The following is a 209,131-nucleotide window of genomic DNA, read 5'->3' as shown; positions in this document are numbered from 1 at the left end:
GTCAGGCAGGCTGCATCAGCCGGACTCACGACTGCCATGCAGCCGAACGCAGCCTCGCGGGCTCGGCAGCTGCTACAGATCGCATTACCGCTTAACTGACTGGCATCAGGCACAGGTGGCCTAGATACCGAAGGCCGTAGCTGTCATCAAGGCGAGCGAAATGGCGTTGTACGCGCCTTCGCTCGCGATGATCGGGGTGCTACTTCCGCGCGCAGCGGGCCCGGTTTAGCTTCTCCATTCCTGGCGAAGATTTTTCAAATGCTTGATGAAGATGTTCGACTGTTCGATGAACCGTTTAACAACCGAACTGAAATCGTCGGTAGCGTCATGTTCATTAATCTCCAGGAATTTATAAACGGCCTCGGCGAGGGTGCTTATCTCGTTCGTGTAAGCCTCTCTCGGGGTTTGCACGGACTGGAACTCCACTAACTGATTTTTTTGGTCTTGCAAGATTTTTACATCTTGATTGATGCGGGCCAGGTTGCGACGTCGGTCATCAAGTCGCACCTGGATCTGGCGCCTGGCTTCAATCAGGTTGCCATATTTGATTCTGTCGCTGATTAAATTGAGGATCTTGCCGGCGGCGGCAATGCCGGCCTTGACGAGTTCAACTTGAGAGGCGGAGAGGTCAAGTCCTGCAAGTTTTTCCGCCGTGAGAAAGAGCTCCTTGATCAGCGAGAAAGTGTCCATCGATTCAATGAGTTTGATAGCACTGTTCAGTTCTGATTCGTCAGTTGTCAGTTTCTCAATGTCGCTTTCCAGTTCTGCTATATGCGGGCTGATGTTGCTGATGGATGATTCCAGTTCCTTGATGCGATATTGGTTGTCGCTGAGGGTCACTGCTTTAAAATTCGCCAAATTGTTGTTCAGTGTTGTTGCAAGTTTTGAGACTTCGGATGTGCTGATTTTAATCGATGAATTGATTTCTTCGTAAAAACTCTTTATGGCCTCCTGTTGCTCGGGGGAAGAGGGCTCGAGTTTCAGTTTCTCGATGATGGTGTGAAAGCGTTGAATTTCGCCAATGGGTAAAACGGTAGGCAGCAGAGTCAGGGTGCTAAGTGCTTGCTGGTTGATAGAGTTTAATTCCTCTAGCAGCGATGCCAGTTGCTCCCCGAGTACCGGTAGATAGATAGTGCTAAGTTTGCTGATTTTATACTGGATTTCATCGCTGTTATGCTTGATTTTCTTCATGTCGGGAGAGGGGTATTGGAATTGCGAACCGAGAGTATGTAAGGTCATGATTTTTCCGTGTTTAAAAAATTGAATTTTGGGTTTGGCATGGGAGCGCAAGCCGCGATGTCAGGCGTCGCTTGTGGCATTGTTGAAGGCAGTCAGTAAATCGCCCGCCTGCTTTTTTATCGCTGACCAGTTATCCATCATCGTGGTTAGCCTGGAGACAAAAGACACCAGGTACATTGCATTGGTAACGCCATCCAGTCTTTTGCTGGAGGATTCGATATAAGCCTGTATCAACTCCCAGAGGCTTTCGAGGTTCGATGAACTGCCAGCAGCACCTTCAATCCTGACATGCAAGTCCTGAAGACTGGTTTCGAATGCCCGCAACGATGCGAGGATCGCATTGGTGGTTGCAATCTTTGTTTCGAATTCACGTCGTTCGGTTGTTAGCAGATCCAGTTCCTTACGAGCCTTACTGGCCTTGGCTCCATATATTGAAGAACTAATGATAAAGCCAAATACGCCACCGATGACCCCATACCATTTGCTTCTGGAGTACTCTTCGATTTCAGCGAGTTTTTCGTTGATGCGCTGGTTGAGGGTTTCAAGCCTTTCATTAAGAAGTTTTATTTCTTCATCGAAGTTATGGCTATTGCACAGGGCTATTTTTAAACCCAGTGCCGGCTTCAGGGAATTGCTGATTTCCCGTTTGAATTCGCTGATCCGGGTTTTGGTGATCTGTGTGCTTGCACTGTGTTCGGTAATAACTGTTTTAAGTTCCTCTACCAGTCCAAGTAATGCCGGAATTTTCTGTTTCTCTCCTTCAGTCAGTTGGATTTCCGGAAGATTGTCAATTTCCTCCGGGCTCAGGCCACCGATTTTTCCGATGCCGCTAATGTAACTGGGAAGACTCGTCAGGTAGTGGATGATGGATTGACTGCTTGAAGTGAAATTGTCGGCAAATACATGAAGGTCCGAACCGACTTTCTTCATGTTGGATTCCAGTGGTGACCAGGAAGCAGCATGGTTTCTCATGGACTTGAACAGGATTTGCATATCGGCAGATTTAAGTCCGGCGATATTCAGTTGGTCGTACTTGTGTATCTGTTCTATTTCATTGGTTTCGATGGGGAGTGTAAGCGCAGTATTGACGTAGCGTTTGATTTTTCTGATGTCGTCATTTGTGATCAGTAATCCTTGTTCGCGCTCGACGCCCTCGAGAGTGCCGGAAGCAGCCCCGATGAAATCCGATGTCAATGAGTTAAGTTGTTTTGCGGTAATGATCTGTTCTTGAATAGCTAACATGAAAATCCCTTTTATGTTATTGCGTCATGGAAGTGCTTGTTGTCGTAACTGAAAAGTAATGGTGGTTGTGATTGAAGTTAAGTCGTGAAGAATTTCAAAGTGTGTCAGGTGGAGGGGGTAAGTTGGCGCGTTACTGTTTCTGCTGGATAAGGCTCGATGTTTCGATATCGAAACTTAATGTGTTGAGAAGTGGCGCTGAATTCGTTTTAAGGAGGTGGAAATAAAAAAGGCCTGTGATTACTCACAGGCCTTTTTGGTATAGCAGGCGGGATTTATACGTAGAACGACTTCAGCGGCGGGAAGCCGTTGAACTCAACAGCGCTGTAGCTGGTGGTGTACGCACCGGTCGACAGCCAGTACAGTCGATCACCGATGGCCAGGTTCAGCGGCAGGCCGTACTTGTAGTTTTCGTACATGATGTCGGCGCTGTCGCAGGTCGGGCCGGCGATGACCACTTCTTCCATCTCGCCCTTCTTCTCGGTCCAGATCGGGAACTTGATGGCTTCGTCCATGGTTTCGATCAGGCCGGAGAACTTGCCCACATCCGTGTACACCCAGCGCTCGACCGCGGTGCGGGATTTGCGCGCGACCAGCACCACTTCGCTGACCAGGATGCCGGCGTTGGCGATCAACGAACGGCCTGGCTCGAGGATGATTTCCGGCAGGTCATCACCGAAGTCTTCCTTGAGGAAGCGGATGATTTCTTCGGCGTAGGTTTCCAGGCTGTTGGTGCGGGTGATGTAGTTGGCAGGGAAGCCACCGCCCATGTTGATCAGCTTCAGGTGAATGCCGTCTTCTTCCTTCAGGCGCTCGAAGATCACTTTGACTTTGGCGATTGCCGCGTCCCAGACGCTGATGTCGCGCTGCTGCGAGCCGACGTGGAACGAGATGCCGTAAGGCACCAGGCCCAGGTCGCGAGCGAGGATCAGCAGGTCCATGGCCATGTCGGTCTGGCAGCCGAATTTGCGCGACAACGGCCAGTCGGCGGTGGTCGAGCCTTCGGTCAGGATGCGTACGTAGACTTTTGCACCTGGTGCCGCCTTGGCGATGTTGCGCAGGTCGGCTTCGGAGTCGGTGGCAAACAGGCGCACGCCCTTCTCGTAGAAGTAGCGGATGTCCTTGGACTTCTTGATGGTGTTGCCGTAGCTGATGTGGTCGGCGCTGACGCCGCGATCGAGCACTTTGTCCAGCTCATAGATCGAGGCGATGTCGAAGCTCGAGCCTTTCTCTTTGAGCAGGTCGATGATTTCGACGGCCGGGTTGGCCTTGACCGCGTAGTAGACCTTGGCGAATTCGAAACCGGCGCGCAGGTCGTCATAGGCCTGGGCGATCATCGCGGTGTCGATCACCACGAACGGGGTTTCCTGTTTGTCGGCGAACGCCTTCATTTTCTGAAAGGTTTCGCGCGCGAAATAGTCTTCGACCTGGATCGACATACCTGGGAGCTCCTAAAGGCAAACGTTGTTAATCAATGGGTGCGAGGGTGTGTCATCAATGAATTCGCGAGTGCGTTGTGCCTGAGCGCGTGCCAGGCAAGGCGCAGGCCGCCGCTAATGGCCACTCCCTTCGCAAGGCCTGCAACGCAGCATGGCGCGCGCTCAGGCACAACCCGAAGGGCCGGGCCTGCTTTTGCGCAGGGCTGCGTTGCTCGTCCCTTATTTGGAACAACCAAACTGCGGTCCTCGCGCCTTGCCCTGCGCAAAAGCAGACTCCGGCGCACTCGTGAATTCATTGATGACATACCCTCCTGAACGTCCTCCGTATCCCCACTTTGGTTCGCCTACTTCCCAAGGCATGTCGCCGAAAGCAAAAAGGCCATGGGAAGTGGTGCTTTCCCTTGGCCTTGCTGTCTCGTCGTCAGTACTTGAGCCGGATGGATCGTTTCCAGCATGGACGTTCGGCGCGAACTTTAGGGCGTGAGGGGCTTGAGATCAACAAAAAATGTCGCGTTTTTGCACTCTTCTGACGCGCGTTGCGGGCATCACTCTTTGTAACCGACTCAGATGACAGGAGGATGTTCCCCAGGATTTGTGAAGTGTTAAAAATACCTGCACGTTCGCTGCTTTTGTGCGCTAAGTCGCTAGGAAGTGCGATAGCGTCAACATCGGCGACGTTGGCTGCGAAAAGGTAGGCTGAGAGGGGAATTGACTATTCCGGAGCGTGTTGCCGCACAGATTTTACAGTCGCTACTGTTGATATTTTTTTCCGGCCTGCGAATCACTGGAAAATCGCACAGAACCTGTGGGAGCGAGCTTGCTCGCGATGACATTTTCACAGCCGGCATCGTAGTTGCCTGAAATGGCGCCATCGCGAGCAAGCTCGCTCCCACAGGTTTTGTATTTTTACCGGGTAATATGAGCTGTCAGGCAACCACTGCCTCGGCTGGCGACACGATGCTGGTCTTCATTCCCCGCGAACGTCCCGAACTCAGGTAGGCCGCAATCGACTCCTGCGTCACCTCACCCAAAAACACCCGCTCGGCATCCATCACCGGCAACCACGCCCGATTGAACTCGTACATGCGCGACAGCAGGATGCGCAGATGTTCGTCGTACGCCGCCGTGGCGTTGAACTCGCGTTGGTACTGCGCGCAGGTGCCAGTCTGACGGTGCAGGTCGCGACGGCGCACGTAACCCAGGGCTTTGTTCTCGGCACAAGTAACCACCAGGTATCGACGGTCATGCTCGTCCATCAACTCCAGCGCCTCGGCCACCGGGGTTTGCGGGCTGACGGAGGGCGCGTTGTCCGCCGCGTCTTCGGCTTTCACCAGCAACAGGCGCTTGAGTGTGCTGTCCTGGCCGACGAAGTTGCTGACAAACTCATCCGCCGGATGCGCGAGCAGCGTGTCCGGGTGATCGATCTGCAGCAGCTTGCCGGCGCGGAAGATCGCGATCTTGTCGCCAAGCTTGATCGCCTCGTCGATGTCATGGCTGACCATGATCACGGTCTTGTTCAGCGCCCGCTGCATCTCGAAGAATTCGTTCTGGATCATTTCGCGGTTGATCGGGTCGACCGCGCCGAACGGTTCGTCCATCAACAGCAACGGTGCATCTGCGGCCAGTGCGCGGATTACGCCGATCCGCTGCTGCTGACCACCGGACAACTCCCGCGGATAGCGATGCAGGTATTGCTTGGGTTCGAGCTTGATCATGTTCATCAACTCGCGGGCGCGGTCGTGACATTTCTGTTTGTCCCAGCCGAGCAGTTTCGGCACCACCACAATGTTCTCTTCGATGGTCATGTTCGGGAACAGACCGATCTGCTGGATCACGTAGCCGATGTTGCGACGCAGGGTCACTTCGTCGAGGCCTGTGGTGTCTTCGCCGTTGATCAGGATCTTGCCCGAGGTCGGCTTGATCAGGCGATTGATCATTTTCAGCGTGGTGCTTTTGCCGCAACCCGATGGCCCGAGGAACACGCAGATTTCGCCTTCATTGACGGTCAGGCTCACCGAGTCCACGGCTTTCACATCCTTGCCGTTGCTTTGGAAGGTCTTGCTGAGGTTTTGAAGTTCGATCATTTGAGTAATCCTTTTGGAGTCAACGAGCGTTGCAGCACTTGCAGAAAGAGGTCGGCGATGATCGCCAGCACACTGACCAACATGGCACCGACAATCAGCATCGACATGTCGCTGCGGCTGATGGAAGCGAGGATGAGTACGCCGAGGCCGCCGGCGCCGATGGTGGCGGCGATGGTCATGACACCGATGTTCATGACCACGGCGGTGCGCACACCGGCGAGGATCACCGGCACGGCGATGGGCAACTCGACCATGCGCAGGCGCTGGCCGAAGGTCATGCCGATGCCGCGCGCGGCTTCGCGGATGCCCGGTTCGACGCTGGTCAGCGCGAGGTAGGTGTTACGCAGGATCGGCAGCAGCGAGTAGAGGAATACCGCCGTGATTGCCGGCATCGGCCCCAGGCCCTGGCCGAATGTCGAATACACCGGCAACAACAAACCGAACAGCGCAATCGACGGGATGGTCAACAGCACCGTGGCGCTGGCTTGTAGGGGGCCGGCCAGGGTCGGGAACCGCGCCATCAGAATGCCCAGCGGCACGCCGACCAGAATCGCCAGGCTCACGGCGATACCGACCAGGGTGATGTGTTGCCAGGTCAGGTGCAGCACTTGCGCCCAGTCGAGATGGGAAAAGGCGTTGAGAAAATCCATGTCGTCTCCTCCTCAGTTCAAGGGATGCTGGCGCAGGAAATCTGCGGCAACGGATGAAGGGCTTTGATGATCGACATCGACCCGGGCGTTGAGCAGGCGCATGGTTTCGTCATCGAACAGGTCCGCCAGTGGCTTGAGCTGGGCGGCCAGTTGCGGATGCGCAGCGAGGTATGCCTGGCGCACGACCGGAGCGGCGGTGTAGTCGGGAAAGTAGTGCTTGTCGTCTTCCAGCAATTTGAGTTTGAACGCGCTCAAGCGTCCGTCGGTGGTGTAGACCAGACCGGCAAACACCTGGCCGTTGCGCAGGGCGGTGTAGACCAGGCCTGCGTCCATCTGTCGGATGTTTTTGCGGGTCAGGTCCATGCCGTAGAGCTCGACCATGCCGGCCAGGCCGTCGGAGCGGTTGGCAAACTCGGTGTCCAGCGCCACCAGCGGATTGTCCTTGGCCTCGGCGCGCAATGTGCGGTCGAGGTCACTGATGGTGTGGACTTGCGGGTACTCGGCGGCGATGTTTGCCGGTATCGCCAGCGCATAGGTGTTGCTGAATTTCGACGGCGAGAGCCAGGTCAGGCCTTTCTTCGCGTCCAGTTCAGTGACCCGTGCCAATGACTGCTGGCTGTCGAGTTTTTCCGTCACATGGTTGTAGGACACCAGGGACACGCCGGTGTATTCCCAGAGCATGTCCAGTTGGCCGCTTTCCTGGGCACTGCGGGCCAGGTTGCTACCGAGGCCGCCGGTGACCTGGGCGTCATAACCTTTGCTGCGCAGGTATTGAGCAGTGATTTCCGCGAGCAGGGTCTGTTCGGTGAACACCCGGGCGCCGATGCGGATTAGCGGTTTTTCCGCAGCCTGGGCAAATCCTGCGCACAGCAGAACGCAGCCTAGTAAAAAGCTTGATGTTTTCATGACGATTCCTTTGCCGAGGCTTAAGACGGGCGCAAGTCGCGTTCGAGCCAGAGGCGACTGGCGAGTGTGACCACGCCGTCCAGCAACAAGGCCAGCAACGCGGTGCAGGCGGCACCGAGCAGCAGCTGCGGCTGATTGTTCAGGGCAATTGCGGGGAATATCAGGCTGCCAAGACTGTTGGCGCCGATCAGGAACGCCAGCGGCGCAGTCCCGACGTTGATCGCCAAAGCCACACGCACGCCACCGATGATGATCGGCACCGCGTTGGGCAACTCGACTTTGCGCAGTACCTGGAGCGGAGTCATGCCGATGCCGACGGCGGCTTCCTTGAGCGAGCCCTGAACGTTTTTCAGGCCTTCGTAGGTGTTGCGCACGATGGGCAATAGCGAGGCGAGGAACAGGGCGAAGATGGCCGGACCGCTGCCGATGCCGAGGATGCCGAGGGCGATGGCCAGGACGGCCAAGGGAGGAACGGTGTTGCCGATATTGAAGAACTGCATGAAGCGTTCGGCGCGGCCGACCATGGACGGGCGGCTGAGGAGGATGCCGGCTGGAATGCCCACGACAAGGGCGGCCAGCATGGAAGCGAGGACAAGAATCAGATGAGCTTGCAGGTAAAACAACAAATCGTCGCGGTAATGTTCGATCGTATTGATGCCGATCCAGTGGATCAGCAGGGCCAGAAGGGCGATTACCAGCGCGCCTCCTATCAGCCCTTTGCCATAGTGGATAGCCACAGGCGGACTCCTTTTTTCAGTCGGCGAACACTGGCAATGCCTTACTTGGCTGCCGAAAGAATGTTCGCGAGAAGCAGCTCGTCCAGGCCGGCAATGCGGCGTGAAAGCGAGCCATGAGCACAGCCTCGTCAGGCTGAATTGCAGGTGTTTCAGGCCCCCGACGAGTGGTCGTAACGGGGGAGTGGACGTCTCCGTGCTTTAAAAGGTTCCCCAATCCAACATTATTTGGCCACCTGTCGTCGCACCTCGACTCACGTAGCAGCTGCCGAGCCTGCGAGGCTGCGTCCGGCGGCGCAGCCGTCGTAAAACCAGAACTTGCGGTGTATCGGCAGACCTTGTTTGCCGACCCTACGACGGCTGCGCCGCCGGACGCAGCCTCGCGGGCTCGGCAGCTGCTACGGGTGAACGGTGGTCCGGAGGTCGCGATTTGGGCTATACTCGCCGCCCTTTTTTGAATCACCTGCCAGGCGATTTCCCATGACCAAACAGGCCGCCGAAGTCGCGAAACGCCGCACTTTCGCCATTATTTCCCACCCCGATGCCGGTAAAACCACCATCACCGAGAAACTCTTGCTGATGGGCAAGGCCATTGCGGTAGCCGGTACGGTGAAATCTCGTAAATCCGATCGCCATGCCACCTCCGACTGGATGGAAATGGAAAAGCAGCGGGGTATTTCCATTACCACGTCGGTCATGCAGTTCCCGTATCGCGAGCACATGATCAACCTGCTCGACACCCCGGGCCACGAAGACTTCTCCGAAGATACCTACCGCACCCTGACGGCGGTGGACTCGGCCTTGATGGTTCTCGACGGCGGTAAAGGTGTAGAGCCACGGACCATCGCCCTGATGGATGTCTGCCGTCTGCGTGACACGCCGATCGTCAGCTTCATCAACAAACTCGACCGTGACATCCGCGACCCGATCGAACTGCTCGACGAAATCGAAGCCGTCCTGAAGATCAAGGCTGCGCCGATCACCTGGCCGATCGGTTGCTACCGTGACTTCAAAGGCGTGTATCACCTCGCCGATGACTACATCATCGTGTACACCGCCGGTCACGGCCACGAGCGCACCGAAACCAAGATCATCGAGAAGCTCGACTCCGATGAAGCCCGTGCGCATCTGGGTGACGAGTACGAGCGTTTCCTCGAACAGCTTGAGCTGGTGCAGGGCGCCTGCCACGAGTTCAACCAGCAGGAGTTCCTCGACGGTCAACTGACCCCGGTGTTCTTCGGTACGGCGCTGGGCAACTTCGGTGTCGACCACGTCCTCGACGCCGTGGTCGACTGGGCACCGCGCCCTCTGGCGCGCGTGGCCAACGAGCGCACGGTCGAGCCGGTGGAAGAGAAGTTCTCGGGCTTCATCTTCAAGATCCAGGCAAACATGGACCCGAAACACCGCGACCGCATCGCCTTCATGCGTATCTGCTCGGGCAAGTACGAAAAAGGCATGAAGATGCGCCACGTGCGCACGGGCAAGGACGTGCGGATCGGCGACGCGCTGACCTTCTTCTCCTCCGAGCGTGAGCAACTGGAAGAGGCGTTTGCCGGCGACATCATCGGCCTGCACAACCACGGCACCATCCAGATCGGCGATACCTTCAGCGAAGGCGAAGTTCTGGGCTTCACCGGCATCCCGCACTTCGCCCCGGAACTGTTCCGTCGCGTACGTCTGAAAGATCCGCTGAAATCCAAGCAACTGCGCCAGGGCCTGCAGCAACTGGCCGAAGAAGGCGCGACCCAGGTGTTCTTCCCGGAACGCAGCAACGACATCATCCTCGGCGCCGTCGGTGTGCTGCAGTTCGATGTGGTCGCCAGCCGTTTGAAAGAGGAATACAAGGTCGAGTGCTCCTACGAGCCGATCACCGTTTATTCCGCACGCTGGATCGAATGCAGCGACAAGAAGACGCTTGAGGAATTCTCCAACAAGGCTGTGGAAAACCTGGCACTGGACGGCGGCGGTCATCTGACTTACCTCGCACCGACCCGGGTCAACCTGGCTCTGATGGAAGAGCGCTGGCCGGACGTGAAATTCCGTGCGACGCGTGAGCATCATTAAGCGCTGAGTTGCAAAATCAAAAAGCCCCGACGCGAATGCCTCGGGGCTTTTTAATGTCTGGCAAATCTCCCTGTGGGAGCGAGCTTGCTCGCGATGATCTCAAGTGCGCCGCGTTTATTCAGAGTGCGCGTCATCGTTAACGGCCATCGCGAGCAAGCTCGCTCCCACAGGGTTCTTCGGTGTTAGTTGAATTGGGAATAACCCCTATTCAAAACCAGTCTCCCTACCCTCTGTATTTCCCCCCGCTCGATAGCGTCCAATCTGGAGAACCAGGCTGATCGGAACTAGATTTCACTCAGCACCAGACAGGCACTCTACGAAAGGAAGGAATCGGCTATGAACAGGTTGTTTCGCGTTTTACTGCTGTTGAAGGTGTTGGTGATGCTCTCGCTCGGAACTTCGATGGCGTGGGCCGAGTGCATCGATCATGGGGAGCAGGCTTCGAGCGGGCAAGCGGGTTACGCGGGGTTGATGCTCGCCAAATCCGAATCGGAGCCCGGCGATAAGGGGCAGGGTGGTGCTGACAACGGCGATGATTCGACCACCGACGAGCCGGACTCCGATGAAGAAGAAGGCGACAGCCAGACGTAAGCCGCAGACAAAAGAAAACCCCCTCTACCAGACCGATGCGCAATCGAAGTAGAAGGGGTTTGGTTAACGCGTTACCTGTGGGAGCAAGCCCGCCCCCACATTTTTATGCCGCGCCGTCGAGGAATTGCTCGGCGTAGTGGCAGGCCACCTGGCGGCCGTCGAGCAGGCGCAGGGCCGGCTCTTCAGTGCTGCAACGCTCGGTGGCGTATGGGCAGCGCTTGTGGAAGGCGCAGCCGGATGGCGGGTTCAGCGGGTTGGGCAATTCGCCGACGATCTTGATTTTCGGCTTGTCCGGATCCGGGTGGATGGCCGGCGTCGCCGACAACAGCGCCTGGGTGTAGGGGTGCAGGGGACGGGAGTAAATGTCCTCTTTCGCGCCCATTTCCACCGGGCGACCGAGGTACATCACCATCACATGGTCGGCAACGTGGCGTACCACTGCCAGGTTGTGGGAGATGAACACGTAGGCGGTGTTGAACTCTTGCTGCAAATCCATGAACAGGTTGAGCACCTGCGCCTGAATCGATACGTCCAGCGCCGAGGTCGGTTCGTCCGCCACCAGCACTTTCGGTTGCAGCATCATCGCCCGGGCCAGGGCGATCCGCTGGCGCTGACCGCCGGAGAACATGTGCGGATAACGCTGGTAGTGCTCGGGACGCAAGCCCACCTGCTTCATCATCGCCTGGACTTTCTCGCGACGTTCGGCGGCGTTCAGGTTGGTGTTGATCAATAATGGCTCTGCAAGCTGATCACCGACTTTCTGCCGTGGGTTCAACGAGGCGTACGGGCTCTGGAACACCATCTGCACGTCTTTGCGCAGTTGCTTGCGCTGGGCCTTGTCGGCACCGGCGACTTCCTGGCCGGCGATTTTCAAGGAGCCGGAGGATGGTTCTTCGATCAGGGTCAGGGCACGGGCCAGGGTGGATTTGCCGCAGCCCGACTCGCCGACGACAGCGAGGGTCTTGCCGGCTTCCAGTTCGAACGACACGCCGTTGAGGGCGCGCACGGTGGCGTGACCCTTGAACAGGCCTCGGGACACCTCGTAGTGACGGGTCAGGTCGCGGGCGGTAAGAACGACGGCCATTACGCCACCTCCTGGTTCAGCGGGTAGAAGCAGCGAGCGAGGCTGTTGCTTTTCTGGTCAAGGGCCGGACGTTGCTGGCGGCAGTTGTCTTTCACGTACGGGCAGCGCGGCGACAGCAGGCAGCCCTGAGGGCGGTCATAGCGACCGGGAACGATGCCCGGCAGGGTCGACAGGCGGGTGGCACCCAGGCTGTGTTCCGGAATCGCCTTGAGCAGTGCTTCGCTGTACGGGTGTGCCGGGATGTCGAACAGTTGCGGCACCTGGCCCACTTCGACCGCTTGGCCGGCGTACATCACGCACACGCGCTGGGCGGTTTCGGCCACTACGGCGAGGTCGTGGGTAATCAGCACCAGGCCCATGTTCTGCTCTTTCTGCAACGCCAGCAGCAGGTCCATGATCTGCGCCTGAATGGTCACGTCCAGCGCCGTGGTCGGTTCGTCGGCGATCAGCAGTTTCGGCTCGCCGGCAATCGCCATGGCAATCGCGACACGCTGGCTCATGCCGCCGGACAGTTGATGCGGGTAGGCGTCCATACGGCTGGCGGCACCCGGGATTTCAACTTTTTCCAGCAGTTCGATGGCGCGCTTGCGGGCAGCCTTGCCGGACATTTTCAGGTGCAGGCGCAGCACTTCTTCAATCTGGAAGCCCACGGTGTAGCTCGGGTTCAGCGCGGTCATCGGATCCTGGAAGACCATGGACAGGTCTTTACCGACGATCTGTCGACGCTGGCGATTGTTGAGCTTGAGCATGTTCTTGCCGTCGAAATTCAGGGCGTCAGCGGTGACTATCCCCGGATGCTCGATCAGGCCCATCAGCGCCATCATGGTCACGGACTTGCCGGAACCCGATTCGCCAACGATGGCCAGCACTTCGCCCTTGTCCACTGTCAGGTCGAGGCCGTCGACTACTGGCGTGGCGTTTTTGTCGCCGAAGCGAACGTTGAGATTCTTGATTTCTAGCAGTGACATGGGAATCTCCTCAGGCGGCGTTCTTGAGTTTCGGGTCCAGCGCGTCGCGCAGGCCGTCACCCATCAAGTTGATTGCCAGCACGCTGAGCAAAATGGTCAAGCCAGGCAGGCTCACTACCCACCAGGCGCGTTCGATGTAGTCGCGGGCCGAAGCCAGCATGGTGCCCCACTCAGGGGTTGGCGGTTGTACGCCAAGGCCGAGGAAGCCCAGTGCCGCGGCATCGAGGATCGCCGAAGAGAAGCTCAGGGTGGCCTGAACGATCAGCGGCGCCATGCAGTTAGGCAGCACGGTAACGAACATCAGGCGTGGCAGGCCGGCACCGGCCAGGCGCGCGGCGGTCACGTAGTCGCGGTTCAGTTCGCCCATCACCGCAGCGCGGGTCAGGCGAACATAGGACGGCAGGGACACCACGGCGATGGCGATCACGGTGTTGATCAGGCCAGGGCCGAGGATGGCGACAATCGCCACGGCCAGCAGCAGGGACGGCAGGGCCAGCATGATGTCCATCAGGCGCATGATGGTCGGGCCGAGAACGCGCGGGAAAAACCCGGCGAACAGACCCATCAGGATGCCCGGAATCAGCGACATGACTACCGACGACAGGCCGATCATCAAGGACAGGCGCGAACCGTGGATCAGACGCGACAGCAGGTCGCGACCGAGTTCATCGGTCCCCAGCAGGAACTGGATTTGCCCGCTTTCCAGCCAGGCCGGCGGGGTCAGCAGGAAGTCGCGGTACTGCTCGCTCGGGTTATGCGGCGCGACCCAAGGGGCGAAGATTGCGCAGAAAATCACCAGCAGCATGAACATCAGGCCGGCGACGGCACCTTTGTTCTTGGAGAACGCCTGCCAGAATTCTTTGTACGGAGACGGGTACAGCAGGCTTTGATCGACTGCTACCGATGGAATTGGAGTGGTCATGGTCATGATCTCAGCGCTGATGACGGATGCGTGGGTTGGCAAAGCCGTAGAGGATGTCCACTACGAAGTTGACCAGAATCACCAGGCAGGCGATTAACAGGATGCCGTTTTGCACGACGGGATAGTCCCGGGCGCCAATGGCTTCGATCAGCCATTTGCCGATGCCGGGCCACGAGAAGATGGTTTCGGTCAGGACCGCACCGGCCAGCAGGGTGCCGACTTGCAGGCCGACCACCGTCAGTACCGGGATCAGCGCGTTACGCAGGCCGTGTACGAACACCACGCGTGCCGGCGACAGGCCTTTGGCCTTGGCGGTGCGGATGTAGTCTTCACGCAACACTTCGAGCATCGACGAGCGGGTCATCCGCGCGATCACTGCCAGCGGAATGGTGCCGAGCACGATGGCCGGCAGGATCAGGTGGTGCAGGGCGTCGAAGAAGGCGTCCGGCTCGTCGGCCAGCAGGGTGTCGATCAGCATGAAACCGGTACGTGGCTCGATGTCGTAGAGCAGGTCGATACGCCCGGAAACCGGGGTCCAGCCCAGGCTCACCGAGAAGAACATGATCAGGATCAGGCCCCACCAGAAGATCGGCATCGAGTATCCCGCCAGGGAGACTCCCATCACCCCATGGTCGAACAGGGACCCTCGCTTGAGTGCCGCGATCACTCCGGCCAGGAGGCCCAGGACACCGGCGAACAACAGGGCGGCCGAGGACAGTTCCAGGGTCGCGGGGAATAGAGAGGTGAATTCTGACCAGACGCTTTCACGGGTTCGCAGGGATTCACCGAGATCGCCGTGGGCCAGTTTGCCGATGTAATCCAGGTACTGGGCATACAGGGGTTTGTTCAGACCTAGGCGTTCCATTGCCTGAGCGTGCATTTCCGGGTCGACTCTGCGTTCGCCCATCATGACTTCCACGGGGTCGCCAGGGATCATGCGAATCAACGCGAATGTCAGCAAGGTGATGCCGAAAAACGTGGGGATCAGTAACCCCAGTCGGCGGGCAATAAAACTAAACATCGTAAGGTGTACCTCATCAGCCGGTTAGGCGTGCCCGGCATGCCTGGGGTCAGGCATGCCGGGAGTTTTCTTATCTACTTCACCTGGGTGGTGGCGAAGTTATTAGTGGTGAGGGGGCTAATTTGATAGCCCTCTACGTTGTTGCGCATTGCAGTAAACATTCTAGTGTGCGCCATGCTGATCCATGGCTGGTCCTGGTTGAAAATAACCTGGGCCTGTTCGTAGAGCGCTGCACGCTCGGCCGGATCGGTTTTTTCACGGGCCTGATCGATCAGCGCCTGGAACTTGTCATTGCACCAGCGGGCGTAGTTTTCTCCGTTCTTGGCGGCCTCACAACTGAGCATAGGCGTCAGGAAGTTATCCGGGTCGCCGTTATCGCCCGCCCATCCGGCGGAAACCATGTCGTGCTCGCCGTTTTTGGCGCGTTTGAGCATTTCGCCCCATTCCATCACGCGGATGTCGATCTTGATCCCGACCTTGGCCAGGTCGGCTTGCATCATCTGCGCGCCGAGCATTGGGTTCGGGTTGGTCGGACCGCCACCGTTGCGGGTGAACAGGGTGAAGGTGGTGCCTTCCGGTACGCCAGCTTCCTTGAGCAGGGCGCGAGCCTTGTCCAGGTCATGGGCCGGGTTCTTCAGGCTGTGGTTGTAGCCCAGCAGGGTGTCCGGGTACGGGTTGACCCCGGCGGTTGCATTACCCTTGCCGAACAACGCATTGACGTACGCCTCTTTGTCGAAGGCGATGTCGATGGCTTTGCGCACCCGCACGTCACTCATGTACTTGTGCGTAGTGTTCATGGCGACGTAGGAAACGGTCATCGCGTTCAGCTCATCGACCTTCAACTTGTCGTCTTTCTTGATGCTCGGGATGTCATCCGGCTTCGGATACAGCGCGACCTGGCACTCGTTGGCCTTGAGCTTCTGCAGACGTACGTTGTTGTCGGTGGCGATGGCCAGGATCAGCGCATCAGCAGGTGGCTTGCCACGGAAGTACTCCGGGTTGGCCTTGAAGCGAACCTGGGCATCCTTGTTGTAGCGCTGGAACACGAACGGACCGGTGCCGACTGGCTTGTTGTTCAGGTCGCCGGTCTTGTTGGCCTTGAGCAACTGGTCGGCGTACTCGGCGGAGTAGATCGAAGAGAAGGCCATGGCAATGTCGGCCAGGAACGGCGCTTCGCGACGGGTCAGGGTGAACTTGACCGTGTTGTCGTCGACTTTCTCGACGCTCTTGAGCAGCTCCTTGAAGCCCATGCTTTCAAAGTACGGGAAGCCTACACTCGATAGCTTGTGCCACGGATGATTCGGGTCCAGCTGACGCTGGAAGCTCCAGACCACGTCGTCGGCGTTCAGGTCGCGGGTCGGCTTGAAGTATTCGGTGGTGTGGAACTTGACGCCTTTACGCAGGTGGAACGTGTAGCTCAGGCCGTCTTCGCTGATGTCCCAGGATTCGGCCAGTGCCGGAATCACATCAGTGGTGCCGGGCTTGAAGTCTGCCAGGCGATTGAAGATGGTTTCGGCCACGGCATCGGCAGTGACTGCAGTCGTGTACTGGACCATGTCGAAGCCTTCAGGGCTGGCTTCCGTGCAAACCACCAGGGGTTTGGCCGAAACACCGACAGCGACACTGAGCAACGCGGCCGCGATGGCCGCACGTAGGGGAAGCATTTTCATCAAGAACCCTCTGCAATCAGTTAAAGGACAAAAGCCGAACGGTCGATTCGTCATTGAATCAGCCGTTCGGCACGTGCATTACAGGATGTTGAACGGAACCGTGGTCACGAGACGGAACTCGTTGATGCTGCCGTCAGCCTGGTTTTCGCTGGCACGGTGAGCGGTGTAGGTGCCGCGGATCGTGGTGGCCTTGAGCGGGCCGCTCTGCACGGCGTAGGTCGCGCCGATGCCGTATTCGTAATGGTGTTCGCCATCTTGCGACTGGATACCGTCGTAGCCTTTGCCAGCCACACCCTGGTTGCCGGTGTAGTGAGTACCGTCGATGCCCCAGCCGCGAGCCTGGTAGATGTTGAACTTCAGGCCTGGCACGCCGTATTCGGCCATGTTCAGACCGTAGGCAACCTGGAACGATTTTTCGTTCGGGCCGTTGAAGTCCGACAGCAGGGAGTTGGCCAGGTAGATGCCGTTGGTTTCGTGCAGGTAGTCGAAGTACTCGTTACCGTTCACTTCCTGGTACGAGAAGGTCAGGGTGTGAGCTTGGTGGGTCAGACCGAACGACAGCGAGTAGGTGTCGTTGTCGATGTCGCCGATCAGGGCTTTACCGGTTTCCTTGGTTTTGTAGTAGTTCAGGCCGGTGGTCAGGCTCAGTACCTGGCTGTCGCCCAGTACGTGAGAGGCGCCGAAGTAGTACTGGTTCCAGATGTCTTCAGCCTGGGTCGCCCAGAGGCTGGTGGTCAGGCTGGCGAGCGGGTTGTAGGTGATACCGCCGGTATAGACGTGGTCGGTTTCGACGATGCCGTTGGCGTATTCAGTGCGGAATTTGCGCTGGCTTTCTTCGGTACGCGGTGAGTTGCGGTCGAAGGTGGCCAGGTCGAAGGCCAGGTTGTTCAGCTCTTCGCTGTGGATGGCCACACCTTCGAAGCTCGAAGGCAGTGCACGGTTACCGATCACGTCGACCATCGGGCTGCTGAAGTTCATGCGGCCGGCGGTCAGGGTGGTGTTGGAGACACGGGCCTTGACGTTGGCCAGGCCCACTTTGCTCCACTGGCCTTGAGCGTCGCCGCCTTCTTTGGTCAGGGTACGGTTGTTGCCCGCGCCTGGACGAGAGCCCGGTGCGCCACCGTTGTTGGACGCCAGGTCTTTGCGGTCCCGGTCCAGGGCAATGGCGTTGTAGGCGGCGACTTCAGTGCTGAAACCGACAGTGCCTTCGGTGAAGCCCGAGTTGTACTTGAGGATGGTGCCCTGGACCCAGTTGATCCGGCGATCGGTCGGGGTCGAAACGCCGTCTTTCTTGTAGGCGAACTTGGCGCCGCGTTGCAGTTGCTCGTTGGCGTACCAGTTACGTGTGGTGCCGGTGATCGACTGGCCTTCGACAAAGCCGGTGGCTTCGCTTTGGGCGCTTTTCTCGTTCACGGTAACCGGGGTGAAAGCCTGGCTTTGGGTTTCTGCGTAAGCCGTGGCGGTTACGCTGCTGATGGCCAAGGCCAATAACGCGGTGCTGCTCAGTTTCATGGGTAAAGCTCCTTACTTTCTTTTTTTATACCGGTCTTATTTTTTGATCCGGCTATTGGTTTAGAACTCGTTCACGGCATCGCAAACGTTTGCTGTCGGCCAAATTGGCGAAAGACGGCAAAGCGTCTGCGTGAGGGCGGAAAATCCGCCCCCGGGCATTTCTGGCTAATCGGTTATTTTTCTATGCTGACACCCGAGAAAACATTGCGGCCGAACGGGCTCACCTTGAACCCTTCGATTTTGGCGCTCAGCGGCTGGTTGACCGTTGAGTGGGCGACTGGCGTGATCGGCACTTGCTGCTTGAGCAACTGCTGCGCCTGTTTGTAGAGCAAGGTGCGCTGGTCGCGGTCGGTGACGACCTTGGCCTGCTTGATCAGCTTGTCGTAAGCCGGATCACACCACATCGAGTAGTTGTTACCGCCAATGGCGTCGCAGCTGTACAGAGTGCCCAACCAGTTGTCCGGATCACCGTTGTCGCCGGTCCAGCCGATCAGGCTGATGTCGTGCTCGCCATTCTTGGTGCGTTTGATGTACTCGCCCCACTCATAGCTGACGATCTTGACCTTGAGGCCGATCTTCGCCCAGTCAGCCTGGAGCATTTCGGCCATCAACTTGGCGTTGGGGTTGTACGGACGCTGGACCGGCATGGCCCAGAGGGTGATTTCAGTGCCTTCCTTGACGCCGGCAGCCTTGAGCAATTCCTTGGCTTTTTCCGGGTTGTAGGCGGCGTCCTTGATGGTGTCGTCGTAGGACCATTGGGTCGGCGGCATGGCGTTGACCGCCAGTTGCCCCGCGCCTTGGTAAACGGCATTGAGAATGCCTTGCTTGTTCACCGCCATGTCCAGCGCCTGGCGCACTTCGAGCTGGTCGAATGGTTTGTGGCGCACGTTGTAGGCGATGTAGCCGAGGTTGAAACCTGGCTTCTCGATCAGTTGCAGCGCCGGGTCGTTCTTCAGCGCGGTCACATCGGCAGGGCGCGGGTGCAGGGTGATCTGGCACTCGCCGGCCTTGAGTTTCTGCACGCGCACCGAGGCGTCGGTGTTGATGGCGAAAATCAGGTTGTCGAGCTTGACGCGGCTTGGGTCCCAGTAATGCTTGTTGCCGGTGTAACGGATGTTCGAGTCTTTCTGGTAGCTCTTGAACACGAACGGCCCGGTGCCGACCGGCTTCTGGTTGATGTCGCTCGGCTTGCCTTCGGCCAGCAGCTTGTCGGCGTACTCGGCCGAAAGGATGGCGGCGAAGCTCATGGCGATGTTCTGGATGAACGCGGCGTCCACGCTATTGAGCGTAAAGACCACGGTCAGCGGCCCGGTCTTTTCGACCTTGGCGATGTTCTTGTTCAGGCTCATGCCGTTGAAGTACGGAAACTCTGTCGGATAAGCCTTACGGAAAGGTTGTTGCGGATCGAGCATGCGATTGAACGTGAACAGCACGTCATCGGCGTTGAAATCGCGGGTCGGCGTGAAGTATTTGGTGGTATGAAACTTCACCCCTTCGCGCAGGTGAAAGGTATATTTGAGGCCGTCCTCGGAAATATCCCAGCTCGTGGCCAGGCCCGGTACGACATTGGTCGCGCCTTTTTCAAACTCTGCCAGTCGGTTGTACAGCGGTTCGGCGGCGTCGTTGTCGGTCGCAGTGGTGTACTGCGCCGTATCGAAACCGGCGGGGCTGCCCTCGGAGCAGAACACCAGGCTGTTGTTGGCGGCCTGGCTGATGGAAGTGGCGGCCAACAGGCCGGTGCCCAGCAATGCGGATAAAACCAAGGTATGGCGCATAACGCTCCCTTTTCTCTCAAAGTGTTGTCAATGAGCCGCCGTCCCGTCCGCGGACGTAGAGGCATCACTGATTTCAAGCCATGCACGCAGCAGTAACCGATGACCCACGCGCGCACTGGTCGGATCCCGACGGTATGAGCCATGGGTCCGACAGTAAATGCGTAGAGTCCTAAAGACTCGTAGGAAATGGCAACGCGTCCTCACCCGATGCTGTAGTCAGCTGCGGATTTGGATGTAGGCAAATTCCTGCTTTCTCGGTAGATAAAGCAACGGCGACGTCAGAAACGTCGCCGTTGCAAAACCTTATTTGCTGACGCTGACGCCGTAGAAGGAGTTCAAGCCAAATGGGCTGATCTTGAAGTCCTGCACGTTGGCGCGCATGGGTTGGAACACCGTCGAGTGAGCGATAGGTGTCATTGGTACAGCATCTTTGAGGAGGTGTTGCGCCTGCTTGTACAGTTCGGTGCGCTTGGCCTGGTCCGAGGTGCGCTTGGCTTGCTTGACGGTGTCGTCAAACTTCTTGTCGCACCACTTGGAGAAGTTGTTGCCTTCCAGCGAGTCGCAACCGAACAGCACGTTCAGCCAGTTGTCCGGATCACCATTGTCGCCGCTCCAGCCAATCAGCATCGCCTGGTTTTCGCCGCCTTTGGAGCGCTTGATGTACTCGCCCCACTCGTAGCTCTGGATCTTGACCTTGAGGCCGATCTTGGACCAGTCGGACTGCAGCATTTCTGCCATCAGTTTGGCGTTCGGGTTGTATGGACGCTGTACCGGCATCGCCCAGAGAACGATTTCGGTGCCATCTTTCACGCCCGCTTCCTTGAGCAGCTCTTTGGCTTTCTCAGGGTTGTACGGCGCATCCTTGATGGTGGTGTCGTAGGACCACTGGGTCGGCGGCATGGCGTTGACGGCCAGTTGGCCGGCGCCCTGGTACACGGAGTCGATGATCTGTTGCTTGTTGACCGCCATGTCCAGTGCCTGGCGAACTTTCAGCTCGGCCAGCGGGTTGGCGTCCGTTTGCCCCTTGACCTTGGGCATCACGTTGTAGGCGATGTAACCCAGGTTGAAACCGGCCTGGTCAGGCAGTTTCAGGTCCTTGTCTTCCTTGAGCGCCTTCAGGTCGGCCGGACGAGGGAACAGGGTGACCTGACACTCGTTTTTCTTCAGCTTCTGGATACGTACCGACGGGTCGGTGGTGATGGCGAAGATCAGGTTATCGATCTTCACGTCATCAGGCTTCCAGTAGTCCTTGTTCCCGGTGTAGCGGATGTTGGAGTCTTTCTGGTAGCTCTTGAACACGAACGGACCAGTGCCAACCGGCTTCTGGTTGATGTCGGCGGCCTTGCCTTCCTTGAGCAGCTGGGCAGCGTACTCGGCGGACTGGATCGAGGCGAAGCTCATTGCCATGTTCTGGATGAACGCGGCATCGACGTCTTTGAGGGTGAACTTGACAGTGTGGTCGTCGACTTTATCGATCTTGGTGATGTTGGTATCCATCCCCATGTCGGTGAAGTACGGGAATTCGGTCGGGTACGCTTTGCGGAACGGATCATCCTTGTTAATCATGCGATTAAAGGTGAACAGCACGTCGTCGGCGTTGAACTCACGAGTTGGCTTGAAATACGGGGTGGTGTGGAACTTGACGCCTTCACGCAGGTGGAAGGTGTAGCTCAGGCCGTCATCGGAGATGTCCCACTTGGTCGCCAGCCCAGGAATAACGGCGGTGCCGCCGCGCTCGAACTGGGTGAGGCGGTTGAACATGGTTTCAGCAGAGGCGTCGAAGTCGGTTCCGGTGGTGTATTGACCTGGATCGAAACCGGCCGGGCTCCCTTCGGAGCAGAACACCAGGTTAGTCGCTGCTTGGGCGAACGGTGCGCTGGCTAGCAAGCTTGCGCCAACTAAAAACGGAATGACCGCTTGTTTAAGCATGGTGGCCTCATGATTTGTTGTCATTTTTGGAATTAGAGGACGACCTCGTGAGTCGTGCCTGCGGATACTTATGCAGGGGCCATACCCAATGCAAGATCCAGAGTGACTACAAGCCTTAAACGGTGGCACGAACGTACCTTAATGTCGCATTTGTATAAGTCCTGACGCATTTGACCGTTTGCGCGGCATTTTCAGGGTGCAAACTACGCACTTTTACGGTGCGCGATGAACGCTACATGCTCCCGATCAGGGCGGGGTGTTACTTATTTATACCCCCGTTTTGTGGGGTGGGTATGGCGTGAATAAGAGTGGTTATTGTTGCACCGATAGTGGCCAATCGATCTCAGTTGCACCCGGTGCAACTGCCGGCTTTTCCCGGCGGACTCTTCAGTTATAGCTCATGCCTGAAAACTGCCTGAAAAAAAACGGCGATCATGTGAGTGATCGCCGTTTTTTATTTACGGGCTATCGAGTCAAGGCATCAGCACTTCAATCGAGCCATCGGCGGTCATGCTGACCTGGCTGGTGCCGGCTTCGACATCCGGTGTCACCGGTGCGGCGTCCATGGCGGCGGCTTTCATCATCATCGGCGCGCGCAGGTAAGGCTGTGGATAACCGTTGCTGTTGAGGTTCAGGTTGACGATTTTGTAGCTCTTGCCGCCAAGAGCGTCGGTGGCCAGTTGGGCGCGGGCCTTGAAGGCGGTCACGGCGTCCTTGAGCAAGGCGTCTTCGCTGGCCTTGCGGGTCGGGGTGGCGATGGCGAAGTCCATGCCGCCCATTTTCAGGTCGGTGAGCAGTTCGCCGGTCAGCTTCGACAGTGCGGCGAAGTCCGGGCTTTCCAGGCGCAATTCGGCGCGCTCGCGCCAGCCGGTGATTTTCTGGCCCTTGGTGTCGTAGATCGGGTAGCTGTTGCGACTGCCCTGGCGCAGGGTTATGTCCTTGACCTGCTTGGCCTGGGCCAGCGCCTTGTTCATGGTAGTGCTGACATTGGCGGCGAGTTTGGCCGGGTCGCTGTTCTGTTCTTCCGTGTAGAGGGTCACGATCATCAGGTCGCGGGCCACTTCCTGACTGACTTCGGCGCGCAGGGAAATCTGGTTGTAATGAAGCTCGTCGGCGGCCAGGGCAGGGAGGCTGGCGACGGTGCCAAGGCTCAGGGCGAGGAGGGCGGCGCTGCGGCGGAATGTGTGCATGAAGGCTCCTTGAGAGGTGCGCAGGGATATGGTCCGGGCCTGCGTGAAACCATCAGACTCTAGCTTTTATGCTCCGGTTCGCACAGTTACAACTTCTATACAGATCGACGCGATTCCCTGTAGCAGCTGCCGAAGGCTGCGTTCGGCTGCGAAGCAGTCGTAAAACCTGCGTGCATGATGTCTTTGTATGAACGCGGAGCCTGATTGACGACTGCTTCGCAGCCGAACGCAGGCTTCGCCAGCTGCTACAAGGGATGTGTGCCGGCCAATAGGCTGTGGCCGTTTGCCGCACTTTTGCCTGTCAGCCCCCGCGCTTGGTTATACTCCCTGCGATCCGCCTGGAGCGCTCATCAGGAGAGCTCATGCTCGCCCCCGTTCAAATCACTTCCGCCACTCGCCAGAACCTCTGGCGGCTGACGTTCATCCGCACGTTGGTGTTGGCCGCCCAGGCCGGTTCCGTGGGCCTGGCCTACTGGCTCGAATTGTTGCCGCTGCCCTGGTTTCAACTGGCCGCGACCCTCGGTTGCTCGATGCTGTTGTGTGTGTTCACGGCGATTCGCCTGCGCACCTCGTGGCCGGTGACCGAGCTCGAATACGCCGTGCAATTGGCCTGCGACCTGTTTATCCACAGTGCGCTGCTGTATTTCTCCGGTGGTTCGACCAACCCCTTTGTTTCTTATTACCTGGTGCCGCTGACCATTGCTGCGGTGACGTTGCCATGGCGTTATTCGGTGATTCTGTCGGGTATCGCGCTGACGATGTACACGCTGTTGCTGGCGCAGTTCTACCCGTTGCAAACCTTCCCGATTGCCAGGGAAAACCTGCAGGTGTACGGGATGTGGCTGAGCTTCGCCCTTGCCGCTGCTGTGATCACCTTCTTCGCCGCGCGCATGGCTGAAGAGCTGCGCCGTCAGGAAGAACTGCGCGCCATTCGTCGCGAAGAAGGCCTGCGTGATCAGCAATTGCTGGCCGTCGCCACCCAGGCTGCCGGTGCGGCCCATGAGTTGGGCACGCCGCTGGCGACCATGAGTGTGCTGCTCAAGGAAATGCGTCAGGATCACCATGACCCGATGTTGCAGGATGACCTGAGTGTGCTGCAGGATCAGGTCAAGCTGTGCAAACAGACCTTGCAACAGCTCGTTCGGGCGGCTGAGGCCAATCGCCGCCTGGCGGTGGAGATGCAGGACGTCACCGACTGGCTCGATGAAGCCCTCAATCGCTGGCACCTGATGCGTCCGGAGGCCAGTTATCGCTTCCAGCGCCTCGGCCAGGGCGCGGTACCGCGCATGGCGCCGCCGCCAGACTTGACCCAGGCGTTGCTGAATCTGCTGAACAACGCCGCCGATGCCTGCCCCGAGGGGTTGCAAGTGACACTGGACTGGGACGCCGAGGACCTGACCATCAGCATTCGTGACCATGGCGCCGGTGTGCCGCTGGCCATCGCCGAACAAATCGGCAAACCGTTTTTTACCACCAAGGGCAAAGGCTTCGGCCTGGGCCTGTTTTTGAGCAAAGCCAGCGTGACACGCGCCGGCGGCTCAGTGAAACTCTACAGTCATGAGGAAGGTGGCACGCTCACCGAGCTGCGCCTGCCCCGTGTCGCCCGAGGAGACGAACATGAGTGACGAGATCCAAGTCGAAGGCGAAGAACTGCCGCATTTGTTGCTGGTCGATGACGACGCCACGTTCACCCGCGTCATGGCCCGCGCCATGGCCCGCCGCGGTTTTCGCGTCAGCACTGCCAGCTCCGCCGAGGAAGGCCTGGAACTGGCCAAGACCGATCTGCCGGATTATGCCGCCCTGGACCTGAAGATGGACGGCGATTCGGGCCTGGTGCTGCTGCCAAAATTGCTGGAAATGGATCCGGAAATGCGCGTGGTGATTCTCACCGGTTATTCGAGCATTGCCACCGCCGTCGAAGCGATCAAGCGCGGTGCCTGCAACTACCTGTGCAAACCGGCGGACGCCGACGACGTGCTGGCGGCGCTGCTGTCCGAGCACGCCGACCTCGACAGCCTGGTGCCGGAGAACCCGATGTCCGTGGACCGCCTGCAGTGGGAACACATCCAGCGTGTGCTGACCGAGCACGAGGGCAACATCTCCGCCACTGCCCGTGCCCTGGGCATGCACCGCCGCACCCTGCAGCGCAAACTGCAGAAGCGCCCCGTTCGCCGCTGAACCTGCGCTGAACGAATGCGGGCCGTATCTCACGACAAACCGGACCGATCATCTATGATCGGTTCGTGCGTGTTCTTTTCTCTATCGAGCCTTACCCATGAATCAGAACGCTGAGTATTCCGCGGTCAACGACGCCGTGCGCGGGCAGTTTTTTCGCAAAGTGTGGGCGATGATCACGCCTTACTGGCGCAGTGAAGAGAAGGTCAAGGCCTGGACGCTGCTGATCGCGGTGATTGCGCTGTCGCTGATCAGCGTGGGGATCTCGGTGTGGTTCAACACCTGGTACAAGGACTTCTACAACGCCCTGCAAAAGAAGGACGAGGCAGCGTTCTGGCAACTGATCCTGTACTTCTGCGCGATTGCGGCGGTGGCGATCGTCGGCGCGGTGTATCGGCTCTACCTGACTCAGATGTTGACCATTCGCTGGCGGGCCTGGCTCACCGAAAAGCATTTCGCTCGCTGGCTCGCTGACAAGAATTACTACCAGCTGGAGCAGGGCGGTTACACCGATAACCCGGACCAGCGGATCTCCGAGGACCTTAATAACTTCACCTCAAACACCCTTGAACTGGGTATCGGGCTGCTGCGCAATATCGTCAGCCTGGTGTCGTTCTCGATCATTCTGTGGGGCGTATCGGGCAGCATTGAAGTCCTCGGCATCACCATTCCTGGCTACATGTTCTGGTGCGTGCTGGTTTACGCGGTGGTGGGCAGTTGGCTGACGCATTTGATCGGTCGTCGCCTGATCGGTCTGAACAACCAACAACAACGCTTCGAAGCCGACCTGCGTTTCTCCATGGTGCGGATTCGCGAGAATGCCGAAAGCATCGCGTTGTACAACGGCGAGCCGAACGAAAATCGTCGGTTGAGCGGCCGCTTCGGGATGGTCTGGCATAACTTCTGGGACATCATGAAGGTGTCCAAGCGCCTGACGTTCTTCACCGCCGGTTACAGCCAGGCAGCCATCATCTTCCCCTTCATGGTTGCCGCGCCGCGTTACCTCTCCGGCAAGATCGAACTGGGCGAGCTGATGCAAATCAGCTCGGCATTCGGCAATGTGCAGGAAAGCTTCAGCTGGTTTATCAGTGCGTACCAGAGCCTCGCTTCCTGGCGCGCCACCTGCGATCGTCTGCTCAGCTTCCACCAGGCCATGCGTGACAACGAAGAGCGTGCGCCGGCCATCGACGTACAGAATTCGGGCTCGGTGCTGAAGGTGCACAACCTCGGCCTTGACCTGGCTGAAGGTCGTCACCTGCTGACCAACGCCGACATGACCGTGAAGGAGGGCGAGCGTGTGATGCTCAGCGGTCGTTCCGGCAGCGGCAAGTCGACCCTGCTGCGGGCGATGGGACACCTGTGGCCGACTGGCCACGGCAGTATTCGCCTGCCATCTGCACGTTACCTGTTCCTGCCGCAAAAACCGTATTTGCCGATTGGCACCCTGCGTGATGTCCTCAGTTATCCACAGCCCGGCGATACCTATCCGAACGAGCGCTACGTGCAGGTGCTGGAAACCTGTCGCTTGCCGCACCTGATTGCCCGTCTCGACGAAGCCAACCACTGGCAGCGCATGTTGTCGCCGGGTGAGCAACAGCGCCTGGCCTTTGCCCGTGCGCTGCTTTATGCGCCGCAATGGCTGTACATGGACGAAGCGACCTCGGCGATGGACGAGGAGGATGAAGCATCGCTGTATCAGGCGTTGATCGATGAGTTGCCGGGGCTGAGCATCGTCAGCGTCGGCCATCGCAGCAGCCTGAAACGCTTCCATCCGCGGCACATTCGTATCGAGAATGGCCATCTGGTGGACCAGACCGTGACCGCATAAACACCACAAATCCCACAGGGTTTGGTGGTCATCTTGACGGTGATCGTACAACCGCGTTGCGCTATGATGCGGTTTCAGCCGAATTTTTCGAGACAGATGTTCACCATGGAAACCCCGAACGACGCACCACGCCTCCCACGCAAGCGCCGCAGCCTCGCTCAGGAACTGGTGACGGTGCTGTCCGAGCAGATCCGCGACGGTCATCTCAAGCGTGGCGACAAATTACCCACCGAGTCGGCCATCATGGATGCCCATGGTGTCAGCCGCACGGTGGTGCGCGAGGCGATTTCCCGTTTGCAGGCGGCCGGCCAGGTGGAAACCCGGCACGGTATCGGCACCTTCGTGCTCGACACGCCGAGCCCGAGCGGTTTCCGTATCGACCCGGCGACCGTGGTGACCTTGCGAGATGTGCTGGCGATCCTGGAACTGCGCATCAGCCTGGAAGTGGAGTCTGCCGGGCTGGCGGCGCAACGCCGCAGTCCGGAACAACTGGCCAACATGCGCGCCGCCCTCGATGCCTTGAATGAAGGCGCCGCCCACGCCAGTGACGCCGTGGCTTCGGACTTCGCCTTTCACCTCGAAATCGCACTGTCCACCGGCAACCGCTACTTCACCGACATCATGACCCACCTGGGCACCAGCATTATTCCACGCACACGGCTGAACTCCGCGCGCCTGGCCCATGACGACCAGCAGCACTACATGAGTCGCCTGAGCCGTGAGCACGAAGAAATCTACGACGCCATTGCCCGCCAGGATTCCGATGCAGCCCGGGCGGCGATGCGCCTGCACCTGACCAACAGCCGTGAGCGGTTGCGTCATGCTCATGAAGAGGCTGAGGCGCAGCGGGGTTAGTCTTACTGCTTCGGGCGACTCATCGTCTGGTAAGCCGTCATCGCGAGCAGGCTCGCTCCCACAGTTGATTGCGGATGTTCACGGATTTTTGTGTGCGCAGGCGATCCCCTGTGGGAGCGAGCCTGCTCGCGATTGGGCCGCAAGCACGCCGCATTCCTCAGCCAGTCGCTGATTAATCTTCCGACAACGTATCTCCTCTGCTGTGAATCGGTCGCGCATTCCATTTCTTCTCTCGACGCTGAAAGGCCCATACGCGTGGGCTTGTTGCCCTTCTTGTCCGACATTTTCCACCCCCGGCGATGAAATGCAGTTGACGGTTGTATTTTAAGTTGTACGATGACCTACAACTTCGGCGCGAGCTGAACGGTTTTCTCACACAACGTCGCTATCCAGGGTGTTCGAATAATGAATCCACAAGAACTGAAGTCCATCCTTTCTGCCGGTCTGCTGTCTTTCCCGGTCACCGATTTCAACGCTCAGGGCGACTTCAATCGTGCGGGCTACATCAAGCGTCTCGAGTGGCTGGCCCCATACGGCGCCTCGGCACTGTTCGCCGCGGGCGGCACCGGTGAGTTCTTCTCTCTGGCGGCCAGCGAATATTCGGAAATCATCAAGACTGCGGTCGACACTTGCGCTACCAGCGTGCCAATCCTGGCCGGCGTGGGTGGTTCGACCCGGCAGGCCATCGAGTACGCACAGGAAGCCGAGCGTCTCGGCGCCAAGGGCCTGTTGCTGCTGCCGCACTACCTGACTGAAGCCAGCCAGGACGGCGTTGCCGCCCACGTTGAAGCCGTGTGCAAATCGGTCAACATCGGCGTGGTGGTCTACAACCGCAACGTCTGCCGCCTGACCGCGCCGCTGCTGGAACGCCTGGCCGAGCGCTGCCCGAATCTGATCGGCTACAAGGATGGCCTGGGTGATATCGAGTTGATGGTGTCGATCCGCCGCCGCCTCGGTGATCGCTTCAGCTACCTGGGTGGTCTGCCGACTGCCGAAGTCTACGCCGCGGCTTACAAGGCACTGGGCGTGCCGGTCTACTCCTCGGCGGTGTTCAACTTCATCCCGAAAACCGCGATGGACTTCTACCACGCAATCGCTCGCGAAGATCACGCCTCCGTCGGCAAGATCATCGACGACTTCTTCCTGCCGTACCTGGACATCCGTAACCGCAAGGCTGGTTACGCGGTGAGCATCGTCAAGGCCGGGGCAAAAATTGCCGGCTACGACGCAGGTCCTGTGCGTGCACCGCTGACCGATCTGACTGGCGAAGAGTACGAAATGCTCGCCGCACTGATCGACAAGCAGGGCGCGCAGTAACACTCGACAAAACCAGGGCCGCTGAGCAATCAGCGGTTTTTTGCGTGAGGAGATGATTCAGTGGCTGATTCAAAACGTTTTGATAACTACATCAACGGTGAATGGGTTGCCGGCGGCGACTATTCGATCAACATCAACCCGTCCGAACTGACCGATGCCATCGGCGACTACGCCAAGGCTGACCTGGCACAGGTCCACGCCGCCATCGACGCCGCCCGTGCCGCATTCCCGGCGTGGTCGGTTTCGGGCATTCAGGCTCGTCACGATTCCCTGGATAAAGTCGCTACTGAAATCCTTGCCCGTCGCGAAGAGCTCGGCACCCTGCTGGCCCGGGAAGAGGGCAAGACCCTGCCTGAAGCCATCGGTGAAGTGACCCGCGCCGGCAATATCTTCAAATTCTTCGCCGGCGAGTGCCTGCGTCTGTCCGGCGACTACCTGCCGTCGGTGCGTCCGGGCGTCAATGTCGAAGTCACGCGCGAAGCGTTGGGCGTGGTCGGTCTGATCACGCCGTGGAACTTCCCGATTGCCATTCCTGCGTGGAAAATCGCTCCGGCCCTGGCCTACGGCAACTGCGTCGTGCTCAAGCCTGCTGACCTGGTTCCGGGTTGCGCCTGGGCCCTGGCCGAAATCATCTCCCGCGCCGGTTTCCCGGCCGGCGTGTTCAACCTGGTGATGGGCAGCGGTCGTGTGGTTGGCGATGCACTGGTCAACAGCCCGAAAGTCGACGGCATCAGCTTTACAGGTTCTGTGGGCGTGGGTCGTCAGATCGCGGTCAACTGCGTGTCTCGCCAGGCCAAGGTCCAGCTGGAAATGGGCGGCAAGAACCCGCAGATCATTCTCGACGACGCCGACCTCAAGCAAGCGGTCGAGCTGTCGGTACAGAGCGCGTTCTACTCCACCGGCCAGCGTTGCACAGCCTCGAGCCGCTTCATCGTCACCGCCGGCATCCACGACCGGTTCGTCGAAGCCATGGCCGAGCGCATGAAGTCGATCAAGGTCGGCCACGCGTTGAAGGCTGGCACCGACATCGGTCCGGTGGTTTCGCAAGCCCAGCTTGAACAGGACATGAAGTACATCGACATCGGCCAGTCCGAAGGTGCGCGTCTGGTCAGCGGCGGTGGCCTGGTGACCTGCGATACCGAAGGCTACTTCCTCGCACCGACTCTGTTTGCCGACAGCACAGCGGGAATGCGCATCAGCCGCGAAGAGATCTTCGGCCCGGTGGCCAACGTGGTGCGTGTGGCCGACTACGAAGCTGCGCTGGCCATGGCTAACGACACCGAGTTCGGGCTGTCGGCGGGCATCGCCACCACCTCGCTGAAGTACGCCAACCACTTCAAGCGCCACTCCCAGGCCGGGATGGTGATGGTCAACCTGCCGACCGCCGGTGTGGATTACCACGTTCCGTTCGGTGGGCGTAAAGGTTCATCCTATGGATCACGTGAGCAAGGTCGCTATGCGCAAGAGTTCTACACCGTGGTGAAGACCTCTTACATCGGTTCGTAACGCAACATCCCTGTTGTAGGAGCGAGCTTGCTCGCGATGGTCGTGAGGTCGCGGCGGTAAACCTGATGCCCCGCGTCATCGTTGACCACCATCTCGAACAGAGCTCGCTCCTACAGGGGAAACAAAGATTCACCCGCGCATAAAAATAATCAGTGGGAGTACATCTACATGCAATCGACCCAGAAGCCGACTCACGTCCGCTATTTGATCCTGCTCATGCTGTTTCTGGTGACCACGATCAACTACGCCGACCGCGCTACCATCGCAATCGCCGGTTCCAGCCTGCAAAAAGACCTCGGCATTGATGCCGTTACCCTCGGCTACATCTTCTCCGCATTCGGTTGGGCCTACGTGGCCGGGCAAATCCCCGGTGGCTGGTTGCTCGACCGCTTTGGCTCGAAAAAAGTCTACGCATTGAGCATCTTCACCTGGTCGCTGTTCACCGTGTTGCAGGGCTACGTCGGCTCGTTCGGCATGTCCACGGCGGTGGTGGCGTTGTTCATGTTGCGCTTCCTGGTGGGGCTGGCCGAAGCGCCATCCTTCCCTGGCAATGCACGCATCGTGGCTGCCTGGTTCCCGACGGCTGAACGCGGCACCGCGTCGGCGATTTTCAACTCGGCGCAATACTTCGCCACCGTGCTCTTTGCCCCGTTGATGGGCTGGATCGTGTTCACGTTCGGGTGGCAGCACGTGTTCATCGTCATGGGGGTGATCGGCATTGTGTTCTCGTTGATCTGGCTGAAGGTTATCCACAGCCCGCGCCAACATCCGCTGATCAATGAGAGCGAGTTCAAGCACATCGCCGATAACGGTGGCATGGTCGACATGGATCAGGACAAAGCCAAGGGCCAGGAAGCAGGCAAACGTGTCGAAGGCCCGAAATGGGACTACGTCCGCCAGTTGCTGACCAACCGCATGATGCTCGGCGTGTACCTGAGCCAGTACTGCATCAACGCCATCACTTATTTCTTCCTGACCTGGTTCCCGGTGTACCTGGTGCAGGAGCGCGGCATGACCATCCTCAAGGCTGGTTTTATTGCCTCGTTGCCGGCGATCTGCGGCTTCATCGGCGGTGTGCTCGGCGGGGTGATTTCCGACTACCTGCTGCGCAAGGGCCACTCCCTGACCTTCGCCCGCAAGGCGCCGATCATTGCCGGTCTTTTGGTTTCCAGCAGCATCGTTGCCTGCAATTATGTCGACATCGAGTGGATGGTCGTGGGCTTCATGGCCCTGGCGTTCTTCGGCAAAGGCGTGGGCGCGCTGGGCTGGGCGGTGGTGTCCGACACTTCGCCGAAGCAGATCGCCGGTTTGAGTGGCGGCCTGTTCAACATGTTCGGCAACATTGCCTCGATCACCACGCCGATCGTCATCGGCTACATCATCAGCTCCACCGGCTCGTTCAAATGGGCGCTGGTGTTCGTCGGCTGCAACGCACTGGTGGCGGTGTTTAGCTATCTGGTGATCGTCGGTCCGATCAAGCGTGTGGTGCTCAAAGAGCCACCGGTGGGCGGTGCTGAAACCAACAATAAATTGTCTCAAGCGCATTCCTGAGGAGCGGCGTCATGCAGTTGATTGAACATTCCGACTCGCCGCGCTATATCCGCCTGCACGAGCGGGACAACGTAGTGATCGTGGTCAACGATCAAGGCGTTCCGGCCGGCACTGAGTTCGCGGACGGCCTGGTCACCGTGGACTTCGTGCCACAGAGCCACAAAGTCACCCTGGAAGACATTCCCGAAGGTGGCCAGGTGATTCGTTACGGCCAGGTCATTGGCTACGCCTTGCAGCCGATTCCCCGCGGCAGCTGGGTCAAGGAAGATCAACTGCGCATGCCGACCGCGCCACCGCTGGACAGCCTGCCGCTGTCCACCGACGTGCCGGCCGCGCAAGCACCGCTGGAAGGCTTCACCTTCGAGGGCTATCGCAACGCCGACGGCACCGTCGGTACGCGCAACATTCTCGGCATCACCACCACAGTGCAATGCGTGACCGGTGTGCTCGATCATGCGGTCAAGCGCATCAAGGCCGAGTTGCTGCCCAAATACCCGCACGTCGATGACGTAGTGGCGCTGACCCACAGCTACGGCTGCGGCGTGGCCATTACCGCTACCGACGCGTACATCCCGATACGCACCGTGCGCAACCTGGCGCGCAATCCGAACCTGGGCGGCGAAGCCCTGGTGATCAGCCTGGGCTGCGAGAAATTGCAGGCCGGGCAGGTGATGCACGACAACGACAGCTCGGTGGATCTCAGCGAGCCATGGCTGTACCGCTTGCAGGATTCCAGCCACGGCTTCACCGAGATGATCGAGCAGATCATGGAGCTGGCCGAGACGCGCTTGAAGAAGCTTGATCAACGCCGCCGGGAGACCGTGCCGGCGTCCGAGCTGATCCTCGGCATGCAATGCGGCGGCAGTGATGCGTTCTCCGGCATTACCGCGAACCCGGCGCTCGGTTATGCCTCGGACCTGTTGCTGCGGGCCGGTGCGACGGTGATGTTTTCCGAAGTCACCGAAGTGCGCGATGCCATTTACCTGCTGACCTCCCGCGCGGAAAACCAGGACGTCGCCCAGGAACTGGTGCGGGAAATGGACTGGTACGACCGCTACCTGGCCAAGGGCGAAGCGGATCGCAGTGCCAACACCACGCCAGGCAACAAGAAGGGCGGGTTGTCGAACATTGTCGAGAAGTCCTTGGGCTCGATCGTCAAATCCGGCAGCAGCGCAATCAATGGCGTGCTTGGTCCTGGCGAGCGTTTCAAGCGCAAAGGCCTGATCTTCTGTGCGACCCCGGCCAGCGATTTTGTCTGCGGGACGTTGCAGTTGGCGGCGGGGATGAACCTGCATGTATTCACTACCGGTCGCGGCACGCCTTACGGGCTGGCCATGGCGCCGGTCGTGAAGGTATCGACCAGGACCGAACTGGCACAGCGCTGGCCGGACCTGATCGACATCGATGCCGGGCGCATTGCCACTGGCCGCGCATCAATCGAGGAACTGGGCTGGGAGCTGTTCCACTACTACCTGGACGTGGCCAGCGGCAAGAAACAGACGTGGGCCGAGCAACACAAGTTGCACAACGACATCACCCTGTTCAACCCGGCGCCGATCACCTGAGACCGAGTCGCCTGCTTCGCGAGCAAGCTCGCTCCCACAGTGGATTTTCGCCGTGCACAGATTTTGTGTTCGGCACTGGAAAAATGTGGGAGCGACGGTGCGGCGATCCGACTTGCTCGCGATAGCGGTCTAACAGACGCCAGGGGGCTTGGTGGCTTATCATTAGCCCCCTAACGACGCCCACCCCAAGGTCCTCCCGGCATGCTGGCAATTTTCCTCGAAACCCTGAACATCACCGCACCGGTGTTCGCCATGCTGTTTCTTGGGGTGTTGCTCAAGCGCATCGACTGGATCAATGACAACTTTATCCACACCGCGTCGGCACTGGTGTTCAACGTCACCATGCCGGCGCTGCTGTTTCTGGGCATCCTGCATGCCGACCTGCACACGGCGTTGCAGCCGGCGTTGCTGATTTACTTCTCCGTGGCGACGCTGATTTGCTTTGCCATTGCCTGGGGCTGGGCGATCTGGAAGTGCCCGCGGGAAGATCGGGGGATCTACACCCAGGGTGCCTTTCGCGGTAACAACGGAGTGATCGGCCTGGCGCTGGCGGCAAGCATGTACGGCGACTACGGGATTTCCCTCGGGGCGATCCTGGCGGCGCTGGTGATCCTGTTTTACAACACGCTCTCGACCATCGTGCTGGCGGTCTACAGCCCGGTGATCAAGTCTGATCCATGGAGCATCTGCAAAAGCGTGTTCAGCAATCCGCTGATCATCAGCGTGATTGCGGCCGCGCCGTTCGCCTGTTTCAAGATCGGCTTGCCGGGTTGGCTGGAAACCTCCGGCCAGTATCTGGCGCAAACCACCTTGCCGCTGGCGCTGATCTGCATCGGCGGCACGCTGTCCCTGGCGTCGCTGCGCAAGAGCGGCAACATGGCGCTGAGTTCGAGCCTGGTGAAGATGATCGGCTTGCCGGTGCTGGCGACGCTGGGGGCGTGGTTGTGGGGCTTTCGCGGGGCGGAACTGGGGATTCTGTTTCTGTACTTCGGCAGCCCGACCGCCGCCGCCAGTTTCGTCATGGCCCGGGCGGCGGATGGCAATCACGAGTTGGCGGCGGCGATTATCGTGATCACCACGTTGATGGCGGCGGTCACCACCAATTTAGGGATCTTCTTTTTGCAGTGGGGCGGGTGGATCTGATCTCAGGCTTTGCGGTGTTCTTCCTGGCCTCATCGCGAGCAAGCTCGCTCCCACAGGTTCAGTGGTGTTGAATAGATTGCATTTACACTGAGGTCCCTGTGGGAGCGAGCTTGCTCGCGATTGCGGCCGAACAGTCGCCACAAATTCCGGATACTTACTCAGGCTTCTGGTAACTGTCGATCACTTCCTGCGCCGCCCGAAACGCATCGATCGCCGCCGGCACGCCAGCATACACCGCGCAATGCAGCAACGCCTCGCGAATCTCCTCCACGGTGCAGCCGTTGTTCAGCGCACCACGTACATGGCCTTTCAATTCCTGCGGACACTTCAGCGCCGTCAGTGCGGCGAGGGTGATCAGGCTGCGGGTTTTCAAGGGCAGGCCTTCGCGATTCCACACGCCGCCCCAGGCGTGTTCATTGACGAAATCCTGCAGCGGCTGGGTGAACTCGGTAGCGTTGCCCAGTGCGCGGTCGACGAAGGCGTCGCCCATCACTTGGCGGCGGACTTCAACGCCGGTTTTTTTATTCTCGGTCATGGGATTTCCCTCTTATGGTGTTGGCGACGCCAGGCACGCAGCGACGTGAACAGTAAGAACGCCACCAGCGCCGGCAGGACGAAAAACAGCATCAAGTGTTCGAGCTTGCCGGCCAGAGGCATGCCGGTGGTGAACGACACCACGTGCAGCCCATACGCCAGGTACAAACCCAGAAACAGCAGGCCTTCGGCGCGGGTCACCCGGTAGCCGGAGTAGAACACCGGCAGGCACAGCGCTGCGACGCCGAGCATTACCGGCAGGTCGAAATCCAGGGCGTTGGGCGACACCGACAGCGGCGACGGCGCCACCAGCGCGGTAAAGCCGAGCACGCCCAGGAGGTTGAACAGGTTGCTGCCGATCACGTTGCCCACGGCAATATCGCGCTCGCCGCGCATTGCCGCGATCAACGATGTGGCGAGCTCAGGCAGTGAGGTGCTGACGGCGACAATGGTCAGGCCGATGATCCGCTCCGACAACCCAAGATCGGTGGCGACCGCAACGGCGGCACCCAGCAGCAAGTGCCCGGCGTACACCAGCATCGCCAGCCCGGCGACGATCATCAGCAGGTTGCTCAACCATGGCGCTTGCGCATGATGGTCATGGCTCGATACCGGGCGTGCCGAGTGTCGCGACTGGCGCAGCAACAACCCCAGGTAAATCGCCAGTGCCGTCAGCAACATCACGCCGTCGGCACGGGTCAGTTCTTCATTCCAGGCGAGTACGAACACCAACAGGCTGGCGCCGATCATCAGCGGAATATCCAGGCGCACCAGTTGCCGGGAAACCCGCAAAGGAATGATTAGCGCGGATAACCCGAGGGTGACGAGGATGTTGAAAATGCTGCTGCCGATCACACTGCCGACGGCGATGTCGGCATTGTGCGTCAGGGTCGCTTGCAGGCTGACCGCCATCTGCGGTGCGCTGCTGCCGAGGGCGACGATGGTCAAGCCGATGATCAGCGGTCGTATGTGCAACCGCGCGGCAATGCGTACGGCGGCACGCACCATCAATTCGGCACCGATAATCAGCAGGAGCAATCCGCTGAGCAATTCGATCACGCTGATCAGGGGTAAATCGGCTAGTCCGAAAATGGTCGGGGCTCCATCGGTCAGTCGTCGAGGGCCTGGACGCGTACCCGGGCGGTGCCGCTTTTGAGCATGCCCAGGCGTGCGGCAGCTTCATGGGACAGGTCAATCAGACGGCCACGGGTGTGCGGCCCGCGATCATTGATGCGCACCACGCAGGATTTATCGTTATTCAGATTGGTGACCTTCACCCGTGTACCGAAGGGTAGCTGGCGATGGGCGGCGGTCATGGAATTCTTGTCGAAGCGCTCGCCGTTGGCGGTGCGTTTGCCTTGGTGTTTGGCGCCGTAATACGAAGCTACGCCGGTTTTGTCGTAGCCATGCGGATCGACGGTGTCGGTGCTGGCGCAACCGGCCAGGAGCGAGAGGAGGGCGCAAAGTCCAAGTAGACGCTTCATTTGAAAGCTTCCGAAAAAAAATGTGGGAGCGAGCTCGCTCGCGATTGGCATTCTGACAGTCAACTTTGTGTTGAGTGCCGGACCGCTATCGCGAGCAAGTCGAATCGTCGCACCGTCGCTCCCACAGGAGATGGAGCCAGATTCAAGAGCTGGCTCCATCTTCATCAGCCTTCGAGCTTGCTTTTGAGCAATTCGTTGACCTGTTGCGGGTTAGCCTTGCCTTTGGAGGCTTTCATGGCCTGGCCGACGAAGAAGCCGAACATCTTGCCGCGCTTGGCTTCGTCTGCCGCCCGGTATTGTTCGACCTGCTCGGCGTTGGCCGCGAGCATTTCGTCCAGCACCGCCGAGATGGCGCCAGTGTCGGTCACTTGTTTGAGGCCGCGCTTGTCGATGATCTCGTCCGCGCTGCCTTCGCCGTTGGCCATCGCTTCGAACACCACCTTGGCGATCTTGCCGGAGATGGTGTTGTCCTTGATGCGCAACAGCATGCCGCCCAGTTGCTCTGCGGAAACCGGCGACTCTTCGATGTCCAGGCCTTGCTTGTTGAGCAGGCTGCCCAACTCGACCATCACCCAGTTCGCCGCCAGCTTGGCGTCGCCGCTGATGCTCGCGACCTTCTCGAAGTAATCCGCCTGCTCGCGGCTGGTGGCCAGCACGTTGGCGTCGTAGACCGACAGGCCGAACTGCTCCTGGAAACGCTCGCGTTTTTGCGGTGGCAGCTCCGGCAGGGTGGCGCGTACGTCGTCGAGGAACGAGTTTTCGATAACGACGGGCAGCAGGTCCGGATCGGGGAAGTAACGGTAGTCGTTGGCTTCCTCCTTGCTGCGCATCGGACGGGTCTCGTCCTTGTTCGGATCGTACAGGCGGGTCTGCTGGATCACTTTGCCGCCGTCTTCGATCAGTTCGATCTGGCGCTGGATTTCACTGTTGATCGCCTTCTCGATGAAACGGAACGAGTTGACGTTCTTGATCTCGCAGCGGGTACCGAACTCGACCTGGCCTTTCGGACGGATCGACACGTTGCAGTCGCAACGCAGCGAACCTTCGGCCATGTTGCCGTCGCAAATCCCTAAGTAACGCACCAGCGCGTGGATCGCCTTGACGTAGGCCACGGCTTCCTTGGCGCTGCGCATGTCCGGCTCGGAGACGATTTCCAGCAGCGGGGTGCCGGCACGGTTCAGGTCGATGCCGCTGGCGCCGCTGAATTCTTCGTGCAGGCTCTTGCCGGCATCTTCTTCGAGGTGCGCGCGGGTGATGCCGACGCGTTTGACCGTGCCGTCTTCCAGAGCGATGTCCAGGTGGCCCTTGCCAACGATCGGCAATTCCATCTGGCTGATCTGGTAGCCCTTGGGCAGGTCCGGGTAGAAATAGTTTTTACGGGCGAACACGTTGTGCTGGCCGATCTCGGCGTCAATCGCCAGACCGAACATCACTGCCATGCGCACCGCTTCCTGGTTCAGCACCGGCAGCACGCCGGGCATGCCCAGGTCTACCAGGCTGGCCTGGGTGTTCGGCTCGGAGCCGAAGGTGGTGGAACTACCGGAAAAGATTTTCGACCGGGTGGTGAGCTGGGTGTGAATCTCCAGCCCGATCACGACTTCCCATTGCATGTGTGTCTCCTCAGAAGCCTTTGCTGGGGATTTTGAAACGTCGCGAGCGAAGGTAAGGCAAGGCGAAAACTGGCGAGTAAGCGGAGTTGACTGTAGTCAATGAGCATTACGAGCCAGTTTTCAACGCAGCATTACCGAGCGCAGCAGTTTCAAAACCCCTGCGGGGTGCGGGTGTGCCAGTCAGTGTTTAGCTGATACTGGTGGGCAACGTTCAACAGGCGGCCTTCCTGGAAATACGGAGCGAGCAACTGCACGCCGACCGGCAGACCGTCGACAAAACCGGCCGGCATCGACAGGCCCGGCAGACCCGCGAGGTTGGCGGTAATGGTGTAGACGTCTTCCAGGTACGCAGCGACCGGGTCGCTGTTCTTGGCGCCGAGCTTCCAGGCCGGGTTCGGCGTGGTTGGGCCGAGGATGATGTCGACCTCATTGAAGGCGGCCATGAAGTCGTTCTTGATCAAGCGACGGATCTTCTGCGCCTTCAGGTAATAGGCGTCGTAGTAACCGGCCGACAGCGCGTAGGCACCGACCATGATCCGGCGCTGCACTTCCGCGCCGAAGCCTTCGCCACGGGAGCGCTTGTACAGGTCTTCCAGGTTTTTCGGGTCTTCGCAGCGATAGCCGAAGCGCACGCCGTCGAAACGCGACAGGTTGGAAGAGGCTTCCGCCGGGGCGATCACGTAGTACGCAGGAATCGCGTGCTGCATGTTCGGCAGGCTGATTTCCTTGATCACGGCGCCGAGCTTTTGCAGCTCCTTGACGCTGTTGTGGATCAGTTCGGCGATGCGCGGGTCGAGACCGGCGCTGAAATACTCTTTCGGCACGCCGATGCGCAGGCCTTGCAGCGAACCGTTGAGGCTGGCGCTGTAGTCCGGCACGGGCTCATCGATGCTGGTGGAGTCGTTCGGATCGAAGCCGGCCATACCTTGCAACAAAATCGCGCAGTCTTCGGCAGTGCGTGCCATCGGGCCGCCCTGGTCGAGGCTGGACGCGTAGGCAATCATGCCCCAGCGCGAAACACGACCGTAGGTCGGTTTGAGGCCGGTGAGGTTGGTCAGGGCTGCTGGCTGACGGATCGAACCGCCGGTGTCGGTGCCGGTGGCCGCTGGCAACAGACGAGCGGCAACCGCCGCCGCCGAGCCGCCGGACGAACCGCCCGGAACGTGTTCCAGGTTCCACGGGTTTTTCACCGCGCCGTAGTAGCTCGACTCGTTGGCCGAACCCATGGCGAATTCGTCCATGTTGGTCTTGCCCAGGGTCACGGCGCCGGCAGCGGCCAGCTTGGCGACGACGGTGGCGTCATACGGTGCCTTGAAGTTGTCGAGCATCTTCGAGCCGCAGCTGGTGCGGATGCCCTGGGTGCAGAACAGGTCTTTATGGGCGATCGGCGCGCCGAGCAGGGCGCCGCTCTCACCATTGGCCCGGCGGGCGTCAGCGGCTTTCGCCTGCGTGAGCGCCAGGTCCTCGGTGAGGCTGATGAAACTGTTGAGCTGCGGATCGAGCTGGGCGATGCGCGCCAGCAGGACTTTGGTCAGCTCTTCGGAGGAAAACTTTTTATCGGCGAGTCCGCGGGCGATCTCGGCCAGAGTCAATTGATGCATTGCAGGCTCTTTCCCTTTAGTCGATGACTTTCGGAACCAGGTACAGGCCGTTTTCGACCGCTGGTGCGATGGACTGGTAGGCCTCGCGGTGATTGGTCTCGGTCACGACGTCTGCACGCAGGCGCTGGCTGGCTTCCAGTGGGTGGGCCAGCGGCTCGATACCGTCGGTATTGACCGCCTGCATTTCGTCGACCAACCCGAGAATGCTGTTGAGGGCCGAAGTGATGTGTGGAAGATCGGCATCATTCAGGCCAAGGCAGGCCAGATGAGCGATTTTTTCCACGTCGGAGCGTTCTAGCGCCATTGGGATTCTCCAGTGGAAAACAAAACGGACGGCGTCCGTGTGTTAGATTGTCGGAACACTACCGCACTTCTACGGTCATAAGGCCGCGATTGTGGGGCTTGGTGCACAGAAAAGCGGCCAATTTAACATATTGGCGCCTTGCCCAAAATCCCTGTCGTTGTTAGAGTTTGCCGCACTTTTTTACCCACGCGTTGCCTAGGGTCCCTTTCCCATGTTCAAGAAACTGCGTGGCATGTTTTCCAGCGATCTTTCCATTGACCTGGGCACTGCCAACACCCTTATTTACGTGCGCGAGCGCGGTATCGTCCTGAATGAGCCCTCCGTTGTGGCCATTCGGACACACGGTAACCAGAAAAGTGTCGTTGCTGTCGGCACCGAAGCCAAGCGCATGCTCGGCCGTACACCGGGCAACATTGCTGCCATTCGTCCGATGAAGGATGGCGTGATTGCTGACTTCAGCGTTTGCGAAAAAATGCTGCAGTACTTTATCAACAAGGTTCACGAAAACAGCTTCCTGCAGCCTAGCCCTCGCGTGTTGATCTGCGTTCCATGCAAATCCACCCAGGTTGAGCGTCGCGCCATCCGCGAATCGGCCCTTGGCGCCGGTGCCCGTGAAGTGTTCCTGATCGAAGAGCCAATGGCCGCAGCGATCGGTGCCGGCCTGCCGGTTGAAGAAGCCCGCGGTTCGATGGTCGTGGATATCGGTGGCGGTACCACCGAAATCGCGCTGATCTCCCTGAACGGTGTGGTTTACGCCGAATCCGTCCGCGTTGGCGGCGACCGCTTCGACGAAGCGATCATCACTTACGTGCGTCGCAACTACGGCAGCCTGATCGGTGAATCCACCGCCGAGCGCATCAAGCAGGAAATCGGTACGGCCTACCCGGGCGGCGAAGTTCGTGAAGTCGACGTTCGTGGCCGTAACCTGGCCGAAGGCGTTCCACGCGCATTCACCCTGAACTCCAACGAAGTGCTGGAAGCTCTGCAAGAGTCCCTGGCAACCATCGTTCAGGCCGTGAAAAGCGCCCTGGAGCAATCGCCTCCGGAACTGGCTTCCGACATCGCCGAGCGTGGTCTGGTACTGACCGGTGGTGGCGCCTTGCTGCGCGACCTGGACAAGCTGCTGGCCCAGGAAACCGGTCTGCCGGTGATCGTTGCCGAAGACCCGCTGACCTGCGTTGCTCGCGGCGGTGGCCGTGCATTGGAAATGATGGATAAACACACCATGGACCTGCTTTCCAGCGAATAAGTCGCCGGATCGCCTCTATGCTGTTGAGCGCGCAGGCGGCACTTTGCAGTGCTGCCTGTTCGCGTTTATCTTCTGTCAGTCTGCATCCAGGCCGGATTGCTGCCGTATGAATAAACAGAACATTTGCCTGGAAGGAGCGGCTTATTAAACCGCTTTTCACCAAAGGCCCTTCACTGGGCGTGCGCCTGTTGGTGCTGGTCGTGCTATCGGTCGCGCTGATGGTGGTCGATGCCCGCTTCAGTCTGCTCAAGCCTGCACGCAGCCAGATGTCGCTGGTGCTGATGGACGCCTACTGGATCACCGACCTGCCCGGACGATTGTGGGACGGCGTTGCCAGTCAGTTTGGCAGCCGGACCGAACTCGTCGCCGAAAACGAAAAACTCAAGACCGAGAACCTGCTGTTGCAGGGGCGCATGCAGAAGCTCGCCGCCCTGACCGAGCAGAACGTTCGGCTGCGCGAGTTGCTCAACTCTTCTGCACTGGTCAACGAGAAGGTCGAAGTGGCCGAGCTGATCGGCATGGATCCCAACCCCTTCACCCATCGCATCATCATCAACAAGGGTGAACGCGACGGCGTGGTCCTCGGCCAGCCAGTGCTCGATGCCCGTGGCCTGATGGGCCAGGTGGTCGAGTTGATGCCCTACACCTCCCGCGTCTTGCTGCTGACCGATACCACTCACAGCATTCCGGTGCAGGTGAACCGTAACGGTTTGCGGGCGATTGCCAGCGGCACCGGAAACCCGGAGCGTCTCGAGTTGCGTCATGTGGCCGATACCGCCGACATCAAGGAAGGCGACTTGCTGGTCAGCTCCGGCCTCGGCCAACGTTTCCCGGCCGGTTACCCGGTGGCGACGGTCAAGGAAGTGATTCACGATTCCGGCCAGCCGTTTGCCATTGTCCGCGCCATTCCGACCGCCGCCTTGAACCGCAGCCGTTACCTGCTGCTGGTGTTCAGCGATACCCGTACCCCGGAAGAACGCGCCAACGACGCTGCCCAGGCCCAGGAAAACCTGGATGCTCAGGGTGGTGGGCCGATCATTCCGGCGACGGTTCCGAAAGTGGTCAACCCGGTAGCCCCCGCCGCACCGACGACTCCTGCCGCGGCGGCACCTGCGGCCACTGCGCCAGCCAAGCCGACCACCACGCCAGCCAAGCCTGCGGCCACGCATCCTGCGGCGGCTAAACCGCCGGCGGCGCAACCCGCTGCCGCGAAGCCTGCCGCCAAACCGCCAGTCTCCGCGCCGGCCACTCCAGTGGGAAGAGAATAATGGGCGGTGTAAAAGCATCCCGAAACGGCTGGATAGTCTGGCTGACATTCGCCATCGGTCTACTTCTCAGCGTTTCGCCTTTGCCGCAATTCATGGAAATCCTGCGCCCGCTGTGGCTTGCCCTGTTGCTGGCGTTCTGGGCGTTGAACCTGCCGCAGACCGTCGGGATGGTGACGGCGTTCTGCCTGGGGCTGGCTGAAGACGTGCTCTACGGTACCTTGCTGGGTCAGAACGCCTTGATCCTGACCCTCATCACCTATCTGGTACTGGCACTGCAGCAACGACTGCGGATGTTCCCGATGTGGCAGCAGAGTCTGGTGATCCTGGTGATCTTCGGCCTCGCCCAGCTTGTACAACTCTGGCTCAGTGCCCTGACCGGCAATCGTCAGCCAACCCTGGCGCTGGTGCTGCCGGCACTGGTCAGTGCATTGCTCTGGCCCTGGATCAGTTTCGGTTTGCGCGGGTTGCGTCGGCGCTACAAAATCAATTGATTCGGTCAGGCATTTGCCCGCACCTGGACAGGGAGATGTCTTGATGAAACAGCTTTATCTTGCCTCTGGTTCACCGCGTCGACGTGAATTGCTCACGCAGATCGGCGTACCGTTCTGCGCCGTCAGTGCGGACATCGATGAAACCCCTGTACCCCAAGAATCCCCATCGGCCTATGTCGAGCGTCTGGCGCGCGGCAAGGCCGAGGCCGGGCGCGGCGCTGTCGTATCCGATGGCCCGTTCTGTGTGCTCGGCGCTGATACCGCCGTGGTATTCGACGGAAAAATTCTCGGCAAACCGGTTGATCAAGCGGATGCGTGCGCCATGCTGATGATGTTGTCGGGATGTGAACATGAGGTCCTGACCGCAATTGCCGTGCTCGATGGCGAACGTTGCGAGTCCCGGGTTGTCGCCAGTCGGGTGCGATTTCGTGATATCAGTCGCGATGAAGCCGCGGCCTACTGGGCCAGCGGCGAACCCCGGGACAAGGCGGGCGGTTATGGCATTCAAGGACTGGGTGCGGTGTTTGTCGCCGGGCTCGATGGAAGTTATTCAGCGGTGGTCGGACTACCGCTTTGCGAAACCGCGGAACTGCTCGGCCATTTCGGCATACCCTGTTGGCAACCCCGGAGCGCGCTTTAAGCGTCTTCCTGAACAGATGCGGCCATTATCGTGAACATGCCTGAACGAGACCCTGCCATGAGTGAAGAGATCCTGATCAACATCACGCCGATGGAGTCGCGCGTGGCGGTGGTCGAAAACGGTGTCCTGCAAGAGGTCCATGTCGAGCGCACACAAAAGCGCGGGATCGTCGGCAACATCTATAAAGGCAAAGTCGTGCGGGTATTGCCGGGGATGCAGGCGGCATTCGTCGACATAGGCCTGGATCGCGCAGCGTTCATTCATGCGTCGGAAATTTCCCTGCGCGAAGGCCCGGCGGTCGAGAGCATCAGTGCGCTGGTGCATGAAGGCCAGAGCCTGGTGGTGCAAGTGACCAAGGACCCGATCGGCTCCAAGGGCGCGCGCCTGACCACTCAGCTGTCGATCCCTTCGCGTTATCTGGTGTACATGCCACGCACGGCCCATGTCGGCATTTCCCTGAAAATCGAAGACGAGGCCGAGCGTGAGCGCCTCAAGCAAGTAGTCACTGATTGCGTGGCCAAGGAAGGTATCAAGGAAGCCGGCGGTTTCATTCTGCGCACCGCAGCCGAAGGCGCCGGCGCCGATGAAATCCTCATGGACATCCGCTACCTGCGAAGGCTCTGGGATCAGATCAGCGCCCAGATCAAAACCATCAGCGCGCCCAGCGTGATCTACGAAGACCTTGGATTGGCGCTGCGCACCCTGCGTGACCTGGTGAGCCCGAAGATCGAGAAGATCCGCATCGACTCCCGGGAAACTTTCCAGAAAACCACGCAATTCGTCGCCGAATTGATGCCCGAGATTGCCGACCGCCTGGAACATTACCCGGGCGAACGGCCGATTTTCGACCTGTATGGCGTCGAGGACGAAATCCAGAAGGCCCTCGAACGCAAGGTCCCGCTCAAGTCCGGCGGTTATCTGGTGGTCGACCCGGCGGAAGCCATGAGCACCATTGACGTCAACACCGGGGCGTTCGTCGGCCATCGCAACCTCGAAGAAACCATCTTCAAGACCAACCTCGAAGCCGCGACGGCCATCGCCCGTCAATTGCGCCTGCGCAACCTCGGCGGAATCATCATCATCGACTTCATCGACATGGAAGATGAAGAACACCAGCGCCAGGTGCTGCGCACGCTCGAAAAGCAACTGGAGCGCGATCACGCCAAGACCAACATCATCGGTATCACCGAGCTGGGCCTGGTGCAGATGACCCGCAAGCGCACTCGCGAAAGCCTTGAGCAAGTGTTGTGCGAGCCGTGCAATGCCTGTCAGGGGCGCGGCAAGCTCAAGACCCCGGAAACCGTTTGCTACGAAATCTTCCGTGAAATCCTGCGTGAGGCGCGCGCGTATCAGGCGGAAGGCTATCGTGTATTGGCAAACCAGAAAGTGGTGGACCGCCTGCTTGACGAAGAGTCGGGCAATGTCGCCGAGCTGGAAGGGTTTATCGGGCGCACCATCCGCTTTCAGGTCGAAACCATGTATTCCCAGGAACAATACGACGTGGTGCTGCTCTGAAGCGTATCGTTTTGATTGTTCGAGAATGGCTGGCCTCAGCTTTTTGCAAATTTTTTGCCATGGGGGCCATCTGACATGGACCGTCTGACACGCATTTTGGCCGCACTGATCCGCTGGGGTCTGGGCCTGTGCGCGTTGGTTTTGGTGTTGATGGCGCTTTACGTCAGCCTTGGCCGAGAGCTGACGCCGCTGGTGGCCGAGTACCGTGCCGAGGTTGAAACCAAAGCCAGCGATGCCTTGGGCATGCCATTGCAGATCGGCGAGCTCGAAGGCAACTGGAGTGGATTTGCCCCCATATTGATGGCTCACGACGTGACTGTCGGCGAGGGCGCCAATGCCTTGCATCTGGATCAGGTGCGCGCGGTGCCGGACCTTTGGGCCAGCCTGCTGGCACGTCAGGTACGCATCGCGCATCTGGAAGTCAGCGGCCTGAAGATCAGCGTCAAGGAGGGTGACGACGGTCAATGGGCTCTGGAAGGTTTGCCAGTGCAACAGGATCAACCCACCGATCCGGAACAGTTGCTCAATCGTATGCAAATGATCCAGCAACTGTCGGTGCTCGACAGCCAGGTGACCTTGCAGCCGTTTGCACAGTCGCCGCTGACGCTGACTTATGTCGGTCTGAATCTGAAAACCGGGGCGTCGCGGCAGCGGCTCGACGCGCGGCTGACCCTGCCTGACGGGCAACCGGTGGCCATGAGCCTGCGTACCCGCATTCGTGCCAGCCAATGGCAGGACGGTGAAGCCGATGTCTATCTAAGCCTGCCGCAAAGCGACTGGTCGAAGTGGTTGCCCGAGCGTGTAAGCCAGCAATGGAATTTCTCCGAGATCAAGGCCGGCGGCGAGCTGTGGGCGACCTGGGGCAAAGGCATCTTGCAAAGCGCGGCAGTGCGCTTGAACGCGCCACGACTCAAGGGCGCCTACGCCGAGCGCCAGCCGATCCAGATCAACAACCTGGCGCTCAATGGTTACTTCCAGCGCAGTGCCGAAGGCATGCTGGTGACCCTGGATTCCCTGGCGATGAATCTCGGCGACGCTCGCTGGGAAACGCATTTGCAGCTCAAGCAAAGCGCCGCCACCGACAAGACCGAAGAACTTTGGCATCTGCAAGCCGACCGCTTCGACCTGACCCCGCTCACACCGTTGCTCAATGCCCTTGCGCCGTTTCCGCAAGGCTTTGCCACCGTTGTCGAGCGGCTCAAGGTGACGGGCGGACTGCGCAATGTATTGATCGACGTACGGCCCAATGCCACCGACGATAGCAAGTTCAGCTTTGCCGCCAATCTTGACCGGGTCGGCTTCGATGCCTATCACGGTGCGCCGGCGGCCCGAAACGTCAGTGGCAGCATCAGCGGTGACCTGGGGCACGGTGAACTGCGCATGGACAGCAAGGATTTCATGCTGCACCTGGACCCGATTTTCGCCAAGCCATGGCAGTACATTCAGGCCAATGCGCGGCTGACCTGGAAACTCGATAAAGAAGGCTTCACCCTGATCGCGCCGTATCTGAAGGTGCTGGGCGAGGAAGGCAAGATTGCCGGCGACTTCCTGATTCGCCTGCATTTCGATCACACCCAGGAAGACTACATGGACCTGCGGGTTGGCCTGGTGGACGGTGACGGTCGCTACACCGCCAAGTACCTGCCGGCAGTCCTCAGCCCGGCGCTGGATGAATGGCTGCGCACGGCGATTCTCAAGGGCGCGGTGGATCAAGGCTTCTTCCAGTATCAAGGGTCGCTCAGCCACGGTGCCGCGGACGTCGATCGCAGCATCAGCCTGTTCTTCAAGGTCCACGATGCCGAACTGGCATTCCAGCCTAGCTGGCCCCATGTCAGCAAGGTCAGCGGTGATGTGTTTGTCGAGGACAGCGGGGTGCGGATTCTGGCCAGCAAGGGCCAGTTGCTCGACACTCAGGTCAGCGATATCTACGTCAACATTCCCCATGTGCCTGCGGGGCAGAACGTTCATTTGTTCCTCGATGGCGGATTTGCCGGTGGTTTGGGCGATGGTCTGAAAATCCTTCAGGAAGCACCGATCGGCACCGCGGCTACCTTCGCCGGCTGGGAAGGCGAGGGTGACTTGGAAGGCAAGTTGAAGCTGGATATCCCGTTGGCAAAAGACGAGGAGCCGAAAATCCTCGTCGACTTCAAGACCGCCAAGGCGCGCTTGAAGCTGGCGGAGCCTGTGCTGGAGTTGACTCAGCTCAAAGGTGATTTCCGTTTCGACAGTGCCAAAGGCCTGAGCGGGCAGAACATCAGCGCACGGGCATTCGACAAGCCGGTTACCGCGCAGATTTTTGCCGATGGCAGTGCAGGCAAACTCAATACCCGGGTCAGCGCGTCGGGCCAGGTCGAGGTCAAGAAACTGACCGACTGGCTGAAGGTGACCCAGCCTCTGCCGGTGAGTGGCGTGATCCCCTATCAACTGCAACTGACCCTGAACGGTGCCGACAGCCAATTGATGGTCAATTCCAGCCTCAAGGGCGTGGCCGTCGATTTGCCTGCACCGTTCGGCATGAACGCTGATACCGGGCGCGACACGACGTTCCGCATGACCTTGCAGGGCGACGAGCGGCGTTATTGGCTCAATTACGGGGACCTGGCGAGTTTCACGTTTGCGGCCCCGGCCAGCAATTTCGCCGACGGTCGCGGGGACTTGTTCCTTGGTGGCGGCGAGGCCGTATTGCCTGGCACCAAAGGCCTGCGGGTACGGGGCGTACTGTCGGAGCTGGACGTTGGCCCGTGGAAGGATCTGGTGGATAAATACGCCGGGCAGGACCCCGGAGGCAGCGCCAGGCAGTTGCTCAGCGGCGCGGATTTCAAGGTGGGCAAGCTCAGCGGTATCGGCACCACGCTCGATCAGGCCTCGATCCAGCTGGCGCGCAACTCTTCCGCCTGGGCGCTGCAACTAGACAGCCAGCAGATCAAGGGCAACGCCAATCTTCCCGATGCAAAAGGGGCACCGATCACGATCAATCTGCAAACCGTGCGCCTGCCCGCACCGGACCCGACCGTGCTGGCCGATGAAAACTCACCGGATCCGCTGGCCTCGGTGGACCCGACGAAAATCCCCGCGATGGACATCACCATCAATCAGCTATTCCAGGGCCAGGATCTGGTGGGTGGCTGGTCGCTGAAGATTCGTCCGACGGCCAAGGGCATCGTGTTCAATTCGCTGGACCTGGGTCTCAAGGGGATTCTGTTGGTGGGCAGCGGTGGTTGGGAAGGCGTGCCCGGCGCCAGCACAAGCTGGTACAAGGGGCGCGTCAGCGGCAAGAACCTCGCCGATGTGCTCAAGAACTGGGGGTATGCACCGAGCGTCACCAGCAAGGACTTTTACATGGATGTCGATGGTCGCTGGCCCGGCTCGCCGGCCTGGGTGGCGACCAAACGTTTCTCCGGCTCGCTCGATGCAACGCTCAATCAGGGCCAGTTCGTCGAGGTCGAAGGCAGTGCCCAGGCGCTACGGGTATTTGGTTTGCTCAACTTTAATTCCATCGGCCGGCGCCTGCGCCTGGACTTCTCCGACCTGTTCGGCAAAGGCCTGAGCTATGACCGGGTCAAGGGACTGTTGGTTGGGACGAACGGAGTGTATGTCACCCGTGAACCGATCCGGCTGACGGGCCCTTCGAGCACCATTGAACTCGACGGCACCTTGAACCTGGTCGCCGATCAGATCGATGCGAAACTGTTGGTGACCTTGCCGGTGACCAATAACTTGCCGATTGCCGCGCTGATCGTCGGTGCACCGGCGGTCGGCGGGGCGCTGTTCCTGATCGACAAGCTGATCGGTGACCGTGTCGCCCGTTTCGCCAGTGTGAAGTACACCGTTCAGGGGCCGTGGAAAGAACCGAAAATCACCTTCGACAAGGCTTTTTGAAAAGCCATCCTTCGGGCCTATGGAGTAGCATGACCATTGCGGCTCGCCTCCCTGTAGGAGCGAGCTCGCTCGCGATGGACGTGAACGATGACGCAGGCCGCCTGAAAACACGCGTCGCATTCAAACTCATCGCGAGCAAGCTCGCTCCTACAAGGTATGTGTTGATTTCAATAAGGAAAAGGCCATGTCTGTAGCGGTGATTCAAATGGTCAGCCAGAGTGATGTGCTGGCCAATCTGGCCCAGGCCCGTCGACTGCTCGAACAAGCGGCTACAGGCGGTGCGAAACTGGCGGTATTGCCGGAAAATTTCGCCGCCATGGGCCGGCGCGACATTGCCGACATCGGGCGCGCTGAAGCATTGGGCGAAGGCCCGATCCTGCCCTGGTTGAAACAGACCGCGCGTGACCTCAAGTTATGGATTGTGGCCGGCACATTGCCGTTGCCGCCGGTGGATCAGCCGACGGCCAAAGTGCATGCCTGTTCGTTGCTGGTCGATGACCAGGGCCAAACGGTGGCGCGCTACGACAAGCTGCACCTGTTCGACGTGGACGTGGGGGACAATCGTGGCCGTTATCGTGAATCCGATGACTATGCTTATGGCAACGGGGTGGTCGTGGCGGACACACCCGTCGGTCGGGTTGGCCTGACGGTCTGCTATGACCTGCGCTTTCCCGAGCTGTACAGCGAATTGCGCGCTGCCGGCGCGGAACTGATTACCGCCCCCTCGGCGTTCACGGCGGTGACCGGCGCGGCGCACTGGGATGTGCTGATTCGAGCGCGGGCCATCGAGACGCAATGTTACGTACTCGCGGCTGCCCAGGGCGGGACGCATCCGGGGCCAAGGGAAACCTTTGGCCATGCCGCCATCGTCGACCCGTGGGGGCGTGTGCTGGCGCAACAGGATCAAGGCGAGGCCGTGCTGCTGGCCGAACGCGACAGCAGCGAACAGGCGTCCATCCGGGCGCGGATGCCGGTGTCCAGTCACCGGCGCTTTTTCTCGCAGGGCGCCCAGCGACCTGCATCAGAACGACGAATTTAAGGCGTAAAGCATATGAGCGAGTTGTTGTCCTCAGTCAGTGAACACCTGCTGGCGCCCGGTGGCGTCACGATCGAGAGCTTGCAAGGCGTGCTCGGCGATCTGGCCGGGCCCGGCATCGATGCCGCCGACCTGTATTTCCAGGGGCAGATCTCCGAGTCCTGGGCGCTGGAAGACGGCATCGTCAAGGAAGGCAGTTTCAACCTTGACCAGGGTGTGGGCGTGCGTGCGCAATCGGGTGAAAAAACCGGTTTCGCCTACAGCAATGCCATTACTCTCGAAGCCCTGGGCGCGGCGGCGCGTGCCGCCCGTTCGATTTCCCGGGCCGGGCAGCATGGCACCGTGCAGGCGTTCACCAGCCAGGATGTCGCGCAGTTGTATGCGCCGGACAATCCGCTGGAAGTGCTGACCCGCGCCGAGAAAGTCGATTTGCTCAAGCGAATCGACGCGGCGACCCGCGCCCTCGACCCACGTATCCAGCAAGTCACCGTGAGCATGGCCGGTGTCTGGGAGCGGATTCTGGTGGCTTCCACCGACGGCGGGCTGGCGGCGGATGTGCGGCCGCTGGTGCGTTTCAACGTCAGTGTGATCGTCGAGCAGAACGGTCGCCGCGAGCGCGGCGGTCACGGTGGTGGCGGTCGGACCGATTATCGCTATTTCCTCGGCGAAGACCGCGCCATGGGTTATGCCCGCGAAGCGTTGCGTCAGGCACTGGTCAACCTCGAAGCGATCCCGGCACCGGCCGGCACGTTGCCGGTGGTGCTCGGCTCCGGCTGGTCGGGCGTGCTGCTGCACGAAGCGGTCGGCCATGGTCTGGAAGGCGACTTCAACCGCAAGGGCAGTTCGGCTTATAGCGGGCGCATGGGCGAGATGGTTGCGTCCAGTCTGTGCACCATTGTCGATGACGGCACCCTGGCCGGTCGCCGTGGCTCTTTGAGCGTCGATGACGAAGGCACGCCGACCGAGTGCACCACGCTGATCGAAAACGGTGTACTCAAAGGCTACATGCAGGACAAGCTCAACGCCCGACTGATGGGCGTGGCGCGTACCGGCAACGGCCGTCGCGAATCCTACGCGCACCTGCCGATGCCGCGCATGACCAACACCTACATGCTCGCCGGTGAAAGCGACCCGGCGGAAATCATCGCTTCGGTGAAACGCGGCATCTACTGCGCCAACCTCGGTGGCGGTCAGGTGGACATCACCAGCGGCAAGTTCGTGTTCTCCACCAGCGAGGCGTACCTGATCGAAGACGGCAAGATCACTGCTCCGGTCAAAGGCGCGACCCTGATCGGCAACGGACCGGAAGCCATGAGCAAAGTGTCGATGGTCGGGAATGATCTGTCGCTGGACAGCGGCGTGGGCACGTGTGGCAAGGATGGGCAGTCGGTGCCGGTGGGTGTCGGCCAGCCAACGCTGAAGATAGATGCGATCACCGTGGGTGGCACGGGCGCTTGATGGAACGAGCTTCGGGTGAGTCGCGTCGCGACTCACCCGATTCGAGATTCAGCGCAGTCCGCGTTGAGTCTCGTCCAGCTCACGGATGTACTTGAAGATTTTACGGCTGGCAGCAGGAGGCTTGTTTTGCGCAACCTCATGCTGGGCCTGACGGATCAGAGAGCGCAGTTGCTGGCGATCCGCGTCGGGATATTCGACGACGAATTTTTCCAGTACGGCGTCGTCGCCGGCAATCAGACGATCGCGCCAGCGTTCCAGGTTATGGAAGCGTTCGTTGTACTGACGAGTGGAGGCATCGAGTTGATCGAGCAGAACCAGAATGGCGTCAGTGTCCTGATCGCGCATCAGTTTGCCGATGAACTGAAGGTGCCGTTTACGCGCGATGTTCGCGGTGTGCTTGGGCGCATCGGCCAGGGCCCGGCGCAATCCGTCGGTCAATGGCAGTTTGTTGAGCAAGTCAGGCTTGAGCGTTGTAAGGCGCTCGCCGAGGTCAACCAGAGCATGCAGCTCGCGTTTGACCTGGGATTTGCTTTTTTCTCCCGTATCGAGGGAGTCGTCGTAAGAATCAACCATGGTGGCAGTCCGCAAAGAAACGCCGCCATGATAACCAGTCGGGGGCCGCTTGTCCGGCCCGGTCGCTCGATGACCGTTACCGAAAGCAGAATTTGAGTGGAGAACAGCATGAGTGCAGTTGAAAGCGTCGGCCCACAAGCGTTGCCGGCACTGCAGGAACAAGTCGAGCAGATCATCGCTGAAGCCAGGCGTCAGGGCGCCAGTGCCTGTGAAGTGGCCGTCTCCCTGGAGCAGGGCCTGTCGACTTCGGTGCGTCAGCGTGAAGTCGAAACAGTCGAATTCAACCGTGATCAGGGTTTTGGCATCACCTTGTACGTCGGCCAGCGCAAAGGCTCGGCCAGCACCTCGGCCAGCGGTCCGGAGGCGATTCGCGAAACGGTTGCCGCTGCACTGGCTATCGCCAGGCACACCTCGGAAGACGAAGCCTCGGGCCTGGCGGATGCCGCGTTGATGGCCAGGGACTTGCAGGATTTCGACCTGTTTCACCAGTGGGACATCACTCCGGAGCAAGCCATCGAGCAGGCCCTGGCCTGTGAAGCCGCGGCGTTTGCCGCCGACAGCCGAATCAAGAACGCCGACGGCACCACCCTCAGCACCCATCAGGGCTGCCGCGTTTATGGCAACAGCCACGGCTTCATTGGCGGATACGCATCGACTCGTCACAGCTTGAGCTGCGTGATGATCGCCGAAGCGGACGGCCAGATGCAGCGTGATTACTGGTACGACGTGAACCGCCAGGGCAATTTGCTGGCCGACCCGGTCAGTATCGGACAGCGAGCTGCGCAACGGGCGGCGAGCCGTCTGGGAGCGCGTCCGGTGCCGACCTGCGAGGTGCCGGTGCTGTTTTCCGCAGAGTTGGCCGGCGGCTTGTTCGGCAGCTTCCTGTCGGCGATTTCCGGCGGCAGCCTGTACCGCAAGTCATCGTTCCTTGAAGGCACGCTGGGGCAGAAGCTGTTTCCGGAGTGGCTGACCATTGACGAGCGTCCGCATCTGATGCAGGCATTGGGCAGTGCGGCGTTCGATGGCGATGGCCTGGCAACCTACGCCAAACCGTTCGTCGAAAAAGGCGAATTGGTGTCCTACATCCTCGGCACCTACTCCGGCCGCAAACTCGGAATGCCGAGCACGGCCAACGCCGGTGGCGTGCACAACCTGTTTGTCAGCCATGGCGATGAAGACCAGGCGGCCTTGCTGCGGCGCATGGGGCGCGGGCTGTTGGTCACCGAGTTGATGGGCCAGGGGCTGAACATGGTCACCGGCGATTACTCCCGGGGCGCGGCGGGTTACTGGGTCGAGAACGGCGAAATCCAGTTCGCGGTTCAGGAGGTGACCATCGCCGGCAACATGCGCGACATGTTCAAACAGATCATTGCGGTCGGTAATGACCTGGAGTTGCGCAGCAACATTCGCACCGGTTCGGTGCTGATCGAGCGGATGACGGTGGCGGGTAGCTAAGCTTTGCGCTAAACAAAAAAGGCGTGCCACCCATCGGGTGGTACGCCTTTTTTTGCGACTTGAATGGGGCCTGCAGGAGCACGGCTTGACGTTACTGGACGACGTTTACTCGCCTTCGTCGAAGAAGTTGTTGATCAACGCCACCAGCGCCTCCAGCGCTTCCTGTTCCTGCTCACCTTCTGTGCTCAAGTGGATCGTGGTGCCTTTGCCGGCGGCCAGCATCATCATCGCCATGATGCTTTTGCCATCAACCATGGACTCTGGTGTACGACCGGCCCGAATCTGGCACGGGAACTGACCTGCCACCCCAACGAATTTTGCAGAAGCGCGGGCATGCAGGCCCAGCTTGTTGATGATTTCGATTTCCAGAGCAGGCATCGCGGTGTGAATCCTTTAGCTGAGGTCGCGGTGGCGAACCTGGACGTTCTTCAGGGTTTTTTGCAGCGCCTGCCCCAAACGCTCGGTCAGGTAGACGGAGCGGTGATGTCCGCCAGTGCACCCAATGGCAATGGTGACGTAGGCGCGGTTGCTGGCGGCAAATCGAGGCAGCCACTTTAGCAGGTATGTGGAAATGTCCTGGAACATCTCTTCGACATCCGGCTGTGCCGCCAGATACTCGGCAACCGGTTGATCGAGCCCGGACTGCTCGCGCAATTCCGGTTTCCAGTAAGGGTTGGGCAGGCAACGCACATCGAACACCAGGTCGGCGTCCACCGGCATGCCACGCTTGAACCCGAAGGACTCCACCAGGAACGCAGTCCCCGGCTCGGGCTGATTCAACAGGCGCAGTTTGATGGCGTCGCGCAGCTGGTACAGGTTCAGGCTGGTGGTGTTGATCTTGAGATCGGCGAGGTCGGCAATCGGCCCGAGCAGGACACTTTCAACGTTGATGGCTTCGGCCAGCGAGCGGTTGGCGTTGGTCAGGGGGTGACGTCGGCGGGTTTCCGAGAAGCGCTTGAGCAGGGTTTCTTCATCGGCGTCCAGGTACAGGACATCGCACTGGATGTGGCGGCTGCGGACTTCTTCGAGCAGGTCGGGGAAGCGTGACAGGTGGCTGGGCAGGTTGCGGGCGTCAATGGAAACGGCGACCAGCGGCTGCATTAGCTCGGTATGAATCAATGCTCGTTCGGCCAGTTCCGGCAGCAGACCGGCAGGCAGATTGTCGATGCAGTAGTAGCCGTTGTCCTCAAGAACGTTGAGGGCGGTACTTTTACCTGAGCCGGAACGGCCACTGACGATGATCAAGCGCATGATTACTGACCGTTTTGCTCGTCCAGGACAACCTGATACAGGGCTTCATTGCTCGGAGCGCTGCGCAGTTTTTCGCGCACGTCCTTGCGGTCGAGCATGCTGGCAATCTGTCGCAGCAGCTCAAGGTGCGCATCGGTAGCGGCTTCCGGGACCAGCAGTACGAACAGCAGGTCAACCGGTGCGCCGTCGATGGCGTCAAAATCGATTGGGGCGTCCAGGTGCATCAATGCACTGATGGGCGAAACACAGCCCTTGAGACGGCAATGGGGAATAGCGATGCCGTTGCCAAAACCGGTGGAGCCGAGTTTTTCACGGGCAATCAGCGCCTCGAAGACATCTTGCATCTCCAGAGCCGGCACTTCGCGGGCGATCAGATTGGCAATTTGTTCGAGGGCTTTCTTTTTACTGCCGCCCGGCACGTTCACCAGGGAACGGCCGGGGGTCAGGATACTTTCAAGTCGGATCATGGGTTGGGAGTGTTAACGACCGGTTGCGCCCTGAAGGAGGCTCTGGGTCTTTTCCTTATGCTTTTTGAGTTGTTTATCCAGCTTGTCGGTGAGTGCGTCGATCGCAGCGTACATATCGGTATGTTCCGCGTTTGCGACCACTTCATTCCCGGGAATATGCAGCGTGGCTTCGATTTTCTGCTTCAGTTTTTCGACGGTCATCGTGACCTGCACATTAGTGATCTTGTCGAAATGTCGCTCCAATCGTTCGAGTTTTTCGCCGATGTAGGTGCGAAGAGGTTCGGTCACTTCCAGTTGGTGTCCACTGATGTTGACTTGCATACAGCTTCTCCTTCGTTGCCAGTGCATAAAGCGGTAGACCAGATGATCTACCACTGGAACGCTGTGGCGTGGCCCTACATCAACCGCTTGCGTTCGCTCGAAGGCGCGATCCCGAGGGATTCGCGGTACTTGGCGACGGTGCGGCGAGCCACCTGAATGCCTTGTGCCTCCAGTAAACCAGCGATCTTGCTGTCACTCAACGGCTTTTTCTGATTTTCCGCAGCAACCAGTTTTTTGATGATCGCGCGGATCGCCGTGGACGAGCATTCGCCGCCTTCGGAGGTGCTTACGTGACTGGAGAAAAAGTATTTCAGTTCATAAATGCCCCGGGGGGTGTGCATGAACTTCTGGGTGGTCACCCGTGAAATCGTCGACTCATGCATGCCGACCGCTTCGGCGATGTCATGCAGGACCAGGGGCTTCATGGCTTCGTCGCCATACTCGAGGAAACCGCGCTGATGCTCGACGATCTGGGTGGCCACCTTCATCAGGGTTTCATTACGGCTTTGCAGGCTCTTGATGAACCAGCGGGCCTCCTGCAACTGATTGCGCATGAACGTGTTGTCGGCGCTGGTGTCGGCGCGGCGCACGAATCCGGCGTACTGGGCGTTGACCCGCAGCCGTGGCACTGACTCCTGATTCAGCTCCACCAGCCAGCGCTCATTGTCCTTGCGCACGATAACGTCAGGAACGACATACTCGGCTTCGGCGGACTCGATCTGAGAGCCCGGGCGCGGATTGAGGCTCTGGACCAGTTCGATCACCTGGCGCAGTTCATCTTCCTTGAGCTTCATGCGGCGCATCAACTGGCTGTAGTCGCGGCTGCCAAGCAGGTCGATGTAATCGGTGACCAGGCGCTTGGCCTCGGCCAGCCAAGGGGTTTTGGCGGGCAGCTGGCGCAATTGCAGCAGCAGGCATTCGCCCAGGTTGCGGGCGCCGATGCCGGCGGGCTCGAATTGCTGGATGCGGTGCAGGACGGCTTCGATTTCGTCCAGTTCGATGTCCAGTTCCGGATCGAAGGCTTCGAGGATTTCCTCGAGGGTTTCGTCCAGGTAGCCCTGATTGTTGATGCAGTCGATCAGGGTCACGGCGATCAGGCGATCGGTGTCGGACATCGGGGCCAGGTTCAGTTGCCACAGCAAGTGGCTTTGCAGGCTTTCGCCGGCCGAGGTGCGGGTGGTGAAGTCCCACTCGTCATCATCGTTGCTGGGCAGGCTGCTGGCGCTGGTCTGGTAAACGTCTTCCCACGCGGTGTCGACGGGGAGTTCGTTGGGGATGCGCTCGTTCCAGTCGCCCTCATCGAGGCTGTCAACCGTCGGGGCGCTTTCCTGGTAAGAGGGTTCCTGGATGTCAGTATTGGGCTTTTGTTCGGTATTGTCGGCCAAGGGGTCGGAATTGTCGAAGTCGTCGCCTTCTTCCTGGCGTTCGAGCATCGGATTGGACTCCAGGGCCTCCTGGATTTCCTGTTGCAGGTCCAGGGTCGACAATTGGAGCAGGCGGATGGCCTGTTGCAGCTGCGGTGTCATCGTCAGCTGCTGGCCCATTCTCAAGACTAGCGATGGTTTCATGGCAGGGGCTTAACACCTTATTCGCCGGCGCACATGCGCCATCCACTACAGGGCGCCGAGGCGCCAAACATAAGCAAATTATATGCCTGAAACTGAAGTGTTTGCCTAGACCACTGTAACAATAAAAAATTGTTGATTTTTATCGTTACCGCGGTCTGGCATCCGCCATGACTGCTTCAGCGCTTACAGGCGGAACTCATGGCCCAGGTACACTTCCTTGACCAGGCTGTTGGCCAGGATGGTTTCGGCGTCACCTTCGGCGATCAACTGGCCGTCGTTGACGATATAGGCCGTTTCGCAGATATCCAGGGTTTCACGGACGTTGTGGTCGGTGATCAGCACGCCAATGCCTTTGGCCTTGAGGTGGTAGATGATCTGTTTGATATCGCCAACCGAAATCGGGTCGACACCGGCGAAGGGTTCGTCGAGGAGGATGAATTTCGGATTGGTGGCCAGGGCGCGGGCGATTTCCACGCGACGGCGCTCACCTCCGGACAGGCTCATGCCGAGGTTGTCGCGGATGTGGCTGATGTGGAATTCCTGCAGCAGACTTTCCAGTTCTTTGCGACGACCGGCCTTGTCGAGTTCCTTGCGGGTCTCGAGGATGGCCATGATGTTGTCGGCCACCGACAGTTTGCGGAAGATCGATGCTTCCTGCGGCAGGTAGCCGATACCGGCCTTTGCCCGGCCGTGCATCGGCTGGTGGCTGACGTCCAGGTCGTCGATCAGGACGCGGCCCTGGTCGGCCTGTACCAGGCCAACGATCATGTAGAAGCAGGTGGTCTTGCCGGCGCCGTTCGGGCCAAGCAGGCCGACGATCTGGCCGCTGTCGATGGACAGGCTGACGTCGCGCACGACCTGGCGGCTCTTGTAGCTCTTGGCCAGATGCTGAGCTTTCAGAGTTGCCATTACTGGGCCTTATTCTCGTCGGTTTTCTTCTTCGGCTGGATCACCATGTCGATACGCGGACGTGCCTCGGTGACCTTGCTGCCCGTAGCGCGACCGGCGCTGGCGAGCTTCTTGACCGTGTCGTAGACGATTTTCTCGCCTTGGGTGACGTTGTTGTCCTTGTCGACAACTTTTGCCTTGTCAATCAGCACGACCCGGTTTTGTGCCGCGTGATACTGGATGGTCACGCCCCAGCCCTGAACGGGTTTGGTATCGCCAGCGGTCTGCAGTTGCTCGAAGTACGCCAGGTTGCCCACCGAGGTCACTACGTCGATGTCGCCGGTCGGGGTACGGGTGATGGTCACGGTGTTGCCGGTCACCTTCATCGAGCCTTGGGTGATGATCACATCACCCTTATAGGTAGCAATACCTTGCTTGTCGTCCAGTTGGGCATCGTCGGCCTGAATGCGGATAGGCTGCTGTTGATCTTCCGGTAGAGCCCAGGCGCTCACGCTTCCCAGTGCTGCGCCCAGACTGAGCAAAATCGGGAGGGTTTTAACGAGCCTCATACTGTCCTCTTACGTTCGATAGCAGGTGTATCCTGCTTTCTTTCAAATACGCCTTCATTCCCTTGCCAGTCGATACACCGCCAGCGCCGTCGATTCTAACGTCTTGCTCGGTCTGCGCATATTGCTGCTGCGGGAACACGGTCATGCGGGTGCTGGTGATCAGGGTTTTACGGTTTTTCTCGTCGAAGCGCGTGATACGCACGTCATCGATCAGCTCGACCTGTGTGCCGTCAGGGTTGACCTCGCCGTGCAGGCTCTGGACGTGCCACGGAAATTCAGTGCCGCGGAACACATTCAGGTCGGGGTTGGTCAGCAATGTCACCTCGGTCGCCTTCAGGTGCTCGACCTTGTCGGACACCAGATCATATTGCAGCTTGCCGTCCGGCAGGTACTGCACGCTGTGGGCGTTGATAGCGTAATAGTCGATCGCGCTTTCATCGACCGGCGTTACCGGCTTGTCGAGGAAGCGTTCCGGGCTGATGTTCCAGTAGCCAACCGCGGCGAATATCGCCGCGATGCAACTGAACAGCAGGGTGTTGCGAAACTTTTTGCTCAGCATAGTGGGCTCACAGGTACGCTGCATTGGCCGCATCGAGGCGGTCCTGGGCGCGCAGGATCAATTCGCAGAATTCGCGAGCGGCACCTTCGCCGCCACGGGCGAGGGTGATGCCGTGAGCGTTTTCACGCACGAAACTGGCAGCATTGGCCACCGCCATGCCCAGGCCGACACGGCGAATCACCGGCAGGTCCGGCAGGTCGTCGCCGAGGTAAGCCACCTGTTCATAGCTCAGGTTGAGCTGGGCCAGTAGTTCGTCGAGTACCACCAGTTTGTCTTCGCGCCCCTGATACAGGTGCGGGATGCCGAGGTTCCTGGCTCGCCGCTCGACCACCGGGGTCTTGCGGCCACTGATGATGGCGGTCTGTACGCCGGCGGCCATCAGCATCTTGATGCCCTGACCGTCGAGTGTGTTGAACGTCTTGAATTCACTGCCGTCTTCGAGGAAGTACAGGCGCCCATCGGTCAGCACGCCATCGACATCGAACACCGCCAGCTTGATCTGTTTGCCGCGTTGCAGCAGGTCCGCACTCATTACATTACTCCTGCACGCAGCAAGTCGTGCATGTTCAAGGCGCCGACCGGGCGGTCTTCTCTGTCGACCACGACCAGTGCGTTGATTTTATGGTCTTCCATGATTTTCAGCGCTTCGGCGGCGAGCATTTCGGCGCGGGCTGTCTTGCCGTGTGCAGTCATGACCTGGTCGATAGTAGCGCTATGGATGTCGATGCTACGGTCCAGCGTGCGACGCAAGTCACCGTCGGTAAAGATCCCGGCCAGCTTTCCATCGGCTTCCAGAATCACGGTCATGCCCAGGCCTTTGCGGGTCATTTCCATTAGCGCGTCCTTCAACAGGGTGCCGCGCTGTACCTGCGGCAGCTCTTGCCCGGCGTGCATGACATTTTCCACTTTCAGCAGCAGACGTCGGCCCAGGGCGCCGCCGGGATGGGAAAAGGCAAAGTCTTCGGCAGTAAAACCACGGGCTTCCAGCAGCGCGACGGCCAGGGCGTCGCCCATGACCAGTGCGGCGGTGGTCGACGAGGTGGGTGCCAGGTTCAACGGGCAGGCCTCGTGCTCGACGTGAACATTCAGGTTGACCTCGGCGGCCTTGGCCAGCGCGGAGTCAGGGTTGCCGGTCACGCTGATCAACTGAATGCCCAGGCGCTTGATCAGTGGCAGCAGGGTAACGATTTCATTGGTGGAGCCGGAGTTCGAGAGCGCCAGAATGATGTCGTCGCGGGTAATCATGCCCATGTCGCCGTGGCTGGCTTCAGCCGGGTGCACAAAAAATGCCGTGGTGCCGGTGCTGGCCAGGGTCGCGGCAATCTTGTTGCCGATGTGCCCCGACTTGCCCATGCCGACCACGACCACGCGGCCTTTGCTGGCCAGAATCATCTCGCAAGCGCGTACGAAATCTGCGTCGAGATGGGGTAGCAGGCCTTGCACGGCTTCTACCTCGAGGCGGATGGTGCGTTGTGCTGATTGAATCAGGTCGCTGGATTGGCTCATGTCAGAAATCGTATAGCCTGATGAAAAGGCGGCGATTATAGCGGTTATGATCGAATCCCTCACGCAAGTTCGTCGTGCATTGTCAGTCCCTGTTGCCGGAAACCTTCTAAATGGGGCTTTCAAGCTGTAGTGCAGTTGAATATGACCCGGCTTTGGCCTTGGGCGCGCAGCCTTTGCAGTGATATAGTTCGCCGCCAGTTCGGCCTGCCCGGGAGGTATGTGCTTTCGTCAGAAAGCCAGGCGTCCGAGTGAGAGGCTGCATCGCAAGGAGATTAGATGAGTGCCGATAACGCCTACGCGGTCGAGCTGAAGGGACTGTCCTTCAAGCGCGGTGCGCGCAGCATTTTCAACAATGTCGATATCCGTATACCACGCGGCAAGGTCACCGGCATCATGGGGCCTTCCGGGTGTGGCAAGACCACGCTTTTGCGTCTGATGGGCGCCCAGCTGCGGCCCACCAAGGGCGAAGTCTGGGTCAACGGTCAGAATCTGCCAAAACTGTCGCGCAGCGACCTGTTCGATGCGCGCAAGCATATGGGCGTGCTGTTTCAGAGCGGCGCACTGTTTACCGACCTCGATGTCTTCGAGAACGTCGCTTTTCCGCTGCGGGTTCACACGCAACTGCCGGAAGAAATGATCCGCGACATCGTCCTGCTCAAGCTGCAGGCCGTGGGCTTGCGTGGCGCCATCGAACTGATGCCCGATGAGCTTTCCGGCGGCATGAAGCGCCGTGTTGCGCTGGCCCGGGCGATTGCTCTCGATCCACAGATACTCATGTACGACGAGCCCTTTGTCGGCCAGGACCCCATCGCAATGGGCGTTCTGGTGCGCCTGATCCGGTTGCTCAACGATGCGCTGGGCATCACCAGCATCGTGGTATCCCACGATCTGGCAGAGACCGCGAGCATTGCCGATTACATTTATGTGGTGGGCGATGGTCAGGTATTGGGGCAGGGCACGCCGGACGAACTGATGAATTCGGATGAGCCGCGTATCCGTCAATTCATGACCGGCGAACCCGATGGCCCGGTTCCGTACCACTTTCCAGCGACGGATTACCGCGCAGATCTTCTGGGGAAGCGCTGATGCGCAGAATTTCATTGATAGAACGCGTGCGCCGCTTCGGCCAGGCCGGCATCGATGCGCTGGCGGTGTTCGGGCGTTCGAGTTTGTTCCTGTTCCATGCCTTGCTCGGCCGGGGCGGTATCGGTGGCGGCTTCGGGCTGCTGGTCAAGCAGTTGCATTCGGTGGGTGTGATGTCCCTGGTGATCATCGTGGTCTCCGGGGTATTCATCGGCATGGTGCTGGCGCTGCAGGGTTTCAACATTCTTTCCAGCTATGGTTCAGAGCAGGCTGTCGGGCAGATGGTTGCCCTGACGCTGCTGCGTGAGCTGGGGCCGGTGGTGACCGCCTTGCTGTTCGCCGGGCGCGCAGGTTCCGCGTTGACCGCCGAAATCGGCAACATGAAGTCCACCGAGCAGTTGTCCAGCCTGGAAATGATCGGGGTCGACCCGCTCAAGTACATCATTGCGCCACGCCTGTGGGCCGGTTTCATTTCCCTGCCGGTGCTGGCGATGATTTTCAGCGTGGTGGGTATCTGGGGCGGCTCGTGGGTAGCTGTCGACTGGCTGGGGGTCTATGAAGGCTCCTACTGGTCGAACATGCAGAACAGCGTGACGTTCACTGAGGATGTGCTCAACGGGATCATCAAAAGTATCGTCTTTGCCTTTGTCGTGACCTGGATCGCCGTATTCCAAGGCTATGACTGCGAACCCACTTCCGAGGGGATCAGTCGTGCCACTACCAAGACCGTTGTGTATGCCTCGTTGGCAGTACTCGGCCTGGACTTTATTCTGACCGCCTTGATGTTTGGAGATTTCTGATGCAAAACCGCACCCTGGAAATCGGTGTCGGCCTTTTCTTGCTGGCTGGCATCCTGGCTTTGCTCTTGTTGGCGTTGCGGGTCAGTGGCCTGTCCCCGACTCCGAGCACCGACACGTATAAACTTTACGCCTACTTCGACAATATCGCCGGTTTGACTGTCAGAGCAAAGGTGACCATGGCCGGTGTGACCATCGGCAAGGTCACGGCCATCGATCTGGATCGCGACAGTTTCACCGGTCGGGTGACCATGCAGCTGGAAAAACGCATCGATAATCTGCCTGCGGACTCTACTGCATCTATCCTGACCGCTGGCCTGTTGGGCGAGAAGTACATCGGTATCAGCGTCGGCGGGGAAGATACCCTGCTCAAGGATGGTGGAACCATCCATGACACGCAGTCATCGCTGGTGCTCGAAGACCTGATCGGTAAATTCCTGCTCAATACCGTTAGCAAAGAAGCTAAATGAGGAACTTTTAAATGATCTCTACCTTGCGACGTGGCCTGTTGGTAATGCTCGCGGTGTTTCCGTTGGTGTCTCATGCCGTAGCGTCGCCTTCGGCGCACGAACTGGTGCAGGACACAACCAACCGTATGCTCGCGGATCTGGCGGCAAACAAAGAGAAGTACAAGAAGGACCCGCAGGACTTCTATACGGCGCTGAACAACATCGTCGGGCCGGTTGTGGATGCCGAGGGTATTTCCAAGAGCATCATGACGGTCAAATACTCGAAGAAAGCTACGCCTGCGCAGATGAAGACCTTCGAAGAAAACTTCAAGAAGGGTCTGTTCCAGTTCTATGGCAATGCCTTGCTGGAGTACAACAACCAGGGCATTACCGTTGAACCTGCCAAGGACGAGTCGGGCGACCGTACCAGCGTTGGCATGACCGTCAAGGGCAGCAGCGGCTCGATCTATCCAGTGTCCTACACGCTGGAAAAGATCAACGGCGAGTGGAAGCTGCGTAACGTCATCATCAACGGCATCAACATCGGCAAGCTGTTCCGCGATCAGTTCGCCGATGCGATGCAGCGCAATGGCAACGACCTGGACAAGACCATCAATGGTTGGGCCGGGGAAGTCGCCAAGGCCAAGGAAGCCACCGACAAGAAGCCAGAGCAGTCAGCCCAATGAGTGAGTCGGCAGTCCAGATGGACGAAGCGGGCGAACTGCGACTCAGTGGAGTGCTGGATTACCGCACCGGCCCTGGCCTGCGCGAGCAGGGCAAGGCGCTGATCAAGGCCAGCAAGGCTGCGGCGCTGGTGGTCGATTGCTCGGCGGTGACCAAGTCCAGCAGTGTCGGTTTGTCGTTGCTGCTGTGCTTCATCCGCGATGCGCAGGCGGCCGGCAAGGCCCTGAGCATCCGCGGGATGCCGGACGACATGCGTGAAATCGCTCAGGTCAGCGAGATGACCGGGCTATTGGCGCATCCCTGAACCGCATCTATAAAGAAGCCCCCCGTCAGAGTCCTGTGATTGCGGGGTTCGCAGGCGCGGGGCTTTTTTGTATGATGTCCGACCCGCGCGCACAGGGCGCCGATTGAGGTTGAGCATGCAGGCCGTAGAAGTGAAGAGCTTCCTTGAAGGAAAGCTGCCAGGAATTCAGGTAGAAGTTGAAGGCGAAGGCTGCAATTTCCAGCTGAACGTGATTAGCGATGAACTGGCGGCATTGAGCCCGGTCAAGCGTCAGCAGCAGGTCTATGCCCATTTGAACCCGTGGATCGTCGATGGCAGCATCCATGCGGTCACTATGAAATTTTTCAGCAGCGCGGCCTGGGCCGAGCGCACCTGAGCCCAAGGGCGTCGAGATTCTTATGGATAAATTGATTATTACCGGTGGCGTTCGTCTTGATGGCGAAATCCGCATCTCCGGGGCAAAGAACTCTGCCCTGCCGATCCTGGCTGCCACTTTGCTGTGCGATGGCCCGGTGACCGTGGCCAACCTGCCGCACCTGCACGACATCACGACCATGATCGAGCTGTTCGGCCGCATGGGCATTGAACCGGTGATCGACGAGAAACTCGCCGTTGAAATCGACCCGCGCACCATCAAGACCCTGGTCGCACCGTACGAACTGGTTAAAACCATGCGTGCGTCGATTCTGGTGCTGGGCCCGATGGTTGCCCGTTTCGGTGAAGCCGAAGTCGCCTTGCCTGGCGGTTGCGCCATCGGTTCGCGTCCGGTTGACCTGCACATCCGCGGCCTGGAAGCCATGGGCGCGGTCATTGACGTCGAAGGCGGCTACATCAAGGCCAAGGCACCAGAAGGCGGCCTGCGCGGTGCGCACTTCTTCTTCGATACCGTCAGTGTGACCGGTACCGAAAACATCATGATGGCCGCAGCATTGGCCAAGGGTCGCAGCGTACTGCAGAACGCCGCTCGCGAGCCTGAAGTGGTCGACCTGGCGAACTTCCTGAATGCCATGGGTGCCAAGGTTTCCGGCGCTGGTACCGATACCATCACCATCGAAGGCGTCGAGCGTCTGCACACCACCACTTACAAAGTGATGCCCGACCGTATCGAAACCGGCACCTACCTGGTGGCGGCGGCGGTGACCGGTGGTCGTGTGAAGGTCAAGGATACGGATCCGACCATCCTCGAAGCCGTTCTGGAAAAACTCCGTGAGTCCGGTGCCGAAATCATTACCGGCGAAGACTGGATCGAGCTGAACATGCATGGCAAGCGGCCGAAAGCCGTCAACGTGCGGACCGCTCCGTACCCGGCGTTCCCGACTGACATGCAAGCACAGTTCATCTCCCTCAACGCCATTGCCGAAGGCACTGGCGCAGTGATCGAGACGATCTTCGAAAACCGCTTCATGCACGTCTACGAACTGCACCGCATGGGCGCCAAGATCCAGGTCGAAGGCAACACGGCAATCGTCACCGGCACCGAAAAACTCAAGGGCGCGCCAGTGATGGCGACCGACCTGCGTGCTTCGGCCAGCCTGGTGATCTCGGCCCTGATCGCCGAAGGCGACACCCTGATCGATCGCATCTACCACATAGACCGTGGCTACGAGTGCATCGAAGAAAAACTGCAGATGCTGGGCGCCAAGATCCGTCGCGTTCCGGGCTAGTACCTGCTGCATGGGCATAAGGACATGCCCGTTGATTTGTTGAAGTCGAGCCGTTTTCGGCTCGATGTGTGTCCGGCGCCATTTGCGACCGGGCATGAGTACCTTGATAAGGACTGACGTTTCCCATGTTGACCATCGCACTGTCCAAGGGCCGCATCCTTGACGACACCCTGCCGCTTCTGGCTGAAGCGGGCATCGTGCCGACCGAGAATCCGGACAAGAGTCGCAAGCTGATCATTCCCACGACCCAGGAAGATGTACGCCTGCTGATCGTGCGTGCCACCGATGTGCCGACCTATGTCGAACATGGTGCCGCCGACCTCGGTGTCGCCGGTAAAGATGTGCTGATGGAATATGGCGGCCAGGGCCTGTACGAGCCACTGGACCTGCAAATTGCCCAGTGCAAGTTGATGACGGCCGGCAAGGTCGGCGCGGTCGAGCCCAAGGGCCGTCTGCGCATCGCCACCAAGTTCGTCAACGTTGCCAAGCGTTATTACGCTGAACAGGGTCGTCAGGTCGACATCATCAAGCTGTACGGCTCGATGGAGCTGGCGCCGCTGATCGGTCTTGCCGACAAGATCATCGACGTGGTCGACACCGGTAACACGCTGCGGGCCAACGGCCTTGAGCCACAGGATTTCATTGCCGCCATCAGCTCCCGGCTGATCGTCAACAAAGCTTCGATGAAGATGCAGCACGCCCGTATCCAGGCGTTGATCGACACCCTGCGCAAGGCAGTGGAGTCTCGACACCGCGGCTGATTCACCTGCGCGACGTTAAGTCGCGCCCGTCTATCCGCCTCATAGCCAGAATTCTCAGGTGCCCAAGCGGATCGAATGTTAGCTTCGGGCGCCTGAGTTTTTGCCAATTCTATGAGGCTCTCGCTATGACCGCACCGACTGCAATTCGCCGACTCAACGCTGCTGACCCGGATTTCGCGCATCATCTGGATCATCTGCTGAGCTGGGAAAGTGTGTCTGACGACTCGGTCAATCAGCGGGTGCTGGACATCATCAAGGCCGTGCGTGAGCGCGGCGACGCTGCACTGGTGGACTTTACCCGCCAGTTCGACGGCCTGGACGTGAAGTCCATGGCTGACCTGATCCTGCCGCGCGAGCGTCTGGAGCTGGCGCTCACCCGCATCTCCGTGGCCCAGCGTGAAGCGCTGGAAGTCGCCGCGGCTCGTGTGCGCAGCTACCACGAAAAACAGAAGCAGGACTCCTGGAGCTACACCGAAGCCGATGGCACCGTGCTGGGCCAGAAAGTCACGCCGCTGGACCGCGCCGGCCTGTACGTACCGGGCGGCAAGGCGTCGTACCCGTCGTCGGTGCTGATGAACGCGATTCCGGCAAAGGTTGCCGGTGTGACCGAAGTGGTCATGGTAGTGCCAACCCCGCGCGGTGAAATCAACGAACTGGTGCTGGCTGCTGCCTGCATCGCCGGCGTCGACCGTGTGTTCACCATCGGTGGCGCTCAAGCCGTTGCCGCATTGGCTTACGGCACCGAAAGCGTGCCGAAGGTCGATAAAGTGGTTGGCCCGGGCAACATCTATGTCGCCACCGCCAAGCGCCACGTGTTTGGCCAGGTCGGTATCGACATGATCGCCGGTCCTTCGGAAATCCTCGTGGTGTGCGACGGCCAGACCGATCCTGACTGGATCGCCATGGACCTGTTCTCCCAGGCCGAGCACGACGAAGACGCCCAGGCCATTCTGGTCAGCCCCGACGCCGAATTCCTCGACAAGGTCGCCGCCAGCATCGCCAGGCTGATGCCGACCATGGAGCGCGCCGCGATCATTGAAACCTCGATCAATGGCCGTGGTGCACTGATCAAGGTTCGCGACATGGAACAGGCCATTGAAGTGGCCAACCGCATCGCACCGGAGCACCTCGAATTGTCCGTTGCCGATCCACAAGCCTGGCTGCCGCAGATCCGCCACGCCGGCGCGATCTTCATGGGGCGTCACACCTGCGAAGCCCTGGGCGACTACTGCGCAGGTCCCAACCACGTGTTGCCGACCTCCGGCACCGCGCGCTTCTCTTCGCCGCTGGGTGTGTACGATTTCCAGAAACGCTCGTCGATCATCTTCTGTTCCGAGCAGGGCGCTTCCGAGTTGGGCAAGACCGCTTCCGTGCTAGCCCGTGGTGAGTCGCTGACCGCCCACGCCCGTAGCGCTGAATACCGCATCGTTGATGAAGACTTTCCACAAGGGCAGGGAAACTGAACATGAGTAAATTCTGGAGCCCGTTCGTCAAGAATCTGGTGCCTTACGTGCCGGGCGAACAGCCGAAACTGGCGAAACTGGTGAAGCTCAACACCAATGAAAACCCGTACGGTCCATCGCCGAAAGCCTTGGCTGCGATGCAAACCGAACTCAATGACAACCTGCGCCTGTACCCGGACCCGAATAGCGATCTGCTGAAGAACGCGGTCGCCAAATACTACGGCGTGCAGAACAACCAGGTGTTCCTCGGCAACGGTTCCGATGAAGTGCTGGCGCACATCTTCCACGGTTTGCTGCAGCACGATCAGCCGCTGTTGTTCCCGGACATCAGCTACAGCTTCTACCCGGTCTACTGCGGTTTGTACGGCATCACCTTCGATGCGGTGCCGCTGGACGAGCAATTCCAGATCAACCCGGCGGACTACGCCAAACCGAACGGCGGGATCATCTTCCCTAACCCGAATGCGCCGACCGGTTGCCTGTTGACGCTGGAAGCGGTGGAGCAGATTCTCAAGGCCAGCCCGGACTCGGTGGTGGTAGTGGATGAGGCTTACATCGATTTCGGCGGCGAGACGGCGATCTCCCTGGTGGACCGCTATCCGAACCTGCTGGTGACCCAGACCCTGTCCAAGTCCCGTTCCCTGGCCGGTCTGCGGGTAGGCCTGGCGGTTGGGCATCCGGACCTGATCGAGGCGCTGGAGCGGATCAAGAACAGCTTCAACTCCTATCCGCTGGATCGTATGGCCAATGTCGGTGCAGCCGCCGCATTCGAAGATCGCGAGTACTTCGACAAGACCTGCCGTTTGGTCATCGAGCACCGTGAATGGGTGATTGCGCAGCTGGAAGGGAAGGGCTTTGAAGTGCTGCCGTCGGCGGCGAATTTCATTTTCGCCCGTCACCCCCGGCACGATGCGGCAGGTATCGCGGCTAAATTGCGTGAACAGGGCGTGATTGTCCGGCACTTCAAGCAGGCGCGGATTGCTCAGTTCCTGCGGATATCCATCGGCACGCCAGAGCAGAATCAAGCGCTGATCGACGGTCTGGGCGACCTCTAAACCAGCGCTGCCCCCTGTAGGAGCGAGCCTGCTCGCGATGGCGGCCTGACAGTCAACAATGATGTTGAATGTTATGGCCTCATCGCGAGCAAGCTCGCTCCCACAGGTTTTTGGGTTGCCCGCTTACTCTTCTTCTTTCTCTTGGGTCGGAGCCGGCGGCGGACGCAGGCCGACTTCCGCGGTCAGCTTGAGCTCCTTGCCATTGCGCATCACCTCGATCGCGACCTTGTCGGTCGGCTTGATCCGCGCCACCTGATTCATCGAGCGACGGCCATCACCGGCCGGTTCGCCATCAATGGCAAGAATCACATCACCCAGTTGCAGGCCGGCCTTCTGTGCCGGACCATCGCGGAAAATCCCCGCCACGACAATGCCCGGGCGCCCGGACAAGCCGAACGACTCGGCCAGTTCCTGGGTCAGCGGCTGCACTTCAATACCCAACCAGCCACGAATCACCTGGCCGTGCTCGATGATCGACTTCATCACTTCCATCGCCAGCTTCACCGGGATCGCGAACCCGATGCCCTGGGAGCCGCCGGACTTGGAGAAGATCGCCGTGTTGATGCCGGTCAGGTTGCCGATGGCATCCACCAGCGCACCACCTGAGTTACCCGGGTTGATCGCCGCATCGGTCTGGATGAAGTCTTCGTAGTTGTTCAGGCCCAGTTGATTACGCCCGGTGGCGCTGATAATGCCCATGGTCACGGTCTGGCCAACGCCGAACGGGTTGCCGATGGCCAGCGCCACGTCGCCGATGCGGATGTTGTCGGAACGCCCCACTGTGATCGACGGCAGGTTTTTCAGATCGATTTTCAGAACCGCGAGGTCAGTTTCCGGGTCGCTGCCGATCACCCGCGCCAGGGTTTCCCGGCCGTCCTTGAGCGCCACCACGATCTGGTCGGCGCCGCTGGTCACGTGGTTGTTGGTCAGGATGTAGCCTTCCGGGCTCATGATCACGCCGGAGCCGAGGCTCGACTCCATGCGCTTCTGCTTGGGCGAGTTGTCGCCAAAGAAGCGTCGGAACTGCGGATCCTCGAACAACGGATGGTTGGGTTTGTTGATGACTTTGGTGGTGTACAGGTTCACCACCGACGGCGCTGCAGTGGATACCGCTTCGGCATAAGACACCGGACCCTGCTGCATACTGGTGGTTTGCGGCGCTTGTTGCAGATTGACGTCGAGGCTCGGGAGCCCGACCCACTGCGGGTAACGCTGGATTATCAAAAGAGCGACAAGCACGCCGGCCAACAGCGGCCAGCCGGAAAAACGCAGCGCCTTGAGCATTAAGCACGTCCTGAGAGAGTTGCAGGCGGTATGAGACCGCTCATAATGACGCGCATTATACGAGGCCGCACGTGCCTCTGAACGGGATATTTAGGAGTCTTTTATGGCCGTCGCCCTGAGCACCCTGGTCGAAGAAGCCGACCGCTACCTCAACAGCGCCAGAATCGCCGATTATTGCCCCAACGGCCTTCAGGTCGAGGGGCGGCCGCAAGTGATGCGCATCGTCAGTGGCGTCACCGCCAGTCAGGCCTTGCTTGATGCGGCCGTGGAAGCCAATGCCGACCTGGTGCTGGTGCATCATGGCTACTTCTGGAAAGGCGAGAACCCGTGCATTACCGGCATGAAGCAGCGCCGCTTGAAGACCCTGCTCAAGCACGATATCAGCCTGTTGTCCTATCACTTGCCGCTGGATCTGCACCCGGATGTCGGCAATAACGTGCAGCTTGCGCGGCAGCTCGACATCACTGTCGAAGGGCCGCTGGACCCGGACAATCTGAAGATTGTCGGCCTGGTCGGCTCGCTGAATGAACCGATGATGCCCCGGGATTTCGCCCGCCGCGTCCAGGAGGTGATGGGCCGTGAGCCGCTATTGATCGAAGGCAGCGCCATGATCCGCCGCGTTGGCTGGTGCACCGGTGGTGGCCAGGGTTACATCGATCAGGCCATTCTGGCCGGCGTCGATCTGTACCTCAGCGGCGAGGCTTCCGAGCAAACCTTCCACAGTGCCCGGGAAAACGACATCAGTTTTATCGCCGCCGGTCACCACGCAACCGAGCGATACGGCATTCAGGCGCTGGGGGATTACCTGGCGCGGCGCTTTGCGCTGGAGCACATCTTCATCGATTGTCCGAATCCGATCTAAAAGCGCCCTACATTCCCTGTGGGAGCGAGCTTGCTCGCGATAGGGGTGTACCAGTCGATATCAATGTCGAGTGTGAGTCAGTCATCGCGAGCAAGCTCGCTCCCACAGGGATCTCAGTGCCCAAACAGGCAGGCATATTCATATGCTCTTTCGATCTAGTTGGTGTCCTGATTAGAAGAGGTCGCTGTGCTAGGATCCCCGCTCGAACACGGCCCGCTGGCCGTTCATAAGAAAGTTTTCGTGAGTAGCCATGGTCGACAAACTGACGCATCTGAAACAGCTGGAGGCGGAAAGCATCCACATCATCCGCGAGGTGGCCGCCGAGTTCGATAATCCGGTGATGCTGTACTCCATCGGTAAAGACTCCGCAGTGATGCTGCACCTGGCACGCAAGGCGTTCTTCCCGGGCAAACTGCCGTTTCCGGTGATGCACGTCGACACTCGCTGGAAATTCCAGGAGATGTACGCTTTCCGTGACAAGATGGTCGCCGAACTGGGCCTCGACCTGATCACCCACGTCAACCCGGAAGGCGTGGCGCAAAACATCAACCCGTTCACCCACGGCAGCGCCAAGCACACCGACATCATGAAGACCGAGGGCCTGAAGCAGGCACTCGACAAGTATGGTTTCGACGCAGCATTCGGCGGCGCCCGTCGCGATGAAGAGAAATCCCGCGCCAAGGAGCGCGTGTACTCGTTCCGCGACAGCAAGCACCGCTGGGACCCGAAAAACCAGCGTCCCGAGCTGTGGAACGTCTACAACGGCAAGGTCAACAAGGGCGAGTCGATCCGCGTCTTCCCGCTGTCGAACTGGACCGAGCTGGACATCTGGCAGTACATCTACCTTGAAGGCATCCCGATCGTTCCGTTGTATTTCGCCGCCGAGCGCGAAGTCATCGAGAAGAACGGCACGCTGATCATGATCGACGACGAGCGCATCCTCGAGCACCTGAGCGACGAAGACAAAGTGCGCATCGTCAAAAAGAAAGTACGTTTCCGTACCCTTGGTTGCTACCCGTTGACGGGCGCGGTGGAGTCCGAGGCCGAAAGCCTTACGGACATCATTCAGGAAATGCTCCTGACGCGAACTTCCGAGCGCCAGGGCCGCGTCATCGATCACGATGGTGCCGGCTCGATGGAAGACAAAAAACGTCAAGGTTATTTCTAAGGGGCTGTCATGTCGCATCAATCTGATTTGATCAGCGAGGACATCCTCGCCTACCTGGGCCAGCACGAACGTAAAGAGCTGCTGCGCTTCCTGACCTGCGGTAACGTCGACGATGGCAAGAGCACCCTGATCGGGCGCCTGCTGCACGACTCCAAGATGATCTACGAAGATCACCTGGAAGCGATCACCCGCGACTCGAAAAAAGTCGGCACCACCGGCGAAGACATCGACCTGGCATTGCTGGTCGACGGCCTGCAGGCCGAGCGTGAACAAGGCATCACCATCGATGTCGCGTACCGCTATTTCTCTACCGCCAAGCGCAAATTCATCATTGCCGACACCCCCGGCCATGAGCAGTACACCCGCAACATGGCCACCGGTGCATCCACCTGCGACCTGGCGATCATCCTGGTCGACGCCCGTTACGGCGTGCAGACCCAGACCCGTCGCCACAGCTTCATCGCCTCCCTGCTGGGCATCAAACACATCGTTGTGGCCATCAACAAGATGGACCTCAAGGACTTCGACCAGGGCGTGTTCGAGTCGATCAAGGCCGACTACCTGCAGTTCGCCGAAGGCTTGAAGATGAAGCCCACCAGCATGCACTTCGTGCCGATGTCTGCCTTGAAGGGCGACAACGTGGTGAACAAGTCCGAGCGCTCGCCGTGGTACACCGGCCAGTCGCTGATGGAAATCCTCGAGACCGTGGAAGTGGCGGGCGACCGCAACTTCACCGACCTGCGTTTCCCGGTGCAGTACGTCAACCGTCCGAACCTGAACTTCCGTGGTTTCGCCGGTACGCTGGCCAGCGGCATCGTCAAGAAAGGCGACGAAGTCGTGGTACTGCCGTCGGGCAAGAGCAGCCGCGTGAAATCCATCGTCACGTTCGAAGGTGAACTGGAGCACGCGGGTCCTGGTCAGGCGGTGACGCTGACCATGGAAGACGAAATCGACATCTCCCGTGGCGACCTGTTGGTGCATGCCGACAACGTGCCGCCAGTCACCGACAGCTTCGAAGCCATGCTGGTGTGGATGGCTGAAGAGCCGATGCTGCCGGGCAAGAAATACGACATCAAGCGCGCCACCAGTTACGTGCCGGGCTCCATCGCCAGCATCGTCAACAAGGTCGACGTGAACACCCTGGAAGAAGGCCCGGCCAGCGCGTTGCAACTGAACGAAATCGGCAAGGTCAAGATCGCGCTCGACGCGCCGATTGCCCTCGACGGTTACGACAGCAACCGCACCACCGGCGCGTTCATCATCATCGACCGCCTGACCAACGGCACCGTCGGCGCCGGCATGATCGTCGCCCAGCCTTTGGCCCATGGCACCAGCACGCACCACGGCAAACTGGCCCACGTTGCCACCGAAGAGCGCGCACAGCGCTTCGGCCAGCAACCGGCCACCGTGTTGTTCAGCGGCTTGTCGGGCGCGGGCAAAAGCACCCTGGCGTATGCGGTTGAACGCAAGCTGTTCGACATGGGACGTGCGGTGTTCGTGCTCGATGGCCAGAACCTGCGCCACGACCTGAACAAAGGCCTGCCACAGGATCGCGCCGGGCGTACCGAAAACTGGCGTCGTGCCGCGCACGTTGCGCGTCAGTTCAACGAAGCCGGTCTGCTGACCCTGGCGGCGTTCGTCGCGCCGAGTGCCGAAGGTCGTGAACAGGCCCGGGAACTGATCGGCAAGGAGCGTCTGTTGACGGTCTACGTCCAGGCTTCGCCGACCGTCTGCGCCGAGCGTGATCCGCAAGGCCTGTACGCGGCGGCCGGGGATAACATCCCGGGCGAATCCTTCCCGTACGACGTGCCGCTGGATGCCGACCTGGTGATCGACACCCAGTCCGTGTCGCTGGAAGAAGGCGTCAAGCAAGTGCTGGCTCTGCTGCGTGAGCGTGGGGCGATCTGAGGCAGGAATAGCAGCAAGCTTCTGGCTTCAAACTGTAAACAAAAAACCGCAGACGAGTGATCGTCTGCGGTTTTTTTGTGTTCAGAACGTGCGATTTACAGAAAGTCCTGTGGGAGCGGGCTTTCCCGCGATAAGGCCCTTGCAGCCAACTCACTTGCTGGCTGGATGTTCCCAATGCACGCCCTATAAGCGGTCGGCAATTACGCGTGAATTGCCAGCGCCATTAGCGCTTGGGAAATGGACTACAGGAATATCGGAAGTGAGTAAGTTATATTTATTCGCATCGAGAGATATTGTCCTTGGCAGAGGTAAACACAGGGGGCGGCGAGCCGATGTAAGTTTTATTCAAGCTGTTTTTTAAGTTTGAATGTCGCGTAATAAACTGGGCTGTGTCTCAACTATGCTCGATCCCGAAGATGCTCAGGCTCTTTGTATGTAGTGTTGTTGATGGTCAAGTCCGTAGGTGTTTCTATGCGTGCGAAAAAAACATATATTCCTTCAGGGTATGTTGCTGGTGTTGGTGAGGTTGTTCTTTGCGTGATTCTGCTTTTTTGTTTGTTGTTTGCCTTGTTTTTTATGTATGGCGGAATAAAAAAAATCCCTCGCTTGCCAGAGCGGCTGGTCATGGAGGAAGCTTACATTTTTCGTGAGGTTTCGCACGAAAAGGGTTCCTCGTATTTGTATTTGAGAGTTGGGGTGGGTGATGGTGCGTATAAGTACGTTATTGAAGCCCATAGTAGTGATATCCGACATCTTGATTTGAGTAAATCACGAAGGCTATGGGTTGCCGTAGATTCGGATCGAAGTAAAAAGTTTGTTTGGTCGGTTTGTGATGCTGATAGTCGATTGATGATCAGTCGTACAGACATATTGTACTGGGCGAAATACCGCAACGTTGGGATCTATCTGGCAATGTTTGGTTTGTTTGTTGCATTTTTGTGGTTGCTTGTTTTTATTTTTTGGAATGGTGTTTGGAACAGACGTTTGGCCAAAAGGAAGGCGTATGAGAATCGAGAGGGTTGATGGTGAAATATATGTGGTTGACGACTTCCTGACGGAAAACGAAGAGGCTGGTATAAACCTTCAACTTAAGGGGGCTGTCTGGAGATACAACTGGCCGAATTATGAAGAGCTCCCCTTCATTAGGCCCTGTTGGCATGTGTTCATTGCGGGTAAAGGTCGTCCCGACCGGCAATCCTGCTTAGAAGAATTGAATAACAATGAGTCGTGGCGTTTTCTGATCGGGTTTTGGGAGCGTTTTTCAGGCTTGCATGATTTTGACATGACATTATTAGGCGTTTATGCCAACGGGCAGACGTTTGGACAGGACACCATTATTCACCGTGACAACAAGACGCATCCAGGATTGACCGTGATCGTTTTCTGTAGCGAGCACTGGTCGACGTCCTGGGGAGGGGCGCTCGTTTTTTATGATGCTGGAAGAAGGCGTCAAGCAAGTGCTGGATCTGCTACGCAAGCGTGGCGCGATCTAAACGCTCGCCTGAAATGAAAAACCCGTAGATGAGTGATCACCGGCGGTTTTTTTATTTTTGGTCAACTCGGTCAACTGTAGGAGCGAGCCTGCTCGCGATAGCGGTCGTACGTTCAGAATTTATGTCGACTGATCCACCGCAATCGCGAGCAGGCTCGCTCCTACAGGGGATTACCGTTTGCCTGGAAATTCGCGATGCATCTGCGCCAGCAACGCATCCTTGTCCTGCCACAGCTGATTGATCCAGCCCTGGAACTGCAGGCGGTATTCCCCGTCCTGGTCGTAATTCTTGCCAATGAACTGCGGCGGTATCTTCAGCTCTTCAAAGTGCACCACTACATCCGCCATATTTCCGCACAGCAGATCCCAGAAACCGGGATGCCCGGCTGGGTAGTAGATGGTCACGTTGACGCTCGACTACAGCTGTTCACCTATTGCATCCAGCATAAAGACAGCGTGGAGCGATCTAAGGCAGGAGCAGTAGCGGCAAGCTTTTAGCTGCAAGTAAAAGCCTGCAGGCAAGTGGTTGCCTGCGGGGGGGATTGTGATTTTGAGAGTTTTATCATTCGTAGGTCGGTAAAAAACGGATAATTATTTTCTTTCCTTCACTACGTAGAAGCAGAATTTTTTGAGCGTTTTTTACAATCAAAAACTAATTCTGTTTTTTATAATCAAGAATGGATTTTTCATTTTGCGTGCACATGGTTTCAAGTTTTAAACTTTTTAAACGTATGGCCGTTTTGCGTAAGTGACAGCGGCTGCCAAAGCGCTGGTTAATTTAGAGGTGCATAAAATATGGGTAGAATTAACTCTGGTCACACATTGGTAGAGGCGGTGTCCCTCAAGCTTAATCAGGCTGATATTTCATCCAAGACAGTTCGTAAGTTGGCCGAAAAGATTGTAGTGGTCCGTAATTGCGGAAGTGCGAAGCTGGCAGTTAGAACGTTAGGTGAGGCACTGCGACGTGTAGATTCGATAAAAAACACACCTGCACAGGAGAAAATGAAAAAAATGCTTTTGTATAATTATGCAGGCGCAGCGTCGACGTTTGCAGTGAAGCTATTGGAGTCCAACAAACAGCCAGGTGCCCTGTTGAGTTTGTCAGATGATAGGCTGATGTCTTCGATGGTCAGTGCGGAGAAAGACTTGCATCCAGGGATTGAACTAAACATGTTTCGCAGCGTTGATCACTTGGCGCAATTTATACTGAAAAAAACGGGCCCATATCTGGGGCAGGCTGTTGTGAAAATGGCTAGGCATGATGAGCCAAACGAGTCGCACTTTGCTGCTGTTGATATCCGTATAACTTCTAGTGGCTCTCGTTATATGGTGGTCTATGAGTCTGGATTTATACAAGGAAACAAAGAGGCCGGAGTTGATCATGGGTTCACGAGCTTAGTGGACGGAGTTCTATTTCAGTCAAGCCGCCTAAACTTGATGGTTCCTAAGGTTGGGTTTGTAGAGGTCGGTTCACAAAAGTCACCGAGTGATTGCGGGATTTTCGCGCTCAATACGGCAATACAAAACTTCAAAAGTCCTGAGGTGACAGAGTGGTTACTGAATAAGATGGATGTTTGTGGTCAGGTGGTGACAAGATTTTATGATGAAAGTGCCTCTGGGTACATTATATCTAAAGGTAGGAAATTTGGTGTTACGCTCCCGCCAAGATTTCATAAGCATGATCACTCTATTTCTACTCTGAAGAAGATGGGTGGAGGGAGCGTTAATAAGCGTAATGAAAGTGTGGGCCAGCGTGCGTCACATTTTAAGGTGGAAAGAGATGAATTGGTTTACTCAAACTCAATTGAGCACAAGCGTCATGATTATTATCAGCATGTTGTTGAAAGACTAAAAAACAATACGTAATACCATTGAAATGTTCGCAGCGTACCTGCTCCAAGCGCTAGCATGGGGCAGGTGTTTTCAGGAATTTTGCGAATCAGTATCCAGGCGAAGGTGCCGGGTTGAAACCCTCAGGCAAGAACTGCAGGAGCCACCAACCAGCGAGAGCATCATTACCGCAAGGAGTGCTCCCGATGCATCTGTTCCAGCAACGCATCCTTGTCCTGCCACAGCTGATTGATCCAGCCCTGGAACTGCAGGCGGTATTCGCCGTCCTGGTCGTAGTTCTTGCCGATGAACTGCGGCGGGATCCTCAGTTCTTCAAAGTGCACCACTACATCCGCGACGTTACCGCACAACAAGTCCCAAAAACCAGGACGCCCGGCGGGGTAGTGGATGGTCACGTTAACGATCGATTCAAGCTGTTCGCCCATCGCATCCAGCACAAAGGCAATGCCTCCGGCCTTGGGCTTGAGCAGGTACTTGAAGGGTGACTGCTGTTGGGCATGCTTGCCCGCGGTGAAGCGCGTGCCTTCGACGAAGTTGAAGATGCCCACCGGGTTGTCGCGGAACCTCGCACAGGTCTTGCGGGTGGTTTCCAGGTCCTTGCCTTTCTTTTCCGGGTGCTTCTCCAGATAGGCCTTGGAGTAGCGCTTCATGAACGGAAAGCCCAGCGCCCACCAGGCCAGACCGATGACCGGGACCCAGATCAGCTCCTGCTTGAGAAAGAACTTCAGCGGTTGAATGCGCCGGTTGAGCACGTATTGCAACACCAGAATGTCGACCCAGCTCTGATGGTTGCTGGTGATCAGGTACGAGTGCTGGTAGTCGAGGCCCTGCAGGCCGCTGATGTGCCAGCGCGTGCGGCGGACCAGGTTCATCCAGCCTTTGTTGTTGCTGATCCAGGCTTCGTGGGTATGGCTCATCAGCCAGCCCGCGATACGTTGGGTGAGGGCGAACGGCAATGCCTTGACGATTGCCACGCAGAACAGGAACGAGCAGAGCAATATCGTATTCAGTGCCAACAGCAGCGAGGCGATCACGCCGCGCAACGGGGCGGGTAGGAAGTCCAGCATTTACACATCCATAGGTCGATTGGCGGCTTGAATCGCGGTCAGGGCAATGGTGTAGACGATGTCATCGACCTGCGCGCCGCGCGGTAAATCGTTCACCGGTTTGCGCAGGCCTTGCAGCATTGGCCCGAGGCTGACGCAATCGGCGCTGCGCTGTACGGCTTTGTGCGTGGTGTTGCCGGTGTTGAGGTCGGGGAACACGTACACCGTGGCACGACCTGCCACCAGACTGTTCGGCGCCAATTGCCGGGCCACGCTTTCGTTGGCGGCGGCGTCGTACTGCAAGGGGCCGTCGATCAGCAGCGAGTGCTGTTGTTCGTGTGCCAGCAAGGTCGCCTCGCGGACCTTCTCGACTTCTTCGCCGCTGGCCGAATCACCGCTGGAGTAGCTGATCATCGCTACCCGTGGCGTGATGCCGAATGCGGCGGCCGAGTCAGCGCTTTGCAGGGCGATCTCGGCCAGCTCGCTGGCGCTCGGGTGCGGGTTCATCACGCAGTCGCCGTAGACCAGCACCTCTTCCGGGAACAGCATGAAGAATACCGACGACACCAGGGTGCAGCCAGGTGCCGTCTTGATCAGCTGCAGGGCCGGGCGGATGGTGTTGGCGGTGGTGTTGATCACGCCCGACACGAGGCCGTCGACTTCATCCAGGGCCAGCATCATGGTGCCGATGACCACGGTGTCTTCCAGTTGTTGCTCGGCCATTGGTGCGTTGAGGCTTTTGCTTTTGCGCAGCGCGACCATCGGCTCGACATAACGCTCGCGGATCGAGTCCGGATCGATGATTTCCAGCCCCGGTGGCAACTCGATGCCCTGGGCGCGAGCGACGGCCTGCACGTCCTCGGGCTTGGCCAGCAACACACAGCGAGCGATGCCACGGGCCTGGCAGATCGCGGCAGCCTGCACGGTCAGCGGTTCGCTGCCTTCGGGCAGCACGATGCGCTTGTTGGCCGCCTGGGCGCGCTGGATCAATTGATAGCGGAAAACCGCTGGCGACAGGCGCATCTCCCGTGGTGTACCGCAGCGCTGATGCAGCCAGTCGGCATCGAGATGGCCAGCGATGAAATCGGTGATGATCTCGGCGCGCTCGCGGTCGTCGATGGGGATTTCCTTGTTCAGGCCATTGAGCAGGTTGGCGGTGTCATAGGAACCGGTACTCACCGACAACACCGGCAACCCGGCCTGCAGGGCGCCGCGGCACAGGTCCATGATGCGTGGGTCGGGCAGGGTGTCGCTGGTCAAAAGCAGGCCGGCGAGCGGCACGCCGTTCAAGGCTGCGAGGCTGACGGCGAGGATGATGTCGTCGCGGTCGCCGGGGGTTACCACCAGCACGCCGGGCTTGAGCAGCTCCACGGTGTTGCGCATGGTGCGGGCGCAAATGATGATTTTGGTCATGCGCCGGGTTTCATAATCACCGGCGTTGAGTACTTGCGCGCCCATCAGGTCGGCGACGTCTCGGGTGCGCGGGGCGTTCAGTTCCGGCTGGAACGGAATGCAGCCGAGCAAGCGGAAGTCACCACTGCGCAGCAACGGCGAATGCTCTTTCAAGCGTGTGGCGAAGGCGTCCATGCTTTCGTCGGTCTTGACCTTGTTGAGGATCACGCCGAGGACTTTCGGGTCTTTCGGGCCGCCGAACAATTGCGCCTGCAACTCGACGCGGCCGGAAAGCTCGGTCAGCACTTCGTTTTCCGGTGCAGAGACCAGGATCACCTCGGCGTCGAGGCTCTTGGCCAGGTGCAGGTTGACCCGCGCGGCGTAACTGGCGCTGCGGGTCGGCACCATGCCTTCGACGATCAGCACGTCCTTGCCGACGGCCGCCTGCTGATACAGGGTGATGATTTCTTCGAGCAATTCATCGAGCTGACCGTCGCCGAGCATGCGCTCGACATGGGCCAGACCCAGTGGCTGAGGCGGTTTCAAGCCATGGGTACGCGCCACCAGTTCGGTGGAACGTTCCGGGCCCGTGTCGCCCGGATGTGGCTGGGCAATCGGTTTGAAAAAGCCGACCTTGAGCCCGGCTCGCTCAAGGGTGCGTACCAGCCCGAGGCTGATGGAGGTCAGGCCCACGCCAAAATCGGTGGGTGCGATAAAAAAAGTTTGCATGCGGATTCTCTGGAAGGTGCATGGCAATGGTCACGACCTATGGCTGGTCGATTACCGAAATTCAGTCGCCAAGGTTATCGCTAACCGTGCCTTGTGCGCACCAACCGCACGCAAAGGGTTGGCCTGTTTTTTCCTGGCGCTGCGCAGGGTCCATGACCCAGGCCCGGGATTGCCATGGCGGCTGGTGCCGCAGGTGTTGGGTGTGGCCGCAGGAAAGCTCGGCCACCCAGTGTCCGTCCTCGTCCTGATGGAAGCCTGTGATCGTCGAATCCCGTCTGTCCGGGTTGTGTTCGCTTTCGGACGATTGCTTCGCTAAACTTGGCCTTTCAATCTTCTTATGCAAAAGGTCTCGCCCCATGCTGATCGCCGCCAATAAGGCTGTCTCCATCGACTATACCCTGACCAACGACGCTGGTGAGGTCATCGACAGCTCCGCCGGCGGCGCGCCGCTGGTCTACCTGCAAGGCGCAGGCAACATCATCCCGGGCCTGGAAAAGGCTCTGGAAGGCAAGACCGTCGGCGACGAGCTGACTGTAGCCGTTGAACCGGAAGACGCTTACGGCGAATACGCGGCCGAACTGGTCAGCACCCTGAGCCGCAGCATGTTCGAAGGCGTCGACGAGCTGGAAGTAGGCATGCAGTTCCACGCTTCCGCTCCGGACGGCCAGATGCAGATCGTGACCATCCGTGATCTGGACGGCGACGACGTCACCGTTGACGGCAACCACCCGTTGGCCGGCCAGCGCCTGAATTTCCAGGTCAAGATCGTCGCTATCCGTGACGCCAGCCAGGAAGAAATCGCTCATGGTCACGTCCATGGCGAAGGTGGCCATCACCACTGATTTCTGCGCTAAGCTCAGATAACTGGAGAGGCGCCCCGAGGGCGCCTTTTTAGTCTGCGGCTGTCCCTGACGACACCGCCAAGTGGCTGTTTCGAGAAGAACACGGGAATCTGGAGTACGTCATGAGTGCTTTTCACGACCTTAAATTGACAGCCCTGGATGGACAGGAGCTACCTCTGGCGCCTTTCAAAGGCCAAGTTGTATTGGTGGTCAACGTCGCCTCCAAATGCGGCCTGACCCCACAGTATGCGGCGCTGGAAAACCTCTACCAGCAATACAAGGCCAAAGGCTTCAGCGTGCTGGGCTTGCCGTGCAACCAGTTTGCCGGGCAGGAGCCGGGAAGCGAGCAGGAGATCAAGGATTTCTGCAGCCTCAACTATGGCGTGAGCTTTCCGTTGTCCAGCAAGCTGGAAGTCAACGGGCATGACCGTCATCAGTTGTACCGCTTGCTGGCGGGCGAGGGCGCGGAATTCCCCGGCGATATCACCTGGAACTTCGAGAAGTTCCTGCTCGGCAAGGATGGCCGCGTACTGGCGAGATTCTCGCCACGCACGGCGCCGGATGATCCGACCATCGTTCACGCGATTGAAAAAGCGCTGAGCTGATTTCCCCCTGTAGGAGCGAGCCTGCTCGCGATGGTCGTCAACGATAACGCTGCAAGTCTGATACCCCGCAGCGTTCTCAAGCCCATCGCGAGCGATCGAGCGTCGACCGGCTGCTCCTACAGTACTCCCTGCCTTTTGACCCTTAATCACGCTGATCAATAATGCTGTTCAATGCGTTGGACTCTCAATATTATCATCGTCATAAAATCATTCCCTGTGGAGCGTCCCATGCCCGTCAAAGCCCTGTTCAAACCGTTCCACCTCGGCACCCTCGAACTGCCGACCCGCGTCGTCATGGCGCCGATGACCCGCTCCTTTTCTCCGGGCGGCGTGCCGAACTCCAAAGTGATCGAATACTATCGTCGCCGCGCCGCTGCGGGCGTCGGCCTGATCATCACCGAAGGCACCACCGTCGGTCACAAGGCTTCCAACGGTTATCCGAACGTTCCGCACTTCTATGGTGAAGCGGCACTGGCCGGCTGGAAAAAAGTCGTCGACGCCGTGCACGCTGAAGGCGGCAAGATCGTTCCGCAGTTGTGGCATGTGGGCAGCGTTCGCCGTATCGGCACCGAGCCGGACGCGAGCGTACCGGGCTATGGTCCGTCGGAAAAAGTGAAGGAAGGTCAGGTCGTGGTGCACGGTATGACCAGGCAGGATATCCAGGACGTGATCGCCGCGTTCGCCCAGGCCGCCAAGGATGCCCAGAGCATTGGCATGGACGGCGTGGAAATTCACGGTGCCCACGGTTACCTGATCGACCAGTTCTTCTGGGAAGGCAGCAACCAGCGTACCGACGAATACGGCGGTAGCCTGGCCAACCGTTCGCGGTTCGCCATTGAATTGATTCAGGCCGTGCGTGCCGCGGTCGGTGAAGGTTTCCCGATCATCTTCCGTTTCTCGCAATGGAAGCAGCAGGACTACACCGCACGTCTGGTGCAAACCCCGGAGGCCCTGGGCGAGTTCCTCAAGCCGTTGGCCGATGCGGGTGTGGATATTTTCCACTGCTCGACCCGCCGCTTCTGGGAGCCGGAGTTCGACGGTTCCGAACTGAACCTGGCCGGCTGGACCCGCCAACTCACCGGCAAGCCGACCATCACCGTGGGCAGTGTCGGCCTGGATGGCGAATTCCTGCAATTCATGGTCAACACCGACAAGGTCGCGCAACCGGCCAGTCTGGAAAAACTGCTGGAGCGTTTGAACAACGATGAGTTCGACCTGGTGGCCGTCGGTCGTGCGTTGCTGGTGGATCCGGACTGGGCGCAGAAAGTGCGCGATGGTCGTGAGGAAGACATTCTGCCGTTCAGCCGTGAGGCGTTGATGACGCTGGCTTAAGCGACGACCGGGAAGGCCTCATCGCGAGCAAGCTCGCTCCCACAGGGGATTTGTGTACGACACAGAACCAATGTGGGAGCGAGCTTGCTCGCGATGGCTGACTCAAGAGCACCGGAAACTCAGGGAACAATCGGTGCATTCGGCACCACCATCGCCCCGGCACATGCCCCGCGCAACTGCCCCTCGAACTGCTCGATGATCGTCGCCCAACCCTGCCGACTGGCATGCTGGCGCGCATTGAGGCGCACATTGCGCAAGGTTTCCCTGTCCTCCAGCAGCCATGCCGCTGCATCGCAGAATGCTTCTTCATCCCCCGGCATCGCCAATACGCCGTTGTAGCCATGACGAATATGCTGGGCGGCCGCCGCCTGGTCGTAGGCCACTACGCCGAGCCCCGAGGCAAGTGCCTCAAGCACCACATTGCCAAAGGTTTCGGTCAGGCTCGGAAACAGAAACACATCCCCCGAGGCATAGTGACAAGCCAGTGCCTCACCTCGTTGCGTGCCGCAGAAAATCGCCTCGGGCATTTCGTTTTCAAGTTCCTGACGCTGCGGGCCGTCACCGACCACGATCAGTTTCAGCGTGCGCTGGGGATAACTCGCCTTGAGGGTATTGAAGGTGCGTTTGAGCAGGCCAAGGTTTTTTTCCGGGGCCAGACGCCCGACATGAATGACCGCGATGTCCTCCTCGGCCAGTCCCCATTGCTCGCGCAGGGCATTCAAGCGTTTGGCCGGGTGAAACAATTCGCTGTCGACCCCTCGGGACAGCAACGCCAGTCGTTCGAAATGACGTCGCTCCAGTTCCATGCGCTGGCTGACGCTGGGCACCAGGGTCATGGTCGAGCGGTTGTGGAACCAGCGCAGGTAGTGAGTCAGCAGGCGCGTGAGCAAACCAAGCCCGTACTGGTTGGAGTACTGCTGGAAATTGGTGTGAAAACCGCTGACCACGGAAATCCCCAGTCGCCGTGCCGCACGCAAGGCCGACAAGCCCAGCGGACCCTCGGTGGCGATGTAGAGCACGTCCGGGCGGTGACGCGTCCAGCGCCGCAGCAGCTTGTGCATCGACGACTGCCCCCACTGCAAGCCGGGGTAACCCGGAAGCGGCCAGCCGCGGCACAGCAGCAATTCATCGTCGCTGCCCAGCTGCTGGTCACAGCCTTGACGTGGTCGCACCAGTTCCACCTGATGCCCGCGCGCGCGCAAGCCGTCGCACAAGTGACCAAGGGTATTGGCCACGCCGTTGATTTCGGGAGGGAAGGTTTCGGTGATCAGGGTGATATGCAGAGCTGTCGTCATGACCTCAGTGTCGGCTGAGGCCATGTCGTCAGTGTGACGTCGGGATGATGGATTTGTGACCGAGGTGCCGGCGGTGATGGCTCAGCGCTGGGCCACCAGGTTTTCCGCGCCGCGCTCACGCACCCAGAACAGCGTCGCGCCCGCCACCGCTGCCGGCATCATCAGGATGTTGACCACCGGAATCAGCAACACCAGATAAACAATCCCGCCAAAACTCATGCTCTGCCAGCGCTTTTCGCGCAGCCAGCCAAGCATCTCGTTCCAGCCCAGCTTGTGGTTGTCCGCCGGGTAGTCGATGTACTGGATCGCCATCATCCACACCCCGAACAACAGCCACAGCGGCGCGGCGATGATGTTCACCACCGGGATGAACGAGAGGATGAACAGCCCGATCGCCCGGGGCAGAAAGTAGCCGAGCTTGCGCATTTCCCGGGCCAGGGTGCGCGGGATCATCGCAATCAGTTCGCCCCAGCTGAATGCCGGAAAGTCATCGGTGCCGCGCACCACCACTTCGACTTTCTCCGCGAGAAAGCCGTTGAATGGCGCGGCAATGACGTTGGCGAGCATGGTAAAGGTGAAAAACACCATCAGCACGACGAGCACCACGAACAGCGGCCAGAGTATGTAGCTGAGAAAACTCAGCCAGTCGGGCAGGGACGGCATCAGCGTATCGACCCACAGGCTGAATTGGTGGCCGGCCAGGTAAATCAATCCGACGAACAGCACCAGGTTGATTGCCAACGGCAACAGCACAAACAAACGCAGGCTTGGGCTCAATACCAGCTTGAGGCCTTCGCGCAGGTATTGCGGGCCGGACAGAACAGGGGCGGGCATAACGTGCTCCGAGCAGAGGGAAAACGCGCCGACCTTACCGGCTTTGCCTGACGGACGAAAGCGCGGTAGCGGCATCGACATTAACTGTAACAAAGGCGTCCTGAGAATCACGGTTACAGGATAGAGACCACCTATGAGCTGGATTGTTAAACCGTATTTCCTTAATCTTCGCCCCCTCGATACGCTGCACCCAATCTTTTTACAGGACGGTCGGGTTCAAGCCTTCCCCAAGTGCTTTCAACCGTTCTTTTTTATTCCCGCCGGCAATCCGGCGTTCCGCGCCAGGTGTTCCGGGCCGGTCAACAGGAGCAGGTCATGTCTGAAGTTCGTCATTCGCGAGTGATTATTCTCGGTTCCGGCCCTGCCGGTTACAGCGCAGCGGTCTATGCCGCCCGTGCCAACCTCAAGCCTCTGCTGATCACCGGCATGCAGGCCGGCGGTCAACTGACCACCACCACCGAAGTCGACAACTGGCCAGGCGACGTCCACGGCCTGACCGGCCCGGCGCTGATGGAGCGGATGCGCGAGCACGCCGAACGTTTTGAAACCGAGATCGTTTTCGATCACATCAATGCCGTCGACTTCGCCGCCAAGCCTTACACCCTGACCGGTGACAGTGCGACTTACACCTGCGACGCCCTGATCATCGCCACCGGCGCCAGCGCCCGTTACCTGGGCCTGCCATCGGAAGAAGCGTTCATGGGCAAAGGCGTCTCCGCCTGCGCAACCTGCGACGGTTTCTTCTATCGCAACAAGCCGGTGGCTGTGGTCGGCGGCGGCAACACCGCTGTCGAAGAAGCCCTGTACCTGGCCAACATCGCCAGCAAAGTCACGCTGATCCACCGTCGCGAAACCTTCCGCGCCGAGAAGATCCTGATCGACAAGCTGAACGCCCGTGTAGCCGAAGGCAAGATCGAGCTGAAGCTGAACGCGACCCTGGACGAAGTACTGGGCGACAACATGGGCGTGACTGGTGCCCGCCTGAAGAACAACGACGGCAGCTTCGACGAAGTGAAAGTCGACGGCGTGTTCATCGCCATCGGCCACACCCCGAACACTTCGCTGTTCGAAGGCCAGCTGACATTGAAAGACGGTTACCTGGTGGTGCAGGGCGGCCGTGACGGCAACGCCACTGCCACCAACCTCGAAGGTATCTTCGCTGCTGGTGACGTGGCTGACCACGTTTACCGCCAGGCCATCACCTCGGCCGGCGCTGGTTGCATGGCGGCACTGGATGCCGAGCGTTATCTCGACAATCTGCAGAACGCTTGATTCTGCTTTCGTCGAAATGAAAAAACCGGCTTCGGCCGGTTTTTTCATGCCCACGATTTAATGCTTGATAACACTCCGGTGTGGGAGCGGGCTTGCTCGCGAAGGCGGTGTGTCATTCAACATTGATGCTGGCTGATCCACCGCTGTCGCGAGCAAGCCCGCTCCCACAATTAATTGATGTCGCCCACAAATGTTGTGCTGGCCGCAAATCCCTTGTGGGATTTGCTTTCAAGCCAGTTTTGCCAGGCACGCTTCAAGAATATCCAGCCCTTCTTCCAGCACCGCAGCTTCGATGGTCAATGGCGCCAGCAGGCGGACGATATGACGAGATTTGCCGCTGGGCATCAGCAGCAGACCCGCGTCCCGCGCCAAGGCCAGCAGTTGGGTCAATTGAGCCGGCGCAGGCGAGCCATCGGCATTGATCAGCTCGATACCGCGCATCGCGCCGACACCGGTCAGGCGGCCCAGATACGGTGTCAGGTTGTTCGCGCGCCAGGTTGCATGGCGGCCGACAATCGCTTCTTCCTGTTGTGTGCCCCAGGCATGCAGGTTGGCATCGGTCATTTCATCCAGGGTTGCCAGTGCCGCTGCACAGGCGATGGGATTGCCGGAATAGGTGCCACCTAGTCCGCCCTTGGGCAGGTTATCCAGCAGCGCTTTGCGCCCGACCACCGCTCCCAGCGGCACGCCGCCGGCGATGCTTTTGCCGAGCAGGATCAGGTCCGGTTCGATGCCCAGCCGCGAGAACGCGAAGCGCTGGCCGGTACGGCCGAAACCGGACTGGATTTCATCGGCGATCAGCACGATGCCCTTGTCGTCGCAGAACTTGCGCAGCATCCGGGCGAACTCGACATCCATGGCCAGGAAGCCCGCTTCGCCCTGCACCGGTTCGACGATAAAGCAGGCGACGTCTTCGACATCAATCTCGACGCTGAACAGGCGCTCCATGGCTTTGAGGGCTTCGGCGCAGGTGACGCCGTTGTCCTGGCTGGGGAAGGGCAGGTGATACACCGGCCCCGGTAGCACGCCGACTTTCTGTTTGTACGGCGCGACTTTGCCATTGAGGTTGAGTGTGGCCAGTGTGCGGCCGTGGAATGCGCCGTCGAAGGCGATGACCGCGCTGCGGCCGGTGGCGCCACGGACGATCTTCAGGGCGTTCTCCGCCGCTTCCGCGCCGCTGTTGGTGAGCATGCCGCTGACCGGGTAACCCACCGGCATGAACGCGCTGAGGCGATCCATCAGTTCGAGGTAAGGCACATGGGGCGCAGCGTTGAACGCGTAGTGGGTCAGTCGGGTGGCTTGTTCGCGAATGGCCTCGACGATGCGCGGATGGCAATGGCCGAGGTTCAATACGCCGATGCCACCGACAAAGTCGATGTAGCGTTTGCCATCGGTGTCCCAGACCTCGGCATTCTTGCCGTGGCTGAGCGTGACAGGGTGAACGATGTTGATCGACTGGCTGATGGTTTCGCTGCGCATGAATGACCGGCTCGGAAGAAGGAGGACTTCTTTTTATCTAAGCCGGGAGCAGCAGTGACCGGCAAACGAAATAAAGTTGCCGGGTCAATCTTAAAAGTCAGGATGTGTTTCTGATCAGTTCCGCGGCGTGAATGCAGAACCTGTAGGAGCGAGCCTGCTCGCGATGGTGGTGAGCGATTACGCGTAAACCGGAGGCCCAGCAGTGCTCTTGGGTTTTTCGCGAGCAGGCTCGCTCCTACAATTTAAATCAGCGGCGGGTCAGTGGCTGTTGGCTGAATTTCACGCCGGCCAGACCGTGGGCCATCAACGCGCGGATATTGCCGTGGTCGCTGCCTTGCGGCGTTGCCAGCACCGAGCGGTAATGCTCGCCAAAAGCCAACAGGGCTTCTTCATCGCTCAAACCTTCGAGCAGCGCCAGACCCAGGGTCTTGCACGAACCTTCGTTCTGCCCGGCCGCGTTTTCCACGCCGCCATTGTTGAAGGCCTGAGGCAGATAGTCGTAACCGGCGGCGATGAAAGCCAGGGTATCGGCGAAGGCATGTTCGCCGGTCTCGAGGCTGGCGCGCAGGGTGTTCAAATCACTCATTGGGTTTTCCTTTGGCGAAAGCCGCTTGCTGGTCGGCGCTGGCTTCTTGCTGGTATTGGGCTTTCCATTCGGCGTACGGCATGCCGTAAACCACTTCGCGGGCTTCGTCGAGGCTGACCTCGATCTGGCGCTCGTCGGCCGCGGCCTTGTACCACTTGGACAGGCAGTTGCGGCAAAAACCCGAGAGGTTCATCAGGTCGATGTTCTGTACATCCTTGCGGCTGTCCAGATGGGCCACCAGCCGGCGAAAGGCGGCGGCTTCAAGTTCCAGGCGTTGTTGATCGGTCATGGGGGTCTCTGCGAGACAGCTTTGAGCGACAAGCTTCAAGCTGCAAGATGGATTGCGGTGGCTTCTAGCTTACCGCTTGAAGCTTGAAGCTTGAAGCTTAGCGGCTTGCCGCGAGTGTTATCGACACCGACTCGGCGAATCGCAGCGCGTGGGGCTTGTCGACTTCGACCTCGGCGTAGAGCACCGAGGCGTTGGCCATCACCAGGTCGAGAATCTCCTGGGTCAGGCGTTCGAGCAGCGCAAAGCGGTTGCCTTCCACATGGGCGATGATCGCCTTGGTGATCGTGCGGTAGTTCAATGCGTGGTCGATGTCGTTGTCACGCACCGCTTCCTGGGCCGCGTACAGAATGGTCAGGTTGATCAACACATCCTGCTTGTTGAGGATTTCATCCTCGTTGATGCCGATGAAGGTACGCAGGCACAGGTCTTTGACCCGGATGCGTGCCATGCCTGGCTGAAGTTGTGGCATTGCTACTTGCTCCGTCCAATCAATTGCAGGAACTCCTGGCGGGTGTTGCTCGACTCGCGGAAGGCACCGAGCATCACTGAGGTGTTCATGGTCGAATTCTGTTTCTCGACGCCGCGCATCATCATGCACATGTGCTGCGCCTCGATGACCACCGCGACGCCGGCCGCGCCGGTCACCTGTTGCACCGCGTCGGCGATTTGCCGGGTGAGGTTTTCCTGGATCTGCAGGCGCCGGGCGAACATGTCCACCAGCCGCGCAATCTTCGACAGGCCCAGCACCTTGCCGGTTGGAATATAAGCCACATGCGCCTTGCCGATGAAGGGCAGGATGTGGTGTTCGCAAAGCGAGTACAGCTCGATGTTGTCGACGATCACCATTTCATCGTTGTCGGAGGCGAACAGCGCGCCATTGACGATCTCTTCGACACTTTGCTCGTAACCATGGCAAAGGTACTGCATGGCTTTGGCTGCGCGCACCGGGGTGTCGAGCAGGCCTTCGCGGTCTGGATTTTCACCGAGGCCGATGAGGATCTCTCGATAATTCTGGGGCAGGGATAACGTCATGGAAAATCCTCGCGGGACACTTATTTGATGTGCCTTCCGCCGTTGACGGTCAGGGTGGTGCCAGTGACATAAGGGTTGTCGAGCAGATAGCGCAGGCTCTGGTAGATCACTTCGCAACCGGGCTCGATGCCCAGTGCGGATTTGGCCAGCACCTTGGCGCGGTAGGCCGCGTCGTCTTCAGGGTTGAACAGTAGCAGGGCCGGCGCGATCCCGTTGACCTTGATGGCCGGTGCGTACCTGGCGGCGAAGGACAGGGTCAGGCTGTCGAGCCCGGCTTTGCTGGCGCAATAGCCAATGTGCTTGCTGCTGCCCTTGCGGGTCACGTCATCGCTGATGTGCACGATGTCGGCAGGGCTCGAGCGTTGCAGCAGGTCGGCGCAATGCAGGTTGATCAGGTAGGGCGCCAGCATGTGCACGCTGAACATGCGGGTAAATGCTGCGGCGTTGGTGTCCGGTGTTTCGGCCAGCCATTCGGAGGCGTTGTGGACAATCGCCCGTAAACAGTCGGTATGGGTTTTCAGTTCGCTGATGAAGGCGAGGATTCCGGCCTCGGTGGAGAAGTCCGCGAACACCGCCGTCGCACCCAGATCGCGCAGGGTTTGTACGCCTGGCCGCTCGCTGCGGTAGCTGAAAATCACGCGATGGCCATCTTCCAGCAAGCGCCGGGCGCAGTGCAGGCCGACACGCTGGCCGGCGCCGGTAATGAGGATTGGAGCTGCGGAAGAGGTCATGAATGGCTCGCGTCGCGGTGAGAGCAAAACTATACCAGCGACGGCAGCGCTCTACCTATTATGCAAAACGGGCTTGCTCCCACAAAGGTTATCAGTGGTTTTGGGGGGTGGGTTCGGTGGGCAAACGGCGTACCGGCGTGCTGTTCAGCCAATTGGCCAGCAGGCGGGTCGACAGGGGAATGAAGAAATAGACCATCAGCGGCGTCAGGCACAGGGTACTGATGAACACGCGGGGCAGCAGCGCCATCTCGCTGAGCAGCGGCTCCAGCACAAAGTTGAACAACAGTGATACCGGAAAGAACGCCAGCCAGATTGCCACGGCCTGTTTCCAGCGCGGCGGGCGTTGATCGACGGTGCCGAACCAGCCCTCGATGCCGCTGACCCGATGTTCCGTCGGGTGGGCGAACAGGTCGCTGCCGCGTGCGAGCCAGGCACTGCGTGAGGCGGAGTGCTCCCAGGCGTGCAGGGTCTGCTCGTCGGCGAAGCGGAAGATAATCTGGAATTCGTCATCGCCTGGCGGCGGAGCGAGTACGCCGGAGCCGAGGTAGCCGGGAAAGTCGGTGGCCAGTTGTTCGCCTTCGCGCAGCCAGGCGATAAGATCCTGAAACCGACCATTGGCAACACGACGCGCGACCATCAGCGTGACGGGAGAGGTAGACATTGTGTATCTCCGTAAGACATTTGCGTCGCTCCGGATAGGAACTTCGCCAGGCACAGCGCCGGGGTGTCGGGCTGCGGCTTGAAACAAGCAAGGATTATTCCTGATTCTGCCGGCTTCGTCTTTGAGCGCTTTTCTTCGATTATGAACTTGAATCACGATGGGGCAGCGGAGTTAGAATGAGGTCCCATCTGCACATGGACGTACAACCTTAGATGCCTGTCATTACTGACGTAGCTTCAGGCGTACCGCAGGCAGTCTCCCTTGAACAGGAACAGCTCTTTCCGATTCGCGAGGTGGCGCGCCTGACAGGCGTCAACCCGGTCACGCTTCGAGCCTGGGAACGACGCTACGGCCTGATTGTTCCAATACGCACCGAAAGTGGGCATCGTCTGTACTCGATGTCCGATATCGAGCGTGTCCGCAAAATTCTCGGCTGGATCGAGCGTGGTGCTGCCGTCAGCAAGATCGGCAAGTTGCTGGCCAGGGCGGCACCGCTTCAAGCGCTGTCCCAGATCATTCCCAACGACCTCGTGCTGGCCGACTACGCGCAATGGCAACAGCAGATCCGGGTAGCCGTCAGCGCGTTTGACGACGTTCAGCTGGAGCAGGTGTACGGACAGGTTTTTTCCAGCTACTCCCTGGCGGTGGTGTTTCAAGACATTCTGCTCCCGGTATGGAGGCAATTGCTGCAACGCCAGGATCAATTCGGCGGGACCAGCGAATGGATATTCCTTGATGGATTCCTGCGTTCGCGGGTGTTGCAACGCCTGCTGTTGATGCGCGATTCCCGGCCACAGCGAGTGGTCATCGGTGCCCTGGCTGGCCATTGCCGGGAACTCGAATTACTGATCGCCGCGCTGTTCCTGGGCTGCCCGCAAACGAGGGTTCGAGTGCTGCCCATTGGTCAGCCGTTCGATGAGTTGACCCTGGTCTGTGAACGGATCAAACCCCAGGCGCTGGTGCTGTTTTCCAATCAGGTACCGGTGGCCGAATTGCCCCGGCGTTTAAATCGCCTGGCCTTAAGCCTCAATTGTCAGTTGTTGCTGGCGGGCGATGCTGCTGACCTGGCACAGGAGAGTCTGGCCGGCTCATCGATCGGTTGCCTGGGCAATGAAGGGGAGGTCATGAGCCAGCGTCTGAAGCAGTTCCTGGCGGGCAATCTGGATACTTGAGGTTCAGAGATGCAGCGCGGGATGCGTCAACCGATGCTGTTGCAGGATGAACTGGCGCAGACGCTCGGTTTCGTCCGTATCGCTCTGGCTCAGCTGATAGGCGTAGAAACCCTGTTCGTTTTCTTTCTCGAAAGTGCCACGCAAGGCAATCCGCTCATAGCCTGACGGGCTGAACCACAAGGCGAATTGCTTTGGCGGCTTGGTCTTGTTGCGAACCTCCAGCAAAACTCCTTTGCACGACACTTCGTGTACCCACAGGGTGCCGGGTTGACCCTTGGCGTTTTCCAGCGCTACCGGTTCTTCCAGTACCAGGCGCCAGGGCCTGACCATCGGCCCGTCTTCATAGATGCTCGGCACACCGAGACGCAAATGCAGCGCATGAAACTCGTCTTCCACCAGGTGCAGGGGGAAGGTCATTTGCTGGTTTTCGAAACTGGCTTGAATGGTGACCTGCTCATGGGCCGCCAGGCGGGTGAGCAGGTCACGGATTTGCGACCCACCATTGACGACCAGGCTCGACGTTGCGTCCCGCACATTGAGTTGCGGGTTGTGTTGCATGGTCTGGATGAAATCCAGCTCATCCTGGGTCAGGAGTGCGTCGCGTTGCATGGCCAACTCGAAAGATATAGTTACAAAGTCAGTGGTGATTCTAGTTACTGACCATTAATTCAGGGTTTGGTTTATGCCGTTCGTCGCTTTGAGCGCAGCAAGCTCGGACTGGAGTTCAGCCAACTGCCCCTCAAGCTGCGCCACACGCTGTTGCGCCTTGACCTGCACGGTGACGTCTTTCTGCACACCGATAAAATAGGTTTGCCCATCCGCCGGGTTTTTCACCGTTGAAAGGGACAGTTCATTCCAGAACGGTGTGCCGTCCTTGCGGTAGTTTCGCAATATTTCCCGGCAGGATCCTTCACTGTTCAGGGCGTCGCGAATCAACGGCAAGGCTTCCTGGTCGCGGTCCCCCGACTGCAGGAAGCGGCAATCCTGATAGAGGATTTCTTCGCTGGAGTACCCCGTCAGGCGTTCGAACGCGGGGTTGACGTAAATGAGGATTTTGTCTTGATCGCCTTCCTTTTCGGCAATCACGATACCGTCATTGGAGGCGTTGATCACCATTTGCAGCAGTTGTGCATTAATCATCGGAGTATCCTTTCCTGATTGATTGTCGATTGCATTCTAAAAGAACAATCACGACCGTGCTGTTAATATCCGGGTCTTTTACTCGGATTCAGGATCAGATAGATGAAAGTCGCCATCATTTCCGGCTCGGTGTACGGCACGGCCGAAGAAGTTGCCCGCCACGCCGCCAGCCTGTTGAACGCCGCCGGTTTCGAAACCTGGCACAACCCGCGTGCGACCCTCGCCGATGTCCAGGCGTTTGGCCCTGAAGCCTTTCTGGCGGTGACGTCGACCACCGGCATGGGCGAGTTGCCGGACAACCTGCAGCCTCTGTATTCGACCATTCGTGACCAATTGCCAGCGGCCTGGCGCGGTTTGCCAGGTGCGGTGATCGGTTTGGGCGATGCGAGCTATGGCGATACTTTTTGTGGCGGCGGCGAGCAGATGCGCGAATTGTTCGGTGAACTGGGCATTCGCGAAGTACTGCCGATGCTGCGCCTGGATGCCAGCGAAACCGTGACCCCCGAGACGGACGCCGAGCCTTGGCTGGCGGACCTGATCAGCGCACTGCGCGCCTGACCGTTACCCCGCCACCCATGCCAGCCAGGGTTCTGCCAGTGCGGTAAAACCTGCCTGTCAGACCCTTGCCGTCGCCGGTCATTTGACATGGATCCAAGGCGGCAGGGCGGCTGACTCGCTGGGCCATAAAGCTGGCTGCCAATGCAACTACACGAACCTCAAGGGCTGACTAGACTCGGTAATCATTGGAAACACTCCATCATAAAAACACCGAGGCTCCTTGCCGTGACTGTCGCTCCCGTCCAATCGCCACATAGTGTCCAAGACCAGGTCAGTGCCGCCGAGTGGCAGACCCGCGTCGATCTGGCGGCCTGTTATCGCCTGGTCGCTCAACAGGGTTGGGATGACCTGATCTTCACCCATATCTCCGCCAAGGTGCCCGGCACCGAAGATTTCCTGATCAACCCGTTCGGGTTGATGTTTCACGAAATTACCGCGTCAAGCCTGGTCAAGGTGGATCAGGCCGGCAACAAGCTGATGGACAGTCCTTACGAGATCAATCCGGCGGGCTACACCATCCACAGCGCCGTGCATGAAGTCCGTCACGATGTCGTTTGCGTGCTCCACACCCACACGGCCTCGGGGGTTGCGGTGTCGGCGCAGAAGCAGGGTGTTTTACCGATCAGCCAGCAGTCGTTGTTCGTGCTTTCCAGCCTGGCCTACCATGCCTACGAAGGCGTGGCGCTCAACCATGAGGAGAAAGTGCGGCTGCAAGCCGACCTCGGTGAAAACAATTTTCTGATGCTGCATAACCACGGTCTGCTGACTTGCGGCAGCACCATCGCCGATACGTTCCTGATGATGTTTACCTTTCAGCGTGCCTGCGACATTCAGGTCATGGCGCAGAACGGTGCCGCTGAACTGATCACCATCGATCCGCAGATTCTCGCCGGCGCCAAAGCCATGATCGCGGGTGTCACCCGAAGTGCTCAAGGCATGGGCGGAGCGCTGGCCTGGCCGGCGTTGCTGCGCAAACTCGATAAGCTGGATCCGGGTTATAAACTCTGATGGTGCTCGCCGAGATCCCCCTGTGTGTCTGGCGCAAACGCAGCCAGACGTTCGAGTTCCATGGCCAGAGCATCCGTTACTGGACAGCAGGGCAGGGTGAGCCGCTGTTGCTCATTCATGGCTTTCCGTCTGCCAGTTGGGACTGGCATTACCTGTGGCAGCCATTGACCCAGCGTTTTCGCGTGATCGCTTGCGACATGCTGGGCTTCGGCGATTCGGCCAAACCGACAAATCATGAGTACAGCCTGCTGGAGCAAGCGGATCTGCAACAGGCATTGCTTGAGCACCTGAATGTCGAGCAGCCGGTGCACCTGTTCGCCCACGATTACGGCGACAGCGTGGCCCAGGAACTGCTGGCCCGGCATTACGAGTCGCGGGTGAAGCTGGCCAGTTGCGTGTTTCTCAACGGCGGGTTGTTTCCGGAAACCCATCGCCCGGTACTGATGCAAAAACTCTTGCTCAGCCCTTTGGGCTGGATGATTGGCCGCGCCTTCAGCCGCGATGGCCTGGTGAGAAGCTTTCGGCAGATTTTCGGTCCGCAAACCCGTCCCAGTGAAAGCCAGATGGATGATTTCTGGAGTCTGGTGGAAAGCCATCGCGGGCCACGGATCATGCATAAATTGATTGCCTACATCCCGGAGCGACGCGTCTGGCGCAACCGCTGGGTGAGCGCGATGCAACGCGGTGAAGTGCCGCTGCGGGTGATCGATGGCGGGGTCGATCCGATCTCCGGCGTGCACATGGTCGAGCGTTACCGGGAGCTGATCCCGGAGGCGGACACGGTCGTATTGCCGGACATCGGCCACTACCCGCAAATCGAGGCTCCCTGCGAGGTGCTCAAGCACTACCTGGCGTTTCGCGATCAACTGCTTTCCCCGCCGCGCAAAGTCGCCTGCTCCTGAACCCTGTAGGAGCGAGCTTGCTCCCGCAGAACCCTTAACTGAACCGTGTTCCCCTCGCCACAGGATTTGTGTCCATTTCCCTATCAATCATCCCCCAGCCTTATTGCGCACCATTCAGCCTACCCCGTATTCATTGTGACCCGCTGCGCCGTGCCTGAAACTCGGACTCATAGTCCCTTGGCCTGCTGGAGTCCCCCATGAATGAGTCTGTGCGCTTCGAAGATAAAGTCGTGATCATCACCGGTGCCGGTGGCGGCCTGGGACGGGCGCATGCACTGCTGTTCGCCAAACAGGGCGCCAAGGTGCTGGTCAACGATCTGGGCGGTTCGACCCAGGGCGAAGGCGCCAACGCTTCGGCCGCTGACCGCGTGGTAGCGGACATTCGCGAGGCCGGCGGCATCGCCGAGGCCAACCACGACTCGGTCACTGACGGTGACAAACTGGTCCAGCACGCCCTGGACGTCTTCGGTCGCGTCGACGTGGTGGTCAACAACGCCGGGATCCTGCGTGACAAGACCTTCCACAAAATGGATGACGCCGACTGGGACCTGGTTTACCGCGTCCATGTCGAAGGTGCCTACAAAGTCACCCGCGCCGCCTGGCCGCACATGCGCGAGCAAAACTACGGCCGGGTGATCTTCACCGCGTCGACCTCGGGCATCTATGGCAACTTCGGCCAGTCCAACTACGGCATGGCCAAGCTCGGTCTCTATGGCCTGACCCGTACCCTGGCCATCGAAGGCCGCAAGAACAACATCCTGGTCAACGCCATCGCCCCTACCGGCGGCACGCGCATGACCGAAGGCCTGATCCCGCCGCAAGTCTTCGAACAGCTCAAGCCGGAACTGGTCAGCCCGCTGGTGGTGTACCTGGCCAGTGAGAACTGCCAGGAAACCTCCGGTCTGTTTGAAGTCGGCGGCGGCTGGATGGGCAAGGTCCGCTGGGAGCGCAGTCTCGGTGCCGGGTTCGATCCACGGGCGGGATTCTCCCCGGAAGACGTGTCCGCGCACTGGCAACAGATTTGCGACTTCGAAGGCGCGGCGCATCCGAAAGACAACATCGAAGCGCTGAAGGAAATGATGGGGAATTTGCAGAGGTATACGCTCTGATAGCGCTGGCAAGGTCGCATTGACTGACCTTGCCGGTTGTTGCATTTTTCGGCCGGGAGCCGTTTGCTACCGATCAGCCGGGAAAGTATTTGACTACCAGTGCCTTCAGATTGGCGGCTGTTTGCGCGTCCATTTTTCCATCGAAGTTTTCCGGGCGAAAATGCATCTGGAATGCCCGCGCCAACTGTTGGAAACCGCCTTCCGTTGACGCGCCCGACACATCATATCCATAGGATTTGAACAACCCCAGCAATTCACTTCGGGCTGGTACGCCCGATGTGTTGTATTGGCACAGATACTCGTCCCGAGTGGTTGCATCGAACCAGGCGCCGACGCCTTTCAAGTACAGCGCCTGCCAGGGAAACATCGGCCCCGGGTCACTTTTGCGGCCGATTGAAACATCGGAGTGGCCCAAAACCTGGGTCGGAGTGATATCCGGGTAGCGCTTGAGGATGTTCAACGCCAGTTGTTCAATCGCGGCAATCTGCTCGGGGTGATAGGGCGGGAAGGTGAATTCGCCTTTGTTGTCAGTCGCCAGGTTGACGATTTCAATGCCGATAGACGTGTCATTCAGATTGCTGCGGTTACCCCACTGACTGACACCCGCGTGCCACGCGCGATGGGTTTCATCCACCAGGTTGAAAGTTTCCTGCCCGGTATAACCGGCTTTCAGGTAACCGGGATCAGTGATATCCGGAATCAGATAGTGCGCGCTGACATTCGGGCCGGTCAGGGCACTGACAGAACTTGAAAAGTTAGCGGCCGTGTAGTGAAGAACCAGAAAGCGTATTCGGCTGTTGAAGCTTCTGGCTGAGCGATACTGGTTGTAGTTGATGGGCTTCATGGTTGCACTCGCAATAAGTAAGTTTGAAGTCGGGCAACGATAAAAGTCGTTCGCCGACTTGCTGTTCAACTTAATGGCTGGAGTGCTTGTGATGTTTACCTATGCTTGTAGTCGTTTTCTGAAAGGAATGTAGGCATGCGTGGTTTTTCCTGGTCGCGGTCATTCATCAAAAAACATCGCCCATAAAAAAGGTTCTTCACGCAATCCCGGGAAACTGTAGGAGCAGCCGTCGACGCTCGATTGCTGGCGATGGACTCAAGCGCGCCGCGCTTATCCGGTTCGTACGCGTTATCGTTAACGACCATCGCTGACAAGCCAGCTCCTACAAGTGACCATGCCCACGCTGAAACTGTAGGAGCCAGCCTTGCTGGCGATGGACTCAAGTACGCCGCGTTTATCCGGTTCACACGCGTTATCGTTAACGTCCATCGCTGGCAAGCCAGCTCCTGCACGGGAACGTGCCCACGCTGAAACTGTAGGAGCAGCCGGTCGACGCTCGATTGCTGGCGATGGACTCAAGCGCGCCGCGTTTATCCGGTTAACAAGCGTTATCGTTAACGACCATCGCTGGCAAGCCAGCTCCAGCAAGTGACCATGCCCACGCTGAAACTGTAGGAGACAGCCTTGCTGGCGATGGACTCAAGTACGCCGCGTTTATCCGGTTCACACGCGTTATCGTTAACGTCCATCGCTGGCAAGCCAGCTCCTGCACGGGACCGTGCCCACGCTGAAAATGAGGCCCATAAAAAAGGCCGCTGCAAACGCAGCGGCCAAGGTAAGACGTTGGATCAGGAGCTACAAATCAACGTCAGTGAGCGCGGGGCGATGAACCGAATCCTCAATTCATCTGAAATCTTTCAGTCACGGCGCAGGCAAGTACATCGTGCCTTGCGGCGGTTTACCGTGGCAGCCAGGCAAGAGTAAGCCCTTAGTGTCGCAGGAAAAATACCAATTACGGACATGCACTGTTGCAGCCCCGGCAACAGTCAGGAATCGGGTGCTCGTCCGGGTGATGACCCTGTGCCAGTCATCCTTAAGAGGTACACCACGAATACCTCCTTGGTGCGCTTATCGACCCCGATGCCCGGCAGTAGGGTGAGGCCTTCTGTCACTCACCGGGGAAGACGCATGACAAAAACAACAATGCGCGCCATCTTCAAACCGCAGGCGCTGGCGGCTGCGGTTGCATTAGGCTGCTGTGCCCAGGCACAGGCCATTTCGTTCAACATCGGGGAAATCGAGGGGACATTCGATTCCTCGCTGTCGGTCGGCGCGAGCTGGGGCATGCGTGATGCGGATAACGACCTGGTGGGCATCGTCAATGGCGGTTCCGGCCAGTCTTCGACCGGTGACGACGGGCGACTGAACTTCAAGAAGGGCGAAACCTTTTCGAAGATCTTCAAGGGGATTCATGACCTCGAACTGAAGTACGGCGACACCGGTGTGTTCGTGCGTGGCAAGTACTGGTACGACTTCGAGTTGAAGGATGAAGACCGCGAGTTCAAGCCCATCAGCGATCACAACCGCAAAGAGGGCGCCAAGTCCTCAGGCGGGCAAATCCTCGACGCCTTTGTCTATCACAACTATTCCATCGCCGATCTGCCCGGTACGGTCCGTGCCGGCAAGCAGGTGGTCAGTTGGGGTGAGAGCACCTTCATCGGCAACTCGATCAACAGCATCAATCCGGTCGACGTGTCCGCGTTCCGTCGCCCAGGAGCCGAGATCAAGGAGGGCCTGATCCCGGTCAACATGCTGTTCGCCTCCCAGGGCCTGACGGAGAAGTTGACCGTGGAGGGCTTCTATCAACTGGAATGGGACCAGACGGTCGTCGATAACTGCGGCACCTTCTTTGGTGTCGATGTAGTGGCGGATGGCTGCAACAAGGGCTACACCGTCGCCAGCCCGGCCATTGCACCGTTGCAGCCGATTGCTGCAGCCTTTGGCCAGGGCTTCGAGGTCAGCAAAGAGGGCGTGATCGTTCCCCGTGGCGGCGACCGTGATGCCCGGGACTCCGGACAGTGGGGTACGGCGTTGCGCTGGCTGGGGGACGACACCGAGTACGGCCTGTACTTCCTGAACTATCACAGCCGCAGCCCCAACGTCGGGACCACCACCGCCGGGCTCAGTACGCTGGCAAGCATTCCGGGAATCGTCGCCACCGCCAACCGAATCGCCCCCGGCAGCGGTTCAGGCCTGGCCCAAAGTGTGATGCTCGGTCGCGGCCAGTATTACCTCGAGTACCCGGAGGACATCCGCCTCTACGGCGCCAGCTTTTCCACCACCTTGTCTACCGGCACCGCGTGGAACGGGGAAATCAGCTACCGCCCCAACCTCCCGGTGCAGGTCAACACCAATGACCTGACCCTGGCCATGCTCAATCCGATTGCAGGCGGCGCAGCATCGCCCATCGCCACGTCACCGGGGGCTGACAACAAAGGTTATCGCCGCAAGGAAGTGACGCAGATCCAGAGCACCCTGACGCACTTCATCGATCAGGTCGCGGGTGCGGATCGCCTGACCCTGGTGGGCGAGGCGGCGGTGGTTCGGGTCGGTGGTCTGGAAGCACGTACCAAACTGCGCTACGGCCGCGACTCGGTGTATGGCCAGTATGGTTTCGGCGGCAATACCGACGGGTTCGTGACCTCGACTTCATGGGGTTATCGCGGCCGGGCCATCCTCGACTACAACAACCTCATCGCCGGCATCAACGTCAGGCCCAACCTCTCGTGGTCCCACGATGTCTCCGGCTTTGGCCCCAACGGTCTGTTCAACGAAGGCGCCAAGGCCGTCAGCCTCGGTGTCGATGCGGACTATCGCAACACCTACACCGCGAGCCTCAGTTACACCGACTTTTTCGGTGGGGACTTCAACGTCCTCACCGACCGTGACTTCGTGGCGTTGAGCTTTGGCGTGAATTTCTGATCTGGCTGAAAAGGATGATTTCAATGCGCAAGATGATTCTGCAATTAGGCGCGCTGACCCTCGGGTTGCTGACCGCCAACGTGATGGCTGCAGTGCCGCCGGAAGAGGCCAACAAACTCGGCACCAGTCTTACACCACTCGGTGCCGAGAAGGCCGGCAATGCCGATGGCTCGATTCCAGCCTGGACCGGCGGCATCCCGAAAAATGCTGGCGCGGTGGACAGCAAAGGTTTCCTGGCTGACCCGTTCGCCAACGAAAAGCCGTTGTTCGTGATCACCGCAGCGACCGTCGACAAGTACAAGGACAAGCTCTCCGACGGCCAGATCGCGATGTTCAAGCGCTATCCCGAGACTTACAAAATTCCGGTCTATCCCAGCCACCGCACCGTGGCGTTACCGGCCGAGATATATGAGTCGGCCAAACGCAGCGCACTGAACGTAACACCGATCAACGACGGTAACGGTCTGGCCAACTTCACCGGCAATCGCTACTACGCGTTCCCGATTCCAAAGAATGGCGTGGAAGTGATCTGGAACCATGTCACTCGTTACCACGGCGGCAATCTGCGCCGCACCATTACCCAGGCGACACCGCAGTCCAATGGCGATTTCACCGTGATCCGCTTCAAGGACGAAGTCGCCGTGCCGTCGTTGCTCGGTGATCTGAAGCCGGGCAGTGACGATAACGTCCTCAACTACTTCAAGCAGGAAGTGACTGCGCCGGCGCGGCTGGCGGGCAACGTGTTGCTGGTTCACGAGACCCTCGACCAGGTCAAGGAACCGCGCAAGGCCTGGATCTACAACGCTGGCCAGCGTCGAGTACGGCGTGCGCCACAGGTCGCTTATGACGGCGTCGGCACCTCATCCGACGGCCTGCGCACCACCGACAACTTCGACATGTTTTCCGGCGCACCGGATCGCTACGACTGGAAACTGATCGGCAAAAAGGAGATGTACATCCCCTACAACAGCTACAAGCTCGACTCGCCAGACCTCAAGTACACCGATGTGATCAAGGCCGGGCACATCAATCAGGACCTGACGCGCTATGAATTGCACCGGGTCTGGGAAGTCGTCGCCACGGTCAAGCCGAGCGAGCGGCACGTGTATGCCAAGCGCCACATGTACATCGATGAAGACAGCTGGCAAGTGGCGCTGGCCGACCACTACGACGGGCGTGGCCAGCTCTGGCGCGTCGCCGAAGGGCATGCCCAGTTCTACTACGATCACCAGGTGCCGGCCTACACCGTCGAAGCGCTGTATGACCTGATTGCCGGTCGCTATATCGCCCTGGGGATGAAGAACGAAGAGAAGCGCAGCTTCGAATTCAACATCGATGCAAAAGCCGGGGACTACACACCAGCGGCTTTACGTAGCACGGGGGTCAGGTAGGTTTCCTACAGGCTCTTACACAAAAGGGTGACTTCACGGTCACCTTTTTTATAGGTGTCGATCAGTGTGTTGAATACTTCTTCAACAAGCGCTCGGGAGGGGTCTAGGGTGGCGCCAGAATTATAAAAAAGGCGCACCACTATGACTGCAATGACGCACTGCCTGGACCGCCCTGGCTTCCTGCCCCGTCTGTCGTCCCATCATCTGTCCCGCGAGCGGCTGATTGAGCCCATGCTGGTCTCGACTGCACGGGTGAAGCTGCTTTGCGCACCGGCCGGTAGTGGCAAGAGCGCGTTGCTCACCGAATGCCTGTTGAGGGCACCGGAGCGCTCTCGGGTCTGTTGGCTGCCGCTGGCGGGGGAGTCGTTGAGTGCAGCCGATTTTCTGTTGCGCCTGACGCAAGCGTTGGGTCTGCCCTCGGCGGATGAGCCGGAGCTGCTGGCGCATCTGGCGCTATTGCAGACGCCGACCTGGCTGTTTCTCGATGATTATTGCCGCGCACCCAACCCGGAGCTCGACCGGATGCTCGATCGCCTGTTGGCCGTTGCCAGTCCGGCGCTGACCTGGTGGTTGGGCTCCCGGCGACGACCACCCTGCAACTGGCCACGGCTGCTGCTGGATGATGAGTTGTACGAGTGCGAAGGCCGGGCACTGGCGTTCACCGAGGCTGAAGTCGTGCAGTTGCTCGCTCATGTCGAGCCGACCCTGGCGGCACAAACCGCCAAAAGGGTGGTTGAGCGCAGCGGTGGCTGGTGTGCTGGCGTGCGGATCGCGTTACTCAATGGTTGTCCGTGGTCGGGTGAGCAGGGGCGTTCGGCGACGCTGCTCGATTATCTGCAACACGAATTGTTCAATACCTTGCCGTCGGAGTTGGTTGAAGTCTGGCAGGTGTTGGTTCATCTGCCGCGCTTCAACGCCAGCTTGTGCGAGCATCTTTTCGGTACGGGTGAGGGTGCGCAGTGGCTGCACGCGTTGCAGGAAATGGGTTGCTTCATTGAACCCTGGGAAGACTCCGTCGAATGGTTGCGGATCTTCGAGCCACTGGCCCGGGCGATGCGTGAAGAGCCGAGCCCGGCCGGGCGATCCTGGCATCGCCGCGCCTGCCAATGGTTCAGCGCCAAAGAGGACTGGCAGGGGGCGTTCGAGCAGGCGCTGTTGGCGCAGGAGCTCGAAGTGGCGGTCAGTCTGTTGCAGCACTTCAGCCTCGAACATTTGTTCCGGCGCGAAAATGTCTGCCTGTTGTTGAAGCTCCACGAGCGCCAACATGCTGAGCTGACCCTCGTTACGCCGCAATTGGTGGGACTGGTTAGCGCGGCATTGCTATTTGCCGGACGTTTCGATCATGCCGCCGCGTGCATCGAGCAACTGGCACGATTTGCCCCGCAGCCTACGCAGGCGCTGCAACGGCAACTGCTGGCACGCTGGCAGGCGCAACAGGGCTGGTTGCTGCATTTGCAAGGCCGCATGGAGGCGGCCCGCGCGCACTTTCTCGATGCGCTGGCCGAGTTGAGCGTCGACGCCTGGCCGACGCGATTGTTGTGCCTGTCGGGGCTGACCCAACAGGCATTGCTCAACGCCGAACTCGATGCGGCGCAGACGTTCAATCGTGAGGCGCTGTGTCTGGCGCGCGCCCAAGGCTCGCTATTGTTCGAAGGGCTGCTTGAACTCGATCACGCGCAGTTGCTGGAGATGCGCGGAGCGCCCCGACGCGCCGAGAGCTTGTTGGCTGATATTTTTGCCCTGTTGTCTCGAGAGGCTGATCGACCGACGCCGCTATTGGGGCGAATTGCCCTGCGGCGAGGACGGTTGGCCCTTTGTCAGGGACAAGATGAGCTGGCCGCCGGTTTCTTCCAGTCCGGCCTGGAGGACTGCCTGCAAAGCCAGGACAAGCACGCACTGTATGGCTTTCTCGGGCAAGCGCAGATGGCCGCCAACCAGCGCGATTACGCCCTTGCGTTTGATCGTCTGCGCGAGGCCGAGCGCGTGATGCAGCAGCGGCAGATTCCCGATACGGTTTATCGCGGCGTACTGCTGCAAACAAGCAGTCATTTCTGGCTGCAACAAGGGCGCCCGGAGTTGGCCCGGGAAGCGCTGACCCGAGTCTTGCGTCATTATCGCGGAGCCCATGCACGCCAGGCACCACCCGCCACGCTGCAACTGATTGCGCGTATCGAATACCAGTTGGTGTTGGCCGAAACTCAACTTCAATTGGCGCAATGTCCATTGGATCGTCTCAAGGCGTTACTCAAGCATGCGCAACAACAGGCCATGCCGGCGCTGGAAACGGAGTTGCAATTGGCAATCTGCGAAGTGGCGCACCTGACGGGTGAGACGGGCATGGCTCATGCAGCGCTGGAGGCCGGCCAGGCATTGGTGAAGCGTTGTCAGGGGCAACAGGCATTGCGTGATTTGAATTTGCGCCAGCCGAGTCTGATCTGTCGTCTACAGGGAACGGCGCCAGTGGTCGATATGGGCACCGATGTCAGTTTGCTGAGCGGGCGAGAGCTTGAAGTACTGGACCTGATTGCACAAGGCAACTCCAATCAGCAAATCGCCGAGCGACTGTTCATTTCGTTGCATACGGTGAAAACCCATGCCCGGCGCATTCACAGCAAGTTGGGTGTGGAACGACGCACACAGGCAGTTGCCATGGCGAAGAAGTTGGGGTTGATAATGCAGGTTTGGTAATGGTTGATTTTAAATTTTGAAATGAATTAAAACATACGGTTGCGTGCATAAATAACCGTGTTGATTAATATGATAGTCGGCGCTGATAAGTAAGCAATTTGTTGCATTGTCAGCACATTGGTCGACAGTTCGAGCAGGATGCTCGGCTCTTTAACGTGACAGGAAGTCTGTATGAGTGACAGTTTTTTTTCTAACAGTAAGATTTTGCTATTGAAGCGTATCCGTGCGGATTTCGCCGTCGAGGTGCTGTTGGCTGAACGCCTGGGGAAACTCGGAATCAACCCGCACAAGACCTATCTGAATACGCTGGTTGATATTATTGGCACTGACGTCAGCGAATCCAGGACGTTATTCGATGAGACACTGGAGTGGGTTGAGAAAGAGACACTGCCTGATTATGTCCAGGGTATCAATGGGGTTTTCAATCGGCAGTATTCATTCAAGCCGGAACATAGGGTTAAAGGGCTGGACCTGATAGAGTTTGAACGGCTTATAATTGATATCGTCCGTTGGTTAATCGATGCGCCCTCAATCAATCTTTCAAAACGCTCGATCAAGGTATCTGGCATCGAGGAGGTCCATGCTGCGTTGAAGTATCGGCTCCCGGAAGTCAATATCGATAACCTGTACTTGACCAGTTTTGTCACGCAAGCGGACGGGCGAAAGATAATTCAATCCCGAAGCCTGGCCGAAGATATCTTTGCTCATTTCCAACAGAATGAAATTCCTTACTATCACGGCGAAGGCGTTGGTGTTTATTCGGTCGCCTACAGTTCCCGGGAATTTCATTTGCATCCGCAACTCACGATCAAGGACATCAGTGACCTAGTGATCGATATTGCTCCGCAGTTCCTGATCTGATACGGAAGGACTTTCGTAGCCCATCCGCCAACTGATGGCCCGTGTCGCAGCCAGTAATCGCTGCGCCGCCGGGCCATTTTCGTCGGCATGAAACAGCGACGTCGGCCCCACCACCGTCAGCACTGCCGCAATCTTGCCCATCGCGTTGAACACCGGCGCCGACAAGGCATCCACACCGGGCATCAACAATCCATGCACATGATGCAGGCCCCGTTGCCGGATCTGCTCGCACATCGTCGTGTACGCCTGCTGATCGGCCAAGGCGTGGGCGGTGCTGCTCAGCAATTCCTGATCGCGCAGGTCCACGGTTTCACGCGCAGGCAGGTAAGCGCCGAAGACCAGTCCGGTGGAGGAGCTGAGCAGCGGCAACACCGAGCCCAGTTGTGTCACCACCGTCACCGCACGCACCGCCGGTTCTATATGCACCACGGTCGCGCCCTGATTGCCCCACACCGCCAGAAAACAGGTTTCGTTCAAGTCATCGCGCAATTCAGCCAGGGGCAGGGCGGCGACTTTCAGCACGTCCATACTGTTGAGTGCCGCCAGGCCGACGCGCAGGGCTTCGCGACCAAGGCCGTAATGGTTGGTCGCGGCGTTCTGTTCGGCGAATCCGCTGGCGATCAAGGCCTGCAAATAGCGATGAACCTTGCTCGCCGGCATCTGCACGTGTTCGGCCAGGCGCGACAGCGAAGTCGAAGGCGACAACTCGGCCAGAGCCTTGAGGATGTCGGTGCCAACCTCGGCCGAGCGGACTTTCTGTTTACCGTTGTTGTCGCTGGTTTTTTCCATGGTGGCTGGGATCCCGGGACGAATGGGCGTCTTTATAGCTTGACGGTCAATACCAATCAAATTACGTTATGCGTAATTGAATTACGATAAAAATAACCCAGGCATGCCACGAACTCTGCAACAGAGCGACCGGCCATTGCCGACTCCCTGTTCAGGAGGCTCCATGAACCCCGATTCAACGACGCCAGCGCTGGCTTACCTGTCAGGCTTCGGCAACGAATTCAGCAGCGAAGCGTTGCCCGGCGCACTGCCTGTCGGCCAGAACTCCCCGCAAAAAGCCCCGTACGGCCTTTACACCGAACTGTTCTCCGGCACGGCGTTCACCATGGCGCGTAGCGAGGCGCGTCGCACCTGGATGTATCGCATTCAGCCATCGGCCAATCATCCGGCGTTCGTCAAACTGGATCGGCAACTGGCCGGCGGTCCACTGGGTGACGTGACCCCCAATCGCCTGCGCTGGAACCCGCTGGAGATTCCCGCCGAGCCGACCGATTTCATCGACGGTCTGGTGAGCATGGCTGCCAACTCGGGCGCAGAAAAACCGGCCGGGATCAGCATCTACAACTACCGCGCCAACCGTTCCATGGAGCGTGTGTTCTTCAATGCTGACGGCGAGATGTTGCTGGTGCCTGAACTGGGGCGCCTGCGCATTGCCACCGAACTCGGCGTGCTTGAACTGCAACCGCTGGAAATTGCCGTACTGCCACGCGGCCTTAAATTCCGTATCGAACTCATTGACCCGCAAGCCCGCGGTTATGTCGCCGAAAACCATGGCGCGCCGCTGCGTCTTCCGGACCTGGGGCCGATTGGCAGCAATGGCCTGGCCAACCCGCGGGACTTCCTGACCCCGGTGGCCGCCTACGAGAACCTGCAACAACCCACCACGCTGGTGCAGAAATTCCTCGGCCAGTTGTGGGCGTGCGAACTCAATCATTCGCCGCTCAACGTGGTCGCCTGGCACGGTAATAATGTGCCGTACAAATATGACCTGCGCCGTTTCAACACCATCGGCACCGTCAGTTTCGATCACCCTGATCCGTCGATATTCACAGTGTTGACCTCGCCAACCAGCGTCCATGGCCTGGCCAACCTCGACTTCGTGATCTTCCCGCCGCGCTGGATGGTGGCCGAGAAAACCTTCCGTCCACCTTGGTTCCATCGCAACCTGATGAACGAATTCATGGGCTTGATCCAGGGCGAATACGACGCCAAGGCTGAAGGCTTCGTGCCCGGTGGTGCTTCGTTGCACAGCTGCATGAGCGCCCACGGTCCGGACGGTGAAACCTGCACCAAAGCGATCAACGCGGACCTCAAGCCGGCGAAAATCGACAATACTATGGCGTTCATGTTCGAAACCAGCCAGGTGTTGCGCCCAAGCCGTTTCGCCCTCGATTGCCCGCAACTGCAAAACACTTACGATGCCTGCTGGGCTACGCTGCCCGCCACTTTCGACCCGACCCGGAGATAACCCATGACGCAGACTTCCATCACTCGCAGCTGGGTTGCATCCGCCAACGGCCATGCTGATTTCCCGCTGCAAAACCTGCCGTTGGGCGTGTTCAGCCTCAACGGCTCGGCACCGCGTAGCGGCGTGGCCATTGGCGAGCACATCTTTGATCTGCAAGCGGCCCTGGAGGCCGGGTTGTTCGATGGCGCTGCGAAGGCTGCCGTCGAGGCCACCCGTGGCGGCCAGTTGAATGCCTTCTTCGAACTGGGCCGCGAGGCCCGTGTGGCCCTGCGTGAACGCTTGCTGGAACTGTTCGCCGAAGGCAGCACCCTGCATGGCAAGATCGAAGCCCAAGGTGCGAAACTGCTGCCACTGGCGGCGGATTGCGAGATGCACCTGCCGGCGAAAATCAATGATTACACCGACTTCTACGTTGGTATCGAGCACGCGCAGAACGTCGGCAAACTGTTCCGTCCCGACAACCCGTTGCTGCCGAATTACAAGTACGTGCCAATCGGCTACCACGGTCGTGCGTCGACCATTCGCCCGTCCGGTACCGATGTACGCCGTCCGAAAGGCCAGACCTTGCCGGCCGGTCAAACCGAGCCGACCTTTGGTCCTTGTGCACGCCTGGACTACGAACTGGAACTGGGTATCTGGATCGGCCAGGGCAACGACATGGGCGACTCGATTGCCATTGGCGATGCGGCCGATCACATCGCCGGTTTCTGCCTGCTCAACGACTGGTCGGCACGGGACATCCAGGCCTGGGAATACCAGCCGCTAGGGCCGTTCCTGTCGAAAAGCTTCATCACCAGTATCTCGCCGTGGATCGTGACCGCCGAAGCGCTGGAACCATTCCGTCGCGCCCAGCCTGTGCGTCCGCAAGGTGATCCGCAGCCGCTGCCATACCTGCTCGACAAGCGCGATCAGGCCGCTGGCGCGTTCGACATCGAACTCGAAGTGTTGCTGCTCACCGAAGCCATGCGTGAACAGAACCTGCCAGCCCATCGCCTGACCTTGAGCAACACCCGGCACATGTACTGGACCGTGGCGCAAATGGTCGCGCACCACAGCGTCAATGGTTGCCAATTGCAGGCCGGTGATCTGTTTGGCTCGGGCACGTTGTCGGGCCCTGAGAGCGGTCAGTTCGGCAGCCTGCTGGAAATTACCGAGGGTGGTAAAAAACCGATCGAACTGGCGTCGGGCGAAGTGCGTAAATTCCTTGAGGACGGTGACGAAATCATCCTGCGCGGCCGTTGCCGTCGTGACGGTTTCGCTTCCATCGGTTTCGGTGAGTGCCGCGGCAAAGTGCTGCCGGCGCGTTAACAGGAGCGAGGCATGGAACTCTATACCTACTACCGATCGACTTCGTCGTACCGGGTGCGTATCGCGTTGGCGCTCAAGGGCCTGGATTATCAGTCCTTGCCGGTCAACCTGATCGCACCGCAGGGGGGCGAGCATCGGCAGCCGCCTTATCTGAGCGTCAACCCGCAAGGCCGGGTGCCGGCCTTGCGCACTGATGAAGGCGAGTTGCTGATCCAGTCTCCCGCCATCATCGAATACCTGGAGGAACGTTATCCACAGGTGCCACTGCTGTCCAGAGACCTCGCCACCCGCGCCCATGAACGCGGTGTGGCAGCAGTGATCGGCTGCGATGTGCACCCGTTGCATAACGTCAGCGTGCTCAATCGTCTGCGCCAGTTGGGCCACGACGAACCGCAGGTGGTGGAGTGGATCGGTCACTGGGTCGGCCAAGGGTTGGCCACGGTGGAGCAGTTGATCGGCGATGACGGTTACTGTTTCGGCCCCGAGCCCGGGTTGGCGGACGTCTACCTGATCCCGCAGTTGTATGCGGCCGAGCGCTTCAATGTTTCCCTTGAGGCTTACCCGCGGATTTGTCGAGTGGCGGCGTTGGCGGCAACGCATCCGGCGTTTATCAAGGCGCATCCGGCGAACCAGCCAGACACGCCTTGATGCCTCACACCGTTCCAATGTGGGAGCGAGCTTGCTCGCGAAGAAGGCGTGTCAGTCAACAATAATGTGGCTGACACACCGATTTCGCGAGCAAGTCGGACCGCCGCACCGCCGCTCCCACAGGTTTCGGTGGTGTACACAAATGCTCGCCACAGTGCAAAACAAAGGTGGGAGCGAGCCTGCTCGCGATAGCGGTCTGGCAATCACTTCATTGGTGGCTGACACACCGATTTCGCGAGCAAGCTCGCTCCTACAGGGGGGGGCAGTGATCAGTGATCAGTGAACGATGGCGTTCGGCGGCAAATGCCCCAGCCGCTCCGTCAGGCGAATCCGCTGGATTGGGTCGTCGCTGAGCAGCAGCGCATGCTCCAGGTCAAAACGTTCGGCATTCGGACATTCCAGTCGTTGATACAGGCTGGCCCGGGACAGGTAGTCTGTGGCACTGGCGTTGCCCAGTTCCAGGACGCGATCGGCGTCGATCAAGGCATTGATGACATCGTCGTGGGACAGGTACAACTGGCGCAGGTTGCGCGACAGCCGTTGCAGCATCTGCACCGGTTCAGCGGTCTCCAGGTGCTCGGCGCCGAGCTTGATGTTCGGGCCGTACTGGCGGTGCAGTAATTCCCGGCAATCGTTCGGATAAAGGCGACGGCCGCCGCAGGGGTCGAGCAAATGATCGGCGCCCGGCACCCGCAGCAGGAAATGTCCGGGGAAGTTGACCCCGACCATGGGAATCTCCAGGCCCCTGGCCAACTCCAGTGCAATCAGCCCCAGCGTCAAGGGTTGCCCTCGCCGGAGTTCCAGAACCTTGTCAAGCAGTGCCACTTGCGGGCGCAATGGCGTGAAATCGTCCTGGGCAAAACCAAGGTCGTTCATGCGCCGCAGCAACGGCTGGGCCAGTTCACTGACCGGCAACATCGGCAAGCCACCACTGACCCGTTGTTGCAACGCCTGGAAATCGGCCAGCAGTGCTTGCGGGTTCACCTCGCTGTCGTGCTCGACCGCAATCCACAGTGCCGCCTCGAACAGCGCGGGCGGTGAACGTTGCAGGCAGGCGAAAAACGATTGGCGCGGGGTCATCAGAATCTCCGGGCAATGCCTCGTTTTAGCCCCCTCTCCGGCATTCGTCCAGTGCCGCGCCAGGGCGAATACGGGTTATTTCCGAAAGCTAGCATGGTGGCCGTGCTTATTCCTGTGCGCTTCTGCATTTTTTGGGCGCAAGCCTATACTGGCGACTACAAGAAGTGATTCGGGAGCCTTACGATGTTCGCTCTCATGCAAAGCACTCGCCTTGAATCGCTGCATCTGAGCGTTGACTCGGTCACCGGGTTGAAGGCGGTCATTGCCATTCATAACAGCCGGCTGGGACCTGCCCTGGGTGGTTGTCGTTACCTTGCCTACCCCAGCGACGAGTCCGCGGTCGAGGACGCTGTGCGCCTGGCCCAGGGCATGAGCTACAAGGCAGCGTTGGCCGGCCTGGCCCAGGGCGGCGGCGTAGCGGTGATCGTGCGCCCGGCCCATGTGGAAAACCGTGCGGCGCTATTTGAAGCCTTCGGACGCTGCATCGAACAGCTCGAAGGCCGTTACATCACCGCCATCGACAGCGGCACTTCAGTGGCGGACATGGATTGCATCGCCCAGCAGACCCAGCACGTCACCAGCACCACATCGGCGGGCGATCCCGCGCCACATGCGGCGATGGGCGTGTTCACCGGCATTCGCGCCACTGCGATGGCGCGACTGGGCAGCGATAACCTCGAAGGCCTGCGCGTTGCCATTCAAGGCCTGGGCAATGTCGGTTATGCCCTGGCAGAACAGTTGCACGCCGCCGGTGCCGAACTGCTGGTCAGCGACATCGATCACGGCAAGGTGCAACTGGCCATGGAGCAACTCGGTGCGCACCCGATTGCCAACGACGCGCTGCTCAGTACACCTTGCGACATCCTCGCGCCCTGCGGGCTGGGCGGTGTACTCAACAGCCATACCGTGGCGCAATTGCGCTGCTCGGCGGTGGCCGGTTCGGCGAACAATCAGTTGACGCATCTGGACGTCGCCGACCAACTGGAGCGGCGGGGCATCCTCTACGCACCGGATTACGTGATCAACGCCGGTGGGCTGATTTACGTGTCGCTCAAGCACCGCGGCGAAGGACTGCCGACCATCACCGCACATCTGTCGAAAATCAGCTCGCGCCTGACCGAAGTGTTCGCCCACGCCCAGGCGGAAAAACGCTCCCCCGCACGGGTGGCCGACGAGTTGGCGGAGAAAGTGTTGTACCGGTGAATCAGGCATGAGTTTTCCACAGGCATGAAAAAGGCCCTGAGCCATTCGACTCAGGGCCTGTTCAATTTGGGCTTTGCTTACTTGGCGGCTTTGGGGACCTTGGCAGGCTTGGCCGGGGTGATCGGCTCAGCGGCTTCAACGACCTCGACCGCTGCAACCGGTTCTGCGACTTCAACCGGTGCGCTGAGCAGTTCGGACAGGGCGTCCGGCTGGCTCTTGAACGCTTTGGCGAACACATCGCGATTCTTCGCCATGTAGATCCCGGCTTCTTCCACTTGCTGCTCGGTCAGCGACGGAACGGCTTTCTGCAACACTTCAGCCAGCAATTCGGCCAGTTCGAGCATTTTGTCATGACGGTCAGCTTCGGCTTTATCCATGAACAAGCGCTCCAGATCTCGGCTGCTGCGGTATACCACTTCGACGGCCATTCACCACCTCACATGCCTTCACATTGGTTGTCGGTTTCGACTACTGTATCTATATACAGCGAAAGGATAAGCGAATCCCTGCCTTTTGGGTAGTGGCTTTTTAATGTAGACCGGTTTCGACATTTGTCAGGTGAGGCGCGGAGCAGGTGCGACCAAACGCCACGGCGCGCAATCCAGAGCGTCTCGCCATCATGGCTGGCCTTTTTTCTGCATGCAGAAAAACCTTCACGTCCAACCCGCATCATCCGTTCGAACCGACCTAAGGAAGCAGCATCGTGAAAATCAACTGGGCCGAAAAATTGCGGCAGAACGTCCATGAGCTGGCCGAGTCCCTGGGCAATCTGTTCGTTGAAACCTTTCACTACCTGGCGCTGTTTGCCATTGGTGCGGTGACCGCGTGGGCGGCGGTGATGGAGTTTCTCGGAATGATCGAAGAGGGACACATCAAGATCGATGACATCTTGCTGCTGTTCATCTACCTGGAACTGGGGGCGATGGTCGGGATTTACTTCAAGACCAACCACATGCCCGTGCGCTTCCTGATCTACGTGGCGATCACCGCGCTGACGCGGCTGCTGATTTCCAACGTTTCGCACCACAACCCGCCGGACCTGGGAATTATTTACCTGTGCGGCGGGATTCTGCTGCTGGCGTTTGCGATTCTGGTGGTGCGTTACGCTTCGTCGCAATTTCCTTCGGTGAAGATTGAGAACCCACACCGCAAAACAGGTGCGGGCTCCAGTGAACATCCGGAAGTAGAAAAGGGCGAGCTTTAAAGCCCCATGGCGGGTCGGGGCCGGCCTTTGGCGGGTGGTGGCGGCAGACTGCGGGTGCCGTCATCGGTCATGGATTCGAGGATGGCCACGGCACTGTGGCCTTGTTCGATGGCAATGCCGAATTGAATGCTTTGAACCAGACGCTTGAGGCGTTGGGGGTCATTGCGTTGTTCGGCGCTGATCATGCGTTTGGCCACCACGCGGCCACTGTTGGAGAGGGTCAGCATGATGCTGCCGTCCAGTCCCTGAATGCTCAGGTTGATCTGATAATCCGCTGCAAAGGCATCGGTAATGAGCTGGAAAGGGTTGTCCATGATGCGTCACCGCCTGATTGAACGTGCAGTTGTTGACCGGCCGTGATCGGGTTGGTTCGCAATGTCAGACCACCGGCCATCTCGCCATCATTGTTCCAATCAGGATGTAGCAAGGGGCATGCCGACAAAATTGTTGGACAAAAAACACGCTCTGTAGGAGCGAGCCTGCTCGCGATGATCGTGAATGTTAACGCGTCAAACCAGATGGTTTGCGGCGCCTGAAGGTTTTTCGCGAGCAAGCTCGCTCCTGCAGGGGCCGTGTTTTCTGCACGTTTCAGGGCAATAAACCTCGACGTGCCTCCAAAGCGATCAACATTCCACCCAGTTCACCGCCAGTCCGCCCCGCGACGTCTCTTTGTACTTGTCGTGCATGTCGGCCCCGGTGTCGCGCATGGTGCGGATCACCCGGTCCAGGGAAATGAAGTGTTTGCCGTCGCCGCGCAGGGCCATTTGCGTGGCGTTGATGGCCTTCACCGCTGCGATCGCATTGCGCTCGATACACGGCACTTGCACCAGTCCGCCAACCGGGTCGCAGGTGAGGCCGAGGTTGTGTTCCAGGCCGATTTCGGCAGCGTTTTCCAGCTGTTCCGGGGTGGCGCCAAGCACCTCTGCCAGGCCCGCGGCGGCCATGGCGCAGGCGGAGCCGACTTCGCCCTGGCAGCCGACTTCGGCTCCGGAGATCGAAGCGTTTTTCTTGCACAGGATGCCGACGGCAGCTGCGCCCAGGAAGAACGCGACCACATCGTCGTCAGACGCGTCGGCATTGAATTTCATGTAGTAGTGCAGTACCGCCGGAATGATCCCCGCCGCGCCGTTGGTCGGCGCCGTGACCATGCGCCCGCCGGCCGCGTTTTCTTCGTTCACGGCAAGGGCGTACAGGTTGACCCATTCCATCGCTGACAACGTGGACGTGATGACATTCGGCTTGCCGATTTCCTGCAGGCTGCGATGCAGTTTCGCCGCTCGACGCGGAACATTCAGACCGCCGGGCAGAATGCCTTCGTGGCGCAAGCCCTGCTCGACGCATTCGCGCATCACCGACCAGATATGCAACAGGCCCTGGCGGATCTGCGCGTCAGTGCGCCATGCCCGTTCGTTGGCCATCATCAGTTCGCTCACCCGCAGCCCGTGCTCGTTGCAGAGTTTGAGCAGTTCGGCGGCACTGGAAAAGTCGTAAGGCAGCACCATATCGCCGGTCGGTGCGATTCCGGATTCGGCTTCGGCCGCTTCGATGATGAAACCGCCGCCCACCGAGTAATAGGTTTGCTCGAACAGTTCGCCGGTTTCACCGAAGGCTGTCAGGGACATGGCATTGGGGTGGTAGGGCAGACTCTCGTTGAGCAGCAGGAGATCGCGTTGCCAGTCGAAGGCAATGTCCGCAATGCCTGCCAGAGGCAACTGACCGGTTTCGCGCAGGGTGTTGATTCGGCTGTCAATGGAAGTTGGGTCGATGCTGTCGGGCCATTCGCCCATCAGACCCATGACGCAGGCACGGTCCGTTGCGTGGCCGACGCCGGTCGCCGACAGAGAACCGTAAAGGCGAATCTCCACTCGTCGCACGTCAGCCAGAAAACCCTGTTCGACCAACTGCCGGGCAAAGGTCGCGGCGGCGCGCATCGGACCGACGGTATGGGAGCTGGACGGGCCGATGCCGACTTTGAAGAGATCGAAAACACTGATAGCCATGCTAAAGCCTGTACATGCAATGGAAGGGAAATCGCTGCCATTTCTGTAGGACAAGCGCAATTTGGGAGATACTGCCTGCCACGATCCTGCGTGACCAACGAAAATTCCTAAGACATCCTTTAGCAGGACTAAACGATGAGTCGTCAATTACACGCCCAGACGTATGTCTGGCTGAACGTGTTTGCCTGTGCCGCGCGGCACCTGTCGTTCACCCGATGCGCCGAAGAACTGCACATCACACCGGGAGCCGTCAGCCAGCAGATCCGCCAGTTGGAAGAACGCCTGGGCTTTCGCCTGTTTCACCGCCGCGCCCGCGGAGTGGAACTGAGCGCTGAGGGCCAGCGCCTGGCCGTTACCGTCAACGAGGCTTTTGGCAGCATCGACGCCGAATTGCGGCGACTGGATGCAGGCATGATCAGCGGGATTCTGCGGGTGCGTTCGATTCCGTCATTCCTGAGCAAATGGCTGACGCCGCGCCTGCCGCGTTTGCAGCAGCGTTTTCCGGACATTCAGTTGCGCCTGGTGGCCGAGGACAGCAGCGTGCCCTTGCATGAAGGCGACTTCGACCTGGCGATCGATCTGAATGACGGCAGCTACCCGGGTCTGTTATCCACAGCCTTGCTCGATGAACAGATTTTTCCGGTGTGCGCGCCGAGCCTGTTGCGTGGTCGTCCGCCGCTGCACGGTCCGGCAGACCTGATGCACTTTCCCTTGCTGCACGACATCACCGCCTGGCGTGGCAGCTACGAGTACGCGGAATGGGAGTTTTATCTCAATGCCATCGGCTTCGAGGGGGCGGATGTGCGACGCGGTCATACCTTTAATCGCAATCACCTGACGATCGAAGCGGCCATCGCCGGGATGGGGGTGGCGATTGCCCGACGAACGCTGCTCAACGATGAGCTGGAGCGTGGGGCGTTGATCGTGCCTTTTGGTCTGGCGGTGCCTAACCACAAACGCTACATGCTGCTCTATGCACCGGGTGCGCTGAGCCATCCCGGCGTGCGTGCGGTGCATGACTGGCTGGTGGAAGAAGCGGGGATTTTTCGCAGCTTGCACCCGTTGGGGGAGCGGCAAATGTGAGCAAATATTACGTAAGAGCAGGGCGACCCAACTCCCGACCTTAACAGCGCTTTTACCGGTTGTCCGGCTTTTTTTGCGATTGAAAATTTATCTTTTTTTGGGGGTTGAATTGTTCAGCGTACAGACCGATCTTGTAACCAAGAGGTCACGGTGATGACGCCCAAGGGCTTAGCTGACCGGCCTCTCGCGAGCTAGCTGAAATAAGGGATGAACTATGCAAATCCAAGTCAATAGCGATAACCATATTCAAGGCAGTAAACGACTGGAGGAGTGGGTACGTACGACCATTGAGAGCACGCTCGAACGCTACGAAGAGGACCTGACACGAGTCGAGGTTCACCTGCGGGACGAGAACGGCGACAAGCCGGGTCCCCACGACATGCGCTGCCAACTGGAGGCGCGGCCAAAAGGCCATCAACCGATTTCCGTCGCCCATAAAGCCTCCACCATGGAGCAGGCGATCGACGGAGCGGCCACCAAACTTGAACATGCGCTGGAGCATATGTTCGGAAAACTACGCGGCAAACGAGCCAATGTGGTGCCCATCGAGAGTGGCGCCCATGCCGACCAGCTGCTGGAAGAAGAGTTTCTGGAAAACGAACAGGCGGCGCTTAACGGCTGACACCTGATTCACTTTTTACCTTCCCATGAAAACGGGCCTGCATTGCAGGCCCGTTTTCGTTTCGGTGGCTTTTGGATTCCATGGCCATTGGCATGGCTGCGGGGACAGCCAGCTTTGCGGTGCAACCAACGGGCGTAATAGAGGGCTGCCCCCGATCCTTTTGCATATGAGAATATTTATCATTAATATTGCGACCTTACCGGCCCCCTGACGCTGTCGTGGCCTCACCGGTTTTCAGGTCGAAACATGAACGATGATCACTCTCCCACCCGACCCCCGCGATATCGAGCACGACGAACAGCGCGGCGACCGTGCGCATTTTCTCCAGGTCTTTCTTTCCCAGCGCTCGCAAATGGAGGCGTTGGTGAATCGTCGCGTCGGTTGCCGGGCGACGGCGGCTGACCTGGTACAGGATTTGTTCCTGCGTTTCTGGCGGCGGCCGCTGGTGCAGGTCGAGGAACTCAGTACTTACCTGCTGCGCTGCGCCGGCAACATCGCCATCGACCATTTGCGCAGTGAAGGCACGCGAGTCCGGGCCAGCGAAGGCTTGATGGTCGAGCCGCTGGACAGCCATGGCAGCGGACCGCAAGCGGCACTGGAGGCGGGCAACGATTTGCGTCATGTCGAAGCGGCCTTGCGCGCCTTGCCGGAGCGTACGCGGCAGATCTTTTTGCTCAATCGCATTCATGGCCATAAGTACGCCGAGATCGCCAGGGCCATGGGTTTGTCCCAAAGTGCCGTGGAAAAACATATGATGCGCGCCCTCGAAGCCTGCAAGGCCAGCCTTCGGGAACCCGAAACGCGTATGCCAGGGAAAGCACCGTGAACCACTTCGAACGCGTCATTCCGACGCCCGCGCAGGAGCAGGCCGCGCTGGCCTGGTTGAGCCTGTTGCATGACCAGCCAGACAGCGGTGACCAGGCTACGTTCAGCCAATGGTTGCAGGCCGACCCCGCCCATGCCGAGGCGTATGCCCAGGCGCTTGTGCTGTGGGAGTTGAGCGAAGTGCCGGCGCGCACCCTCGCCCAAGAAGACGCCTTTGCCTTGCAGGGGTACCTCAATGCGATGAATCGCTCGCGGCGCAGCACCGTCGGGCGCTGGTCCGGTGCCTTGGCCATGGCCGCTTGCCTGCTGCTGATGATCAGCCTCGGCACGGGTTGGCAGCCGATGCGCTGGATCGATGACCTGGGGGCCGATTACGTCTCGGCGCCAGGGGAAATTCGCACCGTGACCCTGGCCGATCAATCGCAAATCACCCTGGATGCCGACAGTGCCATCGCGGTGGACTTCAGCCGTGGTGAGCGCCATGTGCAGTTGCGCCGCGGCGCCGGGTTTTTCAGCGTCACCCACACCGGTGAACCGTTTGTGGTGGACGCCGGGAAAGGGCAGGCGCGGGTCCTGGGCACGCAGTTCGAAGTCCGTTTGCAGCCCCATGGCGCGCAGGTCACGGTGTTGTCGGGGCGGGTTGGCGTGTCGGCGGACAAGAACGCCGAACAGCAAATTCTCACCGCCGGCCAGCAAGTGGCCTACGGCGAAGGCTCGATGGAAAAACTCCACTCGGTGGACAGCGAAGCGCATTTGGCCTGGCGCCAGGGCTGGCTCAATTACTACAAGGCGACGTTGGCCGACGTGGTACAGGATTTGGCGCGCTATTACCCCGGGCGGATCGTGTTGCTCGACGATGAACTGGCGGCACGCCGGGTCAGTGGCAGCTTCCCGAGCAAGAACCCGCAGGCGGTGTTGAGTTCGTTGCAGGGAGTGATGGGGTTTGAGCAGCATCAGGTGTTGGGGCATCTGATTATTTTGCGTTGAAGCTGCTGGCCTCTTCGCGGGCAAGTCGAATCGTCGCACCGCCGCTCCCACAGGTTTTGAGTCGGTCACCAAATTGGGGGCAACATAGATCCTTGTGGGAGCGAGCTTGCTCGCGATGGGGCCAGTTCAAACACCACATCACCCTGAATAAAAATATTTTCAAAATGTGATGAGGTAAACCCGATTGCCATCCGTGTAGTGACTGAAACTGCGAGTCATTCGCATCAGTAGCGGTTCTACACAGGTCATGAGCAATGAAGTCCAGGGCAAAATCGGGTTCGGTCAAACAATGGTTGAGTGTGTCTGCGTTGAGCTTTTCGGTATTGGCGTTGTTGCCGCTGAGCGCGGCGCTGGCCGCTGAGACAGGCGGCAGTCAGTCGCGTGAGCAGTTCAGTTTTTCGCTGGCTGCCAAACCTCTGCCCCAGGCCCTGAGTGATTTCAGCCGGGTGACCGGCATCAGCGTCGTCTACACCGATGAAGCGCCGTACGGCCTCAATGCGCCGGCCATCAATGGCCAGATGAGCGCCGAACAGGCCCTGCAACGTCTGCTCACCGGTTCGGGTTTGACCTTCCGTCGCACCGACGGCCACACCATTGCCCTGGAACCACGGCCGACTGAAGGTGCGTTGAACCTGGGCGCGACCACCATCACCTCGGTGATGGATGACTCCATGAGCTACCAGCCGCCACCCACCTCTTCGGTGATGCGCTCTTCGGCCCTGATTCAGGACATCCCGCAGACCATCAATGTCGTCCCGGCCCAGGTCATCCGCGACCAGGCACCGCGCAATCTTGATGACGCCCTGGCCAATGTCAGCGGCATCACCCAGGCCAACACTCTGGGCAGCACCCAGGACTCGGTGATGGTTCGCGGCTTCGGCGACAACCGTAACGGCTCGATCATGCGCGACGGCATGCCGATCGTGCAGGGCCGTGGCCTCAACGCCAGCGTCGACCGGGTTGAAGTGCTCAAGGGGCCGGCCTCGTTGCTCTACGGCATTCAGGATCCGGGCGGCGTGGTCAACATGGTCAGCAAGAAGCCCGAGCTTGAGCAGTACAACGCCTTGACCTTGCGCGGCTCGACCTATGGCGACGGCAAGAATGGCAGCGGCGGCGGTCTCGACAGCACCGGCGCCCTCGGCGATTCCGGGCTGGCCTATCGCATGGTGCTGGATCACGAAGACGAAGATTACTGGCGCAATTTCGGCGTGCATCGCGAGAGCCTGATCGCGCCATCTCTGGCCTGGTACGGCGAAAGCACCAAGCTGCTGTTCGCCTATGAGCACCGCGAATTCCTCACGCCGTTCGACCGCGGCACGCTGATCGATCCACGGACCAACCATCCGCTGGATATCTCGCGCAACGAGCGCCTCGACGAGCCGTTCAACAATATGGAAGGGCGTTCTGACCTCTATCACTTCGAAGCCGATCACGAACTCAACGACAACTGGAAAGCCCATTTCGGCTACAGCTGGAACCGCGAAACCTACGATGCCAGCCAGGTGCGCGTGACTGCCATCGACACCCAAAAGGGCACCCTGACCCGCAGCATGGACGGTACCCGGAATGCGATCAGCACCGACCGTTTCACCACCGCCAGCCTTGAAGGCAATGTGAACGTGCTCGGCATGCAGCACGACCTGCTGTTCGGCATCGACGACGAATACCGCAAGATCTTCCGCGAAGACCTGATCCGCCAGAAAAGCCTGACCACGTTCAGTTACGTCAATCCGGTCTATGGTCGGGAAGTGGCAGGCACCACCGTCAGTGCGCCCGACAGCGCGCAGACCGATGAACTGCGCAGCGATTCGGTGTTCCTGCAAGACTCCGTCCACCTCACCGAACAGTGGATTCTGGTGGCCGGCGCGCGCTTCCAGGCGTACGACCAGTACGCCGGCAAAGGCGTGCCGTTCCACGCCAACACCGACAGCAATGGGCAGAAATGGGTGCCGCGTGCGGGCCTGGTTTACAAATACACCGATGCCTTGTCGTTCTACGGCAGCTACACCGAGTCGTTCAAACCCAACTCTACCATCGCGCCGTTGAGCGGCAGCAGCACCGTGCTTGACGGCGGCATCGCGCCGGAAGAAGCCAAGTCCTGGGAGCTGGGTGCCAAGCTTGATCTGCCGGGTCGCGTCACCGGTAACATCGCGCTGTTCGACATCAAGAAACGCAACGTGCTAGTGGCCAACGCCGAAGGCCCGACCACGATTTACAGTGCCGCCGGCGAAGTGCGTTCCCGTGGCCTGGAAGTGGACTTGAGCGGTCAGCTCAGCGACCGCTGGAGCATGATCGGCAGCTACGCCTATACCGATGCCGAAGTCACCGAAGACCCGGTTTACAAAGGCAATCAACTGCAAAACGTGGCGAAGAACAGCGGCTCGTTGTCGGCCGTTTATGACTTCGGCACCGTTATTGGCGGTGATCAGCTGCGGGTCGGCGCCGGCGCGCGTTATGTGGGAGAGCGGGCGGGCAACGCGGTGAACGATTTCGACCTGCCGGGCTACACCGTGGCCGATGCGTTCGCCACCTACGACACCAGGGTCGAAGGGCAGAAGGTCAAGTTCCAGCTCAACGTGAAGAACCTGTTCGACCGCACTTACTACACCTCGGCGGCGAGCCGGTTCTTTGTGTCGATGGGCGATTCGCGGCAGATTTCGCTGTCCAGCACTCTGGAGTTTTGACGACAGACCGCGTCATCGTTCATCGTCGGAACGCCGCCCGGAGCAAGCTCGCTCCCACAGGGGAAAAGGGTGATCACAAAACAGCTGAGCACCGCCAAACCTTGTGGGAGCGAGCTTGCTCGCGATGGCGGCCTGAAAGGCGCCGAAAAAGCTCGGGACTAGCGCAAAAACGCCTGGCGATACTCGCCAGGCGTTCCCCCCAGGGCCTGGCGAAATCGGTTGGTAAAGTGGCTGGCACTGGAAAAGCCGCAAGCCAGTGCAATTTCCCCCAATGGCTGCGAGGTCGTGCGCAGCAACTCCCGCGCCCGGTTCAGGCGTCGCGCCAGCACGTACTGGTGGGGCGGCAAGCCGAAGCTTTCGCGGAACATCCGCGCGAAGTGGTATTCCGACAACGCGCACAACGCCGACAGCTGACCGAGGCTGACGGCCTCGTCCAGATGGCTGTCGATGAATTCCACCAGATGCCGACGCTGATGTGCGGCCAATCCACCTTTAAGGCGCAGGCCTTGCCGGGCGTTGACCTGGCTGAGCAGGGCATGGCTGAGCAGTTCGTGGGCCAGGCTGCTGGTGAGCAGGCGCTCGCCCGGTTCGTCCCAGTTCAAGGTGATCAACTGCCGAAAGCGCAGCGCCTGCTGGGGGTCATCGAGAAAGGTTTGCTCGCGCAGCTGCATTTCCCGTGGTTCGCGATCGAGCAGGGTGACGCAGCCGAGGGCAAATTGTTCGGGGCTGAAATACAGGTGTGCCAGGCGAATGCTGCCGTTGATCACCCAGCCTGACTGGTGGTCGGCCGGCAGGATGCACAGTTTGTCCGGGCCGCCCTTGTTGCCGGGCTGATCGCGACGGAAGGTGCCGGTGCCGCCGGCTATGTAACAGGACAACGTGTGGTGGCTGGGCGCTTCGTATTCCTGGGCGTCGTGGTGATTGCTCCACAAGGCTGCGGACAAGCCGTCACCGAGCTCGGCACTGTGCTCGAGGCGAGCATTCGGCGAGCGGTTGAGGGCTTGAAAGACTTGTAGGGTATCCAGTACAGCCATGATTGTTGCTCTCTAACACCTGCATCCAACGCCCTGCATCCTACTCCGTAGACGTGCGTATGCCAGCCTGTCGCCAGACAAAAGCGCAAGTTTATGCAAGTGCGTCCAGGCGTGGCGCCGGACACTGGGCACCTATCGAGGAGCCTTAGTCATGAACCTTTCTTTGTACCTGCTGACCGTGCTGATCTGGGGCACCACCTGGATAGCCTTGAAATGGCAACTGGGCGTGGTGGCCATTCCCGTGTCGATCGTCTACCGCTTCGGCCTCGCCGCGCTGGTGCTGTTCGTGATCCTGCTGCTCAGCCGACGCCTGCAAGTGATGAACCGTCGCGGGCACTTGATCTGCCTGGCTCAAGGTTTGTGTCTGTTCTGCGTCAACTTCATGTGCTTCCTCACCGCGAGCCAGTGGATCCCCAGCGGTCTGGTAGCCGTGGTGTTTTCCACTGCCACCCTGTGGAATGCCCTCAATGCGCGGGTGTTCTTCGGTCAGAAAATCGCCCGCAATGTGTTGATGGGCGGTGCGCTGGGCCTGCTTGGGCTGGGCCTGCTGTTCTGGCCGGAACTGGCCGGGCATACCGCCAGCCCGGAAACCTTGCTCGGTCTCGGTCTGGCCCTGTGCGGCACCTTGTGCTTCTCGGCGGGCAACATGCTCTCAAGCCTGCAACAGAAGGCCGGCCTCAAGCCGCTGACCACCAATGCCTGGGGCATGGCTTACGGTGCGGCGATGCTCTCGGTGTGGTGTCTGGTCAAAGGCATTCCCTTCGAGATGGAAATGAGCGCGCGTTACATCGGGTCGCTGCTGTACCTGGTGATTCCGGGATCGGTGATCGGTTTCACCGCCTACCTGACCCTGGTCGGCCGCATGGGGCCTGAGCGGGCGGCGTATTGCACAGTGCTGTTTCCGGTGGTGGCGCTCAACGTATCGGCGTTCGCCGAGGGTTATCAGTGGACGATGCCGGCACTGTTGGGGCTGGTGTTGGTGATGTCGGGGAACGTACTGGTGTTTCGCAAACCCAAAGTGCCGCAGGTGCTGGGCAACGGCAAGCTGGCCTGAGGGGGGCGTCGAGTGCTGAGTGACTCAGCGCTCGATTTTTATTGCGATGTATATCAATAGCGGAAAGATGAAATCAATAATATGTTGAGACCTGTCCTTGTAATTCCAGGTTTTCGACTCGTCCATGTTGAACCACTCGATGCCGATCACTTGAAAACCAACGTAATAAAGAAACAGGGCGATCAGTAATCCTATAAGTGCAGGTTTCTTGGCTTCGTGAAATTGTTCGGGGCTGGTGTTGATATTTTTGTAAAGGTAATAGGTTCCGAGTAGACAGCATATGGTGTAAACCACTTCAAGTGTAATGATCAGCCAGTAAATACGGTGATGCAGCATGGCGGAAGTAATAGCCCTGTAGCTGTATTTTTTGCGACCATTGGTGGTGTCCATGCTCAGGATGTGGCTGATGTATTCATAGCTGGTCGAGTAGTCCGTGAAGTTGTTGTATAGCATCAGCAATCCAAAGAGGCTGACAAATAACATCAGTGTGGCTTTGCTGAATCGAATGACTCGACTTGTTGTGAGTTGGCTCAAGCTGGTGATCTCCGTTGCTGTTCCCTTAGTGTCTGGGGTAGGAAGGAGAGTCTATCGAGTGGTTTTGTTATTTGGTTGTTGACTGAATTGCAGGGTGTGTATTCAGAGAGCTGTTTAATAAGCTGAGAGTGACTTTTTTGTATTGAACGGGCAGGCGCTTTTGGCACCTGCCCGTTTTTTTAACCCTTCCAGACTTGCGGGTTGACCAGGTCCTGCGGTCGTTCGCCCAACAGGGCACTGCGCAAGTTGGTCAGGGCACGGTTGGCCATGGCATCGCGGGTCTCATGGGTGGCCGAGCCGATGTGCGGCAAGGTCACGGCGTTTTTCAGCTGGAACAGTGGCGACTCGGCCAGCGGCTCCTTTTCGTACACGTCCAGCCCGGCACCGCGAATGCGGTTGTTTTGCAGTGCTTCGATCAGCGCCGGTTCATCCACCACCGGACCGCGAGCAATGTTCACCAGGATGGCGCTTGGCTTCATCAGCGCCAGTTCGCGATGACTGATCAGGTGCCTGGTTTTTTCGCTGAGCGGCACCACCAGACAGACGAAGTCGGCTTCGGCCAGCAATTCATCCAGGCTACGGAGCTGCGCACCGAGCTCCTGTTCCAACGCAGTCTTGCGGCTGTTACCGCTGTAGATAACCGGCATGTTGAACCCCAGGTGACCACGGCGGGCGATGGCGGCACCGATGTTGCCCATGCCGACGATGCCCAGGGTCTTGCCGTGGACATCGCAACCGAACAACGGCGCACCGACGGTCGCTTGCCATTGTCCGGCCTTGGTCCAGGCATCCAGTTCGGCAACGCGGCGCGCGCTGCTCATCAACAGCGCAAACGCCAGGTCGGCGGTGCTTTCGGTGAGCACATCCGGCGTGTTGGTCAGCATGATCCCGCGTTCGTTGAAGTAGGCGAGGTCATAGTTGTCGTAGCCCACCGAGACGCTGGACACCACTTCCAGCCTGGCAGCGTTTTCCAATTGGGCGCGGCCGAGTTTGCGGCCGACTCCGATCAGGCCGTGGGCGTGGGGCAGGGCTTCGTTGAACTGGGCGTTGATGTCGCCGTTTTTCGGATTCGGCACGATGACATCGAAATCCTGTTGCAGGCGTTCGACCATTGCCGGGGTGACGCGGCTGAAAGCCAGGACAGTCTTTTTCATGAGAGGCGGGCTCGTCGGGCGGTGAGGAATGCTTAGCAAGCTACAAGTTTCAACCGGCAAGCCGCAAGTCCAAAAGCCATCCCCACTGCTTTTGACTTGAAGCTTGCCGCTTGAAGCTCGCTGCTGCTAATCCGCTATACTGGCGGCCTTTCGCGGCTCGCTGACCGGGCCCGACACATTACGCATCACCCGGAGCTTTCATGACTTCCCCGAAACAACCGCCAGTCGCCGACGCCATGCGCGACGAGCCGGCCGCACTGCCAGACAGTCTCGAGTCCAGTGCCGAAGGCGAAACCAAAGCCGAGATTCCGGCTTTCAAGTTCCCGTTCAAGCCGGGCGAACTGGCGTCGGCCAAGGGCTCCAGCCAGCCGTGGTACAAGAATGGCGCCAAGAACGGCCACACCAAAACCCCAGGCATGGCGCCGCCGGGGACTCGTCGTTCGATGGGCAAGCGCTGACCCTCCGAGATTGCTGGCGGTTTTTTTCTCTCATTCATCAAGATATTTCCCACAAGAGTTGGCGATTGCGCTGCTGGGAAATGCAATGGCCATTCGTTGAGCATTCCAGGCTCATGAATTCCTGATGAAGGCCGTCAATATGTCTCTGGTGAAATCTTTTTCGTTACTGTCGCTACTGGTCATGACCGCTGGTTGCGTGTCGTCCGCACCAGAGCCACAGATTCGTTTCGGTATCGAAGCCATTGTTCCACCGTTTGAAAGCCGTGACGACAAGGGTGAGTTGGTGGGATTGAACGTTGAGTTGGGTCATGCGCTCTGCGCCGAACTCAACACCCGCTGTGTCTGGATAGATCAGGATTACGCCTCCAATATTCACGCCCTTGAAGCTGGCCGCTTTGATGTGATCCTGCCGATGACCGCCACATCGGCGCGTAAAGAGCGGGTTGATTTCACCAACGATCTCTACCCCCTGAGCAGCCGCCTTGTGGCGCGCAAAGGGGCGAATCTGCAAGCGGATGCGCAATCGCTCAAGGGAAAAACAGTCGGCGTCCTCGCGGGTACCAGCCGCGAAGCGTTCGCCAAGGCCCGTTGGTCTCCGGCCGGGGTAACGGTACGCAGTTTCGATTTCAACCAGCAATTGATCGAGAGCCTGCTTGCGGGGGGGATCGATGCCACCCTGCAAGACTCCATCGAAATCACTTACGCATTACTCAGCCAGCCCCAAGGCCAGGCGTTCGATTTTTCCGGTCCGGCCCTCGAGGACCCCATGCTGGGCAGCGGCGTGGCCATGGCCTTGCGCAAAACCGATACTCAATTGCGCGACAGCCTGAATCTGGCCCTTGAGCGGCTGAAGCAAGATGGCCGGTATCAGGCGATTACCCAGCGGTACTTGCCAGCAGCAGCCCCCGATTTTCCTCGGTACTTCCCAGGTGGAGAAGGCCTGCCGTTTGCCGATGCGGTACAGGTCGGCGAGATGATCCATCTGTCAGGTGTGATTGGCGTCAGCGCCGGTGACGAACTCGTCAAGGGTGGCTTCGGCCCGCAAATGGTCCAAACCATGGAAAATCTGAGCAGCGCCCTGCAACGCAGTGGTTCGTCTTTGGAGAACGTTGCCAAATGCACGGTCATTCTTGCGGACATGAAGGACTTTGGTGCGATGAACGAAGTCTACAAGCGTTACTTCCCGACAGATCGATTGCCTGCCCGGACAACGTTCGGTGCGAAAAAACTGGTAATGAATGCGCGGGTGGAAGTCGAATGCATGGCGGTTGCTACCCGCTGACATAACGCTGGAATCGCTCTGGCGCAGATCGGGTTTGCGTCAGAGTCCGGCGTTCAGGCCGTGCGCAATGAAATAAACGCATAGTTCGCCGGCGCATCCGTCGCCACTTGCGCACCGGCCGCAAGTACCTGCCCGGCGATATCCTCAGTCGAGACATGGAACAGCCATTCGCTGCTCCATTGCGGCAAGGCCTGCCCGGTCAATTCATCGACGATCGTGGCGAACTCGTTCATGTCCGGCAGATAAGCGGTGAAGCCATCGCCCTTCAGCGCGGTTGTCCGAATCCCCAGCAACGCGCAAATCGCATCCTTCATGTGAATGTCATTGCGATCGGCCTGACGGGAACGCTGGATCAATTCCGATAGCTCCCGGTCTACCAGTTCACCGCCTGCAATCAGATCCGGTCCTTTTTCCCACGACTCGGGCGGACATTCCTTCAGGGTGATGTTCAGGGGAATGTGCGGATTGATTTCCATCGGATAGATACGGCACACCAGCGGCCGGCGTTCGTAGATGCGGCAGAGGTTGTCTTCGTCAAGATTCCGGCAGGGGCCAGCATTGTAGGCGGCGAAGGTGATGGCCACGTACGCCTCGGATTCGCCGCTGCGCACGGCCGCCGAACGGCGTTCGGCGTGTTCCCGTTGTTGCACCGGCAGACCCAGGCCGTTGTCCAGAAACGCCTCCACCAGCACGATCACCTGACCGCCATCGGCTGCCCACATCCGGGTTTCGCTCAGGGTCAGGGGTACATGGTGGTCGTTGCAGCATTTGCCGCAGCCTACGCAGGAAAACGTCGTATTCATTGAGCGTTCACTCGCATCACAGGGCATGAAGCAGCGACAGAATGCCGCCGCAAAGGCCGCTACCGAGGCAAGTTATGTGCCACTCAGTTTGTCTTGCCGACCGGGCGGATGGAGTCCCATTCGCTGACGTACGCGGTTTTGCTCTTTTTGTTGTAGAGGCACAACTCGGTGCCTTGCGCACCTTTCATGTGCTTTTGCGGGTACTGGCCCTGCAGCAGTAACGCGGTGTAGCCGACCCGGTCATCGAACTGCGCGGCATTGCCCACGGGTTTGGCGTCTTTCAGGCCGCTGGCCTTGGTGCAACTGGCGAGTACTGCTTTGTCGTAGGCGGCCCAGGCGTCAGGGCTTGAGGCGTGGGCCTGAGAGGTGAGGGCGGTGAGGCAGAGGAGAATGAGGCTGGCAGACTTCATGGCTTGAGCTTCCTTGGTATCGAGTGGCCAAGACGTGAGTATGCCTGAAGGTTTTAAGTCGATTATGCGGACCTCATCGCGAGCAAGCTCGCTCCCACATTAGATCTTCATGAGACAAAAAATCTGTGCGCAATGAGCAACCAGTGTGGGAGCGAGCTTGCTCCGGGCGGCGTTCCGACGATGGCGGTGCATCAGAGCGGAACCGGCTCCCGGCGGACTGCGCGCATCCCGACGCTTTCATACAGCCGCCGCGCCCGAAGGTTGTCTTCCAGTACCTTCAGGTCCACAAAGCCTTCACGCCGTTGCTGGAACACCTTGAATGCCTGTAACAACAAGGCACGCCCCAATCCACGGCCTTGAAACCGCGGATGCACCACCAGGTTCTTGATATAGGCACTGGTCCAGCACTGACATACGCCCACCACTTCTTCGGCATCCAGGGCAATCAAGCACAGGGCCGGGTCATATTCCGGGTCGGTTTCGAACTGCCGTTGCCACATGTCCAGCGCGGCGACGCGACCGCCGCCGTCGAGATAACCGAGCTCCATCAGCCGGTGCACGGCGGCACCCAGTTCGGGACGGTATTCACTCAGTTGCAGGCCGGCTGGCCATTCGGGAGACGGCAGGACGATGGAGAGGTCGCGCCGCATCAGCCAGCAGAATTCTCCGGTCAACACTCAGTAACCCTGTTCGGCGACAGCCTTGGCGGCGGTGATCAGACATTGTGTCAATTCAGGCGAAGAGAATTTGGTCAGCACCGCGTTCGCCCCCGCCAGTCGCGCTTTCTCGGCATTCATCGCACTGTCCAGCGACGTGTGCAGCAGTACATAAAGATGCGCGAAATCCGGGGTTTCCCGCAGGGTGCGGGTGAAGGCGTAGCCGTCCATTTCCGACATCTCGATGTCCGAGACAATCAGGTTGATCTGCTGCGCGGTGCCTTGCAGGTCCAGCAGGCAGTCGATGGCTTCCTTGGCGCTGCGGGCCGTATGGCATTGCAGGCCAAGGTTACGCAGGGTGTGCACCGATTGCTGCAAGGCGACCTGGCTGTCATCGACCACCAGAATGCGCGCGTTGCCGAGCAATTCGGCGTCTTCCATGCTCAGTTCGGTCGGCGCCATTTCGATTTGTGCCGGGGCGATGCCGTGAATGACTTTTTCGATGTCCAGCACTTGCACCAGGGTGCCATCGACCGAAGTCACGCCGGTGATGTAAGCGCGCAAACCACCGGAGCCGAAGGGTGGCGGGCGGATGTCGGTGGTCTGGCAATGGACGATCTTGCTCACGGCCTGCACGTGCAGGCCCTGCTTGGAGCGGCTGACGTCGGTGACGATCAGGCAGCCGCCGTTGGGATCTTCCAGCGGGCGCTCGCCAATGGCGCGGCTGAGGTCGATCACCGACAGCGAGGCTCCGCGCAGGGTGGCGATGCCTTTGACGTGGGGGTGTGACTCCGGCAACCGGGTCAGCGGCGGGCAGGGAATGATTTCACTGACCTTGAGCAGGTTGATCGCCATCAGCTTGCCGCTGCGCAAGGTAAACAGCAGAAGCGAAAGTGAGTCTGCGCGGGCTTTGTTGGAGGACATATGAACCTTCTCTGGAAAAAGGTGACGGGCAATCTCGGGATCGCCATGACTTCGATGCCGGGTTATCGACTTGTTTGCAGCATGCTTTAACTATTGCGGCGAACAGTAAGACGCCATCGCGAGCAAGCTCGCTCCCACAGGGATTGTCGCTGCCTTTGTGGGAGCGAGCTTGCTCCGGGCGGCGTTCCGACGAAGGGGCCATCACTTCATGCCGAGCCTTTTGGCCATCCGCCCCAGGTTCGCCCGATCCAGGCCTAGCTCACGCGCCGCGCTGGCCCAGTTGTTGTTATGCCGTTCCAGGCAGGCGCCGATCAGTTGACGCTGATAACGCTCGGTGGCCTCGCGCAAATCGCCGGTCACCAATTCTGTCGCGACGACTGCGGGTTGCTCCACGACGGATTCAGCGCTGGCGTTGGGCAGATCCAGATCAGCCGCGCTCAGGCTGAGTATCTTTGGCCGTTCCTTGCAATTACCCAGGGCTTTCAAGGCGCTGCGGCCGATCAAATGCTCAAGTTCGCGCACATTGCCGGGCCAGTCGTAGGCCAATAGCGCGGCCTGGGCGTCGCTGTTCAGGCGCAGGCTGTTGAGGCCCATGCGCGAGCGGTTGTGCTCCAGGAAGTAACCGCTGAGCAGCAGCACATCGCGCCCGCGATCGCGCAGGGCCGGCACCAGCAGCGGATAAACGCTGAGGCGATGGTAGAAGTCGGCACGGTAACGGCCGCTGCGCACTTCTTCGGCGAGGTCTCGGTTGGTTGCCGCGATCAGGCGCACGTCGACCTGATGCTCCTTGTCCGACCCCAGTCGCTGCAATTGACCGCTCTGCAACACCCGCAGCAGCTTGGCCTGCACCGTCAACGACAACTCGCCGACCTCATCGAGAAACAGCGTGCCGCCATTGGCCAGTTCGAACTTGCCACGGCGGTCGTTCATCGCCCCGGTGAAGGCGCCGCGAACATGACCGAACAACTCGCTTTCCACCAAGGTGTCGGGCAGCGCGGCGCAGTTGAGGCTGATGATCGGTTTGTCGGCGCGGGGCGAGGCGGCATGGATGGCCTGGGCCACCAACTCCTTGCCGACCCCGGTTTCGCCGGTGATCAACACGGTCAGGTCACTGCCGCCCACCAGACTGATTTCTTCGACCAGACGCTTGTGGGCCTTGCTCTGGCCAATCATCTCGCGATTCTGCTGGCCGCTGGCCTGGCGGTAGACTTCGGCGCGTTGATGTTCATCTTCGACCCGGTTGTTCAACCGCTCGATGCGTTCGGCGGCGTTGACCGTGGCGGCGGCGAGGCTGGCGAAGGCTTGCAGGGCATCCAGTTCGATCGGTTCGAAGCGCTCCGGATCGAGGGCGTCGAGGGTCAGCAGACCCCATGGACGCTCGTCGATGAACAACGGGCAACCCATGCAGTCGTGGACTTCCAGATGATCATCCAGGCCATCGACCAGACCGTCATAGGGATCAGGCAAGTCGCAGTCGACAGCGAAACGGGTCGGACCGGGGCTGCTGAGCAGCGCTTCGAAACGCGGGTGCTCACTGACCTTGAAGCGCCGACCGAGGGTGTCGGTACTCAAGCCGTCGACGGCCAGCGGCACCAGCCATTCGCCATCGAGGCGCAGCAGGGCAGCGGCATCGCACGGGAGCAGGGCGCGCATGGCTTCCAGCAGGCGGCGATATCGCTCGCCCTCGGGCAGTTCGCGGGACAGATCGGCGACCAGGGGCAGCAGGGCGGTGAGCAGGGGTTTTGCAGTCATAGTGACTCCGTGTAGTCGATATGACTATAAATCAGGTAGTGTCTAAATGACTATCTTGTTATTAACATACTGATTTATAACGATTAATTAGTTGGCATGGAAGCTGATAAGCATAGGGTAATCCGTTAGCAACTCAAGAAGACCAGGAGTTACCTTATGCTGAGCGCTCAAGACCGTGCCATCGTCAAATCCACCGTACCGCTGCTCGAAAGCGGTGGTGAAGCGCTGATCACGCACTTCTACCGCATGATGCTCTCGGAATACCCGCAAGTTCGCCCGTTGTTCAACCAGGCCCACCAGGCCAGTGGTGACCAGCCGCGTGCCTTGGCCAACGGCGTATTGATGTACGCGCGCCATATCGACCAGCTCGACCAGTTGGGCGACCTGGTGGCCAAGATCATCAACAAGCACGTGGCCCTGCAGATTCTGCCGGAACACTATCCGATTGTCGGGACCTGCCTGCTGCGGGCCATCGCCGAAGTTCTGGGCGAAGAGATCGCCACTCCTGAAGTGATCGCGGCCTGGGGCGCGGCTTACGGGCAACTGGCGGACATCCTGATCGGTGCCGAAGCCAGCGTCTACGACCAAAAAGAACAGGCCCACGGCGGCTGGCGCGGGGCGCGGGAGTTCATCGTGGTGGACAAGGTCGAGGAGAGCGCCGAGATCACTTCGTTCTACTTCGAACCCGCCGACAAAGGCCCGATCCTGGCGGCAGAACCCGGCCAGTACATCGGCATGAAACTGATCCTCGACGGTGAAGAGATCCGTCGTAACTACTCGCTGTCGGCGCTGGCGAACAAAGGCCGGTACCGCATCAGCGTCAAGCGTGAAGCCGGTGGTCGCGCGTCCAACTACCTGCATGACCAGATGCATGTCGGCGCCAGCATCCAGTTGTTCCCGCCATCGGGCGAGTTCACCCTGACCGCCAGCGACAAACCGCTGGTCTTGATCAGTGGCGGCGTCGGCATTACCCCGACCCTGGCGATGCTCGAAGCGGCGCTGGAGACCCGGCGGCCGGTGCATTTTATCCACTGCGCGCGCAACGGCAGCGTTCATGCCTTCCGCGACTGGATCGACGGCCTGGCCGAGCGTCATCCGCAACTCAAGCGCTTTTATTGCTATTCCGAGGACGACGGCGTGAGCCCGGCGGCACACAAGGTCGGTTTGTTGAGCCAACAGCAGTTGCATGCATGGCTGCCTGAGCAGCGTGACCTGGATGTTTACTTCCTGGGGCCGAAAGGTTTCATGGCATCCATCAAGCGCCACCTCAAGGCACTGGGCGTGCCGGAGAAGCAAAGCCGCTATGAGTTCTTCGGGCCGGCAGCGGCGTTGGAGTAAGCGGTTGCGGCGACTCGGGGGACCGACTTGCCCGCGAATGCCGCACTGCGGTCCTGAATTGAAAAAAAACGCTCGAAAGTTAATCCCTTCTTAACCGCCTTATCGTCTATTCCCCCGAATCCCCCTGACATGCTCCAGACTCTCAAAGGTCCGGGCCAGCGTGTAGACTGGCGGGCAATCGATATTTTGAAGGGAAACGCGATGAGCGAGGAAACCATGCGGTTGGGGCGTGAGCGGCGCTATCTGGTGTTGCTGGGCATCATTTGCCTGGCGCTGATCGGCGGCGCGCTGTACATGCAAATTGTCCTGGGCGAGGCACCTTGCCCGCTGTGCATCCTGCAACGATATGCGTTGCTGCTGATCGCGATCTTCGCCTTCATCGGCGCGGCCATGCGCAACCGTCGCAGCATCACGGTGTTTGAAACCCTGGTGGTGATCTGCGCACTGGCCGGCGTCGGCGTTGCCGGGCATCACGTCTATACGCAGTTCTATCCGGCGGTCAGCTGCGGCATCGATGTGCTGCAACCGATTGTCGATGGTCTGCCGCTGGCGAAGATCTTCCCGCTGGGCTTCCAGGTCGATGGTTTCTGCTCCACGCCGTATCCGCCGATCCTCGGTCTGTCGCTGGCGCAGTGGGCGCTGGTGGCCTTCGTACTGATCGTGGTGCTGGTGCCGCTGTTGACGTCGCGTAACCGCAAAGCGCTGCTCTGAGGTCATCTGCCGCCACGCATTGTCGGACAAAAAAGCCCCGGTCCTCGCAGAGAGGACCGGGGCTTTTTTTGTCTTGCGGAGCGCATTTCAGAGGCCAGGTAAAATGACCGTGATGTGCGACAGCCAAGGGTGCGACACATGTGCGACATGTTGTCACAGAGTCGGTGTCGCAGGGCGTTCGAGGAGGCCGGATTGGTGCATGGAAACGTAACGAAATTGGGCTGTTTTGCAGGCTCCCGGTTTTTTCCGTTCCGAGCACAAACAGGCAGTTTTAACACGGTCTGGCGAATAGCCAGAGCCCCCGTCATATCGGGCCTCGGGCACGCTCAAGGGCAGTGAAGAGGGACCCGATACTGTCTGAACTGTGGGTGGAAGACCTACTTTTTTTGGTGTTTTTGTTGAGAATGAATTTCGATAAGATGCGCCACTTTTGCGAAAGCGGTTAATGATTGTTGCCGGTTCGGATAAAAATTATTTCGGGATGAGACATGGTTTATAAAACGTTACATATCTACAATCGCCCGCACTGAATTCCCGGCACTGCTCAAATCTTAACCAGGCGTGAGCAGAAACAGGGTGTCGAGAGGTCTGGTGGCTTCATGCGATGCCCAGGTGTCGGAGCCTCCAACTACCCGCACCAAATGGAATTGGTCTGTAACAAGGCCTTTGACCACGAATTCGAATAAGAACTCACCGCAGGCCCGGGATTTGTCGTAAAGCGTCTGACGCACGACGGGCATGCCCTTATTCAATCCAAGAAAAATGCCAACCCTTGGCAGGGTGAAGTGTTGGCGATCAAAACCCAACTGCATTGCGCAAGCTGCTTTAGAGGTCGTGAGATGAGTAAAAACAGGTACCCCAGACTACTAGGCTTATTGCCGCTGATCGGCACGTTGTTGCTGTCAGGCTGCAACATGACCTTGCTCAATCCCAAGGGCCAGGTCGGTCTGGACGAGCGAAACCTGATCATCACCGCAACGCTGCTGATGCTGTTGGTCGTGGTTCCGGTCATCGTCATGACCTTCCTGTTCGCCTGGAAATACCGCGCGTCCAACACCAACGCCACCTACACCCCGAAATGGAACCACTCCACCAAGATCGAGATCGCGGTGTGGGCCGTTCCAGTGCTGATCATCATTGCCCTGGGTTACGTCACCTACAAGTCGACCCACGCCCTTGACCCGTACAAGCCGCTGGAATCCGACGTGAAGCCGGTGACCATCGAAGTGGTCGCGCTGGACTGGAAGTGGCTGTTCATCTACCCGGAACAAGGCATCGCCACGGTCAACAAGATCGTGTTCCCGGCGCACACCCCGGTCAACTTCAAGATCACTTCCGACGCCGTGATGAACTCGTTCTTCATCCCTGCTCTGGGCGGCCAGATCTACGCGATGGCGGGCATGCAGACCAAGCTGCACCTGATCGCCAACGAGAACTCTGAAATGGACGGTATCTCCGCCAACTACAGCGGCGCTGGTTTCACCGGCATGAAATTCAAAGCGATCGCAACGACTCAGGAAGAATTCGACGCCTGGGTAAGCGAAGTCAAAAAGGCACCTAAACAGCTTGAACAAGCTGAATACGCAGCCCTTTCCAAGCCAAGCCAGAACAACCCAGTCGAGCTCTACTCCTCGGTGACGCCGAACCTGTTCCAGACCATCGTCGACAAGTACGAAGGCATGAAACCGGGTCCTAAGGTGCACCACGAGAAGAAAGAGAAAGAAGTGGCCGCTACGGACATGAACTCGCATTCAGCTGCCGGGGCAGAGGAGTAAACGATGTTTGGTAAATTAAGTTGGGAAGCGATCCCGTTCCACGAGCCGATCGTCATGGTGACCATCTCCATGATCGCGCTCGGTGGTCTGGCGTTGTTCGCTGCAATCACCTACTTCAAGAAGTGGACCTACCTGTGGACCGAGTGGCTGACGTCGGTCGACCACAAGAAAATCGGCGTGATGTACATCATCGTCGCCATGGTCATGCTGCTGCGCGGCTTTGCCGACGCCGTCATGATGCGTACCCAACTGGCCATGGCCACCGAGGGTTCGCCTGGCTACCTGCCACCTGAACACTATGACCAGATCTTCACCGCTCACGGTGTGATCATGATCATCTTCATGGCGATGCCATTCTTCACCGGCCTGATGAACCTTGCAGTGCCGCTGCAGATCGGCGCGCGTGACGTTGCGTTCCCGTTCCTGAACTCCCTGAGTTTCTGGCTGCTGGTTTCCGGCGTAGTGCTGATCAACCTGTCCCTGGGCGTCGGCGAATTCGCCAAGACCGGCTGGGTTGCTTACCCACCACTGTCGGGCCTGCAGTACAGCCCTGGCGTGGGGATGGACTACTACATCTGGGCGCTACAGCTATCGGGTCTGGGTACGACGCTGACGGGGGTCAACTTCCTGGCCACCGTGCTGAAAATGCGTACCCCTGGCATGAAGCTGATGGACATGCCGATCTTCACCTGGACCTGCACCTGGGCCAACGTCCTGATCGTGGCTTCGTTCCCGATCCTGACCGCTACCCTGGCGCTGCTGACGCTTGACCGTTACATGGATTTCCACATTTTCACCAATGAACTTGGTGGCAATCCGATGATGTACGTGAACCTGTTCTGGGCCTGGGGTCACCCTGAGGTGTACATCCTGATCCTGCCAGCGTTCGGTATCTTCTCCGAAGTCATCTCGACCTTCACCGGCAAGAAACTGTTCGGCCACCACTCGATGATCTACGCATCGGGCGCAATCTCGATCCTGGGCTTCATGGTTTGGCTGCACCACTTCTTCACCATGGGTTCGGGTGCCAGCGTCAACGCCTTCTTCGGTCTGGCGACGATGCTGATTTCCATCCCGACGGGTGTGAAGCTGTTCAACTGGCTGTTCACCATCTACCAGGGCCGTCTGCGCTTCACCAGCCAGGTGCTGTGGACTCTGGGCTTCATGGTGACCTTCGCCATCGGCGGCATGACCGGCGTACTGCTGGCCATCCCGGGTGCCGACTTCGTTCTGCACAACAGCCTGTTCGTGATCGCGCACTTCCACAACGTGATCATCGGCGGTGCAGTATTCGGTTACATCGCCGGTTTCGGCTTCTACTTCCCTAAAGCGTTCGGCTTCAAGCTGCACGAAGGCTGGGGCAAGGCTGCATTCTGGTTCTGGATCTCGGGCTTCTTCGTCGCGTTCATGCCGCTCTATGCACTGGGCTTCATGGGCATGACCCGTCGTCTGAACGCCACCACCAACCCTGAGTGGGTGCCGTACCTGTACGTCGCCATGTTCGGTGCGGTGATGATCGCCGTGGGTATCGCTTGCCAGCTGATCCAGCTGTACGTCAGCGTGCGTGACCGCAACAAGCCGGAAAACATGTGCGAACACGGCGACCCGTGGAATGCACACACCCTGGAATGGTCGACCTCGTCGCCACCTCCGTTCTACAACTTCGCCGTGCTGCCAAAAGCCGACGTTGTCGACCCGTTCACCGAAGCCAAGGAAAACGGCACCGCGTACAAGGTTGCGGCCAAGTACGAGCCGATCCACATGCCAAACAACACCGCTACCGGTGTGGTGATGGGCGCGCTGCTGACCGTGTTCGGTTTCGCGATGATCTGGCACATCTGGTGGCTGGCAATCGCTAGCCTGGCAGGCACCGTGATCTACTTCGCGATCCACGCGGCCCGTGATGATCAAGGCTATATGGTGCCGGTCGACGTGATCGAGCGCATCGAAGCCGAGCAGCACAAGCGTCTGGTTGCGGCAGGGAAAATCCCGGCCACCGCCACCCGTGTTGAAACCTCGTTGGAACAGGCTTAAACCATGTCGAACTTAGTGACCAATGCTGGACACACCCATGTCGATGGACATGGGCATGATGACCATCACCACGACTCGGGCGAGATGACCGTATACGGTTTCTGGCTCTACCTGATGACCGACTGCATTCTGTTTGCATCGATCTTCGCGGCGTACGCGGTACTGGTTAACAACGTAGCGGGTGGCCCGTCGGGCCACGACATCTTCGAACTGCCATACGTACTGGGCGAAACCGCTCTGCTGCTGTTCAGTTCGATCACCTACGGCTTCGCCATGCTGGCGTTCTTCCGTGGCAACAAGAAGCAGGTCCTGGGCTGGCTGGCCATGACCTTCCTGTTCGGTGCCGGCTTCATCGGCATGGAGATCAACGAGTTCCACATGCTGATCTCCGAGGGCTACGGCCCTAACCGTTCCGGCTTCCTGTCCGGGTTCTTCACCCTGGTCGGCACCCACGGTCTGCACGTGACCAGCGGTCTGATCTGGATGGCGATCATGATGTACCAGGTGCAGAAAAAAGGCCTGACGGCGACCAACAAGACCCGTCTGAGCTGCCTGAGCCTGTTCTGGCACTTCCTGGACGTAGTGTGGATCTGCGTATTCACCGTTGTTTATCTGATGGGGACTATGTAAATGGCTAACGCATCACATTCCCATGGCCACGACGACGCCGGTCACGGCAGCGTCAAGTCCTACGCCATCGGCTTCATCCTGTCGGTGATCCTGACCCTGATTCCATTCGGTCTGGTGATGTACCCGACGCTGCCGAAGTCGATCACCCTGATGATCGTCGTCGCGTTCGCAGTCATCCAGGTGCTGGTGCACCTGGTGTACTTCCTCCACCTGGACCGTTCGGCCGCGCAGCGTAACAACGTGATTGCGTTTGTCTTCGCCGCGATCGTGATTGTCCTGCTGGTTGGCTTGTCGCTGTGGATCATGTTCAGCATCCACACGTTCATGATGGCGAAGTGAGGTAAATCCGCATGTCCCTCAAGCACTTTATCCAAATCACCAAACCGGGGATCATTTTCGGTAACGTGCTTTCTGTGGCAGGCGGATTTTTCCTGGCCTCCAAAGGGCATGTCGATCTGGCCATCTTCCTGGCCGCCATGATCGGCACGTCCCTGGTGGTTGCCTCCGGTTGCGTGTTCAACAACTGCATCGACCGCGACATCGACCTGAAGATGGAACGCACCAAGAACCGGGTGCTGGTCCAGGGCTTGATCTCCCTGAAACTGGCCCTGATCTATGCGACCGTCCTGGGTGTCGCCGGCGTTGCCCTGTTGTACAAGGTGGCCAACCCGTTGGCCGCGCTGTTTGCGGTGATCGGCTTCGTCATCTACGTCGGCTTCTACAGCCTGTACCTCAAGCGCAAGTCGGTTCACGGCACGCTGGTGGGCAGTCTGTCGGGCGCCATGCCGCCGGTGATTGGCTACGTCGCAGTGAGCAACACCTTCGACATGGCCGCGCTGACCCTGCTGGTGATGTTCAGCCTATGGCAGATGCCTCATTCCTACGCCATCGCGATCTTCCGCTTCAACGATTACCTGGCTGCATCGATTCCGGTGCTGCCAGTGAAGCGCGGCATCCAGGTGGCCAAGAAGCACATCCTGATCTACATCCTGGCCTTCCTCGTGGCGACCTTGATGCTGACCTTCAGCGGCTACGCCGGCATGAGCTACCTCGCCGTCGCCGCGGCCATGGGCATGTACTGGCTGTACATGGCCTGGACCGGCTACAAGGCAGTGGATGACACGGTCTGGGCACGCAAGCTGTTCGTGTTCTCGATCTTCACCATTACCGCGTTGAGCGTGATGATGTCCCTGGACTTCAAAGTGCCGACGGAGTTGCTGCTGACGTACGCGCCTTAAGGTTTAGATGCTGTAACGAAAAGCCCCGCCTTCGAGAGAAGAGCGGGGTTTTTTGTTTGGGGGGATTTTAGTCATTTCGGAAAACGGAGTATGGCATTTGGGAAATGTCCTAACGCCGGCACCTGCATTGCTCGGGTAGGGTCTCTATCCACCCATTAATAGATCAGTAGGGCAGACAACATCGGCGACGTATACGTCTTCGATGACATTAGAGGAGGGATGAATGAGAGAACGGAACCTGTTTGACGAGTTGATACAGGGCGTTGAAGAAATGAGCGTTCAACGCGAAGCCATGTTTATGAAGGGCCGCAATGCGGTGGAAGACTTGCAAATCGCTGATATGGGTACGCAAGAACTCCAGGCGCATGCGCTTCCAGGCGACAAGCATTTAAACTGCGACTTAAGAAAAAATTGAGATAATCTTGGAATATTAAGATTTTATTGGCCGACTAAAGAAAAAATGTCCGGCCTGATCAAAAGGAGGATCTGCGCGATGAGTTCAGCTGGGTACGCATGCCTGCAAGACACGCTGCAGCTTTCAGCCTTTCCTTTGCGCCAGCCCGCCAAGGTGCAGCCCGTTACACGGCTTGAGCGAATCGGTGACACATTGGCAGTTCCACCTGGGATTGCCCCTGCTTCAGACGATCTGTTGGGGCATGTGCTCTTCGCCTTGAAGCATGAAGGCATCAACCTCACCATTCTAGCCCAAGCGTTACCTCAGATTCCGGCACAAGCACTTGAGGCCGAATTGCAAAAAGCTCCGAACGGGATCTACATCCGCAAGGCTTGTTTCCTTTACGAAGCGTTCACTGGCGAAGGCTTGACTCAGCACTCTCCAGTAAAGGGTAGCTTCATCCCTTTATTCGACCCGAAACAGTATTTGACGATGCCAGGGGAGCGCAACTCTCGCTGGCGTGTGGAGTTCAACGGTATTGGCACTTTGGCTTACTGCGCGACGGTTGAACGGACACCTCAAATCACTGCTCTGCTAGAGCACGATATTCTTGCGCGCGCCCAGCAATTCATTCAGAACCTGCCATCAGGAATGATGGATCGAGCGATCAACTGGGCCTACCTGAATGAAACCCGGGACTCGTTTGCCATCGAGAAGGATTCGCCGAGCGAGGAAAAATCCAGACGTTTTATTCAATTGCTCAGACAGGCGCATGAACGCATTCCATTGAGCGAGGATTATTTGGTGACCCTCCAGAATGCGACGATTTCCAATCCCTATGATATGGCTGCTGCGTTCCGCCATGAGCAGAACCACTTGGCAAATGGTCTGCAAGGTGCTGCGGGTGTAACGTTTGTTCCGCCTGCACCTGATCTGTGTCGGGAGCTGATGGATCAGCTTATGGCTTTGGGAAATGAAGCGACAAAGCACGTTGACCCACTAGTTGCCGCCGGAGTCATTTCATTCGGTTTCGTCTTCCTACACCCTTTCATGGATGGAAATGGTCGACTTTCTCGCTTTCTCATCCATCAGACACTGTGCCGTGCAGGTGCTTTGGAAAACGGCTTTCTGCTCCCCGTATCGGTTGCAATGAAGCGAGAAGAGCGTCTGTATCTGGAAACCTTGCAGGAGTTCTCTCGTCCTGCGCGTGAGTTCTGGGACGTCCGATGGATTGATCAAGGAAACTTGTCGTTCAACTTCACGGGGCATCCGGCAATCTATCGTTTCTGGGATGCCACGCCAGGCGTACGGTTTACTCTGGAAATGGCCAAGCGAGCGCTTGAAGTTGAGTTGCGTGAGGAGACTGTTTTTCTCGAAAACTACGACAAGATCGTCAAGGCAGTCGATGAGCGCTACGACGTCAGGGGCAGTGACTTGTCCAACCTGGCGATGATGTGCCTAGCGCAAAATGGCATGGTGTCGAAGCACCGCCGTAAGCAATTCAAGTACTCGGTTCAGGAAGAAGTATTTGACTACATCGAGCAGGTCACGCAAGCCTTGCTTAGGGCGCAGGAAGAGGAAAAACTACAAGCTGAAACTGCTGTCGAGTAGCGACTAGAGTGCTGCACTAGTAAGTATGATTCAGGGCACGACACGAACATTCAAAGCCCCACGTTTCTCTAGAAGCGCGGGGCTTTTTCATTCAAACGCGGTTGTTACACGGTGCGTCGAGCACTTTCACCACGTCATCGATGATTGCTTTGCTCATGTCCTGCAAAAAATGCGAGGCCCAGGCGTGTCGGTCGGAGTCGCGGACCATGGCGGCGTCTGAGGCGAGCAATTTGGCGAGGTGGAGCAGGTCGGAGGCGTGGTAGAGGGCTTCGATCACCGGGACACCGGCGTTGATGCGCAAGAGTGGTTCGTTGGCGTGGTAGGAGAATGGGGTGAGGCCGATGGTTTTGAGGTCTTGGGGATTGGTCATTGGGCTTCACCTCCTGTAGGTCAGGTGATGTGGGATGACCGGTGAAGTGGACAGATCATTAGCGTGCATTGGCAATACTCCAGAAATCAAAGTAGAGCCGCCACGTTCGTTCTCAGGCGAATGGGTGGCAGCTATGCGCAGGCTGAGAAACCGGTTGCACGACCCGGCAGACCCGAAGGTCTCCCACGCACAGCCGCCATTGCACGAAATGCGGGCATAAAAAAACGCCAACAATCGTGATTTGGGCGCTAGTGCGCGTGCAGTTTACCCGGGTTCTCAGGCCCGGTCGCTGAATTGGCAGCGACCGGGCGAAGTTAACCGGCAAGGATGGAGTCGGCAATCGTAGCGATCTGCTGGCCGGGGATGACCGGGACACCACAACCCCTGTGGGAGTGGGCTTGCCCGCGAAGGCGGTGTGTCAGGCAACATTGATGCTGGATGTGACGGCCTCATCGTCGGATCGCCGCCCGGAGCAAGCCCGCTCCCACAGGATTGAGAGCAGTCAGTTACTTAAGTGGTTTATCGAGCAACCGGAAAAACCGCTCGCGCACCTGCAAGCTGTCGCTGTGCGCCACGTTGAAGCGCAGGAACTGACTGGCATTCGGCCCTTTGCTCAGCAAGGTGCCCGGCGCCAATACCATGTTGTTCTCCAGCCCCTGGCGAGCCAGGTTCTCGGCATGCAATCCATCCGGCAACCGCGCCCAGATAAACACGCCTTCGCCGGGTAGCGACGATAGTGAACACCCGGCCTCCGCCAACCAACTCGCCACTCGGCTATTGGATTCATACAACCGGTCCACCGTGCGCCGCGCATGCTTGGCATAGCTGCCGTCGCTGAGCATGGTGCAGGTGATCTGCTCCGCCAGTTCCGACGTCACCCCGCCGCAGGCCATTTTCAGGGCGACCATGCGTGCCGCCAGTTGCGGTGACAGTACGGTGTAGCTGACGCGGCTGTTGGCGGTCAGGGTCTTGGAGAAACCGGAGACATAACTCACGTTGTCCAGCCCGCTGGCGGCCAGGCGCGGGGTGCGGCGTTGCTGGATGTCGCAATACAGATCGTCTTCGACGATGTGGAAACCATGGCGGTGGCTCAGCTCCAGCAAGCGGTAGACCTGGGCCGGGGTGAACGAGTGGCCGGTGGGGTTATGCAGTGTGCTGTTGGTCATGTACAGCACGGGTTTGTGGGCGATCAGCAGTTGCTCGAAAGCGTCGAGGTCCATGCCGTCGCAATCCCGGGCGATGGTGATGACTTTGGCCCCGTGCAGCGCCAGGTTGGCGTGCATGTTGAAGTAGCAGGGGTCGTCGAGCAGCACGGTGTCGCCGGGTTTGACCAGCAGGCGCATCAGCAGGTCGATGGCCTGCATGGTGTTGGCGGTGGTGATGATCTGGTCCACCGGCGCTTCGATGCCGAAAGTCGCCAGTTTGACCCGCAAAGCCTGGCGCAGCGGCAGATAACCACCAGCCACGCCGTACTCGCCCATGCGCAAGGACGTCGCTCGCAGGGTACTGCGCACGGCTTTCTGCAATTCTTCGGCGGGCAGCCAGGAGGTCGGCAGAAAACCGCAGCCGGGGCGCAGCGCGCCGTTGTCCAGCAGCAGTGCGCGGCGCACCACGCTGAGGGTGTCCTGGGGTTGCAGGTCCGGGCCGGTGCCGCTTTGCAGCGCGGCGCTGGAGCGATGCACGTAATGCCCGGAACCCTGGCGCGACACCACCAGACCCTTGGCACGCAAGCGGTCCAGGGCATCGACCACGGTGGATTTACCCACGTTCATCAAGTCGGAGAGTTCACGAATCGGCGGCAGTTTGGCGCCGTGGGGCAGGCCACCCGTGCTGATGGCCTGGGTCAGCTGATCGACGATCTGCTGCACCAGCGGCACGCCGGGCTGGAATTCAATGGCGGCTATGACTGCACGTTGAACCTGCATTTTACTGGTCTCTCCGGCAGTAAAGTTCGTTGGATTCTATACGAACTTGCTCTGATCAGGACAAGCCTCTCTCTCTACCATGCCCTTACAGACTTTTCTGATGGTCGACCTTTGCCGGGCGGCAATCGCGTGGTTCATGAGGTGTTGCATGGGTGTCGAAACAACGGTCGCGGTCGCCAAACCGGTCATCAACCTGCGTTTGTTCACGATCCGGATCATCACCGCTGTCTCGCTGTTCGCGGTGCTGGGTAAGGCCAACGTCTGGCTCGACACTGCCACCAACAGCATTCTGGCCCTCGGATATCGCGCCTTGTTGCTGCTGTTGCCCCTGACTTTACTGGTACTCGGCCGTCGCTCCCTGAGCGTCACGCTGCTGTGTGCCGGCCTTGGCCTGGTGCTGCTGGCGCTGACCAGCCATCAAGGCATGGTGATGTTTGCTGCCGCGCTGTTTGCCTATGGCATTGCCATTGCCGGTTACCTGATCAAGAGCGAAGCGGCCCAGACCAAGGAAGGTGCAGCCTACAACCGCGTGGCCATGAACATGGGCAGCCTGGTGGCCGGTTTGATCCTGTTGTCGCCACTGCTCACGCCAACCATGTTTTTCCTCGGTGCGGCAGCGTTCGTGTTGCTGTGCCTGCCGATCGCCCTCGGCGCGACTTTCACCAGCGAGCCGGTGGTAGCCCGCCCGGCCAGTCAGGCCGGCAGCAACCGGGGCAACAAACTGCCCTGGGTGATTGCCGGGATCATCATGGGCATCAAGCTGTTCGGGGTGTTCTCGATCCTGCCGCAAGCGATCCTGCTCAAGACCGGCGAGCTGCCGGCCTGGTACGGCTTGATGCTGATCCTCAACAGCGCCGTGGTGGTGTTTGCCCAGGTGCCGGTGATGAAGCTGATCGAGCGCACCGGGCGCTTCAAGGTCGTGGCGGTGATCGGGATCATCGTCGGCGGCTTTGCCGTGCTGTCTTCGCCCGCCGCGTTCCATGTCGAAACCCTCGCCGGGGCGCTGATCTGGGTGGCGCTGCTGTCCATCGCCGAATGCGCCTTCAGCTACCTCGATTACTTCTCGGTCAAGCAGAACAACATGTTCGTCAAGGAAGTGTCCCTGGGTGTCGGGGCCGGGTTGACGGTGTTGATCATGCGGGTGGTGCCTGCGCCCTACAACGCGCTGGTGCTGGCCGTTATCGGTGGCGGAGGGATCCTGGCCTGGTACTGGCTCAACCGTAAATCCAATGCGTCGTTGCATGACTGAGTCATCGCCGTTGCGGTTTTCACTTTGCAGGTCGGGGGCATTAATGAATACGACTTCATGCGTGGTAGTGGTCGGTTACAACGGCAATCGGGTTCACGACATCCAGAAACTGCGCGAGCTGTGCAAGTCGCTCTACAACGCCAGGCTCATCCTGCTGGTCGAGAAAATTCAGCCCCATGACGACCAGGTGGCCGATCACGTCTGCAGCACTTCGCTGGCCGAGAAAGATGTGGCGGCGTCCCTTGAACTGGTGGTGGGGTGCCTGAATGCCGACAACTGGAAACTGATCGGCGTACTACCGTTCTCCGATCGCGGCGTGCTGCTTGGTGCAGCGCTGGCCAGCCACTTCGGCCTGCCGGGCATTACCCCGGACGAAGCGCGGGCGGGGCTGGACAAGCAGATCTTTCGCCGGCTCGAAGCGGCGGCCGGCACCTCCCCTGAAGAATACCGACCGGTGTTTTCCGCACGAGTCGAAAGCCTGCCGGAACTGCGCCAGCGCGTCGTCGAACTGGGCGGCACGGCCTTCATCAAACCGGCCTGCGAAGGCGCCAGCCGGGGCTGTCGCGTCATCCATCACCCTTCGGAATGCGATGACGCCTGGCTCGCCCTGAAGCCTTATCGCGAAGGCGGCATCGTCCTTGAAGAGCTGGTGCAGAACGCCCGCGAATACAGCTGGGACTACGTGGCCGGCAGCACCTGGGTGACTGAAAAAACCACCACCGAAGGCGCCTACCGCGCGGAGATCCAGCAAGTCGTACCGGCACCGCTTCCGGCACAGGTACAGGCGCGTTTGATGGCAGCCGGTCGGCATATGTCGGGTTTGGTATCCCAGGACAATGGGGCCTGGCACAACGAGGTGTTCCTGCGCAGCGACAACCTGACCTCCGCCGTGGAAACCAACATGCGTCCCGGCGGCATGCACATCTGGGACCTGGCCAAACGAGCCTTCGTCAATTTCGATCCGTGGGAACGCTGGGTGCGCTGGGCGGTGGAAGGCCGGACCGAACAGCATGAGCCAGTGGCTCGCGGCTACTGCGGCATTCGCCTGCTCAGGGCACCGACCGGCGGGATCCTGCGTGCCACGCCTGACATCGGGGTCCTGGCCCGCGCACTGCGTATCGACCTGGTGGAAGGGCAGTACGCCAAACGTATCGGCGACTCGGTCAGCGCGCTGGTCAAAGACAATTTCTCATTCATCGGCCACATCGTGTTGTTCAACGAACACTACGGACAACTGAGCAACGACCTGTTGCGTCTGGCCGAGTCGATTGAGTCACGCATCGAGGTGACTTGCCTGTCACCGGCCACCCGCGCCGTGTGCTGAGCCCGCAAGCACCAGGTTTTTGCATTACTGATTAAGAGGGTTCGATCAATGATCCAGCACATGACCTGCGATGAACGCTTCATCGCCCTGGCCAAAGAGTTTGGTTATGACATCTACGGCGAAAACACCGCCGGCGGGCATTACGCGCCGCTGATCCGTCATCACGATGAGCTGTACATCAGCGGCCTGGTGCCGCGCATGAACGGCAAGATCCACTACCCCGGCCGGGTCGGGCTGGACCTCAACATGGCCGATGCGCAAGCGGCGGCCAGCATCAGCGCGATGCGCGGCCTGGCGCTGATCGTCGATGCCATTGGTTCGCTGGACAAGATCAAGTCATTGATCCGGGTAACGGTCTATGTGAAGTCCACGGCGGACTTTGTCGATTTGAGCGAAGTGGCCAACGGCGCTTCGGATGTGTTCAGCCATGTACTGGGCGATGCCGGTAAACATACACGCACCACGATAGGTGTGTATCAGTTACCCAAGAATGCCGCGATTGAAGTGGACATGATCGCCGCCTTGCGCCCATCGGTTTTATAAATTATTCCCCCGACTTTACAGCGCTGAACCGTTAACTTAAGGTTCAGCGCTAAAGTATGGGGAATAAAAAGAAAGGACGTGCGAATGGATAACTTTCAAGGTGCGTTTTTTTCATATAAGGATTTTCGCCAGAGTCTGCATCATCGACCGCCAGGCCCCAAGGTGTGGAAAGGCACCGAACTGGCGGGTTTGCGTCAAACCCTTGAAGCCAGTGACGTTGATATTGTAGCGTTGGCTCACGACAAGAGCATTGAGGGCTGTGAAGTGACGCCTGGGATGGCGATCGCCATGCAATGGCTGAATCCAGGTGTGACGCTCAACGGCCATGCCCATTCCTGGTGGCATCTGTTCGTCATCCAGTGCGGCAGCGGCGTGCTGACCCTCGGCGATGCCGATGAGGTCAACGTCAGCAGCGGCGACGTGCTGCTGGTGCCGGCCTGGACCAGGCATGGCTTCGTCAACACCAGCAAACACGAGCCTCTGGCGATGCTGAACATGAGCAACATGCCGCAAATGGCACTGCTCTCGAACTTTGCCGACAGCCATGGGCTGATCACCACCCAGCCGTAATTTCCCACCGTATCTGCCCGGGGAGCCAACCTTCGTTGGCTCCCTTTTTTGTTTTACAGGCCTGCCCCCGTATCCCCTTTTGCAGCGGTTTTGGCGGCGTGTCTGCCGGTAAATAACAACTTTCTGTATCGATTCAAACGAACAAATTCTGTATCTATTCAGCCTTCATTCAACTAACTACGATCACTTCAAATGCACGTTAATCCCTGCAGTTGGTGAATGGAGTGTTCTATGGAAAACAGGAAGCTAAAACTGTACATCGGTGCTGATTATGTCAGTGCTTTTGCAATGTCGGCTTTTGTGGCGCTCAAGGAAAAGCAACTTTCATTTGAACTGGTTACGGTTGATCTGAAAACTCGCGACAACTATTTGGCGAGTTATCGTGATCTTTCGCTGACATGCAAAGTTCCAACGTTGGTTCACGAAGGTTTTGCCTTGTCGGAATCCTCGGCGATTGCCGAATACCTCGATGAACTCTCTCCGGGGCATAAAAAACTTTATCCGCAGGACTTCCAGCAGCGCGCCCGTGCCCGTCAATTGCAGGCCTGGTTGCGCAGTGACTTGCTGGTGGTGCGCAAGGAGCGCCCGTTTGACCTGGTGTACTTCGGTAAAAAAGATGCGCCCCTGAGCGCCGATGCCCAAGCCGCCGTCGAGCGTTTGTACTTCGTCGCCGACCATTTACTGGAAGAGGGCGCCGAGCATCTGTTCGGTGACTGGAGCATTGCCGACACCGACCTGGCAATCATGCTCAACCGACTGGTTGCCAACGGCGATCCGGTGCCTGCCCGGCTCGCAGCCTATGTGCGTCGCCAGTGGGACCGCGACAGCGTCCGGGCGTGGATGGACATAGAGCGCAAAGCGCCGGCCATCGCGTAACAACTCTCAGGGCAATCACCAGGAGCGCGGTCATGCAAGGACTGTCGGAGCACGAACGCTACAAACCCTATAACTCACGCACCATCCGCGACACACCTTACTGGCACAAGCTGACGCCGGCGTTGCAGGAGGCCATGACCGTCGTGGCCCGGGTCATGCCATTTCGTACCAATGAATACGTGCTGGGCACGCTGATCGACTGGAACAACATTCCGGACGATCCGGTTTTCCGCATGACCTTTCCCCACAAGGACATGTTGCTGGCGGAGGAATATGCCTCGCTCAAACACTTGATCGAGCAGGATGACAGCGCGGCGATCAAGCGCCGGATCGAAGCGATCTGGCTGCGCATGAATCCTCATCCGGCCGGGCAATTGACCCACAACGTTGCCACCCTCAACGGAAAAGTCCTGTCGGGCATCCAGCACAAGTACCGCGAAACCGTGCTGTTTTTCCCCGGCGCCGGTCAGACCTGTCACGCGTACTGCACCTTCTGTTTCCGCTGGGCGCAGTTCATCGGCGAAGAAGAGCTCAAGTTCAACGCCCGTGAATCCCGGGAGCTGGTGAGTTACCTGAGGGTGCACAGCGAAGTGACGGACGTGCTGATTACCGGCGGCGACCCGATGATCATGAATACCCGCTCGCTGGCCGGTTACATCGAGCCGCTGCTGGATTTGCCACACCTGAAGAGCATCCGCATCGGCACCAAATCCGTGGCGTACTGGCCGCAGCGTTTTGTCAGCGATAAGGATGCGCCTGAGTTGCTGGAGCTGTTCCGGCGCATCGTCGCGGCGGGAAAAAACCTGTCGATCATGGGCCACTACAACCACCCGGTGGAGATCCGCCAGGCCATCGCCCGCCAGGCCATCGAGCGCATTCGCTCGACGGGCGCGACGGTGCGCATGCAGGCGCCGGTGATCCGCCACATCAACGAAAACCCCGCCGATTGGGCCGAGCTGTGGACCGAAGGCGTGCGGCTCGGGGCCGTGCCTTATTACATGTTCGTCGAGCGTGACACCGGCCCCAGCCACTACTTCGCGATGCCGCTGGCCCGGGCCTTCGAGATCTTCCAGGCGGCGTACCGCACGGTGTCCGGGCTGGCGCGCACAGTGCGCGGGCCGTCCATGAGCACCTTCTACGGCAAAGTGTTGATCAACGGCATCGAGACCGTCGCCGGGGAAAAGGTCTTCGTCCTGCAGTTCCTCCAGGCGCGCAATCCGTTATGGGTGTTGCGCACGTTCTATGCGCGCTTTGATCCGCAGGTGACCTGGTTCGACGACTTGCAGCCGGCATTCGGCGAGCGTGCGTTTTTCTTTCAGAGCGAGCCCGCAGCGGTGCCCGAATTGATACCCGTGTTGCTGGAAACGGCGTAGGAAAAATAATGAGCAATGGGGAGATATGGACATGAGCAGTATCCCGTTTGATCAACGCCAGGGCGTTATCTGGCTCGACGGCGAGTTCGTCGAGTGGTCCCGGGCGCAGTTGCATGTGTTGACCCATGGCCTGCATTACGCGAGCACCGTGTATGAAGGCGAACGGGTCTACAACGGCAGGATTTTCAAGCTGCGCGAGCACAGTGAGCGGCTGTATCGCTCGGCGCAAATGATGGACTTTGTCATTCCCCATGAACTGGCTGAACTGGAAGCGGCCAGCCATGAACTGCTGCAACGCAACCAGGTCGTCGACGGTTATCTGCGCCCGGTGGCCTGGCGCGGCAGTGAAATGATCTCCACCTCGGCGCGTTTCAATCGTGTGCACGTGGCCATCGCTTGCTGGCAGTGGCCGAGCTATTTCGACCCAGCGGCGCGGATGGCTGGCATCCGCTTGAAAACCGCGAGCTGGCGCCGCCCGCCACCGAGCAGCAGCCCGTTCGAAGCCAAGGCATCCGGGCATTATCAGATCGCCACGCTGAGCAAGCACGACGCCGAGAACAATGGTTACCACGACGCCTTGATGCTCGACTGGCGCGGCCATGTCGCCGAAGCCACCAGCGCCAATGTGTTCTTCGTCAAAGGCCGGACCCTGCATACCCCGATACCGGATTGCTTCCTCAACGGCATCACGCGGCAGACCGTGATCGAGTTGGCCAAAGCGCTGGATTACCAGGTCGTCGAACGCACGATTTTGCCTACGGAGCTTGGCGACTTCGACGAGTGTTTTCTCACCGGCACCGCAGCCGAAATCACCCCGGTGCAGAGCATCGATGAGCAGCGCTACCGACCGGGCGATGCCTGCCGTGACTTCATTGCCGCCTACACCTCAACCGTAAACGCCTGATCACCTGCCAGGAATCTCACCATGTCAGATCAAGGGATTGTTGCGTCTCAACCTTACATTTCGCTCGGCCATCGTCATGAAGAACTGTCGACGTTGGGCTGGACGGTGCTGACTCCGGACGAATTTGCCGATGATGTCGTAGGCACCTTGCAAGAGTTCGGTCCGATCATTCCGCAGTTCAACGGCCAGATGGCTTTTCCCATTACCCGCAAACCGGGTTACGAAGACTTGCCGTACTCCCAGAGCATGAACGGCATCGGCCCGCACACCGAGGCGCCGGTGTACGGGCCGCCGCCGCGCTACCTGGCGTTGCATTGCCATAAACAGGCGACCTGTGGCGGCGGGCACACCGGCCTGGTGGACGGCTATGAGTTTCTCCGCTTCCTCGAACGCAGCGAGCCGCAGCTGCGCGAATGGCTGGATGACACGCCGGTAGAATTTGTCGCCACCGCCAAACCGGGCGAACCGGGACAACGGCGGGTCCAGGAATACATCCTCACGCCTACGGAGGACGGGGATATTTTCCGCTTCAGCTACAACCAGTTTCACTACGGCGATGTGAATCCGTCCAAGGAGGCGTTGCAGCAATCCCGGGTCGCCAACAGCACCTCGCCACTGGCCAGGTTTGCCGTGCTCGGCGAAGCGTACTTCGTCGAGCACAACGTTCCGGTGCTGATTCCCGACGGATGCCTGCTGATTTGGGATAACTGGCGAATGATCCACGCCCGCAGTCGTTACACTGACCCGGCGCGCCACCTGACCCGCTACTGGCTGGCCTGATTTTTCCGTCGCCCTTCATTCTTTTGGCGTACCCCCTGGCGGGTACGCGCCTTACAGGTATCGCGTCATGCAAACAGCAATCGAGATCGCCCAGGTCGATCATCAACTGATCGTGCGGCTCAACCAGGCCTGGACCAGGCGCGCCTCCGTTTGTGCGCCGGACAGGGCCCAGATCATTGAAGCGTTCGACCCGCTGCGCCCGGATTACCCGGAGTGCATGGTGCCGTTTTTCCATCACCCGAAATTCCAGGCCTTGAGTGACGAGCTGAAGAGCAGCGTGGTGACCTGGGGCTGGATCGGCTACAACCTGCGCACCGTCACCGCCGAGGAACATGTGGTCAACCCGGCACTCAGCGTCATCGCCAATCAGTATCTGGGCAAGGACGACTGGCATTTTCGCGAGGCCATGCAACAGACCCTGATCGACGAGCACTACCACACGCTGATGCACCTGCGCGCCATCGAACGGACCAGACTGGAGCGGGCACTGGATCAGGATCTGGACTTGCCGCCGTCCGTCACCTACCTGCGCCTCAAGGCCTTGCATGCAGAGCTGCCCGAGCAATGGCAGCGGGATCTGGCGTCGATCACTTTTGCGGTGGTGGCCGAGATCAGCGTCAACGCCTATCTGGACCTGCTGGCAGACGACCAGACCATCCAGCCGCAGAACCGTCGGGTGGCCGAGTTGCACAACCGTGACGAGTATGCCCACAGCAAGGTGCTGGCCGAAGTGGCGAAGGTCATGTACGCGAACATGCAGCCGACCCAGCGTGAGTTTTTCGCACGCAATCTGTCGGTGGCGCTGAGTGCTTTTATCGCTCAGGACTACTCGATGTGGGAGGCGATTCTGACGCAACTCGGGGTCGAGGATGCGGCGCTGATCATTGCCGACACCCGCGAGAGCAACAAGAACGCGACCATCATGCGCGACTACAGCGGCCTGCATAAGCTGGCACAGGACCTGGGCATCAGCGAGCAGATCGATTTCGACTTCCGTCCGACCCTCAAAACCACGGCGGCCGCCTGAGCCCGGAGGTGTCTATGTCCGTTTCTGTGTACGAAGTGTTCGCCATCCGTGTCGGCGCAAACGCCCAGCGCACCGCCCGGGAGAACTTTCTCTACGACGCCTGCTGCGGTGATCCGAATGCGCCGATGCCACTGGATTACTACTTCTGGGTTATCCGCAACGAGCAACAGGTGATCGTGGTCGACACCTGTTTCCAACCGGCCACGGCGGACCGTCGCAATCGTCAGATGTACCGCCTGCCGGAGGAATCCCTGCGGCAACTGGACATCGATCCGGCGCAGGTTGAACACCTGATCCTGACCCATTTGCACTGGGATCATGCCGGCAACCTCGGGCTGTTCCCGAAGGCGACCGTGCATTTGCAGGAAGCGGAACTGCGTTTTTGCACCGGGCCGAAAATGGTCCATCGCACGGTGAACAAAACCTATGAAGTCGAGGACGTGATGTCGGCGCTGCCGCCCTTGTTCGAAGGGCGGATGCGCTTGCACACGGGCGTCGTCGAGGTGGTTCCCGGCGTGACCCTGCACCCGGTGGGCGGGCATACGCCCGGCAGTCAGGTGGTGCGGGTGGCGACCGGGCGCGGCTGGATTGTACTGGCCTCGGATGCCGCGCACCTGTGGGTCAACATTCGTGAGCGCAGTCCGTTTCCGATCCTTGATGACCTGGCGCAAACCCTCGAAGCCTTCACCGAGATCGACCGCCTGGCCGATGGCGAAGACCACGTCATCCCCGGCCACGACCCGCTGATCGCCGAGCGTTTCCCGCACTGGAATGACGACCCGCATATCGTTTGCCTGCATCAACCCCCGAACTGACCACAACCCCCTGTGGGAGCGAGCCTGCTCGCGAAGACGGCGGCACATCCAACATTGATGTGACAGACACACCGCCATCGTCGGATCGCCGCCCGGAGCAAGCTCGCTCCCACAGGCTCGCGGTCAACCCTGATGTTGGAGCAGGCGCCCCAACGTCTGCAGTGCCTCATCAATCCGCGGCGAATACGGTGCGCCGCAGCCAATGCGCACAAAGTGATCGAAACGCTCGGTGTTGGAAAAGATATCCCCAGGGGAAATCTGGATGCCGATCTTCAGCGCTTCGTGAAAAAACGCCATGGATGAATGCCGGCGGGGCAACTCCACCCATAACAGCGTGCCGCCTTGCGGATGGGTCACACTGGTGCCGATGGGGAAATAACGGGTGATCGCCGCGCTCATCTGCGCGCGTTGTACGGTCAGGGTTTTGCGCAAACGCCGCAGGTAACGTTCGTAGGACGGTGTGCGCATGAATTCGCTGACCGCCAATTGCGATAACGCTTCGCAACCCCGGGACTGCGTATGCTTGAGCATCTCCACGCGGTCGTGCCATTTGCCGGCGCTGATCCAGCCCAGGCGCATGCCCGGTGCCAGGGTTTTGTTCAGCGAGGCGCAATAGATCACGTTGTCGGTGCGGTCCCAGTGTTTGAGCGTGGACAGCGGCTGCTCGGTGTCCACCAGGTCGCCGTAGGTGTCGTCCTCGATCAGCACGGTGTTGTGCTCGGCGCACAGTTTCACCAGCCTTGCCTTGTTGGCGTCGGGCATGATGCTGCCCAGCGGGTTTTGCAGGTTGGGGATGACGATCAATGCCTTGACCCGTTCCGGGCCATGCAGCAGCAGTTCCAGGGCCGCCAGATTGAGCCCGGTGTGGGCCGAGGCCGGGACTTCCAGCACCCGCAGGCTCAGGCTTTCGAGAATTTGCAGCAGACCGTAGAACGTCGGCGACTCCACGGCCACGGTGTCGCCGGGACGGGTGACCGCACGCAAGGCCAGATTGATCGCTTCGGTGGCGCCGTTGGTGATCACAATCCGTTCGGGGGCCAGGTGGGTCTTGCTGGCCAGTGCCCGCCGGGCCAGGATGTTGCGCAATGCGCTGTTGCCGCTGGTCGAGCCCGCGGTGCCGAGCAGGCGGGCGTCGTAGCGTAGGGATTTGATCATGTTGTCCTGCAAGGTCTTCAGCGGATAAAGCTCCGGCGCGCAGTAGGCGCTGGCGAAGTTGACCTTGATCGTCGCCCGCTGACTGGCCTTGAGCACCGTTGAGACCTGTTCATGAATGCCGACATAGGCACTGGTATCCAGCGCTGGCACCGAGGCAGCCGGGGCGGGCTTGGGCAGGGTGTCGGGCTGGCGAATGTAGTTGCCGGAGCGTGGCCGGGCCTCCAGCACGCCATAGTCTTCCAGCTCCCGGCACACCTGCACGGCGGTTGACAGGCTGACGGCGTGTTTTTCCATCATCAAGCGGATCGAGGGCAAGCGTTCACCGGTTTTCAAGGTGCCGCTGCGGATAGCGTCCAGGTAGTGGTTGGCCAGTTGGCGATACAAAGGGGTCGTGTTCATGATGACCTCGGCAGCTGCACCACCGAGGTCTGGGCTGGAAAGTGAGTTGACGCTCCCCGCAGGCGGACCCGTGGTGCTCATGGGTGAAGGGAAGTGGTGTTCTGCGTCGATACTGGAAGAGTAATCGCGGTTTTGCCCGAATCACGGGCAATAAAAAGCCCCGCTCTGATGGCGGGGCTCTTGAGTCAGTCGCTGAGGACCTTGTGGCGAGGGGCGCCTTACTGTGCGGCGATGCTGTAGCCGTCGAACGCCGTCTGCTGTTGCAGGGCGGTGATGATGTTCTTGCGGTTGACCGCTTGCTCGGCACCGCTGTTGTCCAGGAACGTCTCGCTTTCCAGTTCCGCCTCTTCGCCTTCGCCAATGAAGGTGAAGCCGAGGAACTCCAGGGCTTCACGGTCGACGTTCAGGCGCGAGCGCGGCGTGCGCAGCGGCAGGGTGACGCTGATGCCGTCCTTGCTGATGGTGAACACTTCGATTTCTTTCTTGGCCTTGGCGGCCTTGCTCTTGCCGCCGCTTGGGTTGCTGATGGCCTGGTGCGTCTGGTTCAGCACCTTCAGAGCCAGGCCGTAGACGATTTCCTGGAACGCCGGGTCGTCCTTGAAGCTGGAGAGGATGCGGCTGATCGGGAACTTGCTGCTCAGGTCTTCCAGCGCGGCGATGTCCGCCGCTTCGGCGTCCTTGAGCTGCTTGAGCTGACCCATCAGCTCGTAGGCCTTGTCGTCATCGAAGCTGTCGTGGGCCTGGCGGATCGCGGCGCGCAGTTCGCGGATCTGGTCGCTTTCGCGGGTGGACTGGAAAGCGTCCAGGACCATCTCGCTGATGGTTTTCGCCTGGGGCATGTGTTGTGAAAGATTGATGGAGTTTTCGTATTCCGCTTTGGACGACAAGATGACTACGGATTCAGCGGTATTGGAATCGGACATTGAAATTTCACTACTTCTTTGAACTTGAATAGGGGCGAGAAAGCCCGGGGGCTTTTTCAGGCCGACTAATCTATTGGACCGGGGCGGTGTTGTCACGGATCAACAGGCGGCTGGTCATGTTTTTCGCCCCCCTCCCTTGTAGGAGCGAGCTTGCTCGCGATTGACGTTAACGATGACGCGTTCATTCTGGGTGAACGCGGTGCCCTTGAGACCATCGCGAGCAAGCTCGCTCCCACAAAAAGCCCCGCGACCATGACGAAGCGGGGCTTTCTGATTACCGAGAGAAATGACGCGATTATGGGTGCAATAGCTTGCGCGCTCGTTTATCCGCCAGATGCTGAACCACCAACCGGCCGATCAGTACCAGCAAGGTCAGGCTGATCAGCAACACCGAAATCGCCGCGACGCTCGGGTCGACGTTATCGCGCAAGCCGCTCCAGATGCGCTTGGGCAGGGTGTCGACGTTGACGCTGGTGATGAACAGCGTGACCGCCACTTCTTCCCAGGACAGGGCGAAACCCAACAGCGCGGTGGAGGCCAGACCCAGTTTCAGGTTCGGCAGGATCACCATGAACGTGGTCTGCATCAGGCTGGCGCCAAGGTTGCGCGAGGCCAGTTCGATACGCCGGTCGATCTGGCTGAGGGCCACCAGCATGGTCACCACGCCGTACGGCACCACCATGATCACGTGGGCAATCACCACGCCGGTCAGGGTGTCGTAGCCCATGCCCGGCGCGAAGCGACCGAGCCTGGTTTCCATGAAGTACAGCACCAGCGCGGAAATCACCGGCGGGATCGCCATCGGCAACAGCACCAGGCCGATCAGGGCCGTGGCCCATTTGGAGCGCATGTACCAGATACCGAGGCTGAAACTCGCGGCCAGCAAGGTGGCGATGACGCTGGTGGCGAAGGCGATGGTCAGGCTCTGGCTGATGGCGTGGAACCAGTCCGGGTTGCTCACCAGCGCTTCGTAGTGGCGCAGCGACCAGTTGCCTTCGGGCATCGACAGGAAGCGTTTGCTGGTGAACGACACCGGAATGACCGTCAGCAGCGGGAACAGCATGAAGGCCATGGCGACCACGGCCAGCAACCGGGTACTCAGGCTTGTGCGATGGGTATTCATAATGATCTCAGCCTACCAGTCGGTTCACGCGGGTCATTTTCAACAGCACCCAGATCAGCGCGCTGACCAGGGCCAGCAACACCACGCTCAGTGCCGCCCCCAGGCCCCAGTTGCTGGTCTGGAACATTTGCAGGAACACGTACTCGGCGATCATCACCGTTTGCCCGCCACCCAACAGCACCGGGGTGATGAAGAAGCCCAGGCAGAACACGAAGACCATGATGAACGCGCCCAGAATGCCCGGCAGGGTCTGCGGCAGCAGCACTTGCCAGAAGGTGCGCAAGGCACCGGCACCCAGGCCGCGCGAGGCCATGAGCACACGTTGGTCGAGTTGACGCATAGTCGACAGCAGCGGGAACACCGCGTACGGGATCATCACGTGGAGCATGCCGATGACCACGCCGATTTCATTGCGGCTCAGTTGCAGCGGCTGATCGATCAGGCCCATGTCCATCAAACCGTTATTGAGCACACCGTTGCTGCGCAGGGCGATCAACCAGCCAAAGGCCCGTACCAGCACCGAAATCCAGAACGGGATGAAGATGCAGATCTCCACCACCCGCTGCCAGAACGGCGGGCTGAACACCCAGCAGTACGCCAGCAGATAACCGATCACCAAGGCCAGGCCACTGACGGTCAGGCACAGGCGCAACGTGCGCCAGAGCATTTCGTGGATCGCAGGGTCCGTGGCGATGCGCTGGTACTGCTCGATGCCCGGAGTGGGCAGCGAGAAGCTCCAGCCGACCACACCGAGAAACGGCAGCACGTAGAAGACCAGCAGCAACACCGGCAGCGGAAACAACAGCAAGCTGCGTTCCAGCCCCGGCGAACTGAAGCGGGGCTTGGGGGTGGTCAGGGTTGAGGTCAGAGTGGTAGTCATGGTCAATGGCTCACTTGGACAACCGCGTCAGATACTCTTCCAGGGCTTTGGAGTAGTTGTCGGCGTACCACTGGGCATTGAGAGCGATCTGTTTTTTCAGGTTGTCTTCGGACGCGCAGTTGCCTTCCCGTTGCTTGGCCGACATCAGTTTTTCCGTGGCGCTGTTCGACGGGCCGTTGCCCAGCAATTCAAACAGCTTGAGCTGGCCTTCAGGCTGCAAGGCTTGCTGGATGAACTGCATGGTCGGTGGAGTGCCGCCCGGGTTGCCGTTCAGTACGGCCCAGCTGCTGGAATTGATAAAGCCGTTGTCGAAGCTCCAGCGCACGCGGTTGTCGGTGTCTTCGCTGAGCAGCTTGGCGCGGGTGTGCCAGATCGCGCCCACCGACACTTCACCGTCGACCATCAATTGCTGACTCTCGGCACCCGAGCTCCAGAACGACAGGACGTGAGGCTTGATCTCGTCGATCTTCTTCATCGCCCTCGGCACGTCCAGCGGGTACAGCTGATCGGCCGGAACTCCGTCGGCCAGGAGCGCCGCTTCGAGCATGCCGTTCATCCATTTGTACAGCGTGCGCTTGCCGGGGAATTTCTTTACGTCCCAGAAATCGGCCCAGGTCTTCGGCCCGTTGTCGCCGAATTTTGCGCTGTCCCAGGCCATCACGTAGCTGAACTGGTAGCTGGCGATGCCGAAATCGGAGGAGAGCGCCGGGGCCACTTGATCGCGCTTGATCACGTTGTAGTCCAGCGGCTGCAGGATCTTTTCCCGGCCCAGCACGATGGCGCTGTAGCTCTCGACGTCGACCACGTCCCAGCTTGGTTGACCGCTGGCCAGTTGCGAGCGGATTGCGCCTTCGGTCGGGCCGGCGCCGTCGATGCGCACCTGGATGCCGGTGTTCCTGGTGAAGGTGTCGGTCCACGCCGAACGGAACGCGTTGAGAGCATCGCCACCCCAGTTGACCACCACCAGCGGCTTGTCCGCCGACCAGCTGATGCCGCTGCGCAGCGCCAATGGCACCGCGGCCAGCAGGCCCATGGCCTGGATGAAGGTGCGACGGTTGATCTGACCGTCGCGGGCCTTTTCGATAAGCACTTCGATGCAGTCTTGTTGGTGATCCTGGCGCATGGGCAAGTCCTCAGTTGGCGGGTGTCTGCGTGGACACCGACCTTTTTGTTGTCATTGGAAGAGAGCTTTGTGACGCAGTTTTTTGGGGGTTCAGGCCTGTAGCAGAAAGCTTTGCTGCACTGGCCAGCTCAGCCACACCGGCGCACCGCTGGCCATCGACGTGCCCGGGTGATTGCCGGGGACGGACAGGTTGATCGGCAACGTATCGCCGCCGACCTTGAGTGCCAGATGGGTACTGGAGCCTTGATAGACCTTGTCGGTGAGTTGTGCGGGCATCACGTTGTAGCCGTCCCGGGTCGGGCACTCGCTGTGCAGTTCCATGTGCTCGGGGCGCACGGCCAGCACGATCGGCGCCTGGCGCAGTGCGCTCGGGGCCTGGGCGTGCAATACGCTGGTGCCGCAGCGGCCGCTGGCGGTCTGGCCGCTGCGGGTCAGGTTGTCCAGCGGGAACAGGTTCATCTTGCCCAGGAACTCGGCGACGAAACGACTCTCGGGGCGGTTGTAGATGTTTTCCGGGGTGTCGACCTGGGTCAGCTTGCCGTGGTTGAAGATCGCGATACGCGAGGACAGCGCCAACGCTTCGTTCTGGTCGTGGGTGACGAACACGAAACTGGTGCCGACCTGACGGTGGATGCGTTGCAGCTCGGTTTGCAGCTGTTCGCGCAGGTTCTTGTCCAGCGCCGACAGCGGCTCGTCGAGCAACAGCAGTTCCGGCTCGAACACCAGCGCCCGGGCAATCGCCACGCGCTGCTGCTGACCACCGGACATCTCGGCGGGCTTCTTGTGCATGTGCGCACCGAGGCCGACCACTTCAAGGATGTGCTTGACCCGGCGGTTGCGTTCTTCGGCCGGGACTTTGCGGATGCGCAGCGGGTAGGCGACGTTGTCGGCCACGCTCATGTGCGGGAACAGCGCATAACCCTGGAACACCATGCCGTAGTTCCGCTTCTCGGCGGAGCGCTTGATGATGTCGACGCCTTGTTCCATCAGCTTGCCCGAGGTCGGGCTGAGGAAACCGGCCAGTATCATCAGCAAGGTGGTCTTGCCCGAGCCGGACGGACCCAGCAGGGTAAGAAATTCGCCTTGGCGAACGTCGAGATCGACGTTATCCAGCGCCGCGAAACGGCCGTAATACTGGCTGATACCTTGAGCGCTGAGCTGAATCGCTGAACGGCTGGACACTATGGAGTTCCTCTTTTTATTGCCCATAAGACGTACGAGGACGGATGCGAATCCGAAATGGGCTTTGAGGCGTATTATTGTTAAAAATATCGCTACATCAATGGAATTATTTTGCTCGTATTGGTTAGTTTTATTGAACAAATAAGCTGTGTATTTCGCCTCGGCCAGAGGCCCCGAAATAGAGCTTCTACCCTGTGGGAGCGAGCTTGCTCGCGATAGCGATTTATCAGGCGACATCAATGGTGACTGTGGTGGCCTCATCGCGAGCAAGCTCGCTCCCACAGGGGAATGTGATGTGCTTTTACAGGGTGTCCTGCCAGGTCTGGTGGGACGATTGCAGCTGGGTCTTGACCCAGTTGCTGAAGGCCTGGACCACGGCGCGGTCCGCCTTCTGCGGGTCGGCGACCAGGTAATAGCCACGGTGCAGGTCGATGCTGATGTCGAACGGACGCACCAGCAAACCCTTGGACAAGGCATCGCCGCTGATCAGGTTGTCGCCGATGGCGATGCCCTGACCGGCTATGCAGGCGGACTGTGCGCAATGCGCATCGGAAAACAGAATGCCGCTCGTCGCGTTGACCCCTGAAGCACCGGCAGCGGTCAGCCACACGCGCCAGTCCGAATAATCGGTCATGTGCAACAGCGGGTAGGCACTGAGTTCCTGCGGGTTTTTCAGCCCGCTCAATGCGTTGATCAGACGCGGGCTGCACACCGGGAAAAAGCGCAGCGCCACAATCTCTTCAACGACCATTTCCGGCCAGTCGCCGATGCCGTAGGCAATGAACAGATCGGTGTTGGGGTTGTTGGTGTCGTCCGGTGTCCGCGGCGAGATCAGCTGCAATTGCACTTGCGGGTACTGCCGCAAGAAGGCGCCGATGTGGTGGCACAGCCAATAGGTGGCGAACCCCGGCGCGCAACTGACACACAGCCGTCCGGAAATCTCCTGGTCATCGACCAACTGCCCGGCGTCCAGCAGGTTCAACAGAATCCCGTGCACCTCCCGCGCATAGCGTTCGCCCTGATACGTCAGGCCGATGCCCCGGCCAATGCGCTCGGTCAGGGCGAAACCGACACATTCCTCAAGCTTGCTGATCTGGTGGCTGATGGCGCTGCGGGTCAGGTTCAGTTCACGGGCTGCGATCGACACGCTGCCTGTGCGGGCAACCGCATCCAGCGCGCGAAGGGCTGTCATCGAAGGAAAACGCATAAATCATCCCGTTATTGTTTTGAGTGGCTCATATGGTGACGTAAATCGAACAGTCAGGCCAAAAAAAATCGATTGTTGTATCGGTTGATTCAACAATACTAGCCCCATTCGTCGTTGGGCCACCGTGGCCCTTGATCCAGGAGGTACTGCATGCCCCGTTGTGCCCAGGCGCTCGTTCAGTTACTGGAAGGCTATGGCGTTGAAACTGTCTTCGGCATTCCCGGCGTGCACACGGTCGAGTTGTATCGCGGCTTGCACGGCAGTCGCCTGAAACACGTCAGCCCGCGCCACGAGCAGGGTGCCGGGTTCATGGCCGACGGTTATGCCCGGGCCAGCGGCAAGCCCGGGGTGTGCTTCATCATCAGCGGTCCCGGCATGACCAACATCATCACCGCCATGGGCCAGGCCTATGCGGATTCGGTGCCGATGCTGGTGATCTCTACCTGCAACCGTCGCGAACACCTGCGCCTGGGGCATGGTCACCTGCATGAACTGCCGGATCAGCGCGCGCTGGTCGCCGGGGTCTGCGCTTTCAGCCATACGTTGCAGCACCCGGCGCAATTGCCGGAAGTGCTGGCGCGGGCGTTTGCCTTGTTTGGCTGTACACGGCCGCGGCCGGTGCACATCGAGATTCCGCTGGATGTGCTGGAAATGTCCGCCGAAGGTCTGGACCTGCGCCCGCGTCCGTTACCGGCAGCGCCTGCCCCGGCGCCGGAAGCCATCGATGCTGCGGTGGCCCTGATCGGCAACGCGAAGCGTCCATTGATCCTCGCGGGTGGCGGCGTGCGCCGGGCCGCTGAAGTCCTGGCCGCGCTCGCCGAACGTCTTCAGGCCCCTGTGGCGTTGACCACCAACGCCCGTGGTTTGCTGGCTCCCGAACATCCTTTGCTGCTCGACGGTGTGCAGTCGTCGGCCCATGGTCGCGAACTGTTCGCCGAGGCCGACGTGGTGTTGGCTGTCGGCACCGAACTGGGTGAAACCGACTATGACTTTTTCGGCCTCGGTCCACTGGCGTTCAAGGCGCCGCTGATTCGTCTGGACATCGACCCGATGCAAGTGCTCGGTGTGCAAACAGCTACGGTCGGATTGCATCGGTGATGCCGGACAGGGCTTGCGTTCGCTGCTGGCGCGACTGCCACAACGTCAGGCTGTTGCCGGCTGGGCGGGCGAGCGGGTGAGCCGGGTCAACGCCATCGAACGGGCTGGCTGGAACGCGAAGCAGAGCCGCATGCAGGCCTTGCTCGATACGCTCCGTGATCACTTGCCACAGCCATTGATCGTCGGCGATTCGACGCAACCGGTGTACCAGGGGGCCCTCGGCTACCGTGCGCCAACCCCCAACAGCTGGTTCAACGCCGGCAGCGGCTACGGCACCCTCGGCTACGGTTTGCCCGCCGCCATCGGTGCCAAGCTGGCCCAACCACTGCGCCCGGTGGTGGCGTTGGTCGGCGATGGCGGCTTGCAGTTTTCCAGCGCCGAACTGATCGCCGCCAAAGAGGCCGGCGCCGGCGTGATCCTGCTGCTGTGGAACAACAGCAGCTACGGCGAAATCCGCGACTACATGAATGCCAAGGCGGTGCCGTTGATGGGGGTGGACATCCTCACGCCGGACTTCGCTGCGCTGGCGCAGAGCTGTCACGTCGCCCATCACCGGGTGAGCCATCTGCACGGCTTGCGCGAGCTGCTCGGGCAACTCGGCAATCGCCATGAACCGGTGATGATCGAGGTCGACGCCACAACGTTTCTGGCTGACTAAAACAACAACAATTTTTTCAGGTCGCCGACACGCACAACGCCCGGTGGACCTTTCAATCTCCCTGAACTCAAAGGTGGCTTACATGGCTGAGTCCGATAACTTTTCCTCTACCCATTCCGTGCAGGGGACCTACGCCGACCTGATCCTCGCCAACGGGCGTATCTACACCCAGGACCCGGCCAACCCGTGGGCCGAGGCCGTGGCCATCCGCGACGGTAAGTTGATCGGTGTCGCCAGCCTCGGCCAGATCGAGATGTACAAGGGCCCGAACACTCGCGTGCATGACCTGCAAGGCGCGTTCTGCATGCCGGGCCTGCACGACATGCACACTCATCCCGACCTCGCGCTGGCGCCGCGCTACGCCGATGACCTCGACGTCGGCATCGAAGACCCGACCCCGGAACAGCTGCGCGAAAGCATCCTCGCCTACGCCGACAGCCATCCCGGCGACGGCTGGATCTACGGCCAATACTGGGTGCGCTACACCTTCCGCGAGGCGGGTTTGACGCCGGGCCGCGCCTGGCTCGACAGCGTGATGCCGGACCGTCCGGTGGCGCTGCTCGACCGCATGTGGGGCACCATGATGGTCAACTCCAAGGCCCTGGAACTGGCCGGCATCGACCGTCACACGGCCGACCCGCGCAACGGTTATTTCGAGCGTGACGAACTGACCGGCGAACCCACCGGCCTGATGATCGACGGCGCCTACGCGATGATCCACGCCGCCATGCCGCCGACACCGGTCAGCGTGCTGCGCCGCGCCTATCGCGATGGCGTGCACTTCCAGAGTTCGCGTGGCGTCACGGCGAGCAAATACGTGCACGTCTGCGAACAGCGTTTGCAGGCTCTCAAGGAACTGGACGACAGCGGCGAACTGACCGTGCGCATCGAAGCGGCGATCAGTTGGCAGGACGACATCTTCCCGGTGCGTCGCCGCTGGGAACTGCTGGCCGGCGAACGTCACTACTACCGCAGCGCGCGCCTGAGCGCCAACGCGGTGAAGTTCCATTTCGACGGCACGGTCGAGCCGAAGTCTTCGTACCTGCTGACGCCATGGCCGCAGGAGTCGAGCTGGCGCGGCAAGCTCAACCTGACCCCGGAACACATCACCGACATGGTGGTGGACATGGACCGCAAGGGCATCCGCGTGATCGCCCACTGCACCGGCGACGGCGCGTCCGACGTGTTCCTCGATGCCGTGGCCGAGGCCCGTCGTCGCAACGGTTTCAGCGGTGTGCGCCACCAGTGCGCCCACAGCACCTTGCTGCACCCCGGCAACCTGCCGCGCTTCAAGGAACTGAATGTCATCGCCGAATTTTCCCCGGCCGCCTGGTACCCGACGCCGTTCGCCAGCGGCGCGCGTTCCGGTTACGGTCAGGAGCGACTCAAGCGTATCTACGATTTCAAAGGCGTGCTCGCCGCCGGTGGCACTGCGGTGATGGGCACTGACTGGCCGGTGGCGTCCATCGACCCGTGGCTGGCGCTGGAAACCATGATCACCCGGCAGAACCCGTGGAACGACGACCCGGCCTGCTTCGGTGACCCGATCAGCCTCGAACAGGCGCTGACCGTGATCACCAGCAACGGCGCCGTGGCCATGGGTCTGGAACACAGCACCGGGAGCCTGCAAGTGGGCAAGTCGGCGGACCTGATCGTCATCGACCGCGACTTGTTCGCTGCACCGGCACGCAACTACATCCACAAGACCCAGGTGCTGCTGACCTTCGTTGAAGGACAACTGGTCTACGACCGCCACTCAACGCTGGAAACCGTCGGCCTCAAAGCCGTCTGGCAGGGCGAACCACCGGTACTGGAGGGCAAGGCAGAATGACTTCCCCACGTATCGCCGTGACCGTGGTGTCGGGGTTTCTCGGCGCCGGTAAAACCACGCTACTCAACCGCATGGTGCGCCGTGCCGAAGGCAGTCGGCTGGCGGTGATCGTCAACGATTTCGGCGAGCTGAACATCGATGCGGCCATCGTTTCCGAAGTTACCGACGCGGTGTACAGCCTGCAAAACGGCTGCATCTGCTGCACGGTGCAGGAAGACCTGCTGGCGCAGCTCGGCAGCCTGGCGCAACTTGAACCAAGGTTGGAGCGCATCGTCATCGAGTGCAGCGGTGTGTCCGACCCGCAGCGCATCGTGCAGACCCTGGCCTACCCGCAACTGCGCAGCCAGATGCAACTGGACATGGTCATCACCGTGGTCGACGCCACCCGTCATCTGCAACTTGATGGTGAGTACGCACGCCTGGCTCGGGCGCAGGTGGCGGCTGCCGACTTGTTGCTGTTGAACAAGACTGACCTGGTCGATGAATCACAGCTGCAAACGCTGCGCGATGCCTTGGGTGCCAGGACTCGCGTGCATGAAAGTGTGCAAGCCGATTTGCCCGATGCGTTGTGGCTGGATACCGATCTGGACCTTGAGCCTCGGGCACAGAAACCGCTGACCCGGGTGGCCGATGGCGACCACGGCGAGATGTTCAGCAGTTGGTTGTGGCAGAGCAACGCGGCCCTCGATGTCGAGTGCTTGCGTGGCTGGTTGAGGGCGCTGCCCGGTGATGTATTCCGGGTCAAAGGCCTGGTGCTGCTGACGCCAGGCAGCACGGCGCACTGGCTGCAACATGTCGGCACCCGCAGTCAGTTTCTGCCAGCGCTGGATGACGCTAATACCAACGCCACACGCCTGGTGTTCATCGCTCGCCGGGGTTTCGATGGCTGGGAGGCATTGGGGCAAGGGCTGGAAGATTGCACTGTTAAAGAGAGCACCGCGGTATGACATCGACAGAGCAACGTCTGCGTGAAGAGTTGGCGGCCTGCTACCGCCTGATTGCGCACTTTCGTATGACCGATTTGATCTTCACCCACATCTCGGTGCGCATCCCGGGGCCGGAGCATCACTTTCTGATCAACCCTTACGGGCTGATGTTCGACGAGATCACCGCGTCCAGTCTGGTCAAGATCGACCTCGATGGCCACGCTGTGGAGTCGTCGCCGTACCCGGTCAATCCGGCCGGTTTCGTGATCCACAGCGCCATCCACGGTGCCCGTGAGGATGCGCAATGTGTGCTGCACACCCACACCAGATCCGGGTGCGCGGTGGCGGCGCTGAAGTGCGGGTTGTTGCCGGTCAATCAGATTTCCATGGAGTTCTACGGTCGGGTCGCCTACCACGATTACGAAGGCGTAGCGCTGGACCTGAGCGAGCAACAACGGCTGGTGGCGGACCTGGGTGACAAGCCGGTGATGATGCTGCGCAATCATGGTTTGCTGACGGTGGGCGAGACGGTGGGGCAGGCGTTCATGCGCATGTACTACCTGGAGAAAGCCTGCGACATTCAATTGGCTGCGCAAGCTGCCGGTGAGCTGGTGTTGCCGTCGGCCGAGGTTTGCGCGCACACCGAGCGGCAGTTCAATGATCCGGGGCGGCCGTTGGATGAGGGGGAGTTGAATGATCCGGATGCGATGCAATTGGCTTGGGCGGCGTTGTTGAGAATGCTGGAGCGCATTGCACCGGGTTACCGCGACTGATCCGGATTCTTGGTTGTTCAGGCGGCCCTCATCGCGGGCAAGCCCGCTCCCACAGTGTTTTCAGGTGTTCACAGATTTTGCGTACACCCACTAACCCTGTGGGAGCGAGCTTGCTCGCGAAGCAGGCGCCTCGGTCTGTCAGGCCTGCCGCGGTGTATTGAGGTTCATCGACCGCACCGCCAACGCCGACGCTGTCTCTTCATCGATCGGCAACGAAAAACGAAAGGTCGCACCCCGCCCCGGCACATCGATCAACTGAATTTCGCGCCCATGCAATTGCAGGATGCGATGCACAATCCGCAGCCCCAACCCCCCATCACGCCGTGCGCCGCCGATATTGAACGGACGCTGGAACAAACCTTCGCGCAGTTCCGGGGCGATGCCGGGGCCGGTATCACTGACCGTGACTTCGATGTACGACCCTTGCGGGCGCAGGCCCAGTTCGACCTCGCCACCCGGCGGAGTATGGCGCAGGGCATTGTCGAACAGGTTGGTCAGCACCCGCTCGATCAACCCGAGATCCGCACAGGCGGCCGAGACATTCGGCGCGAACGTGGCCTTCAGTTCGACTTTGCGCGCTTCGGCGGTGAGTTCGAATTTCTGGAAGATGTCCTGGGCCAGGTCGGTCAGGGAAAAGCGTTCCAGCACCGGTTGCACGAAACCGTGCTCCAGCCGCACCAGTTCCAGCAGCGATTGCGCCAGACCGCCCACCTTGCGGCTCTGGTCCAGCGCGATGCCCAGATAGCGACGGCGGTCGGCAGGGGACAGCGTGGCGTCCTTGAGCGACAGGGTTTCCAGATAGCCGTGCAGCGAGGCCAGCGGCGTGCGCAAGTCGTGGGAGATGTTCGCCACCAGCTCGCGGCGCTCCTGATCCTGGCGGGTCAACGAACGCCATTGCTCGCCCAGGCGTGCCTGCATTTGCCGGAACGCGGCATCGAGCACGGCGATTTCATCGTGGCTGGCGGCTTTTTCCACCGCAACGGGCAGGGCTGGCATGACCGGAACGCCATCGATGTCGAACTGGCTGACGGTTTCGGTCAGGCGGCGCAACGGCCGGGTGATCAGGGCAAACGCCGTCAGACCGGCAATCAGGCACAACAGGGCTACCAGTCCGATGGACAACAGCGCTGTATTGAGCGCCGCACTGGTCGCGCCGCGTTCGGCCAGGCGGTCGTGGTCCTCGCCGAGCAATACCACGTAGAGATAACCGGCCGGCTTGCCATCGACCTTCAGCGGCGCAGCGCTGAACACCTTGCGGGCATCGATGCTGCGCGGGTCGTCGCCGAGAATCGGCAGGGCGTCGCCCCGCAGCAGGCGCTGGATCGGCGCCAGGTCGATCCGTTCGCGACGGATGCGGCCCTCGGGCGCGGCGCTGCCGACAATCTTGCCCTCGGTGTCGAGCAGATACACCTCGACGCTCGGGTTGACCTGCATCAGTTTGCTGAACAGATCGCGCACGGCATTGGGCATCAGGCCCTGGGTGTCCATCAGCACCGTGTCACGGGCGATGTGCTGCGCCAGGTCCCGGGACAAGCCTTGCACCACTTCCTGCTCATGCATCTGGTTGGAGCGTACCTGCAACCACGCCGAGGTGCCGCAGCACACCAGCAGCAGCACGGCGAACACCAGGGACAGGCGTTGCGTCAGGGTCAGCCTCATGGCTGCGGCTCCTCACCGGTGGCGAATTTGTAGCCGCGGCCCCAGACCGTGAGGATGCGCACCGGTTGCGCCGGATCGGCCTCGATCTTGGCGCGCAAGCGGTTGATGTGGGTGTTGACCGTGTGCTCGTAGCCTTCGTGACTGTAGCCCCACACGGCGTTGAGCAGGTCCATGCGCGAAAACACCTTGCCGGGCTGGCGGGCGAAGAAGTACAGCAAGTCGAACTCCCGGGGCGTGAGGTCCAGACGTCGGCCGTCGAGGGACACTTCGCGGGTAATCGGGTCGATGGCCAGGCCGTCGATGAGCAGGCTGCCGGCGTCCATCTTCAGGTTGCGCGCCATGGCATCGACCCGGCGCAGCAGCGCTTTGACCCGGGCTACCAGTTCGAGCATGGAAAAGGGTTTGGCCAGATAGTCGTCGGCACCCAGTTCGAGGCCGAGGATCCGGTGCACTTCACTGGAGCGCGCGCTGGTGATGATGATCGGCGTGTAGCGGGCCATGGCCCGGGCGCGGCGGCAAATCTCCAGGCCGTCGACACCGGGCAGCATCAGGTCGAGGACCAGTGCGTCCCAGTTGCCCTGTTGCAGCAGGCGCATGCCTTCATCGCCATCGGCGCTGTGCACCACCTCGAACTGCTCATCGCGAAGATGCAGGCAGATCAGGTCGGCGATATGCATATCGTCCTCGACCACGAGGACGCGTTTGGTCTGTTCCATCCAGCTCAATCCTTCGGTGCAATGGGCGCATGCCATTCGGCTTATGTTCAAAAAAAACTGTGGGAGCGGGCTTGCTCGCGAAAGCGTCAGGTCAGCCAGTATCACCATCGACTGACACTCCGCCTTCGCGAGCAAGGCGGATCGCCGCACCGCCGCTCCCACAGGAATAGCAGTGTTCAAGGTTGGCGTTATTCATTGTGCGGGTTTTTCAGCGCCCGAGTTATCACGAATTGTTTAACTTCCCGTGAGGATTTGGCGATCACCCAAAGCCTAGGCTGTGTTCCATGAAACACCCCTGGATTTTTGGAGGCGAGCATGTTTTCACGACGGCAATTTCTTGTAGCGAGCGGCGGGCTGGGGGTGGCAGCCCTGGCGATTGGTCTGTTGCCGAAGTTTTCCACAGGCACGGCATTGATCAGCGAGGCCAGTGCGGCCGAGGAGTTCGAAGTGACCCACAGCGACAGCGAATGGCACAGGATCCTGAGCGACGAGCAGTACGACATCCTGCGCGAAGAGGGCACCGAACGGGCCTACAGCAGCCCGCTGAACAACGAGCACCGCGACGGCACGTTCGCCTGTGCCGGTTGCGACCTGCCGTTGTTTTCCTCGGCAACCAAGTTCGACAGCCGTACCGGCTGGCCGAGTTTCTGGGCGCCGCTGGACAAGGCCGTGGCCACCCGTCAGGACCGTGCGTTCGGCATGGTCCGCGAGGAAGTTCACTGCCGGCGCTGCGGCGGGCATTTGGGCCATGTCTTCGATGACGGCCCGAAACCCACCGGCCTGCGTTACTGCATGAACGGCCTGGCGATGAAATTCGTGCCGAAGACAGTGTGATTCCCTTCCACTCACTTTTTGCAGGTAATCGCCATGTGGCTGCTGGTCCTCTCTTATCTCGGTGGTGTGCTGACGATTGTCAGCCCGTGCATTCTGCCGGTGTTGCCGTTTGTCTTCGCCCGCACCGGTCAACCCTTCGTCAAAAGCGGATTGCCGCTGCTGGTGGGGATGGCACTGACGTTCGCGCTGGTTGCCACGTTGGCCGCAGTGGGTGGTGGCTGGGTGGTGCAACTCAATCAGTACGGGCGCTGGCTGGCGTTGGTGTTTGTCGCGTTGTTCGGTCTGACGCTGTTGCTGCCGCAACTGGCCGAGCGCCTGACCCGGCCGCTGGTGGCGGCGGGCGGTCGTTTATCGGAAGCGGCGGGCGCCGATGCGCGGCCACGTCCCGGTGCTTCATTCCTGATCGGCGTGGCCACCGGCCTGCTGTGGGCGCCCTGCGCCGGGCCGATCCTGGGCTTGCTGCTGACCGGCGCGGCGCTGCAAGGGGCGAGCATCCAAACCACCTTTTTGCTGCTGGCGTACGCCGCGGGTGCCGCCACTTCCCTCGCGCTGGCGTTGCTGTTGGGCGGAAAAGTCTTCATCGCGATGAAACGTTCGATTGGCGCGGGTGAATGGGTGCGTCGCGGTCTCGGCGCGGCGATGCTGGCCGGTGTGGCGGCGATTGCCCTGGGGCTGGACACGGGGGTTCTGGCGCGGTTTTCCACGGCGTCCACCGGCGGTATCGAACAAGCGCTGGTGGAGAAACTGAGCGGCAAGTCGCCGCGTAACAGCGCGGCGCTGATGGCGCAAAACCCGGTCGCCGAAGGCGCGATGCCCGTGGCCGAGAAAACCTCGGGCAGCTTGCCGGTCGAAGGCAACCTGCCACCGCTGGACGGCGCCGTGCAATGGCTCAACTCGCCGCCCCTAGATGCCCAGGCCTTGAAAGGCAAGGTTGTGCTGGTGGATTTCTGGACCTACTCCTGCATCAACTGCCTGCGCTCGCTGCCCTATGTCAAAGCCTGGGCCGAGAAGTATCGCGATCAGGGCCTGGTGGTGATCGGCGTGCATGCACCCGAGTTTGCCTTCGAGCGTGACGTCAACAACGTCACAAAAGCCATGAAAGACCAGGGCATCAATTACCCGGTGGCCATCGACAACGAGTTCAAGATCTGGCGCGCCTTCAACAACGAATACTGGCCAGCGCATTACTTTGCCGATGCCCAGGGACGCATTCGTTATCACCACTTCGGCGAAGGCGCGTATGCGGAGTCGGAGCGAGTCATCCAGCAATTGCTGCGTGAGGCAGGCGCTGCAAAAGTTGCGGACGGGCTGATCGATGCCAAGGCCGATGGCGTGCAAATGGCCCCGGACAACAACGCCGTGCAGTCGCCGGAAACCTATGTCGGCTACCAGCGCGCGGAGCATTTCGTGCCGGAAACCGCGTTGGTACCGGACAAGGTCGCGGCCTACAACCCGCCGGCGCAACTGGCCCTCAACGACTGGAGCCTGGGCGGGCAGTGGCATGTCGGCCCGGAACGGGCCACCGCCAGCGCACCGGCCAGCCGCATCGTCTATCGCTTCCATGCCCGTGATTTGCATTTGGTGCTCGGCCCTGGCGCCGATGGCAAGCCGGTGCGCTTCAAGGTGCTGATCGACGGCCAGGCTCCCGGCGATGCCCATGGCATGGACGTGGCCCCCGATGGCAGTGGCACCGTAACCGAGCAGCGCTTGTACCAACTGGTGCGGCAGAACGATGGTGTGAACGACCGGACCTTCAGCATCGAGTTTCTTGACCCGGGTGCGTCGGCTTACGCCTTCACGTTCGGCTGATAAATTTTCAACGATTCAGGAGTTCGCCCCCATGAAAACCCTCTTTACCTGGCGCCGTACCCTGCTGGGGCTGGCGGCTGCCGGCATCATCAGCCAATGCTCGGCTTTCTCGTTCGGTGGTGCCGAAGAGGCGGTGATCATTCCACCGCCGGCCCTCGACGAAACCACCCAGGCCCGCAGCGAAACCGCGGTGTTCGCCGGTGGCTGCTTCTGGGGCGTTCAAGGTGTGTTCCAGCATGTCAAAGGAGTGAAAAATGCAGTCTCCGGCTACGCGGGCGGGGCGGCCAATACCGCGCATTACGAGCGCGTCAGTGACGGCAATACCGGCCATGCGGAATCGGTCGAAGTCACCTTCGATCCAGCTCAGGTCAGCTATGGCACCTTGCTGCAGATCTACTTTTCAGTGGCGCACAACCCGACCGAACTCAACCGTCAGGGGCCGGACAGCGGCACCCAGTATCGCTCGGCGATCTTCACCAAAAGCGCTGAGCAGCAGCGGGTCGCGCAGGCTTACATCGCCCAGCTCGATGCCGCGCATTCGTTCGATAAACCGATCGTGACCCGGCTTGAAACCTTCAACGGTTTCTATCCGGCGGAGGAGGAACATCAGGATTTCCTGACCGAACATCCGACCTATCCGTACATCGTGATCAATGACTTGCCGAAGGTGGCGCAGCTCAAGCAGTTGTACCCGAATCGTTATCAGGAACAGCCGGTGCTGGTAAAGGCGGGGATGTGAGTGAATGGGAGATGGACAACCCTGTCACTGACTCGTGCATGGTCTATTCGGCCAACGGGTGCTTGCCCCACATCTGTACGGCGAACTCGACGAAACGCCGAAGTTTCGGTAAGCGGTGGCGATCCTGGGCATAGACCAGGTGCATCGGCCGACTGGGCGGGCAGTAATCGGGCATCAAGGCCAACAGCTTTCCGTCCTTGAGGTCCTGCTCGACCAGGGCGTCGGGCATCATCACGATGCCCATGCCGGTTCGCGCTGCCTGATGCAGTCCGGCCGAACTGTTGATCAGCATCGGTCCGCTGACCCCCACGCTGACTTCGCCATCGGGACCGGCCAGGCGCCATTCCTTTTGCACCGATTGCCAGTCATCGCCGGCCGGATAGGCAAAGGACAGGCAATCGTGGCGTCGCAGGTCTTCAGGTGTTTGCGGTGTGCCCCGGCGGGCCAGATATTCCGGTGATGCGCACATGGTCAGGGTGTAGTCGATCAGCGGGCGGGCGATCAGGTTGGAGGGCTCCAGTGCGCCGAGGCGAAACGCCACATCCAGACCGTTTTCCAGCAGATCCGGGCGTCGGTTGGTCAGTACCACGTCAAGCTTCACCCGCGGGTTTTGCCGGCTGAACTCACTCAGTGCCGGCGCCAGGCGTTCAGTGCCGAAGGTCAAGGGGGCGGTGATGCGCAAGGTGCCACTCGGTTCGTCCAGAGCCTGTTCGGCCAGTCGCTCGGAATCGGCCACCAACCCCAACACTTCCAGGCAGCGCTGGTAATACGCGGCACCGAACTCGGTCAGCCGCTGGCGCCGCGTCGTGCGGTTGAGCAGGCGTACACCCAGCCGCTGCTCCAGGGCCTTGAGGTGGTTGCCGACCATGGTCGTGGACATATCGCACTGCAAAGCGGCGGCGGTCATGCTGCCGGTCTCCACCACTTTCACGTAAACGGTCATTGCCTGGAATAAATCCATTATCAAGCTCAACTTTAAAATGATTGAAGATTTCAAGCGTTTATCCAGTTCAGGTGGCTAACCATACTGCAAAAACACCGACCCTTGCTGGAGCTTGATGTCATGACCGCCGCCTGCCTGATGAGCACTTACCAACCCCTGGCCCTGAGTTTCAACAAGGGCCTGGGCACTCGCCTGTGGGATCAGGCCGGTCGCGAATACCTGGATGCGGTTGCCGGTGTGGCGGTGACCAACGTCGGCCACTCCCACCCGAAAATCGTTGCCGCCATTACTGAGCAGGCCGGGTTGCTGCTGCACACATCGAATCTCTACAGCATTGATTGGCAGCAACGGCTTGCGCAGAAACTGACCCGCCTGGCGGGCATGGACCGGGCGTTTTTCAACAACTCCGGGGCCGAGGCCAACGAAACCGCACTGAAAATCGCCCGGCTGCATGGCTGGCACAAAGGCATCGAGCAGCCGCTGGTGGTGGTCATGGAGAACGCATTCCATGGCCGCACCCTCGGCACGTTGTCGGCCAGCGATGGCCCGGCGGTGCGCCTGGGTTTCAACAAGCTGCCGGGGGATTTCGTCAAAGTGCCGTTCGGCGACCTCGACGCGCTGGACAAGGTACAACAAGCCCATGGCTCGCGGATCGTGGCGGTGCTGATGGAGCCGATCCAGGGCGAAAGCGGTGTGCAACTGGCGCCACCGGGCTATCTCAAGGCCGTGCGCGAACTGTGCAACCGGCGCTCATGGCTGTTGATGCTCGACGAAATCCAGACCGGTATCGGCCGCACCGGCCAATGGTTTGCGTTCCAGCACGAAGGCATCGTCCCGGACGTCATGACCCTGGCCAAAGGCCTGGGCAACGGCGTACCCATCGGCGCCTGCCTGGCCCGTGGCAAGGCGGCCGAACTCTTTACACCGGGCAGCCACGGCAGCACCTTCGGCGGCAATCCGCTGGCTTGCCGGGTCGGTTGCACCGTGCTGGATATCGTTGAAGAACAAGGGCTGCTGGAAAACGCCCGGGTTCAGGGGGAGCGCCTGCTCGGAAGATTGCGCACCGAGTTGGCGGGCAACCCGAACGTAATGGCGATCCGTGGTCAGGGGCTGATGATCGGCATCGAACTCAAGCAACCGATCCGCGACCTGAGCCTGATCGCCGCCCGGGATCACGGTTTGCTGATCAACGTCACACGGGGGAAAACCATTCGCCTGCTGCCGCCGCTGACGATTGATGAGCGGGAGGTGGAGATTATTGTCAGAGGGGTGAGTCTGGCGATTTCGCAAGTTCTCGATTGACTTGAGTAATCGTTCAGCATTGGCTTTGGAACTTAGTAGGTAAGCGGTTTCATCAGGCACGTCGACGCCAGCCGGCGTGTTCTTTTTCCTACTGCAATGACTCAGCAAGTATTGGATGTATCGCATGGTCTTCTCCGCATCTGGATAGATGTTCAGTATCCGTTTGCATTTCAAAAGACGTTTCCGCGAGTGCTGTAGTCCAAATCCGGTTTGAACGGGTCAGATGCAGTGGTTAACCTGTGTTTCGTATTACGCCGAAAAAATCCGTGATTTCAGCTCGATCCATCAACTGAATTTTTGCACCGGTAAACCCTTCGAACAAACGTTGATGCACCGCAAACCCACTGGACCCTTGCCGCTGACGATAACTGCCCGCCCACTCCAGCAAGGCGATCAGCAACATGTCCTGATCGTCGCGCCCGACCTCGCGTTGTCGAATGTTGGCCACGCAATCCTCGTCCCCGACGCTCAACCAGATCAGCGCAGTCGCCCGTGACAGGAGTTCGCTGAAGATCCAGCCATACACGCCTTCGATCACCCAGCGCTCTTGTTCGGCCTCGATCCGCGCCATGGCCAGTGCTTCGGCGCGGGGGCGAGCGATGCTGTGTTCGTCGGACAGCCAGTGAATCCGGTCGAGATCGGTCCAGGGCACGCGCAGTTGCTCGGCCAGCCGCTGGGCCAGCCAGCTCTTGCCGGAGCCGGAGTTGCCGATGATCAGGGTTCGGGTGAGGTCCATGAGCGACTCCGATCAATTGTGGGAGCGAGCTTGCTCGCGAAAGCGGTGCTTCGGTGAGCATTGATGTTGGATGTGCAGGTCTTATCGCGGGCAAGCCTATAGGTACACCAGAATCCGCCGGCCTGTGCGCCTTGAGGTCCATCGGTAACCTGCCGTGCGTCACTGCTCATCATTTCTGTAAGCCCTTTTATAGTGTCAGTTTTTAGACATTGCTGTGATGTGGGAGGTTGTAGTGAGGGCGATTAAGTTTGCTCAGTTGTGAGTTGGGCTTACGTTCACTGCCGGACTCAGGAAATCTATGTGATAGCCAGAGGAGCCGTCCCCAATTGCTATATGAACTCCATTAATCCCTTCGTTTAATTGAGAGTTGATTTTGTAGTCAATGCTATTTGCGATTGTGCCGTTTACTCCAATAGCAAATTCAGTCAGCTTAAGACCTCTAGGCCCTGCTGCAAGATCCAATAGTTTTATGTGTTCATTGCCATTTATTTTTAGTGAGGTGGTTGTATTGTCTTCAATGGCTAATAGTGCGCCTTCTTCAGATATGCGATAGCTCAACCATTTTAAAGAGATTTTTAAGCCTTCTGGTAATGTTGGGTTGGGTCTTCTAAGGGCTGTAAGTATTCCGGATATCTTTAAAGTTCCACGAAATGAAAATGGGCTCGGTTCTTGTGGGTTCAGTGAGCATAATGAACTTCAAAAAAACTCCGCCACGGACTGAATGAAGTTGTTTTCTATGTCCTCTGTAATCAAAACATAAGGCTGAGCGTGAGGGGCTATCGTTATTTGCGCGTCAGCGTCATTTCCGGTCAAAAAAATGAGCTGTGTGAGTTTAGCATGTTTAGTATGCGTCTTTATGTGCTTGGCGCTAGTTGAAAGTCGCTTATCAATAATAGGTTCAAGCTATAAAGTGCTGCTTTTAAAGCAGGCTCGAATGCTTGTGTTGCACAAACGATGTTTTTTTGTGTTTGGTGTTTTTCGCAATTTCAAATGTCTTTTTCGCTGCGTCATTTTTCACTTTGTTGGTTTTGTGCTTCCTGGTGGTCTTGAGGGGCGAAATCATTAATGCAGATTTATTGATGTGTTAAATAAGTGGTTTGAGGCTTTTAGAGCTAATGATGCTCGTGGAGTGTCTTGTAAGAGTCTCTTGGTCATTTGCGTAAGTCGTGTCTGTAGTCCTCTTCCGAAAATTTAGTGTTTCACCGAATTTGGTTGTGATGGACGATCTGGAATCGCTAGGTTGGTCTATGGGGCTTCTTTTTCGAGGGGGTCTACATTCAACCGTTAATAAGGGGCTGTTTAGTGCAGGAATCAAAGAAATATCTGACGGATACATCCGTACAGCAAGCCTTGCTACTGGCTGATCTAACAGATCCCGCCGCACCCGATCACGCCATTCGATTATTACTGAAGGAGGTTCTTCAGGGGTTAACGGATAAAGGCTGGCCACAAGCGCAAGTGCAGACGGGCCCGAGAATTGTCTCTGCTGAAGAGAACTACGGATTGCTTGGTTATGACCCATCTGAGATTACGCTTGGTAGTGCACACACTCGATGGGTTGACGAGTGGTCTCTGTTACGGACGCAAACCACTAGCCAAATTCCATCTGCGCTTCAGCGAGCGGCCCAGCTACGACAACCGGGGCAGTCAATATTATTGGCTGCACCTGGCATCACTTTTCGTCGCGACAGCCGGGATCGTTGGCATTGTGCGGAACCGCATCAGATGGATATCTGGGTGCTCGGCGATCCTGATTTGTCGACGCATGAGCATTTGCTTTGCCTGGTCGGCGATATCCTCGAATCTGCCGTGCCTGATATGCCTTGGATCTACAGTGATAGTCCGCATCACTACACTGAGGGCGGGATCGAAGTAAATCTGTTGAATGACGGCGTCCCGGTAGAGGTTCTGGAGTGCGGTCGAATTGCCAAATCTTTGTTGGAGCGACTGAAGATCGATCCTTTGCGCCATGGAGGACTGGCGCTGGGAATGGGGTTGGATCGTTTGACAATGCTGCGAAAAGGCATCCCCGATATTCGTTTGCTGCGTGATCAGAACGAACGAGTACAGGCACAGATGCATGATCTGAATCCGTGGAGTGCCGTCTCTCGGTTGCCTTCGATTACTCGTGATATTTCGTTAGCGGTAACGCCGGGGCTAAGCGAGGAAGTGTTGACTGAAAGGATGTTGCAGGCAGCTGGTGATTGTTCAGATTGGATCGAGGAAATGCAAATCAAAGGGCGCTGGGAGTTCACAGAACTGCCTTCGCAGGCCATCGATCGCCTCGGATTGCTGCCGGGGCAGGAGAATGTGCTACTACGTGTTGTACTGCGTGATTGTTCGCGATCAATCACCACAGCTGAGGCGAATGCCTTGTATTCGAAAATTCAGGTGGCACTCCATGAAGGTGCGCCGGGGGCGGGTTACAGGATGGATTTCCCCAATATTTAACTGGCCTCTTCGCGAGCAGGCCCACAGGATCTGGAAATAGCACAAGAAATGCGTACGCCAGAAATCCAGTGTGTGCGAGCCTGCTCGCGAAGGCGGTATGACAGTCACAATTGTTGAGGCTGACTGACAGCCTTCGCGAGCAGGCCGGATCACCACACCGTCGCTCCCACAGTTTTTTGTGGTGTTTTCTCTACCTCAATCATCGCTTTGCGGCGCAACCATCCTGGTCTTCGGTGCTCCGTTCGAGTTGTGCTGGTAGATCGTCTGCGGCTGCCCCAGGTCATTGAAAAACACCTGCCCGATGCCCGCCGAGTTCCATAGCCGCTCACCGGCTTCGGCGTGTTCGGGCACGTGGGGCATGATGCGCATTCGTCGACGTTTGGTCAGCCAGTTCAGCGGCGAGCGTGGCGAGTACAGCCAGCGGTTGAGGCGGTCGAACCATTCGAGCAGGGTGGCCGGGAATTCGTTCTTGATGCCGCTGCTGGTGATCTGCCAGATGCGCGGCCCGGCCTTGCGGTGGCGGATCAGCACTTCGTAGACGAAGGAATAGTGCACGTCGCCTGACAGCACCACGTAGTTACCCGGCGTGCGCGAGTGGCGGAAAATGTTCAGGATCACCTGTGCTGCGCCGCGATGGGCCATCCAGTTTTCCGCGTCTACCAGCAGTGGATAACCGCACCAGCTGAATACCCGCTGCACGGTTTCAATCAGTTTGACGCCGAAGATCGGCGCCGGCGAAACGATGATCGCACTCGGGTGGTCCAGCAGTTCCTGCTGCAGTTCGCTCAGGGCTTCCCAGTCGAGCAAACCGGAAGGTTGTTTGAGGTTCATCTCGCTGCGCCAGCGCCGGGTGCGGGTGTCGATCACCACGATGGCGGGGGTGGTGGGCAGCACGTAATGCCAGTGCTGAAATTTCAGCAGCTCATCGATCAAATCATCCTGAACTGTGCTGTCGAGGTGACAGTCGTGTGCGCTGGCGCTCAACGTACCGGCCTTTTCCATCACGGCAGTGAACGCATCCGGATTGTTGCCCCAGCCCTGGCACAACATGTACGCCAGCAGCGCGTTGCCGATGATGCGCCGGGAGAACGGATGTCCGTAGGCCGTTTCCTCCCATTGCGCGGACAGGTTCCAGTCATCGGTGATGTCGTGGTCGTCGAAAATCATCAGCGTCGGCAGATGCGCCATTGCTCGCGCGACGTTGCCAAGGCCTGCCTTGAAGGCATCGATGCGCGTCTGTTCAAGGGTGTAGCGTTCAAGTCTTTGCGGCGTCAGCGTCGGTGCCTGTGGGTCGATGAGGGTCCAGGGCGTTGGCGACCAGACCAGCAAATACATGGCCATGACTTCGGCGAAGGTCACCAGGTGATTGTCGGCACTGCTGCTGGTGAAAATCGGCTTGCGCGCGCCACCGAAAAAACGCTCGCGCAGGGTTTCATTGCTTTGCAGTGCCGGCAGCAGATCCGCACGGTGATAGTAACTGGCCGGATGCTCGTAGAGCCTGGCGCTGTCGCTGACCACCGCGCCTTCGAGGTGTTCCCCGAACAGGCCCAGGCGCTCGATCAAGGCGTGAATCGCCCGCAACATCGGCCCCGCGACATCATCGGCGTAGACCTGATCGCCCGTCATCATCAGCAGTGCCGGGCGGTCCTTGGCGGCATGTTCCTGCGCCAGCAACCGGTCGACGCAGAGCAAGCCGTCTGCCGCCGGGTGATGAGGCTTGCGGCAAGAGCCGTGGAGCAACTGATCGACCCGTTCGCGCAGAACGAAGTTCGGGCAATGGGCATCGCCATACAGCAGGTGTGGCGCCCAGTCGGCGACGCCTTTTTCTGCGCCATCGATCAGCAGGTCATAGTCAATTGACTCATCCCGGGGCAGGGCGCAATCCAGGTGCACATCGATCAAGTGCACAAAGGCATGAGCCCCCACTGCAATCACCGTGCATTGCCCGCTATCGAGGCGGATATCGCCGACGCCCTGCAAGCGCAAGGTCAGCGCCAGCGCCCGGGAACCCACCAGCCACAGCACCAGCCGCGTGGGCTCAAGGCGCCGCAACAGCGGGCCCGCCAGGACCGGCGGCAGGGCTTGGTGATCGTCGGGCAGTGGCAGCGTGTCGGACATCCGGGTTCAAGACTCTTGGGGCGTGGAAGCGGGCGATGATAGCGCAGGTGACGGCGGGACCTGCCAGTGCGATCCCGTTTCTGTCTGTCATGAAATGAAAAGCCATTGTCGTCTGATGAGAAGCGTCTCAACAGGCCTCGTCCTACAGTCCAATCAGCGCAATTCGATGCAACACGCCCATATTGCAGATTGGAGAATAAGAAAAATGGCCAAAGCCGTACGCTTCTACGAAACCGGTGGTCCCGAAGTTCTACGTTATGAGGACGTCGAAGTCGGCGAACCCGGTCCTGGCCAGGTTCGGCTTCGTCATGTGGCGGTTGGCTTGAACTATGCCGACACCTATTTCCGTAACGGTACCTATGCGATTCCGCTGCCCAACGGCATGGGCGTCGAGGCCTCTGGCGTAGTCCAGGCCGTTGGTGAAGGGGTCACCAACGTCGAGGTCGGTGACCGCGTCACGTACACCGGTTTTCTCAATACCCTCGGCGCCTACAGCACCGAGCGCCTGATCCCGGCCGCGCCGCTGATCAAGCTGCCGGAAACCATCAGCTTCGAGACCGCCGCGGCCATGACCATGCGCGGTTTGACGTCCTCGTACCTGATGCGCCGCATCTACGACTTCAAGGTGGGCGACAGCATTCTGCTGCACGCCGCTGCCGGTGGTGTCGGCCTGATTGTTTCGCAGTGGGCCAAGTTGCTGGGCCTGAACGTCATCGGCACCGTGTCGACCGACCTCAAGGGTGAAATCGCCAAGGCTCACGGCTGCGATCATGTGATCAACTACAGCCATGAAGACGTCGCTGCGCGGGTTCGCGAATTGACCGATGGCGTGGGCGTCAACGTGGTGTTCGACAGCGTTGGCAAAAACACCTTCGAAGGCTCCCTGAATTCGCTCAAGCGCCGTGGCCTGATGGTTTGCGTCGGTACCGCTTCCGGTCCGATTCCGGCCTTCGATCCAGTGATGCTGGCGATGAAAGGCTCGCTGTTCCTGACCCGTCCGGCCCTGGCCGACTACATCAGCGATCCTGCGGAAAAAGCCGCCCTGGCTGGCGAGCTGTTCGACCACGTTGGCAGCGGCCGGATCAAGATCGAGATCAACCAGCACTACGCCTTGCAGGACGCGGTGCAGGCCCATCGCGACCTTGAGTCACGCAAGACCACGGGCTCGTCGATTTTCGTCATTTGAGGAGTGGCCAGCCATGAAAGTCGAACAATTGACCTGCAGCATTGGTGCCGAATTGATCGGCGTCAATCTGGCCGATGCGGTACATGACGACGGTCTGTTTGCCGAGATTCGTGCCCAGTTGCTCAAGCACCGCGTGGTGTTCCTGCGCGATCAGGACATCACCCGCGCCGAGCACGTGGCCTTCGCCCGGCGCTTCGGCGAGCTGGAGGATCATCCGGTGGCCGGCAGCGATCCGGATCATCCGGGACTGGTGCGGATCTACAAGAATCCGGACCAGCCGATGGACCGCTATGAAAACGCTTGGCACACCGACGCCACCTGGCGCGAAGCACCGCCGATGGGCTGCGTGCTGCGCTGCGTGGAGTGCCCTCCGGTCGGCGGCGACACCATGTGGGCCAACATGGTCCAGGCCTATGCGAACTTGCCGGAAGACGTAAAGGTGAAGATCGCCGACCTGCGTGCGCGCCACAGCATCGAAGCGAGCTTCGGTGCGGCGATGCCGATTGAAAAACGCCTGGCGCTCAAGGCGATGTACCCGGACGCCGAACACCCGGTGGTGCGCACTCACCCGGAAACCGGTGAAAAGGTGCTGTTCGTCAACGCTTTCACCACCCACTTCAGCAACTACCACACCCCTGAGCGGGTGCGCTTCGGTCAGGACGCCAACCCCGGCGCCAGCGAGTTGCTGCGTTACCTGATCAGCCAGGCGTACATCCCCGAGTATCAGGTGCGCTGGCGCTGGAAGCCGAACAGCATCGCCATCTGGGACAACCGCAGTACCCAGCATTACGCCGTCATGGATTACCCGCCATGCCATCGCAAGATGGAACGTGCCGGGATCATCGGCGACAAGACGTTCTGATCGAACGCCACCTGCATCCGCACTCGCAGCATTCGCACTCGCAGCATTCGCACTCGTAAACACGTCTGCCCGGCACGACCCCGGGTGGACGGAACAATCATAAGAACTGGAGTAGACCATGCAATTCTTCGACGATTCCCTGCACCCGGAAAACATGGAAAAGGTAGTCATTACCGTGGCCCCGTACGGCCCGGAGTGGATGCCCGAAGACTTCCCGGAAGACATCCCCCTGACCATGGACGAGCAAGTCCAGAAAGCGGTCGAATGCTATGAAGCCGGCGCCACAGTTCTGCACTTGCACGTGCGTGAACTGGACGGCAAGGGTTCCAAGCGTCTGTCGAAGTTCAACGAGCTGATCGCCGGTGTGCGTGAAGCCGTGCCGGACATGATCATCCAGGTCGGCGGCTCGATTTCCTTCGCCCCGGAAAGCGATGGTGAAGCGGCCAAGTGGCTGTCCGACGACACCCGCCACATGCTGGCCGAGCTGACGCCGAAACCGGATCAGGTCACCGTGGCAATCAACACCACCCAGATGAACATCATGGAGCTGCTGTATCCGGAATACCTGGAAGGCACCTCCCTGGCCAACCCGATGTTCCAGGCCGCCTACAGCGAAATGACCGTACCGGCAGGTCCGGCCTGGGTTGCCGAGCACCTCAAGCGCCTGACGGAGAACGGCATCCAGCCGCACTTCCAGTTGACCGGCATGCACGCCATGGAAACCCTCGAGCGCCTGGTGCGCAGGGGCATCTACAAGGGGCCGCTGAACCTGACCTGGATCGGCATCGGCGGCGGCTTCGACGGCCCGAACCCGTTCAACTTCTTCAACTTCATCCACCGCGCGCCGGACGGTTGCACCCTGACCTCCGAATCGCTGCTCAAGAACGTCATGCCGTTCAACACCATGTCGATGGCCATGGGCATGCACCCGCGCGTGGGCAATGAAGACACTATCATTGATCACAAGGGCGATCGTTTCGGCTCGGTGGCGCAGATCCGGCAAACCGTGCGCATTGCCCATGAACTGGGCCGTGAAATCGCCACCGGCAAAGAAGCCCGCGAGATCTACCGCATCGGCGTGCAGTACGAAACCATCGAAGAAACCCTGTTGGCCAACGGCATGGCCCCCAACCGCAAGGCTGGGCAAAAAGGTGTACCGCAACGCGGTTGACCGAGGGTCGGGACGAGAGGCCGTGACCTCTCGTCCGCCTGACCGTTACACGCTTGATAACAAAAATAAAACAAAGCTCTTGAGGAGGCTGCATGGCCTTTCACCCAATAGCCGCTGACGATGACGACTCCAGCGGAGTCGGCGTTGCGCGCCAATATGCCTGGATCGTCTTTGCCTTGACGTTCGGCCTGTTGATTTCCGATTACATGTCGCGTCAGGTACTGAACGCGGTGTTCCCCCTGCTCAAGACTGAGTGGGCATTGAGCGACGGACAGCTGGGTCTGCTCAGCGGCATTGTGGCGCTGATGGTCGGCCTGCTGACGTTTCCCCTGTCGTTGATGGCTGACCGCTTCGGCCGGGTCAGGAGCCTGGCGCTGATGGCGTTCCTGTGGAGCGTGGCGACCCTGGGTTGCGCGTTGGCACAGGACTACCAGCAGATGTTCATCGCGCGGTTCATGGTCGGCGTCGGCGAAGCGGCCTACGGCAGTGTGGGCATCGCGGTGGTGATTTCGGTGTTCCCCAAACACATGCGCGCCACCCTGGCCAGTGCCTTCATGGCGGGCGGGATGTTCGGTTCGGTGTTGGGCATGGCCTTGGGCGGCGCCATCGCGGCCAAGCTCGGCTGGCGCTGGTCGTTCGCCGGCATGTCGTTGTTTGGCCTGGTGCTGGCGATGCTTTATCCGCTCATCGTCAAGGAAGCGCGCATTGCGCCACAGCGTGCCGCGCAGATTGCGAACAAGACGGCTGCCGCGGTCAAGCGTCCGCTGCGCACGCTGTGGTCCAGCCGTTCGGTGGTGTCGACCTACATCGCCAGCGGCTTGCAGTTGTTCGTCGGCGGTACGGTGATGGTGTGGATTCCCAGCTATCTCAACCGCTACTACGACATGCCCACCGACAAGGCCGGCGGCATGGCAGCGATCATCGTGTTGTGCAGCGGTGCGGGCATGATCCTGTGCGGCATGCTCAGCGATCGCCTGTGTCGCAACTCACCGGAGCGCAAGGTCAGCCTGGCGATCGGATTCTGCCTGGGCAGTTGCCTGCTGTTGTCGGCGGCGTTTGCCTTGCAGGCAGGGCCGGTGCAATTGCTGCTGATCTGCCTGGGCATGCTGATTGCCACCGGTACCACGGGACCTGCCGGCGCGATGGTTGCCAACCTGACCCATTACTCGGTGCACGGCACCGCGTTCGCCACGCTGACCCTGGCCAACAACATGCTGGGGCTGGCGCCGGGGCCGTTCATCACCGGTCGGGTGTCCGACCTCATCGGTCTGCATGCCGCGTTTCAACTGGTGCCACTGGTCAGCCTCGCGGCGGCGGCGGTGTTCTTTTATGCCAAGTGTCATTACCACAAAGATATTGCCCGGCTTCAGGGTCAGAGCGTGCCTGACCCTGTCGGTGAAGCGGGTTTAGAGGTGAAGTTGTGAGTCGTCGTTTACGTATTGATGTGTTTTTCGATTTTATCTGCCCCTGGTGCCTGATCGGCAAACGCCAACTGGAGCATGCGCAGGTGCAGTTTCGCAGTCGCCACCCGGATGTGCAGATCACCACGGTGTGGCATGGCGTGCAGTTGTTGCCTCAGATTCCGGTAGAGGGTGAACCCTTCGCCGATTTCTACCGCAAGCGCCTGGGCAATGCGGACGCCATGACCATGCGCCAGGCCCAGGTACAGCAGGCTGCCAGTGCGGTTGGCCTGGCCATCGACCTCAGCCGCATCGAGACGATGCCCAACACCGCAGACGCTCATCGTTTGTTCGAGCGTGTCAGCGGACTGGGCAATTCCAGTCTGCGTGAAATGTTGCTCGAACGACTGTTCGCCGCTTATTTCCACAGACGCGAAAACCTGGGTTGTCGGGAGACCTTGCTCGCCATTGCCCGCTCCTGTGGAGTCGATAAGGACGGGGTGCTCGATTGCCTGAAGGGCGACGCCACGCCATTTGAAGGATCCCCCGGCGCAACCAGTGGCGTGCCGAGCTTTCAGTTCGACCGCCGCATGACGGTGATTGGTGCGCAACCTGCTCAGGCGCTGCTCGGGGCGATGAACGAAGCCCTTAAGGAAAGTGATCGCGAGCGGCAGTCAGCATGACTCGGCGCATCCCCGTGCCTGCCGGCAAACACCCGCAGGCCGGTGGCCGGGCGCTGTTCGAATTCGAAGACAAAAGCCTGGCGTTGTTCAACGTCGACGGGCAGCTGTTTGCCATCGACGACAGCTGCCCGCATCAGGGCGCCTCGCTGTGTGGCGGGCGCCTTGAGGGGCGGGTGATTCAATGCTGCGCCCATGGCCTGCGCTTCGATTTGCGCAGTGGCTACATGCTCAATTCCACCTTGGTCAAAGTCACCAACTACCCGGTCGAGAACATCGACGGCCAGGCGTTTATCGTCATCGCATCCGAGGAGTCCGCGCCATGAGCGTCATTGCTCTCACCCGTATCCACAGTCGCACGCGCGAACTGGCTCCGGGGTTTATTGTCAGCCTGATCGTGGCGGCCGCCGCGTCGTTCTTGTCCGAGCACTACGGTGCGCCGGTCATGCTGTTCGCCTTGCTGCTGGGCATGGCCTTGAATTTTCTCGCCGATGACGGCCCGTGCAAGGCCGGCGTCGAGTTCACCGCCCGCACTGTGTTGCGCATTGGCGTGGCGCTACTGGGCATGCGCATCACCCTGGAACAAATGGCGGCGCTGGGCTGGAAGCCGATTGCGCTGGTGGTGATTCTGGTGGTGGTGACCATCAGCGTGTCTGTGATCGCCGCCAAGGCCCTGGGTTTCCAGCGCCTGTTCGGCATGCTCACCGGTGGCGCGACCGCCATCTGCGGCGCCTCGGCGGCACTGGCCCTGGCGGCGGCGCTACCGAACCATCCGCAGAAAGAACGGGCGACCTTGTTCACCGTGATAGGTGTTTCGGCGCTGTCCACGATGGCCATGATCGTCTATCCGATGATCGCCAACTGGCTGCAGTTGTCGCCGCAAGTGGCGGGCGTGTTCCTCGGCGCCACGATCCACGACGTGGCCCAGGTGGTCGGCGCCGGCTACAGCATGTCGACCGAGACCGGCGACACGGCCACGGTGGTCAAACTGATGCGCGTTGCCATGCTGCTGCCGGTGATCGTCACCGCCGCGATGATCACCCGCATGCAAGGCGCCGACCCGACGGGCAAACGCCCGCCATTGTTGCCGTGGTTCGCCGTCGGTTTTCTGATTCTGGCCTGCATCAACAGCACCGGCTGGGTGGCGCCTGCCGTGCAAGGGTCGGTCAACGAACTGTCGCGCTGGTGCCTGGTGATTTCCATCAGCGCCCTGGGCATGAAGACCAGGCTCAAGGAGCTGGCAGCGGTCGGGATCAAGCCGATCCTGCTGATGGTGGGGGAGACGGTGTTCCTGGTCGTGCTGGTGCTGTTGTTGCTGCACTGGGGGCTCTGAACGCCTCGTCACGCACAGGTTTTATGGCAGGGTCACACGGCGTTGACTCCTCATGCCGTGGGGCTCTCGACCGGTGTCACAAACACCGGTCTTTCGCGGCGACTGTACCAGCAGTCGCCGTTTTTTTTGGGCTTTCACTGGTTTTGACTCGGACGCGGTCGCTTGGAGGCGCTGGCTTGCCAGCGATGGTCGTTAACGATAAACGCGGCGCACTGGAGTCCATCGCCAGCAGGCTGGCTCCTACAGTTTCAGCGTGGGCTCGGTCCCTTGTGGGAGCTGGCTTGCCAGCGATGGTCGTTAACGATAACGCAGTGTGAACTGGATAAACGCGGCGTACTGGAGTCCATCGCCAGCAAGCTGGCTCCTACAGTTTCAGCGTGGGCGCAGTCCCTTGTGGGAGCTGGCTTGCCAGCGATGGTCGTTAACGATTACGCGTGTGAACTGGATAAACGCGGCGCACTGGAGTCCATCGCCAGCAGGCTGGCTCCTACAGTTTCAGCGTGGGCGCGGTCCCTTGTGGGAGCTGGCTTGCCAGCGATGGTCGTTAACGATTACGCGTGTGAACTGGATGAACGCGGCGCACTGGAGTCCATCGCCAGCAGGCTGGCTCCTACATGAAGAACCTTTTTTTGTGTGCTCGACTCAGGATTCTTTCGGGCCTGCGACAGGTTTTGCGGTGGATTGCTTCTGCGCCCGCCATGTCGCCGGCGGCATTCCAAACTGACTGATAAACCACCGCGTAAACGAGCTCGCCATCGAGTAGCCCAGCATGTCGGCAATGCGGCTGAGCGAGTAGTTCGGGTTGTCCAGGTAACGCAGCACCAGATCTCGACGCACATCGTTGATCACGTCGTTGAAGGCGCAGCCGTCGTCCTTGAGGCGGCGTTGCAGGGTGCGCACGTTCATGCCCTGGCTCTGGGCCACCTGTTCGATGGTGGCGCGTCCCATGGGCAACAGCAGGTAGATGGCCTTGCGCACCTCGAACAGCATCGAGGCACCTTCGTGGCTGTGCAGTGAGTCGAGGTAGCTCTGGGCGTAGCGGGCCATGGCCGGGTCGGCGTTGGGGTTGGTCATGTCGAGGCTGATGTCGGGGCAGACGATGCCGTTGAATTCGCTGCCGAACTCCAGGTTGCAGCCGAACAGCCGGCGATGCAGGTGCAGGTTGTCCGGTGGCTGGTGCATGAAGTTGACGCTGTAGGGGTGCCAGTGCGAGCCGAGCAGGGCCGAGCACAGCCGGAACATCACGCCAATGGCCAGCTCGGTAGCCTGGCGGCTGGGCATTGGCGTTTCGGTGACCACCTCTTCGCGAATGATCACCATCTTGCCGGCCTCTTCAATGAAGATGGCCAGCGAATCATTCATCAGGTGCCGGTAGTCCACCACGACCTGCAAGGCATCGCGCAGGGTGCGCTGGTGGCTGAGCAGCAGGCTGACCACGCCGAAGTCCGAGAGCTGGCGCGACTCGGCCATGCTCAGGCCGAAGGTCTGGCAGCCGCTGGCGGCGGCGGAGTCTTCCAGCAGGCGTACGGCGGCATCGATGGGGATGCGGTGTTCAGGGGCCTGCAATTGGGCTTTGCTCAGACCGACGGCTGCCATGACATCGCGCGGGTTGAAACCCAGGTACTGGGTGACCTCCAGGTAGTTGGTCAAGACGGCGGCGCGAACAAGCTTGGTCATGCGAGGGGCTTCCCTGTGCCGATGGCGATTGGCGTGAGCGTGGCGACTATATCCAGCGTATCAACAGTTGAACAGTTGTCATGTCGTTGATGGTTTTCATGCTGTCCGGTCACGAATCAACGGTGTTGTTTGAAGCAATCGTTCCTGATCCGTTGATTACAGTGACCCTGCGCCAACCTGCGGGGTTTTTCGACCAGTGGTCGAGCTGTCCGGATGTCCGACAATTTGTCATCAAAAGAAAAGTGCCTGACGTCCAATGAAAAGCGCTTCGGGTGGGCGCTCTTTAATGTCGACCCTACAAAAAGCCCCTGGCGCAAACAGCCAGTCGAGTTATCGAGAAAGCGAAGGTGTTGACGTGGACAAATTGCAAACTGCCGCCACCGTTCTGATCGTCCCGGGTCTGCGCGAGCACGTGGCTGAACATTGGCAAACGTTGCTGCAAGCCAGGCTGGGCAAAGTGCGCAGCGTCCCGCCACTGGAAACCGACAAACTCGACTGCATGGCCCGTGTCCGGGCAATCCAGCACGAACTCGAGCAGATCGACGGCCCCGTGATTCTGGTCGCCCACAGTGCCGGCGTACTGATGGTCGCGCATTGGGCGGCGCATTACAGCCGTCCGGTCAAGGGCGCTTTGCTGGCCGCACCACCGGACCTCGATGCGGTCTGGCCGCCTAACTATCCTTCTTCCGAAACCCTGCGTAGCCAGGGCTGGAATCCTCTGCCCCAAGGCCCGCTGCCGTTCCGCAGCATCGTGGCCGGCAGCACCAACGATCACCTTGCCACGCTGCCTGCGGTCACCCGCATGGCAGAAGGCTGGGGCGCCGAATTGCTCAATCTGGGCGATGTCGGCCACCTCAATCCGGCCGCAGGATTTGGCCACTGGCAGCAAGCCGAAGCACTCATCCTGGAGCTGGACCGCTAGTACAAGGAGCTGGACTGGCAGTACGCCAACCGGCATTTGCCCTCATTCCTTAAACGCAAACCAGAAGAGGATTGCGCGAGGGCGGCTGCGCTTAAAACAAATACAAAAAGGCGGAGACAACGCAATGCACAACAATAAGAGTCACGGTTTCACCGTAGCGCGCTACACCTTGTTGGCCTCGGCCATTCTGGCCGTCATCGCGCCGGCGGCCCATGGGGTCGAGCTCGATTTGGGCAACCCGGACTGGACCGCGCGCCTGGATAACACCGTGAAGTACAACTACGGTGTGCGCACCGAAAGCGCCGACAAGCGCATGTTGGGAACGCCGAACAACAACGACGGCGACTACAACTTCCGCAAGGCCGGCACCAACATCACCAACCGTATCGACCTGTTGACCGAAATGGATGTGGTCTACAAGAACGCCATGGGCTTTCGCGTCAGCGCCGCCAGCTGGTACGACAAGGCCTACGACAACACCGGTTCCAACTCCAATCCGTTCGTCAACGGCAATGGATCGACGTCGGGCCTGATCGCCAACGACCCGCGCCTGGCAGCGGTCACCCATGACAACGTCGGCAATGGCAGCCCGCACCTGAGCAACTATGCCCAGCGCTACTACAGCGGTCCTTCGGGCGAAATCCTCGATGCCTTCGTGTTCTACAGCACCGAAGTCGGCGAGGAGTCGATGTTCAGCGCCAAGGCCGGTCAGCACAACGTGTTCTGGGGCGAGACCATTCTCAACCCGGTGCACTCGGTCAGCTACGGCCAGTCCGGCCTCGACCTGGCCAAGCTTGCCGCGTCACCGGGCACCGAAGCCAAGGAACTGTTCGTCCCGCGCAATCAACTGTCGATGACGTTCACCGTCAATCCGGAATTGACCGTGGGCGCCCAGTACTTCCTCGATTGGGACGCCGCGCGTCTGCCGGAAGCCGGTACTTACTACGGTGGTTCGGATCTGATCGGCTATGGTGCGCAGTCGTTCCTGCTCGGCAACACCAACGCCAAAGTGCCTGGCAGCCCGCTGGGTTGTGGCCTGGCGCCGTGCAACGCCTTGACCAACGTGCGTCGCGGCCATGACCTGACACCGAGCAGCAGCGGCGACTGGGGTGTGATGGCCAAGTGGTCGCCAGCCTGGCTGGATGGCACCCTCGGCGTCTACTACCGCGAGACTTCGGAAATCCTGCCGCAAGCCTGGCTGGATGCCAGGGGCATTACCTCGGCCAACCCCAACGGCACCCGGCCGGCAGGGCAAGTGCCTGCGGTAGTCAACACCCTCAACTCGCTGGACACCGCCACCTATCAACTGGCGTATGCCGACAACATCAAGATCTTTGGCCTGAGCCTGTCCAAGGACGTGGGCGGGATCAGCGTCGGTTCGGACCTGAACATTCGTCACAACATGCCGCTGGCCAGTATCCCGGCGATTGTCAGCACCACCAGCCCGCTGGGCCTGGGCAAAGGCCTCGGCCTGTTGCCGGCGCGCACGGATGCCACGGGTGTGATCTACGACACCCCGAGCCGCGGCGACAGCATGAGCGCCACTGGCGACACCTTGCACTGGACGCTCAACGGCCTGATGACCCTGCCGAAAACGCCGGTGTTCGATCAGGCAACTGTGCTTGCCGAGCTGTACTACAGCAACCTGCTCAAGCTCGATAGCAAGAACGAAGCGCTCTACAAGGGCAAGGACAGCTATCGCGGCATCGACGCACCGACCCGGGACAACTGGGGCGTTGCGGTCAACTTCACACCGACCTGGTACCAGGTGTTCCCCGGTGTCGACCTCAACGCGCCGATGTCGGTCAACGTGGGTCTCGCCGGTGTGTCACCGGTCTCCGGTGGCGGGGCCAAGGACACCGGCAACTATGCCGTTGGCGTCGGTGCCGTTGTGTACAACAAATACTTTGTCGACCTGAAGTACGTGGACTCCTTCGGCAAAACCGAAAAATGCAATGTCAGCGGTGTGAGTACCGGCCCGAACGGCGGTGACGGCTCTACCCCGAACGCCTTCAGCGGCAACGAAAACTACGCCTGTTTCGCCGGTGGCTACTCGTCCTTCTCCGGAGGTGGTGCCACGACTGAGGACCGTGGCGCCGTGTACCTGACGATGAAAACAACCTTTTGATTCACCACTGATTTGCTCAATGCAAGCAGGAGAATAACAAGATGAAATTCGCACAAACCGTGTTGGCCGCTTCGCTGGCCATGGTCCTTGCCGCTCAGGCACAGGCCGCTGTTTCAACCCAGGAAGCTGCCAAGCTAGGCACTAGCCTGACCATGGTGGGCGCTGAAAAAGCCGGGAACGCTGATGGTTCCATCCCTGCCTACAACGGTGGCTTGACGACGCCGCCGGCCAGCTTCAAATCCGGTGACAGCATGCGCCCGGATCCGTTTGCCAGCGAAAAACCGCTGCTGGTGATCGACGGCAAGAACGTCGACCAATACAAGGGCCTGCTCACGGCGACCACGGTAGAACTGGCCAAGCGTTTCCCGACGTTCCATGTCGACGTGTTCCCGACGCACCGTACCGTTTCGCTGCCCCAGGCCATTCTGGATAACGGCGTGAAGAACGCCAGCGGCGCCAAGTCCCTTGAAGGTGGCCTGGCCATCGACAACGTCCTGCCGGGCGTACCGTTCCCGATTCCGCAGTCGGGCAACGAAGCGATGTGGAACTTCCTGCTGCGTTACCAGGGCGTGAGCATCAGCTCCAAGTACGACTCGTGGAACGTCGACTCCGCCGGTGTGCCAAGCCTGGCGACCACCGGGCAGGCGAACATCTCCTACCCGATCTACGAAAACCTCTCGCAGCCGATCAGCAGCGCCGATGTGTACTACCAGATGAAGTTGTCGTACACCGGCCCCGCGCGCCGGGCTGGCGAAGCGGTGATGCTCAAGGACGCCGCCAACCCGCTGCAGCAGCCACGTCGCGCCTGGCAATACCTGCCGGGTCAGCGTCGAGTGAAACTGGCACCGAACCTGGCCTACGACACGCCTAACCCTGGTACCGCGGGTGCGGGCACCTACGACGACGTATTCGTGTTCAACGGTGCGCTGGATCGCTACGACTGGAAGCTGGTGGGCAAGCAGGAAATGATCGTGCCCTACAACACCTACAAGCTGACCTACGTCCAGGATCCGAAGTCGCTGACCACCGCCAACCACCTCGCGCCGGACTTCGTGCGCTGGGAAAAACACCGCGTCTGGGTCGTCGAAGGCAACCTCAAGGCCGGTGCCCGCCACATCTACGCCAAGCGCCGCTTCTACCTGGACGAAGACAGCTGGACCGCTCTGGCCTCGGATCAATATGACGCCCGTGGTCAGCTCTATCGCGGCTCCTTTGCTTTCCTCAGCCAGAGCTATGACAAGCAGGTACCGGATTCGACGCCCTTCATGATCTACGACCTGGTTGGTGGTTCGTACAACATCAACGGTGTGGTCGGCCCGTACGGCGGCATCAAGTACATCGAGCCGCTCTCCAAGGCGCAGTGGTCGTCGGAATCCCTGGCCGGCGCCGGCATTCGCTAAGCCACGATCCACTGTGGGAGCGAGCCTGCTCGCGATGGACCAGAGGGCGACGCGGGCATCCAGACAGCACGCGTCATCGTTAACGTCCATCGCGAGCAGGCTCGCTCCCACATGACCTGCACGGCGTGAGGTTTTACCGTCAGGCACACGCAAGTGTGCCTCGACGCGGTTTTCCGAAGAGGACGCAGCATGTGTTCGTATAAAAATAATATTTTGCGGCTGGCGTTGGGCGTCGTGCTCGGCCTGTCGCAGGGCGTCACCCATGCGGCCGAATACGTCGACGTGCTGGACCTGCCCGCCAGGGTCAGCGCCTTGGCGATCAACAGCCCTTTGTCCGGCATGGCCCGCGCCGGTGAGCGCGTGATTGCCGTCGGCCAGCGTGGCCATATTCTGTTTTCCGATGATGCGGGCAAGCATTGGCAGCAGGCCGTCGTGCCGGTCAGTGCCGATCTCACCGCAGTGAATTTTCCGACCGCCACCCAGGGCTGGGCGGTGGGCAATGACGGCGTGGTGTTGCACAGCACCGACGCCGGCGCGACCTGGAAGAAGCAACTCGACGGTCGCCAGATCGGCGAATTGCTGATCAAGCATTACTCGGCGCTGGCCAAGGCCGAGCCGGGCAACGAGCAATGGCCGCTGCTGGCTACCGAGGGCCAAAGGCTACTGGATCAAGGCGCGGACAAACCGCTGCTCGACGTCTGGTTCGCCAACGACAAAACCGGCTATGTGGTCGGCGTGTTCAACCTGATCCTGCGCACCGACGACGGCGGCCAGAGCTGGACCCCGTTCCAGGATCGCACCGACAACCCGCAGAGCTTGCACCTCAACGCAATCGCCTCCACCGGCGACGCGTTGTACATCGCCGGCGAGCAGGGTCTGTTGCTCAAATGGGACGACAGCGCCCAACGCTTCAATGCTGTGTCGACGCCTTATCAAGGCAGCTTCTTCGGCGTGCTCGGCAAGCCCGGCGAAGTGCTGGTCTACGGACTGCGCGGCAACGTGCTGCGCAGCACCGACGGCGGCCAGAGCTGGGCCGCACTGGACACCGGCCTGCACGTCAGCATCACCGCGGGCCTGATCGATGCCCATGGCAACTACCGCTTGTTCACCCAGGGCGGGCAGATGCTGGTCAGCCAAGGGACGGGCGCGCAGCTGCATCTGGTGCAGCAACCGGCACCGACTCCGGTCGCCGGCGCTGCCCAGTCCACCGACGGCGCCCTGGTGCTGGCGGGCAGCCGTGGTGCCCGGACGCTGTCCGCCGATCCAGCCCTCGAACCCTAAGAGCGAGAACCCAGACATGGGCAATATCAAACAAGACGCCATGCCGGTGATCCGCGATGTGCGTGATTTCGACCAGCGCTCCGGCAACCTCCTCGAACGGCTGGTGTTCAACTTCCGCCCGTTGTTCATGCTGTTGATGGCGCTGGCCACGGTGGTGCTGGGCTACATGGCGGTGACTCGCCTGGAGCTGCGCCCCAGCTTCGAAAAAATGATTCCGCAGAGCCAGCCGTACATCCAGAACTTCCTGGAAAACCGCCAGTCGTTGCGTGGTCTGGGCAACTCGGTGCGGGTGGTGGTGGAGAACACCCAGGGCGATATTTTCGATCCCGAATACCTCGACGTACTCAAGCAGGTCAACGACCAGTTGTTCCTCACCGAAGGCGTCGACCGCGCCTGGATGAAGTCGCTGTGGAGCCCGGCGGTACGCTGGACCGAAGTTACCGAGGACGGTTTCCAGGGTGGCCCGGTGATGCCCGATACCTATTCAGGGCAGCCTGAACAGATCGAACAGCTGCGCCAGAACATTTCCCGCGCCGGCATTGTCGGCAGCCTGGTGGCCAGCGACTTCAAGTCGAGCATGCTGATCGTGCCGCTGCTGGACAAAGCCGCCGCTGGTGGCCAGCGCATCAACTACCACGCGTTCTCGCAGATGCTCGAAGAGCAGTTGCGCGACAAGATCGAATACGCCGGCGACAGCGCTGCGCGTAAATCCGGGGTAGAAGGCACCGGCCATTACAAGGTGCGGGTGATCGGCTTCGCCAAGCTCATGGGCGACCTGATCGACGGCCTGATTCAGGTGATGATGTTTTTCGGTCTGGCGGTGGTCACTTCGCTGGCCATCATCTACGCCTACACCCGTTGCGTGCGCAGCACCTTGCTGGTGGTCGGCTGCTCGCTGATCGCGGTGGTCTGGCAACTGGGCATCGTCGCCTGGCTCGGTTACGCCATCGATCCGTATTCGGTGCTGGTGCCGTTTTTGATCTTCGCCATCGGCGTGTCCCACGCCGCGCAGAAGATGAACGGTATCATGCAGGACATCGCCCGTGGCACCCACAAACTGATCGCCGCGCGCTACACCTTCCGCCGTCTGTTCATTGCCGGCGTTACCGCATTGCTGGCCGATGCCGTGGGCTTTGCGGTGCTGATGCTGATCGACATTCCGGTGATCCAGGACCTGGCGATCACCGCCAGCATCGGCGTCGCGGTGCTGATCTTCACCTCGCTGTTGCTGATGCCGGTGGCGCTGTCCTATGTCGGTGTTGGCGCCAAGGCCGCCGAGCGTGCGTTGAAAATTGACACCCGTGCCGAAAAGCATAAAGGCTTCGGCAAACTCTGGGATCTGCTCGATCGCTTCACCACCGCCAAGTGGGCCACGGGCGCCGTTTTGGTCGCCGTATTGATGGGCATTGGCGGTTACGTGGTCAGCCTCAACCTGAAGATCGGTGACCTGGAAAGCGGGGCGCCGGAGCTGCGCGCCGACTCGCGCTACAACCGCGACAACGCCTACATCACCCAGCATTACGCGCTGTCCAGCGACCTGTTCGCGGTGATGATCAAGACCGCGCCGGAAGGCTGCCTGAACTACAAGACCCTGGTGCTCGCCGACCGTCTGGCCTGGGAGCTGCAACAGTATCCGGGCGTACAGGCCACCGCTTCGCTGGTCAACGCGGTACGCCAGATCACCGCCGGCACCTACGAAGGCAACCCCAAGCTCAACAGCATCCAGCGCAATCAGGACGTGCTCAACTACGCCGCGCAGCAGGCCTCGGTCAACTCCCCGGAGCTGTTCAACACCGAGTGCTCGCTGATGCCGGTGATTGCGTTCCTCAAGGATCACAAGGCCGAGACCCTCGATGCGGTGGTGGCGATTGCCGACAGGTTCGCCAAGGAAAACAGCAGCGACGATCGCCAGTTTCTGCTCGCTGCCGGCAGCGCCGGTATCGAGGCAGCGACCAACATCGTGGTGCGCGAAGCCAATCACACCATGCTGCTGTACGTGTATGCGGCGGTGACGCTGTTCTGCCTGATCACCTTCCGCAGCTGGCGGGCCACGCTGGTGGCGCTGTTGCCGCTGGTGCTGACCTCGATCCTCTGCGAAGCCTTGATGGTGGCCATGGGCATCGGCGTGAAAGTCGCGACCCTGCCGGTGATCGCCCTCGGTGTGGGCATCGGCGTCGACTACGCCCTGTACCTGCTCAGCGTGCAACTGCACTTCCAGCGCCAGGGCCTGCCGTTGTCCCAGGCCTACCGCAACGCCGTGTCGTTTACCGGTCGAGTGGTCGGGCTGGTGGGCATCACCCTCGCCGCCGGCGTGGTGTGCTGGGTCTGGTCGCCGATCAAGTTCCAGGCCGACATGGGGATCCTGCTGACCTTCATGTTCCTGTGGAACATGCTCGGCGCGCTGATCCTGATTCCGGCCCTGTCGTACTTCCTGCTGCGCGAACGGGCCCCGCAGCCGGGTTCTGTTACCGCAGCCGAGAACACTGAATCCACTGAACGTCCGGGCATGCCCCATGCCCTGACCACTTCCGAGTAAGCCAAGATGTCTGAATACAAAGCTCCCCTGCGCGACATGCGCTTCGTACTCAACGAGGTTTTCCAGGTGTCCCGGCTCTGGGCCAGTTTGCCCGGTCTGGCTGACGTGATCGATGAAGAAACCGCCGCCGCCATCCTCGAAGAGGCCGGCAAGATCAGCGGCGAAGTCATCGCACCCTTGAACCGCGCCACCGACGAACAGGGCTGTACCTGGAGCAATGGTTCGGTCACCGCGCCGGACGGTTTTGCCGAGGCGTATCAAGCCTTCGCCGAGGGCGGCTGGGTCGGTGTCGGCGGTGATCCGCAGTACGGTGGCATGGGCATGCCCAAGGCGATTTCGGCGCAGGTCGAAGAGATGGTCAACTCGGCCAGCCTGTCGTTCGGCCTGTACCCGATGCTGACCGCCGGTGCCTGCCTGTCGATCAAGGCTCACGCCAGCGAAGAGCTCAAGCAACGCTATCTGCCGAACATGTACGCCGGCACCTGGACCGGTTCGATGTGCCTGACCGAAGCCCACGCCGGCACCGACCTGGGACTGATCCGCACCAAGGCCGAACCCCAGGCCGACGGCAGTTACAAGGTCAGTGGCAGCAAGATTTTCATCACCGGCGGCGACCACGACCTGACCGAGAACATCATCCATCTGGTATTGGCGCGACTGCCGGATGCACCGGCCGGCCCGAAAGGCATTTCGCTATTTTTGGTCCCCAAAGTGCTGGTCAACGCCGACGGTTCGCTGGGTGAAAACAACGCGCTGTCCTGCGGCTCCATCGAACACAAGATGGGTATCAAGGCCTCCGCCACTTGCGTGATGAACTTCGATGGCGCCACTGGCTGGATCGTCGACGCACCGAACAAAGGCCTGGCGGCCATGTTCACCATGATGAACTACGAGCGTCTGGGCGTGGGCATCCAGGGTCTGGCCCAGGGCGAGCGTTCCTACCAGAACGCCGTCGCATACGCCCGCGACCGTCTGCAAAGCCGTGCACCCACCGGCGCGCAGAACAAGGACAAAGCCGCCGACCCGATCATCGTGCACCCGGACGTGCGCCGCATGCTGTTGACCATGAAAGCCTTGAACGAAGGCGGCCGTGCGTTCTCCAGCTACGTGGCCCTGCAACTGGACATCGCCAGGTACAGCGAAGACGCACCGACACGCCAGCGCGCCCAGGAATTGGTATCGCTGCTGACGCCAGTGGCGAAGGCGTTTCTCACCGACATGGGCCTGGAAACCACTATTCACGGCCAGCAGATCTTCGGCGGCCACGGCTACATCCGCGAATGGGGCCAGGAGCAACTGGTGCGCGATGTGCGCATCACCCAGATCTACGAAGGCACCAACGGCATCCAGTCCCTGGACCTGGCCGGGCGCAAGGTCGTCGGCAGCGGCGGGGCGCTCTACCGCTTGTTCGCTTCGGAAATCCGCAACTTCACCGCCAATGCCTGCGCTGACCTCGGCGAGTTCACCAAGCCGTTGAACGCCGCCGTGGACATCCTCGACGAGCTGACCGCGTGGTTGCTGGATCGGGCCCAGAGCAACCCGAATGAAATCGGCGCGGCTTCGGTCGAGTACCTGCACGTGTTCGGCTACACCGCGTATGCCTACATGTGGGCGCGCATGGCCAAGGTCGTCATGAGCGGGGATGCCGAGGACGATTTCTACACCAGCAAACTGGCGACCGCGCGCTTCTACTTTGCCCGCTTGCTGCCGCGTATCCACTCGTTGAGCGCATCGGCCAAGGCCGGCAGTGATTGCCTCTATGAGTTGCAAGCTGATCAGTTCTGATCGAAGGACAAGGAACTCCAACCATGCTGAATACAAAAATAATCCCGCCCGCCGACGGCGCTTATGCCTATCCCTTGCTGATCAAGCAATTGCTGCTGTCCGGCGTGCGCTACGAGCCGGGCCGGGAAATCGTCTACGCCGACAAACTGCGCTACAGCTACCAGACGCTCAACCAGCGCATCCGCCGACTGGCCAATGCGCTGACTGCGGCCGGGGTCAAGGCCGGTGACACCGTGGCCCTGCTCGACTGGGACAGCCACCGCTACCTGGAATGCTTCTTCGCCGTGCCGATGATCGGCGCGGTGCTGCACACGGTGAACATTCGCCTGTCGCCGGAGCAGGTGCTGTTCACCATGAACCACGCCGAGGATGACCTGGTGCTGGTGCATGACGACTTCCTGCCCCTGGTCGAGCAGATCCACGGACGGCTGGAAACCGTTAAAGGCTACCTGCAGCTCACCGATGACGAGGCGACCACGACGTCGCTGCCGGTGCTCGGTGAGTACGAGCAGTTGCTGTCGCTGGCCCCGGACCAATACGACTTCCCCGATTTCGACGAGAACTCGGTTGCCACGCTGTTCTATACCACCGGCACCACCGGCGACCCGAAAGGCGTGTACTTCAGCCATCGGCAACTGGTGCTGCACACCCTGAATGCCGTTGGCACCCTGGGCGTCTATCAGGGCCAGCCGCTGCTGCGTTCCGACGACGTGTACATGCCGATCACGCCGATGTTCCACGTGCATGCGTGGGGCGTGCCTTATGTCGCGACCCTGATGGGCATCAAGCAGGTCTATCCCGGCCGCTACGAGCCCAACAGCCTGGTCAAGCTGTACCGCGAAGAGAAGGTGACCTTCTCCCACTGCGTGCCGACCATCCTGCAGATGATCCTCAACTGCGAGGAAGGCAAGGCGACCCGTTTCGACGGCTGGAAAATGCTCCTCGGCGGCAGCGCACTGACGCTTGGCATCGCCAGCGAAGCCAGCGCCAAGGGCATGGTGGTGCACGCCGGCTACGGCATGTCGGAAACCTGCCCGTTGCTGTGCCTGACCTACCTGCGCGACGAAGACCGCCAGCTATCCGCCGAAGCCCAACTGCCGACCCGTATCAAGACCGGCACGCCGGTGCCGATGGTCGACCTGAAAATCATCGACGCCGACGGCAATGACGTGGCCCATGACGGCGAGTCCCTGGGCGAGATCGTAGTACGCGCGCCGTGGTTGACCCAGGGCTATCTCAAGGCCCCGGACAAAGGCGCGGAACTGTGGCACAACGGCTGGCTGCACACCGGTGACATGGCCTCGATCGACAAACTGGGCGGCGTGGAAATCAAGGACCGCATCAAGGACGTGATCAAGACCGGCGGTGAGTGGATCAGCTCCCTGGAACTGGAAAGCCTGATCAGCGAACACCCGGGCGTGATGTCCGTCGCGGTGGTGGGCATCGTCGATGAGCAGTGGGGCGAACGGCCCATGGCCATGGTCGTCAGCGAGCCGGGGCAATACCTGGACCGCAAGATCCTCGAGACGCACCTGCAAGCCTTCGTCGACGGCGGCCGCATCAACAAATGGGCGATCCCCAAGCAGTTCAAGTTCGTCGCCGAAATCCCCAAGACCAGCGTTGGCAAGATCAACAAAAAGCTGATCCGGGAAAGCGAAGCGAACTGAGGGATAAACCTGGCACTGTTGTTGTAGGAGCGAGCCTGCTCGCGATGGACTAGAGAGCGCTGCGTTTAATCAGGAAATACGCGTAATCGTTAACGTCCATCGCGAGCAGGCTCGCTCCTACAAGGAATCCAACAGCAGGCGGTTTCTGGATAGCCCGGTTGGCGTCATCTTTGTCATAGTCCTGGCCAGAGATAACGCCCCGTTGGTCGCAGTTTTCAGCGCTTGTGCCAAGCTGAACGGGGTATTGAACCGCTGCGCATTCAATTGCCGGTCAGGCAAACCCCAGGAAGCCCACGACATGAACCTTGCCCGTGCCTCAAACGTCCGCCACGAGTTCTACAAAGCCGTCTGGTTCTACTTCAAAGTGGTGTGGCCGATCTTCTCGATATTGCTGCTAGTGATCATTGCGTTCGGCCTCATCATCGCCCACCTGGAAGGGTGGAGCCCTGATGACGGTGTTTATTTCGCCTTCGTGACGGGCCTGACCATCGGCTACGGCGAGCTCGTGCCCAAGCTCGGCGTCTCGCGAGTGCTGGCGGTGTTGCTGGGGTTCAACGGCGTACTGATGACGGCGACATTCGCGGCGATCAGTGTCCGGGCGATTGAAGTGACGGTGACGGCGGCGAGGAAGGGTGAGGAGTAGGGTGTAGCCTGGCCAGCCCAAATCCCAACCCCGGCACAAATCCCCTGTGGGAGCGAGCTTGCTCGCGATAGCGGTGTATCAGCCAGCAAAAATGCTGAATGTTAAGCCCTCATCGCGAGCAAGCTCGCTCCCACAGTTTTTTTGCAGCCAGCAGGCTAAGCCTCCCAACCCGCCCCACTCACCGCCGCCTGCGCCAGCGGGTGCAAATCCGCCCCCTGATGCTCCGTCTGCCAGGCGAGCAATTCCTTGCGCATGCCGGGCGTCCAGTACATCTGCAGATGATTGCGCACACCGAGTATGGCCAGTTGCTGGTCCGGTTCGCTGGTGAAGTACTGGGCGATCTGGTTGGCCATCTTGATCAGGTTTTCAGTGCTCATCGGCGTACCTCCGCTTTCGCCTGACGGCGTTCATTCAACAGACGGTGCTGTTCGTCACTGAACGCCTGATAGCGTTTTTGCCACTCCGAAGGGTGGTAGACGCGGCTGACTTCCACGGCGGTGACCTTGTACTCCGGACAGTTGGTGGCCCAGTCGGAGTTGTCGGTGGTGATCACGTTGGCGCCCGATTCCGGGAAGTGGAAAGTGGTGTACACCACGCCCGGGGCCACCCGTTCGGTGACCCGCGCACGCAGTACGGTCTGGCCGGCGCGGCTGCCGATGCCGACCCAGTCACCTTCGTTGATGCCACGGCTTTCGGCGTCGCTCGGGTGGATTTCCAGGCGGTCTTCGTCGTGCCAGGCGACGTTGTCGGTGCGCCGGGTCTGGGCGCCGACGTTGTACTGACTGAGGATGCGCCCGGTGGTCAGCAGCAGCGGATAGCGACTGTTGACCTTCTCCTCGGTCGGCACATAACCAGTGAGCATGAAGCGCCCCTTGCCGCGCACGAATTGTTCGATGTGCATGGTCGGCGTGCCGTCCGGTGCCTCGGCGTTGCACGGCCATTGCAGGCTGCCGTGGCGATCCAGTTCGGTGTAGCTGACGTTGGTGAAGGTCGGCGTCAGGCTGGCGATTTCATCCATGATTTCCGATGGATGTTTGTAGTTCATCGGATAACCCAGGGCATTGGCCAGGGCCACCGTGCCTTCCCAGTCGGCCTTGCCGCCCAACGGCTCCATGACCTTGCGCACCCGGGAGATGCGCCGCTCGGCGTTGGTGAAGGTGCCGTCTTTTTCCAGGAACGAACTGCCCGGCAGGAACACATGGGCGAACTTGGCGGTTTCGTTGAGGAAAATATCCTGCACCACCACGCACTCCATCGCCGACAAAGCGGCGGTGACGTGCTGGGTATTCGGATCGCTCTGGGCGATGTCCTCGCCCTGGCAATACAGGCCTTTGAAACTGCCGGCCAGGGCAGACTCGAACATGTTCGGGATGCGCAGACCCGGATCAGGTTGCAGGGTGACATTCCAGGCCTGTTCGAACTGCGCCCTTACCACCTCGTTGGAGATGTGCCGGTAGCCGGGCAATTCGTGGGGGAAGGAACCCATGTCGCAGGAACCCTGCACGTTGTTCTGCCCACGCAGCGGGTTCACGCCCACGCCTTCGCGACCGATGTTGCCAGTGACCATGGCCAGGTTGGCAATACCCATGACCGCGGTGCTGCCCTGGCTGTGCTCGGTGACGCCCAGGCCGTAGTAGATCGCCGCGTTGCCGCCGGTGGCATACAGACGGGCGGCGGCACGGATGTCGGCAGCGGCGACGCCGCAGACAGGGCCGAGGGCTTCCGGCGAGTTTTCCGCACGGCTGACGAATTCGCTCCAGCGGGCGAAATCGCTGCCCTCGCAGCGGGCGTCGATAAAGGCCTGGTTGAGCAGGCCCTCGGTGACGATAACGTGGGCCAATGCGTTGAGCATGGCGACGTTGGTGCCCGGGCGCAGGGCCAGGTGCAGTTCGGCGCGGGCATGCACCGTGTCCACCAGATCAATGCGTCGCGGGTCGATGACGATCAGCCGCGCGCCCTCACGCAGGCGGCGTTTGAGCTGGGAGGCGAACACCGGGTGGGCGTCGCTGGGGTTGGCGCCCATCACCAGAATCACGTCGGCCTGCATCACCGAGTCGAAACTCTGGGTGCCGGCGGACTCGCCCAGGGTTTGTTTCAAACCATAGCCGGTCGGCGAGTGGCAGACCCGCGCACAGGTGTCGACGTTGTTGTTGCCGAACGCGGCGCGCACCAGCTTTTGCACCAGATAGGTTTCTTCGTTGGTGCAGCGACTGGAGGTGATGCCACCGATGGAATCGCGGCCGTATTTCTGCTGCAACCGGCGGAATTCGCTGGCGGCGTAGGTCACCGCTTCATCCCAGCTGACTTCCTGCCACGGGTCGTTGATGTGTTTGCGGATCATCGGCTTGGTGATGCGATCCGGGTGGGTGGCGTAGCCCCAGGCAAAGCGCCCTTTGACGCAAGAGTGGCCGTGGTTGGCCTGGCCGTTCTTGTCCGGAACCATGCGCACCAGTTGGTCGCCTTTCATCTCGGCGCGGAACGAGCAGCCCACGCCGCAGTAGGCGCAAGTAGTGATCACGCTACGTTCTGGCTGACCCAGTTCGACCACGCTTTTTTCCATCAGGGTCGCGGTCGGGCAGGCCTGCACACAGGCGCCGCAGGACACGCATTCCGATTCGAGGAAATTCTCGCCGCCGGCAGCGGCCACGCGGGATTCGAAACCGCGCCCGGTAATGGTCAGGGCAAAGGTGCCCTGGGTTTCTTCGCAGGCGCGCACGCAGCGGTTGCAGACGATGCACTTGCTCGGGTCGTAGTCGAAATACGGGTTGGACGTGTCTTTCACATCGGCCAGATGGTTGTCGCCCTCATAGCCGTAACGCACCTCCCGCAGGCCGACCTGACCGGCCACGGTTTGCAGCTCGCAGTTGCCGTTGGCCGAGCAGGTCAGGCAGTCCAGCGGGTGATCGGAAATGTACAACTCCATGACGTTGCGGCGCAGCGTCGCGAGCTTGGGCGTCTGGGTGTGCACGCTCATGCCTTCAGTGACCGGCGTGGTGCAGGAGGCCGGGTAGCCGCGCATGCCGTCGATTTCCACCAGGCACATGCGGCAGGAGCCGAAGGCTTCCAGGCTGTCGGTGGCACAGAGTTTGGGAATGGTGGTGCCCAGCAGCGCAGCGGCGCGCATCACCGAAGTGCCTTCGGGCACGCTGATGCTGCGACCGTCGATGTTCAGGGTGACTTGCACCTGGCTGTCGCGGGCCGGAGTACCAAGGTCAATGTCTGTGTTCGGGTCGAAGAGAGTGATCATTGCTCGGCCTCCGAGGGCTGCAAGCCGAAGTCGGCGGGGAAGTGCTTGAGGGCGCTGGCGACCGGAAAGGAAACCATGCCGCCCAACGCGCACAGCGAACCGTATTGCAGGGTGTCGCACAGGTCCTTGAGGATGATCACCTGCTCATCGCGACCGTTCTGGTCAGGCGCGGCCAGCAGGCGGTCGATCACCTCCACGCCCCGAGTCGAGCCGATACGGCACGGCGTGCATTTGCCACAGGATTCCTCGGCGCAGAACTCCATCGCGAAGCGCGCCATATGGGCCATGTCCAGCGTGTCGTCCGCCACCACCACACCACCGTGACCGAGCATCGCGCCGATGGCGGCGAAGGCTTCGTAATCCAGCGGCGTGTCGAATTGCGACGGCGGCACCCAGGCGCCCAAAGGACCGCCGACCTGCGCAGCCTTCAGCGGCCGGCCACTGGCGGTGCCTCCGCCGTAGTCTTCCACCAGCTCCCGCAGGGTCAGGCCAAAGGCCCGCTCCACCAGCCCGCCGTGACGGATATTGCCCGCCAGCTGGAAAGGCATGGTGCCCAGCGAACGGCCCATCCCGTAATCACGATAGAACTGCGCACCCTTGGCCAGAATCAGTGGCACCGAGGCCAGGGTCAGCACGTTGTGCACCAGGGTCGGCTGGCCGAACAGCCCCTTCAAGGCAGGAATCGGCGGCTTGGCGCGCACGATTCCGCGCTTGCCTTCGAGAGAGTCCAGCAGCGCGGTTTCCTCACCACAGATGTAAGCACCGGCACCGACGCGTACTTCCATATCGAAAGCCTGACCGCTGCCGCCGACATTGGCGCCGAGGTAACCGTTTGCCCGGGCAATGTTCAGCGCCTCGCGCAGGGTGGCCACGGCATCCGGATACTCCGAGCGCACATAGATGTAGCCGTAAGTGGCGCCGACGGTAATGCCGGCAATGGCCATGCCTTCGATCAGCAGGAAAGGGTCGCCTTCCATCAACATGCGGTCGGCAAAGGTGCCGGAGTCGCCTTCGTCGGCGTTGCATACGATGTACTTCTGCGCAGCTTCGGTAGCGCGCACCGTTCGCCATTTGATCCCGGCGGGGAAGGCCGCGCCGCCACGGCCACGCAGGCCTGAATCGAACACCGCGGTCGCGGTTTGCTCACCGCCAAGGGCGATGGCTCTTGTTAAACCTTCGAAACCGCCATGGGCTCGATAGTCGTCCAGCGACAGCGGCCGGGTGATGCCGGCGCGGGCGAACAGCAAGCGTTGTTGAGTCTTCAGATAAGGCAATTCTTCCACCAGGCCCAAGGCCAGCGGATGGGCGGACGGCTCGCCTTGCAGTGCATCAAGCACGGACGGCACATCGGCAGCGGTCAACGGACCGAAACCGATCCGGCCTTGCGGGCTGTCCACTTCCAACAGCGGTTCCAGCCAATACAGGCCGCGCGAACTGGTGCGCTGCAACTCCAGCGGCAGATTGCGTTCCTTGGCCTGAGTGATCAGGGCCGTAGAGACCTCGTCGGCACCTACGGCACGAGCCAGCGAATCACAGGGCAGATAAAGAGTCGGCATCACGCGTCCTCCCGGCAAGCGTCGAGCAGCGCATCCAGACGCTCGGCACTGAGCCGCGCATGCACCCGGCCATCCAGCTCCAGCGCTGGCGAACAGGCACAGGCACCGAGGCAATACACCGGCCGCAAACTGATACTGCCATCGGCACTGCTGCCGTGGTCGTCCAGCTGCAGCCGTTCACGCAACTGCGCCGCAAGCTGCTCGGCACCGCGACTCTTGCACGACTCGGCCCGGCACAGACGCAGGATATGCCGCGCGGGCGGCGCGGTACGGAAGTCATGGTAAAAACTGATCACCCCACGAACCTCGGCCTGGCTCAGGTTCAGGGCATGGGCAATCTCGGGGACGGCGACATCGGGGATGTACCCAATGCGCTCCTGAATATCATGAAGAATGGGCAACAGCGCACCCGCAGAGCCCTTATGGCGCTCCAGCAGACTGTTGACCACAGGCAGGTGCAACATCTCATCAGGCATTCAGCAATCCTCACGGTCACGGACAAACCAGAAGGTTGTCGGTCGTCCGAAAGTGTCGGCTGCGGCACTCACACCACGTCACGGTATCGTGGCAATTTGGCCGTTGGCCAGGGCACCCTGAGCGGGCATCTTGTTGTGCCCGGCACGGTCTTCGCCGCGCCTCAATAGGGGCATAAAAGCCAGATTGCCACGCGGCCCCTGAATCGGCTGCACCAGAGCGACGTGTTTGGTTCTGTCTACGACCTTGTATTGAGTCTAGAAGAACGCAGCATCAGGCGCCGTGCCAGAGGGGCGGTTGCTGGAGTTATGCACAGCGGATTGCCTGTGGAGAAGGTGACGATCAAGCCCACCGGAAGCACTCGGAGGCCGGAAGTCTCAAAACCGAATCCCCAGCATTTACTTTGCCCCAAGCAATAAAAAGCCCCGAAAACCCCGGGACTAATCCCAAATCCCACTAAACACACAAAGCCCCCTGTGGGAGCCAGCTTGCTCGCGATAGCGCCAGCCCAACTACCACAAAAAGCCAAGCTGAAACCCAACCCACTGTAGGAGCGAGCCTGCTCGCGAAAAACGCAAGGCAATCAACATCTGCTGTTGAATGAGCACCGTCATACTGCAAACAGCCTGAGAGGGATAATCCCCCCGCTCCCACGCTATGCATGGAAGCGGGGGAAAACCCTTAACCAAGCTCACCACAGAAAATATCGGGATTCCCATCGGCCGGGCTTGTCCGCATCACCAGCGCGTATCCGCCGGACCGCAGCGAGTCATAAGCCATAGGCACGCTCTTCCAGAGTTGGATGCCCGCCTGCTCGTTGAAGTTGTCAGCCACGATGCGATTGAGTGAATAGACCGGCTTGGGCTCGTGCCTGGCGCAGCTTCCCGAGTAGATATAGGTATACAAGTGCGCCGGAATTGCAGTGCCAATGGGTACACCGCCCACGAACAATGAGAGCGCCGTCTCACTACTGTTCAAGGGGGTCAGAATGGCCTGAGCGATATGCCCGGCATTGTGAGTAGTTGCATTCAAGGGAACGGCAACGATTTGCTTCGGGGCTGCACCAACCACGGAGATCCATCCTGCCGCTACCAGCAACGCCAGCGAAGTTACGACCTTCATCGTAAAACCTCCCGCCTTGTAAGGGCTCGTTGAAGAGATCCCCCACTGAATTTTAGTCAGCTGTACAAATCCTGAGGTTATTCGGATGGTCGGTCCAATAGCCATTGGGTTGTAGCAAACCCACTGTAGGAGCGAGCTCGCTCGCGAAAAACGCAAGACATCCACATATCCCGCTGAATACCCCGGCCACCGCAACCCAGCCCGTTCCCACAAGCGTCATGCCTGACTTCTGAAATCTGAAGCTATTTCAGTGTTTCAATCACTACCCCTCAGCCTTTACCCCCGCTTGCCTGGAGGCCGGCGCACAAGTCCGATCCCGCGTCAGCACCTTCACCGCATCATCCACCAACGCCTTACTCATCGAAGTCAGATAATGCGCAGCCCAGGCGTGATAATCCGTATCTGTGGCATAAGCCGCATCCTTGCTCAGCGCCTTGGCCAAAAACAGAAAATCAGAAGCCATCGCCAACGCATCCCCGAGGGGAACATCACGAGTGACATGAAACAGCGCTTGATCCGCGCAGTAGATGGCAGGCGTCAGGCCGATGGTCTTGAGTTCAGGTTGTTCGGTCATTGGCCACCTCCGAGGATGGAGAGGCAATGGGGGAGGGCGTTACGCGATTGGGAATTGCATAGAGAGAAAAGCCAAATTTCAAACGGATTCATGCTGCGCATTGCAAAGCTCCTTAATTTGAAGAGCTGCCGCATTCGTTACCAAGCGAATGGGTGGCAGCTGTGCGCAGGTTGGTAAACCGGGAAATCAAGGAAACCGGCACGTCCGAAGACGTCCCACGCACAGCCGCCATAACGCAGATTGCAGGCGAAAAAAAAGCGCCTGCGAACGCATGGCACTGTTGCGCAGTGATTTACCTCGGGTTACCAAGCCCGGTCGCTGAATTGGCAGCGACGCCGGAAGGTTATCGCGCAGACTCCTTTCTTGCAACCATCGGAAATCCATGAATTAAGTTATTGGACTTAAAGTCTGGTTCGTCTCGGGTCCGGTTTCGTCGTGTATCCCGCTATGAATAAATTTTTATATGTCTTAGGAGTTGGTGGCTCTATAGTTTAATTTATAATTCTTTTGGAGCATATTCCCCATTCGGCAATTATTTTTATTATGCGAAACCATTCATGATCGACGTCCTCGGTCATCAGTTTTGATGCCTGTCTTTCGCCTTTGCTTTCAAAGTATTTTATGCAAGATGATAGAAGTTTTTCCCCAAATCCATGGCAAATAAAATCCGTGGATTCATGCTTCTTGAAGTCAGCCCAATAGTTGTCTTTGTGGCTGAAGTCGTCAGCTATAGCATTTTTTACGGT

Annotated in this window: 190 protein-coding genes and 4 pseudogenes (1 of these 194 cut by a window edge); 106 read left to right on the top strand and 88 right to left on the bottom strand. The window is 59.6% G+C overall.

Translation table 11 applies throughout. The annotated features are described in order from the left end of the window. Positions 1-225: 225 nt before the first annotated feature. The 7 genes from AB4Z35_RS02470 to AB4Z35_RS02440 all read right to left on the bottom strand — a co-directional run bounded on the left by AB4Z35_RS02470 (position 226) and on the right by AB4Z35_RS02440 (position 8,294). Positions 226-1,239 (bottom strand): alpha-xenorhabdolysin family binary toxin subunit B, encoded by a 1,014-nt coding sequence (locus tag AB4Z35_RS02470; RefSeq protein ID WP_442095901.1) that lies wholly within the window; start codon positions 1,237-1,239, stop codon positions 226-228. 60 nt (positions 1,240-1,299) lie between these two features. Further along, entirely contained in the window at positions 1,300-2,481 is a 1,182-nt protein-coding gene (locus AB4Z35_RS02465; protein WP_442095900.1) for an alpha-xenorhabdolysin family binary toxin subunit A, read from the bottom strand. Between the two features lie 272 nt (positions 2,482-2,753). After that, complete coding sequence (locus tag AB4Z35_RS02460; protein WP_008000974.1) at positions 2,754-3,917, bottom strand: type III PLP-dependent enzyme; 1,164 nt, start codon at positions 3,915-3,917, stop codon at positions 2,754-2,756. A 926-nt stretch (positions 3,918-4,843) separates the two neighbouring features. Further along, positions 4,844-6,001, bottom strand: a complete 1,158-nt coding sequence (locus AB4Z35_RS02455; RefSeq protein ID WP_442095899.1) for an osmoprotectant ABC transporter ATP-binding protein OsmV — start codon at positions 5,999-6,001, stop codon at positions 4,844-4,846. Continuing rightward, on the bottom strand, positions 5,998-6,651 hold the full coding sequence (locus AB4Z35_RS02450) for an ABC transporter permease (RefSeq protein WP_442095898.1): 654 nt from the start codon (positions 6,649-6,651) through the stop codon (positions 5,998-6,000). Before AB4Z35_RS02450 ends, AB4Z35_RS02455 begins: the two co-directional genes overlap by 4 nt. Before the next feature lie 12 nt (positions 6,652-6,663). Next, positions 6,664-7,557: a glycine betaine ABC transporter substrate-binding protein gene (locus AB4Z35_RS02445; RefSeq protein WP_442095897.1), complete on the bottom strand. Its 894-nt coding sequence runs from the start codon at positions 7,555-7,557 to the stop codon at positions 6,664-6,666. 20 nt (positions 7,558-7,577) lie between these two features. After that, positions 7,578-8,294 (bottom strand): ABC transporter permease, encoded by a 717-nt coding sequence (locus AB4Z35_RS02440; protein WP_442095896.1) that lies wholly within the window; start codon positions 8,292-8,294, stop codon positions 7,578-7,580. A 477-nt stretch (positions 8,295-8,771) separates the two neighbouring features. Between AB4Z35_RS02440 and AB4Z35_RS02435 the strand changes: the two genes are divergently transcribed. Both AB4Z35_RS02435 and AB4Z35_RS02430 read left to right on the top strand, forming a co-directional pair. Further along, positions 8,772-10,355, top strand: coding sequence for a peptide chain release factor 3 (locus tag AB4Z35_RS02435; protein WP_442095895.1), 1,584 nt, complete (start codon positions 8,772-8,774; stop codon positions 10,353-10,355). A gap of 336 nt (positions 10,356-10,691) precedes the next feature. Then, positions 10,692-10,946, top strand: a complete 255-nt coding sequence (locus AB4Z35_RS02430; protein ID WP_442095894.1) for a hypothetical protein — start codon at positions 10,692-10,694, stop codon at positions 10,944-10,946. A gap of 103 nt (positions 10,947-11,049) precedes the next feature. Here AB4Z35_RS02430 and AB4Z35_RS02425 read toward each other — a convergent pair whose 3' ends face one another. From AB4Z35_RS02425 to AB4Z35_RS02385, 9 genes are all read right to left on the bottom strand, one after another. Next, positions 11,050-12,030 (bottom strand): peptide ABC transporter ATP-binding protein, encoded by a 981-nt coding sequence (locus AB4Z35_RS02425; protein WP_442095893.1) that lies wholly within the window; start codon positions 12,028-12,030, stop codon positions 11,050-11,052. Next, positions 12,030-12,998, bottom strand: a complete 969-nt coding sequence (locus AB4Z35_RS02420) for an ABC transporter ATP-binding protein (RefSeq protein WP_008000966.1) — start codon at positions 12,996-12,998, stop codon at positions 12,030-12,032. Before AB4Z35_RS02420 ends, AB4Z35_RS02425 begins: the two co-directional genes overlap by 1 nt. A gap of 10 nt (positions 12,999-13,008) precedes the next feature. Beyond that, positions 13,009-13,920, bottom strand: a complete 912-nt coding sequence (locus AB4Z35_RS02415) for an ABC transporter permease subunit (protein ID WP_442095892.1) — start codon at positions 13,918-13,920, stop codon at positions 13,009-13,011. A 10-nt stretch (positions 13,921-13,930) separates the two neighbouring features. Beyond that, on the bottom strand, positions 13,931-14,941 hold the full coding sequence (locus AB4Z35_RS02410) for an ABC transporter permease subunit (RefSeq protein ID WP_442095891.1): 1,011 nt from the start codon (positions 14,939-14,941) through the stop codon (positions 13,931-13,933). 74 nt (positions 14,942-15,015) lie between these two features. Next, positions 15,016-16,611, bottom strand: coding sequence for an ABC transporter substrate-binding protein (locus tag AB4Z35_RS02405; RefSeq protein ID WP_442095890.1), 1,596 nt, complete (start codon positions 16,609-16,611; stop codon positions 15,016-15,018). A 78-nt stretch (positions 16,612-16,689) separates the two neighbouring features. Next, a complete protein-coding gene (locus tag AB4Z35_RS02400) occupies positions 16,690-18,123 on the bottom strand; it encodes an OprD family porin (RefSeq protein WP_442095889.1) in 1,434 nt (477 codons plus the stop codon). Between the two features lie 173 nt (positions 18,124-18,296). After that, positions 18,297-19,898: an ABC transporter substrate-binding protein gene (locus AB4Z35_RS02395; protein WP_442095888.1), complete on the bottom strand. Its 1,602-nt coding sequence runs from the start codon at positions 19,896-19,898 to the stop codon at positions 18,297-18,299. A 303-nt stretch (positions 19,899-20,201) separates the two neighbouring features. Then, the gene (locus tag AB4Z35_RS02390; RefSeq protein ID WP_007981472.1) at positions 20,202-21,827 is read right to left on the bottom strand and encodes an ABC transporter substrate-binding protein; all 1,626 of its coding nucleotides are present in this window, start codon (positions 21,825-21,827) and stop codon (positions 20,202-20,204) included. A gap of 473 nt (positions 21,828-22,300) precedes the next feature. Continuing rightward, positions 22,301-23,017 (bottom strand): SIMPL domain-containing protein, encoded by a 717-nt coding sequence (locus AB4Z35_RS02385; RefSeq protein ID WP_008000952.1) that lies wholly within the window; start codon positions 23,015-23,017, stop codon positions 22,301-22,303. 362 nt (positions 23,018-23,379) lie between these two features. On the opposite strand from AB4Z35_RS02385, the gene AB4Z35_RS02380 reads away from it, so the two are divergent. The 9 genes from AB4Z35_RS02380 (at position 23,380) to AB4Z35_RS02340 (ending at position 34,957) form a co-directional block, all read left to right on the top strand. Then, positions 23,380-24,642: an ATP-binding protein gene (locus AB4Z35_RS02380; RefSeq protein ID WP_008000951.1), complete on the top strand. Its 1,263-nt coding sequence runs from the start codon at positions 23,380-23,382 to the stop codon at positions 24,640-24,642. Further along, the gene (locus tag AB4Z35_RS02375) at positions 24,635-25,195 is read left to right on the top strand and encodes a response regulator transcription factor (protein WP_442095887.1); all 561 of its coding nucleotides are present in this window, start codon (positions 24,635-24,637) and stop codon (positions 25,193-25,195) included. Before AB4Z35_RS02380 ends, AB4Z35_RS02375 begins: the two co-directional genes overlap by 8 nt. A gap of 97 nt (positions 25,196-25,292) precedes the next feature. Beyond that, on the top strand, positions 25,293-27,020 hold the full coding sequence (locus tag AB4Z35_RS02370) for an ABC transporter ATP-binding protein/permease (protein ID WP_442095886.1): 1,728 nt from the start codon (positions 25,293-25,295) through the stop codon (positions 27,018-27,020). Between the two features lie 105 nt (positions 27,021-27,125). Next, positions 27,126-27,875 (top strand): FadR/GntR family transcriptional regulator, encoded by a 750-nt coding sequence (locus AB4Z35_RS02365; RefSeq protein ID WP_177323282.1) that lies wholly within the window; start codon positions 27,126-27,128, stop codon positions 27,873-27,875. Between the two features lie 405 nt (positions 27,876-28,280). Continuing rightward, positions 28,281-29,192: a 5-dehydro-4-deoxyglucarate dehydratase gene (gene kdgD / locus AB4Z35_RS02360; protein WP_442095885.1), complete on the top strand. Its 912-nt coding sequence runs from the start codon at positions 28,281-28,283 to the stop codon at positions 29,190-29,192. A gap of 60 nt (positions 29,193-29,252) precedes the next feature. Continuing rightward, on the top strand, positions 29,253-30,698 hold the full coding sequence (locus AB4Z35_RS02355; RefSeq protein WP_442095884.1) for an aldehyde dehydrogenase family protein: 1,446 nt from the start codon (positions 29,253-29,255) through the stop codon (positions 30,696-30,698). Between the two features lie 168 nt (positions 30,699-30,866). After that, entirely contained in the window at positions 30,867-32,249 is a 1,383-nt protein-coding gene (locus AB4Z35_RS02350; RefSeq protein ID WP_204929189.1) for an MFS transporter, read from the top strand. 11 nt (positions 32,250-32,260) lie between these two features. Beyond that, a complete protein-coding gene (gene garD, locus AB4Z35_RS02345) occupies positions 32,261-33,814 on the top strand; it encodes a galactarate dehydratase (RefSeq protein WP_008000939.1) in 1,554 nt (517 codons plus the stop codon). Between the two features lie 201 nt (positions 33,815-34,015). Further along, entirely contained in the window at positions 34,016-34,957 is a 942-nt protein-coding gene (locus AB4Z35_RS02340) for an AEC family transporter (protein WP_442095883.1), read from the top strand. 154 nt (positions 34,958-35,111) lie between these two features. Here the strand turns inward: AB4Z35_RS02340 and AB4Z35_RS02335 are convergent, their stop codons facing one another. The 6 genes and pseudogenes from AB4Z35_RS02335 to gatC form a co-directional block, all read right to left on the bottom strand. Beyond that, positions 35,112-35,492, bottom strand: a complete 381-nt coding sequence (locus AB4Z35_RS02335; protein WP_007976475.1) for a carboxymuconolactone decarboxylase family protein — start codon at positions 35,490-35,492, stop codon at positions 35,112-35,114. Further along, positions 35,489-36,550, bottom strand: a complete 1,062-nt coding sequence (locus AB4Z35_RS02330) for a calcium/sodium antiporter (RefSeq protein ID WP_442095882.1) — start codon at positions 36,548-36,550, stop codon at positions 35,489-35,491. Before AB4Z35_RS02330 ends, AB4Z35_RS02335 begins: the two co-directional genes overlap by 4 nt. Before the next feature lie 50 nt (positions 36,551-36,600). After that, a complete protein-coding gene (locus AB4Z35_RS02325; protein WP_442095881.1) occupies positions 36,601-36,975 on the bottom strand; it encodes a septal ring lytic transglycosylase RlpA family protein in 375 nt (124 codons plus the stop codon). Between the two features lie 164 nt (positions 36,976-37,139). Beyond that, positions 37,140-38,588, bottom strand: a pseudogene (gene gatB, locus AB4Z35_RS02320) (Asp-tRNA(Asn)/Glu-tRNA(Gln) amidotransferase subunit GatB); the annotation flags it as partial. Positions 38,589-38,734: 146 nt separating this feature from the next. After that, complete coding sequence (gatA, locus tag AB4Z35_RS02315; protein WP_442095880.1) at positions 38,735-40,186, bottom strand: Asp-tRNA(Asn)/Glu-tRNA(Gln) amidotransferase subunit GatA; 1,452 nt, start codon at positions 40,184-40,186, stop codon at positions 38,735-38,737. 16 nt (positions 40,187-40,202) lie between these two features. Next, positions 40,203-40,490 (bottom strand): Asp-tRNA(Asn)/Glu-tRNA(Gln) amidotransferase subunit GatC, encoded by a 288-nt coding sequence (gene gatC, locus AB4Z35_RS02310; protein WP_007901429.1) that lies wholly within the window; start codon positions 40,488-40,490, stop codon positions 40,203-40,205. 211 nt (positions 40,491-40,701) lie between these two features. Between gatC and mreB the strand changes: the two genes are divergently transcribed. The 8 genes from mreB to tldD all read left to right on the top strand — a co-directional run bounded on the left by mreB (position 40,702) and on the right by tldD (position 52,026). Then, on the top strand, positions 40,702-41,739 hold the full coding sequence (mreB, locus tag AB4Z35_RS02305; RefSeq protein ID WP_002555108.1) for a rod shape-determining protein MreB: 1,038 nt from the start codon (positions 40,702-40,704) through the stop codon (positions 41,737-41,739). 191 nt (positions 41,740-41,930) lie between these two features. Beyond that, positions 41,931-43,007, top strand: coding sequence for a rod shape-determining protein MreC (mreC, locus tag AB4Z35_RS02300; RefSeq protein WP_442095911.1), 1,077 nt, complete (start codon positions 41,931-41,933; stop codon positions 43,005-43,007). Continuing rightward, positions 43,007-43,498: a rod shape-determining protein MreD gene (gene mreD / locus AB4Z35_RS02295; RefSeq protein WP_218544027.1), complete on the top strand. Its 492-nt coding sequence runs from the start codon at positions 43,007-43,009 to the stop codon at positions 43,496-43,498. Before mreC ends, mreD begins: the two co-directional genes overlap by 1 nt. A gap of 43 nt (positions 43,499-43,541) precedes the next feature. Beyond that, on the top strand, positions 43,542-44,138 hold the full coding sequence (locus tag AB4Z35_RS02290; RefSeq protein WP_442095879.1) for a Maf family protein: 597 nt from the start codon (positions 43,542-43,544) through the stop codon (positions 44,136-44,138). Positions 44,139-44,195: 57 nt separating this feature from the next. After that, on the top strand, positions 44,196-45,653 hold the full coding sequence (rng, locus tag AB4Z35_RS02285; protein ID WP_007970246.1) for a ribonuclease G: 1,458 nt from the start codon (positions 44,196-44,198) through the stop codon (positions 45,651-45,653). A 75-nt stretch (positions 45,654-45,728) separates the two neighbouring features. Further along, positions 45,729-49,532, top strand: coding sequence for a YhdP family protein (locus AB4Z35_RS02280; RefSeq protein ID WP_442095878.1), 3,804 nt, complete (start codon positions 45,729-45,731; stop codon positions 49,530-49,532). Between the two features lie 184 nt (positions 49,533-49,716). Continuing rightward, positions 49,717-50,571, top strand: a complete 855-nt coding sequence (locus AB4Z35_RS02275; protein WP_442095877.1) for a carbon-nitrogen hydrolase family protein — start codon at positions 49,717-49,719, stop codon at positions 50,569-50,571. Between the two features lie 12 nt (positions 50,572-50,583). Further along, entirely contained in the window at positions 50,584-52,026 is a 1,443-nt protein-coding gene (gene tldD, locus AB4Z35_RS02270; RefSeq protein ID WP_007997600.1) for a metalloprotease TldD, read from the top strand. A gap of 48 nt (positions 52,027-52,074) precedes the next feature. Here the strand turns inward: tldD and yjgA are convergent, their stop codons facing one another. After that, positions 52,075-52,599, bottom strand: a complete 525-nt coding sequence (yjgA, locus tag AB4Z35_RS02265) for a ribosome biogenesis factor YjgA (RefSeq protein WP_007986687.1) — start codon at positions 52,597-52,599, stop codon at positions 52,075-52,077. A gap of 108 nt (positions 52,600-52,707) precedes the next feature. Here yjgA and pmbA point away from each other — a divergent pair, with 108 nt between their 5' ends. After that, complete coding sequence (gene pmbA, locus AB4Z35_RS02260; RefSeq protein ID WP_442095876.1) at positions 52,708-54,054, top strand: metalloprotease PmbA; 1,347 nt, start codon at positions 52,708-52,710, stop codon at positions 54,052-54,054. Between the two features lie 105 nt (positions 54,055-54,159). On the opposite strand, the gene AB4Z35_RS02255 is transcribed toward pmbA, so the two are convergent. From AB4Z35_RS02255 to AB4Z35_RS02210, 10 genes are all read right to left on the bottom strand, one after another. Next, positions 54,160-54,432, bottom strand: a complete 273-nt coding sequence (locus AB4Z35_RS02255) for an HPr family phosphocarrier protein (protein ID WP_102702543.1) — start codon at positions 54,430-54,432, stop codon at positions 54,160-54,162. Between the two features lie 15 nt (positions 54,433-54,447). Continuing rightward, on the bottom strand, positions 54,448-55,305 hold the full coding sequence (gene rapZ / locus AB4Z35_RS02250; protein ID WP_108229137.1) for an RNase adapter RapZ: 858 nt from the start codon (positions 55,303-55,305) through the stop codon (positions 54,448-54,450). A 2-nt stretch (positions 55,306-55,307) separates the two neighbouring features. After that, positions 55,308-55,772 carry a PTS IIA-like nitrogen regulatory protein PtsN gene (gene ptsN / locus AB4Z35_RS02245; RefSeq protein WP_442095875.1) on the bottom strand — a complete coding sequence of 155 codons (465 nt, stop codon included), beginning with the start codon at positions 55,770-55,772 and terminating at the stop codon, positions 55,308-55,310. Positions 55,773-55,784: 12 nt separating this feature from the next. After that, positions 55,785-56,093 (bottom strand): ribosome hibernation-promoting factor, HPF/YfiA family, encoded by a 309-nt coding sequence (hpf, locus tag AB4Z35_RS02240; protein WP_007941242.1) that lies wholly within the window; start codon positions 56,091-56,093, stop codon positions 55,785-55,787. Between the two features lie 74 nt (positions 56,094-56,167). Continuing rightward, positions 56,168-57,661 carry an RNA polymerase factor sigma-54 gene (locus tag AB4Z35_RS02235; RefSeq protein WP_033051987.1) on the bottom strand — a complete coding sequence of 498 codons (1,494 nt, stop codon included), beginning with the start codon at positions 57,659-57,661 and terminating at the stop codon, positions 56,168-56,170. A gap of 183 nt (positions 57,662-57,844) precedes the next feature. Further along, on the bottom strand, positions 57,845-58,570 hold the full coding sequence (lptB, locus tag AB4Z35_RS02230; protein WP_108229136.1) for an LPS export ABC transporter ATP-binding protein: 726 nt from the start codon (positions 58,568-58,570) through the stop codon (positions 57,845-57,847). After that, the gene (gene lptA, locus AB4Z35_RS02225; protein WP_007986700.1) at positions 58,570-59,118 is read right to left on the bottom strand and encodes a lipopolysaccharide transport periplasmic protein LptA; all 549 of its coding nucleotides are present in this window, start codon (positions 59,116-59,118) and stop codon (positions 58,570-58,572) included. Before lptA ends, lptB begins: the two co-directional genes overlap by 1 nt. Continuing rightward, a complete protein-coding gene (gene lptC / locus AB4Z35_RS02220; protein WP_033052584.1) occupies positions 59,105-59,677 on the bottom strand; it encodes an LPS export ABC transporter periplasmic protein LptC in 573 nt (190 codons plus the stop codon). Before lptC ends, lptA begins: the two co-directional genes overlap by 14 nt. Before the next feature lie 7 nt (positions 59,678-59,684). Then, complete coding sequence (locus AB4Z35_RS02215) at positions 59,685-60,209, bottom strand: KdsC family phosphatase (protein ID WP_008001291.1); 525 nt, start codon at positions 60,207-60,209, stop codon at positions 59,685-59,687. Beyond that, on the bottom strand, positions 60,209-61,183 hold the full coding sequence (locus AB4Z35_RS02210; protein WP_008001293.1) for a KpsF/GutQ family sugar-phosphate isomerase: 975 nt from the start codon (positions 61,181-61,183) through the stop codon (positions 60,209-60,211). The genes AB4Z35_RS02215 and AB4Z35_RS02210 overlap by 1 nt, the downstream gene beginning before the upstream one ends. Positions 61,184-61,459: 276 nt before the next feature. Between AB4Z35_RS02210 and AB4Z35_RS02205 the strand changes: the two genes are divergently transcribed. From AB4Z35_RS02205 to hisC, 10 genes are all read left to right on the top strand, one after another. Further along, entirely contained in the window at positions 61,460-62,269 is an 810-nt protein-coding gene (locus AB4Z35_RS02205) for an ATP-binding cassette domain-containing protein (RefSeq protein ID WP_008001295.1), read from the top strand. After that, positions 62,269-63,066, top strand: coding sequence for a lipid asymmetry maintenance ABC transporter permease subunit MlaE (gene mlaE, locus AB4Z35_RS02200; protein WP_008001297.1), 798 nt, complete (start codon positions 62,269-62,271; stop codon positions 63,064-63,066). The genes AB4Z35_RS02205 and mlaE overlap by 1 nt, the downstream gene beginning before the upstream one ends. Continuing rightward, positions 63,066-63,533 (top strand): outer membrane lipid asymmetry maintenance protein MlaD, encoded by a 468-nt coding sequence (gene mlaD / locus AB4Z35_RS02195; RefSeq protein WP_007970271.1) that lies wholly within the window; start codon positions 63,066-63,068, stop codon positions 63,531-63,533. The genes mlaE and mlaD overlap by 1 nt, the downstream gene beginning before the upstream one ends. An 11-nt stretch (positions 63,534-63,544) precedes the next feature. Then, positions 63,545-64,198 (top strand): MlaC/ttg2D family ABC transporter substrate-binding protein, encoded by a 654-nt coding sequence (locus AB4Z35_RS02190; protein WP_008001300.1) that lies wholly within the window; start codon positions 63,545-63,547, stop codon positions 64,196-64,198. Continuing rightward, positions 64,195-64,500 carry an STAS domain-containing protein gene (locus AB4Z35_RS02185; protein WP_442095874.1) on the top strand — a complete coding sequence of 102 codons (306 nt, stop codon included), beginning with the start codon at positions 64,195-64,197 and terminating at the stop codon, positions 64,498-64,500. Before AB4Z35_RS02190 ends, AB4Z35_RS02185 begins: the two co-directional genes overlap by 4 nt. Positions 64,501-64,615: 115 nt before the next feature. Further along, the gene (locus tag AB4Z35_RS02180; RefSeq protein ID WP_007986714.1) at positions 64,616-64,855 is read left to right on the top strand and encodes a BolA family protein; all 240 of its coding nucleotides are present in this window, start codon (positions 64,616-64,618) and stop codon (positions 64,853-64,855) included. 22 nt (positions 64,856-64,877) lie between these two features. Beyond that, on the top strand, positions 64,878-66,143 hold the full coding sequence (gene murA / locus AB4Z35_RS02175) for a UDP-N-acetylglucosamine 1-carboxyvinyltransferase (protein WP_442095873.1): 1,266 nt from the start codon (positions 64,878-64,880) through the stop codon (positions 66,141-66,143). A 125-nt stretch (positions 66,144-66,268) separates the two neighbouring features. Beyond that, a complete protein-coding gene (hisG, locus tag AB4Z35_RS02170) occupies positions 66,269-66,904 on the top strand; it encodes an ATP phosphoribosyltransferase (RefSeq protein ID WP_008018703.1) in 636 nt (211 codons plus the stop codon). Between the two features lie 125 nt (positions 66,905-67,029). Continuing rightward, the gene (gene hisD / locus AB4Z35_RS02165; protein ID WP_442095872.1) at positions 67,030-68,367 is read left to right on the top strand and encodes a histidinol dehydrogenase; all 1,338 of its coding nucleotides are present in this window, start codon (positions 67,030-67,032) and stop codon (positions 68,365-68,367) included. 2 nt (positions 68,368-68,369) lie between these two features. Then, positions 68,370-69,422, top strand: coding sequence for a histidinol-phosphate transaminase (gene hisC / locus AB4Z35_RS02160; RefSeq protein ID WP_442095871.1), 1,053 nt, complete (start codon positions 68,370-68,372; stop codon positions 69,420-69,422). Between the two features lie 123 nt (positions 69,423-69,545). Here hisC and algW read toward each other — a convergent pair whose 3' ends face one another. Further along, a complete protein-coding gene (algW, locus tag AB4Z35_RS02155; protein ID WP_442095870.1) occupies positions 69,546-70,706 on the bottom strand; it encodes a Do family serine endopeptidase AlgW in 1,161 nt (386 codons plus the stop codon). A 103-nt stretch (positions 70,707-70,809) separates the two neighbouring features. On the opposite strand from algW, the gene AB4Z35_RS02150 reads away from it, so the two are divergent. The 5 genes from AB4Z35_RS02150 (at position 70,810) to AB4Z35_RS02130 (ending at position 76,154) form a co-directional block, all read left to right on the top strand. Then, positions 70,810-71,568 carry a Nif3-like dinuclear metal center hexameric protein gene (locus tag AB4Z35_RS02150; protein ID WP_442095869.1) on the top strand — a complete coding sequence of 253 codons (759 nt, stop codon included), beginning with the start codon at positions 70,810-70,812 and terminating at the stop codon, positions 71,566-71,568. 250 nt (positions 71,569-71,818) lie between these two features. Beyond that, on the top strand, positions 71,819-72,736 hold the full coding sequence (gene cysD, locus AB4Z35_RS02145; RefSeq protein WP_442095868.1) for a sulfate adenylyltransferase subunit CysD: 918 nt from the start codon (positions 71,819-71,821) through the stop codon (positions 72,734-72,736). A gap of 9 nt (positions 72,737-72,745) precedes the next feature. Next, positions 72,746-74,644: a sulfate adenylyltransferase subunit CysN gene (gene cysN / locus AB4Z35_RS02140; protein WP_008003896.1), complete on the top strand. Its 1,899-nt coding sequence runs from the start codon at positions 72,746-72,748 to the stop codon at positions 74,642-74,644. Between the two features lie 447 nt (positions 74,645-75,091). Beyond that, positions 75,092-75,667 (top strand): hypothetical protein, encoded by a 576-nt coding sequence (locus tag AB4Z35_RS02135; protein WP_442095867.1) that lies wholly within the window; start codon positions 75,092-75,094, stop codon positions 75,665-75,667. Next, the gene (locus AB4Z35_RS02130; RefSeq protein WP_442095866.1) at positions 75,648-76,154 is read left to right on the top strand and encodes a 2OG-Fe(II) oxygenase; all 507 of its coding nucleotides are present in this window, start codon (positions 75,648-75,650) and stop codon (positions 76,152-76,154) included. Before AB4Z35_RS02135 ends, AB4Z35_RS02130 begins: the two co-directional genes overlap by 20 nt. 153 nt (positions 76,155-76,307) lie before the next feature. Here AB4Z35_RS02130 and AB4Z35_RS02125 read toward each other — a convergent pair. Continuing rightward, positions 76,308-76,586, bottom strand: a pseudogene (locus AB4Z35_RS02125) (acyltransferase); the annotation flags it as partial. A 345-nt stretch (positions 76,587-76,931) separates the two neighbouring features. On the opposite strand from AB4Z35_RS02125, the gene AB4Z35_RS02120 reads away from it, so the two are divergent. Continuing rightward, the gene (locus tag AB4Z35_RS02120; RefSeq protein WP_442095865.1) at positions 76,932-78,002 is read left to right on the top strand and encodes a YopJ family acetyltransferase; all 1,071 of its coding nucleotides are present in this window, start codon (positions 76,932-76,934) and stop codon (positions 78,000-78,002) included. A 149-nt stretch (positions 78,003-78,151) separates the two neighbouring features. On the opposite strand, the gene AB4Z35_RS02115 is transcribed toward AB4Z35_RS02120, so the two are convergent. From AB4Z35_RS02115 to AB4Z35_RS02105, 3 genes are all read right to left on the bottom strand, one after another. Further along, positions 78,152-79,054, bottom strand: coding sequence for an acyltransferase (locus tag AB4Z35_RS02115; protein ID WP_442095864.1), 903 nt, complete (start codon positions 79,052-79,054; stop codon positions 78,152-78,154). Next, complete coding sequence (gene pta, locus AB4Z35_RS02110; protein WP_442095863.1) at positions 79,055-81,154, bottom strand: phosphate acetyltransferase; 2,100 nt, start codon at positions 81,152-81,154, stop codon at positions 79,055-79,057. It lies immediately after the preceding gene. Positions 81,155-81,215: 61 nt separating this feature from the next. Further along, a complete protein-coding gene (locus AB4Z35_RS02105) occupies positions 81,216-81,542 on the bottom strand; it encodes a DUF3565 domain-containing protein (RefSeq protein ID WP_442095862.1) in 327 nt (108 codons plus the stop codon). On the opposite strand from AB4Z35_RS02105, the gene AB4Z35_RS02100 reads away from it, so the two are divergent. The 3 genes from AB4Z35_RS02100 (at position 81,511) to AB4Z35_RS02090 (ending at position 83,933) form a co-directional block, all read left to right on the top strand. After that, entirely contained in the window at positions 81,511-81,996 is a 486-nt protein-coding gene (locus tag AB4Z35_RS02100; RefSeq protein ID WP_008000574.1) for an FKBP-type peptidyl-prolyl cis-trans isomerase, read from the top strand. The two genes, AB4Z35_RS02105 and AB4Z35_RS02100, sit on opposite strands and share 32 nt — an antisense overlap. A gap of 122 nt (positions 81,997-82,118) precedes the next feature. Next, on the top strand, positions 82,119-82,601 hold the full coding sequence (locus AB4Z35_RS02095; RefSeq protein ID WP_108229122.1) for a glutathione peroxidase: 483 nt from the start codon (positions 82,119-82,121) through the stop codon (positions 82,599-82,601). 228 nt (positions 82,602-82,829) lie between these two features. Then, positions 82,830-83,933: an NADH:flavin oxidoreductase gene (locus AB4Z35_RS02090; RefSeq protein ID WP_442095861.1), complete on the top strand. Its 1,104-nt coding sequence runs from the start codon at positions 82,830-82,832 to the stop codon at positions 83,931-83,933. A 119-nt stretch (positions 83,934-84,052) separates the two neighbouring features. Here AB4Z35_RS02090 and AB4Z35_RS02085 read toward each other — a convergent pair whose 3' ends face one another. Together AB4Z35_RS02085 and cysZ are read right to left on the bottom strand one after the other, a co-directional pair. Then, positions 84,053-85,252, bottom strand: coding sequence for a glycosyltransferase family 4 protein (locus AB4Z35_RS02085; protein ID WP_442095860.1), 1,200 nt, complete (start codon positions 85,250-85,252; stop codon positions 84,053-84,055). Between the two features lie 57 nt (positions 85,253-85,309). Further along, positions 85,310-86,062 (bottom strand): sulfate transporter CysZ, encoded by a 753-nt coding sequence (cysZ, locus tag AB4Z35_RS02080; protein ID WP_008000581.1) that lies wholly within the window; start codon positions 86,060-86,062, stop codon positions 85,310-85,312. Between the two features lie 315 nt (positions 86,063-86,377). On the opposite strand from cysZ, the gene trxB reads away from it, so the two are divergent. Beyond that, positions 86,378-87,334: a thioredoxin-disulfide reductase gene (gene trxB, locus AB4Z35_RS02075; RefSeq protein ID WP_007970300.1), complete on the top strand. Its 957-nt coding sequence runs from the start codon at positions 86,378-86,380 to the stop codon at positions 87,332-87,334. Positions 87,335-87,562: 228 nt separating this feature from the next. Here the strand turns inward: trxB and AB4Z35_RS02070 are convergent, their stop codons facing one another. The 7 genes from AB4Z35_RS02070 to AB4Z35_RS02040 form a co-directional block, all read right to left on the bottom strand. Further along, positions 87,563-88,813 carry a 2-aminoadipate transaminase gene (locus tag AB4Z35_RS02070; protein WP_442095859.1) on the bottom strand — a complete coding sequence of 417 codons (1,251 nt, stop codon included), beginning with the start codon at positions 88,811-88,813 and terminating at the stop codon, positions 87,563-87,565. Between the two features lie 247 nt (positions 88,814-89,060). Further along, positions 89,061-89,399 carry a HopJ type III effector protein gene (locus tag AB4Z35_RS02065; protein ID WP_442095858.1) on the bottom strand — a complete coding sequence of 113 codons (339 nt, stop codon included), beginning with the start codon at positions 89,397-89,399 and terminating at the stop codon, positions 89,061-89,063. Continuing rightward, entirely contained in the window at positions 89,392-89,688 is a 297-nt protein-coding gene (locus AB4Z35_RS02060; RefSeq protein ID WP_008000589.1) for a DUF1244 domain-containing protein, read from the bottom strand. Before AB4Z35_RS02060 ends, AB4Z35_RS02065 begins: the two co-directional genes overlap by 8 nt. 97 nt (positions 89,689-89,785) lie before the next feature. Beyond that, positions 89,786-90,157, bottom strand: coding sequence for a dihydroneopterin triphosphate 2'-epimerase (gene folX, locus AB4Z35_RS02055; RefSeq protein ID WP_007970304.1), 372 nt, complete (start codon positions 90,155-90,157; stop codon positions 89,786-89,788). A 2-nt stretch (positions 90,158-90,159) separates the two neighbouring features. Continuing rightward, complete coding sequence (gene folE / locus AB4Z35_RS02050) at positions 90,160-90,720, bottom strand: GTP cyclohydrolase I FolE (RefSeq protein ID WP_204929223.1); 561 nt, start codon at positions 90,718-90,720, stop codon at positions 90,160-90,162. A gap of 20 nt (positions 90,721-90,740) precedes the next feature. Next, positions 90,741-91,451: a dihydromonapterin reductase gene (gene folM, locus AB4Z35_RS02045; RefSeq protein ID WP_442095857.1), complete on the bottom strand. Its 711-nt coding sequence runs from the start codon at positions 91,449-91,451 to the stop codon at positions 90,741-90,743. A 91-nt stretch (positions 91,452-91,542) separates the two neighbouring features. Then, positions 91,543-92,112 carry an antibiotic biosynthesis monooxygenase gene (locus AB4Z35_RS02040; protein ID WP_442095856.1) on the bottom strand — a complete coding sequence of 190 codons (570 nt, stop codon included), beginning with the start codon at positions 92,110-92,112 and terminating at the stop codon, positions 91,543-91,545. 212 nt (positions 92,113-92,324) lie between these two features. Here AB4Z35_RS02040 and AB4Z35_RS02035 point away from each other — a divergent pair, with 212 nt between their 5' ends. Further along, entirely contained in the window at positions 92,325-93,284 is a 960-nt protein-coding gene (locus AB4Z35_RS02035; protein WP_442095855.1) for a MerR family transcriptional regulator, read from the top strand. 3 nt (positions 93,285-93,287) lie between these two features. Here AB4Z35_RS02035 and AB4Z35_RS02030 read toward each other — a convergent pair whose 3' ends face one another. Beyond that, the gene (locus tag AB4Z35_RS02030; protein WP_108229113.1) at positions 93,288-93,893 is read right to left on the bottom strand and encodes a hypothetical protein; all 606 of its coding nucleotides are present in this window, start codon (positions 93,891-93,893) and stop codon (positions 93,288-93,290) included. A 54-nt stretch (positions 93,894-93,947) separates the two neighbouring features. After that, positions 93,948-94,424, bottom strand: coding sequence for a PAS domain-containing protein (locus AB4Z35_RS02025; protein WP_442095854.1), 477 nt, complete (start codon positions 94,422-94,424; stop codon positions 93,948-93,950). Between the two features lie 102 nt (positions 94,425-94,526). On the opposite strand from AB4Z35_RS02025, the gene AB4Z35_RS02020 reads away from it, so the two are divergent. The 4 genes from AB4Z35_RS02020 to AB4Z35_RS02005 all read left to right on the top strand — a co-directional run bounded on the left by AB4Z35_RS02020 (position 94,527) and on the right by AB4Z35_RS02005 (position 98,001). Continuing rightward, complete coding sequence (locus AB4Z35_RS02020; protein ID WP_442095853.1) at positions 94,527-94,982, top strand: flavodoxin; 456 nt, start codon at positions 94,527-94,529, stop codon at positions 94,980-94,982. A gap of 225 nt (positions 94,983-95,207) precedes the next feature. Then, positions 95,208-95,990 carry a class II aldolase/adducin family protein gene (locus AB4Z35_RS02015; RefSeq protein ID WP_442095852.1) on the top strand — a complete coding sequence of 261 codons (783 nt, stop codon included), beginning with the start codon at positions 95,208-95,210 and terminating at the stop codon, positions 95,988-95,990. Then, positions 95,990-96,892 (top strand): alpha/beta fold hydrolase, encoded by a 903-nt coding sequence (locus AB4Z35_RS02010; protein WP_442095851.1) that lies wholly within the window; start codon positions 95,990-95,992, stop codon positions 96,890-96,892. Before AB4Z35_RS02015 ends, AB4Z35_RS02010 begins: the two co-directional genes overlap by 1 nt. A gap of 197 nt (positions 96,893-97,089) precedes the next feature. Continuing rightward, on the top strand, positions 97,090-98,001 hold the full coding sequence (locus tag AB4Z35_RS02005) for an SDR family oxidoreductase (protein ID WP_442095850.1): 912 nt from the start codon (positions 97,090-97,092) through the stop codon (positions 97,999-98,001). Between the two features lie 73 nt (positions 98,002-98,074). Here AB4Z35_RS02005 and AB4Z35_RS02000 read toward each other — a convergent pair whose 3' ends face one another. The 3 genes from AB4Z35_RS02000 to AB4Z35_RS01990 form a co-directional block, all read right to left on the bottom strand. Continuing rightward, positions 98,075-98,845 (bottom strand): N-acetylmuramoyl-L-alanine amidase, encoded by a 771-nt coding sequence (locus AB4Z35_RS02000; RefSeq protein WP_442095910.1) that lies wholly within the window; start codon positions 98,843-98,845, stop codon positions 98,075-98,077. Between the two features lie 294 nt (positions 98,846-99,139). Further along, the gene (locus AB4Z35_RS01995) at positions 99,140-99,274 is read right to left on the bottom strand and encodes a hypothetical protein (RefSeq protein WP_442095849.1); all 135 of its coding nucleotides are present in this window, start codon (positions 99,272-99,274) and stop codon (positions 99,140-99,142) included. 125 nt (positions 99,275-99,399) lie between these two features. Then, a complete protein-coding gene (locus AB4Z35_RS01990; protein ID WP_442095848.1) occupies positions 99,400-99,534 on the bottom strand; it encodes a hypothetical protein in 135 nt (44 codons plus the stop codon). 439 nt (positions 99,535-99,973) lie between these two features. Here AB4Z35_RS01990 and AB4Z35_RS01985 point away from each other — a divergent pair, with 439 nt between their 5' ends. The 4 genes from AB4Z35_RS01985 to AB4Z35_RS01970 all read left to right on the top strand — a co-directional run bounded on the left by AB4Z35_RS01985 (position 99,974) and on the right by AB4Z35_RS01970 (position 106,707). After that, positions 99,974-101,767, top strand: coding sequence for a DUF1302 domain-containing protein (locus AB4Z35_RS01985; RefSeq protein WP_442095847.1), 1,794 nt, complete (start codon positions 99,974-99,976; stop codon positions 101,765-101,767). A 23-nt stretch (positions 101,768-101,790) separates the two neighbouring features. Continuing rightward, positions 101,791-103,158 (top strand): DUF1329 domain-containing protein, encoded by a 1,368-nt coding sequence (locus AB4Z35_RS01980; protein ID WP_442095846.1) that lies wholly within the window; start codon positions 101,791-101,793, stop codon positions 103,156-103,158. Positions 103,159-103,299: 141 nt separating this feature from the next. Continuing rightward, positions 103,300-105,846, top strand: coding sequence for a LuxR C-terminal-related transcriptional regulator (locus AB4Z35_RS01975; RefSeq protein WP_442095845.1), 2,547 nt, complete (start codon positions 103,300-103,302; stop codon positions 105,844-105,846). Between the two features lie 171 nt (positions 105,847-106,017). After that, positions 106,018-106,707: a hypothetical protein gene (locus tag AB4Z35_RS01970; RefSeq protein ID WP_442095844.1), complete on the top strand. Its 690-nt coding sequence runs from the start codon at positions 106,018-106,020 to the stop codon at positions 106,705-106,707. Here AB4Z35_RS01970 and AB4Z35_RS01965 read toward each other — a convergent pair. Continuing rightward, positions 106,672-107,496 (bottom strand): IclR family transcriptional regulator, encoded by an 825-nt coding sequence (locus tag AB4Z35_RS01965; protein ID WP_442095843.1) that lies wholly within the window; start codon positions 107,494-107,496, stop codon positions 106,672-106,674. The two genes, AB4Z35_RS01970 and AB4Z35_RS01965, sit on opposite strands and share 36 nt — an antisense overlap. Before the next feature lie 163 nt (positions 107,497-107,659). Here AB4Z35_RS01965 and hmgA point away from each other — a divergent pair, with 163 nt between their 5' ends. From hmgA to maiA, 3 genes are read left to right on the top strand one after another with little or no spacing between them, the layout of a single operon-like run. Beyond that, positions 107,660-108,964, top strand: coding sequence for a homogentisate 1,2-dioxygenase (gene hmgA / locus AB4Z35_RS01960; protein WP_442095842.1), 1,305 nt, complete (start codon positions 107,660-107,662; stop codon positions 108,962-108,964). Positions 108,965-108,967: 3 nt separating this feature from the next. Continuing rightward, positions 108,968-110,272: a fumarylacetoacetase gene (fahA, locus tag AB4Z35_RS01955; RefSeq protein WP_442095841.1), complete on the top strand. Its 1,305-nt coding sequence runs from the start codon at positions 108,968-108,970 to the stop codon at positions 110,270-110,272. A gap of 12 nt (positions 110,273-110,284) precedes the next feature. Then, positions 110,285-110,920 (top strand): maleylacetoacetate isomerase, encoded by a 636-nt coding sequence (maiA, locus tag AB4Z35_RS01950; protein ID WP_442095840.1) that lies wholly within the window; start codon positions 110,285-110,287, stop codon positions 110,918-110,920. A 276-nt stretch (positions 110,921-111,196) separates the two neighbouring features. Here maiA and AB4Z35_RS01945 read toward each other — a convergent pair whose 3' ends face one another. Further along, positions 111,197-112,000: a SirB1 family protein gene (locus AB4Z35_RS01945; protein ID WP_442095839.1), complete on the bottom strand. Its 804-nt coding sequence runs from the start codon at positions 111,998-112,000 to the stop codon at positions 111,197-111,199. 183 nt (positions 112,001-112,183) lie between these two features. On the opposite strand from AB4Z35_RS01945, the gene AB4Z35_RS01940 reads away from it, so the two are divergent. Further along, positions 112,184-113,203 carry a Glu/Leu/Phe/Val dehydrogenase dimerization domain-containing protein gene (locus AB4Z35_RS01940; RefSeq protein ID WP_442095838.1) on the top strand — a complete coding sequence of 340 codons (1,020 nt, stop codon included), beginning with the start codon at positions 112,184-112,186 and terminating at the stop codon, positions 113,201-113,203. Between the two features lie 188 nt (positions 113,204-113,391). On the opposite strand, the pseudogene AB4Z35_RS01935 reads toward AB4Z35_RS01940, so the two are convergent. Continuing rightward, positions 113,392-113,631: pseudogene (locus AB4Z35_RS01935) on the bottom strand (YebG family protein); the annotation flags it as partial. Between the two features lie 275 nt (positions 113,632-113,906). On the opposite strand from AB4Z35_RS01935, the gene AB4Z35_RS01930 reads away from it, so the two are divergent. Then, positions 113,907-114,407, top strand: a complete 501-nt coding sequence (locus AB4Z35_RS01930) for a phosphate-starvation-inducible protein PsiE (RefSeq protein WP_008000650.1) — start codon at positions 113,907-113,909, stop codon at positions 114,405-114,407. Here AB4Z35_RS01930 and AB4Z35_RS01925 read toward each other — a convergent pair. Together AB4Z35_RS01925 and AB4Z35_RS01920 are read right to left on the bottom strand one after the other, a co-directional pair. After that, positions 114,404-114,721 (bottom strand): DUF3509 domain-containing protein, encoded by a 318-nt coding sequence (locus AB4Z35_RS01925; RefSeq protein ID WP_108229095.1) that lies wholly within the window; start codon positions 114,719-114,721, stop codon positions 114,404-114,406. The genes AB4Z35_RS01930 and AB4Z35_RS01925 overlap by 4 nt on opposite strands. 309 nt (positions 114,722-115,030) lie before the next feature. Continuing rightward, complete coding sequence (locus AB4Z35_RS01920; RefSeq protein ID WP_442095837.1) at positions 115,031-116,407, bottom strand: L-serine ammonia-lyase; 1,377 nt, start codon at positions 116,405-116,407, stop codon at positions 115,031-115,033. A gap of 135 nt (positions 116,408-116,542) precedes the next feature. On the opposite strand from AB4Z35_RS01920, the gene AB4Z35_RS01915 reads away from it, so the two are divergent. The 5 genes from AB4Z35_RS01915 to AB4Z35_RS01895 all read left to right on the top strand — a co-directional run bounded on the left by AB4Z35_RS01915 (position 116,543) and on the right by AB4Z35_RS01895 (position 122,608). Continuing rightward, the gene (locus tag AB4Z35_RS01915; RefSeq protein WP_108218256.1) at positions 116,543-117,490 is read left to right on the top strand and encodes a LysR substrate-binding domain-containing protein; all 948 of its coding nucleotides are present in this window, start codon (positions 116,543-116,545) and stop codon (positions 117,488-117,490) included. 214 nt (positions 117,491-117,704) lie between these two features. Continuing rightward, positions 117,705-118,112 (top strand): HPF/RaiA family ribosome-associated protein, encoded by a 408-nt coding sequence (locus AB4Z35_RS01910; RefSeq protein ID WP_442095836.1) that lies wholly within the window; start codon positions 117,705-117,707, stop codon positions 118,110-118,112. Between the two features lie 253 nt (positions 118,113-118,365). Next, positions 118,366-118,938, top strand: a complete 573-nt coding sequence (locus AB4Z35_RS01905) for an RNA polymerase sigma factor (RefSeq protein WP_442095835.1) — start codon at positions 118,366-118,368, stop codon at positions 118,936-118,938. Next, positions 118,935-119,924, top strand: coding sequence for a FecR family protein (locus AB4Z35_RS01900; RefSeq protein ID WP_442095834.1), 990 nt, complete (start codon positions 118,935-118,937; stop codon positions 119,922-119,924). The genes AB4Z35_RS01905 and AB4Z35_RS01900 overlap by 4 nt, the downstream gene beginning before the upstream one ends. Before the next feature lie 254 nt (positions 119,925-120,178). After that, positions 120,179-122,608, top strand: coding sequence for a TonB-dependent siderophore receptor (locus AB4Z35_RS01895; RefSeq protein WP_442095833.1), 2,430 nt, complete (start codon positions 120,179-120,181; stop codon positions 122,606-122,608). A 158-nt stretch (positions 122,609-122,766) separates the two neighbouring features. On the opposite strand, the gene AB4Z35_RS01890 is transcribed toward AB4Z35_RS01895, so the two are convergent. Further along, on the bottom strand, positions 122,767-123,642 hold the full coding sequence (locus AB4Z35_RS01890) for a helix-turn-helix domain-containing protein (protein WP_442095832.1): 876 nt from the start codon (positions 123,640-123,642) through the stop codon (positions 122,767-122,769). A gap of 151 nt (positions 123,643-123,793) precedes the next feature. Between AB4Z35_RS01890 and AB4Z35_RS01885 the strand changes: the two genes are divergently transcribed. Continuing rightward, the gene (locus tag AB4Z35_RS01885) at positions 123,794-124,696 is read left to right on the top strand and encodes a DMT family transporter (protein ID WP_008000673.1); all 903 of its coding nucleotides are present in this window, start codon (positions 123,794-123,796) and stop codon (positions 124,694-124,696) included. A gap of 24 nt (positions 124,697-124,720) precedes the next feature. Here AB4Z35_RS01885 and AB4Z35_RS01880 read toward each other — a convergent pair whose 3' ends face one another. Both AB4Z35_RS01880 and AB4Z35_RS01875 read right to left on the bottom strand, forming a co-directional pair. Next, positions 124,721-125,230, bottom strand: a complete 510-nt coding sequence (locus AB4Z35_RS01880; protein ID WP_442095831.1) for a DUF2165 family protein — start codon at positions 125,228-125,230, stop codon at positions 124,721-124,723. Between the two features lie 179 nt (positions 125,231-125,409). After that, on the bottom strand, positions 125,410-126,384 hold the full coding sequence (locus AB4Z35_RS01875) for a 2-hydroxyacid dehydrogenase (RefSeq protein ID WP_442095830.1): 975 nt from the start codon (positions 126,382-126,384) through the stop codon (positions 125,410-125,412). Between the two features lie 200 nt (positions 126,385-126,584). Between AB4Z35_RS01875 and AB4Z35_RS01870 the strand changes: the two genes are divergently transcribed. Both AB4Z35_RS01870 and AB4Z35_RS01865 read left to right on the top strand, forming a co-directional pair. Beyond that, on the top strand, positions 126,585-126,842 hold the full coding sequence (locus AB4Z35_RS01870; RefSeq protein WP_442095829.1) for a hypothetical protein: 258 nt from the start codon (positions 126,585-126,587) through the stop codon (positions 126,840-126,842). Between the two features lie 139 nt (positions 126,843-126,981). Then, complete coding sequence (locus tag AB4Z35_RS01865) at positions 126,982-128,124, top strand: transporter substrate-binding domain-containing protein (protein WP_442095909.1); 1,143 nt, start codon at positions 126,982-126,984, stop codon at positions 128,122-128,124. Positions 128,125-128,177: 53 nt separating this feature from the next. On the opposite strand, the gene AB4Z35_RS01860 is transcribed toward AB4Z35_RS01865, so the two are convergent. The 5 genes from AB4Z35_RS01860 to norR form a co-directional block, all read right to left on the bottom strand. After that, the gene (locus AB4Z35_RS01860; protein ID WP_442095828.1) at positions 128,178-128,927 is read right to left on the bottom strand and encodes a YkgJ family cysteine cluster protein; all 750 of its coding nucleotides are present in this window, start codon (positions 128,925-128,927) and stop codon (positions 128,178-128,180) included. An 83-nt stretch (positions 128,928-129,010) separates the two neighbouring features. Continuing rightward, a complete protein-coding gene (locus tag AB4Z35_RS01855; protein WP_442095827.1) occupies positions 129,011-129,337 on the bottom strand; it encodes a hypothetical protein in 327 nt (108 codons plus the stop codon). 191 nt (positions 129,338-129,528) lie between these two features. After that, positions 129,529-129,987: a GNAT family N-acetyltransferase gene (locus AB4Z35_RS01850; RefSeq protein WP_442095908.1), complete on the bottom strand. Its 459-nt coding sequence runs from the start codon at positions 129,985-129,987 to the stop codon at positions 129,529-129,531. 27 nt (positions 129,988-130,014) lie between these two features. Further along, entirely contained in the window at positions 130,015-130,917 is a 903-nt protein-coding gene (locus AB4Z35_RS01845) for a chemotaxis protein CheV (RefSeq protein ID WP_442095826.1), read from the bottom strand. Between the two features lie 201 nt (positions 130,918-131,118). After that, a complete protein-coding gene (gene norR / locus AB4Z35_RS01840; RefSeq protein WP_442095825.1) occupies positions 131,119-132,669 on the bottom strand; it encodes a nitric oxide reductase transcriptional regulator NorR in 1,551 nt (516 codons plus the stop codon). 156 nt (positions 132,670-132,825) lie between these two features. Here norR and hmpA point away from each other — a divergent pair, with 156 nt between their 5' ends. Next, a complete protein-coding gene (gene hmpA / locus AB4Z35_RS01835) occupies positions 132,826-134,007 on the top strand; it encodes an NO-inducible flavohemoprotein (protein WP_116260398.1) in 1,182 nt (393 codons plus the stop codon). A 201-nt stretch (positions 134,008-134,208) separates the two neighbouring features. Continuing rightward, positions 134,209-134,718: a disulfide bond formation protein B gene (locus AB4Z35_RS01830; protein WP_442095824.1), complete on the top strand. Its 510-nt coding sequence runs from the start codon at positions 134,209-134,211 to the stop codon at positions 134,716-134,718. A 551-nt stretch (positions 134,719-135,269) separates the two neighbouring features. Here AB4Z35_RS01830 and AB4Z35_RS01825 read toward each other — a convergent pair. Further along, entirely contained in the window at positions 135,270-135,530 is a 261-nt protein-coding gene (locus tag AB4Z35_RS01825; RefSeq protein ID WP_007970369.1) for a hypothetical protein, read from the bottom strand. 27 nt (positions 135,531-135,557) lie between these two features. Between AB4Z35_RS01825 and cyoA the strand changes: the two genes are divergently transcribed. The 7 genes from cyoA (at position 135,558) to AB4Z35_RS01790 (ending at position 142,400) form a co-directional block, all read left to right on the top strand. Then, positions 135,558-136,493: a ubiquinol oxidase subunit II gene (gene cyoA, locus AB4Z35_RS01820; protein ID WP_442095823.1), complete on the top strand. Its 936-nt coding sequence runs from the start codon at positions 135,558-135,560 to the stop codon at positions 136,491-136,493. 3 nt (positions 136,494-136,496) lie between these two features. Further along, the gene (gene cyoB, locus AB4Z35_RS01815; RefSeq protein ID WP_442095822.1) at positions 136,497-138,527 is read left to right on the top strand and encodes a cytochrome o ubiquinol oxidase subunit I; all 2,031 of its coding nucleotides are present in this window, start codon (positions 136,497-136,499) and stop codon (positions 138,525-138,527) included. Between the two features lie 3 nt (positions 138,528-138,530). After that, positions 138,531-139,157: a cytochrome o ubiquinol oxidase subunit III gene (locus AB4Z35_RS01810; protein ID WP_008000700.1), complete on the top strand. Its 627-nt coding sequence runs from the start codon at positions 138,531-138,533 to the stop codon at positions 139,155-139,157. After that, entirely contained in the window at positions 139,158-139,496 is a 339-nt protein-coding gene (gene cyoD / locus AB4Z35_RS01805; protein WP_108229076.1) for a cytochrome o ubiquinol oxidase subunit IV, read from the top strand. Between the two features lie 11 nt (positions 139,497-139,507). After that, positions 139,508-140,395 (top strand): heme o synthase, encoded by an 888-nt coding sequence (gene cyoE / locus AB4Z35_RS01800; protein ID WP_007986830.1) that lies wholly within the window; start codon positions 139,508-139,510, stop codon positions 140,393-140,395. A 223-nt stretch (positions 140,396-140,618) separates the two neighbouring features. Continuing rightward, on the top strand, positions 140,619-140,810 hold the full coding sequence (locus AB4Z35_RS01795) for a hypothetical protein (protein WP_442095821.1): 192 nt from the start codon (positions 140,619-140,621) through the stop codon (positions 140,808-140,810). Positions 140,811-140,888: 78 nt separating this feature from the next. Continuing rightward, the gene (locus tag AB4Z35_RS01790; protein WP_116581019.1) at positions 140,889-142,400 is read left to right on the top strand and encodes a Fic family protein; all 1,512 of its coding nucleotides are present in this window, start codon (positions 140,889-140,891) and stop codon (positions 142,398-142,400) included. Between the two features lie 91 nt (positions 142,401-142,491). Here the strand turns inward: AB4Z35_RS01790 and AB4Z35_RS01785 are convergent, their stop codons facing one another. Further along, positions 142,492-142,770 carry a DUF3077 domain-containing protein gene (locus AB4Z35_RS01785; protein ID WP_442095820.1) on the bottom strand — a complete coding sequence of 93 codons (279 nt, stop codon included), beginning with the start codon at positions 142,768-142,770 and terminating at the stop codon, positions 142,492-142,494. Between the two features lie 506 nt (positions 142,771-143,276). Beyond that, on the bottom strand, positions 143,277-144,695 hold the full coding sequence (locus tag AB4Z35_RS01780; RefSeq protein WP_442095819.1) for an aminotransferase-like domain-containing protein: 1,419 nt from the start codon (positions 144,693-144,695) through the stop codon (positions 143,277-143,279). A gap of 148 nt (positions 144,696-144,843) precedes the next feature. On the opposite strand from AB4Z35_RS01780, the gene AB4Z35_RS01775 reads away from it, so the two are divergent. From AB4Z35_RS01775 to AB4Z35_RS01730, 10 genes are all read left to right on the top strand, one after another. Further along, complete coding sequence (locus tag AB4Z35_RS01775) at positions 144,844-145,944, top strand: hypothetical protein (RefSeq protein WP_442095818.1); 1,101 nt, start codon at positions 144,844-144,846, stop codon at positions 145,942-145,944. 43 nt (positions 145,945-145,987) lie between these two features. Beyond that, the gene (locus AB4Z35_RS01770; RefSeq protein WP_442095817.1) at positions 145,988-147,268 is read left to right on the top strand and encodes an ATP-grasp domain-containing protein; all 1,281 of its coding nucleotides are present in this window, start codon (positions 145,988-145,990) and stop codon (positions 147,266-147,268) included. 48 nt (positions 147,269-147,316) lie between these two features. After that, entirely contained in the window at positions 147,317-147,811 is a 495-nt protein-coding gene (locus tag AB4Z35_RS01765; RefSeq protein WP_007986839.1) for a RidA family protein, read from the top strand. An 84-nt stretch (positions 147,812-147,895) separates the two neighbouring features. Continuing rightward, complete coding sequence (locus AB4Z35_RS01760; protein WP_008000709.1) at positions 147,896-148,381, top strand: cupin domain-containing protein; 486 nt, start codon at positions 147,896-147,898, stop codon at positions 148,379-148,381. A gap of 231 nt (positions 148,382-148,612) precedes the next feature. Further along, the gene (gene yfcF, locus AB4Z35_RS01755; RefSeq protein WP_442095816.1) at positions 148,613-149,257 is read left to right on the top strand and encodes a glutathione transferase; all 645 of its coding nucleotides are present in this window, start codon (positions 148,613-148,615) and stop codon (positions 149,255-149,257) included. Positions 149,258-149,289: 32 nt separating this feature from the next. Then, positions 149,290-150,630: a KamA family radical SAM protein gene (locus AB4Z35_RS01750; RefSeq protein WP_442095815.1), complete on the top strand. Its 1,341-nt coding sequence runs from the start codon at positions 149,290-149,292 to the stop codon at positions 150,628-150,630. A gap of 31 nt (positions 150,631-150,661) precedes the next feature. Continuing rightward, entirely contained in the window at positions 150,662-151,534 is an 873-nt protein-coding gene (locus AB4Z35_RS01745; RefSeq protein WP_442095814.1) for a branched-chain amino acid aminotransferase, read from the top strand. Positions 151,535-151,555: 21 nt separating this feature from the next. Next, positions 151,556-152,314, top strand: a complete 759-nt coding sequence (locus AB4Z35_RS01740) for a TauD/TfdA family dioxygenase (RefSeq protein ID WP_442095813.1) — start codon at positions 151,556-151,558, stop codon at positions 152,312-152,314. A gap of 67 nt (positions 152,315-152,381) precedes the next feature. After that, the gene (locus AB4Z35_RS01735; protein ID WP_442095812.1) at positions 152,382-153,341 is read left to right on the top strand and encodes a diiron oxygenase; all 960 of its coding nucleotides are present in this window, start codon (positions 152,382-152,384) and stop codon (positions 153,339-153,341) included. A 14-nt stretch (positions 153,342-153,355) separates the two neighbouring features. Then, a complete protein-coding gene (locus tag AB4Z35_RS01730) occupies positions 153,356-154,156 on the top strand; it encodes an N-acyl homoserine lactonase family protein (protein ID WP_442095811.1) in 801 nt (266 codons plus the stop codon). A 123-nt stretch (positions 154,157-154,279) separates the two neighbouring features. Here the strand turns inward: AB4Z35_RS01730 and AB4Z35_RS01725 are convergent, their stop codons facing one another. The 7 genes from AB4Z35_RS01725 to AB4Z35_RS01695 all read right to left on the bottom strand — a co-directional run bounded on the left by AB4Z35_RS01725 (position 154,280) and on the right by AB4Z35_RS01695 (position 162,148). Next, a complete protein-coding gene (locus AB4Z35_RS01725) occupies positions 154,280-155,710 on the bottom strand; it encodes an aminotransferase-like domain-containing protein (protein ID WP_442095810.1) in 1,431 nt (476 codons plus the stop codon). A gap of 218 nt (positions 155,711-155,928) precedes the next feature. Continuing rightward, the gene (locus tag AB4Z35_RS01720; protein ID WP_442095809.1) at positions 155,929-156,633 is read right to left on the bottom strand and encodes a hypothetical protein; all 705 of its coding nucleotides are present in this window, start codon (positions 156,631-156,633) and stop codon (positions 155,929-155,931) included. Positions 156,634-156,928: 295 nt separating this feature from the next. Beyond that, positions 156,929-157,756, bottom strand: coding sequence for an ABC transporter permease (locus AB4Z35_RS01715; RefSeq protein ID WP_442095808.1), 828 nt, complete (start codon positions 157,754-157,756; stop codon positions 156,929-156,931). A 7-nt stretch (positions 157,757-157,763) separates the two neighbouring features. After that, positions 157,764-158,636: an ABC transporter permease gene (locus tag AB4Z35_RS01710; protein WP_442095807.1), complete on the bottom strand. Its 873-nt coding sequence runs from the start codon at positions 158,634-158,636 to the stop codon at positions 157,764-157,766. 10 nt (positions 158,637-158,646) lie between these two features. Further along, entirely contained in the window at positions 158,647-159,759 is a 1,113-nt protein-coding gene (locus AB4Z35_RS01705) for an ABC transporter substrate-binding protein (RefSeq protein ID WP_442095806.1), read from the bottom strand. A 90-nt stretch (positions 159,760-159,849) separates the two neighbouring features. Continuing rightward, positions 159,850-160,941, bottom strand: coding sequence for an ABC transporter ATP-binding protein (locus AB4Z35_RS01700; protein ID WP_442095805.1), 1,092 nt, complete (start codon positions 160,939-160,941; stop codon positions 159,850-159,852). A gap of 301 nt (positions 160,942-161,242) precedes the next feature. Further along, positions 161,243-162,148 carry a LysR substrate-binding domain-containing protein gene (locus tag AB4Z35_RS01695; RefSeq protein WP_442095804.1) on the bottom strand — a complete coding sequence of 302 codons (906 nt, stop codon included), beginning with the start codon at positions 162,146-162,148 and terminating at the stop codon, positions 161,243-161,245. 150 nt (positions 162,149-162,298) lie between these two features. On the opposite strand from AB4Z35_RS01695, the pseudogene AB4Z35_RS01690 reads away from it, so the two are divergent. The 4 genes and pseudogenes from AB4Z35_RS01690 to AB4Z35_RS01675 all read left to right on the top strand — a co-directional run bounded on the left by AB4Z35_RS01690 (position 162,299) and on the right by AB4Z35_RS01675 (position 167,434). Then, positions 162,299-163,904: pseudogene (locus tag AB4Z35_RS01690) on the top strand (5-guanidino-2-oxopentanoate decarboxylase). A gap of 82 nt (positions 163,905-163,986) precedes the next feature. Further along, complete coding sequence (locus AB4Z35_RS01685; RefSeq protein WP_442095803.1) at positions 163,987-165,735, top strand: amidohydrolase; 1,749 nt, start codon at positions 163,987-163,989, stop codon at positions 165,733-165,735. Then, positions 165,732-166,682, top strand: a complete 951-nt coding sequence (locus tag AB4Z35_RS01680; RefSeq protein ID WP_442095802.1) for a CobW family GTP-binding protein — start codon at positions 165,732-165,734, stop codon at positions 166,680-166,682. The genes AB4Z35_RS01685 and AB4Z35_RS01680 overlap by 4 nt, the downstream gene beginning before the upstream one ends. Continuing rightward, on the top strand, positions 166,679-167,434 hold the full coding sequence (locus AB4Z35_RS01675; RefSeq protein WP_442095801.1) for a class II aldolase/adducin family protein: 756 nt from the start codon (positions 166,679-166,681) through the stop codon (positions 167,432-167,434). The genes AB4Z35_RS01680 and AB4Z35_RS01675 overlap by 4 nt, the downstream gene beginning before the upstream one ends. Positions 167,435-167,572: 138 nt before the next feature. Here the strand turns inward: AB4Z35_RS01675 and AB4Z35_RS01670 are convergent, their stop codons facing one another. Further along, positions 167,573-169,093, bottom strand: coding sequence for a HAMP domain-containing sensor histidine kinase (locus AB4Z35_RS01670; RefSeq protein WP_442095800.1), 1,521 nt, complete (start codon positions 169,091-169,093; stop codon positions 167,573-167,575). Next, positions 169,090-169,809: a response regulator transcription factor gene (locus tag AB4Z35_RS01665; RefSeq protein ID WP_442095799.1), complete on the bottom strand. Its 720-nt coding sequence runs from the start codon at positions 169,807-169,809 to the stop codon at positions 169,090-169,092. Before AB4Z35_RS01665 ends, AB4Z35_RS01670 begins: the two co-directional genes overlap by 4 nt. Positions 169,810-170,124: 315 nt before the next feature. On the opposite strand from AB4Z35_RS01665, the gene msrB reads away from it, so the two are divergent. Genes msrB through msrA form a run of 3 tightly spaced genes read left to right on the top strand, consistent with a single transcriptional unit; the run spans position 170,125 to position 173,191 of the window. Continuing rightward, positions 170,125-170,643: a peptide-methionine (R)-S-oxide reductase MsrB gene (gene msrB / locus AB4Z35_RS01660; protein WP_442095798.1), complete on the top strand. Its 519-nt coding sequence runs from the start codon at positions 170,125-170,127 to the stop codon at positions 170,641-170,643. Between the two features lie 33 nt (positions 170,644-170,676). Further along, positions 170,677-172,452, top strand: a complete 1,776-nt coding sequence (locus AB4Z35_RS01655) for a cytochrome c biogenesis protein DipZ (RefSeq protein WP_442095797.1) — start codon at positions 170,677-170,679, stop codon at positions 172,450-172,452. A gap of 31 nt (positions 172,453-172,483) precedes the next feature. Then, positions 172,484-173,191, top strand: a complete 708-nt coding sequence (gene msrA, locus AB4Z35_RS01650) for a peptide-methionine (S)-S-oxide reductase MsrA (protein ID WP_442095796.1) — start codon at positions 172,484-172,486, stop codon at positions 173,189-173,191. A 43-nt stretch (positions 173,192-173,234) separates the two neighbouring features. Here msrA and AB4Z35_RS01645 read toward each other — a convergent pair whose 3' ends face one another. Further along, positions 173,235-174,152 (bottom strand): LysR family transcriptional regulator, encoded by a 918-nt coding sequence (locus AB4Z35_RS01645; protein WP_442095795.1) that lies wholly within the window; start codon positions 174,150-174,152, stop codon positions 173,235-173,237. A gap of 102 nt (positions 174,153-174,254) precedes the next feature. Here AB4Z35_RS01645 and AB4Z35_RS01640 point away from each other — a divergent pair, with 102 nt between their 5' ends. Beyond that, positions 174,255-175,436 (top strand): aspartate aminotransferase family protein, encoded by a 1,182-nt coding sequence (locus tag AB4Z35_RS01640; protein WP_442095794.1) that lies wholly within the window; start codon positions 174,255-174,257, stop codon positions 175,434-175,436. A gap of 232 nt (positions 175,437-175,668) precedes the next feature. Here the strand turns inward: AB4Z35_RS01640 and AB4Z35_RS01635 are convergent, their stop codons facing one another. Continuing rightward, positions 175,669-176,172, bottom strand: coding sequence for an adenylate kinase (locus tag AB4Z35_RS01635; protein ID WP_442095793.1), 504 nt, complete (start codon positions 176,170-176,172; stop codon positions 175,669-175,671). A 1,302-nt stretch (positions 176,173-177,474) separates the two neighbouring features. On the opposite strand from AB4Z35_RS01635, the gene srmL reads away from it, so the two are divergent. After that, positions 177,475-178,623 carry a PheS-related mystery ligase SrmL gene (gene srmL, locus AB4Z35_RS01630; RefSeq protein ID WP_442095792.1) on the top strand — a complete coding sequence of 383 codons (1,149 nt, stop codon included), beginning with the start codon at positions 177,475-177,477 and terminating at the stop codon, positions 178,621-178,623. 195 nt (positions 178,624-178,818) lie between these two features. Here the strand turns inward: srmL and AB4Z35_RS01625 are convergent, their stop codons facing one another. Beyond that, a complete protein-coding gene (locus AB4Z35_RS01625) occupies positions 178,819-180,741 on the bottom strand; it encodes an alkaline phosphatase D family protein (protein WP_442095791.1) in 1,923 nt (640 codons plus the stop codon). A 205-nt stretch (positions 180,742-180,946) separates the two neighbouring features. Between AB4Z35_RS01625 and AB4Z35_RS01620 the strand changes: the two genes are divergently transcribed. The 7 genes from AB4Z35_RS01620 to AB4Z35_RS01590 all read left to right on the top strand — a co-directional run bounded on the left by AB4Z35_RS01620 (position 180,947) and on the right by AB4Z35_RS01590 (position 187,373). Next, the gene (locus tag AB4Z35_RS01620; RefSeq protein WP_116260434.1) at positions 180,947-181,927 is read left to right on the top strand and encodes a quinone oxidoreductase family protein; all 981 of its coding nucleotides are present in this window, start codon (positions 180,947-180,949) and stop codon (positions 181,925-181,927) included. A 13-nt stretch (positions 181,928-181,940) separates the two neighbouring features. Beyond that, positions 181,941-182,789: a TauD/TfdA dioxygenase family protein gene (locus AB4Z35_RS01615; RefSeq protein ID WP_008001204.1), complete on the top strand. Its 849-nt coding sequence runs from the start codon at positions 181,941-181,943 to the stop codon at positions 182,787-182,789. A 118-nt stretch (positions 182,790-182,907) separates the two neighbouring features. Next, positions 182,908-183,960, top strand: a complete 1,053-nt coding sequence (locus AB4Z35_RS01610) for a 3-keto-5-aminohexanoate cleavage protein (RefSeq protein ID WP_008001201.1) — start codon at positions 182,908-182,910, stop codon at positions 183,958-183,960. A gap of 92 nt (positions 183,961-184,052) precedes the next feature. After that, the gene (locus AB4Z35_RS01605; RefSeq protein ID WP_442095790.1) at positions 184,053-185,384 is read left to right on the top strand and encodes an MFS transporter; all 1,332 of its coding nucleotides are present in this window, start codon (positions 184,053-184,055) and stop codon (positions 185,382-185,384) included. After that, positions 185,381-186,043: a DsbA family oxidoreductase gene (locus tag AB4Z35_RS01600; RefSeq protein ID WP_442095789.1), complete on the top strand. Its 663-nt coding sequence runs from the start codon at positions 185,381-185,383 to the stop codon at positions 186,041-186,043. The genes AB4Z35_RS01605 and AB4Z35_RS01600 overlap by 4 nt, the downstream gene beginning before the upstream one ends. Further along, positions 186,040-186,366 (top strand): Rieske (2Fe-2S) protein, encoded by a 327-nt coding sequence (locus AB4Z35_RS01595; protein ID WP_008001195.1) that lies wholly within the window; start codon positions 186,040-186,042, stop codon positions 186,364-186,366. Before AB4Z35_RS01600 ends, AB4Z35_RS01595 begins: the two co-directional genes overlap by 4 nt. Beyond that, the gene (locus tag AB4Z35_RS01590) at positions 186,363-187,373 is read left to right on the top strand and encodes a YeiH family protein (protein ID WP_442095788.1); all 1,011 of its coding nucleotides are present in this window, start codon (positions 186,363-186,365) and stop codon (positions 187,371-187,373) included. The genes AB4Z35_RS01595 and AB4Z35_RS01590 overlap by 4 nt, the downstream gene beginning before the upstream one ends. A gap of 642 nt (positions 187,374-188,015) precedes the next feature. Here the strand turns inward: AB4Z35_RS01590 and AB4Z35_RS01585 are convergent. After that, positions 188,016-189,050 carry an AraC family transcriptional regulator gene (locus AB4Z35_RS01585; RefSeq protein WP_442095787.1) on the bottom strand — a complete coding sequence of 345 codons (1,035 nt, stop codon included), beginning with the start codon at positions 189,048-189,050 and terminating at the stop codon, positions 188,016-188,018. 80 nt (positions 189,051-189,130) lie between these two features. Between AB4Z35_RS01585 and AB4Z35_RS01580 the strand changes: the two genes are divergently transcribed. The 9 genes from AB4Z35_RS01580 (at position 189,131) to AB4Z35_RS01540 (ending at position 201,412) form a co-directional block, all read left to right on the top strand. Further along, complete coding sequence (locus AB4Z35_RS01580) at positions 189,131-189,310, top strand: hypothetical protein (RefSeq protein ID WP_442095786.1); 180 nt, start codon at positions 189,131-189,133, stop codon at positions 189,308-189,310. Between the two features lie 95 nt (positions 189,311-189,405). Next, positions 189,406-189,972, top strand: coding sequence for an RBBP9/YdeN family alpha/beta hydrolase (locus AB4Z35_RS01575; protein WP_007993895.1), 567 nt, complete (start codon positions 189,406-189,408; stop codon positions 189,970-189,972). A gap of 124 nt (positions 189,973-190,096) precedes the next feature. Further along, a complete protein-coding gene (locus AB4Z35_RS01570) occupies positions 190,097-192,100 on the top strand; it encodes a DUF1302 domain-containing protein (protein ID WP_442095785.1) in 2,004 nt (667 codons plus the stop codon). A 41-nt stretch (positions 192,101-192,141) separates the two neighbouring features. Continuing rightward, on the top strand, positions 192,142-193,500 hold the full coding sequence (locus tag AB4Z35_RS01565) for a DUF1329 domain-containing protein (protein ID WP_007993891.1): 1,359 nt from the start codon (positions 192,142-192,144) through the stop codon (positions 193,498-193,500). 189 nt (positions 193,501-193,689) lie between these two features. Then, entirely contained in the window at positions 193,690-194,781 is a 1,092-nt protein-coding gene (locus AB4Z35_RS01560; protein WP_442095784.1) for a WD40/YVTN/BNR-like repeat-containing protein, read from the top strand. A 16-nt stretch (positions 194,782-194,797) separates the two neighbouring features. Continuing rightward, positions 194,798-197,317: an efflux RND transporter permease subunit gene (locus AB4Z35_RS01555; RefSeq protein ID WP_442095783.1), complete on the top strand. Its 2,520-nt coding sequence runs from the start codon at positions 194,798-194,800 to the stop codon at positions 197,315-197,317. Positions 197,318-197,323: 6 nt separating this feature from the next. After that, positions 197,324-199,102, top strand: a complete 1,779-nt coding sequence (locus AB4Z35_RS01550) for an acyl-CoA dehydrogenase C-terminal domain-containing protein (protein ID WP_442095782.1) — start codon at positions 197,324-197,326, stop codon at positions 199,100-199,102. Between the two features lie 23 nt (positions 199,103-199,125). Then, entirely contained in the window at positions 199,126-200,769 is a 1,644-nt protein-coding gene (locus tag AB4Z35_RS01545) for a fatty acid--CoA ligase (protein ID WP_442095781.1), read from the top strand. Between the two features lie 298 nt (positions 200,770-201,067). Further along, complete coding sequence (locus AB4Z35_RS01540) at positions 201,068-201,412, top strand: potassium channel family protein (protein WP_442095780.1); 345 nt, start codon at positions 201,068-201,070, stop codon at positions 201,410-201,412. Positions 201,413-201,567: 155 nt separating this feature from the next. On the opposite strand, the gene AB4Z35_RS01535 is transcribed toward AB4Z35_RS01540, so the two are convergent. From AB4Z35_RS01535 to AB4Z35_RS01505, 7 genes are all read right to left on the bottom strand, one after another. Continuing rightward, positions 201,568-201,789 (bottom strand): formate dehydrogenase subunit delta, encoded by a 222-nt coding sequence (locus AB4Z35_RS01535; RefSeq protein WP_442095779.1) that lies wholly within the window; start codon positions 201,787-201,789, stop codon positions 201,568-201,570. Beyond that, entirely contained in the window at positions 201,786-204,659 is a 2,874-nt protein-coding gene (gene fdhF, locus AB4Z35_RS01530; protein WP_442095778.1) for a formate dehydrogenase subunit alpha, read from the bottom strand. Before fdhF ends, AB4Z35_RS01535 begins: the two co-directional genes overlap by 4 nt. Continuing rightward, positions 204,656-206,215 carry a formate dehydrogenase beta subunit gene (locus AB4Z35_RS01525; protein ID WP_442095777.1) on the bottom strand — a complete coding sequence of 520 codons (1,560 nt, stop codon included), beginning with the start codon at positions 206,213-206,215 and terminating at the stop codon, positions 204,656-204,658. The genes fdhF and AB4Z35_RS01525 overlap by 4 nt, the downstream gene beginning before the upstream one ends. Further along, complete coding sequence (locus AB4Z35_RS01520; RefSeq protein WP_007982711.1) at positions 206,215-206,691, bottom strand: formate dehydrogenase subunit gamma; 477 nt, start codon at positions 206,689-206,691, stop codon at positions 206,215-206,217. Before AB4Z35_RS01520 ends, AB4Z35_RS01525 begins: the two co-directional genes overlap by 1 nt. Positions 206,692-207,370: 679 nt before the next feature. After that, on the bottom strand, positions 207,371-207,811 hold the full coding sequence (locus AB4Z35_RS01515; protein ID WP_442095776.1) for a hypothetical protein: 441 nt from the start codon (positions 207,809-207,811) through the stop codon (positions 207,371-207,373). 262 nt (positions 207,812-208,073) lie between these two features. Next, positions 208,074-208,385, bottom strand: coding sequence for a DUF3077 domain-containing protein (locus tag AB4Z35_RS01510; protein ID WP_442095775.1), 312 nt, complete (start codon positions 208,383-208,385; stop codon positions 208,074-208,076). Positions 208,386-208,876: 491 nt separating this feature from the next. Next, positions 208,877-209,131 carry the 3' portion of a hypothetical protein gene (locus AB4Z35_RS01505; RefSeq protein WP_442095774.1) on the bottom strand. It continues 768 nt past the right edge of the window, so 255 of the gene's 1,023 nt are visible here — the last part of the coding sequence; its start codon lies off the right edge, out of view; it ends in the stop codon at positions 208,877-208,879.

The sequence above is a fragment of the Pseudomonas sp. KB_15 genome, from assembly GCF_052114525.1.
GTDB lineage: Bacteria > Pseudomonadota > Gammaproteobacteria > Pseudomonadales > Pseudomonadaceae > Aquipseudomonas.
Note: the sequence above shows the minus strand (reverse complement) of the source record. Positions and strands in the feature narration are given on the sequence as shown.

Excerpts from the sequence above, each read along its gene's own strand:
- AB4Z35_RS01925 (WP_108229095.1), bottom strand. The coding sequence starts at position 114,721 with ATGGACAACCCTTTCCAGCTCATTACCGATGCCTTTGCAGCGGATTAT.
- AB4Z35_RS01740 (WP_442095813.1), top strand. The coding sequence starts at position 151,556 with ATGTCAGATCAAGGGATTGTTGCGTCTCAACCTTACATTTCGCTCGGC.
- AB4Z35_RS02210 (WP_008001293.1), bottom strand. The coding sequence starts at position 61,183 with ATGAGCCAATCCAGCGACCTGATTCAATCAGCACAACGCACCATCCGC.
- AB4Z35_RS01640 (WP_442095794.1), top strand. The coding sequence starts at position 174,255 with ATGACCGCCGCCTGCCTGATGAGCACTTACCAACCCCTGGCCCTGAGT.
- AB4Z35_RS02435 (WP_442095895.1), top strand. The coding sequence starts at position 8,772 with ATGACCAAACAGGCCGCCGAAGTCGCGAAACGCCGCACTTTCGCCATT.
- AB4Z35_RS01965 (WP_442095843.1), bottom strand. The coding sequence starts at position 107,496 with ATGGAAAAAACCAGCGACAACAACGGTAAACAGAAAGTCCGCTCGGCC.
- AB4Z35_RS02340 (WP_442095883.1), top strand. The coding sequence starts at position 34,016 with ATGCTGGCAATTTTCCTCGAAACCCTGAACATCACCGCACCGGTGTTC.
- AB4Z35_RS02000 (WP_442095910.1), bottom strand. The coding sequence starts at position 98,845 with ATGAAGCCCATCAACTACAACCAGTATCGCTCAGCCAGAAGCTTCAAC.
- AB4Z35_RS01720 (WP_442095809.1), bottom strand. The coding sequence starts at position 156,633 with ATGTCCGATTCCAATACCGCTGAATCCGTAGTCATCTTGTCGTCCAAA.
- AB4Z35_RS01675 (WP_442095801.1), top strand. The coding sequence starts at position 166,679 with ATGACATCGACAGAGCAACGTCTGCGTGAAGAGTTGGCGGCCTGCTAC.
- AB4Z35_RS02085 (WP_442095860.1), bottom strand. The coding sequence starts at position 85,252 with ATGGCCTCAGCCGACACTGAGGTCATGACGACAGCTCTGCATATCACC.
- cyoB (WP_442095822.1), top strand. The coding sequence starts at position 136,497 with ATGTTTGGTAAATTAAGTTGGGAAGCGATCCCGTTCCACGAGCCGATC.
- AB4Z35_RS01670 (WP_442095800.1), bottom strand. The coding sequence starts at position 169,093 with ATGAGGCTGACCCTGACGCAACGCCTGTCCCTGGTGTTCGCCGTGCTG.
- AB4Z35_RS01605 (WP_442095790.1), top strand. The coding sequence starts at position 184,053 with ATGGCCTTTCACCCAATAGCCGCTGACGATGACGACTCCAGCGGAGTC.
- AB4Z35_RS01665 (WP_442095799.1), bottom strand. The coding sequence starts at position 169,809 with ATGGAACAGACCAAACGCGTCCTCGTGGTCGAGGACGATATGCATATC.
- AB4Z35_RS02370 (WP_442095886.1), top strand. The coding sequence starts at position 25,293 with ATGAATCAGAACGCTGAGTATTCCGCGGTCAACGACGCCGTGCGCGGG.
- AB4Z35_RS01590 (WP_442095788.1), top strand. The coding sequence starts at position 186,363 with ATGAGCGTCATTGCTCTCACCCGTATCCACAGTCGCACGCGCGAACTG.
- AB4Z35_RS01885 (WP_008000673.1), top strand. The coding sequence starts at position 123,794 with ATGAACCTTTCTTTGTACCTGCTGACCGTGCTGATCTGGGGCACCACC.
- hisC (WP_442095871.1), top strand. The coding sequence starts at position 68,370 with ATGAGTAAATTCTGGAGCCCGTTCGTCAAGAATCTGGTGCCTTACGTG.
- msrA (WP_442095796.1), top strand. The coding sequence starts at position 172,484 with ATGAAAACCCTCTTTACCTGGCGCCGTACCCTGCTGGGGCTGGCGGCT.
- AB4Z35_RS01980 (WP_442095846.1), top strand. The coding sequence starts at position 101,791 with ATGCGCAAGATGATTCTGCAATTAGGCGCGCTGACCCTCGGGTTGCTG.
- AB4Z35_RS01870 (WP_442095829.1), top strand. The coding sequence starts at position 126,585 with ATGACTTCCCCGAAACAACCGCCAGTCGCCGACGCCATGCGCGACGAG.
- AB4Z35_RS01515 (WP_442095776.1), bottom strand. The coding sequence starts at position 207,811 with ATGAAGGTCGTAACTTCGCTGGCGTTGCTGGTAGCGGCAGGATGGATC.
- AB4Z35_RS01645 (WP_442095795.1), bottom strand. The coding sequence starts at position 174,152 with ATGGATTTATTCCAGGCAATGACCGTTTACGTGAAAGTGGTGGAGACC.
- cyoE (WP_007986830.1), top strand. The coding sequence starts at position 139,508 with ATGTCCCTCAAGCACTTTATCCAAATCACCAAACCGGGGATCATTTTC.
- AB4Z35_RS01850 (WP_442095908.1), bottom strand. The coding sequence starts at position 129,987 with ATGCGGCGCGACCTCTCCATCGTCCTGCCGTCTCCCGAATGGCCAGCC.
- AB4Z35_RS02375 (WP_442095887.1), top strand. The coding sequence starts at position 24,635 with ATGAGTGACGAGATCCAAGTCGAAGGCGAAGAACTGCCGCATTTGTTG.
- AB4Z35_RS01995 (WP_442095849.1), bottom strand. The coding sequence starts at position 99,274 with ATGGACGTTAACGATAACGCGTGTGAACCGGATAAACGCGGCGTACTT.
- AB4Z35_RS02120 (WP_442095865.1), top strand. The coding sequence starts at position 76,932 with ATGGGTAGAATTAACTCTGGTCACACATTGGTAGAGGCGGTGTCCCTC.
- AB4Z35_RS02180 (WP_007986714.1), top strand. The coding sequence starts at position 64,616 with ATGCAGGCCGTAGAAGTGAAGAGCTTCCTTGAAGGAAAGCTGCCAGGA.
- cysD (WP_442095868.1), top strand. The coding sequence starts at position 71,819 with ATGGTCGACAAACTGACGCATCTGAAACAGCTGGAGGCGGAAAGCATC.
- AB4Z35_RS02040 (WP_442095856.1), bottom strand. The coding sequence starts at position 92,112 with ATGTCTACCTCTCCCGTCACGCTGATGGTCGCGCGTCGTGTTGCCAAT.
- AB4Z35_RS02365 (WP_177323282.1), top strand. The coding sequence starts at position 27,126 with ATGGAAACCCCGAACGACGCACCACGCCTCCCACGCAAGCGCCGCAGC.
- AB4Z35_RS01595 (WP_008001195.1), top strand. The coding sequence starts at position 186,040 with ATGACTCGGCGCATCCCCGTGCCTGCCGGCAAACACCCGCAGGCCGGT.
- AB4Z35_RS01620 (WP_116260434.1), top strand. The coding sequence starts at position 180,947 with ATGGCCAAAGCCGTACGCTTCTACGAAACCGGTGGTCCCGAAGTTCTA.
- AB4Z35_RS01695 (WP_442095804.1), bottom strand. The coding sequence starts at position 162,148 with ATGCGTTTTCCTTCGATGACAGCCCTTCGCGCGCTGGATGCGGTTGCC.
- AB4Z35_RS01725 (WP_442095810.1), bottom strand. The coding sequence starts at position 155,710 with ATGAACACGACCCCTTTGTATCGCCAACTGGCCAACCACTACCTGGAC.
- cyoD (WP_108229076.1), top strand. The coding sequence starts at position 139,158 with ATGGCTAACGCATCACATTCCCATGGCCACGACGACGCCGGTCACGGC.
- AB4Z35_RS02380 (WP_008000951.1), top strand. The coding sequence starts at position 23,380 with ATGCTCGCCCCCGTTCAAATCACTTCCGCCACTCGCCAGAACCTCTGG.
- algW (WP_442095870.1), bottom strand. The coding sequence starts at position 70,706 with ATGCTCAAGGCGCTGCGTTTTTCCGGCTGGCCGCTGTTGGCCGGCGTG.
- AB4Z35_RS02065 (WP_442095858.1), bottom strand. The coding sequence starts at position 89,399 with ATGAGTGATTTGAACACCCTGCGCGCCAGCCTCGAGACCGGCGAACAT.
- lptA (WP_007986700.1), bottom strand. The coding sequence starts at position 59,118 with ATGAGGCTCGTTAAAACCCTCCCGATTTTGCTCAGTCTGGGCGCAGCA.
- AB4Z35_RS02335 (WP_007976475.1), bottom strand. The coding sequence starts at position 35,492 with ATGACCGAGAATAAAAAAACCGGCGTTGAAGTCCGCCGCCAAGTGATG.
- AB4Z35_RS01555 (WP_442095783.1), top strand. The coding sequence starts at position 194,798 with ATGGGCAATATCAAACAAGACGCCATGCCGGTGATCCGCGATGTGCGT.
- gatA (WP_442095880.1), bottom strand. The coding sequence starts at position 40,186 with ATGCATCAATTGACTCTGGCCGAGATCGCCCGCGGACTCGCCGATAAA.
- AB4Z35_RS01825 (WP_007970369.1), bottom strand. The coding sequence starts at position 135,530 with ATGCAGTTGGGTTTTGATCGCCAACACTTCACCCTGCCAAGGGTTGGC.
- AB4Z35_RS01585 (WP_442095787.1), bottom strand. The coding sequence starts at position 189,050 with ATGACCAAGCTTGTTCGCGCCGCCGTCTTGACCAACTACCTGGAGGTC.
- AB4Z35_RS01580 (WP_442095786.1), top strand. The coding sequence starts at position 189,131 with ATGTCGTTGATGGTTTTCATGCTGTCCGGTCACGAATCAACGGTGTTG.
- AB4Z35_RS02030 (WP_108229113.1), bottom strand. The coding sequence starts at position 93,893 with ATGCAACGCGACGCACTCCTGACCCAGGATGAGCTGGATTTCATCCAG.
- AB4Z35_RS01525 (WP_442095777.1), bottom strand. The coding sequence starts at position 206,215 with ATGCCGACTCTTTATCTGCCCTGTGATTCGCTGGCTCGTGCCGTAGGT.
- AB4Z35_RS02090 (WP_442095861.1), top strand. The coding sequence starts at position 82,830 with ATGCCCGTCAAAGCCCTGTTCAAACCGTTCCACCTCGGCACCCTCGAA.
- AB4Z35_RS01615 (WP_008001204.1), top strand. The coding sequence starts at position 181,941 with ATGAAAGTCGAACAATTGACCTGCAGCATTGGTGCCGAATTGATCGGC.
- folM (WP_442095857.1), bottom strand. The coding sequence starts at position 91,451 with ATGACCTCTTCCGCAGCTCCAATCCTCATTACCGGCGCCGGCCAGCGT.
- AB4Z35_RS01985 (WP_442095847.1), top strand. The coding sequence starts at position 99,974 with ATGACAAAAACAACAATGCGCGCCATCTTCAAACCGCAGGCGCTGGCG.
- AB4Z35_RS02350 (WP_204929189.1), top strand. The coding sequence starts at position 30,867 with ATGCAATCGACCCAGAAGCCGACTCACGTCCGCTATTTGATCCTGCTC.
- AB4Z35_RS01535 (WP_442095779.1), bottom strand. The coding sequence starts at position 201,789 with ATGAGCACTGAAAACCTGATCAAGATGGCCAACCAGATCGCCCAGTAC.
- yjgA (WP_007986687.1), bottom strand. The coding sequence starts at position 52,599 with ATGGTTGATTCTTACGACGACTCCCTCGATACGGGAGAAAAAAGCAAA.
- AB4Z35_RS01735 (WP_442095812.1), top strand. The coding sequence starts at position 152,382 with ATGCAAACAGCAATCGAGATCGCCCAGGTCGATCATCAACTGATCGTG.
- mlaD (WP_007970271.1), top strand. The coding sequence starts at position 63,066 with ATGCAAAACCGCACCCTGGAAATCGGTGTCGGCCTTTTCTTGCTGGCT.
- AB4Z35_RS01910 (WP_442095836.1), top strand. The coding sequence starts at position 117,705 with ATGCAAATCCAAGTCAATAGCGATAACCATATTCAAGGCAGTAAACGA.
- lptC (WP_033052584.1), bottom strand. The coding sequence starts at position 59,677 with ATGCTGAGCAAAAAGTTTCGCAACACCCTGCTGTTCAGTTGCATCGCG.
- AB4Z35_RS02405 (WP_442095890.1), bottom strand. The coding sequence starts at position 16,611 with ATGAAAATGCTTCCCCTACGTGCGGCCATCGCGGCCGCGTTGCTCAGT.
- AB4Z35_RS01865 (WP_442095909.1), top strand. The coding sequence starts at position 126,982 with ATGTCTCTGGTGAAATCTTTTTCGTTACTGTCGCTACTGGTCATGACC.
- garD (WP_008000939.1), top strand. The coding sequence starts at position 32,261 with ATGCAGTTGATTGAACATTCCGACTCGCCGCGCTATATCCGCCTGCAC.
- hisD (WP_442095872.1), top strand. The coding sequence starts at position 67,030 with ATGACCGCACCGACTGCAATTCGCCGACTCAACGCTGCTGACCCGGAT.
- AB4Z35_RS02060 (WP_008000589.1), bottom strand. The coding sequence starts at position 89,688 with ATGACCGATCAACAACGCCTGGAACTTGAAGCCGCCGCCTTTCGCCGG.
- AB4Z35_RS01970 (WP_442095844.1), top strand. The coding sequence starts at position 106,018 with ATGAGTGACAGTTTTTTTTCTAACAGTAAGATTTTGCTATTGAAGCGT.
- AB4Z35_RS01845 (WP_442095826.1), bottom strand. The coding sequence starts at position 130,917 with ATGTCCTCCAACAAAGCCCGCGCAGACTCACTTTCGCTTCTGCTGTTT.
- AB4Z35_RS02470 (WP_442095901.1), bottom strand. The coding sequence starts at position 1,239 with ATGACCTTACATACTCTCGGTTCGCAATTCCAATACCCCTCTCCCGAC.
- AB4Z35_RS02275 (WP_442095877.1), top strand. The coding sequence starts at position 49,717 with ATGTCTGTAGCGGTGATTCAAATGGTCAGCCAGAGTGATGTGCTGGCC.
- AB4Z35_RS02420 (WP_008000966.1), bottom strand. The coding sequence starts at position 12,998 with ATGTCACTGCTAGAAATCAAGAATCTCAACGTTCGCTTCGGCGACAAA.
- AB4Z35_RS02410 (WP_442095891.1), bottom strand. The coding sequence starts at position 14,941 with ATGTTTAGTTTTATTGCCCGCCGACTGGGGTTACTGATCCCCACGTTT.
- AB4Z35_RS01760 (WP_008000709.1), top strand. The coding sequence starts at position 147,896 with ATGGATAACTTTCAAGGTGCGTTTTTTTCATATAAGGATTTTCGCCAG.
- maiA (WP_442095840.1), top strand. The coding sequence starts at position 110,285 with ATGGAACTCTATACCTACTACCGATCGACTTCGTCGTACCGGGTGCGT.
- ptsN (WP_442095875.1), bottom strand. The coding sequence starts at position 55,772 with ATGATCCGACTTGAAAGTATCCTGACCCCCGGCCGTTCCCTGGTGAAC.
- AB4Z35_RS02400 (WP_442095889.1), bottom strand. The coding sequence starts at position 18,123 with ATGAAACTGAGCAGCACCGCGTTATTGGCCTTGGCCATCAGCAGCGTA.
- AB4Z35_RS02070 (WP_442095859.1), bottom strand. The coding sequence starts at position 88,813 with ATGCGCAGCGAAACCATCAGCCAGTCGATCAACATCGTTCACCCTGTC.
- AB4Z35_RS02255 (WP_102702543.1), bottom strand. The coding sequence starts at position 54,432 with ATGCCTGCTCTGGAAATCGAAATCATCAACAAGCTGGGCCTGCATGCC.
- pmbA (WP_442095876.1), top strand. The coding sequence starts at position 52,708 with ATGAGTGCAGTTGAAAGCGTCGGCCCACAAGCGTTGCCGGCACTGCAG.
- yfcF (WP_442095816.1), top strand. The coding sequence starts at position 148,613 with ATGGAAAACAGGAAGCTAAAACTGTACATCGGTGCTGATTATGTCAGT.
- AB4Z35_RS01785 (WP_442095820.1), bottom strand. The coding sequence starts at position 142,770 with ATGACCAATCCCCAAGACCTCAAAACCATCGGCCTCACCCCATTCTCC.
- AB4Z35_RS01540 (WP_442095780.1), top strand. The coding sequence starts at position 201,068 with ATGAACCTTGCCCGTGCCTCAAACGTCCGCCACGAGTTCTACAAAGCC.
- AB4Z35_RS01545 (WP_442095781.1), top strand. The coding sequence starts at position 199,126 with ATGCTGAATACAAAAATAATCCCGCCCGCCGACGGCGCTTATGCCTAT.
- AB4Z35_RS02450 (WP_442095898.1), bottom strand. The coding sequence starts at position 6,651 with ATGGATTTTCTCAACGCCTTTTCCCATCTCGACTGGGCGCAAGTGCTG.
- AB4Z35_RS02280 (WP_442095878.1), top strand. The coding sequence starts at position 45,729 with ATGGACCGTCTGACACGCATTTTGGCCGCACTGATCCGCTGGGGTCTG.
- AB4Z35_RS01810 (WP_008000700.1), top strand. The coding sequence starts at position 138,531 with ATGTCGAACTTAGTGACCAATGCTGGACACACCCATGTCGATGGACAT.
- AB4Z35_RS01770 (WP_442095817.1), top strand. The coding sequence starts at position 145,988 with ATGAATACGACTTCATGCGTGGTAGTGGTCGGTTACAACGGCAATCGG.
- AB4Z35_RS02035 (WP_442095855.1), top strand. The coding sequence starts at position 92,325 with ATGCCTGTCATTACTGACGTAGCTTCAGGCGTACCGCAGGCAGTCTCC.
- rapZ (WP_108229137.1), bottom strand. The coding sequence starts at position 55,305 with ATGCGCTTGATCATCGTCAGTGGCCGTTCCGGCTCAGGTAAAAGTACC.
- folE (WP_204929223.1), bottom strand. The coding sequence starts at position 90,720 with ATGACGTTATCCCTGCCCCAGAATTATCGAGAGATCCTCATCGGCCTC.
- AB4Z35_RS01975 (WP_442095845.1), top strand. The coding sequence starts at position 103,300 with ATGACTGCAATGACGCACTGCCTGGACCGCCCTGGCTTCCTGCCCCGT.
- AB4Z35_RS01510 (WP_442095775.1), bottom strand. The coding sequence starts at position 208,385 with ATGACCGAACAACCTGAACTCAAGACCATCGGCCTGACGCCTGCCATC.
- AB4Z35_RS02095 (WP_108229122.1), top strand. The coding sequence starts at position 82,119 with ATGAGTGCTTTTCACGACCTTAAATTGACAGCCCTGGATGGACAGGAG.
- AB4Z35_RS01680 (WP_442095802.1), top strand. The coding sequence starts at position 165,732 with ATGACTTCCCCACGTATCGCCGTGACCGTGGTGTCGGGGTTTCTCGGC.
- AB4Z35_RS02415 (WP_442095892.1), bottom strand. The coding sequence starts at position 13,920 with ATGACCACTCCAATTCCATCGGTAGCAGTCGATCAAAGCCTGCTGTAC.
- AB4Z35_RS02205 (WP_008001295.1), top strand. The coding sequence starts at position 61,460 with ATGAGTGCCGATAACGCCTACGCGGTCGAGCTGAAGGGACTGTCCTTC.
- AB4Z35_RS02190 (WP_008001300.1), top strand. The coding sequence starts at position 63,545 with ATGATCTCTACCTTGCGACGTGGCCTGTTGGTAATGCTCGCGGTGTTT.
- AB4Z35_RS02290 (WP_442095879.1), top strand. The coding sequence starts at position 43,542 with ATGAAACAGCTTTATCTTGCCTCTGGTTCACCGCGTCGACGTGAATTG.
- AB4Z35_RS01775 (WP_442095818.1), top strand. The coding sequence starts at position 144,844 with ATGGGTGTCGAAACAACGGTCGCGGTCGCCAAACCGGTCATCAACCTG.
- AB4Z35_RS01860 (WP_442095828.1), bottom strand. The coding sequence starts at position 128,927 with ATGAATACGACGTTTTCCTGCGTAGGCTGCGGCAAATGCTGCAACGAC.
- AB4Z35_RS02005 (WP_442095850.1), top strand. The coding sequence starts at position 97,090 with ATGAATGAGTCTGTGCGCTTCGAAGATAAAGTCGTGATCATCACCGGT.
- norR (WP_442095825.1), bottom strand. The coding sequence starts at position 132,669 with ATGACTGCAAAACCCCTGCTCACCGCCCTGCTGCCCCTGGTCGCCGAT.
- AB4Z35_RS02020 (WP_442095853.1), top strand. The coding sequence starts at position 94,527 with ATGAAAGTCGCCATCATTTCCGGCTCGGTGTACGGCACGGCCGAAGAA.
- AB4Z35_RS02385 (WP_008000952.1), bottom strand. The coding sequence starts at position 23,017 with ATGCACACATTCCGCCGCAGCGCCGCCCTCCTCGCCCTGAGCCTTGGC.
- AB4Z35_RS02465 (WP_442095900.1), bottom strand. The coding sequence starts at position 2,481 with ATGTTAGCTATTCAAGAACAGATCATTACCGCAAAACAACTTAACTCA.
- AB4Z35_RS01940 (WP_442095838.1), top strand. The coding sequence starts at position 112,184 with ATGTTCGCTCTCATGCAAAGCACTCGCCTTGAATCGCTGCATCTGAGC.
- AB4Z35_RS01745 (WP_442095814.1), top strand. The coding sequence starts at position 150,662 with ATGAGCAGTATCCCGTTTGATCAACGCCAGGGCGTTATCTGGCTCGAC.
- AB4Z35_RS01610 (WP_008001201.1), top strand. The coding sequence starts at position 182,908 with ATGCAATTCTTCGACGATTCCCTGCACCCGGAAAACATGGAAAAGGTA.
- AB4Z35_RS01915 (WP_108218256.1), top strand. The coding sequence starts at position 116,543 with ATGAGTCGTCAATTACACGCCCAGACGTATGTCTGGCTGAACGTGTTT.
- AB4Z35_RS01765 (WP_007986839.1), top strand. The coding sequence starts at position 147,317 with ATGATCCAGCACATGACCTGCGATGAACGCTTCATCGCCCTGGCCAAA.
- AB4Z35_RS02105 (WP_442095862.1), bottom strand. The coding sequence starts at position 81,542 with ATGGAGACAGCCTTATTGGCGGCGATCAGCATGGGGCGAGACCTTTTG.
- hisG (WP_008018703.1), top strand. The coding sequence starts at position 66,269 with ATGTTGACCATCGCACTGTCCAAGGGCCGCATCCTTGACGACACCCTG.
- AB4Z35_RS01875 (WP_442095830.1), bottom strand. The coding sequence starts at position 126,384 with ATGAAAAAGACTGTCCTGGCTTTCAGCCGCGTCACCCCGGCAATGGTC.
- AB4Z35_RS01715 (WP_442095808.1), bottom strand. The coding sequence starts at position 157,756 with ATGAATACCCATCGCACAAGCCTGAGTACCCGGTTGCTGGCCGTGGTC.
- mlaE (WP_008001297.1), top strand. The coding sequence starts at position 62,269 with ATGCGCAGAATTTCATTGATAGAACGCGTGCGCCGCTTCGGCCAGGCC.
- AB4Z35_RS01945 (WP_442095839.1), bottom strand. The coding sequence starts at position 112,000 with ATGACCCCGCGCCAATCGTTTTTCGCCTGCCTGCAACGTTCACCGCCC.
- AB4Z35_RS01685 (WP_442095803.1), top strand. The coding sequence starts at position 163,987 with ATGGCTGAGTCCGATAACTTTTCCTCTACCCATTCCGTGCAGGGGACC.
- cysZ (WP_008000581.1), bottom strand. The coding sequence starts at position 86,062 with ATGCCCGCCCCTGTTCTGTCCGGCCCGCAATACCTGCGCGAAGGCCTC.
- AB4Z35_RS01730 (WP_442095811.1), top strand. The coding sequence starts at position 153,356 with ATGTCCGTTTCTGTGTACGAAGTGTTCGCCATCCGTGTCGGCGCAAAC.
- AB4Z35_RS02010 (WP_442095851.1), top strand. The coding sequence starts at position 95,990 with ATGGTGCTCGCCGAGATCCCCCTGTGTGTCTGGCGCAAACGCAGCCAG.
- AB4Z35_RS01855 (WP_442095827.1), bottom strand. The coding sequence starts at position 129,337 with ATGAAGTCTGCCAGCCTCATTCTCCTCTGCCTCACCGCCCTCACCTCT.
- hpf (WP_007941242.1), bottom strand. The coding sequence starts at position 56,093 with ATGCAAGTCAACATCAGTGGACACCAACTGGAAGTGACCGAACCTCTT.
- pta (WP_442095863.1), bottom strand. The coding sequence starts at position 81,154 with ATGCAAACTTTTTTTATCGCACCCACCGATTTTGGCGTGGGCCTGACC.
- AB4Z35_RS02455 (WP_442095899.1), bottom strand. The coding sequence starts at position 6,001 with ATGATCGAACTTCAAAACCTCAGCAAGACCTTCCAAAGCAACGGCAAG.
- AB4Z35_RS01895 (WP_442095833.1), top strand. The coding sequence starts at position 120,179 with ATGAAGTCCAGGGCAAAATCGGGTTCGGTCAAACAATGGTTGAGTGTG.
- cyoA (WP_442095823.1), top strand. The coding sequence starts at position 135,558 with ATGAGTAAAAACAGGTACCCCAGACTACTAGGCTTATTGCCGCTGATC.
- AB4Z35_RS02445 (WP_442095897.1), bottom strand. The coding sequence starts at position 7,557 with ATGAAAACATCAAGCTTTTTACTAGGCTGCGTTCTGCTGTGCGCAGGA.
- AB4Z35_RS02325 (WP_442095881.1), bottom strand. The coding sequence starts at position 36,975 with ATGAAGCGTCTACTTGGACTTTGCGCCCTCCTCTCGCTCCTGGCCGGT.
- AB4Z35_RS02215 (WP_008001291.1), bottom strand. The coding sequence starts at position 60,209 with ATGAGTGCGGACCTGCTGCAACGCGGCAAACAGATCAAGCTGGCGGTG.
- AB4Z35_RS02390 (WP_007981472.1), bottom strand. The coding sequence starts at position 21,827 with ATGCTTAAACAAGCGGTCATTCCGTTTTTAGTTGGCGCAAGCTTGCTA.
- AB4Z35_RS01780 (WP_442095819.1), bottom strand. The coding sequence starts at position 144,695 with ATGCAGGTTCAACGTGCAGTCATAGCCGCCATTGAATTCCAGCCCGGC.
- AB4Z35_RS01560 (WP_442095784.1), top strand. The coding sequence starts at position 193,690 with ATGTGTTCGTATAAAAATAATATTTTGCGGCTGGCGTTGGGCGTCGTG.
- msrB (WP_442095798.1), top strand. The coding sequence starts at position 170,125 with ATGTTTTCACGACGGCAATTTCTTGTAGCGAGCGGCGGGCTGGGGGTG.
- mreD (WP_218544027.1), top strand. The coding sequence starts at position 43,007 with ATGGGCGGTGTAAAAGCATCCCGAAACGGCTGGATAGTCTGGCTGACA.
- AB4Z35_RS02235 (WP_033051987.1), bottom strand. The coding sequence starts at position 57,661 with ATGAAACCATCGCTAGTCTTGAGAATGGGCCAGCAGCTGACGATGACA.
- AB4Z35_RS02430 (WP_442095894.1), top strand. The coding sequence starts at position 10,692 with ATGAACAGGTTGTTTCGCGTTTTACTGCTGTTGAAGGTGTTGGTGATG.
- folX (WP_007970304.1), bottom strand. The coding sequence starts at position 90,157 with ATGCCACAACTTCAGCCAGGCATGGCACGCATCCGGGTCAAAGACCTG.
- trxB (WP_007970300.1), top strand. The coding sequence starts at position 86,378 with ATGTCTGAAGTTCGTCATTCGCGAGTGATTATTCTCGGTTCCGGCCCT.
- AB4Z35_RS01570 (WP_442095785.1), top strand. The coding sequence starts at position 190,097 with ATGCACAACAATAAGAGTCACGGTTTCACCGTAGCGCGCTACACCTTG.
- cysN (WP_008003896.1), top strand. The coding sequence starts at position 72,746 with ATGTCGCATCAATCTGATTTGATCAGCGAGGACATCCTCGCCTACCTG.
- kdgD (WP_442095885.1), top strand. The coding sequence starts at position 28,281 with ATGAATCCACAAGAACTGAAGTCCATCCTTTCTGCCGGTCTGCTGTCT.
- murA (WP_442095873.1), top strand. The coding sequence starts at position 64,878 with ATGGATAAATTGATTATTACCGGTGGCGTTCGTCTTGATGGCGAAATC.
- gatC (WP_007901429.1), bottom strand. The coding sequence starts at position 40,490 with ATGGCGCTAGAACGCTCCGACGTGGAAAAAATCGCTCATCTGGCCTGC.
- AB4Z35_RS01905 (WP_442095835.1), top strand. The coding sequence starts at position 118,366 with ATGATCACTCTCCCACCCGACCCCCGCGATATCGAGCACGACGAACAG.
- AB4Z35_RS02150 (WP_442095869.1), top strand. The coding sequence starts at position 70,810 with ATGGCCGTCGCCCTGAGCACCCTGGTCGAAGAAGCCGACCGCTACCTC.
- AB4Z35_RS01710 (WP_442095807.1), bottom strand. The coding sequence starts at position 158,636 with ATGACTACCACTCTGACCTCAACCCTGACCACCCCCAAGCCCCGCTTC.
- lptB (WP_108229136.1), bottom strand. The coding sequence starts at position 58,570 with ATGGCAACTCTGAAAGCTCAGCATCTGGCCAAGAGCTACAAGAGCCGC.
- AB4Z35_RS01655 (WP_442095797.1), top strand. The coding sequence starts at position 170,677 with ATGTGGCTGCTGGTCCTCTCTTATCTCGGTGGTGTGCTGACGATTGTC.
- mreB (WP_002555108.1), top strand. The coding sequence starts at position 40,702 with ATGTTCAAGAAACTGCGTGGCATGTTTTCCAGCGATCTTTCCATTGAC.
- AB4Z35_RS02115 (WP_442095864.1), bottom strand. The coding sequence starts at position 79,054 with ATGCTGGACTTCCTACCCGCCCCGTTGCGCGGCGTGATCGCCTCGCTG.
- hmpA (WP_116260398.1), top strand. The coding sequence starts at position 132,826 with ATGCTGAGCGCTCAAGACCGTGCCATCGTCAAATCCACCGTACCGCTG.
- AB4Z35_RS01520 (WP_007982711.1), bottom strand. The coding sequence starts at position 206,691 with ATGCCTGATGAGATGTTGCACCTGCCTGTGGTCAACAGTCTGCTGGAG.
- AB4Z35_RS01790 (WP_116581019.1), top strand. The coding sequence starts at position 140,889 with ATGAGTTCAGCTGGGTACGCATGCCTGCAAGACACGCTGCAGCTTTCA.
- AB4Z35_RS02185 (WP_442095874.1), top strand. The coding sequence starts at position 64,195 with ATGAGTGAGTCGGCAGTCCAGATGGACGAAGCGGGCGAACTGCGACTC.
- AB4Z35_RS01635 (WP_442095793.1), bottom strand. The coding sequence starts at position 176,172 with ATGGACCTCACCCGAACCCTGATCATCGGCAACTCCGGCTCCGGCAAG.
- fahA (WP_442095841.1), top strand. The coding sequence starts at position 108,968 with ATGACGCAGACTTCCATCACTCGCAGCTGGGTTGCATCCGCCAACGGC.
- AB4Z35_RS01565 (WP_007993891.1), top strand. The coding sequence starts at position 192,142 with ATGAAATTCGCACAAACCGTGTTGGCCGCTTCGCTGGCCATGGTCCTT.
- AB4Z35_RS02130 (WP_442095866.1), top strand. The coding sequence starts at position 75,648 with ATGAGAATCGAGAGGGTTGATGGTGAAATATATGTGGTTGACGACTTC.
- AB4Z35_RS01625 (WP_442095791.1), bottom strand. The coding sequence starts at position 180,741 with ATGTCCGACACGCTGCCACTGCCCGACGATCACCAAGCCCTGCCGCCG.
- AB4Z35_RS01920 (WP_442095837.1), bottom strand. The coding sequence starts at position 116,407 with ATGGCTATCAGTGTTTTCGATCTCTTCAAAGTCGGCATCGGCCCGTCC.
- AB4Z35_RS02395 (WP_442095888.1), bottom strand. The coding sequence starts at position 19,898 with ATGCGCCATACCTTGGTTTTATCCGCATTGCTGGGCACCGGCCTGTTG.
- rng (WP_007970246.1), top strand. The coding sequence starts at position 44,196 with ATGAGTGAAGAGATCCTGATCAACATCACGCCGATGGAGTCGCGCGTG.
- fdhF (WP_442095778.1), bottom strand. The coding sequence starts at position 204,659 with ATGATCACTCTCTTCGACCCGAACACAGACATTGACCTTGGTACTCCG.
- AB4Z35_RS01990 (WP_442095848.1), bottom strand. The coding sequence starts at position 99,534 with ATGGACGTTAACGATAACGCGTGTGAACCGGATAAACGCGGCGTACTT.
- AB4Z35_RS01890 (WP_442095832.1), bottom strand. The coding sequence starts at position 123,642 with ATGGCTGTACTGGATACCCTACAAGTCTTTCAAGCCCTCAACCGCTCG.
- AB4Z35_RS02425 (WP_442095893.1), bottom strand. The coding sequence starts at position 12,030 with ATGGCCGTCGTTCTTACCGCCCGCGACCTGACCCGTCACTACGAGGTG.
- AB4Z35_RS02025 (WP_442095854.1), bottom strand. The coding sequence starts at position 94,424 with ATGATTAATGCACAACTGCTGCAAATGGTGATCAACGCCTCCAATGAC.
- hmgA (WP_442095842.1), top strand. The coding sequence starts at position 107,660 with ATGAACCCCGATTCAACGACGCCAGCGCTGGCTTACCTGTCAGGCTTC.
- AB4Z35_RS01550 (WP_442095782.1), top strand. The coding sequence starts at position 197,324 with ATGTCTGAATACAAAGCTCCCCTGCGCGACATGCGCTTCGTACTCAAC.
- AB4Z35_RS02460 (WP_008000974.1), bottom strand. The coding sequence starts at position 3,917 with ATGTCGATCCAGGTCGAAGACTATTTCGCGCGCGAAACCTTTCAGAAA.
- tldD (WP_007997600.1), top strand. The coding sequence starts at position 50,584 with ATGAGCGAGTTGTTGTCCTCAGTCAGTGAACACCTGCTGGCGCCCGGT.
- AB4Z35_RS02100 (WP_008000574.1), top strand. The coding sequence starts at position 81,511 with ATGCTGATCGCCGCCAATAAGGCTGTCTCCATCGACTATACCCTGACC.
- AB4Z35_RS01795 (WP_442095821.1), top strand. The coding sequence starts at position 140,619 with ATGAGAGAACGGAACCTGTTTGACGAGTTGATACAGGGCGTTGAAGAA.
- AB4Z35_RS01750 (WP_442095815.1), top strand. The coding sequence starts at position 149,290 with ATGCAAGGACTGTCGGAGCACGAACGCTACAAACCCTATAACTCACGC.
- AB4Z35_RS02135 (WP_442095867.1), top strand. The coding sequence starts at position 75,092 with ATGGTCAAGTCCGTAGGTGTTTCTATGCGTGCGAAAAAAACATATATT.
- AB4Z35_RS01705 (WP_442095806.1), bottom strand. The coding sequence starts at position 159,759 with ATGCGCCAGGATCACCAACAAGACTGCATCGAAGTGCTTATCGAAAAG.
- AB4Z35_RS01830 (WP_442095824.1), top strand. The coding sequence starts at position 134,209 with ATGAGCGAGGAAACCATGCGGTTGGGGCGTGAGCGGCGCTATCTGGTG.